The following is a 230,686-nucleotide window of genomic DNA, read 5'->3' as shown; positions in this document are numbered from 1 at the left end:
TTGCCGATTACAGCCCAGCGATGGTGTAGATAAGGGGATACACAATGGATGTACGTGCGGCGCATGCCGGGCAGGAGGAGAAACCTGACGCCGGCTATTTTGGTTTATTGCGACGCAATCCAAAATCATTTTTAAAACTGATATTGATAGGCTTTTCGCTGGTGGCGTTGCCGCTGATCGTGGCGTTGATTAACAGTGCGGTTTCAATTGACCAGCTGGCGAATCAGAGTCGCAAAGCGGTATATCAGGCTGCGCAAATTGCACATGGCAGTCGCGTGCTGGCTGATGAAATTACGGCGATGGAGCGCAGCGTGCGGCAAACTGTGATCTTGAATGACGCGACTTTGCTCGAAGGGTATTTCCGTGCGCATGCGAAATTTGCCGATGCGGCAGCCATGCTGGAAAAACTCTCATTAAATGCTGATCAACAGCAGTCGTTAGGGCGGTTGCAGCAGTCTGAACAGCGCATATTTCAGCAGGTCAGTGCGTCCGGGCAGACTCCAGATGGATTGCATGATTTGGTTGGTGATTTCGGACCGTTGCTGGATGCAGCTCGTTTGTATTCCACAGCAGGCTATGCGCTCATCGAGCATGAGGTGGATGCGATGCAGTCGATGGCAGGTCATGCGCGGGCGGTGGTGGGCTGGCAATTACTGGCACTGATTCCGTTTGCGATTCTGCTGGCGTCAGGGTTTTCGGTATTAATTACACGTCCGATTCGGCAGATTGATGATGCTATCCGCAGGATGGGGCAGGGTCAGTTGTCGCAGGTTGTTCAGGTAGAAGGGCCGGAGGATTTAAAGTATCTCGGTGATCGACTGGACTGGATGCGTCGGCGGTTATTGGGGCTGGAAGAGCAAAAGACCCAATTTCTGCAGCATGTTTCGCATGAACTGAAAACACCGCTGACGGCATTACGTGAAGGTTCGGATTTGCTGGCGGAAGGTATCGTGGGTGAGTTGAATCCCAAACAGCAGCAGGTGGCCAATATCCTCCATACCAACAGTGTACAATTGCAAAAACGCATTGAAGATTTGCTCAGTTTCAGCGCGCTGCAATATGAAAAATCCGCATTAAACAAAACAACGGTAAAACTGGCTGAACTGCTCGATGCAGTGTTGCAGGATCAGCAGCTTGCCATCATGAACAAAGCCTTGCAGGTTGATCTTGCGATCCCCGATCTGACACTGGTGTGTGATGAGCAGAAGATTAAAACAGTGGTGGATAATTTGCTGTCGAATGCGGTAAAGTTTTCACCGCACGGCGGGCTTATCAGGATTGCTGCGCAACAGCTTGGCGATGCAGTACAACTGGATGTAACGGATGCGGGTCCGGGGATAGATGAAGCTGACCGGGAGAGGTTGTTTGAGCCGTTTTTCCAGGGACGGCGCGCACCTGACGGTCCTACTCAAGGCACCGGGCTGGGTTTGTCGATTTCCCGGGAATACGTTCTCGCGCATGGCGGCAGCATTGCACTGTTACCGGCTGGCGAGGGCGCACACTTCCAACTTAATTTGCCTGTGCGTGACATAAAAGGTGAGGTATGAGCAGAATTTTTCAGCAATGGATTTTCCCCATAATGATGTTGGCGGTGCTGAGTGGCTGTGCAAATCTGCCTGGCCAGACGCGTGCAGTGAATGGGAGCTGGGCGCCGTCCTTATTGATGGCCAGCCAGACGGATGAGTTATTACTGTATTATGATTATCAGCGTAAACAGTCGGCTCCCGAGCTTGCCAGGGAATATGACAAGGCGCGCCAGAGTCTGGGGCAATCCAAATCCGATGTGAACCGGTTGCGGGTTGCGTTACTGCTTACCCTGCCCAATACAGCATTTCACGATAACGCGACGGCGCTGGAGATGGCCAATGAGTTGCTGAAAGATACCAAATCAACAACCTCCGGTCTCCGCGGACTGGCAAATTTACTCAGTGTGACGCTCACCGAGCAACAACGTTTGACGGATGACCTGTCACAGAAATGGAAAGATGAAAAAAAACGTGCTGATGGATTGCAGGATAAAGTCGAGGCTATTAAGAATATGGAAAAAAATCTTATGCGCAGAGATCAGCACTGATCTTCCGGGTATCTGGTTATGAGTATATCTAATCCTAAAATTCTGCTGGTTGACGACGACACCGATTTGCTGGAGTTGCTGTCCATGCGACTGTCGGCTGCCGGCTATGAGGTCGAAACTGCGCCCAGTGCGGAAGCCGCGCTTAACCAACTGGATGTATCGCGTCCGCAGCTGGTAATCACCGATATGCGCATGAGTGGCATGGATGGTATGGCCTTGTTTGAGCACATTCATCGTACGACACCTACGTTGCCCGTCATCATTCTGACGGCGCATGGCACCATCCCGGATGCGGTCGCGGCAGCACAGCGTGGCGTATTCGGTTATCTGTCCAAGCCCTTCGACAGCAAGGCGCTGTTGGCGCAAGTAGCCAAAGGGCTCAGGCTGTCACCCAGCCTCTACAGTCAAAATGATGAACTGACCGGCACATGGCGTGCGGATATCATTACCCAGAGCGCTGCCATGGAGGATCTGCTGACCAAAGCAAAACTGGTGGCAGAAGGCGATGCGAGCGTACTGATTCATGGTGAAAGCGGCACCGGCAAAGAGTTGCTAGCCCATGCCATTCACGATGCCAGCAAGCGCAGCCATCGGCCCTTTGTGGCAGTGAACTGTGCGGCTATCCCGGAGCAGTTGCTGGAGTCAGAGCTGTTCGGGCATGTAAAAGGTGCCTTTACCGGTGCTGTACGCGATCATAAAGGCTTATTCCAGGAAGCAGAGGGCGGAACGCTGTTTCTGGATGAGATCGGCGATATGCCGCTGCTGCTGCAGGTCAAGTTGCTGCGCGTGCTGCAGGAACGGCAGGTGCGGCCAGTTGGTTCAGGGCAGACCATACCGGTTAATGTGCGTATTATTTCTGCGACCCATCGCGATCTTAAAGCGGAAGTTGAGGCAGGTAATTTTCGCGAAGACCTGTATTACCGGCTGCATGTGGTCGCGTTATTGATCCCGCCGTTGTCGCAGCGGCGTGAAGATATTCCACTGCTTACCAACTATTTTATTGGTTTGCTTTCCATAAAATATAACAAGCCTATCAATGGCGTTGCCCCCGAAGCGATGGAGTTGCTGGTGGGTGCTTCCTGGCCGGGTAATGTACGGCAGTTGATGAACGTGGTTGAGCAATGCGTTGTATTGTCCACTACGCCGCTGATTTCGTCGGCGCTGGTGTATGAGGCGATGCATAAGGATGAGGAGCAGCTGGTGTCTTTCGAAGATGCGCGCAAGCAGTTTGAAAGAGATTACCTGGTTCGTGTATTGAAAATGACTGCAGGTAACATGACGCAAGCGGCGCGCCTGGCTAAACGTAATCGCACCGAATTCTATAAATTACTGCAAAGACACAATCTGGATGCATCTGTTTTCAAACGTACTGCTGATTAACTTCCATTTATGTCGCCGCACGGCGACAATATCTATTCTATATTATTCAATAGCTTACTGATTTTTGTTGAGTTGTTCTGTCGCCTGTCAGAGACACTAAAACGGTAAGATTCTCTTATAAACATACAGTAACTATATGTTTATTAATTATAAATTTTGTTGGTATGGAAAGTGCTCATGTGATTATGTCTAGCAATTTTGCTGCATATTCAGGAGCATCAAATGAACACTCTTACCCAAGCGTTACCCAGTAGAACCATTCAGACTACCGTATTAGGTCTGGTGTTGATCATTGGCGCAGTCGGTATGGCGCGCGCGGCTACATCCCCTTCACCTACACCTGAAGTTACCGTATTTGAGCGCTACGATACTAATCATGATGGTCAGGTCAGTATTAAAGAAGCTCTGGCGCTGGGCATGCTGACCAAAGCTTTTGAAGTGGCGGATATCAACCATGATGGTAACTTGAATTCAGATGAGTTTGGCAAGGCTGAATTTGTCGACGCCCATCTAAAAGTCAGCAATTTTATTGATGATAGCGTGCTGACTGCCAAGATTAAAACCGGCCTGCTCAAAAACTCCGTGGTCAAAGGTCTGCAGGTTCATGTCGAAACCTATAAAGGGATTGTGCAGCTTAGCGGGTTTGTTGACGACAGTAATAAGCAGCTTGCTATTGCCCAGATTGCAACAGCAGGTCAAATAGCTGCCGGTGTCGAAGGAGTGAACAAGGTTATCAATAATCTTGTTATGAAGAGTTGATCAATGAGAGCCTCTTGTCGGATTGCGCCAGCGTGGTTACATGTTAGTTGTCTTCGTCATTTTGCCTCTTGTCACACTCATCTGCATAAATCAATGGAGCTTGTAATGGAAAAATCCAGTGCGATTTTATACCCCGCGCTTGTGGTTTCGGGCGTCTCGGTAACCGCTTTCAGTTTGCTCGGTATTGCTGCCATGACTGGCTGGATACCCTATGCGAATTCTCAGGAACGCACACCGTTCATGCAAAGTATGGTTGCAGCCGTTACGCCACTGACGTTAACGGTGGCTGATGAGAAGTCTGCGCAAATCAAAGTGCCTTGCCGTACATGTGGTTTGGTGGAGTCGATACGCATGTCAGAAATGGCTGCCAACACGACCGGAGTCAGTGCCACTGAAGGTGCAGATACCGGAAAAAATAGCCGCCCGCTACGTTATGTAGTGCATGTCAGCATGGATGAAGGCGGTTTCCGCACGTTTTATCTGGATCATCAACCTGCTTACCGGGTCGGTGAGCGTATTCTGCTGGAGCATGGCAATCCCATCGCCGTGAATTGAATCAGCGTCAGTCATGCAGAGTAAATCAGTCCCCGACTGCAGTGCGGTTATATTAATTGAGGAGTAATGCAATGTTAACAAACCGGCACCCCAGCCTGGCGCATAGCTTCAGGCATCTTTTATCCCATGTTTCGATCTCGTTGTTAGCCGTTGGTATCGCTTTTTCTTTGCCCTTTGTGGCTGAGCACATCTTGTATAGCGGGTGGCCGAAAGCGGAAAGTAACGCCAGATTACTGATGGGGAGCGAGGTTGCTTTTGCTGCCTTGCTGGTATTGCTGTTTAACATTTCCAAAATAGTGTGGGATAGCCGGCGCGGACTCAAATTCAACGCACAGACTGCGCTGGCGCATCCCGGAGAGGGTAACGACTGGCTGACCCGGCAGCGTGATCGGGAGGTACGCAAGCATGTACAGGGTACGCGAGAGGTATCCATACTTTCACTGACAGGGCGTGAAGTGCTGGATACGGATAGCTGGGTTGGAAGTGTGCTGAATGAGTGCAATGAAGTTCGCGTGCTGTTGATGCATCCTGCCGGTAGCGGAGTTTATGAACGTACCCGGCTCAGCGCCAATCCTGAGGCTGCACGCAAAGCATATCGCCAGGAAGTTGAGGCGACGATACATTATCTGACAAAACTGGTTGCCGAGGGTAAGCGTGTGCGTCTCCGGTTTTATGATGCGGTGCCATTCTGGCGGCTGGTGGTGGCCGGGGATTATGTGCAAGTGCAATATTGCTACAGTGCCGATGCGAGCAAATGGCCAGAGTACATGTTTGAGCTGCGCAAGGATCAGCCAGGCAAAGGATTGTTTACCCCGTTTTATGTGAATTTTTTGACCCAGTGGCAAAACCAGCAATTGCCCGAATATGATTTTGAGACGCAGCAACTGATTTACAGTAACACGCAAGGTGAGATCAAACGGGAAACTATTCCGCGCAAACCGTCGCACCAGCAACTGGCAGCCGCCTCGCTCCAGTCATTGATCAGCAATTTGCATGAGGCAAAGAAACACGTCGACCGGGAAGCGGCCTGATTTTCCTGTAGGAACATACATAGAGTTATAAAAAAAGCGCCTCCAGAGAGGCGCTTTGCATTACTGCGCGGGAATCAGGCTTGACGTTTGCTGGCCATGTGCTTGGAGAGCAGGTGGGAAGGGTACGCTTGCCCGAGCCGGGTGACCGTGCTGGGAGCCGGTTCCGCTGGCGTTATCGTGACAAGTTCCGGTGTTTTGACCGGTATGCTTTCCGGTGTAATTGCCTCGATAGTGCCGGAGATAATGCCGCCTTCTTCAACCGTCATTGAACCATAATGTATCTGCCCGGTGACTTTGCCTGTGGCATAGATTACCAGCCGTTTCCGTGCAATGAGTTCACCCTCGAAATGACCGCGTATCTCGGCGACATCGATTTCCGCCTTGCCGCAAAATACGCCACCCTCAGCAACTCTGATGTGGCGACTCTTCATCGAGGCTTCCACACGACCCTCTACCACCAGAATTTCGCAGTCCGTGATTTCCGAGCCTTTAAGTTTGATGTTGGGTCCTACAATGAGTTTGTTGCCCTCTTCCTGGGGCGGGGCGGCTTTCGGGGTTGCTGCTGGAGTTTCGAGAGTGGGAGCTGGAGCTGGAGCTGGAGTCGCCGGTATTGCTGTGGTTATTCTGTTCATATCCGAATGGGTTTTCGGTGTGTCATCTTGCTGGGTCGTGTGGTTGCTCGATTGCATGAGTTTCTTGAACATGAATATAGTCCTCATTAATAATGTCAGATTGGCGTATTGTCTCGGTGTTGTGTGATTCACAGCACAAGGCTAGTTATCGCAACATATATGCCAATTAATTATTATTTTAATAAACATGAGGTTATGTTTATTTATGTGGGTTTTTGCGGGGCGAATGGCGGTTTTTTGTCGTTTCCAAGCGACATGCGGTAATTGGCTTTTATTAAAATAATTATAAAAAACAATATGTTGCAGCGTGATTGCAACGTCTCTGACAGGAGACAGATTGCCTGTCTTGGGTGGTAGTGCATACGCCCCTTGCTCTGCGATGAGCAAGGGGCGCTGCTAAGTTACTGAATAATTTTAGGATGTTCGCTTACGCCAGACTTTTTGATACCACTTCATAGGCATCTTTGGATAATCCCGGCTGGGCGATGATGCGTTGCAATTGCGCTTGCATCAATGCCTGACGGGTTGCATCGAATTTGCGCCAGCGGCTGAGCGCACCCAGCATGCGTGCGGCAACCGATGGGTTGAATGTGTCGATATGTAATACCTGATCCGCCAGAAACGCATAGCCTGCCCCTGATATGTCATGGAAGCGTATCGGGTTGGAACGGGTGTAGGCGCCAATCAGTGAGTACACCTTATTCGGGTTTTTGATCTCGAAGGCCGGATGTTGCACTAGCGCCTGCACCTCGGCCAGCGTGCCCGGTAACTGGGACATGGCTTGCAGACCGAACCATTTATCCAGCACCAGCGGATCATGCCGCCACTTGTCATAAAATGCGGCAAGGGCAAGGGCGCGTTCCGTGCAGTCCTGATTACTCAGCGCAGCCAGCGCGGCGATGCTGTCGGTCATGTTATCCGCACTGTTGAATTGCTGCATGCACAGGGCGCGCGCAGCCGGTTCATTCAGTGTCATCAGGTAACTGAGGGCGAGATTCTTCAAACTGCGCCTGGCAACATTTTGCGCATCGAAACGGTATGTACCGGGGACACTGTTAGCCCGGTACGCTTGCTCAAAATCGGCTTTGAGGCGTTGCGCCAGCGTTTTGCGCACGAATTCACGTGCCAGATGGATGCCTTCGACATCGACAGTGGTCATGGCCTCCGCCAGATAAAGTTCACTCGGCAATGTCAGCAACTGCGCGACCACCGCTGGATCGAGCTTGCTGTGGAGCGCTTTGGCAATGGCCTGCACGAAGCTGTCATCCAGCGTCATGGCCTGACCGTCACGATAGGCAGCGACCAGGCCCAGTATGATTTCCCCGGCGAGGCGCTGACCCGCTTCCCAGCGGTTGAATGCATCACTGTCGTGGCCTAGCAGGAAAGCCAATTCCGTCCGGCTGGTATGGGCGTGCAGTTTGACCGGAGCGGAGAAGCCGCGCAGCAGCGATGGCAGTGGCGGCTGGGCGACATTGATGAAGCGGAATGTTTGTGCGGCGTCACGCAACTCCAGCACCCGGGTGGTTCCAGTGGCTGCGTCTTCGCCTTCGAGTTGCAGCGGCATATCTGCCCCTTGTGCGTCGAGCAGACCCATGGCAATGGGCAGGTGGAACGGCTCCTTGTGGGGCTGGCCCGGTGTCGCCGGGCAGCTTTGCGTCAGCGTCAGTGTGTAGCTCTGCGTGGCCGCGTCATACACACCGGCGGCGCTGATTTCCGGGGTGCCCGCCTGCGTGTACCAGCGGCGGAACTGGGTGAGGTCACGCTGATTGGCGTCTTCCATGGCTTTGACAAAATCATCCGTGGTAACTGCCTGGCCATCGTGACGCTCGAAATACAAATCCATGCCGCGGCGGAAACCGGCTTTGCCGAGCAGAGTGTGCATCATGCGGATGACTTCCGCGCCCTTGTTATAGATGGTGCTGGTGTAGAAATTGCCGATCTCGATGTAGGAATCAGGACGCACCGCGTGCGCCATGGGGCCGCCGTCTTCCGGGAACTGCACGGTGCGCAGTGAACGCACGTCGTTGATGCGTTTTACCGCACGTGATGACATGTCCGCAGAGAATTCCTGATCGCGGAACACCGTGAGGCCTTCTTTCAGACTCAACTGGAACCAGTCGCGGCAGGTGACGCGGTTGCCAGTCCAGTTGTGGAAATACTCGTGACCAATCACGCTTTCGATGCCGTCAAAATCCGCGTCGGTGGCCGTTTCCGGCTTGGCCAGCACGTATTTGGAGTTGAACAGGTTCAGCCCCTTGTTTTCCATCGCGCCCATGTTGAAGTCATCCACCGCCACAATCATGTAGATATCCAGATCGTATTCCAGGCCGAAGGTGTCTTCATCCCAGCGCATGGATTGTTTGAGCGAGTGCATGGCGTGCGCGGTTTTGTCCAGATTGTGCTGTTCGACGTAGATGCGCAAGCTGACGCTACGGCCAGAGCGGGTGATGAACGTGTCGTGCAGGTGTGCGAGGTCGCCGGCTACCAGTGCAAATAGATAGCTGGGTTTTTTAAACGGGTCTACCCATTTCGCCCAGTGTCTGCCGTCTTCCAGTTCGCCCTGTTCCACCAAGTTGCCGTTGGAGAGCAGTTGCGGATATTTTTTGTCGGCGACGATGGTTGTGGTGTATCTGGCCATTACGTCCGGACGGTCGAGGAAGTAGGTGATCTTGCGGAACCCTTCCGCTTCGCATTGGGTGCAGAAATGCCCGCCGGATTTATACAATCCTTCCAGTGCTTTGTTCTCCTGAGGTTTTACCTCGGTCACTATTTCCAGCGTGAAGCCTGCCGGTACATCGAGAATAGTCAGGCTGTCTTCATTAAGCTGATATTGCCCGGCAGTCAGTAGCTGATCATTCAGCTTTACCGCGATCAGCTTGAGGCGTTCACCTTGCAGGATAAGCGGCTGGTTTTGTTGCGAGTGCTCATGGTTGCTGTGTATGCTGAGGCGTGACGTGATCCGCGCATAGTCGTCATGCAGGTCGAAGTGCAGGTCAACTGTATCAATCAGGTAGCGTGGGGCGGTGTAGTCTTTTAAAAAAATGGCCTTGGGTGCGTCGCTTATTACTTTGTCTGGGGCGTTCATGCGTTAATCCGTAGATGTTGTCGTGGTGTGGCGAGATTGGTGATACGGGTCATAACGGTGACTAAATTTTTTCTTGATAAAACCTGACTAAATTTCGTCCATCTTCTTTGGCTTGATACATAGCTGTATCAGCCCATTTGAGGACATCGTCCTGCAGGGTGTGTTGATTGAACAATGCCACGCCTATGCTTGATGTGCAACGGTGTTCAACCATCGTATCTGCATTATCTTGCTGTTGCAGCTTAAGTATATAAGCCTGTGCGAGTGCGCTGCGGATTTTTTCCGCGATCAGACCCGCATGCCGGGCTGATTCGGTACGGTCTTTATCCAGCTCGTTGAGCAAGACGACAAACTCATCTCCGCCCAGTCGCGCAACGGTATCGACTTCGCGCAAACAATCGGTGATGCGGTGGGCAACCTCGATAAGCAGTAAATCGCCCATAGCGTGTCCATGGGTATCGTTGAGCGCCTTGAAGTTATCCAGATCGATGAACATCACTGCGCCATAACTTTCACTGCGTCTGGCTGCCAGCAATGCCTGACTTAAACGCTCCAGTAACAAACGGCGATTCGGCAGTTGCGTCAAGGTGTCATAGAAAGCCAGCTTGTGTATCGTCGCTTCGTTTTTCTTGCGTTCGCTGATATCGAGGAAGGTTGCAATTGCACCGACCACATTGCCGTCTCTGAAAATGGGCTGGGACCAATACTCGACGGGTATGGCAACGCCATCCTTGCGCCAGAACACTTCATCGACTACATGCACTTTTTGCTGTTGCTGATACGCGGCGTACATGCGGCATTCCTGGGCCGGGTAGTAACTGCCGTCAGGGTGCGAGTGGTGGATGAGTTCGTGTATATGCTTGCCGATAATCTCATCTGCAGTTGTATAACCTAGCAGCTGCAAACAGGACTGGTTCACAAAAGTACAGTTGCCATCAGTATCTACGCCGTAAGCACCTTCGGCCATGGAGTTGAGCAGGGAGTTCAGTTTCTCGTTCAGTTCACGCAGCGCAATTTCTGCCTGTTTACGCTCGGTTATGTCTTCATAAATCGCGACTACTTCGCCTGTCGGCAGGCGATATACATAGTTGTCCCGCCAACCGGACATGTGCACATCCTGATAAAAGGTGGCAGGTAAACGTTCGGGCTGGCCGGTTTTCCAGACACGCTGCAGCACATCGACCAAACCGAATTCCCTGATGCCGGGAAAGGCTACAGTCAGGCGTTTGCCGATGACGTCTTCGCGTTTCATTTTATCCGCTAGCTCAGCGGCACGGTTGTAATCCAGGAAGATGAAATCATTGCCATCATCAACTGCAACATAGATCGCCACGCAACTGCTCATGTGCTGGAACAGTGAATGGAATAGGGCTTCACTGTAAGGATTAACACGGGCTTCTGATTGGATGGGGGTATGCATAAGCTGAATTTACTTCCTGAATGCAGTATCACGACTGTGTTTTTAGACTATATACCGATAATGACCAGCACTCCAGATTATCAAGTCAATCAATTTGTCTCTCTGTCACCCAGCTACAGGCTCAAGCGCGAGGTTCAGATTAACAGAAAGTACCGTGATATCAACCCTATGTGCGATAGCGAACAGATAGGCCTGAACCGAACCGGTATTGTTTAAAAATTCAGACAGTACAACCTGCACGTAACACGTGTATGCTCTATGCGAGATATGCAAGCAAAGCAGGCGATTATTCAAGGGTCACGTATGGATACACCGCAACATTATAATCAGAATCATCTGCTTGCCGCCTTGCCTGCGGCTGAAGTCGAACGCCTGGCACCCCATCTGGAACTGGTGAAGCTGCCGCTGGGCGAAGTAATCTATGAATCGGGTGGCCAGTTATCACATGCCTATTTCCCGACTAGCGCGATTGTGTCACTGCACTACGTGATGGAGAGCGGCGCATCTTCCGAAATCGCGGGTGTGGGTAATGAGGGGGTGCTGGGCGTTTCGCTGTTCATGGGTGGAAAAACCACACCCAGCCGGGCCACTGTGCAGACCGGCGGTTATGGCTATCGACTGAAGGCCCGGATCTTCGTGGACGAATTCAATCTTGCCGGGCCGACGATGCGCTTGATGTTGCGCTATACGCAGGCATTGATGACGCAAATATCACAAACTGCGGTCTGTAACCGGCATCACTCACTGGAGCAGCAGTTGTGTCGCTGGCTGCTGTTAACGCTAGATCGGTTGCCGTCTAATGAATTGACCATGACGCAGGAATTGATCGCCGGCATGCTAGGCGTACGTCGCGAAGGCATCACCGAAAATGCGGGGAATTTGCAGCGTGCCGGCCTGATTAATTACCGGCGCGGTCACATTACTGTCCTTGATCGGATGGGGCTGGAATCCCATACCTGTGAATGTTACAACGTCGTCAAGAAGGAATTCCATCGCTTGTTGAGCGACACGGATGTCGCTAACAGTCAGTTAAAGTAATCGGGTACAGATGCATTATGGAAACATTAAGCGTTGATGGCGGTGCTTTGTGAGAGAATCGATGGATAAATCGATGCTGCAGTGGTTAGCTGCTTTTTAATCATGCCCGGCAAAAGTTTTCACGTTGGGATGGGATTTTTTCCATGTCAGCACCCCGGTATTTACCAGCTATCGCATGCTATAGAGAGCCGAAGCGAACAGGTCACGGGTGGTTAAGCAAGTTTTTTATTCAATATGGAGCAGATGATGTATCCAGTATTCCACCAACATAGTTTCACACACTGATTATTGATACTTTTATTATGGAAAACAGTGATTTGCTGCGACACATGCTAATTAAAAGCCTTATGGCACAGCACACTGAAAAAGTGGCGGATGCCGCGGTTGATTTATGGGAGCAGATGGCTACCCAGATTATTTCTATCGTCGGTGAAGCCGGGTTCAATTCGCTGTATGCGCGTAGTGTATTCCTGACGCAGATGTCATTCCCCTGGCTTGCGGCCAGTTCATCGTTACCCCAGCCTGATCACCGCTTCGCTGAACTGAAAATGAGCCTGAAAGCCAAAACGGCAGCGCAAGTCAGTGAGGCGAATACGCTGTTATTGATTACGTTTACCGATATTCTGGCTACATTAATTGGCGAACAGCTGACCACCAGTATTTTACGTTCCGCCTGGGGTAATGACACCCAGGACAGGGCTGACAAGGAATTCAAAAATGAGTAACAAGGTAAATATACGGCGTCTGGCAACAGGCGTACCCGGTCTGGATAACCTGTTGGGTGGCGGACTGCCGGAATTCTCGTTTAACCTGATTGCCGGCACGCCCGGCAGCGGTAAAACGACGCTCGCACATCAGATCATGTTTTCACAGGCCAATCCGGATAATCGGGCGCTGTTCTTCACCGTGCTCGGGGAACCGGTCCTGAAAATGCTGCGTTACCAGCAACAGTTTCCGTTTTTTGATATTAAAAAAGTTAATGATTCGATACGCTTCGTTAACTTGTCATCTGATCTGCTGGAGGGGAATTTTGACCGGGTATTGTCGCGCATAGCCGAAGAAGTAAAAGACTACGCACCCAGTATGGTATTCGTGGATTCATTCCGCTCTGTGGTGCAGTCTGCCAAGCAGATGAAGCACGGCGTATCCGAGCTGCAGCAGTTTGTGCAGCAACTGGGTATGCAAATGACGAGCTGGCAGGCGACCACGTTTCTGATCGGCGAATATCTGACGCCGGAATCCGAATCCAGTCCGGTCTTTACCGTGGCGGATGGCATACTCTGGCTGACGCAAAATATGCAGCGCAACTCCATGCTGCGCAAAATTCAGGTGGTCAAAATGCGGGGCCAGGCTCAGGTTCCCGGCTTGCATACGTTCCGCATCAGCGATAAGGGCATACAGGTTTTCCCGCGCGCCATAATCCAGAAAGGTTCCACTGTAGGTAGTTCGGCACAAGTAACTACCGGGCAGCAGCGCATTGCAATGGGCGTGCCTGAACTGGATGCCATGCTGGGCGGCGGCTTGCCGGCCGGATATTCACTGCTGGTGGTCGGGCCGTCTGGTTCCGGCAAGACCATCCTGGCGACAGAATTTCTCGCCGAAGGCGTGCGCAGAGGCGAACCCGGCGTGATCGCGGCTTTTGAGAAAAGCCCTAACCAGTTATTGAGTAACCAGTTGCATAAGCTGGTCGAGGCTGGACAAGTGGGTGTAATCGATACCCGCTCGCTGGATTTGTCGATAGATGAAACCTTGCATGATCTGATCGAAATGATAACCTGCATGCAGGCAAAGCGTGTTGTTATTGACTCGCTGTCCGGATTCGAGCTGGCGCTGGCACCTGAATTCAGCGAAGATTTTCGTGGCTCGCTGTACCGTATGGTTGCCGAACTGACCAGCATGGGCGTGACCATATTAATGACCTCGGAACTGGAAGACCGTTACACCGATTTACGCTTCAGCCCCTTTGGCAGTGCGTTTCTGGCGGATGCGATTATCGTGCAGCGTTATATTGAAATCGCCGGGCAGTTCAAACGTGTGTTCTCGGTGGTGAAAGTACGTGGCAGCCAGCACAGCAAGGACATCCGCCTGTTCGACATTACCGACGACGGTATCGTTATTGGCGAGACCTTGTCTGGATATGACGGCATCATGTCAGGCCGACCTACGGTTACCCCGTAGCCGGAACGAGCAGCTTTGAGAAAGCGGTAATGAACACAAATGTAAATGACGACACAACAGCTACCGAGAATCCTGGCCTGCAGGATGTGACTGGTCACGACAAAGACGGATTGCTGGCGGCTCGCGGAACAGAGCGGCGGCACGGGGATGATGCTGTCGCGATCAAAGAAACGGCTGCGCTGAACCGTGAAAAATTAGTTACTGCACGCGAAGATGCGGTGCATGTACGCGAAGAAGATGCCCACGAGGTTGAAAAGAAGCAGGCCGCAGCGGATGATCACATGCTGATGTTGCAGCAAGTGAACGAACGACTGATTATTACAACCATCGAAGCGCAGGAATTGGCTGAACAAGTCTACAAAGCGCAAGTTCAGCTGGAAAATGCAAAACTAGCAGCAGAAACCGCCAACCTCGCCAAGTCGGATTTCTTATCCAGCATGAGCCATGAGCTGCGCACTCCGCTGAATGCCATCCTCGGCTTTGCCCAGTTGCTGGAAGCGGGCTCGCCGCCGCCAACGTCTACACAGGCAGACAGGCTGCAGCAGATTACCAAAGCAGGCTGGTATCTGCTGGCGCTGATTAATGAAATCCTTGATCTCGCAACGATTGAATCCGGTAAAGTCCAATTGTCAATGGAGCCTGTGTTGCTGGCGGATGTCCTGCATGAATGCCAGACCATGATAGAGCCGCAGGCACAGCAGCGCGATGTACACATAAATTTTGAGCCATGTCACCCCACCTGGTTTGTCAATGCCGACTACACGCGGCTGAAACAGGTGCTGATTAACCTGTTTTCCAATGCGATTAAATACAACCGCGAGCAGGGAACGGTGCTGGTTAAATGTACTGCGCCTACGCCAGAGCACATACGTATCAGCATCATAGACAACGGTGCCGGTTTGTCGCCAGAAAAGCTGGCGCAACTGTTCCAGCCGTTCAATCGTCTCGGGCAGGAAGCGGGTGACGAACAGGGAACGGGTATTGGTCTGGTAGTGTCCAAACAACTGATTGAGCTGATGTCAGGCAGCATAGGCGTAGCAAGCACAGTCGGCGTAGGCAGCGAGTTCTGGGTGGAGTTGGACAGCACGGTCGCAACGCAATCTGTTGCTGTTGATATTATGCCCGAAGAAATTGTTCAAGAACCTCCAGAGACGTATAGCCTGCTGTATGTGGAAGATAATCCGGCTAACCTGATGCTGGTCGAGCAGATTATTGAGCGTCACCCGCATATACGCATGCTCAGCGCGCAGGATGGCAAGCATGGCATCACGCTTGCCCGCGCTCATATCCCCGATGTGATCCTGATGGACATCAATTTGCCGGGCATTAATGGATTTGAAGCACTCGATATCCTGCGCGCAGACCCGGCCACAGCACATATCCCCGTGGTTGCCCTCAGCGCCAATGCCATGTGTCACGATATCGAGAGAGGCGCAGACGCAGGGTTTTTCTGTTATCTGACTAAACCTATCAATATTCATAAATTGATGGATGCGTTGAACGACGCGCTGAGATTCTCTAAAAATGGGGTAGGGCAATGCAAATTCTGATGAAACTGGATAAATACGATGATTAGCGATCAAGCCATACTCAATGCCTGCATACTGGTTGTAGATGACCAGCAAGCCAATGTGCTGCTGCTGGAGGAAATGCTGCGCGATGCCGGCTACACGTGCATTTCGTCGACGACAGATCCTTATGCAGTTTATGATCTGCATCGCAAAAATCACTACGATCTTATACTGCTTGATCTGCAAATGCCGGGCATGGATGGATTCGAGGTGATGGCGAGTTTGAAGAATATCGAATTGGATGCTTACCTCCCGGTGCTGGTGATCACCGCCCAGCCCGATCACAAATTGCGTGCGCTGGCTGCCGGCGCCAAAGACTTCATCGCAAAACCGTTCGACATGATAGAAGTAAAAACGCGCATCCATAACATGCTGGAAGTGCGGTTGCTGTATAAAAAACTTGGTGATGCCAATAAAGTGCTGGAGCAGACCGTGCAGGAACGGACGGAAGAATTACGGCAAAGTGAAGCGCGTTTTCGCCGTCTGACTGAGTTGTCGTCAGACTGGTATTGGGAGCAGGATGAAAATGGGCACTTTGTGAAAATTTTCGGCCCGGTGCTGGAAATGCTGGGTATTCGCCTGGATGATGCGCTGGGCAGTGTAAGAGATGATAATGGCCTGGGCTGGAATGAGGCTGAGCGCAGGATGCTTGAAGTAAACCTGGCGGCCAGACAGCCATTTCTGGATTTCGTCTATAGCCGGATCCATCCCGATGGCTCGCAGCAATATTTGATGGTGAGCGGAGAGCCCATATTTAGTGCATCCGGCCGATTTTCGGGTTACCGTGGTATCGGCAAGGATGTGACTGAATCCATGCTTCCTCATGATGAATCATCCCTGAATCAGCCTTCTGTACTTGGTCACTAATTTGTGGCCGTTTTTTTTAAGCTGGTAATTCAGCTATTTCTGATACATGCAGGTTAATGTGTGTGCCAACGCACAGTCAATATAGTGTCAGACAGCTATCATCAAGTATGGTTATGCAAAAAACTTCGCGCGTAACTCCTACTTTGCCAGTAATCAGCATAAGCGTTGTCTGATAGCGATATCAACAATCCAGTTTGGTGGTTTGCACCTGCATCCATCGGCTCCATAGATTAATTTGCGCTTTAACAAAGGTAAGTAATGCTTAACACTATCAGTGACTCTACATTTCGTAATCCAACTGCAGGTTCGGCAGAGGGTATCACTGAGGTCAGGCGTCAGGAAACCTTGCTTAAAACTGGCGCATTGCAGAACGCGATTCTTAATAGCGCGAATTTTTCGAGTATTGCCACCGATGAGAAGGGCGTGATTCAGATTTTCAATGTGGGTGCCGAACGTATGCTCGGATACGCTGCCGCCGACGTGATGAACAAGATTACGCCAGCCGATATTTCTGACCCGGAGGAAGTGATCGCGCGTGCCGCTGCATTGAGTATTGAGCTGGAAACCCCGATTACACCGGGTTTCGAGGCATTGGTGTTTAAAGCCTCGCGTGGCATCGAGGATATTTATGAACTGACGTACATTCGTAAAGATGGCAGCCGTTTCCCGGCAGTGGTATCAGTTACCGCACTGCGCGATGCGCAAAATGCCATTATCGGCTATCTGCTGATTGGCACTGATAATACTGCACGCAAGCAGGTTGAAGCCGAGCAGCGACTGCTGGATCAGCGGCTGCGCGACTACCAGTTCTATACGCGCTCGCTGATCGAATCCAACATCGACGCGATCATGACGACTAATCCGTCCGGTGTCATTACCGATGTCAATAATCAGATGGAAGCACTTACCGGATGTACGCGTGATGAATTGATAGGCGCGCCATTCAAGAATTACTTCACCGATCCGGAGCGGGCGGAGGCCGGCATCAAACTGGTGTTAAGCGACAAGAAAGTCACTGACTACGAGCTCACCGCGCGTGCCCGAAATGGCAAGGAAACCGTGGTGTCTTACAATGCGACAACTTTCTATGATCGGGATAATCAGTTGCAAGGAGTGTTCGCTGCTGCGCGTGATGTTACCGAGCGCAAGCGCCTGGATCAGGCGCTGCAGGAAACTAATGCCGAGTTGAAAAGTGCCAAATTCGTTGCGGATAAAGCCAATCTTGCCAAATCGGATTTCCTGTCCAGTATGAGTCATGAATTGCGTTCACCGCTCAATGCGATACTGGGATTTGCGCAATTAATGGAGTCGGGAACGCCGCTGCCAACGCCTACTCAAAAGGGCAGCATCGACCAGATTCTGCAGGCGGGATGGTATCTGCTGGAGCTGATTAATGAAATCCTCGATCTGGCCTTGATCGAGTCCGGCAAACTGTCGCTATCGCTGGAACCTATGTCATTGCCCGAAGTGTTGCTGGATTGTCAGTCCATGATAGAACCGCAGGCTCAGAAAAACGGGATTCGCATGAGTTTCCCCCAGTTTGGCAGCCATTATTATGTGAATGCTGACCGAACCCGGGTAAAACAGGTACTGATCAATCTGCTGACCAATGCAATCAAATACAATCGCGCCGGTGGATCGGTCGATGTGACGTGCAGTGTAGTTTCGGCTGAGCGCATACGCATCAGTGTGCAAGATACCGGTGAAGGTCTGCCTCCGGAAAAAATCGTGCAATTATTCCAGCCGTTTAACCGTCTCGGACAAGAGGCAAGCGCTGAGGAAGGTACCGGCATCGGTCTGGTAGTCAGCAAGCGGCTGGTCGAATTGATGGGCGGTGAAATTGGTGTGGAAAGCACGGTCGGCGTGGGTAGTGTGTTCTGGATAGAGCTGGATCTCGCGGCTATTCCGCAATTTATAGAAGATGCCAATGAACCTTCGGTCATACCCAAAGCACGTGTTCAACATGGCGACTCGCTACGTACCCTGCTGTATATAGAAGATAACCGGGCAAATATGCAACTGGTCGAACAGCTCATTGCGCGGCGTCCCGATTTGCGCCTGCTGGGTGCGAGCGATGGCACGCGCGGTATTATGCTGGCGCGCATCCATCAGCCGAAAGTGATACTGATGGATATCAATCTGCCTGGCATCAGCGGTATTCAGGCATTGAAAATTTTGCGTGATGATCCGGTAACAGCCCATATTCCGGTGCTTGCCATCAGTGCCAATGCCATGCCGCTGGATATCAGCAAGGGTATAGAGGCAGGTTTTTTCCGGTATCTCACCAAGCCGATCAAAGTGAACGAATTTATGGAAGCGCTGGACATGGCGCTGGATATGGCTGAACAGCAATCAACAGTTAAACTGAATGCAGGCGATTTGTCGTGATAACTGCAGACGACATATTCAACGCCAGGATACTGATAGTCGATGATCAGCATGCTAATGTGCTGCTGCTGGAGCAAATGCTGAGCGAAGCCGGTTATCTGTCTATTAGCTCGACCATGGATCCGTTTGCTGTTTGCGATCTGCATCGCGCTCATCACTATGACCTGATACTGCTTGATTTGCAGATGCCGGGCATGGATGGTTTTGAAGTGATGGAAGGTTTGCAGAAAATCGATATTAACGGCTATGTGCCAGTACTGGTCATTACTGCGCAACCAGGCCACAAGCTGCGGGCGCTGTCTTCCGGGGCGAAGGATTTTGTGGCTAAACCATTTGAGCTGATCGAGGTTAAAACGCGTATCCACAACATGCTGGAAGTGCGCTTGTTATACAAGCAGCTGCAACAGTTTAATCAGGCTCTGGAACAAACTGTGACGCTACGTACTGCCGAATTGCGTGACAGTGAAGCGCATTTTCGCCGCCTGTCTGAACTGGCCTCGGACTGGTTCTGGGAACAGGATGAGGATGGCTATTTCACCAAGATACATGGCCCGGTGCAGGAACTGCTCGGTGCACCTATTGATGATGATTTTCTGGAAGTAATCTCGGGCGCGCAGTTGGTGCACTGGGATAAGGCTGAACGCGCAGCACTCAATGCCAACATAACCGCGCGGCGGCCATTTCTGGATTTAATCTGCAGCCGGATCGGTGTGAACGGGGCGCATCAGTATTTTCAGGTGAGCGGTGAGCCGATGTTTGATGCGACTGGTCGCTTTGAAGGTTATCGCGGTGTAGGCAGGGACGTTACCGATATCATGCTGGTTACAGCTCATCATGCGGCATAACGCTGCTTACCCGGTTATTCCAGCTATCGGGCTAGCTGTTGGCGCAGATATTCCTTATGTTTCATAACAAGGTAATCGCCCCGTTCTACTTCATGTAGTTGCCGCGAATATTGCTCGGTATTCCCATACCAAAATTGCAAACGCTGCTCCAGCTGATTTTTGGGTGGCGTGTTCAATCCGGCAAGGTAAGCATCAATGGCCAGATAGTAGCGCATGGTATTGCGTTCCACCACACCGCGCACCCCTTGGATAAAGTCTGGCTGACCATCGGGCTGTTTGCCGGTGACGGTGAAGCCGATTTTATCCCTGCCGATAGTGGTCAGATAGCCTTGCATGGCCAGGCGTCCGGTGAAACCAAATGCATAGGCATAGGTGATATGCAGAAAAGTTCGCCCATCAGCCACCGGCGTGGCTTCAATCCAGATGCGATAATCTCGGGTGCTTAACGGACCGTTTTCGGCATTGAGTTCCACAGCGAAATAGTCCGGCGTTGTGATGACATCGCGATAGTCGAATTCGAGCCGATAGGTATCTTCCAGCGGTTGATAGTATTTTCTGCCGAGGTTAACGCTGAGGACAGTTTTGCCGCTGTTACGGGCGGCATGGCAGTATTTGACATTCATGTGCAGTATCAACACATCGCACCAATGTGCGGAATTGTTGAGGGCGAGATTGACCGTGGTAAACGGATAATCGACCACGGCATAAATATCGCCTTTTAAATCATGCGAAGTTTCGGTTGAATTCAGATAGAGCGCACGTCGAAACGGATTGATGCGCAATTGTTTGCTGACTTCCGTGTACTTGGCGCGTAGCGGTATGTTGGATAGATTCGACTCGGTGGCAAATGATTGTGCGGTCCCGAGCCATGCGTTGCAGATAAATATAAAAGCAGATACCCACCCCAATAATATTGCCCGGTTAATCTGCATGTTCTTATCCTCCTGCAACAAGCGTAGCATGCTGATCCATGGCCTATCTGTGCGATAGCGCACGGAACTGTATTGGTCCGCGCAGCTAGTATCGTAGCCGTTAGCAACGGTATTGCCTGCGACAGGTTGTTGTTCCTATAGGGCGTCATATGGCACATGTGAAAGTAGCAGTAAGCAGTGAAGATGTAGGTAAGGTGTCCTGGCTAAAAAAGCTCGGCCCGGGTCTGATTACAGGTGCTGCCGACGACGATCCCAGCGGCATCGCCACCTATTCACAAGCTGGCGCACAGTTTGGTTTAAGCATGTTGTGGACGGTATGGCTGACTTACCCGTTGATGGTCGGCATCCAGGTTATCAGTGCCAAGATTGGTCGGGTCAGCGGTCATGGTCTGGCCACCAATATGCGCCAACACTATCCGGCCAAGCTGTTATACAGCATCGTCGGGTTGCTGTTAGTGGCCAATACTATCAATATCGCTGCTGACGTGGCTGCCATGGCGGATGCGTTGAAGCTGATGGTAGGCGGCGGCCCAACGCACTGGTACGCCGTCGGTTTTGGCGTGGTATCGCTGTTGCTGCAAATATTTATCCCGTATAGCCGTTACGTGCGGGTGTTGAAATGGCTTACCCTGTCATTGCTTGCATACGTTGCCACTGCGTTCGTCATACACATACCGTGGACGCAGGTGGTAATCAATACCATGCTGCCGCATCTGTCCTGGCAGCCGGCGTACATCACCACTGTCGTTGCGGTGTTCGGTACCACCATTAGTCCTTATCTGTTTTTCTGGCAGGCTTCGCAAGAGGTTGAGGAGCAGCATGCTAATCCGCAGGCAAAGGCGTTAAAAAAGGCGCCTGAGCAGGCAGAAGCCAATTTCCGGCGTATCAAGCTCGATACGTATATCGGTATGGGTTTTTCCAATTTGGTCGCTTTTTTTATCATTCTGACGACCGCCGTGACGCTCAATATGCATGGTATAACCGAGATACAGACATCGGCACAGGCGGCGTCAGCACTGCGTCCGATCGCTGGGGATTTTGCTTTCTGGCTGTTCAGTGCGGGCATTATTGGTACTGGTATGCTGGCAATTCCTGTTTTGGCCGGTTCCGCTGCCTACGCGCTAGCTGGTGCATTCAATTGGCGCAACAGCCTGGAACTTAAACCAAATAAGGCCAAGGGCTTTTATAGCATTATCGTCATTTCTACGTTAATCGGTGTCGGTCTCTGCTTTACGCCTATCGACCCGATTAAAGCTTTGTACTGGAGCGCGGTCATCAACGGCGTCATTTCCGTACCGATTATGGCGGTGATGATGCTGATGGCGACACGCGCGGATATCATGGGGCAATTCGTCATTTCACGCAGACTGAAAGTGCTGGGCTGGGTATGCACAGTAGTCATGGCGATAGCCGTGATCGCCATGTTCTGGTCGTTCGGGCAGTGAAATGCGCCCAGTACTGTTGGTTTATTTGAGCTGCAATTCGTAGCTGCCCGCACCACGCGTTACTGCAATCAGGCGTAACAGCGGATCAAGTTGTTGCTGTTGTTGCGGTGGAACCTGGGCAGTCGCCAGAAAATTCGGCTTATCCCCGTTTGCCCAGGTGCCTTTGCCATCCAGCTTGAGCGGCCCTTGCAGGGTACGCAGCAAGGCATGCGTGGTGGCGCCGTCGCCATTAAGTGTCAATTCATAGTCTCCCAGTGGCGAAACGGTGGTAAACGCTGATCCGGCATCGCGCCATTGCAGGCTGGTATTGCCCTGCATACGGTCGGATGCGAAAGTGAGGTTGGCGACGTGCAGCGATAGATCACCGCTCAGACCCAGCGGTGCTAATTTGGGTATGGCCAGACCCAGGACTGTGGCTGGCAGGTTGATGTCGGCGTTCGTAATCTCAACCTGGGATACCGATAATGTTACGGTAACCGGCTGGGTCGATTGCGCCAGATTGAGCAGGTAAACCAGATGTCCGCGCAGTAACGACGCGGGCTGCATATGCCAGGCCAGACTTTGTGCACCACCAGCTCGTCCACTGGTATCCCGTATCTCAAGTTGTCCCGTCCCTGACCATAGCGTGCCCTGTGTTTCAACCAGACGCAATTTGCCCTGACTGATGCGCTGCAAGGCCGTATCCATCAATGTTGCGGGCGCGGTAATGATAATAGCTAGCGTATAGACTGCAAGTCCAATGGTGATGATAGTTAATCGCTTCATGTTCAATGCTGGGCGCGTTGCAGCGTCGCAGTCACGCTGACCATGCCCGGCGCAGGCAATGCTTCAATCTGGCTGGTATCCAGTCGGATTTGCTGCGCTTTCAGGCTGGTGACCCAGTTGAGCCAGTCGCTGAATGCAACAGCGTTGAATACCACTTGCACATGATCAGCATCAGGAGCATCCATTTTAATCAGCGCATGAGTTAATCCTGCTGCGTCGGTTTGTGCTTGTACCAGTGTGCGCAGATCAGTGTGCGAGGCAGGGGGCGTGGGAACAGCACGCAACTGTCCGAGCTCGATGCTCTGCTGTTCGAGCTGGCTTGCCTGCGCTCGCAACGTCGTCACGCTGGCACGCAATCGTTGATGCGCTTTGCCACCCGACTGTATCAGCCATAAATACAATGTGGCGCTGATGATGATGCTGAGTATGACGATGAAAGTGCGCTCCCGCGGCGCCCGTGATTCCCATGCTTTGCGTAGTTGTGTTTTCATGATGCCCTTATGATCAGGAGTGTGCTGGTGCTGGTGTCATTGCTGGGGGCAGCGTCAACGTTCAAGCCGGATTGGCGTAGGTGCGCCATGATGGTTTGCACCATGGTGTTTTCGTTGCTGGTCAGCTTGAGTGTCATCTGGCCACTCTCATAGGACACGGCGCTGACTGTTCCGGCAGGCAGTGTTTTTGTCGCTGCGGCCACTTGCACTATCATCGGTAAAAAGTCCCCGCTGTCGGCCACGCCAGCACTATGCCGGGCTTCAGCGAGTTTGCGGCGCATTTGCAGGGCTGGATCGACTACGGCAACTGCATCGGGAAAGCTGGCGCGAAACTGCATTTCCATTTGCTTGCGTAATGTGTGTTGGTCGCTGGCAAGTATTGACCAGTCAGAGATGAGTGCGACAGCATGCAGCGTCAGCGCGGCACCCAGTATCCAGGCTGCCGGTCGCAGCCGTGCAGCCATACCGGTTAGGCCACGCCAGCGTTCGCGTTGCTGCGCCATGCTGATGCCAGCATTGGGCGGAGCGGAGCGCCAGTCCCAGGTGCCGGCGATGTACAGCGCTGTGCCGAGTTCGTGTTGCCATGCCGCAATATCCGGTACAGCATCCGCCGTTGTCATATACAACGCAATTGATGTCGGGCTGGCATCGCGTGTTTTTGCTTCTTCCAGCATGAGGCGCAGAAATAGCGGTGGTGTAGTCTGGTCGCCACTGTCCGTTGCTGCACCTTCGAATGTCCCGGTACGCACAAAGCCTTCGCTGCCATCCCAGGCAACACTCCATTCATTAGCTTGTATCGGCAGCAATAGCGTTTCGCTGTGCACTTCATCGACGCGTATGCCAACCGCGCCGAGTGTGAGATACCAGCGTGCGAGTCCTTGCTTGTCGATCACGGCAAGCGCATCTTCTTCTCCGGTTGATCCGAGCCAGCTTACCTGATTGACATCCGGGTCAGCGGCGGTTTTATCCTCAATCGCGAAAGCCAGCAGGGATCCGCTACGGTGTCTGGCACTCTGTGGTATGCGTGCGCGCGTGATCAATACCTCAGCTGCGGGGATGACCAGTTGCACACGTTCAACGTGTTGCGGCAGATCGGTGAGGCGGCCTGCGCCGCTAATCGGTTCGCGATGGTCACTGATTAATACCCATTCACAGTGCTGTGTTTGATCGAGTAGTGAGCCATAGATGCGGAGTAAGCTCATAGCATTTTTCTCCAGAGTATAGTTGGCCAATTGGTGTTGGTGCGCGCGAGCAGGGCGATACTGCGCGCCTGTGCGCTGCCGATGGTGACGCGCATTTTCACCTGAAAGTAATTGCTGCTAAATGCGATGTTTTCAGCTGCTGGCTGAATATCCCTGGGCAACTGGTTGAGGAAATCAGCCTGGTCACGAAAATAAGTACTTGTGCGTTTTGCAACCAGAGCACGGGCCGCGTCCAGACCCAGCCCGTCAATCTCCGCGGCAAGGACTTCAGGCGATGCGGTATTCACGTTGACGGCAGTGAACACAGGCAATGCCGAGACGTAGGGGCGAAGCCGCTCGCGTACGCCATCATCAAAGCCGCGCACCAGCGCCAGTTCGGCTATATCAATCAATGGCCGGTTGGCCGTGAGGTAAGGTTGCGGTAATGCCAGATAATAGGCATCTTCGGCGCCTCCTTGCGGCTGGGCCTCGCTGTCGGTGTCGATCCAGTCGGCCGCAGCGTCAGCGAGTGTGGGCGGCAAACTGAGTATGGATAGCAGACGTTTAAAACTGGCGAGCTGGGCGAGATTGACTTTGCCATCTTTCACCAGATTGTTGAGATTGAACTTGCCCTGCTGATCCTCGATCTGACCGGTAAGGCTACCGTTTTCAACAGGAATCGGCGGCAGCCGTAGCGCCCATGCTTCCCCCAGGTAGTCGACATTGCTCACGCGGCGATCATCGCTCAGCAGTGCGCGCGTCCAGTCCAGGCCAACGGCAATCAGCGTTTGCGCCTGGACGTGATCGCTGGCCAATTCATTTTGTCGCATCCAGGTGCTTTGTGTGGTCATCATCGCTGTTGCTGCCAATGCAGCAAGGGCGACTACGCCCATGGCGAGTACGATGGCGACACCGCGTTGTCGGGTTTTCATGATGTTAAGGTAAAAATACGCACGATATCTTCGCCGGTAGTGAGCACAATACGCAGGCGTATGGCTCGGGGGACGGGGGTGTCATTCGGTGACGACGGCCATGTGTTAATCCAGTTAAGGTTCATATCCAGATACTGCATTTCAAATCTGGTTACGCCACTCAGCACGGGATAGCGTACCGGCAGTGAAGCAGGTGGCATGTCCAGTACCGGCCATAGCCACAGTTCTATCTGCTGTTTTTCGTTGAGTCGATAGGCAATGCGTCGTGGCGTATCCATGCCCTCGGACGAAGCAAAACGACTGAATGTCAGGCGCGGTTCATACACGGCATCAGCCTGGCCCAGCCATGCCGGTGCAGTGCCGGTTGCCGTTCGTACGGGCCGGGGTGCTGCGAGCTTCACGTCGTGTTCGAAGCGTGCGAAAAAAGCAGTCACGTGGCGCCATTTTTCGGTTTGCTGCTCTATGTGTACGCGTGCATCCAGCACTGCGCTCAGGCCGCGGTAGGACATGAGTGCCAGCAACGAGAGTATAAGCAGCGCGGTGAGTAGCTCTATCAGGGTAAATCCGCGTAGTGAACTGCGCGCAGCGATGTTCATTGGGGCGTACTCGGTGGCTGACTGACAAATCCGACCAGATGTGCGAGCACGTGAGTGTCCTCGGCTACGGCGTATACACTGATATTGACCCGACGAAACGCTGTATTGGGGGTGGCGATAACTTCTTCGCGCCAGATGAAAGGCATGCCGCCCTGACGCTGATTACCGCTTTGCGTGCCAATTGGTAGCCAGATGTCGCGTGCACGCTGTTCCGCCAGCACATTTTCAGCTACCCAGCCGGCGAGCAGGCGTGCGCGCAATTCGCCAACGCTGTTTGTGCCACCGCCCGCGACGCGCAAGGAGGCAAGCAGGGCGATGGAAATGATGGCAAGCGCAACCAGCACTTCTATCAACGTAAAACCGCTGTGCTTTTTATTGTGCCAACTGAGCATTTGCGCCTCCCGTGTCGGGTAACACGCTTACGTCGCCAACCGGTGAATTCGCTATGGTGAAATGCGCGGTACCCAGCGACATTTCTACGCTGAAGACGAGCATCGAGCCATAAGGAGAGAATTCCACCCGCATGGGTAGTGATGAGCGCATGTTTTCTATACGCAGGTTGGTAATCGTCATTCCTGCGGGCAGGGTGCGCGCTCGCAGTAAGTCATCTTGGCTAATTTCGGACCAGCCTGTGTCTTCACTGAATCGCCAGAACCGATAGCCGCGCCCATCGGCAGTCCATGCGACAGGCTTGCCGCTGAAGCGTGATTCTGTTTCGGCAATGTTCATCAATTGCACCAGTCTGTTCACTTCAACACGCAGTAATGCGCTGTTGTCAGGCTGAATGATAGTGCTCGCCAGCCCGACCAGTATGCCCATGATCAGCAACACGATCAGCATTTCTATGAGCGTGAAGCCGCTAATTTTCATGCTTGTGTAGCGTTTATGTGCTGACAACCGCGTTACCTGATTGTTTGCCGGGGATAGCATCAACTAACCCGGCCTAGAGCGACCAGGAGCCTATATCCGCATCGTTACCTTCACCACCCGGCGCGCTGTCGGCACCCAAACTGAAAATATCGATCTCGCCGTGTACGCCGGGATTCAGATATTGGTAAGGATTACCCCAGGGGTCTTTCGGCAGGCGCTCGATATAGCCACCGGCTTTCCAGTTGAGTGGTAGCGGCGCAGTGGTCGGCCGCACGGCGAGTGCCTGCAGACCCTGCTCGGTAACTGGATAACGCTGATTATCCAGACGATAAAGTTTGAGTCCCTGCATCAGGCTCGCAATATCCTGCTTGGCCGCCATGACGCGCGCCTCGTCAGGCCGGCTGATGATTTTCGGTACCACCAGTACGGCGAGTATGCCCAGAATGACGACCACTATCATCACTTCGAGCAACGTAAAACCACGTTGCCAGTTCGTTACTTTCATATCTGCTCCCAAGTGTTGCATTACACCGAGCGCATGATGATTTTGCCCTCTGGCGAGATGGGGCCAAGTATCTGCTTTGGGCAGAATTCGTTCTGTGCGATAGCGCACATACAGCCGAAATTTTTTACTCTACCATGCCTGGCATATGGGAATTTTCCGTCTGACCGGATGCGGATTCATCTGGCCGAATAGGGTGTGTGCCGTCATTCCATGTGGTGGTGCGCCAGCAATGAAAGAAGCAACTGTCCTCATTAGATAGATCAAATTTTGCTCAAACTGCCGCGGTTAATTCGGTGACGATTACTGCTGTGGTGGTGCTCGCCCTGGTGGTGGCTTACTGGACCTGGGAGTGGTTTGCGCCGCTGCCTGAACCGCGCGCGCAGGCAGCCGCCAAGGTGTACGAGCATGCCGGATCAGCGGATGGTTTGTTTGGGAAAACGGAGCGGAACAGTAGTCGTGTCTCTCCGACAGGTATCGCGATCCGTTTGCTGGGCAGTGTGGCGGCAACGCCGGGTCGGCGTGGTTACGCGATCGTGAAACTGGAGCCGAAACAGATACTTACGGTGCAAGAGGGAGACGATATCGCTCCGGGTATCCGGCTTGAGGAAGTCAGTACGGATCACCTCGTTCTGGTACGTGGCGGGATTCGCGAAACGCTGGCCTGGCCCGAGAAAAGCCTGACTGCAGGACCTGTTGTCCCGCCAATGAACAAATAGAGACCTTTGCACGATGTAGCGAGCGCAGTTCAGATGAGGCGGAAATCAGCGAAAAAGCGGAGTGTACAACTAGTACATGAGCATTTTGAGCTGATTTCCAACGAAATATGAACAAGCGCAGTAATCGTGCAAAGGTCTCAAACAAAGAATGCCGTGATAAATGATGCCATGTAAGGGGTTAAGATGAAGCGCAGCTGGATAAAAACTGGATTTTTGTGCATGGGGGTGTTACTGCCTGCCGGACAGGTGTGGGCTGTCAGTGATTCTGCGCCCCCGGCTATCATGGCATCGGTAGAAAAACCCCGGCAAGGCGGTGTCCCTACCGGAGCGGATGCGGTCACGCTTAATTTTGTTAATGCCGATATCGAGGGGGTAGTCAAAGTCATCAGCGATATCACAGGCAAGAATTTTCTGCTCGACCCGCGCGTCAAAGGGGTGATCAATATTTACTCGGCAAAACCGATACCGCGATCTTCGGTTTACGATGTATTTCTGTCTGCGTTACGTTTGCAGGGATTTAGTGTAATCGAAGACCGGGGACTGGTGAAAATTGTACCCGAGGCAGATGCCAAGCTGAATTCCAGCCCTACATTTGGTGCAGCGGAACAGGCGCGGGGTGGTGGCGACCGCATCCAAACCCGGATTTTTACCATGAAATACGAATCGGCAGCGCAGATGGTACCGATCCTGCGTCCGCTGATTGCACCCAGCAATGCCATTACCGCCTATCCGAATAGCAATACGCTGGTGATTACCGATTACGCAAGCAATCTGCAGCGGCTGGAAAAAATTATCGACTCCATTGATCGACCAAACGGCAGCGACCCTGTCATCATTCCGCTACAGTACGCTTCTGCGGTTGATGTCGCGGTTACAGTGAATCGTCTGTTCGACGAAGCGACACAGGTTCAGGGAACTACGGGTATAGAGCCGATACAGCGCATCACCGTGATTGCGGATGTGCGTTCAAATAGCCTGCTGGTGCGCTCAAGCAATCCGGCGCGGCTTACCCAGTTGCGTAAATTTGTGGCCATGCTCGATTCGCCTACCAATGCGGGTGGCAACATACACGTCGTCTATTTGAAAAATGCCGAAGCGGTAAAACTGGCTGAAACCTTGCGTGCTATCTATCAGGGCGATACCGGCAGTGCCAGCGTGACATCACGTTCAGCGAGTGCGACTACCACACTTGCTGCACCTGTCGTAATGCAGGCGCAGGGTGCATCGGCTTCGCTGGGTCCAAATCAGACTTCGAGTGCACCAGCCATGCCTGGCATCATTCAGGCTGATGCGGCTACCAACTCGATTATTATTACCGCGTCTGATGCGGTTTACAATAATTTGCGGGCTGCACTGGATAAGCTGGATGTGCGCCGTGCACAGGTCTATGTTGAAGCGCTGATTGCCGAGGTAACGGCTGACAAGGCGGCAGAATTTGGGATTCAATGGCAGGATTTGAGCGGTCTTGGCGGCACTAGTGCCCAGGCTTTCGGCGGTACCAATTTTGGTACGCCGGGTCAGAATATCGTTGGCATTTCCAAGAATCCAACCGGTATTTCACCAGGACTGAATATCGGCATCGTCAAAGGCCAGATCAGTATCCCCGGTATCGGCCAGATTCTTAATCTTGGCCTGTTGGTACGGGCGCTGCAGTCAGATGCCAATGCAAATATTCTGTCCACGCCAACCCTGTTGACTATGGACAACGAAGAAGCCGCCATCGTCATTGGTCAGAATGTCCCTTTTATTACCGGTCAGTATGCGACGTCGGGTGCTGCCACTACCCCCACGCCGTTTCAGACCATAGAACGTCGCGATGTCGGCTTGACGCTGCGGATCAAGCCGCAAATCTCCGAAGGCGGTACGGTACGCCTGCAAATCTATCAGGAAGTCTCCAGCGTTCAGGATGCGACTAATGCTGCGGGTGTGATCACCAACAAGCGGGCTGTGTCCTCGACGGTACTGGTCGATGACGGGCAGATTGTGGTGATTGGTGGTCTGATTCAGGATACCGTCAGCGACGGCGAACAGAAGGTGCCGGTGCTGGGTGATATTCCGTGGTTGGGGGGCATGTTCCGCTACAAGACGCGCTCACATCACAAGACTAATCTGATGATATTCCTGCGGCCAACGCTGGTGCGTGACAGTCAGCGCGCAAACACATACACCAGTGAACGTTATGATTACATCCTCGGCGAACAGCGCAAGGCACAGCCTGCTCATGATGAGATTCTGCCAGATATGGTGTCGCCTACTTTGCCGCCGCGGCCGTTATCACCTACGCCGCCACCGGTTGAAACGCAGCCAGCCCATGTTGGCGGGGTATAACCATGAACCGTGCGGCACTCAAGATTCCTTATGCGTTTGCCAAGAGCAACGGGGTGGTGGTTACTGCGCTGCATGACGATTACGCCGAGGTGGCTGTGCGCAGCGATGCGCAGTCAGGCGCACTGGCCGAGTTGCGGCGGATATTAAGCGTGCCGCTACGTGCGCGCCGCATTGACAGTGTGGAATTTGACGAACTGGTCAGCGCGTCATACAACGGCGCTAATGCGGGTGCAGCTGTACTGGCTGACGATCTGGCACAGGATCTGGACTTGTCCAGATTATTGCAGGAAATCCCCAAGGTTGAAGATTTGCTCGAGAGTCAGGACGATGCGCCAGTTATACGCCTGATCAATGCGCTGTTCACACAAGCGTTGCGCGATGGCGCATCGGATATTCATATTGAACCATTTGAAACCCGGTCGGTAGTGCGGTTACGCATAGACGGGACGCTACGCGACTTGATCGAGCCTGCGCGTGCATTGCATGGCGCCATCGTCTCCCGTATCAAAATCATGTCGCAGCTGGATATAGCGGAAAAGCGTCTGCCGCAGGATGGTCGCATCACCCTGCGCGTGGCGGGCAAGCCGGTTGATGTCCGCGTTTCTACGATACCAACCGGGCATGGCGAACGCGTGGTGTTGCGCTTGCTCGACAAGCAGGCGGGACGTCTTGACCTGACCAAGCTGGGTATGGACGATGCCACGCTGGCGCATATTGATAAACTGATACTGGAGCCGCATGGCATTGTCCTGATTACCGGGCCGACTGGCTCGGGTAAGACTACTACGCTCTACGCGGCACTATCACGACTGGATGCGTCTGCGCTGAATATCATGACGGTGGAAGACCCGATTGAATATGACCTTGATGGCATCAGTCAGACTCAGGTCAATCCGCGCATCGAGATGGGTTTTGCGCGGGCATTGCGCACTATCCTGCGGCAGGATCCGGACGTGGTCATGATCGGTGAAATCCGTGATCTGGAGACGGCGCAAATTGCGGTTCAGGCCAGCCTGACCGGCCACCTGGTATTTGCCACGCTGCATACCAATGATGCCATCAGTGCAGTTACCCGACTGGTTGACATGGGGGTGGAGCCGTTTCTGCTGTCCTCCAGTCTGATCGGCGTGGGCGCACAACGTCTGGTGCGCCGTCTGTGCATGGCTTGTCGCAAACCTTTCTCCGCTGATGCCACACAATTACGTGCGCTCGGCTTCACGCCTACCGATGGCACGCTGTATTCGGCACAAGGCTGCCCTGCCTGCAATCACACCGGCTACCGTGGCCGTACCGGTATTTATGAATTACTCACCGTCGATGACGACTTGCGCCGTCTGGTGCACGATCGGGCTTCCGAGCAGGTGCTGCGTGCCCACGTGGTGTCGCGCGGCATGCGCTCGTTGCGCGATGATGGCATGCGTCTGGCTGCTCAGGGGCTGATCAGTCTTGAAGAAGTCGTGCGCGTCACGCGCGAGTAATCACCCATTATGGAAGCATTTCAATATCAGGCGCTAGACGCCGCCGGCCGTAGCGTATCAGGTGTAGTGCAAGCCGATACCTCGCGTCAGGCGCGCACACAGCTGCGCGCGCAAGGCTTGCTGCCGGTAGAGGTCAGTCAGGTTCATGCCCGCGCCCGTGCGAGCGTAGTGTGGGCGCGAGGCATCTCGGCGACGGAACTCAGTTTGCTGACCCGGCAGATGGCCACCTTGCTCGACTCGGGGCTGACGCTGGAGCAGACGCTCAATGCGCTGATCGAAGAAGCGGCCGAGCCGATGACGCGCGAGGTGCTTACTGGTGTCAAAACCGAAGTAACGTCAGGTCAGTCATTAGCTGAGGCGCTGGGGGCTTTTGACAAGAGTTTCCCCGACTTCTATCGCGCACTGGTGCATGGTGGTGAGGAATCAGGCGCGCTGTCAACCGTGTTGCAACATCTTGCCGATTATCTCGATGCACGTCAGGCGTTGAAACAGAAAACCAGTCTGGCGCTGCTTTACCCTGTTCTGGTCACCATCGTGGCGGTTACGATAGTCACTGGTTTGCTGGTTTATGTGGTGCCGCAGGTGGTGCAGGTATTTCAGCAATCACGGCAGAGCCTGCCGTTGCTGACACGCTCGCTGATCGCCCTGAGCGATTTTTTGCGGGCGACCTGGCCGTATCTGGTGGTCATTATCGGTGCTGCGATTACTGCCGCACGCATGGCATTGCGTAGTGATGTGAACAGACGGCGCTGGCATGCACTGTTGTTGCGCACGCCATGGCTGGGGCCGTTAATTCGCAGCATCAATACTTCACGCTTTGCCAGTACGCTCGCCATTCTGGTTGGTGGCGGTGTGCCGTTGCTTTCGGCATTGGCATCTGGTGCCAGAGTAATGACAAATATGGTGTTGCGGGAAGCGGTTGAGCACGCCATAGAGCGGGTGCGTGAAGGTGCGAGTCTGGCGCGTGCGCTGGGCGCATCGCGGGCGTTTCCACCGTTGCTGATACATATGGTCGCGAGCGGCGAGGTGAGCGGCAAGCTGGAACAGATGCTGCAGCGCGCCGCGCAACTGGAAACACGCTCGCTGGAGCGACGCCTGACCGTGTTCCTGACACTGCTTGAGCCAGTAATGATACTGGTGATGGGTGGCATCGTGCTCATGATCGTGCTTGCGATTCTGCTGCCGATTATAGAAATCAATCAGCTGGTGCATTGAGTGCTGACGGCATCTCTAGGTTTTTGTTTTTTTGATGTTTTCAATTAAAAACGGCTTTTATGTGTGCTAGCGCACAGATCGTCATTATTGAAAGGCGGATAACCATAAAAGGTATGAGAAATTGTCCCGGTTACGGTTGCTCGCATTTCTGAATTTGAGTCAATCAGCCCGAGACTCGCATAACTGTGCAGTGTGTCTGTATTGAATGCTGTGTTAAAGCGCCGGTCATGATATCGGTGAGGGGGCGGTAGATTACACCCGTTTTTTAGCGTAAATTTAAGAGGAGAAGCAAATGAACAGATTCGTAGGCATTACTAAACCACTGATGTGGTTTACGGCTCTGCTACTCGCCGTTTCGGCAGCAGGATGTGGAAGCGGTGGCGGTGGTCAAGGCGCGATTTTGGGAGCACCCGTTGCGCCAATTTCTGTTGCACCAGCAGGTGCGATTGTTCCCGGAGCTGTATGTACGGCTGCCACGGGCCCCACAATTCCTACAGTGACGGTGTCTGATCCTACGGATGGTAATCAGTCCGCAACGACCAGTACGAGTGGTGTTGCTAACGCCGGTAAATTGATCACGGCCACTTTCAGTATAGCGATGAATCCGGCAACCATTAATTCCACGACATTTACGCTGGCTCCATCTGGCGGATCTGTTCTTACCCCCGCATCGGTAACCTATAACACAACCACACATGTAGCGACTTTAACAACAACATCTGCGTTATTGGCTAATACTGCTTATCTGGCAATCATTACTCAGGGTGCTACAAGTGCTGCGGGAACCCCTATCGCGTGTAGCTATGCATGGAACTTCAAGACCGCGGCTGCAGCTACTACAGGTGCGGCACCGGTAAATCTGGGAACAGCCACATCATTTGCTATCGCGGCTGCTGCGGGAGTGACTAATACCTCTACCACACCGCTTAGTCACATTAATGGGGATGCGGTGCTGGATCCAACCACGACCTGTAATGGTGTGACTATTGATGCTGCCGGAGGTTTCGGTACTTGCGGGGGATCTGCGCCAACCATTACCGGGACGGTAATCAGTCCTTTGTTCAATACAGGCGTTACCTCAACTGCCATCAAGAACGACTTACTCGCAGCATATAACAGCATAACGCCTGCAAATCTTCCTGGAGCTACTGTACTTGGATGCGGAACGATAGGAACCGGTGGTGGTGCGGGCGCAGGCATAGGTTGTGCGGGTAATGCCACCCTTCCTCCCGGTGTCTATATCTCCTCCACAAATTCAACTATTGGGGTAACAGGCGTACTCACACTTGATGGCCAGGGCGACACCAACGCCACATTTATTTTCCAGGCACCCTCTGCGCTTACCACTGCAGCAGGTGCGCCTGGGCTGCCTGGGAGCGAGATAGTGCTGATCAATGGCGCCAAGGCATCCAACGTATTCTGGCAGGTTGGTAGCTCTGCGACTATTGGAACCTACGCCTTGTTCCAAGGAAATATATTGGCTGATACAACCATCACTATGGGAACCAGCTCAACGTCCTGCGGTAGATTGTTGGCTGGGGCAGTTACAACCAGTGGCGCGTTTGTGTTCGATACCAATGTGGTTTCCGTACCAGGTAATGGTTGCCCATTGTAAGTACGGCAAGGCCTACATTATTACAGTAACCACACACCGTCCCTTAACGATTTGGATTAGGGACGGTAAACTCTCTTGGAGAACAACATGAAATTAGCAAGCGCCAAATTAGCTAGAGTCTCAGGCACACTGAGCTTGGCGGTACTCGCTGCAATCGTTAGTCAATATGCAGTGGCGGACGATGCGGGCTGGTATGTAGGGGGTAACGTCGGCCAATCCAGAGCAAAAATTGACGACGAACGCATTACTAAGAACATACTCGGAGCCGGTTTTACTTCGGTGACGATTAGCGATGACGATCGTGATATCGGTTATAAGCTGTTTGCCGGATATCAATTCAACAAGTATTTCGCACTTGAAGGTGGTTATTTTAATCTGGGTAAGTTTGGCTATACAGCGACCACAGTACCAGCAGGGACATTGAATGGCACGATTAGGCTGCAGGGCTTGAATCTTGACGCAGTCGGTTTGTGGCCTATTACTGAAAAGTTTTCGGCATTCGGTCGATTGGGTGCTAATTACGCTGAAGCTAAAGACAGCTTTGTAGGTACAGGGGCTGTTGTCGTTACTAACCCTAATCCAAGCAAACGCGATACGAATATCAAGTTTGGTTTGGGACTTCAATATGCGTTTACTGAATCTACAGCTATGCGTCTTGAGGCAGAACGCTATGTGATCAATGATGCGGTTGGTAATCGCGGTGATATCGATCTTATTTCGCTCGGCCTGGTCTATCGTTTCGGCGCTAAAAAGCCGGCTCCGGCTCCTGAGCCGGTTGTGGTAGCTGCAGCACCTGCACCTGCACCTGAGGTCGTGGCTCCGCCACCGGAACCGGTTGTTGTAGCGCCGCGACCTGTGCCGAAGAAAGTTTCATTCTCGGCTGATTCGCTGTTCGATTTTGACAAGGCCAGTGTGAAACCTGCCGGTAAGCAGGAACTTGATCAGTTTGCTGCCGATTTGCAAGGTTCCAAGTATGAAGTGATTACTGTAACGGGGCACAGTGACCGTATCGGTACGCATAAATACAACATGAAGCTTTCTACGCAACGTGCTGAATCAGTCAAAGCTTATCTGGTTGAGTCCGCTGGTATTCCCGCTGACAAGATTACAACTGTGGGCGTAGATGGCGCTGAGCCTGTAACCAAACCTGGTGATTGTGAAAATGATAAGCCAGGTAAGAGTGCAAGTAAGGCATTGATTGCCTGCCTGCAGCCTGATCGTCGTGTCGAAGTTGAAGTCGATGCAGTAAAAGTCGCCAAGTAATTGATACGTCAAGCTTAAGACGGATGTTGCATGAGTCTGTTTCCATGTATGGATGTGCAGCATTCGGGTAAGACAACCATGTTGGTTTAATCAAGTTTTATCTTATATCAGGAGTTCTATCATGAAATTCACATCAAAATTATTTGCAGCTTTATTTTTGGCCATTACGCTGACATCCGTTGTCGGTTGCGCATCGACATCTACCCGTGAAGGCACAGGTGAGTACGTTGATGATTCCGTCATCACTACCAAAGTAAAAGCAGCAATCTTTAACGAACCTACCTTGAAATCATCCGAGATCAATGTAGAAACCTTTAAAGGCATTGTGCAATTGAGTGGCTTCGTCAATTCTGCTGCTGATCAACGCAAGGCGATTGAGCTGGCGCGCAATGTCAAAGGCGTGAAGTCAGTCAAGGATGACATGCGCTCCAAGTAAACAGCGATTTAGATTTAGCTGACTACTCACGGCCCTCTGCAGCGAATGCTGCAGAGGGCCGTGTGCTATTCAGGGGTGTGTTAACCCTGTATGTGCAGGACTGGTAATTTGTGCGTTAACGTACAGACGAGGTAATGGCTGCAGGGTACATTAAGGTTGTTGGACGTGAATGTTGAACGTAGCTGCGCAATCCTGAGCGGATCTGCCTGCTACGTTAACCCCTTCAAGACACAGAGAAAAAAATGGATTTGGAACGTTGGTAACACCAGCTATTTTGGTGTGCATGATGGAAGTTCCTGTTCGGTTAGCCAGTTGATGAACTGCGATATAGCTGATGCCAAATCGCTAAAGAAGTGGTGCCAATGTTACATGTTATCGTCATTGGCTAATTGTCGGAATTAATGAGTGCTGTTCAAGTCGTTAAATGTGGAGTTGAAAATGGCCGTATCCGACCAACTGGATATTTCATGAGTATGAGAGACCTGGACGAATGTGTACTGATCATCGAGAGTGATTCGGCTGCGGCAACGCTCATTCGGGCATCTCTGGTTGTTGCCCGGGATGGCCCGTTTTCCGTAGATAGGGTTGCAAATCTCCGAGAGGGAATGGAATGGCTGAGTAAAAGAGGCGCCAAGGCGATCTTGCTTAACCTTTTTCTGTCTGACAGTCAGGGAATCGAGACTTTCAATAAACTGTACGCGATCAGTAATGGGATTCCGATCCTGATCATGAGTGCGCCTGAGCAGGAAGAGCAGGCCAAACTGGCCATACTGGGTGGGGCGCAGGATTATCTGCTAACAGGGTTCATTGATGCACATTCCCTGTCGCGCGCTATCCGCAATGTTATGGCACGCCAATTGGTGGAAGAGGAGTTGTACCTTGAGAAGGAGCGCGCTCAGGTGACGCTTAATTCGATTGGTGATGCAGTTATCAGTACCGATATATCAGGCACTGTCACATACCTGAATGTGGTTGCCGAACGCATGACCGGCTGGACGCAGGCAGAGGCCGTTGGCCAGCCGTTTACTACGGTGTTCCGGATTGTTGACGGGATTACGCGTGAGACGTTGCGCAATCCCATGGATAGGGCTATTAAAGAGAACAAACCCGTCGGTCTTACCATCGATAGCGTGCTGATCCGGCGTGATGGATATGAAGCGGCTATCGAGGATTCTGCCGCGCCTATTCGTGACCGTGGCGGTCGTGTCACCGGAGCGGTGATTGTGTTCCATGATGTCAGTGAAGCACGGTCGATGCTGCTTAAAATGGCGCACCTTGCACAACACGATTTCCTTACCGACTTGCCTAACCGCTTGCTGTTGAACGATAGGCTTATGCAGACTATTGCCATGGCACGCCGCACTCGCAAGCAATTAGCGGTGCTGTTCATGGATCTGGATCGTTTCAAGACTATCAATGATTCCCTGGGGCATTTGGTTGGTGACAAGCTGCTGCAGTCTGTTGCACATCGGTTGACGGCATGCGTGCGTGGCTCTGACACCGTTAGCCGTCAGGGCGGGGATGAGTTTATTGTGCTGCTTGCCGATGTCGAAAATGCGAATGCGGCTGGGCATAGTGCGACCAAAATACTTACAGCTTTGGCTGAAAATCATTGCATCGCTGAACATGATCTTAATGTTACTTTGAGTATTGGCATCAGCATTTTCCCTGACGATGGCGAAGATGCAGAAACGCTGCTCAAGAATGCGGATGCGGCGATGTACCATGCCAAGGAAAACGGGCGTAACAATTACCAGTTTTTCAAACAGGAAATGAACGAACGTGCCGTTGAACGGCAATCGCTGGAAGGCAGTCTGCGCCAGGCGCTGGCGCGGCAGGAGTTCGTGTTGCATTACCAGCCCAAAGTTAATTTGAAAACAGGCGCAATTACCGGTGCTGAGGCGCTTATCCGCTGGAAGCACCCGGTACGAGGTCTGCTTTACCCCAAACAGTTTGTGCCGATTGCTGAAGAAACCGGGCTTATCGTGTCCATTGGTCAATGGGTTCTCAGGGAAGCCTGTCGGCAAGCCAAGGCCTGGCAGGATGACGGTCATCGCCCTATTCCGGTCGCGGTCAATATATCCGCTGTGGAATTCCGCAGGGAACAGTTGCTTGCAGAGATAAAAGATATCCTCAGGGACACTGGGCTGGAGCCACGCTATCTGGAGATTGAATTGACTGAAAGCGTACTCGTGCATGATATTGCATCAACAATGACTGCGCTGCTCGCGCTCAAGGTGCTGGGTGTGCAGTTGGCGATTGATGATTTTGGTACAGGCTATTCCAGTTTGAGCTATTTGCGTCAGTTCCCGATTGATACGCTGAAAATAGACCAGTCATTCGTACATGATATTGCTGCTGAGCGAACTGATGTCGCTATTGTCAGCGCCGTGATTGGTTTGGGCAACAGTCTCAAGTTGCGGGTCATTGCCGAGGGGGTGGAAACGGGTAAGCAGTTGGCATTTTTGCAGACCGAGCATTGTGAGGAGGGGCAGGGCTTTTATTTCAGCCACCCGGTGGATGCAAATGCCTTTGTGAAATTGTTAGGTAAGGACAACACAGACTATACGGTTAATTGACTGCGTTGCGATTATTTGCGCTCTATCTGACGCCTCACAATATACGTTCGTACGTTTCTTTGTCGGTGCGATAACAGCTGCAGGAAGCCGCTTCGAGTCCGTCGATGTCGTGAATAATGAGATTTCCCCGGCTGTAGCTGATCAGCTTCTTTCTTTGTAGCGAACCCGCAGCTTTGGTGACGCCTACACGACGCACACCCAGCATGTTGGCCAGGAATTCGTGAGTAATATGGAATTTATCTGAGTGCGCCCGGTCGCGTGTCATCAGCAGCCAGCGCGCCAGGCGCTCTTCCACAACATGAAAGCGTGTGCAGGCGGCAGTTTGTGCGAGTTGGATCATCAATACGGCTATATAGCGGTCCAGATATTGCTGTAGCGCAATGCTGTATTTAAGTTCGTTGCGAAAACGCATCGCATCCATGCACCAGGCAGTGCCTGTACCTTGTACTACAGTAAGCAAAGGTGATGCATCCACCCCAAGCAGGAGGGGAACGCCGCACATGCCTTCACTGCCAACCAGTGCGATTTCCAGGCTGTTGTGACCATTAACCGGGGTTAATAATGAAATAAAACTGCCGGTAGGAAAAAATACGTGGGTGATAGTCTCTCCGGGTGCGGAGATGATGTTGCCGACAGTCAGTTCGACTTGCTCGCATCCAGAAAGTAAATGCAGACGGTCCGAGTGTGGAAGTGCAGCTAGCAAGCGGTTATCCACAGGGGTATGTTCCATAGCTGGCACTGTATGCTCCCGAGTGAGGTAAATTATCACAGCCTGCTAATAGCTGGCTGTGATAGTGGCAAAAAATGTTATTTTTGCTCGGTTGGCACTGGAACAATAATCACAGCACCGTCGCCGGTCTTGCCTGTTTTACCAGTTTCGCCTTGCGCGCCTTCGTAACCTTGTGAGCCTGTTTTACCGGTATCGCCTTGGGCACCTTCGTAACCCTGGGATCCTGTGTTACCTTGTGCGCCAGTATTGCCTTGAACCCCAGCGTCACCTTGTGGACCTGCTGGTCCCGGTACGGCAACCGGTGTGGCCGGCACGTTGACGACAGTGTTAGGTTTGTCACAGGCGCTTAATCCAAAAGCAGTAATAAGTGTCACAAACAGCATGGAATATTTCATGGTGGTACCCCTCGAGTAAGTATTAAACTGCGCACCTTATTATGCGCAGTAAAGTTGAGCGTAACGGCCTCAGGTTACTTGTCGGCCAACCTTAAGCGGTAAGCCAATGTGACAGAGCAACACTTTGCTAAGCGTAAGCTGAATAGTCAGCTAACTCTGTGCGCTGACGAACATAGCGTGCATTTTCGGTCATGCAAGTGACACAAGCTTTGTGAATGAAACTTATCAACTTGACTGGTTTTCCCGCATAATCTATAGAATCGTAGTGGCTGCTTGTCTGGATGCTTCGCGCCATGCTGGGCAGGTGGTTTGGCGAGTGTATTTACTGAAACAAATACTGGTATACCCAATGGAAAAACGTTTCGAATATTTGGCGTAACTCGTCGCTGTGGTTGTTCTGGTGGTGGGGTGCTTTGTCGTGCTGAGGCCATTCCTGGCGGCGACCCTGCTTGCAGCCGTTTTATGTGTTTCCACCTGGCCGCTGTATCTGCGGTTATTACGCAAGGTGCAGGGCAGGAAAAATATCGCTGCGCTGATCATGACGCTATCGCTGGCATTGGTGATTATTTTGCCGCTGGCGCTGGTGGCTTACAATCTTAGCGACAATGTCACCGTTTTTTATAATGATATCAAGCAGGTCGTAACGGCCGGGCCATTAGCGCCACCAGCCTGGTTAGCGGGCGTGCCAGTGGTCGGTCAGTCGCTTGCTGAATATTGGCATCTGATTGCTACCAGTCGCGAAGAAATGGATGCGTTTACGCAACGGCTACTTGAGCCAATCAAGAGTTTCCTGCTTGCTGGCGGTATGCTGCTTGGGCAGGGTGTCCTGGAAATGAGCCTGGCCGCCTTTGTCAGCTTTTTCTTCTATCGTGATGGCGAGGCGTTGGTGCGTTTTCTCAACATGGCGATGGATAGAGTGGTCGGTATGCATGCGGAAAACATTCTGGGTATTATCAATAATACCGTGCGCGGTGTCATGTATGGATTGTTGGGAACAGCGCTGGCGCAGGGCTTTGTAGCGACAATCGGATTTGCTATAGCCAGTGTGCCGGCAGCGTTGTTGCTTGGTCTGGCGACAGGGTTGTTTTCACTGCTTCCCATCGGGCCACCGCTGATATGGGGAGGCGCTTCGCTCTGGCTGTTTTATCAGGGCAACATAGGCTGGGGAGTTTTCATGCTGCTATGGGGCTTCTTCCTGATCAGTGGTGTCGATAATGTGGTGAAACCCATGATCATTAGTCGCGGCACCAATTTGCCGTTTGTTCTGGGGCTGTTCGGCGTGATGGGTGGGCTGATTGCCTTCGGTTTTGTTGGTGTTTTCATCGGCCCGACTTTACTTGCGGTGGCATACAGTCTATTGCGCGAGTGGGCAGACCTGCATGGGAAGAAAAATACATGAAACTCTCGTTAAGCATTTTGCTTCTGTCAGTGCTTACTGGATGCGCTTCATACAATGGTCGTGGACTGCAGCCGGGTACGGCCAGCCTGGATGATGTGATACGCGTGATGGGGCAACCCGCCATGCGCTGGCAGTATCCGGATGGCGCCATGCAGCTAGCGTATCCTCGTGGCCCAATGGGTGTGCATACGTTTATGGCTATGTTCGGTACCGACGGTAAGCTCAGCAGCATAGCAAATGTATTGGAATCGAAGACATTAGCACGCGTTCAGCAAGGCATGACAAAAGAACAGGTGCTGCGGATGCTGGGGCCATCCGAGCCATCCTGGACGGTGTATTATGCGCGGCGCGACGAGCTGGCGTGGGAGTGGCGCTATTGTAATGAATGGCGGCAACCGGCGCGATTTGATGCACTGTTTGATGCGAGCACGGGCAGGGTTCGTTCGATCCTGAGTATGACAGAGTCGCAAAGGGGCCTTTGCGGTGAAAGAGAGTGTATGTGTTAAGGCGGTCTCGCATTATTTTTGTCGATAAAAAAGCCGCAGAATTCTGCGGCTTTTTTATTTGTTGCGGTTGATGCTTAGTTCATGATTTCAATTTCTACGCGACGATTTTCAGCGCGGCCAGCTGAGGTTTTGTTGCTGGCAACGGGTTTGGTTTCGCCATAACCTTTGGTAGTCATGCGGCTAGCAGCAATGCCTTTGGATTCCATGTATTTTTTCACGGTCATGGCACGCTTTTCTGACAGCTTCTGGTTGAATTTGTTTGAACCAATGCTGTCGGTGTGTCCGCTGATTTCAGCTTCGATATCCGGGTATTGATTTAACAGTTTAACATTGTCATCAAGCTTTGCTTTGCCGGTTGGACGCAGCGTGGCTTTGTTGAATTCAAAGTTCGTACCTTCAAAAATAACTTTGGTATGTGCTGCAGGACGGGCGATTTCAGGTTGAGGCGCAGGTACTGGTTCAGGTGCTGGTGCAACGTAAGGGGCTGGTGCTGGCGCAACGTATGGAGCCGGTGCTGGCGCAACGTACGGAGCCGGTTCAACTGGTTTGGCACCTAAAGGGATAACTAAACCTGCTGAAGCAATCCAGTCTTGCGGGCTGAAGCTGTTAGTGCCGCCAGCAACGCCGTCAATATAACGATAGCGAACGTCGGCGCGGAAGGCGATGTCACGCATCCATGTCATGAAACCCAGACCAACGTTAGCAGCCAGGTTGTTTTCTGATACGCCGGTATAACGTGTTTGAACGTCACCTGCTCCGATGAGTGCATACGGTGAGAAACCAGGGTTACGGTTGAAGAAATACAATGCATCTGCCATCACGGCTGAATTCTGTACCCGGCCTGTGGTATTAGCACTCTTGAAACCCTGGGTGGCATAAGTGGCGTTTAATTCTATGTTCCAGTTGTCTGAAACCGGTTTGCCAAGACCTATGCCCACGCCGTAGCCATCATCCGTACCCCAATCTTTATCAGTAACGGTATAGTTTACAGAAGGACTGATATAGAAGCGGGTGTCTAAGTCTGCAGCAACCGCTTGACCAGCCATTAATGCGCATGAAATTGCAACCAGATTACGTAAGGTACGGGACATTTTATTTTTCCTTTAATATTTAAAAAACGTTGTCTTGATCCTGCGACAACTTATGTATCAACAAAATAGACGCTCAGTCAGGCGTGATATAACTGTTCATCAGGGAAGTAGATTTCCGCGCAGTTGTATCAGTTCTAAATGAACGTCACCAATCATTAGGTTGATAATCCGCTTTTTTTATTATTTGCTCTGTGCGTTACCGCACTTACTGAGCAGAAATTCCGCAATAATAGCCAGTGAGCAGGCGTTCCTGGCGTAAGTTGAGCCAGCAGTTGATCTCAGATGGTAATGTGGAGGAGCGTTACTGGCTCAGGTAAAGGGTTGGGGTTGGTCAGTGATAGCGGTAATTATTGAATTGCGTAGCTGTTCGGCATGAACTTCAAGACAAACAAAAGGCCACCGAATTGGAGGCCTTTTGTTTCGATTAAATGGTGGAGGCGGGGGGGATCGAACCCCCGTCCGCAAGCACTCTACAGACAGTTCTACATACTTAGTTCGGTGATTTGGCTTTAACCAGTTTCACGCCCACCGAACAGGCTGGAAACTAGCGAGTTACCTTGGTTTTAACTGTGTCCAAAGTAACCCTGAACACAGCGAGCATACTGAGATTACCCTACTGCTGATTGCTCAGCCCAACGCGTATGCGAATTGGTGTAGGGTCCAGCCGACTTAAGCGGCTAGAGCGTAAGTTTCGTCGTTTGCAGTTATAAACGATTTCGGGTTGTATTTACGAGGTAATCCGTCCTCGGTATGCCCTGCGCTGCTTTGCAACCCACGTCGAAGCCAGGTCGCCCCCATTGCACTACTAAGAGTAGCTGAATCTGTAAAAGTTTCAGCATGTGCTGATTATACATGATTCAGCTGCTACTCGGACTATATGGGTTCAGTAACCTAAAAAATCAAGTAGGGCGGTGGGGTGTTGAATAAAACCGTCTGCGTGCCAGCTTGACGGATCATCTTGCGGACCGATGTAACCGTATTCAGCAATAATGGCGGGCATGCCACATGCGTGGGCCGCTTCGATATCGCGTTCTGCATCACCAATGTAGACGCAGGTGCTGGGCAAGACGCCGATTTCACGGCAGGCGGTAAGGATAGGTTCAGGGTGTGGTTTGGCATTGGCGCAACTGTCGCCGCTGATAACACTGGCGGCACGGTCAATGAGGCCGAGTGTATCCAGTAATGGTGTAGTCAGGCGTGCCGGTTTGTTGGTGACGATGCCCCAGGGAATGCCGCGGGTTTCGAGTTCGTCGAGCAGTTCCATCATGCCGGGGAAAAGCTGGCTGTACGGGTTGGCATTTTCTTCAAACAGACTGAGGTACTCGCTACGCAGTTCGGCAAATGCGGGGTGGTCGGGCGCGATGCTGAAACCGACCTGAAGCAGGCCGACGGTACCGTGCGAGGCGTAAGGTCGTATCAGTTCAAATGGCATTTCCGGCAGGCCGTGCATCTGGCGCTGCTGGTTAAGGGCATGAGCCAGATCGGGTGCAGTATCGACCAGCGTGCCATCGAGATCAAATAATACGGCATCAACCATGACGGTGACAGGCCATGACGTAGTTGACGTCGGTATCGGCTTCGAGCTTGTAGACTTTGCTGAGCGGGTTATAGGTCATGCCGATAAGGTCGTTGATTTCCAGCCCGGAACCACGGGCGAAGCGTGACAGTTCGGAAGGTTTGATAAATTTGGCGTAATCGTGGGTGCCGCGCGGTAACAGATTAAGCAGGTACTCGGCGCCAAGTATGGCGAAGAGATAGGCCTTGGGATTGCGGTTCAGGGTGGAGAAGAACACCCAACCGCCGGGCTTAACCAGCGTGGCGCAGGCACGGACGACGGAAGCCGGGTCGGGTACGTGTTCCAGCATTTCCATGCAGGTGACGATGTCGTAGCTGGCGGGGTGTTGCTCTGCCAGGGTTTCGACGGCGATGCATTGATAATCAACACTGGCACCTGTTTCGAGCAGGTGAAGTTTGGCGATTTTGAGTGACTTTTTTGCGAGATCTATGCCAGTAACTTGCGCGCCCATGTTTGCCATGGATTCGCTGAGTATGCCACCGCCGCAGCCGACATCCAGCACGGTTTTACCATTCAGCGGCGCGTGCTGGTTGATGTAGTCCAGGCGTAACGGGTTGATTTCATGCAGCGGCTTGAATTCGCTGTTCGGATCCCACCATTTATTCGCAAGGGCGCTGAATTTGTCGATTTCGACCTGGTCGACGTTGGACATGGGGCGTACTCTCCTTATACCTGTGCGCCGTCAGCGGACACATCCGCTTTCGGTTTGTTGTCCTTGATGAAGTGCTCGCGTTTGACGCCGAACATCAACAGTAGCGGTGACGCCACCAGCACGGATGAGTAAATACCGAACAGGATACCGATAGTCAGGGCCAAGGCGAAATTGTGCAGCGCTTCACCGCCAAAGAACAGCATGGACAGTACCATCATCTGGGTCATGCCGTGGGTGATGATGGTGCGGCTCATGGTGGTGGTGATGGCGTTGTCAATAATATCGGGAATGGTCGATTTGCGCATTTTGCGCAGATTTTCACGGATACGGTCGAATACCACTACGGATTCGTTAACCGAATAACCAAGTACGGCCAACACGCCGGCAAGTACGGTGAGGGTGAATTCCCACTGGAAGAAGGCGAAACAGCCCAGAATGATTACTACGTCATGGATGTTGGCGATGATGGCCGCGAGGGCGAAGCGCCATTCAAAGCGTATGGCGAGGTAGAGCAGGATGCCGCCGGCAACGACTACCAGTGCCAGGGCGCCATTGTCATACAGCTCTTTACCTACCTGCGGTCCGACAAAGTCGACGCGCTTCAAAATCACGGTAGGGTCTTGTGCCTTGAGGGCCGCCATGACAGTGTCGCTGGTTTTGGCGCTGGTGGTGTCTTTGTGTACGGGCAAACGGATCAGCACGTCTTTGGTGGTGCCAAAGGTTTGCACGGTGACTTCCGGCAGGCCGGTTTTAGTCAACGTTTCGCGGATCTGATCAATGTGGGCTGGCTGGTTGTATTCAACCTCGATGACCGTGCCGCCAGTAAAATCGACGCCTAAATTCAGACCTTTATGTGCTAATGCCCAGACGGCGAAAAGAAAGGTGATCAGGGAAATGGCTGTGGTGAGCTTGCCATAACGCATGAACGGGATATCGTGTTTGATGCGAAAAAATTCCATATTGATTCCTAGTAAGCTGTTAGCGTGAGGGCCAGGTTAAATGGACACTTTTGCCAGGCGCACACGGCGACCGTAGCTGAGGTTGACCAAGGCGCGTGAGATCGTCACAGCACTAAACATCGAGGTGAGTATGCCCAGACACAACACGACCGCAAAACCGCGTACCGGACCTGAACCTAACCAGAACAGAGCGATACCGGCAATAAACGTGGTGATGTTGGAGTCGAGAATGGTGCCCCATGCGCGGTCGTAGCCGGCATGTATGGCAGCTTGTGGCGAGTTGCCATTGCGCAGTTCTTCACGGATACGCTCGTTGATGAGCACGTTGGCGTCAATCGCCATACCCAGCGTCAGTGCAATACCTGCCAGACCGGGTAATGTGAGTGTGGCTTGCATCATCGACAGCAGCGCAATCAGAAACAGGCCGTTGGCGGTCAGTGCCAGTGTGGAGAAAATACCGAAGATGCGGTAATAAAATATCATGAATACCGCAACTGCAACAAAACCCCACAGGTTGGAATGGAAGCCTTTTTGAATATTGTCAGCACCCATGCTCGGGCCGACGGTACGTTCTTCGACAATATCCATCGGTGCAGCCAGTGCGCCAGCGCGTAGCAGTAACGCTACGTCAGATGCTTCCTGAGTGGAGTCCATGCCGGTGATCTGCACGCGGCCACCGCCAATTTCTTCGCGGATGACCGGGGCAGTGATGACTTCTGCCTTGCCTTTTTCTACCAGCAGGATAGCCATGCGTTTGCCGACGTTTTCACGGGTCACGTCACGGAAAATACGGGCACCACGAGAATCCAGATTGATGTGTACGGCAGCCTGACCGGATTGCTGATCAAAACCGGGTGAAGCATCCGTGATGTAATCGCCGGTTAGCGATACTGTTTTCTTTACCAGTATCGGCATGCCGCCACGCTCGGTGTAGAGTTCGTCATCGAATGGCACCTGGCCCTGCAATGCTGCAGTGATGTCGTGGGTTTCATCGACCAGACGAACTTCCAGCGTAGCTGTGCGACCAAGGATTTCTTTAGCCTTTGCCGTATCCTGTACGCCTGGCAGTTGCACCACAACTCGGTCGGTACCTTGTTGCTGGATGATAGGTTCAGCTACGCCCAGCTCGTTTACACGGTTACGCAGGGTGGTAATGTTTTGCAGTATGGCGTTATCTTGCGTGCGTTTCTGTACCTCTGCGCGCAGAGCCGCAGTTAATGTGTAGTCATTATTGGCATCATTTTCGGTTAACACCAGATCAGCAAAGTTCTTGTTGATGAATTGATTGGCAAGTTCACGCGTAGCGGCATCGCTGAAATGGATGATAACGGTCTGGTGGTCACGGCTTATCGATGCGTAGTGAATTTTCTGTTCGCGTAACTGGCTGCGGATATCGCCGGTATAACGTTCGGCCGCCTTGTCCAGTGCCGCTTGCATGTCGACTTGCAGCAGGAAGTGGACACCGCCACGTAAGTCCAGACCCAGGAACATGGGTTTGGCGCCGATGGCAGTCAACCAGTCAGGTGAGGCTGAAAGCAGATTCAATGCAACGCTGTAACCATCGCGGAAACGGGCTTGCAGTGCATCTTTGGCTTTTAATTGGATGTCGGTATTGGCCAGTTTGACCTTGACGCTATTACCATCCAGAAATGCATAGCTGTAGGTGATATGCGCTGCTTTGAGTTCATCTTCTACTTGCTGCATCAATGTGGCATCAGCCTTGATCGCGGAGCGAGTCGGGGATACTTGTACCGCTGGGACTTCGCCGTAGAAGTTGGGCAGGGTATAGATGACGCTGATGAGTAATACAGCGCAGATAAGCAGATACTTCCAAAGCGGGAATCGATTCATTTCATTGCCTTCTTTTAACCGCTACGCAGCGGTTGGGTGAGACGTTCATGTCTGGGCTAAATTTATCACATGCTTGCACAGGATAAGCGACATGTTAAGTAATGCATTACGCTTATCCTGTGCCGGTTTATGTGAATTAACGTGGACCGATCAAATGGATTTGATGGTGCCTTTAGGCAGCATGGTTTGCACGGTGCTTTTCTGTACGTTAGTGACAACACCGTCGGCAATTTCCAGGCTGATGAACTGGTCGCCTACTTTAACGATTTTACCAACCTGACCGCCAGTGGTAATGACTTCATCACCTTTTTGCAAAGCATCGATCATTTTGCCTTGTTCTTTAGCGCGCTTCATTTGTGGGCGAATGATCATGAACCAGAACAGCACAAAAATGACGATCAGCGGTAAAAAGCTCATGACTGCGTCCATAGGTGATGCAGCTGCAGTTGAGGCGGCATAGGCATTACTGATAAACATGGGTTGCTCCGTTAAGTATGATAAAAAATGGGATGATTCTAGCATGATAGCGCACGTTGCTCGTGAAACTTGGCGACGAAATCATCGAGTTTTCCGTTTTCAATTGCCTGACGCAAACCGGCCATGAGTTGCTGGTAGTAATGCAGGTTATGAATGGTTGCCAGGCGTGCGCCGAGGATTTCGCCGCAACGTATCAGGTGATGGATGTAACCGCGACTGAAATTGCTGCAGCAGTAGCAAGTGCATTCTGCATCGACGGGTGCCGTATCGGTGCGGAAGCGGGCATTCTTGATGCGCATGTCGCCGAATTGTGTGAATAGAATGCCGTGACGGGCATTGCGGGTCGGCAGCACGCAGTCGAACATATCTACTCCGTGTTGCACTGAAGCGACGATGTCTTCCGGAGTGCCTACGCCCATCAGATAGCGCGGTTTGTCTGTTGGCAATTGCGGTGCTGTGTGAGCCAGAATGCGGCGCATATCTGGTTTGGGTTCACCTACGCTCAACCCACCGATAGCATAGCCGTCGAATTCCATCTGGCTTAATTCACGCAGGGATTCATCGCGCAAGTCTTCATACATACCGCCCTGAACAATGCCGAATAGCGCATTGGGGTTGCCTGCGTGAGCGACTTTCGAGCGTTCGGCCCAGCGCAGGGACAGGCGCATGGAATAAGCCGCCGCGTCGTGTTCTGCAGGGTAAGGCGTGCATTCATCAAAAATCATGACGATGTCTGAATTCAGCACTTTCTGAATATGCATGGATTCTTCTGGGGACAGGAACAGCTTGTCGCCATTGAGCGGTGAGGAAAACTTGACGCCTTGTTCGGTGATCTTGCGTAATGCGCCCAGGCTGAATACCTGGAATCCGCCCGAGTCAGTCAGGATGGGGCGATCCCAGCCCATGAACTGGTGCAGTCCGCCATGCGCTTCGACTGCTTCTAATCCGGGACGCAGCCACAGGTGGAAAGTGTTGCCCAGTACGATTTGCGCGCCTATGGTTTTGAGCTCGTCGGGTGCCATGGCCTTGACTGTGCCATAAGTGCCGACAGGCATGAAAGCGGGGGTTTCGACTTGACCATGTGCCAGGGTGACAGTGCCGCGACGAGCCAGGCCGTCTGTTTTGTGGAGTTGAAATTGCATGTTGAACCTTACATTAAGTATGCTTGTGTCGCCTGTTGCCTATGGCTTATTACAGTGGATTGCGGGTCTGCTCTAAAGTTCAGTTGGCCCGTTCAATCAGCATTGCATCGCCATAACTAAAAAATCGGTATTTATGTGCAACTGCGTGAGCATACGCTTCCCGCATCATTGTCATGCCGCCAAACGCTGATACTAGCATGAGCAGTGTGGATTTAGGCAGGTGGAAGTTGGTGAGCAGTCGTTCAACCACTTTAAATTGGTAGCCCGGGGTAATGAAAATACTGGTTTCACCTTCGCCAGCCTGCAATTGGCCGGACTGAGCTGCCGCTTCCAGCGCGCGCAGGCTGGTGGTGCCAACGGCGATAATGCGACCGCCAGTTGCTTTGGCATGCGCGATGGCATCAACGGTTGTTTGTGGAATGGTGTAACGCTCGCTGTGCATGACGTGATCCGCGATGTTGTCTACGCGCACTGGCTGGAATGTGCCTGCACCGACATGCAACGTGACATGGGCACGTATCACGCCCATGCCATCGAGTTGGGCCAGGGTGGCTTCATCGAAGTGCAAGCCTGCGGTGGGGGCGGCGACAGCGCCTGGATGGCGCGCATATACGGTTTGATAGCGTGAGTCGTCGGCACGGTCGGCAGCGCGTTCGATATAGGGTGGTAGTGGTAATGCACCGTATTGTTCAAGTACTTCCAGGACGGTTTGCGGCACATCAAAGCGCACCCGGTACAAGTCATGCTCACGTGCCAGAACGGTTAATGGGACGGCATCGGCAATGGTGATCTGTGAGCCAATCTTTGGGGCATGGCTGGCGCGGATGAAGGTGAGTGCTTCATGCTCGTCAATGACACGCTCAATCAACAGTTCTATCTGGCCACCGCTGGCTTTATGACCGTACAGGCGGGCCTTGATGACGCGGGTGTCGTTAAATACCAGCACATCGCCAGCGTTGAGGAAATCAGGCAGGTCGGTAAACAGGCGGTCGCTCAGTTGCTGCGTGTGCGGGTCTATATGCAGCATCCGGCTGGCAGTGCGTATTGCAGGGGGAAACTGGGCGATAAGTTCATCGGGTAATTCAAAATTAAAGTCGTCAGTGCGCATAAATATTACGAAGGTGTTGCAAGTAGGTGGGGTTTTGTGGATAATGCCGAGCTTGTCAAACGCATCTCATCGCGTATCTAATCAGCCGGGATGGCGGAATTGGTAGACGCAGCGGATTCAAAATCCGCCGCTGGAGACAGTGTGGGGGTTCGAGTCCCCCTCCCGGCACCAAGTATATTTCTGTTTGTATTAAGAACAGCTTCTAAGCCCGCACTAAAGCGGGCTTTTTTGTTGGTGTTATTTCTGTAAAAATCGTTAGATGTGCGAGCATGCTTGTGCTGAATAGTCACTCTGATGGTTGTTATAGGCGCGTTCATTATTTCTTTTTCGCTGGCATCTGCTCGTTTTTCAAGCTGCGGTAAACCGGGCCCCAGCTTGGATGCCCTGCTTCTGTTGTAGATAATTCAAAATTAGGGTCGAGTGCCAATGCTTTTTTGAACTCTTCTCTGCATTGCTTCTCGCGCTCGGATATGCAGTTGATAAAAGCCAGATATTTATGCGCGGTGACCTGATCACTGTTGAAGGTCAGTCCGGTATTTAATGCATTTTGTATGGTTTTTGCAGCGCTTTGATAGTTGCCGTTCTCATAACTCTTGATGCCTGCAGATAATTCCTGCTCTGCTTTGCGTGGTGCAAGTTTATCCAGCCCCAGATCCCGCATCGTGCTGGACGCGCATCCGGTTAATAAAACAGTTGAAATCAATAATGTGAGTATGAGTCGTTTAGGCACAGCAAACCTTTATTTGAAGGTGTATTTAATGGTCTTTGTCGATTCGGCTTTCAGGTCCAGCGTTTCCGAATACGGTGTGAAGTTCAAATTTCTGATCTCGATTTTATGCTTTCCAGCCGCAACTGTCAGTTTTTTTAATGGTGGTGTTACGCCCATTTTTTTACCATCTACATAAACGGTTCCCCACGGGGAAACTGAAAAGTTGATTGTTGTGCTGGCCTTTATCTTGTTGTCAGGCAAAACGGATGGTGCAGTTACTGTTGCTGCGTGATTCGTTTTTTTGCTTGCGTGAGCAGGTTCGGTTTTGGGTTCGGTCGTTGTGACTTCTGTTTTATTTGCGATAAGCTCCGTGCTGGTTTCAGCATGAGGTATTGGCGTGGGCTTGATTGCTGCAGGTTTAGTGTTAATCACAGGTATCGTTACAGTTGCTGGCGGTATATTGTTTTGATGAGTTGATTTCCCGGATATCAGTGTTACGGCAGCGGCCAGAACAGCAATGGCTCCGGCAATGGCCAGATTTTTTTTGTTAAAAACGGATACGGAAATGTGGGTTGCAGGAGCCAATGGTTGCGTTTTGTGCGCAGGAATGGCATCTGCCTTAATCCCGGGGGCGACAGATCGGTTGGTCAGTAAAACAGTTTCATCGCCGACGGTGGATCTTGGCGATAATCTGCGATCCAGTGTTTTGTGGTGGCTTAGCGCGGCAGCTTCGGCTTCCGGAATGGCTAAATCGGAGTAGTTCCTAAGGTCATTTGCCAGTTCCATAGCGTTTTGATAACGCTCCTCGGGTTCTTTGGCCAGTGCCTTGGTAACGATGTAGTTGAATGCATCGGGGATGCGTGGTGCCAGTGATTTAGGCGGTACCGGGGTTACATTGAGAATGCGGTACATGATGGTGTTGATGTTGTCGCCATCGAATGGCGACTCGCCTGTCAGCATTTCATATAGCATGACGCCCAAGGCAAATATGTCGGCGCGACCATCGACCGGTTTGCCGATGATCTGTTCAGGAGCCATGTATTTGGGCGAACCCATTACCGTGCCTGCCAGTGTCCGTGAGCCGGTTGGCATTTGTGCAATCCCGAAATCCATTATCTTGGCGACGCCGTCGCGCACCAGCATGATGTTGGCTGGTTTGATGTCGCGATGAACCACACTATTGGCATGGGCGTAGGCTAGGCCATCCGCAACCTGGGCGGCGATATCGACTATCTTGTCGATGCTCAACGCCGTGTGCGCATCCAGAATTTCTCGTAACAGCTGGCCTTCCAGAAACTCCATTGCCATATAGGCGGCGCTGTCTGTTTTGCCAACGTCATAGATGGTAACTATGTTTGGATGATTAAGGCGGCCTGCTGATTTTGCTTCGCGATAGAACCGCTCTTCGAAGTTGGCGAGTTCATCCTTGGATAAATCGAGTTTGATGGTTTTGATTGCAACAGTGCGTTCTATGAGCGGATCAATGGCTTTATAGACAATGCCCATGGCACCTTGGCCAAGCTCGGAGAGGATTTCGTATCGGCCTAATTTTTCAGTCACATTAAGTTAATACTGTTGAGTAAGGATAGGAAATGGAAATAGGTAAATTCCATAAAGAATTCGTGCCTGATGGATGCACGTAACATTAGTTTTTTCGATGGGTATTGTCAATACCGGAACAGCTTATTCGGTCTGTACACACTGATGTAATCAACAGATGGTATATCTATACTGCCGGTCTTGCTATTGAGCATGACCCGGTGAGAGAATGAATTCAGAAAAATGGCGTAGAGCATGTTGGAATAGGCTGTTTTAATGTCGCTGGATAAAAATATTATAACGATAAGGATGATTAACGCATGACTTCGCATACCCATCTGGAAATAGCCAGCGGAACTGATGCTGGTGTAGTCCGTGCTTTCAATGAGGATAGTATTGCTGCTGATTCCGACTTTGGTTTGCTGGTACTGGCTGATGGCATGGGTGGCTACAAAGCCGGTGATGTCGCCAGCGCCATGGCCACTGATATGATTACGGAGCTGCTGAAACAGAGGCTGCAGGGTGACAAAGCACAGTCAGTCCGCAAATTCAGCCAGCTTTCAGATTCATCCCAGGTGGTTAAATCTGCCATTGAGAAGGTTAACCGGGTTATTTATCAGACTGCTCAAGCCAACGACAAGTATCACGGCATGGGTACAACCGTTGTGCTTATGCTTTTTAACGATGGCTGGGCAACGATTGCACACGTTGGTGATTCGCGTTTGTATCGCTTGCGTAACGGCGTTTTTGAACTGCTGACTCACGACCATTCCTTGCTTCAGGAACAAGTGGAAATGGGCATGATTTCTACTGACGAGGCCAAATTTTCGCATAATCGCAATCTGGTGACGCGCGCATTGGGAATTGAAAATGAGGTCAAGGTTGATGTTATCGAGACGGATGTCGTGCCGGGTGATATTTACCTGCTGTGTTCGGATGGTTTGAATGACATGGTGGATGATGCGGATATCGAACTGGCGGTGAGTGAATTGCAGACGAATCTGCCCCTGGTGGTTACGCAGTTGATACAGATGGCGAATGATAATGGCGGGCATGATAATGTTTCAGTAATCCTTGCCAGGGTGCGTGATGCGGTGATTCAGAAACGTAGTCTGCAAGACAGGCTGTTCGGTTGGTTAAGCAAGTTTTAAGGGCGGGATCGGCATGGCAAAATTAGTGGTTAGCGTTAATGGTGAGGTTCAGGGGCATTACTTTCTGGACAAAGACCGATTTGTGCTTGGGCGCAAAGAAGATAACGATATTTTTCTGGACGACCCGAATGTAAGCAAATTCCACGCAGCAATCATTACCATAGGAAATGATCAGGTGCTGGAAGATACCAACAGCGGTAATGGTGTGCAGGTAAACGGCAGCAAAGTTACCAAGCACATACTGCAAAATAACGACATCGTCGAGATTGGTGAATATCAGCTGAAATACATCAATCAGCGCGCCACATCGAACATGGATTTTGATAAGACCATGATGCTGGAATCAGCGCCGTGGCAGGTGGATGAGCTGTCGGAAGGTGCGGGGCCTGTTGCGAAGCCACAATTGGCTACGGCCTTGTCTTCAGCCAGAGCGGTTAATGCCAATTTTCCATTGGGCGGTGTGAAGGACAGATATGCCGGCAAGGAAACGTTGATCAGTCGTCCGTTAAAAACCTTCGGTCAGCCCGGTCAGCACCTTGCCATGATCAGCCGGCGCCCGCATGGCTACTATGTTACGCATGTGGAAGGAAAGCAGCCAACCCGATTGAATGGCAGGTCTATCGGCACTCAGCCGCATTTGTTGCAGGAAAACGATTTAATTGAAGTGGCAGACAAAAAACTGATATTTTTTATGAAGTGAGAACCTGGGGCCGAGCCGTATGCCCCAGGTCTGGCGGTTTATGCTGCTTCCTGCATCATCTGCTCTGGCATGCTCGGCATTTCGCCGGCTTTCAGGGTGCGATAGATGTAGTCGATGTCTAATACCTGTATCAATAAATTCCCATGATTGCCTTTGATGACTTGCGGAATCAGGGTGCCATTTTCATCCTTGCCGAAAGGCGTGTCAGTGATGAATTCGGCGCTGAATTCAGGCACGCCGTGTAGCTCATCTACCAGCAAACCGATGTTCTGCTGTTCGTGTTGCACCACGATGACCTGACTGTTGTGGGCAAGTTCAGACGATTTGCCTCGCACCATATACCCAAGGTCGAATACCCAGATAAATTGTTTTGCTGCGCTCTCATGTTCGATCGCGAGCATGCCGACACGGCCTTCAAAGCTACCCATGGACATGGGCTGTATAGCCGAACCTGGCAAGGCTTCCAGCACCTGTTCAGCAGGGATGGCGAATAAATTGCCATCAATAAAGCAGGTTGCGAACTGTTTGCCACCGATATCCACGGCGTCGTGCTCAAGCACGGCAGCGGCTTTGCTGATAGCAGTATTACGTTCGCGTATTTCTCCAAACGATTCAAATACCACAGCAATGACGTCTTCCTTGTAGCCATCACTTACTTTGAATTCGCGGTAGCCGCTGGAAACGGAGCAACCCATGCTCGCATAATGACCATCGTGTATGGTGATGCTGGATGAGCTGCGGCCATTTCTCTGATGCTGTACATCACTGTCAATATCCAGGCGGGTGCCGACCGGGCGGGTTGGGTCGGTGCTGGCAATGATGAGGCCATCCCGGTTGATGAAGTATGCCGTTGTGTCTGCCTTGCCATTCAGACCGCCATGCAGCATGGCTGAAAATTCGGGTGCTGCGTCAAAGACGATGCCGATGCCGCCAACCACGGTGTTATGTGATTCTGGATGGCGAATGGCGGCATGGTAAATGTAGGTTGGTAAATTATTGTATAGCGGTGTTGGAGCGAACGGCGTGACGTAATAATCCTGTTCGGTTGCAAGCGAGAGCACGGATTGCAGGGTGTCGTGCCCAATGTTGGTGCCAATTACGTCGTTGTCTTCGCCGCTGTGTGCCAGATTGGTGCTGGCGATGATGCGGCCGGTTTTGTCATAAACAAAAATGCGGGTGTACACGGTATACAGGCTATTGATGTAGGCCAGAATGCCGGTGATATCCTTGAGCATGGCGTCGGAGCGGTCAGTTGCAGCAAGGGTGTGGCGCAGCGCAGGCGTCAGCGCCCACCAGCGGCAATCGTTGGAGCGTTCATACAGGTTGCGATCAAGCAAATCGACCAGCAAATGTGACATGAACTCGGTGTCGCGCAAGCTGGAACCGAGTACGGTTTCATACAGGTTGCTGATTGATTGTGAAAACAATTCGTTGCTGCGTGTGCCCGTTTCGCTGATTTGTTCGAGTACGGATTTGAGTTGCAGCAAATGGTCGCTGTGACCTGCCGTCATGACTTGTCCGTTCCAGACAACGCGCTGTATGGTTTCGGCCGCCTGCATGATTTTATAAAGCGGGGGTGAGAAGGTCTGGGCGTGGGTGAGCAGGCCCTCTGTAATGTTGGGATCAAGTGCTATGGAGGCTTTGTCACTGTCTTCCAGAAAGGCAACCTCGACCGGAATCATAACTTGCCCCTGCCAGCCGGGAGGGCCCATGTAGCCTTGATATCCTTCGGCAATAAAGGTTTGTACCAGATATTTTCGGCCGCCAAACATCATTAAACGGGTGCTGCCACTGCGGTTGACGGGCACTACTGCGCCGAGTGGCACCCACAATGTGTCGGCGCTGGCGATGACACGATTTTCGCTATCGAGTAACAGCATGTTGGAGCGTTCGTCCGGATCGCGATGTGAGTCGAAAATGCCATGCATTTCCTTTTCAAAATCAAAGCACAGGCACAGTATGCCGACTACTTCCCCGGTTTCTGGATGCAGCATGCGCTGCGAATAAATCAGTGATTTCTGTTTGCACGGACGCAGATCGGTAGCACGGAATGTCTCGACGTAAGTTTCCGAATTAAGTGTCTGCTCGATCAGGGGGTCGATACTGCCTTCAACTTCCGAGTGTTCGTTTATTTGAATCAATAAGTTACCGTCTTTGTCCAGCAGCATGATTTCATCATAGACAGTGTATTTATTGCGGTAGGCAAGCAGGCGTGAACGTATTGCAATAGGGTCGTTATTCATGCCGGCTACAAATGCGCACAGGTCGTGGTCGGTAGCCAGAAAACCGACGTCTGCGGTACGTTCGTAAAGATTTCGCACTACTATATCAATGACATAGTGTGCTTTGGTGCCGATTTCCATCAGTACATTGGCAACTTTTTCGTGTACCAGACTGGAGACTAGTTCCTGTTCCAGTTGGTCGAAACCGGCGCGGGTTTGAGCCATGGTTTGCAGGATGGATTTGGTTTCGGCCAGATAATTCATCTTTGCGGACGATTCGATCATGCGCCACATCAGGTTGAGTTCACGTAACGATTGCTCGCTGCGGATAACGTCGCGCATATAGGGCAGAAATATATCGTTCTGATGAGCGGAATGGGTATGCATGCTGATTGTCCTTTACGTGTTGAGATGTTGAATAATCAACAGTTAAGCAACAAATGGGCCAGGCTGGATGGTGTGGGGGAGGGGGGGCGACGCATTTCCCGGCAAGCGGGAAATGCGTGTGTCTACAGCTAATTACAATTAAAGCTTATTGTTTCAGAGTGACGGGTAGTCAATATAACCAACTTCATTGCCGCCATAAAACGTGTTGACGTCCGGCGTGTTGAGCGGGGCATCAGCGGCAAAGCGTTCCGGTAGATCAGGATTGGCAATGAATAGTTTGCCGAATGCTACCAGATCGGTTGCGCCTGATGCGATAGCGGCATCGGCACTGGCTTTATCATAGCCGCCATTGGTCATGTATGTGCCATTGAAGGCGGCGCGTAATTGATGGAAATCAAAGTCGGCAGGGTCAGTGCAACCCCATTCGGTGACATGCAGATAAGCCAGGTTAAACGGGTTGAGGGCGTTGGCAACAAAATCAAAAGTTTGCTGCGGATTGCTGTCACGCATGTCGTTGAACGGGTTGACCGGGGAGAGGCGGACGCCAACTCGGTCAGAACCCCATACTTCGGTTACCACAGCCGTGATTTCCATCAGCAGGCGGCTGCGGTTTTTGAGTGAGCCACCGTATTCGTCAGTACGTTGATTGGAGCCGTCACGGATGAACTGATCAATAAGATAGCCGTTCGCTGCGTGTATTTCTACACCATCAAAACCCGCCGCCAGCGCATTTTTTGCAGCGGTGCGGAAGTCATTGACTATCTCTGCAATTTCGTCGGTTGTCAGCTCGTGTGGCGTGACAAAATCCTGCGGGCCTTCCATGGTGTGGGCGTGACCTTCCGGACGGATGGCGGAGGGGGCTGCCGGGAGCATGCCATTGGGTAACAATGCGGGGTGCGATACGCGACCACAGTGCCATAACTGAAGAAAAATGCGGCCGTCGCGACTGTGGACTGCGTCGGTCACATTTTTCCAGCCAGCAATTTGTTCGGCACTATGGATACCCGGTGTGCCGAGATAACCGACAGCAGTTGGTGTGATTTGTGCACCCTCACTGATGATTAATCCAGCCGAAGCGCGCTGGCGATAGTATTCCACATTCATGGCTTGTGGCACATTGCCTGCGCCGGCTCGGTTGCGGGTTAATGGTGCCATGACCAGGCGATTTTTAAGGCTGTAACGTCCAAGTCGAATCGGGGTAAAAAGATCTGGTTGCATAATGTGGTCCTGTGGTGAATAAATCGGATAAAAATAAGTGATTGCTGCGGCCTAGCTGATGCGTGGGTTAAGTTCAAACAGCAGTATTTCCGCCTCGGATGGCGTGCTGAGCGTCAGCATGGCCTCATCCTGCAGGATGATGGCGTCACCCGCGGTTAACGTCAGCTGATTGGCGGTTAGCTCGCCAGTCGCGACATGCAGATAGATAATGCGGTTTGCTGGCAGCGGGTGTTCAATGCGATCCTCTGCAGTGAGTATGGCGGCATAAAGCCTGGCGTCCTGTTGTAACAAGATGGTGTCGCCGTCAGCATCCGGTGAGGCGATCAGGCACAGGCGGCCTTTTTTATCCTGCCGGGTATAGCTCTTTTGCGCATAGCTCGGGGTGATGCCGCTCTGATTCGGCTGTATCCAGATTTGCAACAGATGGACGGGTGTATCCTGCGACGGATTGAACTCGCTGTGACGTATGCCGGTACCTGCGCTCATTTTTTGCACATCGCCAGCCTGGATGATGGAGCCATTGCCCATGCTGTCGCGGTGCGCTAAAGCACCGGACAATACATAGGTGACGATCTCCATGTCGCGGTGGGGGTGGGTAGGGAAGCCGCCTTGTGCTGCGATACGGTCGTCATTAATCACGCGCAGACTGGCTACGCCCATTTTTTTCGGGTCATAGTAGTCGGCGAAGGAAAAACTGTGCCACGATTCCAGCCAGCCGTGGTCGGCATGGCCGCGATCTGTACCTTTGTTAAGCTGGATCATTTTAGTCTCCATGGTGAGAGCTGAACGGCGATGTAGCAGAATAGGCTTGAAGTCAGTCGATTGATAGCGAATAATTCCGCAAGACTTGTTCAAAAAAATTGATGATGCGACTAAATCTGGATAATTTGCTGGTAATCGATGCAATCGAGCGTTATGGCAGCTTTGCGGCGGCAGCCGAAGCGTTGCATCGCGTGCCATCGGCATTGACCTATAATGTGCAAAAGCTGGAGCAGGACTTATCCGTGCAGTTGTTTGACCGTTCCGGCCATCGCGCTGTGCTGACCCCAGCGGGTGTGGAATTGCTGCGCGAGGGCAGGCATCTGCTGCATGCGGCAACGGAGCTCGAGAATCGGGTAAAGCGCGTGGCTGCGGGTGTCGAAACAGAGTTGCGGATTGCGGTAAGCGATCTGATTTCCTGGGAAGTGCTGTATACCGCGCTTGAGGCGTTTTATGCCCAGGCCTTTGGTACCCGGCTGCGTATTATCACCGAAGTGTACGGTGGCTGCTGGGATGCGCTGGTGAATGGGCGAGCAGATATGGTGATCGGCGCACCCAATGAAGGCCCTGCGGGTGGTGGCTATGTCACCCATCCCATGGGGCGTGTCGAATTTGTGTTTGCGATTGCCCCGCAGCATCCTCTGGCTGCGTATCCCGAACCTTTGCAAGCCGCGGATATCATGCAGTTCAGGGCAGTGACTGCTGCCGATAGCTCACGGCATTTACCCGCGCGTACTTCCGGTCTGCTGAACGGGCAGGATGTGCTGACAGTACCTAACATGGCCGCAAAGCTGATCGCCCATCAGCTGGGGCTGGGGGTGGGTTATTTGCCCAGACAAATTGCATTAAAGGAGGCTGCAGCCGGGCGTCTGGTGATCAAGTCGGTTGCCGAGCCCAAGCCGGAGTCGCAGTTTTTTATGGCGTGGTTGAGCCATCACCAAGGCCCGGCATTGCAATGGCTGGTCCAGCACTGGATGAAACAGCAGGCCTGGCTGGTATAAATCCCGGTTTTTCAATTGGAAAATGTAAGCATGGGTGGTAAAGTTCCGCCGATAATCGCGTAATAGCATGCTGTGCCGCGTGTTAATGCTCGATGATATGGCTTTATGGGATAAAATACAGCATAACGATATGCATCATGCCGCATTGTATGTGCAACTCTACTAAGGGAATCCAGAAATGACAGTAGCGACTAAAGTAACCCTGACTTTTGATAATGGCCAGCCACCGATCGAGTTACCCGTACTTGCAGGCACACTTGGACCAAATGTGATTGATATTCGCAGTTTGAGCCAGCATGGCTATCTGACCTATGACCCCGGCTTTATGGCGACGGCAAGCTGCACGTCCAGTATTACTTACATCGATGGCGATGAAGGTCTGCTGTACTACCGTGGTTACCCGATTGAACAGTTGGCACAGCATTCCGACTTTGTTGAAGTATCGTATTTGCTGATTTTCGGTGAGCTGCCGACACCGGAACAGAAAGCCAAGTTTGAACAGGGTGTGCGTAGCCATACCATGCTGCATGACCAGGTCAATAATGTGTTCCGTGGTTTCCGTCGTGATGCCCATCCGATGGCGGTTATGGTTGGCGTGACCGGCGCTTTGTCAGCGTTTTACCATGACTCTATCAATGCATTTGATGTTCATAGCCGGGAAATTTCTGCGTACCGGTTGATGGCGAAAGTGCCGACTATCGCTGCGATGTCATATAAATACAATATGGGACAGCCTTTTGCGTATCCGCAAAACCGCTTGGGTTATGCTGAAAATTTCCTGCATATGATGTTCTCAACACCCTGTGAGCCTTATGAGGTGAATCCTGTGGTGGCTCGTGCAATGGACCGCATTCTGATCCTGCATGCTGATCATGAGCAAAATGCATCGACTTCCACTGTGCGTTTAGCCGGTTCATCCGGTGCGAACCCGTTTGCTTGCGTGGCCGCAGGGATGGCATCGTTATGGGGGCCATTGCATGGCGGAGCGAATGAGGCCGTGCTGAAAATGCTGGAAGAGATTGGCGATGTGTCGCGTATTCCAGAGTTTATTGAACGCGCCAAGGATAAAACCACGCCATTCCGCCTGATGGGTTTTGGTCATCGTATCTATAAGAACATGGATCCGCGTGCAGCCGTGATGCGGCAGACTTGCCATGAAGTGCTGGATGAACTGAATCTGAACGACGATCCATTGTTCAAAATTGCACTGGAACTGGAGCGTATCGCTTTGCAGGATGAGTATTTCATTGCCAAGAAACTTTATCCTAACGTCGATTTCTACTCCGGTATTGTGTTTCGTGCTCTGGGTATCCCGACCTCCATGTTCACAGCAATTTTTGCGATGGCACGAACGGTAGGCTGGGTGGCGCAGTGGAACGAAATGCTGGCTGAGCCTGGTCATCGTATCGGTCGCCCACGTCAACAATACACTGGTGCAACACGGCGCGAGTATGTGCCGATGGCTGAGCGCAGTTAGTTTTAAGTCGTGATTGGCGAGTTGATAAAGTTATCGGCTCGCCTTTTAACTAATGGATTGGCAAGCAATGGATTGGTTAGACACGCTTTATCAACAATTTCTGACTGATCCTGATCAGCTCAGTGCCGACTGGCAGACGTATTTCTCAACGCTGGATGAACCATCCGTTGCGCCCACCAATACCAGCTTCGATCGACGCCAGGTAGCGGTATTGCAGCTGATTAACGCCTACCGGTTTCTAGGCGTGCGGCATGCTGACCTTGATCCTTTACACCGTTTCCCCAGACCTGATGTGCCTGAGTTGGACCCCGCTCATTATGGGCTGGGTGCAGCAGACATGCTGGTGGTATTTGACACAGGCTCGCTGGTAGCGCCATCGCGTGCAACCCTGACGGATATTCTGACGATACTGCGTCGCACTTATTGCGGCACGCTGGGTACGGAATATATGTATATTTCCGACAATGTACGCAAACGCTGGATGCAGCAGCGTTTGGAGGGTTGCCTGGCTACTCCGGAATTTGACACTGCGCAACAGCAACAGATATTGCAAAGCCTGACAGCCGCAGAGGCGCTGGAGAAATTTCTGCATACGCGCTATGTGGGCCAGAAACGCTTCTCACTGGAAGGCGCCGAAACCTTAATTCCTATGCTGCATCACCTTATAAACGGTGCCGCAGGGCATGGCGTGCAAGAAGTTGTGCTGGGCATGGCGCACCGTGGTCGCATCAATGTGCTGGTCAATGTGCTGGGCAAGCCACTCAAACAGATATTCGGCACTATGCCGATCGACTTGGACAGTGCTCTGAGTGGGGACGTCAAATATCATCAGGGTTTTTCTACGGATGTTACTACCCCGCATGGAGCGGTCCATCTGGCGCTGGCATTCAATCCTTCGCACCTGGAAATTGTGCATCCGGTGGTGCGCGGTTCCGTGCGAGCGCGGCAACAACGCCGGGGAGATAACTCAGGTAGCGAAGTGATCCCGGTTCTGCTGCATGGTGATGCAGCTTTTTCTGGACAAGGCGTGGTGATGGAAAGCCTGAACATGTCGCAAACGCGAGGTTACAGCACGGGTGGTGGTATCCATATAGTGGTCAATAACCAGATCGGATTTACTACCTCGGATACCCGCGACAGTCGCTCGTCTTTGTACTGCACTGATGTGGCCAAAATGATCGAGGCACCCGTGTTGCACGTGAATGGTGATGATCCTGAAGCGGCATTGCTTGCGGTGCAAATTGCACTGGACTATCGTCGGGAATTTCATAAAGATATTATTATTGATCTGGTGTGTTTCCGTCGTCATGGCCACAACGAGCAGGATGAACCAGCAGTTACCCAGCCATTGATGTATCACGCCATAAATTCTCACCCTGGTACACGTCAGCTGTATGTGGATAAGCTGGTCGGCCAGTCTTGCCTGACAAAAGACAATGCACATGCTGTAATCGAGCAATATCGTGTCCGCCTGGAAAACGAAGAGCGTATTGTCGCACCCGCTGTTTCGCTCTATGGTCGTCATTTTGCTGCCCACTGGGAGTCATATCGCAACAATGACTGGCGCCATCCGGCTGAAACCAGTGTACCTGCAAATCAACTGGGCGAGCTCGGTGAGAAGCTGACGCGTATTCCTGATGGCTTGACCTTACACCCGCGGGTGGAGAAGGTTGTGATCGATCGTCGGGCAATGGTGGCAGGAGAATCAGGCGTGGATTGGGGGATGGCGGAAAATCTGGCGTATGCCAGTTTGTTACGGGATGGCTACCCGGTGCGAATTTCCGGACAAGACAGTGGTCGTGGTACCTTTTTTCACCGTCATGCGGTATGGCATGACCAGCACCGTGAACGGTGGGATGCTGGAGAGTTTTTGCCATTGCAGCATATTTACCCGAATCAGCCTAATTTTCTGGTGATTGATTCTTTATTGTCCGAGCTGGCGGTGCTGGCATTCGAGTACGGTTATGCCGCTTCCGAGCCGGACGAACTGGTTATATGGGAAGCGCAGTTTGGCGATTTTGCCAATGGCGCGCAGGTAGTCATCGATCAGTTTATTTCCAGCGGTGAGGCCAAATGGGGGCGTTTGTGTGGTTTGACCCTGTACCTGCCACATGGCCAGGAAGGGCAGGGGCCGGAGCATTCCTCTGCCAGGCTGGAGCGTTATCTGCAGCTATGTGCTAATGATAATATTCAGGTGTGTCAGCCAACGAATGCCGGGCAGATGTTCCATTTGATTCGCCGGCAAATGCTGCGCCCGTATCGCAAACCGTTGATCGTGATGACACCCAAGAGTTTGTTGCGTGCGAAACATGCCAGCGTGCCCTGGACGGCATTAACCAGTGGTCGATTTGAGGCGGTATTGCCTGAAACCGAAGCGCTGGAAGCCGCTGCTGTGCGACGTATCGTGGCGTGTAGCGGCAAAGTGTACTTTGATCTGTTTAATGTCCGGGAACAGCGTGGCATAACGGATATAGCGCTGATCAGGGTGGAGCAGTTGTACCCGTTTCCACGTAATGAATTTTATGATGTGATTGCCCTTTATCCAAATGCGAGTGAGCTGGTCTGGACACAGGAAGAGCCGCAGAATCAGGGGGCGTGGTTTGCAATTGGTCATCACTTACGGGATTGTATGGCCGAGGGTCAGGTTTTGCGTTATGCGGGACGGGCATTTTCTGCTTCACCCGCAGTCGGATACCCGGAAATATATGAAGCACAAAAACAGGCATTTATCGATGAGGCTTTATGTTAATTGACGTTAAAACTCCTGAGCTGTCAGATTCAATCACGGAAGGCACTTTGCTGGAATGGCATAAGCAAGTCGGTGATGTGGTGAGTCGCGACGAGACCCTGATCGATCTGGAAACGGACAAAGTCATACTGGAGATCTCCGCTCCTGGGAGCGGTATATTAGTTGAACTGCTGCGCGAAAATGGTGCTGTAGTCACCGCAGGCGAAATTATTGCGCGAATTGATAACGGTGAGGCTGTGCTGGCCGAGCCTGAGGTCGACGAAGTGGCTGTTATTTCCGCCGTTGTTACATCAACACCTATACCGGTTACTGAAGTTACTCCACCTGTTAGCCATGAGGTGATTCAGCCGCCCACTGTCGCGATGTCTGAAAGTGTGCAAGAGCCGGCTAAAACGATGCAGGTATTGGTGGGTGATGACGTGGCAAGGCCAACTTCCCGCCGGCAGCCTATGAGTCGTATCCGCCAGCGTATTGCAGAGCGTTTGGTGGAAGCGCAGCATACCGCAGCTATTTTGACCACGTTCAATGAAGTTAATATGCAGCCGGTTAAGGATATGCGTACGCAATATCAGGCCGATTTTCAACGTGAGCATGGTGTCAAACTGGGCTTCATGTCGTTTTTTGTCAAAGCGGCCGTGTTGGCTCTCAAGCAGTTTCCGATTATGAATGCAGCAATCGATGGGCATGATATCGTTTACCATGATCATTATGATATTGGCATTGCCGTATCTACCACGCGTGGCCTGGTAGTGCCGATTTTGCGTAATGCCAACTTGCTGGATTTTGCCCAGATTGAACGGGCAATAGCGGATTACTCTCAGCGCGCCGAGGCAATGAGTTTGAGTCTGGATGAGATTAGTGGCGGCACTTTTTCGATTAGTAACGGTGGTGTGTTCGGTTCGTTGCTATCCACGCCTATCATTAATCCGCCACAATCGGCGATACTAGGGATGCACACGATACAGGAGCGCCCAGTCGCAGAGCATGGGCAAGTGGTGATACGGCCGATGATGTATCTGGCACTGTCCTATGATCACCGTCTCATCGATGGCCGTGACGCGGTACGGTTTTTGGTCGAAATAAAAGCCGCACTGGAAGATCCGGCGCGGCTGTTACTTGGGATTTGAGATGTTTGCGTGTTGCGGCACTGGCTGCAACGCGCAAATATTACAAGTGGTTAGTTAAACGGGTGACGTAGAACAATAGTCTCTTCGCGGTCCGGTCCGGTGGAAATCATGTCGATAGGTACTTCGCACAATTTTTCCATTCGCGCCAGATACGCACGCGCATTGGCAGGTAATTCATCAAACTGTTTGATCCCGACTGTGCTTTCTGTCCAGCCTGGCATTTCTTCGTAAACCGGTTCGCATTTCGCCAAGGTTTCAGCGCCGACGGGCAGGATGTCGGAATAGCCGTTGTCGATATTGTAGCCAACACAAATTCGCAGTGATTCCATACCATCCAGCACATCCAGTTTGGTTACGCACAGACCGGAAACACCATTGATCTGGATAGAGCGTTTGAGCGCGGCAGCATCAAACCAGCCACAGCGGCGCGCACGTCCGGTGGTGGAGCCAAACTCATGGCCGCGTTCAGCCAGATACTTGCCGTTGTCATCGAATAGTTCTGTAGGGAACGGGCCAGAGCCGACACGGGTTGTATAGGCCTTGGTGATGCCCAGCACATAATGCAGGGTATGCGGCCCCACACCGGCACCAGTGGCTGCGCCACCTGCTGTGCAGTTGCTGGAGGTGACAAACGGGTACGTACCGTGATCAATGTCCAGCAATGTACCTTGAGCACCTTCAAAGAGCAGATTGCTACCGCTGCGGTTAGCTTCGTATAGCAGACGGGGTACATCTGCTACCATAGGTTTGATGCGTTCAGCCAGCAGCAGGGTTTCTTCCAGTGTTTGGCTAAAGTCTACGATGTCAGTATTGAAATAGTTTTTCAGAATGAAGTTGTGATAGTCCAGTACTTCGCCTAGTTTTGCGGCAAAGCGCTCGCGATGGAATACGTCTTGCAAACGTATCGCGCGGCGTGCAACTTTATCTTCGTAAGCAGGGCCGATACCACGACCGGTAGTGCCGATTTTGCTTACGCCTTTAGCGCGTTCACGTGCCTGATCTATGGCTATGTGGTATGGCAGGATCAGCGGGCATGCTTCTGATATTTTGAGGCGTGCGGCTACGTCCACACCATGCTGTGCAAGCATGTCCATTTCTTCAAGCAGCGCAGCAGGAGACACGACGACGCCATTGCCAATGTAGCAGGTAACGTTATCACGCAATATGCCGGAAGGTATCAGGTGTAGCACGGTTTTTTTACCGGCAACCACTAAAGTATGGCCGGCATTGTGACCGCCTTGAAAACGGACTACGCCTTGTGCATGGTCGGTTAGCCAGTCAACGATTTTACCTTTGCCTTCATCACCCCATTGGGTGCCTATGACGACGACGTTTTTGCTCATAATTATTTCCAGATAAGTTGCTAAGTTGTTATTGGGCGTTGTTCGGTCGGATACTTACCGTCCATTCACCTTGAGTGTCCTGGGTCAGGATGCGATCATATCCATATTCGTCACGGTGTTCGTCATGCCCAGGTAAATCAATAATGACGATTTCGCCACGGGTGCGCAATTCATTGATTTTTTCTGCTAGTTTGGCGTTGCGCAGGAAGGGCGCAAGTATGGCTTGCGGGCCGGTCGAGCGCCAAAACTGAGTTGCAATCTCGCGCAAGTCAAGACTGAAGCCAGTTGCTGGGCGGGAGCGTCCGAAGCTTTTTCCGACTTCATCATACCGCCCACCTTGCGCCAGCGGCGTAGGGTGATTGCTGGTATAGACGGCAAACACCACGCCGCTATGGTAGTGGTATCCCCGTAATTCTGCCAGATCAATATTGATTTTTGCTTCGTCTTTGAGTTCGCTGATGATGGCGCGCAATTCTTCCAGGGCCTGACTGATGTCGAGCTGGCTAGGCAATACTCGGAAGGCTTCGTCAAGTACTTCAATACCGCCATATAAACTTGGCAGGGCGCAGAAAGCTTCTTGCAGGCTGCTCTCCAAATGTGCAGTGAGTTCACGAATAGAGCTAACGTCTTTGGCCTGCAGAGCAGCAAATATCGCTGGTACATCATCGGGGGCTATGTTGGCGTGTTGTAATAGACCGCGAAATACGCCAACGTGGCCTATGTCCAGGTGTAATTCACCTGCGCCGGTCAGTTTCAGTGCATTCAGCATGAGCTTCTGTATCTCTACGTCGGCTTCGTAGCTTGGGTGGCCGTATAGTTCGGCGCCCAGTTGCATTAGTTCGCGAGAACGATGGGTGCCATCCGGTAAGGTGTGAACAACTGAACCTGCGTAGCACAGCCGAGTTACACCCTGGCGATTCAGCAGGTGGGCATCAATACGTGCAACCTGCGGTGTGATATCTGCGCGCAATCCCATGGTTTTACCCGTAATCTGGTCGACCAGCTTGAATGTTTTAAGATCCAGGTCGCTGCCAGCTCCGGTTAATAATGAGTCTATATACTCAATTAACGGCGGAGTGACCAGTTCATAGCCATGTACGCGGAATAGGTTGAGTATTACCTGGCGCAGATTTTCCATGCGCAAAGCGGTTGGTGGGAGTAAGTCCTCAATATATTCAGGAAGTAACCAGTTATGCATTTTTAGCGCACCATTATTAGAATAAGCAAACCACCCAGTATGGAAAAAAGTCCAACTGTGCGTAACTGACCATCAGTAAAGCTTATCATTTTAGTAAAAGTTTCTCGCCATACAGTCGGGGCGATGAGCGGCATAATGCCCTCGATGATAAGCACGAGGGCAAATGCACTAAATAAGCTCAACGCCATTTTTACTTAGTAACCTTCGGCGACTTCATGTATTTGAAGAATGCCGAGTTGGGCTCAAGGACGAGTACATCGCTCTTGTTTTTAAAGCTTTGACGGTATGCGTCCATGCTACGGTAAAACGCGTAGAACTCTGGATTCTGCGAGTAGGCTGATGCATATATAGTACTGGCTTTGGCATCGCCTTCACCCTTGATGCGCTGAGCGTCACGATAAGCTTCTGCAATTATGACTTCGCGCTGCCGGTCAGCATCTGCACGGATTTTCTCCGCTTCTGCGGAACCCGTAGAGCGCAATTCATTGGCGACGCGCTTACGTTCCGCTTCCATGCGGCGATAGACCGAATCACTGACTTCTTGCGGCAAGTCTACATGCTTGATGCGTACGTCCATGACTTGCACACCAATTTTGCGTGCATCCTGATCAGCTTTAGCCCGTAATGATGCCATGATTTCGTCGCGTTCGCCTGACACAACTTCATGCACAGTCCGCTTGCCGAATTCCGCTCTTAAACTGTCATTTATCGTTTGCTGTAAACGCGTTTGCGCGCGCGTTTCATCTCCGCCAACACTGACATAATATTGTTTTACATCAATAATTCGCCATTTTGCGAAGTAGTCGACAAGTACGTTTTTCTTTTCAGAAGTGATAAACCGGTCAGGATCGGCAGGATCAAGCGTCAGTATCCGGGTATCGAAATAGCGCACATTTTGTACTAACGGCAATTTGAAATACAGGCCAGGCGTTTTATCGACGGCGACGACTTCACCGAGTTGAAATACCATGGCATTTTGCCGTTGGTCAACCGTATAAATCGTCATGCTTGCTACGATTAATAGACCCAGTACTATGATAATGATGGTGTTAATATTTTTCATGGTCTGTCCTCCCGTTCACGGCTGCGAAAGGCATCACGTGTGCGTCCTGTGTCTTGAGCAGCAGGATCTGCAGGGGTGGGCTTAATGGCAACAGTATCCGGCACGCTCGATGTGCTGCTTGATGTTGTAGCGTTATTGGCTGATGGTCCGGTCATTTGCATCAGTTTGTCGAGTGGCAGGTAGATAAGGTTGTTGCCACCTTTGCTGCTGTCAACCAGGACTTTGCTTGTGCTGGTCAGCACTTGCTGCATCATGTCCATGTACATGCGGTCACGTGTGACTGCCGGTGCCTTGCTGTATTCAACCAACACCTGTTTGAAGCGGCTTGCTTCACCTTCCGCATTGGCAATAACTGATTGTTTGTAACCATTCGACTCTTCAGTTAAGCGTGCAGCCATCCCGCGCGCTTTGGGAATAACGTCATTGGCATATGCCTGACCTTCACTCTTCAAGCGTTCGCGATCCTGTCCAGCCTTTACAGCATCATCAAATGCTGATTGGACTTCCTGTGGTGGTTGGGCATTTTGCAAAGTGACTTTGCTTACGCTGATGCCGGTTTTGTACCGGTCCAGCGCATCCTGTATATTTTTGGTAGCGCGCGCGGCAACATCAGCACGCCCCTCATATAGGACATAATCCATTTTGCTTTTGCCAACAGTTTCACTCATGACGCTCTCTGCAGCTTGGCGCACAGCATCGTCTGGTGAGCGATTGCTGAACAAATAATCTTCAGGATCTTTCAAGGTGTATTGCACAGCAAATTGAATATCAACGATATTTTCATCATCGGTGAGCATGAGCGATTCTTTAAGCATTTTGCTCTTGACGTTATTGCGATAGCCAACTTCAACAGTTCTGACTTGTTCGATATTAACGACCTCTACCGTTTCCATCGGGAACGGTAAGTGCCAGTTTGGGCCTGGCTGGGTGGTTTCGACGAATTTACCAAAACGCAGTACGACGCCACGTTCGCCGGTATCAACTATGTAAAAGCCCGAAGCCAGCCAAATCGCAATGATGACGCCGGCAATAATGGCGAGGCCGCCTTTATTAAATGACTTACCTGAGTTGGGTGTCGATGGTTTGCCACCAAACAATCCATTCAGTTTCTCGTTGAAACGGCGCCAGATTTCGTCTAAATCAGGTGGGCCGTCATTTTTCTTGCCCCATTGTGGGTCATTCCAAGCCATATTTAATCCAATTCTGGGTGATATTCGTTATTGATAATGGTTAATTGTGTTGGTTCTGGTTGCGGCTGCATAAACTGTTTCTTAGCTTCACTTATGACCTCGCGTAACGTATTTATACCCAGTCCGGTTTTGGCGCTAAGACGAATAGCTGTAATTTTATCATATTCATCCCGTTCAATGCCGGGTGTAGACGAGCATAAATCAATCTTATTCATTACTAAAAGTTGCGGTACGTCAGCCGCACCAATTTCACCTAATACTTTATTGACTTCAGCAATGTGTTTGTCGCGCATTGGGCTGGCAGCATCAACCACATGCAGCAACAAATCGGCCTGTATGGTTTCTTCCAGTGTGGCTCGGAAACTTTCAACCAGAGTGTGGGGCAGACGAGTAATAAAACCCACGGTGTCGGACAGTACTATTTCGCCAACATCGGGTATGTAGAGCTGGCGGGTTGTGGTATCCAATGTAGCAAAGAGCTGGTCAGCCGCATAGCTGCCGGCATTGGTTAATGCGTTAAATAAGGTGGACTTGCCAGCATTGGTATAACCGACCAGTGAGATGGACATGACCCGGCTGCGACTCCGTGCGCGGCGTTGGATGGCACGTTGGCCGTGAAGTTTAGCCAGGCGGTCCTGGAGCAATTTGACGCGTTTTCCTATCAGGCGTCGGTCTGTTTCAAGTTGAGTTTCACCAGGGCCGCGTAAACCAATACCGCCCTTTTGCCGTTCCAGGTGGGTCCAGCCGCGGATCAGGCGGGTTGATAAGTGGGCGAGTTGAGCCAGCTCAACCTGCAATATACCTTCTGCGCTTTTAGCGCGGCTGGCAAATATATCCAGAATAAGTGTGGTGCGATCCACTACGCGGCATTGCAGAGCAAGTTCCAGGTTACGCTCTTGCGCTGGGGAGAGTGCATGATTAAAGATGACTATGCCGGCTTCATTCGCTTGCACCATCGCGGCGATTTCTTCAACCTTGCCACTGCCGGCAAATAAAGCGGCGTCTGGACGTGCGCGCCGTCCTTCAATCAGGCTGACTACGGTAAGTCCCGCGCTTTCGGCGAGGCGGTGCAGTTCTTCAACACTATCTTGATAATCGGGTTCACCAAAGTCTATGCTGACGAGCACGACTTCTTCATTGCCGCTATGGCGTTCAAACATTCAGCGCTGGGCCTTTATCTATTGGCGAAGTGTTAAATTGGCGTTTCTGCATGCAATGGTACTGGGCGTGAAGGAACGATGGTGGAAATGGCATGTTTATATACCATTTGCGTGACCATGTTTTTGAGTAATACGACGTATTGGTCATACGCTTCAATTTGGCCCTGGAGTTTGATGCCATTTACCAGATACACTGATACAGGGACATTGTCTTTACGCAACGTGTCGAGAAACGGATCCTGGAGCAGTAATCCTCTGTTGGTTTTAGGCGCGCTCATGTTGGCGTACTCCCTGTAATAATTGTAATGATGAGATTATGCTGATTTGTGTCGCGTTCGGCAATATTAGTATTTGCTAATTTTTTACGATTGGTATTTATAAATTGCATTCAGGTCGGCCAAAGTAATATCCTTGTCCCCAATTGACGCCCATTTTTGCCAGGAGTTCCGCAGTTTCGGCATCTTCTATGTTTTCGGCTATGGTTATGATGTTCTGTTTGTGGGATATGTCAATAATTGCTTGGATTATATCAATAATTTTTGCATTGCCATGCATATTGGTGACCATCCAGCCTTCTATCTTCAGGAAACTGATGGGGAGTTTCGCCAGGTAAAGGAATGACGAGTAGCCGCTGCCAAAGTCATCGAGTGCCAAACGGAAGCCCATGTCGAGTAATGGTTGGATTTGTCGGGTAAGCAGCTCGAAGTCATTAATGAATTGCCGTTCAGTAATTTCAAATACTAATGGCTTAACGCCGTTAATCGGAGTGTCACACAGCACGCAATGTTGTTTGACACTATCTAGCAGGCCGCTGACCATTTCTGGTCGTGATAAAAACTGGGGGGAGAGGTTTACGAAGTGAGCAAGGTCAGGGTTGTCTTTGCTGTTTTGACTGTTAACGCAATGCGCCATGGTCTGGCGGGTAATGGTTTCATCAACCAGATGAATTAATTGCAGACCTTCTGCGGCTTCAATGAATTCCGCTGCGGGAGTGGGATGTCCCTGTTTGTTGATCAGTCTGGCTAAGGCTTCCTCGGCCACGACTTTGCCTGTACGCAAGTCGACTATGGGTTGGTAGGCAGGTATCAGATGATTGTTTTTTAATGCATCCTGAATTTCACCTGCGTGCCAGAGAGTGGCTCGCTGCCCGCTTCGATTTAATACAACACGATTACGGCCTGCGTTTTTAGCCTCATAGAGTGCGCTGTCTGCATCTGCTAGCAAGCGGGTTAAATCGATTTTATCTGCTTGTACACTGGCCATGCCTACGCTTAGGGTTAGCTCCAGCGTACCGGAGTTGGCGACAAAAGGTGTCTGTTGATAGATCAGGCGCAATCTGTCTATGGCTTGATAGGCTTGATCACTGTCGGCGTGGTGTAGGTAGATGAGAAATTCCTCACCACCCCAGCGTGCAATCCAGTCGCCATCGCGCATCTGTTGTTGTAAGGTATGTGCGGCACGCTTTAATACTATATCGCCGGTTTTGTGGCCATAGTGATCATTAATGAGCTTGAATCGGTCAAGATCGCATATGCTGACAGTCAATATGCTATGTTCGCGTTCGGCTCTGGCGATTTCCTCATTCAGGCGCATTTCTGCTGCGCGGCGATTAGGCAGGCCGGTCAGCACATCGGTAAGTGCAAGGTCTTGCAGTGCCAGTTGTTGATGGATTTGCAGTAATATCTGGCTAAAGCCGGCTGCAAGCAAATCAACATAATCACAGGCTTGAGGTGAGTAGTCTCTTTCGATGTTGTCGTAATTGGTGAAGCATAAAAACCCAAAGCGTTTTGTGGCTAGCCACAGTGGTGCTGCAATATATAAAATTGTGGGCTGATCTGCAGCCAATGTCATTGAACCTGTAATCCATGGTGCATTGGGGTTGTCGTCTATCCGATTACTTAATGTCCTGATCCAATCCAGCTTAATCTCGTCTGTGATTGAAGGGTGTCGTTCAGATTGATGGTGGATGTGGGCGTTGTTGAATTGGTCTATTTCAACAATCCAGGCGCCGTCTGCTTCGAGATAGCTCGCTCCCAAATCCAGCATGGCATCAATTTTCTGCCCCTCATCCAGATCGCGATTGGTGGCGAGCCGCCACTGGGTCTGTAGCTGACCTTCGATGCGCGATGCCTCATTGTTTGGGTTCATATTAATTTAATTCTTAATGTGAAGAGCGGGTTCCAGATAATTATAATGGTAAGCTGCTTCTGAGTTTAGCGGTTTGTATTGAAATTGCTACACACGAAATACTAATGTTGGAGGAGATAAAAATGACTGATTGCACCCAATTTCCGGCCTGGAAAAAACTGAAAGAACACAAAAAAGATATGGCCCGGATACAAATGCGTTTTTTGTTTGCTGAGGATCCAAAGCGATTTAAACGCTTTTCATTGGAAGCTGCAGGTATTTTACTTGATTTCTCCAAAAATCGGGTAACGAATACGACAATGCGTTTGTTGACACAAGTAGCACGTGATTCGAAATTGCCTGATGCGATCGAAGCGATGTTTAGTGGAGAACGCATTAATCGTACCGAGGGGCGGGCTGTGTTGCACACGGCGCTGCGTAACCGGGTCATGACGCCGGTCTATGTTGATGGCGTTGATGTGATGCCGCTAGTGAATCAGGTGCTGGCGAGAATGCGGGCTTTTACTGATGCTGTGCGTGGTGGTAAATGGCGTGGTCATACGGGTAAGCGTATTACCGACATCGTCAATATCGGCATTGGCGGTTCTGATTTAGGGCCTGTCATGGTGACGCAGGCCTTGACACCGTACTGGCAACCCGGCCTGCATGCGCATTTTGTTTCCAATGTTGATCCTAGCCAGATCATGGAAACCTTGGCGGCGGTTAATCCTGAAACCACGTTATTTATTGTTGCATCAAAAACGTTTACGACTCCGGAAACGCTGTTGAATGCGCAGGTTGCACGGCGCTGGCTGGTGGAAAAGCTGGGTGATGAGTCGGCTGTCGCTAAACATTTTGTGGCGATTTCGACCAATACCAAAAAAGTTCAGGCTTTTGGAATCGATGCCGCCAATATGTTTGAATTCTGGGACTGGGTCGGTGGCCGTTATTCGATCTGGTCGGCGGTCGGTTTGCCTGTTGCGCTGATGGTGGGGATGGATCATTTCGAAACGTTGCTATCAGGCGGATTTGCGATGGATGAACATTTCCGTAGCGCGCCACTGGAAAAGAATATGCCGGTTATCATGGCGTTGCTGGGTGTCTGGCACAATGATTTCTGGAATGCGGATAGTAATGCGATTTTTCCTTACGACCAGTATCTGGCGCGCTTTCCGGCTTATTTGCAGCAACTGGATATGGAAAGCAATGGCAAAAGCGTGACCTTTGATGGCAAGGCGGTGCACTGCCAGACCGGGCCTATTATCTGGGGTGAACCGGGCTGCAATGGACAGCACGCATTCTTCCAGTTGGTGCATCAAGGCACACGCTTGGTCCCCGCTGATTTTCTAGTAGCGGCCGAGTCGCAGCGCCCGGTTGAGCATCAGCATGAGGTGCTGCTGGCGAATTGCTTTGCGCAGACCAAGGCGTTGATGCGTGGTAAAACCCGGGATGAGGCGAGAGTGGAATTGATACGTTCTGGCGTGACTGGTGCCCGTCTGGATGCTTTGCTGCCGCATAAGGTGTTTCCTGGCAATCGCCCATCTAATACCCTGTTGTACCGCAAACTTGACCCCTACACTTTGGGGGCGCTCATTGCTTTATATGAGCATAAAGTTTTTGTGCAGGGCGTGCTGTGGAATATCAACTCATTTGATCAATGGGGTGTGGAGCTTGGCAAGCAGTTGGCGGGTGCGATTGAAAGTGGTTTGCTTGCGGAAGATAAGGTAACTGAGCATGATAGCTCGACAAACGGTTTGATGAATGCCTGTAAACGTTTGCGCAAATCCTGACAATTATCGGTTACTTGCGTTGGACGCAAGCAACCGATAATTAGTTTAATGCTGGTTATTTAACGCCCAGTAATTCAACTTCAAATACCAGAGTGGCATTTGGCGGGATAACGCCACCCGCACCGCGCGCGCCGTACCCGAGTTGTGGCGGGATGGTCAGCTTGCGTGTGCCGCCAACCTTCATGCCTGCAACGCCTTCATCCCAGCCGCGGATCACTTCGCCGGCGCCAAGATGGAAATTGAATGGCTGGTTACGGTCTTTGCTGGAGTCGAATTTGGTGCCGTTGGTCAACCAGCCGGTGTAATGCACGGTAACCGTTTGGCCCGCAGCCGCCGTTGCGCCAGTGCCTTCAATAGTGTCTTCGTAAATTAATCCTGATGCAGTGGTCATTTTTTTTGTGGCCTTAGTGATGTGTTGAGTGGAAAGAGTATCTGCGTTCGCTAAACTTGGTATGGTCAGGCAGAGCAGGGCAGTTAATACGGATTTAGAAATGAATAGTTTCAATGGGGATATTTCCGTAAAGTTGAAACAGTAAAAATACCATTCTATCTGCGCTTTGCGCAATCCAAATATGCGTTATCAGGATGAGCAGCTTACACTAATGTGCCGGGCCCAGTCCGGTGGCGCTGCGGCATAGGCTTCCATGCCCGGATGTTCGTCGTAAGGTTGTTGCAATACCTGCATTAACCGGTCGACTTCGCTCATGTCGTTGTGGTCGCGGGCGGCGACTATGGCGTTTTCAGCAAGATAGTTGCGCAGTATGTATTTGGGATTGACGCTACGCATTGCAGGTGCGCGTTTGGTGTCAACGCTATAGACTATGCGCAGTTGCGTACGGTAGCTGGTGGCCCAGTTGTCAAATGCCGCACGGTCTATGAATAAATCACGCAGAGGTGAATTTTCGGCATCAGGTGCGCTATTGAAATCACATAGCCGACGCATAAATATCGTGTAATCGATACGGTTCTTTTGCAGGGTGTCGAGTAACTGCATAATCAATGGTACGTTGGATTTGTCTGCCGGTAATCCAAGTTTGGCGCACATCAGGTCTATGTAGCTGCTGGCGAAAATCGCCGGGTAGGTGTCGAGTGCAGCTTTGGCATCCGCTACGCTCATTAATGGGGTGAGTGCCTGTGCCAGTCGGGTCAAATTCCAGGCTGCCACATCAGGCTGCTGATCAAAAGCATAGCGGCCGGCTTGGTCGGAGTGGTTGCATATGAAACCTGGGTCGTAATGATCCAGAAAGCCAAATGGGCCGTAGTCCAGAGTTAAGCCCAGTATGGACATATTGTCGGTATTCATTACGCCATGTGCGAAGCCGACCGCTTGCCACTGGGCCATGAGCTTTGCAGTGGAGGTGATCACAGCTTGCAGAAACTTCGGGTATTTGTCTTCGCTATTCAGTAATTCGGGGTAGTGGTGCTGGATAACAAAATCCGCAAGGGTGCGAATCGCGTCTGGCTGGCTGCGATAAAAGAACACTTCAAACGAACCGAAACGGATAAAGCTGGGGCTCATGCGCAGGACTACGGCAGCAGTTTCTACGGTTTCGCGGTATACCGGTAATGAGCTACCGACCAACGATAAAGCGCGAGTGGTAGGAATACCCAAGCCATGCATGGCTTCCGAACATAGATATTCCCTGATGCTGGAGCGTAATACTGCACGCCCGTCACTGTTGCGTGAATAAGGTGTGGGTCCTGCGCCTTTTAGCTGTAGTTCCCAGTGTCCGAGTTCACTTTCAATGCCGCCTAATAATATGGCGCGCCCATCGCCTAGCTGCGGTACAAAATAGCCAAATTGATGTCCGGCATAAAGTGCGGCAGCGGGTTGTGAGTCTGTTGGCAATGTATTGCCGCAGAGCAAATCCGCCAGGTTGTGATCGGTTTCATGCCCGGTAAGATTGATTAACTGAGCTGCTGCAGGGTTGAAGTGCAGTAGTTTGACGTCAGGCAGTGGTGTCGGTGTAACTCTGCTGTAAAAGTCTGACGGTAAACTGACGAACCGATTGTGAAAATTGAGTGTGTCGAAGGTGGGCATGTGTGGGGGTTAGCGTATGAGCTGATAAATAAAATTGTGAAACGTAAATCAGTATAGGATAAAATTCAAAATTTGTAAGACTGAAGCTAACATTATAGCGTCCTTCCCGGGCGCTTTTTTATAATTACGATAATGCAGTAAATTAAGAATATGCTTAATAATAAGATGGTTAAGGTGGGGGCGTTCGTGCTGTCTTCAATAGGTTCATCCGTTCAGGCCGGGGAATGGTCTACTGAAATTGATTTTGAAATGCGGCATTTTCTAAATAAATCACAGACTGTGCAAGAGTTGTCAAATGCTACAACGATAAAGCAGCAAGAGCAAATTGCATCGACCGGGTTGGCAAGTCAAGATCAGCCTTCTATTGCAATTCAGCCTAGTTATTTTAACGAATGGGATGGTCAAAAAAATTCGTTTTCATTTAAACCGTTTTACCGCTGGGATGACAGGGACGATTACCGGACGCATTTTGATATCCGGGAGATGGTGTGGCGCTCGAGTCAGGGTGGGGTAGAGCATCCATGGGATCTGCGGGTTGGTGTCGATAAGGTGTTTTGGGGTGTGGCTGAATCCCATCATCTGATTGATATTGTCAATCAGACTGATGGTGTTGAAGATCCGAAAATGGAGCAGAAATTAGGTCAGCCAATGTTGCGGGCTACTGTCAGTCGCGACTGGGGTACGTTGGACATGTTTGTGCTGCCCTATTTCCGAGGACGTACATTTGCCGGGCCGGAAGGTCGTTTACGATCGCCGACCTCTCTGGTCCGTTCGCCGGTGGTGTATGAGTCTGGCTTAGGCCAGAGCCATGTGGATTACGCGGTGCGCTGGTCTAAGGGTTTTGATCGGTTGGATGTGGGGCTTAGCTATTTCAGAGGGACGAGCAGAGATCCGCGTATTGCACAGTTGGATTCCCTGATTACACCAGAAAATCCTCTAGGTCTGCAAGTCAACTATGATTTGATTAGTCAAATCGGGCTGGATGTGAATTATCTGCTTGGGGACTGGATTTTGAAGCTGGAGGCGATTGACCGGCATTCTAACTTCGAACGATTTTATGCGTTTGTTACCGGTACGGAATATACCTTTAATGGGATTTATGGTTCGCAGATGGATATGGGTACTTTCCTTGAATATAACTTTGACAGTCGAGGCCAGGGATCTGCGGGTGTGTTGCAGGATGATTTGTTTATCGGTTTAAGGTTGGCCATGAACGATGAGAAATCAACAGAAATTAAGCTTGGTGTGATGACGGATTTGAACGATGCATCGCGCACAACCCGGGTTGAACTAAACCGTAGGCTTGATGATAAGTGGAGTATAAAATTCTTGGGACAGGGCTATCACCGTATAGACAGTGGTAATCCGCTCTATGCATTTAAAGAGGATAGTTTTATCCAAAGCACTTTGGTTCGTTATTTTTAATTATTGGCATGAATTTTGCTTTAAGCAATGTTAAAAATTATTTAACTAACGTTAAGGGATAGGGCGATGAGTAGTTGCAATAAGAAAAAACATGGATTTAAAACGGCCGTATTGATTACCGCGTTAATCAACACCGCGGCTGCGCATGCAGGGGAGTGGACCACGGAAGTGGACCTGGATTACCGCTATTTCCGCAAGCCACCGGCACAAGTACCCACAGGAACCACAACTCAGGAAACCGCTGCAAGCTTTTATGCTTTTTTAGTGAGCGTTGGCGTGCCGGTAACTAGTTTCGTTACTGTACCTACTGCAGTTCTGGCGGTTTCCGCTGCACAAAGTGGTGGGAGTGGGACGCAGGGAAACAATGAACCTTCAGTTGTGATCCAGCCAACTTATTTTAATGAGTGGGCTAATAAAACCAACTCATTTACTTTCAAGCCATTCTTTCGTTGGGACAACATGGACGATAAGCGTACCCATGCTGACATACGGGAGATGGTGTGGAAGTCCCAGTATGGCACGGCTGCAACGCCATGGGATTTGCGCGTAGGTATCGATAAAGTATTCTGGGGTGCGGCTGAATCTCAGCATCTGGTTGATGTTATTAATCAGACCGATGAGGTGGAGAATATTAACCGTGAAGCCAAGTTGGGGCAGCCTATGGTGCGCGCAACGATAAGCGGTAAATTGGGAACGCTAGATGCTTTTGTTCTGCCATGGTTTCGTGAACGTACTTATTCCGGACAGGATGGTCGCTTGCGCCCGTTGGTATCATTGGCAACCCTGCCGGTGACATACCAGTCCGATGCAAAAGATAGTCATGTTGATTATGCGTTGCGCTGGTCTAAATCGTTTAGCGGTATTGATCTAGGGATTTCCCAATTTGTGGGTACCAACCGCGATCCGCGTGTGGCGACTTCAGCTATTTATGTAACTGCTGCAAACCCAGCGGGTTTGTACTTGAGTTATGACCAGATGGCGCAGACCAGTGTAGACATGACTGCCGTTAGGGGTAACTGGGTGTACAAGCTGGAAGCATTGCATCGTGATACCAATTACGATCATTACTGGGCGGGCGTGACTGGCGTGGAATATGCGTTTAATGGTGTGTTTCATACACCATATGATGTAAATACTTTCCTGGAATATAACTACGATAGTCGTGGGCAAGGTCAGGCTGTGTATCAGAGTGATGTATTCGTTGGTGCGCTGTTGAATTTGAACGATGCTAAATCAACCCAGCTTAAACTAGGTGTTCTAGTAGATACCAATGACAGTACGCGCAGCACGCGTGTGCAGTTTAGCCGTCGCCTGAATGATAACTGGTCAGCCAGACTCGAAGGCCAGTGGTTTAACTCGGTTGACTCCGGCAACCCGTTAAATGCTTACAGAGAAGATAGTTATCTGCAGGCAACGTTGGCGCGTTACTTCTAATTTCAAGTTAAAGCTGTCGGATTTCTGACGTTGCTGTTGATTATCCGACAGAGTGGCTTGTTGCGATTAAGTTTGTGACCGGTTGATTTGCTCGATGGGGTAAGTTAAAGACTTGGTTTAATCGAGTGAATCGCTTTTCATTTCTGTATATGTTGTCCGGGTAGGGTATGAAAAATAATTTTGCAATGCGTTTTGGTTATGGGGTAATCAAACATCGATGGCTGGTAGTGTTGTTGACGATACTAGTCGTTGTTGCATCTGGAATGGGGATGAAAAAACTCACCATGAGTGGTGATTACAAGGTGTTCTTCAAGCCTGATAACCCGCAGTTGCTCGCATTTGATGCATTGCAAAAAACGTACACAAAAAGTGACAACATCATGTTTGTGCTTGCGCCCAAAAACGGTGATGTTTTTACGAAAGAAAATCTGGCTGCTGTTATTTGGCTGACAGATAAGGCATGGAAAATGCCCTATTCTTCACGCGTTGATTCAGTAACAAATTATCAGAACAGTACCGCCGATGGGGATAATTTGAATGTGCGTGATCTGGTATCTAATCCAGAGGCATTGTCAGCGGCAGATTTGAAACAGGCACGCGAAATTGCAGTGCATGATCCTTTACTGGAAAGGCGCATTATTTCGCCTTCCGGCCATGTAACCGGAGTGAACGTTACATTTCAGCTCCCGGATAAAACCAAAGCCAAAGCCATACAGTTAACAGTCGCCAAAGCGCGTGAACTCAAACGTGAATTTGAAACGCGTTATCCGGATATGAAAGTCTATCTGAATGGCGTGGTGATGATGAATGCGGCATTCCTTGAAGCAACGCGTGATGATATGCGCACCCTGGTGCCGATCATGATGGCAGTGGTTGTGGTGATGTTGTTAATTACTTTGCGCAGTGTGGCGGGTACCGGCTTGATTATGCTGAGTATCGTGATGTCTATTGCCGTTACTATGGGCCTGGCCGGATGGTATGGGATAGTGATGTCAGCACCGCTGGCAACCGCACCGCTGGCTATTATGATCATGGCGATAGCGGATGGCGTACATGTGCTTTCTCATTATGGGCATTCAGTGCGTCATGGTATGGCGCGAGAAGATGCTATGGCAGAAAGCATAGGCTCCAATTTGGGGGCGATGTTCCTGACCAATATCTTGTCTGCGATTGGTTATGCCAGCATGGTGTTCAGTGAAGTACCGCCATTCCAGACATTGGGAGTAGTTGTTGCGGTGGGTATTGTGGCTGGCTTCCTGATTTCGGTAATTCTGATTCCTGCCGCCATGATCATTTTGCCGGGTCGCGTCAGTCAGGTGCACTCACGTGAGGACGAAAAAATCTCACTGATGGAACGTTACACTGAATTCTTCCTTAATCACCGTAACAAGATGCTGGTTGGTAGTCTCGCAGTCACGTTCTTGCTTGGTACTTTTATTACACGCAATGAATTTAGTGACTCATTTCATAAATACTTTGCTGAAAGTACTGAATTCCGGCAGGCAACTGATTTCACATTGAAAAACCTGACTGGCGTGTATCTGATCGACTATTCATTGTCTGCTGGTCATCCAGAGTATGTGAATGATCCGGTCTTCCTGAATAAGGTGAATGAGTTTGCGCAGTGGTACAGGCAGCAACCTGAAGTGCTGCACGTAAACACCTTTACTGACATCATGAAGCGACTTAACAAAAATATGCATGGTGATGATCCTGCTTATTATAACTTGCCAGATGAGCGCGCACTTGCGGCGCAATATCTGCTGTTATACGAGATGTCCTTACCATATGGACTGGATCTGAATGACCAGATTAATCTGGATAAATCTGCAACACGCTTCACGGTAACTTTGAAGGCGGTAAGTTCAAATGAAATGATTGCAGTGGAAGAGCGCGCCAATCAATGGCTGAAAGCGCATGGCTTGAATATTATCCAGACCACTGGTGGCTCAGGTGCCGGGATGATGTTTGCTCATATCGGCAAAGAGAATGGCAAGAGCATGATGATAGGGAATATTTGGCAGATAGTGCTGATTTCCGGACTGATTGTGCTGGCTGTACGCTCTTTTAAACTGGGCGTGATCAGTCTGATACCTAACCTGATGCCTGCAGTAATGGCTTATGGTGTATGGGGTATTGCAGTTGGCGAGATCAATATGGCGGTATCCATGGTTGGCGGAATTTCGCTGGGTATCGTGGTAGATGATACGGTGCACTTTCTGAGCAAATATCTGCAGGGTAGGCGCGAGCTTGGGTATGATGCTGAGCGGAGCATACGCTATGCCTTTGATCTTGCGGGTGTTCCCATGTGGATATCGACTTTTATTCTGGTGGCAGGTTTCCTGGTACTGGCGACTTCACCATTCAGCATGAATGCAGATATGGGTATTTTGACGGCTATTACGATTACTTTTGCAGCTTTTGCTGAAGCATTTATGTTGCCGGGCCTGTTGCTGCTGGTTGATCGTGGCGAAAAGATTTAATTAAACGAGAGGTAATTATGTATAAATTATTAGCAATATTAGCGTTAATCGTTCCCCTGAGTGCTGTTGCTCAAACTCCGCAGGAAAAAGGTCTGGCTATAGCGAAACAGCAAGATGCTAAAAATAGCGGTTTTAAAGATTATACCAATGACATCGTCATGACATTGAAAAATGCGCAAGGTCAGGAAACAGTAGATTACCTGCATTCATTAACCTTGGAAGCTCCAACTGATGCAGAAGGCGACAAAAGCAAGCTGGTGTTTGATAAACCGGCAGATGTTAAGGGTACGGCTATGCTGACGTACAGTCATGGTTTGCAACCGGATGATCAGTGGTTGTTTTTGCCGGCTGTAAAGCGCGTTAAGCGTCTGAACTCAAATAACAAATCAGGTCCATTTATGGGCAGCGAATTTGCCTATGAAGATTTAAGCTCGCCGGTGGTAGAGAAGTTTTCCTATAACTGGTTACGCGATGAGGCTTGTGGAGAGTGGCAGTGTCACGTAGTTGAACGTACGCCGAAGTATGAATATTCGGGTTACGTACGGCAAGTTACCTGGATAGATACTAAAGAGCTGCGTACGGTCAAAATTGACTATTACGATAGGAAAAATGAATTGTTAAAGACCCTTACGCAGAGCGGATTCAAGCTTTATAAGGGCAAGTTCTGGCGTGCGGAGACTGGCAAAATGGTTAATCACATCACTGGAAAAAGCACCGTTATGGTTTCCAGTAATTTCCAGTTTGGAACGGGTTTAACTGCAGCTGCTTTCGAGCCAAATTCATTGCAGGATACGCATTAAGCTAAGTTAAGGGTGAATGCGATTATGTTGAAACTTAGGGATGGTCTAGCGATTGCTGGTTTAACAGTCTTCATAGTGTCGTTTGTTAACTCATCAAGTGCTGCTGAAGTTAATGTATCCCAAACTGCTGCAGTTAAAACTATCACATTCATCCATCTTAATGATTTGCATGCGCATTTAACAACGCATCCAGATTTGGTTCGTTATGGTGATCAAGAAAAATTAGAACAGCGTGGTGGTATTGCGCGACTGTCCACGTTAATAAAACGCATACGTAAGCAAAATCCGGATAGCGTACTGATGAATGTGGGTGATACTTTTCATGGTGGGGTAGAGGCGCTTTTCACCAATGGCAATGCAATTATCGATCCGGTTAATGCTTTAGGAATAGATGTCGGTGTGGTAGGGAATTGGGACTATGCATACGGTCCAATAGTGACACGCTCGCGTTATGGTGCATTGAAGTCAATGGGCTTGTTTACAGACGGAAAAATTAAACGTCCTAACTATCCGAATTTAGCGGCGAATCTGAAGATATCGTTACCTTTTTTCCGGCGCGGTGATTATTTAATGCCACCTACCCTGATTAAAACAGTGGGTGGTGTACAGGTTGGTTTTATTGGCATTACTTCAGATATCGTGCCGCGCATGCATCCCATGCTGGCTCTCGGCCTGAATTTTCTTGAATACGATACGCAAAAATATGTGCAGTTAATTGAAAAACATGCTGCTGACTTGCGCCAAAATGGTGCGCAAGTAGTTGTGGTGATGAGTGAACTAGGTATCCAAAAAGACTTTTCTTTAGCAAATCAGATTGCACCGAATCTAGTGGATGTTTTCTTCTCGGCCCATACACATGAAGTCGTGCGGAAGCCACTGGAATCAAGTAGCGGAGCGCTTGTCGTCGAGTCAGGTGGTGGTGGAGGCTATCTAGGCCGTATGAATATAACTGTACAGGATGGGCACGTCACACGACGTGACTGGCTGTTATATGATGTAGACAAAAAAATTCCTGAAGATGCTGCGATGAGGACACTGGTAGGAATTGCCCGGGCTCCGTTTTTGGGAAATCAGGTGAATTTGAAGTTGCCAAGCATGGCTGCTGATTTACGTCTCTCACAATCTATTGATACGGTTGTGGGTTATACCGCTGTGCCGCTGGATAGACGAAATGCATTGGAAAGCACATTTAATGATGTTATGGCAGATGTCATGCGTAAGGTGGGCAAGACGCAAGTAGCTATTACACCGGGCTTTCGTTTCGATAGCCCGATCGCCGCCGCTGGTAGCATGCTGGAAGATAATACAATAGCGAATGGCGCTATTACGCTGGAGGATGTTTATCGTTATTTCCCAGTACCTTACATGGTAGCCACTGGGACGATACGCGGTGACAAATTACGCCAGGTTTTAGAGCAGAACCTGTCCAGCGTTTTCTCAACAGATATGTCGATACAGTCAGGTGGTTGGGCAGATGGATGGTCCGGTTTAAAAATAAAGTTGGACTTAGCACGAGCAAATGGTGGGCGCATCATCGATATGCAATTGAAAGATGAAGCTCGTACGATTCTTGCTGATGACACATTAACTGTTACCGGGTGTTCCCGGCCATTTGATAGCAAAGCGGATACCACCTTATGTAGCTACGATGGGTTCGAATCGGTTGATACGCTGACAAATCCAAAAAATGGTAAGAGTTGGACGGCTATCGATTTATTTGTATACGGTTTACAGAATGGCTTGGTTGATAATCAGGTCCGGCACGATGTTGAAGATGTGCACCATACCAAAATGTGGCCGCAAAATGCATTTGTGCAGCCACTTAGAGGAGTTGGTCTGGGTGGGGAGTGAAATGCAGAGACAAATAGCATTGGGAAATAAGCTGCTCTGCCACAAATAAATTATTAATTAAATATATGCTGTCTGACTTATGTAAGGAAAGAACATGAGTAGATGGAAGATAAGTCGATGTTAATTTCAAGGCATGCGTGGTTATTTATGAAATATCAGAATAGAAATTTTGCCAAACAGTTTACTTATATATTCGTTTTGTTGGGGTTAAGTGTCGGTATTTTGCCGATATCTGGATGTGGGAAGCATGCAGATTCAGATACGCGTGCGGCAGTTGCTGCTGGTAAATTGCTTGCTGAAAAAGGGCATGGCACTATTCCGGCTTGTATTGCATGTCATGGTAATAATGGCGAAGGTCTGGATGCAGCCGGTTATCCAAGGTTAGCAGGTTTGAATGCAACATACATCGAAAAGCAGCTTAATGACCTTGCGCGTGAATTACCGCCTGCGGGTGTGGTGATTGAATCAGTTGCGAAGGATTATAGTAAAACTCCTCGTATTTATTCCGATTTGACCGTTTTCAGTCCAGGGTTGCGCCATGATGATGTCATGAGCCCGATTGCCAAGCAGCTTAGCAAGACAGATATCCATAATATTGCCGCTTATTACAGTAGCTTGCCATTTCAAGCTAAGCCGGTAGCCGCTGATTATGAAGTACTGGAGCGCGGTCAGGACCTGGCGCTGCGCGGCAAGCCTGAGTACGGCTTGCCGGCATGCATATCCTGTCATGCGCCAAATGGGGAAGGCTTCGGTACGGATTTCCCCCCTCTGGCAGGGCAGCCAGCAGCCTATATCGTTAATCAGATTAACAAATGGCAACGGGGTGATCGTGATAATGATAATTTGGGCTTGATGCACGCCGTTGCTGACCAGTTAACCGATGCTGATAAATTAAACGTTGCTGCATATTATGCAAATCGTTCATTGATAGTGAATGGGAAGTAATTCAATGGTGCGATTGATTTTTCTATTTTCCCTATTGGCTGGTGTCTCGACCCATGTCTGCATGGCTGCTGAATTACCGCAAGGTGAAGTTCGTCCGGCAGCCTACGATGCGCGTGCCAATATTCCAACCGGGTTGACGCGTGAGAAAGCAATTCGGCAAATTCCAGCAATGAATCCTGGGGAGTATTTTGTTCCGCCTGAAATTGGTGACATTCCAACCAGCAAATATGGCGATATGGTCAAGTTGGGGCGTAACATTTTCATTGATACTCAGCATTATGCGAAGCGATATGTGGGTAACGGGCTGAATTGCAGTAATTGTCATTTACAAGAAGGGCGTAAGCCTTACGCTGCGCCAATCTGGGCTGCATATCCGATGTATCCAGAATTTCGAAACAAGACACGGGATGTGGTTACTTATGAGGAAAGAGTACAGGATTGTTTCCGTTTTAGTATGAATGGTATAGCGCCAACCCTGGATTCTCCTGAAATTAAGGCTTTGACTGCGTACGCTCATTGGCTATCCAAAGGAGCTCCGATTAATAAGGAATTGCCAGGAAGGGGCTTTGCCAGGTTAAGCAAACCCAGAGATCCAACTCCAGTGAATGGCGAAAAGTTATATAAAGAGAATTGTGCCAGCTGTCATGCAGCAGATGGTAAAGGTCAGAAATTTGCGAATCGTGATGGCTATATGTTTCCGCCATTATGGGGTGGGGATTCTTATAACCATGGTGCTGGGATGAGTTCGGTAAAAGATTGTGCTCAATTTACCAAAGCCAATATGCCGTTAGGTAAAGGTTGGACGTTGACCGATATGGAAGCATGGGATGTGTGCACGTATATCTGGTTACAAAACAGGCCATGGGATCCACGTTTCGGCTGGTTCTTTAATATATTTACACCACCTACCGGTGGTAACTGAGAGAGGAGCACTGACATGAGATTTTCGCGCATGCACAAGTATCTTCTCGGCGCTGGGGCGTTGTTTGGCATTGCTTTTGGTACATGGGTAGCGGCTGACGCTAATACGGATAATACAGATGACTTGCCTACACTGGATAGCATCCAGACTCGGGCTAGTATGCAGCAACCAAAATTGACATTACCAAACGAGTTGACTGTGGTGCCCGTCATTAAGCCAGGTGAGTATTTTGTTCCGCCAAAACTTGAAGATCTGACAGAAAGTAAATATGCAGACGAAGTTCGGCTGGGCCGCAATATTTTTGTCCATACGCAGGAATATGCAAAGCGTTATGTGGGAAATGGTTTGAATTGCAGCAGTTGCCATTTGCAAGAAGGTCGGAAACCTCATGCCGCTCCATTGTGGGGGGCTTATCCTATGTATCCGATGTACCGGGATAAGAGCCGTCAAGTTATTACCTTTCAGGAACGGCTACAGGATTGCTTCCGTTTCAGTCTGAATGGTATGGCGCCAACTCTGGATTCCAGAGAGATAGAGGCGTTAACCGTGTATGCGCAATGGTTGTCGACGGGCGTCCCTATGGGCACGATCATGGCTGGACGCGGTTTCGCTCGCATTGATAAGACGGAAGACCCTTCACCATTTAATGGCGCCATTATTTATAAAAATTACTGTGCAAGCTGTCACGGAGACGATATGTACGGCAAGAAATTTACTGACCGTGACGGCTATATGTTCCCGCCATTGGCTGGCCCGGATAGCTACAACAAAGGCGCTGGTATGCATAAGGTTAAAACCTGTGCAAGTTTTGTGAAAGCCAACATGCCTTTGGGTAAACCTTTTACGTTAAATGATGATCAGGCGCTGGAAGTATGTGTGCACATGTTTATGCAGGATAGGCCATGGGATCCGCGTAAAGGTATGTTTATGAGTATATTTATGCCAGTGACCGAGGGTTGATATGTTAAAGCGAATTCGCCATTCGGCAAGAATCCGTAATGCGTTGTTCCCATTTATGGTGTGGGTGCCGCTGCTGGATAAGGCCACCGTTCATAATGACATTGTAGCGGGCATTACCGCAGGTGTATTGATTTTGCCCCAGGCCATTGCTCTGGCAACCTTGGCTGGATTACCTCCCGAATATGGTTTGTATACAGCTATTTTTCCAGTGTTGATTACTGCGCTATATGGCTCTTCATGGCATTCATTGTCCGGCCCAAATACTGCTCTTGCGGTTTTGACAGCAATGACTATTGCGCCATTTGCGAATATAGGTACGCCTGACTATGTTCAATATGCCATTACATTGACCTTTATGGCGGGGGTGCTGCAATTGGCTTTTGGCCTGTTGCGGTTAGGAGTGGTGTTTAACTATTTTTCACATACGGTGATGGTCGCGCTAGTTACCGGGGTCGGGATAATTATCGTCATTCAGCAAGTCGGGAATTTTATGGGGGTGGTAATGAACCTCAATGAAACTCTGGATCAAGTGGTTTACCAAATTATTCTGGCGGTCCCACGTGCCAATGTGTATGCGGTAACGGTTGGCGTAATTACTGTGGTATCCGGATTGCTTATCAAACGACTGCGACCAAAGTGGCCGCATTATATTATGGCGGTTGCGATCGGAATGATCGCGGCTTGGGTAATTGGGATGCTTGTTGGGAGCGCGACAGCACATATAGATATGCTGGGATATATGAGCTTCTCAGCTATACCATTTTCGCATCCTGATTTTTCACCCGAGGATTTTGGTCCATTCTCCAATTTCGCCTTTCCGGCAGCAATCGGTATGGCCGTATTGGGTTTAATGCAGTCATCCGTGATTGCACGATCCATGGCTGCGAAATCAGGTCAGCAAGGTTTGGACATGAATCAGGAGGTAGTAGGTCAGGGTCTCTCTAATGTCATTGGCAGCTTTTTGTCATGTTTTACCAGTTGCGGTTCATTTAATCGGAGTGCTGCCAACCTGGAAGCCGGTGCTCGTACGCCATTAGCGGGTTTGATATCCGCCTTTGCGTTAGCGCTACTGGTGTTTGTGGCTGCGCCAGTAATTGCATATCTACCTGTGCCAGTAATGGCCGGTGTGCTGTTCCTGGTTGGCGCCGCGTTAGTGAAAATCAAGGATATTCGTCATCTGCTGGCCATTAAGGATGGTGGACGTATCGTGTTTCTACTGGTGTTGTTTGTGACACTGGGTAGCGGTGTGGATGACGGTGTGTATTTGGGTATATTTTTATCTATTGCGGGTTATCTGCGCAGTGTATCCAAACCATCGCTTGAATTACTGTTTGAACAGGAAAAATCCTATTACCTGTCAGAAGGTATGACCACGGATAACACGACAGCAATTGCAATATCCGGCAGTTTGTTTTTTGGCTCCGGGCATAATATTGAGCGAGCATTTATCAATGTGGCTAAAGATGATCACCGCAAAGCTAACCTGGTTGTTATCGCGGAATATGCAACGGGTATTGATGTCCCTTCGGCGGAATTGATTGGTCAGGAAGCGCGTCGTCGTCAGGCCAATGGCTACCGGTTGTCATTGTGGGTACGTCCAAGTGCATTAGTCGACCCACAAGTGACCAAGATATTAGAAGCGGCAATAGGGAATGACAATATATTTTGCAGTGGCCGTGCCAAGAAAAGTATGGCGGTTACAGGTCTTATTGCCCCTATACCACGCAATAAATTAGTGTAATTAATTTCTAGTAAGGATAAAAAAGTGAAAATTAAATTTTGGTTGATTGCTTTGATTTTATCGCTCACCAGCTTAAGTGCCGTTGCGGCTGAACAAGTTAAGCATCGTTTGTTGATACAAGTGAGTGAGGACAGTGTCGAACGACTTATGGCAGCGTTAAATGCAGCTAAATTCGTACAAGATCAGTATGGTGCACCCAATGTCGAGATAGAAATTGTTGTGTTCGGGCCAGGGGTGCAAACACTTAAATATTATGCCCCTAAACCGGTTCCTGACCGTGTTAAACAAGCAAAATACAACGGTATCCGGATAGTGGCATGTGATTATTCCATGCGTGCAGCCAAATTGCGTCCGTCAGATATGTTGCGGGAAATTAGTTATGTACCATCGGGCGTGGTGGAAATTATGGAAAAAGAGCAATTGGGCTGGTCTTATATTCGACCTTGATCATTAATTTTCAGCTTGGTTAGGTATAGTTCAGATGTTAAGGACACCCATGCCGGATGGTATGTGTCAGGAAAAAACAATGTTAAACAAGATATATGCTATTACGTTAATCATGTTGCTCACTGTGATCGGGCAGCCAGTTTCTGCCATCGCAGGTGGAAGTGGTGATGTGACGTTTATCCACATGGGTGACCTGCATGGCCATCTGATACCACGGCCCAATATGCGCGAAGGGGATCCGGATCAAGGGCAGATGATGGGGGGGCTTGCTTATGTCTATGATGAAGTCAAGAAAATCCGCAAGGTTCATCCTGATGCATTGCTGATTAACGGTGGTGACACCATCCAAGGCTCTGCCGAGGCGCTCTTTACCAGAGGCTCGGCAATGGTTGATATATTAAATTTATTCAAGATTGATGCGTTTAATCCGGGTAACTGGGACTATCTCTACGGTACGGAACGTTTTCGTGAGTTGTTTGCTGGCACTAAACCGTTAGCCAACTGGAATGCTTTATCAGCCAATTTATATTACTCAACCTTGTATGAGTTTCCTGAAACGCGCTACGCCAAACAAGCTGGTCAGCGGGTTCTGAAGCCTTACATGATCCGAGAAGTGAATGGAGTAAGGGTCGGTATTATTGGGTTGACGGCTGACCGCGGACCACAAGCAGTAAGCACCCGTGTCATGGAGGGGTTCACCATGACGCCAGGGGAGTTTGAAGTGGCCGCGGCTGTTCCGCTATTGCGGCAGAAACATAAGGTAGATTTGATCGTATTGATTTCAGAGCGTGGATTAGGTGCTAACCTGGAAATTGCCGAAACAATACCCGGGATCGATATTATATTGTCCTCAGACATGCATGAAGAATCACGCAAAGAGCTCATCGCTAAGAGCGGGACAATATTGGTTGAGGAAGGTCAGGATGGAACAATAGTTGGTGAGCTTACTGCGCGTGTCCGTAATGGCAAAATGGTAGGACATCAGTGGACATCCCACCGTATTACCACTAAAAATAATCAACCAGACCCGGTGATTGCCGCCAAAATTGAAGAGATTCGTCGTCCTTTTGTAAAGGCTGGTTTCGTAACGCATGTGAATCCAATTAATGCGGCCATCTTGCGTACTCCGATTGATACGGTGATTGGTTTTACTAAAATTCCATTGCACCGATCTAATTTTGCAGGGTCGAAAAACATGAATGCGGTGATCGAAGGCTCGTCGCATGATTTCATTGCGGATGCCTTTAGGTCAGCATGTGATTCTGATTTAGGATTAATGCGGGGTTTTCGGTATGGTACACATATTGCACCCGGTCCCATTAAATTAGAAGACATCTATCATTACATCCCGATTGGTCCGCAGGTGGCATGTGGGAAAATGTCCGGAGATGATATCCACTGGATGCTGGAGAGAGGTGCGGATTCATCGTTATCGCCTTATCCCGGATGGTGGGGAGGCGGATGGCAAATTGCATTTTCGGGCCTGACCTATAACCTTGATCCGAATAAAGAATATGGCAACAGGGTTTCAGATATTCGCGTAAGCGGTGATCCCATGGATATGGAAAAGCTTTATACCGTTGGCGGATATTGGTATGTGGACAATCCGAACATGATTAACCGGCATAAAGCCTGGGAAATTAACGTGCTCAAGGATAAAGATGGCGGCATTCTCGATGGTACCGATATCGTTGCGTATTACTTGCAATCGTTGCCGGATCATACTGTTAATCCCGAGTTGAATCGTGTTCGTTTATTAGGTGCTTTACCCAAGCCTATTGTTAAAGAGTGCAAGGAAATTCAACCTTTACGTGGAGTATATTTTCCCCACTATTGATTGAGTGTGCAATGTGTATGACTAAAAAGTGAATAGTAATGTTTGTAAATAGTTATAAAAAATGTGGGAGGCAGCATGTACGATATTATTATTTGGCCAGGTTGGTTGGCTGGTGCAGGTATAGGTTTGCTGATGGTGGCCTTTTACTGGATTACGGGTAAGCAATTAGGCGTGTCGCGCGGCTATTGTAATATTTGGTCTTATTTATCGCGGCTCCCTTTTTTCCAGCAAAAAGAATATACAGGTAATGTCTGGCGGGTCTGGTTCATTATAGGCATAGTGTTGGGCGGCTTCATTGCTACCGTTGTCGCCCATCCTGGACAATGGAATATCAGTTTGGATATGGGGCAAGCATATGATGCTATTTTGCCGAGTAATTTGTGGCTGAAAATGCTGGTGCTTTTTAGTGGTGGCGTCGTTATGGGCTTAGGCTCCCGTTTTGCGGGTGGTTGTACCAGTGGCCATGTTATTGCAGGTGTCCCGATGTTAAACCTGTCCAGTTTGCTGGCCGGCATACTGTTCTTTATTGGTGGACTGGTAACAGTGCAGTTAGCTGTGCGATTGGTGGCATTATGAATAATCTTATTTTTCTGATCTTGGGGACGATTTTCGGATTGCTGCTCAGTTTAGCAGGCGCAACGACATTCGATTTCTATGCGGAATTGTTTCTGCTAAAGAATCCGCAATTAGCTAGGGTTATCTCCAGCGCAGTGATAGTTGGTGTAATTGGTATCTGGTTAATGAAACGCGTGCAGGCTAAAGCATTAATGACAGGGGAGCCTATTGCTTTTGAAAAGAAAGGTAAGCAGAGGGGGTGGATATACGGCTCGCTGATGTTCGGAGCTGGTTGGGGTATCACGGGCTCTTGTCCTGGATCGGCACCCGCTATGCTGGGTGAAGGTAAGTTTATTATTATCCCCGTGATAATTGGTGTGATAGCGGGTACTTATGTGTATGGCTGGTTTGAAAGCCGGCGAGGCCGGAATTGCCAGTAAACTAACAGAACGCTGCTTATGGGGTGTTAGAGTAAGCAGTGCTGCCATGTTGACAGCTTGTACATGCATTTACAGGTTGATAATTGCTTCAACCCGGTTACGTCCATTCCTCTTGGCGGCATACAGTAATTGATCGACACGCACGTAGGCATGTTCAAATGACTCATGTTGTTTGCAAACGGTTATTCCCATGCTGACGGTGACACTTATTTGTATGCCACTCGCATCAAGGACCGAGTTTTCTATCAGCCTGCGTAATTTTTCAGCGGCTTCTATACCTTGTTCTAAACTTGTGTCGTTTAAGATCAATGCAAACTCTTCCCCTCCGAATCTGCCTATATAATCTTTATGTTTAGCATTCTGCTCGATTAAGTTGGCTACCAGTTTTAATACGTTATCGCCAATTATGTGTCCGTAGTTGTCGTTTACTTTTTTAAAATAATCGATATCAAGCAGTATCAGGATGAAATCATTTAGCGATAGTTGCTCCTGAATAATTTTGCTGATTTCGCCCTTGTTGTACAGACCAGTAAGTGCGTCATGCTGGGACTGATATTCAAAATCTTTGGAGAGTTGTTTCAACTTCTGATTAAGCAGATGGAGTTCGCGTGCTTTACGGTCACTCAGCTTGATTAATTGTTGGGTTTCACGCAATAGCTTCTCATACTGTGCAAGCAGGGTAGTTAATAGCGCACGGGCATTTTCCATATTCAGATCATCACTCTGCAATGCAGATGAGATGTCCTGAACGATAGCGGTTTCTGCAGAAAACAGATCAAATTTAGGCATGGGGTAGTGTTTCTATGCTTCCTTGGCAATATCCAAAATGATAGGTTTTACATTCAATCCTTGAAAATCCTCCTGTACATCCATCCCGAACTCAAGAATTGTGTCATCTTCTTCATCATGGTACCAATTGAGTGTGATGCGATTGTTATTGCTGTTGGCTGACTCATTTAGCAGTTCGAAAATGTTGTAAAGCATCTTTGTACTGGCGCTGTTAAAGTACGTTAACTGGAAGTTAAAGATGATATCGCTATTTGCTATTGATTTTAGATAAGTTTCTAGCGTGATAAGAATAGGGCGAAAAAACTCGCTTGCATTTTCGGGATAAGACTCCCCGTTCATGTTTAGTGTGTGGCAGGTGAAATCAAAATCAATTTCTGGTGATTCTGCGGTACGTGCGATGTAAATATTGTTCATGGTAATTCCTTAAATCATGGCTTTAAGATAGAAACAAGATAATTCATTTTCATGGCCAGCTGCGTCAATCAATGCGTATTCGATAGGCTCAGTAGAATCTCTTGCCAATGTTAAAAATCCTAATCCTGCACCCTTGCTAATAGGGTCTTCACTATGATGATCATTCTTTAATTGTGCCCGGTAGGCCTGCTTGATTTCATCAAGACTCATGTTTTTGAGCGGCTCAAGCTTTTCGCGTATGCGTTCTACGTGTTGTTTTTTTATGAGATTGCCGCACATGATGAAATATTTGTCGTCAGATTTACCAACGGCAACGGATCCGACTTTGTCGCCTTTTGAATCAGGATCGTCTGGTGAGTATTGAATAGCGTTTTGCAACATTTCAACAAAGCTGGAAAACAACTTGCGCGAAGTCGTTCCATTGGCGTCCTGGCTGTCCAGACGCTTTTTTAGTGCATCACCCATCGTGCCAATGACATTTTGCGAAAGACTGCCGCTGTAATAAAAAAGAATTCCATTGCGATCAGCGGTCTCGCGAAAAGCACTAAATACATCAATATGCATAATTTATCCTGAATCTGATTGTTAAATTCTAAAACCCATAAGGCTTACATCATCGCGTCGCCGCTGTTTTCCCTGATACTCATAGTAGGCTTGCATGATGATGGTGGCTTGATCGGGCATGGGTTTTTGGTAGTTGTCATTGATAAGTTTTGAAAAACGTTTCTTGCCAAATGCAATGTTTTTATGGCCACCTATCTGATCGATGATGCCGTCTGTGGTCAGGTATATGCACATACCTGATGAGAGCTCAATTTCTTTATTGGTCCACACATAATTCATGGGTGTATCCACATACCCAACCCCTTTACGATCAGGGCCAAGCAATTTGACCTCCTCTGATGTACTGTCTATATAAAAGAGAGGCGTCTTGGCACCGGCATACACCAATTTGTTGGCTTGGGTATTTACCCAGCAGAAAGCCGTATCCATACCATCGTCGGATTGTTCACGGTTATCAGTTGAATACCTATTCATGCTGCTGCCAACAGGATTGAGTTCATCCGTTTGTCCAAGCGCAACTTTTACCTTTTTGTTCATTAATGCTAAGGCCCCGGCGGGGTCATGGCGATTGTTTCCCATCAGGATGTGATCGAGAAATGAAGCCATGATGAGTGTCATAAATGCACCGGGTACGCCGTGTCCTGTGCAATCGATCAATGCAATGAAGAATCCGTCATCGAATTTTTTACAGAAGTAATAATCTCCGCCAACTTTATCGCGAGGCTCCCAGTGCATAAAATAATCCCCTAGCACCGCATTCATGTCTTCCTTGGATGCATGCAGGAATGATTTTTGGATAATGCTGGCATAGTTGATACTTTCCATCACCAACCTGTTTTTTTCGGCTTGCAGGTAAGACACTGTTTTGACAAGGTCTTCGCCGGTACCAAGTCCCAGGTAGTTACCCTCTTCATTCGTGATAATGAAACCATCGTTGAGTGTCTTGCCGCCAGAATGCACAACCTTAAAACTAAGTGTCTGTATGCTCATGTCCTGATTCACAATCAGCGGATCCTTGTCCATGAAGGCAATGCAGCTTTTACGGGCAAATAATTCACGGCGAAACGGCTTGGCCATGCCATCCATAAAGATACTGCGGTTAATCAGACCGATGGGTTTGTTATCTTCAACAACGGGCAGGGCAACCAGCTCGGGTTGCTCACTTAGCAGATTGAGCACTTCCTGATTAGTCTGTTGCGGTGAAACTGACGGAATAATCCGTAGCAGACTTTTTGCAATATAGGCACTTTCGATTTCTGTCAGACCGATTTTTGTTTGATTTACTAACGCTTGATCAAGCATCTATAGGCCTTTTATCAGTATTGTCAACGAAATGACGTGATGATATACGCGCTCTGTTACAACATAATGAAATGCTTATTTTCGGCTGCCAGTTGTAAATGGCATTTTGTAATGCGGTGTTTGCCTGATGCTGATGCGATCTCGCGTGTGAATTTTTCATGCGATTAAACATGACCGGGATGTTCGTTTATTTGCGTCAGAGAATAACGTCAGTAATCTTCCCCAATTGTGTAATCTCGGTGCTCGCGTCCTGTTGTGGTGCATCTGTATTTATATTTTCTTTAAAATAGTCAATTAATTCAATTGTGTATTGTTGGCATGTGTTTTGCTCTAGTTGTGACTGGTATTACCTTTTATTGATTTAGTATTACTAAATATGAATGGAGAGTTGCGATGATTGCAAAAAATATGAGTAATAGATTGAAGCGATTGGTAGCTGCGTCAGTTATTCCGCTGGCGATGATGTGTGCACAGACCAGCCATGCGGCACAACCTTTGAAAATCGGTTATAGCGATTGGCCAGGCTTCGTGGCTTGGCAAGTGGCGATAGAAAAGGGCTGGTTCAAGGAGGCGGGTGTTGCAGTTGATTTTGAATGGTTTGATTACTCAGCATCGATGGATGCATTTGCTGCGGGCAAGATTGATGCAGTCGGCGTAACCAATGGCGATGCTTTGGTAACGGGTGCTGGTGGTGCCAAAAGCATGATGATCATGCTGACGGACTACTCTAACGGTAACGACATCATTATCGGCAAGCCTGGTATCAAGAGCCTGAAAGATCTCAAGGGTAAAAAAGTGGCGGTGGAAGTCGGTTTGGTCGAGCACTTGTTGCTGCTGGATGGTTTGAAAAAAGCGGGGATGAAGGAATCTGACGTAACGCTGGTCAATGCTAAAACCAATGAAATGCCGCAAGTGCTGGCTTCCGGTGATGTTGCCGCGGTCGGTGCCTGGCAGCCTGTTGCCGGACAAGCCATGAAAGGTTTGCCAGGTTCACGCCCTCTGTATACCTCAGCCAATGAGCCAGGTTTGATCTATGACGGCTTTACCGTCAATCCAGCCAGTATCGCTGCGCACCGTGCCGAGTGGAAGAAATTCGTGAAGGTGTGGGATCGCGTGGTGAGCTATATCAATGACCCTAAGACTCAGCCTGATGCAGTGAAGATCATGTCGGCACGTGTCGGTTTGACGCCACAGGCTTATTTGCCTTTCCTGAAGGGCACAAAACTGCTGAGCCTGGCTGATAGTAAAAAAATCTATGTTAAGGCTGAAGGCTTTGGATCTTTATATGGTTCTTCCAAAATCGCTGATGACTTTAACGTAAGCAATGCGGTTTATAAAGAACATCAGAATGTAGATAGCTACATCGATCCGTCTTTTGTAAACGGTAAGTGATTTTTAGTTAAGTGAGTCTGGAGCAGGTATGAGCAAGGCACGATGGTTTTCAGTCAGAGCAGGATTATCGCAGCGCAGGCGGATGATTCTGGGTGTGTTCTCATTCCTGCTGCCGCTCCTGATATGGTCGGCAGTGAGTTATGTACCTTTTGTGTGGCACCCCAAGGTACTGATTACCAACCCGGGCGATGTCGATTATATGCAAGTCGACATGTATGTAGACAAAGCCATGTTTGCAGATGAGTTAAAGAATATGCGTGCGGAAGGCAAGGCCGTACCTGAGGGTATCCCTGTCAATCCAGTCTATTTGCCAGCACCGGATCAGGTTGCCAAGGCATTTTATACCGCATTTACCACCGCACCTGAGCAGAAAGACATGCCGTGGTTGCATGAAAGTTTATGGCATAGCGTCAAGATTATATTCTGGAGTTTTTTACTGTCTTCGCTTATCGGTGTGCCGCTGGGTATCGTTTGCGGTGCTTACGGACCGATATCTCGGTTGGTTGAACCGTTTGTGGAATTTTTCCGCTATCTGCCTGCGCCTGCCTTCGGAGCGCTGGCGGTGGCCATACTGGGTATTTATGACGGGCCCAAGATTGCCATTATCGTGATCGGCACGCTGTTTCAGCAAATCCTGATTATTGCCAATACCACCCGCAAGATTGATTTTACCTTGCTGGAAGCGGCGATGACCCTGGGCACGACACCGTTCAAGCTGATAACCAAAGTGGTAATACCCGGCGTGTTGCCTGATTTATACCGGGATCAGCGCATATTGCTGGGCTGGGCCTGGACATACCTGATTGTGGCTGAATTGATCGGTACCAGTTCCGGTATTACCTGGTTCATTACCCAGCAGGCACGCTATCAGCATTTCGACAACGTGTACGCCGCCATCATGATGATAGGCATACTCGGCTTGGGTGTGGACTTGCTGCTGGCACGATTGGGGCGCAAGTTGTTCCCATGGGATCAGTCCCAGAGCAAATTGGGTGTGGACTTGCTGCTGGCACGATTGGGGCGCAAGTTGTTCCCATGGGATCAGTCCCAGAGCAAAAACTGATGGCTAAGGAAGGTATGGAAGGAATCGATGTGAGTACTCAACAATTACCCAGTTATTTGCAGCAATCGGATGCCGTACGCGAACGCTTTGCCAAGATCCAGCAGCGCGAAGTCATCCTTGAGGTCAAGCATCTGGGTAAAACCTATGACTCGGCGCAGGGCAAAGTGACTGCGTTGCAAGACGTGAATTTCAGTATCCACAGACGTGAACTGGTGTGTGTGATCGGGCCTTCTGGCTGTGGAAAATCGACGCTGATACGCATGCTGGCAGGACTGGAGCCACACACTTCGGGTGAGGTGCTGCTGGATGGCAAGCCTGTCGATGGGCCAGGCAGTGATCGCGGTATGGTGTTTCAGGGTTACACCCTGTTTCCGTGGCTGACCGTGAAAAAGAACGTCATGTTCGGTCCGGAAATGAATAATCACGGCAAGCTCGAAGCTGAGCGTAATGCGCTGTTGTGGCTGGATTTGGTGGGTTTGAGCAAGTTTGCTGATGCTTATCCGCATCAACTCTCTGGCGGTATGAAGCAGCGTGTGGCGATTGCCAGGGCGCTGGTTAATCAGCCGCGGATTTTGTTGATGGATGAGCCATTTGGTGCGCTGGACGCGCAGACGCGAGTAAAAATGCAGACGCATTTGCTGGATATCTGGAAAAACATTGATATCACTATTTTGTTTATTACCCATGATCTGGATGAAGCCATCTTTCTTGCCGATCGCATATTGGTGCTGAAAGCCCATCCAGGTGAGGTGCAGGAATTCATCGAAGTACCCGTACCACGGCCACGTCATACAGGGCAACTCGGGACGGCTGAGTATCTTGCCACCAAAGCACGGCTGGAAGAATTGATACATCCGCCTGAAGTGAGCAGTGAAGATGATGAGGTTAAGCCACAAATGATACGGTTTACCAATGTTGTTGATAATGTTGAATAATTTTTTTGTAGTGTAATTGTTATAGCGACTTTCTTAATAATGAGTGCCAAGTGCACAAGGAAAACAAGATGAAATCCAAGGCAGAAGTAGCAGCAATCCAGCAGGAGTTGAAAGACAAGGGCGTCAAATATTGCATCGGTGCCTATGTCGATATTCATGGTGTACAAAAGGCCAAGGTCGTGCCGCTGGATCATTTGCCACAAATGGCAGCAGGTTCCGAGCGTTATACGGGCTATGCACTGGATGGATTGGGGCAGGAACCCAATGACGATGAACTGACTTCTGTGCCTGATCTTGATCACATTATCCAATTACCGTGGGAGCCCAAAATTGCCTGGATGCCAGCGGATAACCATTTTCAGGGCAAACCTTATGCGCTGAATACGCGCGTGGCGTTGAAGAACCAGTTGGCCAAGGCAGCGGAAATGGGCTACGGCATGAATCTGGGCATCGAATGTGAAATCTATCTGCTTAAAGAGGAAGCCGATGGCAGCCTGTCCGTGCCGAATCCAGAAGATAATCTGGCCAAGCCGTGCTACGACGTGCGCGGCTTTGTGGACAGCTTTAGCTGGCTGGATAAAGTAGCAACCTGTATCAACGATCTGGGCTGGGATTTGTACTCGTTCGATCATGAAGACGGCCACAGTCAATTCGAGTTTGATTTCAATTATGCCGATGCGCTGACTATGTGTGACCGCCTGACGTTCTTCCGTTTCATGGCCAAGCATTACGCCAAGGAAGAAGGGCTGATTGCCACTATGATGCCCAAGCCTTTTGCCGATAAAACGGGTACAGGCGCGCACTTTAATATGTCGCTGTATGACCTGGAGACTGGCAAGAACCTGTTTGCCTGCGATCCTAAAGATGACCCGCGTGGCATTGGCCTGACACCGCTGGGTTATCACTTTATTGCAGGCATACTCAAACACGGTCGTGCACTGTGCGCTGTGTTTGCACCAACGGTGAACAGTTACAAGCGTCTGGTACGTCGCGGCGCCATGAATTATTTTTCCTGGGCGCCAGTATTCAACTCCTATGGCTCAAATAATCGTACCAATTCGGTACGTGTGCCGGCAGGCGGTGGACGTTGCGAGTCACGTAATGCTGATGGTTCGGTGAATCCCTACCTGGCAGCAACGCTGGTGTTAGCGGCTGGTCTGGAAGGGGTGCGCGAAGCGATGAATCCCGGCGAACCGAACGAAGATAACTTGTATGCCATCTCCGATGCAGAGCGCAGCGCCCGTGGTATCGAATTCCTGCCGCAGACATTGCAGGAAGCCGTTGCCGCTTTTGCTGAAGATCCCTTGGTTGAGCAGGTGCTGGGCAAGGAATTACGTGATGAATTCATCAAGTACAAGACCGCTGAATGGGAAGCCTATCATCTCACCGTCAGTCAGTGGGAAATCAAGCGTTACAGTCAAATGTTCTAGGAGTCGATGATGAGTCTGCCTGAGGCTAAATCGAATCATCTAGTTAGCCGTATCAGCGTTTCCCTGTCACAGGATTTGCTGGTAGAACTGGATAGTATGGTGGAATGTCGTGGATTTGATAGTCGTTCCCAGGCCATCAGTGACATGATTAATCAGCAGCTGGTTGAACATAAACGCCAGCTGGGTGATGAAGTGATGGCGGGGACGATTACCGTATTTTATGACCACTCTGTGTCCGGGTTGCAAAAGAAGTTGTCGGATTTGCAGTTCAAGCATATAGATGCCGTCATTAGTTCACTGCATGTACACCTTGCTGAAAACAAAATGATGGAAGTCGTCCTGGTGCAGGGGCCTGCGCGACATTTGCAAGCCATCGCCAATGAAATCATAACCTTGCGTGGCGTAATCACAGGCAGGCTGCAGCTCATGGCCGCGGTCATGCCGCCGTTGTATTCGTTAACTTGATCGTGGGTAAGCAGATTTCAACGTGGTTATGCGCAAGGGTTGATGCTTAGAATTACAGAATGTGAACGATTCGCTGGATGACGCATCCAACCAGTTTGGAAAGCGTAAAGGTTTTTAATATGCGTCATCGTATGCCCGTTGTGTTCGTATCTCACGGTGCACCCGATGCCTTACTGAATGCGCCTGATGCAGTGGACTGCTGGCGTGAGCTAGGACAGCAGGTTCCACAGCCAACGGCTATTCTCGTGGTGTCGGCTCATTGGGAAGCGCGTCGGCCCACGCTCAGTTTGGCGGACATACCTGAAACCATACACGATTTTTCGGGTTTTCCTCCTGCCCTCTATCGCATGCAATACCGCTCGCCTGGTGCGCCAGCCTTGGCTGAACGGGCTGCGTCCTTGTTGTCTGCAGCGGGTCTGATTGCGGATCTGCACCCAAGTCGTGGTCTGGATCACGGCGCCTGGGCTCCCCATTCTGTCATGTATCCACACGCCAGTATTCCTGTTACCCAATTATCGCTGGTGCTTAACGCCAGTGCGGCAGCGCATGTTGCACTGGGGCGTGCGCTGGCACCCTTGCGTGATGAAGGCGTGCTGATTGTGGCGTCGGGCGCGATTACCCATAACTTTGGCTGGCTGGATATCCATGCGCAAGTCGAAGCGGCACCTTTACCGCAGGCTCAGTTGTTTACTGACTGGGTTGCGGCGCGCGTGGCTGCACAGGATGTTGATGGTTTACTGGCTTATCGTTCTGCACCACATGGCGCAGATGCGCATCCATCAGAAGAACATTTTATGCCATTTTTTGTTGCCTTGGGTGCGGCGAATGGCGATGCACCCGAACGTTTTCGTCCGCGTTTTACCTATGGTGCACTGGCTATGGATGCGTATATCTGGCGTGGGTAACGCAGTAGTCTGTTTAACTGTTTTTACAAGGAGGTCATTATGATTCAATACCAAATCGCTGTTGTTGTCGGCAGCTTGCGTCAGGATTCACTTAATCGCAAGTTGGCTATCGCGTTGGTGAAGCTGGCACCATCCGAATTCTCATTCAATCAGATACAAATTGGCGATTTGCCACTTTATAACCAGGACGACGACACCTATCCTGCTGAAACCGTTAAGCGCTTTAAAGCCGAGATTTTGGCCGCTGACGGCGTCTTGTTCGTCACGCCAGAATATAACCGTTCCATCTCGGGCGTGCTTAAAAACGCGCTCGATCATGGCTCGCGTCCATATGGTCAGAGTGTTTGGGCGGGCAAGCCTGCGGGGGTGCTGGGGGTTTCGAGTGGCGCCATCGGTACGGCCATGGCACAACAGCATTTACGTAATATCATTTCCTATCTGGATATGCCCACACTCACGCAACCCGAAGCTTATGTTCAGGCCAGAGAAGGGCTGTTTGACGAAGCTGGCAATATAGGTGAAGGAAGCAAGAAGTTATTGCAAAACTGGATGGATCACTATGTTGCATGGGTACAGAAACACGCAGTTTGATAAACGTGTAGGCGCTGTAACTGACGTGCTTCATGATTAAGTTTGTAGCGTACTACTTTCTTAAGACTGAGTTCAATGCGAATTGCTAGCGGATATTGGCTGATTTGCAATGGCAGCCCCACCTAATGCAACAAACAAATGTGCGTTATCTGCATAGTGTTGGTGCTGGGCGCGTATTACGTCCAGTTGTGCTGATGCCAGGGTGCGTTGCGCATCTTGCAATGGCAGCAATCCGATGGCACCTGCCTGATAACGGCTGCGTGCCATATCCAGTGAGGTCTGGGCGTTGTTCAGGGTCTGATTGGCGATGGTCAGAGTTTCATCATCATGCGCCAGCGCAGTCAGTCCATCTGCTACCTGCCTGAAAGCGACTAATATCGTCTGCTGATATTGTGCCAGTGCAACCTGATAAGCCTGTTCGGCTGCGCGTTTTTGCGCGTTTAGCGTGCCGCCGTTGAAGAGCGGTGCTGTTAGCCCTGCGGCAATGGCCCAGGCATTGTTTGCCGTGTTGAAGAGTCCGGCAGGTGTCAGGGCTTCCTGCATCATGTTTGCGCTCAGTGTCAGTTGCGGATACAGGTTGCCTGTGGCAACTCCTACGGCTGCGCTGGCGGCATGCAGATTGGCCTCTGCTGCCAGTATGTCTGGCCGTTTTTTAATCAGCGTGGACGGCAGGCTGACAGGGATGGTGGATGGCAATGCCAGTTGGTTAAAATCTATGTTGGGCGGTGTCCAGTTGGCAGGTACTTTGCCAACGAAAATAGCCAGTGCATGGCGGCTGATGCTGATGCGTTGTGCTACTGGGGGCAGCAATGACTGATCGTTATTGAGCTGATTTTGGGCATTGATGATGTCTGGTCGGGTTATTGCACCAGCGGCGTAGCCTTCTTCGATCAGTTTCAGGGTTTTGCGGTCTTCAGTTAGCATGCGTTCGACAGCCGCCTTTTCCGCGTTTGCCGCTGCCATTTCCAGCGTGGTGGTGACGGCATCGCCTGTCAGGGTGATATAAGTGGCATTGACCTCGTGTGCCTGATAATTCGCCAGTGCCTGCTGCCGTTCAAGGGCGCGGTGTTTGCTGCCTGATAAATCCAGTGTCCAGCTGATAGTTGGTCCCACTTCGTAGTAGCTGAATGGCGGTATAACAAAATTGCTGGGGCCGAACAGGGCTACGCCATATTTTTGCCGTCCCGCTGTAGCGCCTAGTGTGGCTTGGGGTAAAAGCTCACCGCTGGCAGCGCGCACGGTTTCCTCGGCCTGTGCCAGTGTGGCTTTGGCAGCCGCCAGGTCGTAATTATTGGCGATAGTCTGGTGGATGATGTCATTCAATGGTGCTGACGCGAATAGTGTCCACCATTCGGTTTCTAGCTGTTTCCCCATGATGACGCGCTGACTCAGCGGTGCGGATTCATTACTGGCGATATAGGTATCCGCTTGCGGTGGGGTCGGGCTTTTGAAATCAGGGCCGACGCTGCATGCGGATAGCAGCATCAGTGTGGTTAGCGACAAGCCGGATTTGCGTATGTTCATTCCATTACCGCCGTTTCTTTAGGACTTTGCGAGCGTGGGGCTGGACGCAAAAATATCAGCAGCGGGATCACCGCCAGCGTCAGTACCATCATTAGTTTGTAGTCGTTGAGGTAGGCGATCATCGCCGCCTGATTGGTAATCATGTGGTTCAGTGCAGCTAGACCTGCCGGCGTGTGTGGGTCGATATGGCTGGAGAGGAAAGCCGGGTTGTCCAGATTGTATGGCGTGATATGTTCCACCAGTCTTGCGTGCATGATCTGGGTGTTTTGCGTCAGCAGCGCAACGACGGCGGAGATGCCGATGGCGCTGCCGAGGTTACGCTGCAGGTTGAAGAATGCAGTGCCCTCATTGCGCAATGCCGATGGTAGTGTGCCAAAGGCAACAGTGGATAGCGGCACGTAGACCAGCCCGACGCCAAATCCCTGAATGATGCCAGAGATAACGATGAGGCGTTCGTCCATGAGCAGGTCAAAATTCGTCATCTGCCATAGCGAAAATGCCGTCAGTCCCAGTCCCGTAGCCATAATCACCCTCGCATCAAATCGGCCTATCAGCCTGCCGACCACCATCATCCCCAGCATCGTTCCTGCACCACGCGGGGCGGTGACCAGTCCGCTGACGATAACAGGATAATTCATTTCGTTTTGCAGCATGGGCGGGATTAACGCCAGGGTTGCGAATAACACCACGCCAATGAGAAAGATAAAAATATTGGCCATGACGAAATTACGGTCAGTAAACAGGGTAAGGCTGAGAAAAGGATGAGGGTGGGTAAAACTGTGCACCACAAAATAGTACAGCGCGATACCCGCTACCATGGCCTCGATGACAATTTCAGTGGAGTTGAACCAGTCGTTGATGCCGCCACGATCCAGCATGAGTTGCAGGGCGCCTATGCACAGACTCAAGCTGATAAAGCCAAAAAAATCGAATTGCTTTAACAGCCTTTTAGTTTCGGGCATGGATGCCGACAAGCCGAGGAAAGCGATAATGCCGACGGGCACGTTGATGAAAAATACCCAGCGCCAGCTGTAGTCTGCGGTCAGCCAGCCTCCCAGTATCGGCCCCAGTACGGGACCCAGCGTTACCCCTATGCCCCACATGGCCATGGCTTTGCCGTGATTTTCGGGCGGATTGATGTCAAACAGAACTGCTTGCGACAGCGGGACCAGTGCCGCGCCAGACATGCCTTGCAGCAGTCGGAATAATACGATTTCGGGCAGGCTGGTGGCGATGCCGCATAACGCCGAGGTCACGGTAAAGCCGACGATGGAAATCAGGAATACTTTTTTGCGGCCAAAGCGTCCCGCCAGCCAGCCCGTCAGCGGGATCATGATAGCGGTGGCGATGATGTATGAAGTCAGCACCCAGCCCATTTGGTCCTGCGTGGCAGATAGCTCGCCTTGCATTTGTGGCAAGGCGACGTTGGCGATGGTCGAATCCAGCGCCTGCATGATGGTCGCCGCCATGATGGAAAAGGTGATGAGCGGACGATTTAGTGGAGCCGCAGCAATATCCGCATACGGTGGGTGCGGAACTGTGGCACCTTCACCTGCTTCTGCGTTGATTTCCTCTGGCGGGGTGGATGGCGTTGTCATTACAGTAGCGTTTTCAGACGGCTGTGCTGGGTATCCACATCGACTACTGCACTGAGCCCGGAGCGTAAGGGATATTTGGGGTCAAGCGCGTCTATGCTGATGCTTACCGGCAGTCGTTGTACGACTTTAACCCAGTTGCCAGTTGCATTTTCGGGTGGCAGCAGCGCAAAACTTGCACCTGTACCCGAACCGATGCTGCTGATTCTGCCGTGGAAGCTGTGGTCTGGGTAGGCATCAACGTTGATGGTAACTTTTTGTCCCGCGCGCATGTAGGCGAGCTGGGTTTCCTTGAAATTGGCTTCTACCCAGACAACCTTGTTGGAAATGAGCGAAAACACAGGCGTGGCAGCATTAATATACTTGCCTGGCTGGAGTTGATCTACCTTGGACACGATGCCGTCCATCGGTGCTTTGATGATGGTGTACGACAGATTCAATTGCGCGCGTTCCAAAGTTGCTTGTGCCTGTTGTACATCAGGGTGCGCGTCGATATGAGTGATAACGGCATTGCCCAGCAAGGCATGAATGTTATTTTGCTGCTGTTTGGCGGCATTCAATTTCTGTGTGGCATCGTCCACGGCATGTTGTGCCATTTCCAGTTGTTCCTGGGACGAAATGCCTTTACCCGCCAGTATTTTCTGGCGATCCAGTTCACGTATCTGGTAGCGTAACGTTGCAATTGCGGCCTGGGTATCGGCCTGACGCTGGGTGTAGGTAGCTTGCAGCGCTGCGGTTTGCAGGCGGGCGTTGGTCAATTTGGCGTTGGCATCCTGTATGGCGATGAGATAGTCACGGTTATCCAGTGCAAACAGCGGGTCTCCCTGATGAACCTGCTGGTTTTCTTTCACGAAAACCTGGGTGACGCGTCCAGCAATATTGGCACTAATGTCAACATGCGCCGCTTGCACATAGGCATTGTCAGTGGAAACGATACGTCCGCCCGTGAAATAGAATAGCGTGATAAGTACGGCTATCAGTATCCCGCCACCGATAAAAAGATGGCGACGCAGTTTGTTGGATGCTGGATTGTTCATAGGGTTGCTCGCGCTATAGACCATTTCGATAATGTCATTGTAGTCGAGGTAGATTATGATGATAATGGCTGGTAATACATATACATTATGTGGTTAAACCGAATAATCGCCAGTGATGCTATTGCTGGCTGGAGATGACCTATGCGCGGATCTGAATTTGCCGAATTGCGTGCTTTTATCGAAGTGGTGGAGCGGGGTAATTTTTCGCGTGCTGCGAGTGCGCTCGGACAGGCGCCATCAACCTTGAGCCAGACTATACGTGGGCTGGAACAGCGGCTGGGAGTGCGTTTGCTGCAACGCACGACGCGCAGCGTGTCGCTGACCGAGGCGGGGGAGCACTTGCTGGCGCGAATACAGCCAGCTTTTGAAACGCTGGATGCAGCCGTAGAATCTATCAATGATTTTCGTGATATGCCCATGGGTACGCTGCGCCTGAGTGTGTCGCATCTTCCTGCGCGAATGATACTGGCACCGTTGTTAAAGGATTTTCTGGCGGCATATCCCGCGATTAATCTGGATATCAGTGTTGATAATGTCAATATTGATATTGTTAAGGGCCGATACGATGCGGGTATCCGTCACGGCAGCCTGATCGCTCAGGATATGGTGTTGGTAAAAGCCAGTGCACCCTCGCGCATGATAGCGGTGGCTTCTCCCGACTATCTGGCCAGACATGCCAGACCTGAAACCCCGCAGGATTTACAGCATCACGACTGTATTTGTTTTCGGCGTGGCAATCAGCAATTGCTGTTATGGGAATTCGAGAAGGATCAGAATAAAATCGAGGTCGGCGTGACTGGGCCGTTAATCGTGAATGAAGTGGATTTGATGGTAAAAGCCGCTTGTGATGGTATAGGCATAGGCTACATGGCAGAAGCGTATATGAGTCGGCAAATTGCACAAGGTCGACTCATACCCATACTGACCGACTGGTCGTCAACTTATGACAGCTGGTACTTGTATTACAGCAGTCGCCATCATTTGTCGGCACCATTAAAGGCGTTCATACAATATTTACGTGACTCCCTGAGTACAAATTAACCGGACTGGTCGGTGTGCCACAGGGAGTCGCGATCCAGACAGATCAAAATGCTGTCAGGAAAGAAACGGCATTGATGCCCGTGGCTAGCCCTTGGCTGGCTTCTTTCATGTATGCCGCGCCATTGCCTTCCTGTTCGTATGTCATAACGCGCGCCACGCGGTAACGTGAGTAACATTTTACCTGCGCAAAGAATGGAATCACGTCAGCAGGATTTTCACCATATAGCTCACGGTGCAAGGCGGGTAATCGAAACCAGGGGGTGGTGGGTCTGGCGTGATGGGCGTTGTGGAAGCCGAAATTGAGTACCAGTAGATTAGGCCATTTATGGGTTAGCGAGATGGGATTGCTGAAAGTGTGAATTTGCTCATACTCACGGTCGCTTTTGTGCGGCAGGGGTGTCTTGTCAAACAGGGTAAAGGTGCTGGCATAGTCATGTTGTAAGTTGTCCATAAAACGCAACACGATCAGCATGAGCATATAGGCGACTGAGTAGAGTATTGCGGCGCGAGGATAGAACCAGAGCAGTGTGCCATAAAGGCTGCCTCGAATGATGATGATGGCGACATTGTGCAATCGCTGGGATTTACGTTGCGGAATAATGAACGAGCCAAATACCAGCAGACCATGCATGACGAGTTCATGTGCAGGTATGTAGAGCCACTCCAGCGCGAGCACGATTTTCAATATCATGGGATGACGTTTAAACCATGCTTGATAGTCGAACCAGCACAGGTCACCGTTATCGACGTGATGGCGGAAATGCTTGTAGCGCACATCTTCGTATGTGCCGTAACAACTGCCGTTGAGCCACATCAGTATGCGGCCGAGTCTGGCGTTGTGTTCATTGTTTTTGAATATCGTATTGTGCGCACATTCATGCAGCATATAGCCGGAAATGATCATGCCATGCGCCAGCAGCAGCGTGCCCAAGACATTGATTAACCAGTAGTCGCTGAACAGTCCTGCAAATCCCAGTCCATAGGCCAGTAATGTATAGGCGAGCGCCAGGCTGTGATAGATGAGGCCAGATTTATCCTTGAATAACGGTATCGTCATTGTGTATTCCTACTTGATAATCAAGCCGGGTCGTCCCAGCTGTTCATAAAGTTTACAAGGGTCGTCCCGAGCAATAATCCTAAAAACGGCAGTTGACCGCTAATTTTTTGAGTTGACATTATGGTACTTAACACTTGTTTCGATGATGCACCTGTCACCTGTTTGTGACTACGCTACACGTTGAATTGCACGCCCCTCACGGCACATGGCGGCGTTGCTTCGCACCTGAATGGAATGGCCATTCAGGTTTGTCGCGCCTTGCCCTGCACCCTGATGAACGCACACTTCAACGTGTCCAACTGCCGTTTCTAGGATAATCTAACTATCCAGATCGGATCATCATCCAGCAAAATTTTTCTTGAAACGCTGTCTTTCTTCGTGTGCTATCCAGCGGTTCAATGCAGCAAAATCGTCTATCGGCTCACTGGTGAATGGCATGCGCAGGGTATAGCCATCCGGACCACATTCTGGCGTGAACGTTGTCACCGTCTGCCCTTGTTGCTGGTGGTATTGCCACACTGCGTCCCAGCAGCGTCGGTGTATTTCAACATAATAGGCGTAAGCTGGATCAGCAGGATGCGGCACTTGTGCCCCCTGATCATACCCAAAGCGCCCCTGGACATGCTGCACATGCGGTACCAGTTCTTCGATGATGTCCCATTCCGTGTCTATTGCTCGCTCCAATACTACCGTCCAGTGACTGATGTCAAAAGTGAGTCGCAATGCGGGAAATCTGCGCACCATATCCAGCGTAATCCATGGATTGTAGAAAGAGCGGCCACGATGCGTTTCAAAGCTGCAAATCACTTCGTGACGATCTGCGATTTCCAGTGCGCGAGCGAAAAAGTCGATCTGCGTTTCCACTGGCCAGGCATCGCAGCCCCCCATGACATTATGGAAGAGAGGAGATAATGGTTTAGCGTGGATGATCTTGGCTTCGAGTTCGTCAAGATGCTGTTGCGGTGTTGCTTTGCGATCGGGAATCGCGTAGCCGGTAGTGGAGATTTCGCTGATGTAATCCAGTCCCTCTGCACGCAAGCGCTCAGCCAGCAGCACACGTTCGTTCAGGTCGCGCGGAGCAGGTGCTTCCAGGCCGTTGAAGCCAAATGCGAGCAGGTCATCCACAATTGCGGAGTAATCAGACTTCCAGCCCCAGTAGGTTTTAAAAACTTTGAGTTCCATATAGCATTCCTTAACGGTGAGTGGGCGCAGGTTGAGACGAATTGACGTCCTCTCCCGGGCTTTTATCCCTCCGTGGAACACCGATGCTGTGACTATCGGGGCCGGTGTACTCTTGGACCAGTCACTGGCGAATTTGCATCCGCTAATCGGAACCCTAGTACCCCTAAGTAGATGGTGACGAATTTCTTGGGTATTCGACATTTCTCTACCTGCAAGGGTGACTGGAGCAAACTGTATGCCAGTCTATGTATTCGCATGGGCGATAGCCAGTTCGTCCCAGCGTGTTGTGTAGTTAGGCGTCCGGTTACCCAGCTTCATCGACCATGCCTGGCGTGTGGCGATGCCGGCAACACCGGTGCCGAGGGTGTGCTTGCCGTATTTACGATTGACGGCATCGAGCGTCTGCATCAGTGTAGTTCGCCGGGCGGTGCCGGCGACATCGGTAAACAGGTTGGTACATGCCTGGTGTTTTGGTATCAGTTCCAGCAGCGTGATTCCGGCCTTGGCGTAAGCATAGCCGGGGCGGAACAGGTTTTTCAGTCCGAAGAGGGCGGCTGCATTGAGCTGCAGAGTGTCGTCAGTGGCGTCGCTCAGTGGCACGATCAGGCTGGAGCTGTATTGCGGCTCCCTGATTTGGTGCGGATTGGTGCGAATATGCACTTGTATGGCGCCGGCCACCGAGTGCTGTTGCCGCAGTTTCTCCGCAGCGCGCGAGACGTAGAGGGTGACTGCCTCCTCCAGTTCGTGCAGGTGGTGTACTACGCGGCCGAATGAGCGGCTGGAGATGATTTGCTGTCGGGGTGGGGTAATTTCCTCCAGATCAAGACAGCTGATACCGCGTAGTTCCTGCACCGTGCGTTCCAGTGTCACCGAGAAGCGTCGACGGATGTGGGCGGGGTCGGCGTCACGCAGATGCTTGACGGTGTGTATGCCGATGGTATTCAACGCCTGGGTGTGCTGGCGGCCTACACCCCATACCTCGGCGACGCTGATATTGGTGAGCAAGTTGTCCACTGTAATGGGGGCGAGGGCGCTCAGATCACATACGCTGCGCCACGCGGGTTGTTTCTTGGCGATGTGGTTGGCGAGCTTGGCCAGCGTTTTGGTGGGGGCGATGCCGACACAGACTGGCAGCCCCAGCCATTGCAGTACGCGCTGGCGCATCTCCTGGGCGTATTGGGTAAGGTCTGGCTGCTGGAATCCGCTGAGATCAAGAAAGCATTCATCAATCGAATAGATTTCCTGACGCGGGCTGAATTGGGCCAGCATGGACATGATGCGATTGCTCATGTCGGCATAGAGCGGGTAGTTGCTCGACAGCGCGATGATGCCATGCTGTCTGGCCAGATCTTTCAATTTGAACCACGGTGCAGCCATCGGTATGCTCAGCGCCTTGACTTCGGCAGAGCGGGCGACGACACAGCCATCGTTGTTGGAGAGCACGACGACGGGCTTGCTTTCCAGTTCGGGGCGAAACAGGCGCTCGCAGGATACGTAGCAGTTATTGACATCGATCAGCGCGATACGCGCGGGCTGCGCCATCGTCGTCATACTTTGTGCAAGACGCGCGTCACCACTCCCCAGATCATCAGTTCTTCTTCGGCACCGATAATGATGTCCTGAAATTCCGGATTTTCCGGCACCAGTCGAATTTCGGTATCGGTCTTATACAGGCGCTTTACCGTCAGTTCGTTGTTAACCACAGCCACGACAATATTGCCATTAACCGGATTCAGCGCCCGATCGACAATGATTTCGTCGCCATTATGGATGCCGGCGTTGATCATCGACCAGCCGGATACGCGCAGGATAAACGTAGCTTCGCGGTGGGTGATGAGATGCTCATTGAGATCAACGCGATCCTGTATGTAATCGTCAGCCGGGCTGGGAAAACCGGCAGGTACGGTGTGCGACATCACCGGGATGGCCCAGCGTTGCGCTTCACTGTTCAAAGGCAGGATAGAGCTGATGACGCTATCACCCTGTTGAGGTGCGGTTGGTTGTGGCTGTCGGAGTGCGTGCAGGTACTGCAACACTACCGGCACCTGACTCTCCGGAATGCGTATTTGCCTGGTCGGTTCACCGTAAGCTGTTTTACGGCCTGCACCAGATCGTTTACCGCCATGGGTAGTTTCATTATTCATCACACATATCTTGAATTTTGTTTCGTAATCAAGATAAGGATAGCATAGTCATTGCTTCTGTGCATAGTAAGTGATTGAATTTATGCGTTCGATAGTCTTTAATGAAACTGTTATGTCTGTTCTGATGGTGTTGGTAGACAAAGATAAATTAACGTATGGAGTTGACCATGAAAATTCCGCTACAAATTACACTGCGCGATATTCCAAGCTCTGAAGCTGTGGAGGCCAATATTCGTGAAAAAGCAGAGAAACTCGACCGTGCCTATCCGCATATCATGTCGTGTCGTGTGACTGTCGAAATACCAGGTAAACATAAACATCAGGGGAAAGAATTCAATATACGCATTGATATTACGGTGCCCGGCAGCGAGATTATCGTCAATCGTATGCATGATGAGGATATCTATGTGGCCTTGCGCGATTCTTTCGATGCGGCAAAACGCCAACTGGAAGACTATAACCGTAAGCAGAGTGGGCAAGTGAAAACGCATGAGCCTGAATTTCAGGGGCGCATCGCGCGATTATTCGATGAGGATGGATGCGGTTTTATTCAGACTGCCGATGGCCAGGAGCTGTATTTCAGTCGGGAAAATCTGGTGAATATCGATTTTAATCAACTTAAGCCTGGGCTGGAGGTGCATTTTATTGAGGAGTCGGCAGCCGAAGGCATGCAGGCCAAACGGATTAGTGTGAGCAGGAGCGCAATTGACGAGCAATCGTTACAGGAATGATAAGTAAAGGAATGTTGCTTTAAGTACTAATTCATTGATTTTTGTCACATACTGAATTTTTTAACTACAGGAGTACATAGTCATGCCCGAAGTGAAATTAAAACCTGCAGAAAAATCGGAATTGGAGGTTAAACCGAAACCAGTGGCCAAAGCTAAACCAGCAGCCAAGCCCGCAGCAGCCAAGCCCGCAGCAGCTAAACCCGTAGCAGCTAAACCCGTAGCAGCTAAACCCACAGCAGCCAAACCCACAGCAGCCAAACCCACAGCAGCCAAACCCGCAGCAGCCAAACCCACAGCAGCCAAACCCACAGCAGCCAAACCCGCAGCAGCTAAATCTAAACCTGTTGCCAAAAGTGCGGTAGGAGAAGTGCTTGCAGCAAAACCAAAAACACGTAGCAAGAAAAGTACAGCAGTCTCGGTTACACCCGAAGAACGCTATCAGATGGTTGCCAAAGCGGCTTATTTCCGTGCAGAAAAGCGAGGTTTTGCTGCAGGCGATACAGCACAAGACTGGCTCGATGCTGAGGAAGAAATTGAGCGTATGTTACAAACCCCACCCAGTAAAGCGGCCGGATTACCCATAACGGCAAAACAGGCTTTGGCCTTCCAGAAAAAGCTGGAAAAACAGATTCAGGACTGGGATGCGAAAGTTGCAGATTTAAAGGCTAAAGCACAAGCGGCTAAAGCTGATATTCGGGCTGATTATGAAAAACAGCTTGAGACGCTGGCCGCTAAAAGAGAGTTAATCCAGTCCAAATTGCAAGAATTGCGTTTGCATGCAGGTCATGCATGGGACGATATTAAGAGTGGGGCAGAAAAAGCATGGGAAGAAATGCAGAAATCGCTTGATCAGATTTCGGCACGGTTTAAATAGCTGGACAATGCCTTGAATGGACTGGAAACGTAGTCAGTATGTGATACCTGCCTGAATTGTAAGCTGCGTGCGGTCACCAGTGTTATTGCTACTTGTGAGTACGGGTGGCTATCTGGTGCCGCACCGTGAGGTTATTTTTGAGGTGGATCTGTGATGTTACGTACTCATATGTTAAATCTGGTAGAACGGAAATTGCGCTATCTGATTTTGCCGATCACTATTAATTTCTGGGATGGACGCGAGTTAAATTTAGGCAACCCATTTAAGGTTAAGCTGTTGTTACGATCGCCTCGTGTTTTATCAGCGTTGACCTGCCCTAGTCTGGGTGAATTTGCTAAAAATTATGTGGAGAAGCAAACTGATCTGGAAGGGGATATGCGTACGCTATTCATCTCGGCGAAGTGTTATGCGATGCAGGTGCCTATACTGACAAGAAATACCGGATGACTCTCAACTGTGTGTTTCAGTCACGACAGCGCGCCAGTCACAATATCAGTGATCACTACGAAGTTTCTGGCGACATTTATGCCATGTGGCTGGACTGCTGCTGGCAGCCAGCACTAATGCTATGGGTGCAAGCATAACTGGTTCGTCTGCTGTTCAAAGGAGGGGCTTTGTTATGTCGCTGACTATCACTTCTGAAGTTTTTCTACCCAATAGTATGATTCCGGCACGTTATACCTGCGATGCTCAGAATGTATCGCCGCCACTTTCCTGGTCAGAGCTGCCTGAGGGTACACAAAGTCTGGCGTTGATTGTGGACGATCCGGATGCACCCGATCCAGCTGCACCACAGAGAACCTGGGTGCATTGAGTGTTATACAATATTCCCGTAGGCACTAAACGCCTGGCTGAGGGGCTTTCTGTGAACGACCTGCCGCCGGGTACATTGCAGGGCTTGAATGACTGGCAACGCACTGGCTATAGTGGGCCGTGTCCTCCAATCGGCATTCATCGCTATTTCCATAAAATTTTTGCGTTAGATCTACTGCTGCCAGATTTGAAAAACCCCACCAAAACGATGCTGGAACATGCTATGGAAAGCCATGTGCTTGGTCATGCGGCTCTGATCGGGCTATATCAGCGCAGGCACTAGGCGCCAGGCGGGCGTGTAATGAACTTCGTTTCCTGTTTAAATATATGGGTTCTGCATATGAATGTATTACTTTGCTTTTAGCTTGTCAGTACAATCTGGTAGGATAGTTAGGCAAAATATTTCATTTATGATTATAAATTTATAACTAAAAATGTATGAATTGTTGCGGCAAATCATTGCAGATGTCACACTGAAACACCTTCTCGTATAAATGGCGATAAAAATAAAGCCTCGCGGGAAAAACATTACAGCGCCTAGCTTTTATGACACAAAACTAAATTTCAATACCTGTTACCACCACCATCCCAGGTGAAGCATTCGAAAAATTATGGAGAAGCATGGATTATGAGCAACGCCGATGACGATTTGGAAGCATTGTTTGATGAAGTATCTGCGCAAGCCACGCAGCCAGTCACAGTTGTTGAAACAGTATCTTCTGCAGGAAAAACTACCGACGCTGATGACGATCTTGAAGCATTGTTTGATGCGGTTTCTGCGCAATCTGGCGATATGGTCACACAACCGGGCGCTACGACTGGGGCAGTGCTCGCTTCTGAAATGACGGATGTACCCCATGAAAATCAGGCGGATAAGCCGATGTTTGACCGGCTGGGGGGTATAGTCAGGCAGTTGCATAACTCATTGAATGAATTGGGTTATGATCGTTCTCTTGCGGCTGTTGCGGAAGAGATTACGGATTCAAAAAGTCGACTTGAATATGTGGCTACGCTCACTGAGCAGGCAGCGAATAAAGTGCTGAATGCAATTGATGAGGGTATGCCAAAGCAGGATGAGCTTTTTAAAAATGCTCAAGCGTTAGAAGCCAATTGGGAACAGTTGTTCGCTGGCAAGCTGAGCATAGAAGAATTCAAAGCGTTAGCAGGAAATTCCAAGGCATTTGCTGCCAAGGTCGCTACGGCGACAGAAGCTGAAAAAGCACGCTTGATGGATATCATGATGGCGCAGGATTTCCAGGATATTACCGGCCAGATTATTAAGAAAGTGGTTGCGATTTCCCAGCGGCTGGAGATCGAGCTTGCCCAGTTGCTGCGTGACAACGCACCAGCTGAATTCAAGGAAAAAGAGAAGGAAAAAGAGAAAGAAAAACCCGTTGATTTAATGGCAGGTCCATCTGGCCCGGCAACTGCAATGGCGCAAGATGATGTGGACGACTTACTGGCAGATCTGGGGTTCTAATGGACGATATGCTTAAAGATTTTGTTGTCGAGGCATTGGATCTCGCAACAAATGTGGAGTCGCTCTTGCTGGTTCTGGAGCGAAATCCTGAAGATATGGATACCCTGAATGGCGTATTCAGGTCATTTCACACGATTAAGGGCGGGGCTGGTTTCATGGGCTTGCCCGCGATGGTATCTGCCTGTCACTTAACAGAAAATCTGTTCGACGCATTAAGAACCAGCCAGATTCCAGTGACACCATTGGCGATAGAGGCGGCGCTGCAGGCAAGTGGATTTGTGGAAGACCAGCTTAGTCAGCTTGCCAATGGCGCTGCGCCTGACAGTTTGGCTGCAATGCCTACTTCTCTGGAAAAAATTCTGACTGACGCAATAGAAGGGAAGTCTGCATCAGGTGAAGCTCCTCCTGTTGCCGCCCCTGCTGCTAATACGGATGCTGTTTCCGACGGTGTTGATTGGGATGCGTTATATCGTGCAGTCGTCCCGGAAGGCACTATTGCGGCGAGTACTGTGGCCGATGCGTCGACTGCTCCGGTGGAAACTGCCGCCCAGAAATCCTGGGATGGTGTGGATAGGCGGGGTGAAGGTAATAAAGAAGCGAAAGTTACCGCACCTGTTAAAGAAGACAGTATCCGGGTTGATGCGGTTAAGCTTGATGCGTTACTTGAAGTGGCTGGAGAGTCAATGCAGGCGGCTAATCAGGCTAGCGTATTGCTGGAAAAGCTACAGCAATTCAAGTTCGAGGAAGCTGCTTCAGGTTTGATGGAAAAACTGGCAGAAACGCTGGGCCGTGCCTCACGCTATTCGGCTGAGTTGCAGCGCGCGACTTTGGCGACGCGGATGCAGCCAGTTGGTCGACTGTTCCAGAAATTTCCGCGCCTCGTGCGTGAACTCGCCAAAGATCTTGGCAAAGAAGTCGATTTGAATATTGAGGGTGCGGATACTGAAGTCGATAGGGTGGTTGTCGATAGTCTCTATGATCCTTTGGTGCATATGCTGCGCAACTCATTGGATCATGGTATCGAGATGCCTGCGGAGCGTGTCGCAGCAGGGAAATCAGCTAAATCGGTTATTTCCCTGAAAGCCTGGCAAGAGGCCAATAGCGTCATCATTGAACTGACGGATGATGGTAAGGGCATGAACCCGCAAGTGTTGCGCGACAAAGCGATTGCCAAGGGGCTTATTCATGAGTCTGCTGCCCAGACAGATGAAGCTGCGTTTCAACTGGTGTTTTTGCCTGGCTTTTCCACCAAGGAAGTTGCATCTAGCGTTTCCGGCCGTGGTGTCGGCATGGACGTTGTCAAAACGGCAGTCGAAAAACATCGCGGATCGATTTATATCGATTCAGCATTAGGTCGGGGCACACGCTTCTCGATTCGCCTGCCTATCGAGCTGTCCATTGTGCCAACCATGCTGGTAAGCACTGCGGATGCCGTACTGGGTATGCCTATGGGAGTCGTACAGCGGGTGGTTGAACTGCCTGAGAACCTTATGTCTGTGGCGGGCTCACCAGTATTCCATGATCAAGGATTGCCGTTACCCGTGCTATCCCTGGCCAGTGTGCTGGGATATACCCCGGCTGATGAGCGTGTCGGGGTGGTTATTGCTGCACCGCAGCCCTATATACTGGCTGTAGCAGCGGTGGACGGAACGGCAGATCTGGTGATTAAGCCGATGACTGCGCTATCGGTTGAGGGCATTACTGGAACGGCTCACTCTGCTGAGGGCAAGCTGGTACTGATAGTCGGCCTTACTTTCCTTCTGGAAGGATGCCGCCATCCTGGGTGATGTTGCAGAGCTATGCGGCATCCAGACTGAACGAGATTGACGAATTTATGCAGCAGCGTTTGATGATGGTGCATTTGCTATTTAATCGGGAGCCTGGTTTCATCAGAGGCTAGGAAGTGAGGGTTTGTTAACCATGGATATGCACTAAGGCGCATATCCATTTTTATATAACTATCAGAGTAGCGAGCGAATGATTAAAACTCTTCCCAGTCCGCATCATTTGAGACCTTGGTTGCCAGTTTCCTGTGTGAATTTGGCAATGGGGTATTGGCAACTTTAAAAACGGGTTTTGCAGGCCCTTGGTTTGAAAAAGTTTTCATGGGACTATGTGCATGCTGTGGATGCCGGCGCACCTCATCGATTTGAAACTTGTTGACCAACTTTTCCAGATGCCCGGCTTGATCCTGCATTGATTTAGCGGCAGCGGCAGCTTCTTCCACCAAGGCGGCATTTTGCTGGGTAGATTCGTCCATCTGGGTAATGGCGCGATTGATCTCATCAATACCTTGACTTTGCTCACGGCTAGCTGCGCTGATCTCGGTCATGATGTCGGTCACTCTCTGCACGCTGGAAACAACCTCTGTCATGGTGGTGCCGGCTTGACCGGCTTGTTTGTTGCCGATCTCAATTTTTTCAACAGAATCATCAATTAATAATTTAATTTCTTTGGCCGCTGCGGCGCTACGCTGGGCAAGGCTGCGTACCTCTGTCGCGACGACAGCAAAGCCACGGCCTTGTTCGCCTGCTCGCGCTGCCTCGACAGCAGCGTTCAATGCCAGAATATTGGTCTGGAAGGCAATGCCCTCGATGACACCGATAATGTCGACAATTTTACGGGCAGATGCGTTGATAGTGCCCATGGTAGTAACGACTTGTGAAACAACATCACCACCCTTTACCGCGACTTCCGAAGCAGACACGGCTAATTGATTGGCCTGGCGTGCATTGTCGGCATTCTGCCGGACTGTAGAAGTAAGCTCTTCCATTGCAGAGGCGGTTTCTTCCAGCGAGCCGGCTTGTGCTTCGGTGCGATTGGACAAATCCAGATTCCCTGTTGCGATTTGGCCTGAAGCTGAGGATATGGTCTCAGTGCCGACACGGACTTCACCCACGATGTGCGATAAATTAGTGTTCATCTCTTGCAGCGCAGTTAACAAGGTGCCTATTTCATCGTGCTGCGTTACCCTAACGCTAGCCCGCAGATCACCATCTGCAACACGTCGTGCGAGTTCAACCGCCTGATTGAGGGGGATGGTAATGCTACGAATAATCATCAAGCCCATAGTAATCGCGAATACACTGGCGAGCACAATGATAGTAATCATGATGTAAGTCATTCGCGTGCTGCTTGACTCCACCATTGCGTTATCCAGAACGACGCGCTGTGCAAGAAACTCAGCCAATAGCCGCGAGTCTTCCTGCCCTTTGGTATAAACCGAGGTGACATCTTTCTCCATCATGGTTGCAGCTTGTTCCCATTGATTGGCATTAATGGCCGCAGATACCTGATTGATGCTGTCGATTGCAAAATGGTGGGTATCTGTTTCCCAGGTATCCATCAGTTTCTTTTCTTCGGCATCCCGAGGCTGATAGCGCTTTAGGATTTCCTGCAGCTTCTTTTGGGCGATGGCTATTTTTTCCAGATGTCTGGAAATAGGGTGGTCATGGAGTTTTGCTGTGGCCAGATTGGGGTCGTGTTGCAAGGCCAGCAACAATTGACTGCGCTGTTCTTCCATGCGGTATTTGAGCCTTACCACATCAGCTTCAGCGGCTTTATCTTTAATGCTAAGGTTTTTGATCTGTCTGACATTGTCAGCCGATGTGTAAATCCCCATGCCGCCAATGATAATAAGCAATAAGGTCAGCAATGAAAAGGTAATGATCAAACGTGATTTAATACTAATGCTGGTAAACATGAAGCGTTATCCTTATTTAGGGGTATGAGGTTATCAGGCAGCGATCTTGTCCAATATTCCAATTTCATTACTGGACATCAATTTATCAATATCCACCAAAATCAGCATGCGCTGATCTACCGTTCCTAACCCTATGAGATAGCCGGTATCCAGAACGCTGGTCAGGGCAGGGGCGGGTTTGATTTGTTCCGGATTGAGCGTGATAACGTCTGACACGCTATCAACCACCATGCCAACAACGCGGCCGCTAATATTTAAAATAATTACAACGGTTAAATTGTCGTAATTGGCTGCACCCAAATTGAATTTAATGCGCATATCCACGATGGGCACAATCAGGCCACGCAGATTGATGACACCTTTAATAAACTCAGGTGCATTTGCAATGCGTGTCGGGCTCTCATAGCCGCGAATTTCTTGCACTTTCAGAATGTCGATACCATATTCTTCGGCACCCAATGTAAACGCAAGGAACTCATATCCAGTTGAGTCTGCTGTATCCGTATTTATTTGCATAATTATCCCTTTAACCCGTGATGTTTTTGCCAGTGCATATGGAATTGATTCCGCAGCGGTGGTGTTGTGTTTCAATGGGTAACCCCGCAAGCCGCGAAAGTCCCGTTTCATGTAAACCGAATTTAATTGTTTAGCATTGCATCCCTTAAAATTTGCTGACTGAATACAGCAAGCTTGTATCTCAGTTGAGAAACAAGAATTTTGTTAAGCCGTCGGGATAGAGAACAACAGGGAGAGAGGTGAAGTGCAAGCGGGATATCCAATGGATATCAATCCGGCTGTCTCGCTATCCTGGGGGTTCACCCGTTAGACCGAAAACTTTGCGTCCCTAGCTTTCGCGCAGGTTTGCCTTTATCAGAATATTAAAATATCACAGTATACTTACATTATTCTTACACAGTTGCAGCGTGGGCATAAAATAAATGGAATTTACTGCGAGTTGAAATCTGAAAGTGAATAGCGTTTAAAATTATGAGATGAAAAGCGTTAAATGAAAACGGCCACTATTTCTAGTGGCCGTTCATAGTTCTGGCTCCCCGACCTGGACTCGAACCAGGGACCTGCGGATTAACAGTCCGTCGCTCTACCGACTGAGCTATCAGGGAATTGTGTTGCGAGCTGTGTTTCGCAACGAGGTGAGATTATGCCAAGAATCGGCCTTGCGGTCAAGATTGAATAGGTAAAAAATGTTAATCTGTTTGTGTGGGGATATGTGGTGGAGGCGAGTGTGAATAATAAGTGTGCGGGATCAACACGTTGGCTTGTTACTGAAAAAGTGGTTGATGATGCCCTGCGTTTGGTTATGTCGGCTGCAGAGCAGTCATTGCGTGATCGAGGTGCATTTCATCTGGTGTTGGCAGGTGGTAATACGCCGCGCGTGCTGTATGAGCAGATCGCGTTGCAGCAATCGGATTGGTCTGGCTGGCATATCTGGTTTGGCGATGAGCGTTGTTTGCCGTTGGATGATGGGGAGCGTAATAGTCAGATGGCGAACACGGTATGGTTGCACGACAGTCTGATTCCGACTGGTCAGATTCATGTGATGCATGCGGAACTGGGAGCGGTTGCGGCAGTTGCGGATTATGAAATGCAGTTACGCGATGTCGGAGAATTTGACCTGGTGTTGCTGGGCTTGGGTGAAGATGGTCATACGGCAAGTCTGTTCCCGGGGCAGATTGATGTGCATGCTGTCGCTGATGTGGTTGCGGTGAGCAACGCGCCTAAGCCACCTGCAGACAGGGTGAGTTTAAGTGTGCGCAGGTTGAACAATGCGCGGCGTGTGCTGTTTCTGGTAACCGGTGCAGGAAAACACAATGCAGTTGCTGCCTGGCGGCGTGGGGAGGCGATTCCTGCGGCGGCGATATGCCCGACGGCAGGTGTGGATGTTTTAGTGGAGCCAGTATGTCTGGAGGGGCGCTATGAATAAGAAATGGTTAGGCTTGAGCCTTATGATGTGGGGTGTGGCCGTACAGGCGGCGATGCCGGAGGAGAAAATGACTACTCAGGCCGATCAGCGTGAGTTGGCGCTGACGATATACAACGATGATCTGGCGCTGGTTAAGGATCAGCGCAAGGTGACGCTGGCGGCTGATTTGAATCGCCTGGCCTGGCGCGATGTATCAGCAAGAATCCGGCCTGAAACTGCGCTGTTGCGTAATCTGAATGAGGCGAGTGGTATGCGCCTGCTGGAGCAGAATTTCGATTTTGATGTGCTGACGCCACAGAAGTTATTAGAGAAAAATGTGGGTAATGTCGTTACGGTGATTAAAACCAATCCTGCAACGGGTGCTGAGGTGCGTGAGACTGCCACGGTGCTGGCGGCAAATGCCGGGGTGGTATTGAAATTTGCTGATCGGATTGAAACCGGAGTGCCGGGGAGGCTGGCGTTTGCCAGTGTGCCGGATAACCTGCGTGACCGGCCTACGCTCGTGATGGCGTTTGCCAATGCCAGGGCGGGTGTATCCAGTCTGGAGCTGTCCTATCTGACCGGGGGCTTGTCGTGGCGTGCCGATTATGTCGCTGAGCTATCGGCTAACGAAGACAGGATGGATGTTAACGCCTGGGTGACCTTAACCAATCAGAGTGGAGTTAGTTATCCCAATGCAAAATTGCAGTTTGTAGCTGGAGATGTCAATCGGGTAAGCGACAGTTTACGTCCGGAAATGGCCATGCGCGGTGCGGTGTTGATGGCAAAAGCGGCTGAAGCGCCTATGGCACAGGAAAACTTGTTTGAATATCATTTGTATAGCCTGGGGCGCACTACGACGCTGGGCGATCAGCAAACCAAGCAGGTGGCATTGTTATCTGCACCGCAGGTTCCTGTTAAAAAATCGTTGGAATTACGTGGTGCCGGATATTATTACCAGGGAAGTTACGGTGATCTGGGGAAAAAATTAAAAGCAGGGGTATATATTGAATTTGAGAACAAAGGCGCAGGATTGGGCGTGCCATTGCCAAAAGGGGTGATGCGTTTATACAAGAAAGACAGTGCAGGCAACGCCCAGTTTGTCGGTGAAGATACGCTGGATCATACTGCCAGGAATGATACCGTACGGCTGAAGTTGGGCGATGCTTTTGATGTGTATGCGGAAAAGAAGCAAACGGATTTCCAGAAGGTGAGCGGCGGACGCAATAATTATATTTATGAATCCGCTTACCAAATCACGCTGAAGAATGCCAAATCTGAAGCAGTAACGGTGAAGGTTTACGAGCCTATCCCGGGGGATTGGCAGATAGTCAGTGAGTCGGTGGCTCACAGTAAGGCATCAGCAGATACGGCATTGTGGCTGGTGCGTATCCCGGCTGAAAGTAGTATCGTGTTGAGTTACCGGGTGCGGGTCAAGTTATGACATGCTGGTGGCAGCTGTCATGTTCGGGATAGTGGCTGGTTGGCGCTCAGCGCGTTGCACCCACCAGTTGCGCAGGGCGATCAGTAAGCCCAGGCCGAAAAATGCGCCTGGTGGCAGGATAGCGATCAGGAATCCGTTGTAATCGGGAATGACATGGATGACCCATGCTTTTGCGCTGGCGCCAAAAGCCAGATCGATACCGGATAATAATGTGCCTTTGCCAACCAGTTCGCGTAATGCACCCAGCAGGGTAAGCACTAGCGTGACACCCAAACCCATCATGAAGCCATCCAGCATGGCCGGCAGTACCGGATTTTTGGCGGCAAATGCTTCGGTGCGAGCCAGTACGATGCAATTGGTTACAATCAGTGGCACAAAAATGCCTAGAACCAGATACAGGGGGTGGATGAACGCATTCATTGCCATGTCGATGACAGTGACTAATGCGGCAATGATCAGAATGAATACCGGGATACGGATTTCATGCGACACCCAATCGCGAATAGCCGATACAGCGCCATTACTGAACGCCATGACCAAGGTGGTGGCGATACCCAAACCGACGGCATTAACGATGTTGTTGCTGATCGCTAACAGCGGGCACAGTCCAAGCAGTTGCACCACGCCCGGGTTCTGTTTCCACAGGCCATTGATAATAATCTCGCGGTATTGGTTCATGGTTTGCCTCCTGCATGGGCAGCGAAAAGTTCATTGCGATGTAAGTCTACGTATTTTAACGCATGATGAACGGCTTTGATGACAGCGCGCGGGGTAATTGTCGCACCTGCCATGTAGTCAAACTGGCCACCGTCCTTTTTGACTTTCCAGCCTGTTTCATCGGGTTGTGTCAGTGACTTCCCGTCAAATAAATGAATCCACTCACTTTTGGCCAGTTCAATGTAGTCGCCCAAACCGGGGGTTTCTTTATGCGAAACCACACGAACTCCGGATAATGTTCCATCGGCGGTTACACCGATCAGCATATTAATCTTTCCGCTGTAGCCATCGGGTGCGGTGGCTTCCAGCACTACGGCCACAGGCTGACCATTCTGGCGTGCCTGCCATGCCAGTCCTGGGCTTTCTGTGCCAAGCAATGGATCAGCCGGCAGTGTGATCTGGTTGCCGAGCAAGTCGTTATTGAAACTATGTAGCGGCAGCGTATCCGCTACTAATTTACGTCGTGCATCATCTTCATTATGCTGGATGGCCTGATGCGTAATGTCATAGGTATAGGCAAGTATGCCGGTAAATACGATGGTAAATGCCAATAATATGCCAGCAGCTTTTGCTGCTGTGCGTGCTAGCGTTTTCATTTCTTGTTCCCTTTATGCCCATACACAGGTGGCTGGGTATATGCGTCAATCAGGGGGACGGTGATGTTCATGAGCAGGACGGCAAATGCTACGCCATCTGGATAGCCACCCAGCGCCCGGATCAGGTAGGTTAGTGCGCCTATGCCAGCGCCAAAGATGAGTTTGCCTTTGGGGGTAGTTGCGCCGGAGACTGGGTCAGTCGCGATAAAGAAGGCGCCTAGCATGGCTCCGCCGGTCGCCAGGTGAAACCATGGCGATGCATACTGCCCGGGGTTATACAAATAAAATAATCCGGAAATCAGGGTGAGTGCACCGAGGAAAGCGACCGGTATGTGCCAGGTGATGATACGGGTCAGCCATAAATACACACCGCCGGCGAGGAACAGCAGGGCGATAATTTCGCTGCCTTGTCCGCCAATACTGCCGAATATCGGCATTTGGCTAATTTCTGTGACAGTGCGATGCAATTGCAATTGAGTGCGTATGGTATCTAAAGGTGTGGCGGTGCTGATCGCATCAAGTTTCCAGCCATCAGGCAATACACCGCTAACTATGTAATTGAATGCATCCAGTAAGCCTAAATGCTCACCGGCAAGCGAATACGGGGCTGCCCAGTGCGTCATTTGCACCGGGAAAGAGATGATGAGCACCGCATAACCAACCATGGCCGGATTGAACAGGTTATTGCCTAGCCCGCCATACAGATGTTTGGCGACGACTATGGCGAAGAAAGTGCCCACTACAATCAGCCACCACGGGGCGATAGAGGGAATCGACAAAGCAAGCAGCCAGGCTGTCACCAGTGCGCTGCCATCCATGAGGAAAGGTTTGGCTGGCAGTCCGCGCAGTTTAACTGCAATGGTTTCCAACCCTAACGCAGTCACGCTCGCAATGGTCAGGCTGATGAGTATGGCCGGGCCAAAATACCAGACATAGGCAGCGATAGCGGGTACCAGTGCCAGCATCACTTTGAGCATAATGATGGAAACGCTGGTTTTTTCGCTGATGTAAGGGGAAGAGAGCATAGTATTCGTTTATTCAGTAGGTGCGGCGGTTACATCGCTTTCGGCTTTGGCAGCTTTGGCACGTTCAATGGCAGCTTGAATTGCTGCTTTCTTGGCTGCAGCGGCAGGGTCATCCGTTGCGGATTCAGCAGCCGGTTTGGATGCGGCTTTTTGTGCCAGTTTATCGGCACGTTCCTGCTTCTCACGTTCGATACGCGCTATCCGAGTTTCATGGCGTTCACGCGCATGATCAGCCGCTTCCTGATCTTTTTGCTTGGCGGATATTTCACTCTTGGCGTAGCGGTAATATTGCACCAGTGGGATGTGGCTAGGGCACACATAACTGCAGCAGCCGCATTCAATGCAATCAAATAACCGGTATTTCTGGGCGCGGTCAAAATCTTTGCTGCGGGCGAACCAGAATAGCTCTTGCGGTTGTAAATCCGCCGGACAGGCATCGGCACATCGAGTGCAGCGTATGCATGGCATAGCAGGCGGTGGCGGCGGGAATAGTTTGGCGGATTTAACGAGTATGCAGTTGGTGGCTTTAACCATCGGCACATCAATAATCTGGGCGAGCTCGATACCCATCATTGGGCCACCCATCAGGTATCCAGTGACTGGGTCAACGCTGTTACCCGTCAAAGCCACCAGTTCATTGATAGGTGTGCCGATCAGTGCTTCAAAGTTCTGTGCCTGGCCGACATTCCCTGTCACTGTCACGACACGCGAAATTAGGGGCTCGCCGTGATTTACTGCACGATGTATGGCAAGCGCGGTACCGATATTGAAAGTGGCTACGCCGACATCCGTGGAGCGCCCGCCGGATGGAACTTCCTGCCCGGTGACAGTCTTGATCATCTGTTTGGCGCCACCACCCGGATAGAGGGTAGGGATGGTGATGATTTCGATCGGAAAGTCGCATTGGGTGGCGGCTTGTTGCATCGCAGCAATTGCCTGCGGTTTGTTGTCTTCAATTCCGACTAACACGGATTCAGCGCGCAGCATGAAGCGCATGATAGCAGCGCCCTGCAAAATCTCAGCGGCGTGTTCACGCATGGTCATGTCGTCGCAGGTAATCCAGGGTTCACATTCACCGCCATTGAGCAGCAGGGTTTGAACCTTTTGCGGTACGCCGGGATTGAGTTTGATGAATGTCGGAAAAACTGCGCCGCCCAGGCCGGCAATTCCCATGTCGCGTAACCGGTTACGCAGGGCGCTGGCATTCAGGTTGCGATAATCGATTGGTTTGCGTTCTGTCCACAGATCCTGACCATCGGGGGTGATATGGATGCATATGTCGCTTAAGCCCGATGGGTGCGGGACAGGGTGAGGGGCAATGGCGGTCACTACGCCAGAGGTAGGCGCATGTGCGGCAACGGAAATATATCCCTCCGCTTCGGCAATGATTTGCCCTTTAAGCACTTGGTCACCCACTGCGACGCACGGTTTGGCTGGCTGGCCTATGTGCTGGTGTACAGGAACAATAATGCGGCTGGGAACAGGCGCGATCGCAATAGGATGTTGCGTTGAAATCTGTTTGTTTTCTTCGGGGTGTACGCCGCCATGAAATGAATAGATTTGGCGACTCATGTTGGCCTCAATTCAATCACGGGGTATTTCCATTTCCAGGTGGTTACGTTTTCACTGATTGGTTGCATGATGATGCAGTCAACGGGGCAGGGGGCAATACACAGTTCGCAGCCGGTGCATTCTTTGGCGATGACAGTGTGCATCTGTTTTGCGGCACCAAGAATGGCATCTACCGGGCAGGCCTGGATGCATAATGTACAACCGATACACACGGCTTCGTCGATAATCGCGACGGACTTTGGTTTTGGTTCGCCATGTTCGGCATTCAGCGGTTTGAATTCAACGCCAAGCAAATCAGCAAGCTTGCGGATGCCGTCTTCACCGCCAGGTGGGCACTGGTTGATATCTGCTGTGCCTGCAGCCATCGCTTCGGCATATGGCTTGCAGCCGGGAAAGCCACACTGGCCGCACTGGGTTTGTGGCAGTATCGCATCGATTTTCTCGACGATGGGATCTTCCTGAACCTTGAATTTAACAGCTGCAAATCCTAATGCTGCACCCAGAAACACCGCAAGACCGGCCATGATTAAAATAGCAGACAGCACTCTATTTCACCATTCCGGCAAAGCCCATAAATGCCAGACTCATTAATCCTGCAGTAATCATGGCGATACTGGTACCGCGAAATGCCACCGGAATATCAGCACCATCCAGCCGTTCACGTAAGCCGGCGAACAGAATCAGCACCATGGAGAAGCCTAATGCACCGCCAAAGCCAAAAAATAACGACTGAATAAAATTATGTTGCGCTTGCACATTAAGCAGGGGTATGCCCAGGACAGCGCAGTTGGTAGTAATTAACGGCAGGTAAATACCGAGTACACGGAATAAAACCGGGCTGGTTTTGCGTACAAACATTTCAGTAAAGCCGACAATGCCGGCAATCACGACTATGAATGACAAGGTGCGCAAATAGCCTAAATCAGGTCCGAGCAGGTATTGATTAATGAGATAGCTGGAACCCGATGCGAGGGTCAGTACAAATGTGGTGGCCGCACCCATGCCGATTGCCGTTTCCAAACTCTTGGAGACACCCATAAATGGGCACAGTCCGAGTATTTTCGCCATGATGATGTTGTTGACGAAAACCGTACCGACCAGAATCAATAAGTAGCTTTGGATATCCATGTTAAAAGTATCGATGTGAGAGTTAGGATTATCCGTTGCTTAGGGTGATTTTTCAACCATGACGCAGGGATTGTTACTGATTGGGATAGTTTAATGACATATTGCTGTCAATTGGCTGACTAAATAATTCAGGTTTCTGATAGGACGGTGGGGAAAACGTGGATTGTTCTGTGCCCGGCAAGAATAATTCCGGGCGGGGAGGCTCAACAGGTGGGTTGAATTGCACGTTCTGTATCATCAGGTTATTGGGCAGCTTGGGTGGATGGCTAGGATGCAGGCGGGTGATATCAGCGGTAATACGTTGCCAAATATCAGCCGCATTCAATGTGGCTGAATTTTCGATCCAGACGGCGATTGTGTAATTGGCCGTATAACCAACGGCATATTGAGGACGACTGGCCAAAGCATAATAATTATCTACATCATTTAAATAGAAACCATCTTTTATATCCTGGTTAGCCAGGATGCTGCTAATGATGGCAGCGGCTTTTGCGGGCATGATGCGTTGCGGTTTATTCAGTCCGGCTACATGAAAACTGGCAGGCTGATATTGGCCATTATTGGCTAAGGTCTGGTAAGCGTTGGCGATGTTGAGCAACGTAGAGTATTGGCTGGTTGGATTCAGTCCCAAATGGCGCAAGCGTTCAGCATAATCCGTCGGTGATAATAAAGCTTGAGCACGCAGTGCCGGGGCGGCAAGTCCAGTGCTGAGTGCAGTACGTGTGCTTACCCAGTCATGGCCGGGTGTGTCGACCATGTAATCCGGGAAAGGGGTGCTGGCAGCGATAGGCACCGGTGTATTGTCCAGTAGTGTTGCGGCGGTGAGCCGTTTCTGTTCGATTGCCAACTCATAAATGAATGGCTGTAATATCGTACTGGCAGGATGCGGGACTATGATGTTGTTAGGTTTAGTAGCATCAGAATTCGAGTATGCCAGGATTTCAGCGGTGCTGTTATCCAGTATGACTGCTGCCGAAGCCGCGTGACTGGCATCCTTTTGCAAACTGGATAATACGATTTTTTGCAGTTGGGCATCCAGGCTGGTGATGACGCGCTGGGCCGGTGTGTGCAGTAATTGTTGTGCCACTTCGGGTGCGATGGCGGTAGCGAAGCCGACTTTAGGGTGTGCATGCAGTTGCTGCAGGCTGAGTGCGGTAATGTCAGCGCAATTGGGGCGTGGCGGGTGTAACAGTGCGGCAACGCCGCAGGCACGTTCGGCTACAATCCTTGGTTTTGCGTTGGGTCCACGTAATAATGCAGCGAGTATGCTTGCTTCGGCGGGATTTATGGTTGCTGGTGACTTGTTAAATAATGCGGCTGTTGCTGCGTTGATGCCGTACAGATTGGATTTGAAATCAACCAGATTTAAATACGCCTCCAGAATTTGCGCTTTGCTCCAGTGCTTTTCCAATTTGCGTGCAGCGCCAATTTGTTGCCATTTTTGCAGATAAGTGCGACCACCTGTGCCACGGGTCAATGACGGTTCGAGGAGTCCCATTAGTTGCATGGTCAGGGTGGAGGCGCCACGGTGTGTGTTGTGCACCAGGTTTTCCCATGCGGCGCTTGCCATTGCACGCCAATCTACACCCTGGTGCTGAAAAAAACGGTGATCTTCCGAAACTAGCAGCGCTTCTTGCATCGCCGGCGATAGTTCTTGTAATGTTACCCATGGCAGGCGCTGTGCGCTGGTATCAAGCTGTAGCGTTTGTATGGCTTCGCCATTTCGATCAAGGAGCGTGGCAAAACTGGAATGATACTGGTTGCGTACCTGTTGAAAGCTGGGCAGCGCTGCCGCGTAGGCGTGGCTACTGACCAGCAGTATCAGCAGTATGAAGTGACGGTGAATTACTTTAAAGCTAGCACGCATTCGCGTATCAGTGCCGGGCCACGATAAATCAGGCCGGTATAAATTTGTACCAGACTTGCGCCGGCGCTAATCTTTTCCTGCGCGTGCTGACCATTCAAGATGCCGCCAACACCGATAATAGGCACTTCGTTAGCCAGTGCAACAGCAAGGTCGGTGATCACCCGTGTTGCAGCCTGTCGAACTGGAGCGCCGGATAATCCACCGGTTTCGTTGCCATGCTTGAGATCGCTGACGCCTTGACGAGATAAAGTAGTATTGGTCGCGATGACCGCATCGAAACGATGTTGTCTGAGCAGGCGTGCGATATCCGCCAGTTGCTCGTTATCCAGATCAGGGGCAATTTTAAGTGCAATAGGTACATAGCGGCCATGCTGATCCGTTAGCCGCGTTTGTTTAGCTTTCAGCTTTCCCAATAAATCAGATAATGCGTCAGCCGATTGCAGATCCCGCAGGTTCTTGGTATTAGGTGAGGAAATATTGACGGTGACATAACTGGCGTGAGGATAAACGGCTGTTAAGCACGTTAGATAATCATCTGCGGCACGTTCTATCGGCGTGTCAAAATTCTTGCCGATGTTAATCCCCAGAACGCCCTTGAAACTGGCATTTTGCACATTACGAATGAGTTGTTCTACGCCGTCATTGTTGAAACCCATACGGTTGATGATGGCCTGGGCTTCGGGTATGCGGAACAGTCGTGGTTTGGGATTGCCGGGTTGGGGGCGAGGCGTGACCGTGCCGATTTCGATAAAACCGAATCCTAACGCCGCCAGTGCGTCTATACAGGCACCATTCTTATCTAATCCGGCAGCAAGTCCCACTGCGTTAGGAAATTTTATGCCCATTACTTCTACCGGAGTGCCCGTAACGGGTTGTGCAATCAGCGGCATCAGACCAAGTTTATAAGCGGTATTTAATGCGGCAAGACCGGCATGGTGCGCCTTTTCAGCATCCAGTTGGAAAAACAAGGGGCGAAGTAATGAGTACATTTATATATTCTAGCTTATGGCCGATAAAATAAAAATCGCCATGATGGCATGGCGATTTTTATGGTTGCAATTGACTACTGGTTATTTCTTGGCAGTACGTCGCAGGCGTGACATCAAACGCCGGGCCAGTTCGCCGAATAATTCAGTTTGGGTAGGGTGAGGATGTATCGCCTGCGCGACCTGTTTCAGGGTCATGCCGGCGGATACCATCATTACCGCTTCGCCAATCAGGGTGTCAGTATGCTCAGTGAGGAAATGCACACCAATGATCTTGTTGGTAGCCTTGTCGGCAACCAGTTTAATCATGCCATGCGTCTCGCCAGTGATCATGGCTTTTGCATCTATGCTCATCGGCATTTTAGCTTCGACTGCATCTATACCACGAGCTTTGGCTTGCGTAGTTGAAAGACCCACGAAACCAGCTTGTGGACGGCTGAAGGTCACGCCGCAATCCAGATCCTGATTGTACTGATGATCCTCGCCCAGCAGGTTGCTGGCAGCGACACGCCCTTGCGTAGCTGCGGTGTGTGCCAGCATGTAGCCGCCGATAACGTCACCCACTGCGTAGATGTGTGGCACGCTGCTGCGACCACGGTTGTCAACTTTGATGGCCGCGCCGTCTAGTTGTACCCCTGCAGAAGCCAGATTCAGCTTGCTGGTGTCAGGACGCTTACCGGTTGCCATCAATACATAATCGCAGGCAAATTGTTGAGCATTGCCTTCACTGTCTGCATAGGCCACGTTCATGGCGCCAACATTGCCGCTGATCTGGTTGATTTTGGCGCTGGTGACGACGCTGAATTCCTGTTTCAGAATTTCTACGAGTTGCTTGGCGATTTCATCTTCTACTTCAGCCAGAATGCGATCTTTGGCTTCCAGCATAAGGATTTCGGTACCGAAATCGCGGAATATCTGCGCCATTTCGACACCGATGACGCCACCACCAATGATTGCCATTTTTTTGGGTGGGGCTGGCAGATTCCAGATGGTGTCGGAAGTGATTACGCCGCCACTGGTCAATCCATCCATAGCGCCAGGAATTGGCGGAACGAAGGGAGGTGCACCGGTAGCGATGACTGCAGCACCAAAACGCAGTGTGTACGCTTCGCCTTGTGGTGGCTGGATGTGCATGGTGTGCTCATCAATAAACGATGCAAACCCTTCGCGCACGTCGATTTTGACGCCTTTATCAGTCTTCAGCGCAAGTTCGCCACGTGTTTGCAGGATGCTCTTGCGGTGCTGTTCCAGTGTTGCCCAGTCGAGTTTGGCCTGATTGGTGCCGCTCACGCCTTTTTCAGCATCGTGGGCGCGGTCGCGGATCAAATCTGCGCCATGACGCCATGCTTTGGAAGGGATGCAGCCACGCCACAGGCATTCACCACCCGGCAACGGTGCATTATTAATCATGGCGACTTTAACGCCATGTTCAATCAGATCGCGTGCACAATCTTCACCACCAGGTCCACCGCCAATGACGATTACCGGGAAGTCCCAGTCACCATCCGGGATAGGGGAGGTTGGCGTGGTGTTCATCCAGCTTTCCGGATTCTCAATGATTTGTTTGAGATCAGCCAGATAGGCCGCAACGTGAGCACCATTGACCACGCGGTGGTCAGCAGTAATGTTGACTGGCATGCCATCTGCGCCGGTTGCAGCAATGGCCATGATAGCGGCAATGCCCGGTGTCGGGATGGCGGTGAAATGGGTGACCCCGAACATGCCCATGTTGGAAATGGTGAAAGTCGGGTTGGCATACTCAGCAGGTGCCAGCTTGCGGGTGCGTGCACGTGGCATGAGGTCAGACCAGGCGGCCTGTAACTCTTCCAGCGATTTCTGTTCGATACTGCGCAAGATAGGCACTACCAGACCACCACCATCTGCGGCTACGGCGATACCGAAATTATGCTCGCTACGCTCGACAATCTTGTCTACCGGCTGGTAGCAATTGTTGAGTGTCGGGTGTTTGAGCATAGCCATAGAGCAGGCTTTGGCTATCGCAACAGTGACAGATACTTTACGTGCCTTAGCTGCGGCAATGAGTTTTTCAGGCTTGATGTTGAACGTGACATCAAACGTTGGCAAGGTGAGTGCTGCGGTCATGGAATGAGCGACAGCTTTTTCCATGGAGCTCATGGCGCGACCTATACCCGGTACTTCGACCTGTGGTAAGGAATGCGCTACCTCTTTCATACTTGGGCGGGCTTGCGCCACATCCTGGGCAACAATGACGCCGTTAGGGCCGGTGCCATTTAAATTGCTCAGGTTTACACCCATTTGACCAGCCATTTTGCGTGCGTAAGGGCTAGCTTGCCGTCCGTTAGGGCGAGGTGCAGGTGCTGCGCCTGGGTGGTTGACAGTAGCGGGTGCAGAAGCAGATGGAGCTGCCGACGAAATAACTGTTTTGTCTTTCTGGTGATGCGCTTCAACTACTTTATGTGCGCTGGACAGCGTAACTTCGGTGTCGCTTACTTGTGCAGCATCCGCGACGATAAACGCCATAGGGTGTGCGACTTCAATAGTGCTGCCTACACCGGCGAGTGGGCCGGACAAAAAGCCTTCCTGGAATACTTCGACATCCATAATGGCTTTGTCGGTTTCTACCGTGGCAACAATGTCACCGCGTTTAATCGCGTCGCCGATTTGTTTTTCCCAAGTGACCACGATGCCTTCGGTCATGGTATCTGACAGCTGCGGCATGACAATCGCAATACCGGAGTGATGCGGGATCATCTCGGTAGGTGCGACTTCGGTGACGACTTCATCTGTGGCGATATTCAAATCGCCTTGAGTGTCAGTGATATAACCCATGGCGCCGGAAACAGGCACAGTAGCGCCGACTTCCGTGAGCGGACCGGCAAGGTAGCCAGCTTTGAATACTTCGACGTCCATGATGGCTTTGTCGGTTTCTACTGTGGCGACGATATCGCCGCGTTCGACTCTATCGCCGATTTGTTTCTCCCATGTAACCACAACCCCTTCGGTCATGGTGTCAGAGAGTTGTGGCATGGTAATGACGTAATGTGCAGACATGCTTAATTCCTTGAATCGTTGCCGCCAGTCAGCAGTTTAGTACAGACTGGCGGGTACGTATGAAACAGTGGAGGGTGATTAGGCTTTGCCAAATAACTTGAGCACAGCATTGACCACGTCTTCATGATCAGGGATCGCCGCCAATTCCAGTTTATGGTTGTATGGCTGTGGCACTAATGCTGAGTGGACGCGCACAGGGGCAGCATCCAGCTCAAAGAAACATTCTTCATTGATGATGGCGATGATTTCTGAACCTACGCCAACCGGTGCTTCATCTTCTTCGGCAATCACAGCACGGTGTGTTTTGCTGATTGATTTTTTAATACCGGCACGATCCAGTGGTGCGAGTGAGTACAAATCGACGACTTCAGCAGAAATGCCATATTGCTTGTCTAGAATTTCTGCGGCTTTCAAGCACCAATGCACGGAAATGTTATAACCGAACAGGGTCACATCCGTACCGCTGCGGGTGACTTCAGAACCTTCTAATGGATGAAAATACTCTTCATCAGGTACTTCACCCTTCATGTTGTACATGAGTTCGTGTTCGTAGATGAATACCGGATCATCACTGCGCACAGCGGATTTTAACAAGCCATAAGCCTGTTTAGGGTTGGAAGGCGTGACCACGCGCAATCCTGCTACACCCATGAATACTTTTTCCATACGCGCGGAGTGCTGCGCACCCAGTTGGTGTGCGGTACCGCCAGCAGAGCGGAATACGCAAGGGGCGGTAAGCTGACCGCCGGACATGTAGCGTACTTTGGCGGCGGAGTTGAACATTTGGTCCATCGCCAGCCATGCGAAATTCACTGACATGATTTCAATAATAGGGCGTATGCCAACGAAAGATGCGCCGATACCAAGCCCGGTGTAGCCGCCTTCGGAGATCGGGGTGTCCATGACGCGCTTTTCACCATATTTTTCGTATAGGTCCTTGGTGGCTTTATAGGTGCCGCCAGCCACGCCAATGTCTTCACCCATACAGATAACGAGGGGGTCGCGTGCCATTTCTTCATCATGGGCACGGCGAAGACCTTCCCAGTACATTATTTCAGCCATGTTTCATTCCTTTAATTCTTTAATCCGTTTAGGCAATCATCAGGCGATTGCCACTGCGTTTATGCCAATACGTATTTTTCCAGATCGGCCACATCGGGTTCTGGTGACTCTTCTGAGAACTTGATGACTTCATTTTCGATGTAGTCATCAGTGGTTTTTTCGATTTGAGTGTATTCAGCCATGGTCATCTCACCAGCAGCAATCAGACGGTCGCGCAAAATGTTGAGCGGGTCGCGCAGCTTCCATTCTTCTTCTTCTTCGCGACTGCGATAACCGCGGGAGTCGGACATGGAGTGACCGCGATAGCGATAAGTCATTAATTCCAGGAAGTAAGGGCCTTTGCCGCTACGTACGAAATCGACAGCGGTTTTAGCATGCTCGTAGACGATGTCGATGTCCTGACCGTCACACTGTGCAGCTTCGATGTTATAGGCGCAGGCGCGCTTATATTGATCAAGCACGGCAGTTGAGCGGTGAATAGCAGTGCCGATACCATATTGATTGTTTTCGCAAACGAATAATACCGGCAGGTTCCAGACTTTAGCCATGTTCAGTGTTTCGTGGAATACGCCTTGGTTGTTGGCCGCATCACCCAGGAAACAAATAGCAATCTCGTCGCCACCTTTAAGTTGTATGCCTTTGGCGATGCCCGCTGCAAGCGGGAATGGACCGCCAACCAGTGCGTAACCACCCATGAAGCGGTGTGCTACGTCGAATATGTGCATGGAACCACCGCGGCCTTTGGAGCAACCGGTTTCCTTGCCGTAGAGTTCGGCCATGACCACTTTGGGGTCAGTACCACATTTGATCGCGTGGACGTGATCGCGATAGCCGGTGATCACATAATCGTGACCTGGGCGAGCAGCTTCCATTACGCCGTTACAGCAGGCTTCCTGGCCTGGGTAAAGGTGGAGGAAACCACCGATTTTACGTTCAATATAAGCCTGATAGCAGCGCTCTTCAAAGCGGCGATGTAGCACCATTTCGCGCAACACGCGCTTTTTGTCGTCCAATGTCATTGTGTGTCTTCCTTGCAAAAACCAGAATTTAAGATAGCGCAAACTCTGCTATTATCTGACAAAGCTAGTGTCAGGTCAAAGAAACCACTCAAAATACCTTGGCCCCGTAGCAGTCCCTATTCTTAATATATTGATGGTGAAGATATGTTAGCGAAACTGATTGAAACCAAAAAACAGATTTCTGAAGCCCAACTGGATAAGAATCGTCATGTTCTTGTCATCATTCCCAGTGCAACTGCTTAGCCGCACGTGACTGATTTGCCTAATCTGGCGCGCGTCACGGCAGGGTTAAGCCGTCGCCAGCAGCAGGTGAGTGAATTGGCGAAAACGCCTCTGGCAATCGAGACCAAGCAAGGCGGTTTGATGGTATGGGTGATGCTGGATGTTAAAGCCAGTACGTTTGAGCAGCATGCATTGTTGCGTCGAGCATTGGCTGTGCTGCTGGTAGAAACACCCGATGAAATTGCCATCGCAGTCAGTGGCAGCGATGCTTTTCGATCCCATGCCGCGCGGCAGGCCGCCTATGTAGCTTGGATCAACGGAGCGGTGTTGCCGACATCCAAGACCAAGAACCCGGTGAAGTCATTACAAAAATTACGTCTGTTCGGTTATGAGTCAGTTGATGCATACGCAACTGAACAGGCTATTGCTTCGGGTAACTGGCTGTGTCGCAATTTGACGAATACGCCACCCAATCAGCTTACCCCCGCCTTATATCGTGAACGTATCGCGCAACTGGCCAAAACGCATGGCTGGAAACATACCGAATATGATATGAAAAAATTACGCAAACTCGGTGCAGGGGCATTCGTTGCAGTGGCGCAGGGGAGTGCGGATGACGATGCCGCAGTAGTGCATTTGCGGCGCCGGCATCCCGATGCGCGCCAAACCGTAGCGCTGGTTGGCAAAGGTATCTGCTTTGACACCGGTGGTCATAACCTTAAGCCTGCCCGTTATATGCAAGGCATGCATGAAGATATGAACGGTTCGGCTGTCGCCCTGGGAATATTGGTTGCCGCAACGGAACAGGATTTGCCCGTCAATCTCGATGTATGGCTGGCTGTTGCGCAGAATCACATTAGCCCGGCGGCATACAAACAGAATGATGTGGTAGCTGCCTTGAATGGCACCACGATAGAAATAGTGCATACCGACGCTGAAGGCCGCATGGTGCTGGCGGATACCTTGACCATGGCCGCACGCGCCAAGCCGGATGTGATGGTGGATTTTGCCACGCTGACCGGCAGTATGGCGACGGCCCTGGGTGCGCGTTATAGCGGCATTCTGGGAAATCGTGAAGAATTGCTGGTTACGGCGTTAGCAGCGGGCAAGACGAGCGGGGAACGGTTGTGCACGTTTCCGATGGATGCCGATTACGAGCCGGCACTGGATTCGAAAATAGCCGACATCAAACAATGTACTCTGGAAGGCGAGGCCGACCATATACTGGCAGCGCGTTTCCTCAACCGTTTCGTGGAAGATACGCCCTGGCTGCATATGGATTTATCATCCAGTCGGTGTACTGACGGTTTGGGGGCGGTAGCAACCGAAGTCACCGGATTTGGCGTTGCCTGGGGGGTGAGATGGTTGCAGGCGAATCTGCTCAGTGATGCGGAATTGGCACTTTAATCACGATTTTTGCGTTTATCAGTTAAAATAACGTGATTCACTAATCAAACAAAAGAGTAAGCCCATGTCTGGTAGCAGTATAGGTAGTTTGTTTTGCGTGACTTCATTTGGCGAGTCGCACGGTGCAGCAATCGGTTGTGTGGTGGACGGTTGTCCTCCGGGAATGGCTTTATCGACAGAAGATATCCAGGCTGAATTGGACAGACGCAAGCCGGGTACGTCGCGGCATGTTACGCAACGCCGTGAATCAGACACGGTAGAAATTCTCTCCGGTATTTTTGAAGGCAAGACCACTGGCGCGCCGATTGCATTGCTGATACGCAATGAAGATCAGCGCAGCAAGGACTATGGCAATATTGCCGATACCTTCCGCCCCGGCCATGCCGATTACACTTACTGGCATAAATATGGCATCCGCGATTATCGTGGCGGCGGTCGCTCTTCTGCTCGTGAAACGGCGGTGCGGGTGGCAGCTGGCGCGATTGCGCGCAAATGGCTGCATGAGCGTTACGGAATCGTGATCCGTGGCTACATGGCACAACTGGGGCCTGTGGTCGTACCATTCAAATCATGGGACGTCGTCAACGACAATCCGTTTTTTGTTGCCGATGCCGACAGCGTGCCGGCGCTGGAAGACTACATGGATCAACTGCGCAAATCAGGCGACTCCATCGGCGCCAAGATCACCGTGGTGGCTGAAAATGTGCCGGTGGGCTGGGGTGAGCCAGTGTATGACAGGCTCGATGCGGATTTGGCGCATGCATTGATGAGTATTAATGCAGTCAAGGGTGTGGAAATCGGTGCGGGTTTTGAGTCAGTGACGCAAAAGGGTACTGAGCACGGGGATGAATTGACACCGCAAGGATTTCTTTCTAACCATGCTGGTGGTGTGCTGGGTGGTATCTCAACTGGGCAGGACATCGTTGCCAGCATTGCGATCAAGCCGACTTCCAGTATCCGCTTGCCACGTAACTCGATTGATAAACAGGGCAACCCGACCATAGTAGAAACGCATGGACGCCATGACCCTTGTGTCGGTATCCGTGCAACACCGATTGCCGAAGCGATGCTGGCCATCGTGCTGATAGACCATGCCTTGCGTCACCGTGCGCAGTGCGCAGACGTACAAGTCGATACGCCACGTATTCCAGGTAAAGTAGCGTAACGCGTCACGAGACCTTTATTTTTGCAGCATAAAGGTCTCGTATTCCAGAATAGACATTTTTTTATCCAGCCAATACAACCCGATCACCACCGTGATCAGCAGTGACACAGCAAAGCCGTAGCCATACCAGTTTGCACCCAGTTGTATGCTGAGCAGGGTGAGCACCAGATTCAGCGTGGCAAACAGCGCGGTCATGATCAAGGCGATAATGCGCTTATCCAGATAAAATAACACATTCATAATACCCAGAAATACCACTTGTAATCCTGCGGCGACCACATCCACATAGAGCAATGAAATGTAGTATTGGGAGATGCCGATGAGCTGTAGCAGTGTTGGTGCTGCAACGAATACGATGAGTACCGCCATGGCCTGAATTTTGATAATCTCAAAGATGCCCTGGCGTGCTGTTGCTACCATTTCATCGCGCATTTCCTTAATATAATCCAGCGTGCCGCCATCACGTACAGCATCGTAAAACTTCTGGTAATACTCCACGAAATCCGTTTCCATCCGCACTAAAAACACCGCCATGCCGGGAATAATGGATAAATAGGCCAGGAAAATTGGCAGGTCGTAGATAAGCGAGGCGTGAAATAACCCGATTACGGGTTCGCCGGTGGACGGGGTGTACCAGAATATGTATTTGTCTATCCACACGCCCAGATTAAAGAAGAAACCTGTCCATATTAACGACACGAACATGCGCTTCTTCCGCAGAAAATCGAATTCGATAAATCGATTGGATGGATAAGAGCGGATGATCAGTATCATCATGCCGCTCATCAGGATGAAGTGTCCCAGTAAAATACCCGTCAGCAGCCCATTAAGTTTAAAGGTGCGGAACAGAATTGCAGCAATGACGGCAATGCTGTAACCCACGGTGTACAGGATCAGAATGGCCTTGTAGTTCTTCATGCCGGATAAAAAGATGGTCGCAATCCAGATGTTGCAGAGAACTACAAAGTTGGCGATTAACAGGATACGATAAACCGCATCCTGTTGTGGTGAGGCGAAGATGGCTAGCGCCATGCCAATCAGCCCTGAAATCAGGGTGGTAACGAAAATCGCGCCGATGAAATTGGGAAGAATTGCGTCGGTATTTTTTTCAAATAAGCGATCGGCAATATAGCGGGTGAAACCCAGTTGCAGGAAGCCGGTCAGTATCAGGCTCATGGCAATCAGATGCGTGACGGTGACCTGGAAATCAGTAATCAGGGTATGGGGTAAGACTACACCCAGACTCATCAGACCGATGATGAGCACGCCAAGTATCGACAATACCCATGGCCCGGAGCCGATAATGCCGGCGTAGGCATAGGCGCTGAATAGCGCCAGATAGCTATCTCGGCGCAGAATCTTCTTTATTTCAAAACCGATACCTGCCATTATTTTATCTCGAATGCCTGTTCATAGACTTGCCTGAATTCATCGAACATCAGTGTCTGGGTGTAATAACGCTCGACTCTGGCGATGGCCGCATCGCGGGCCGGGATCCAGTTCTCCGGGCGTAATAACTCGATAGCTGCCGCTGCCATCGCCTGTGGATCAGCAATGCGCACTACGGCTCCGGAAGCGCCCAGCGCCTGATCTTCCGGTGTTAGTCCATACACCAGTTGCCGGCATGAACCCACATCGGTGGTCAATGCCGGTACGCCAGCGGCATAACCTTCCAGCATCACCAGCGGCAGGGCTTCACTGATCGACGACAGCACAACCAGGCCGACTTTTTCCAGTACCACTTCCACTTTCTGGAAACCGAGGAATTTAACCTTGTCGGTTAATCCTAAACTACTGACCAGATTGTGGCATTCTTCCGCATAGCCCGGATCCTCATCTTCAGGACCGGCAATCCAGCCTTCGGCTTCGGGCACACGGTTGACCACGCTGCGCATCATGCGGATGAACGTTTTCACGTCCTTGATCGATACCACTCGCCCGATCAGGCACAGAATGGGCGGCGGCAGCTCCGGGCGTTTGGCGCGTACCGGCTGGAAGCGTGCCAGATCGATGCCGTTAGGTATCACACGGGTGCGTTCTGCAGGTGCGCCATCCATGATCTGGCGCTGGCGGTTGGCTTCATATAGCGCGGTAATGATGTCGGTGTGGTGATAGCACAGCCGTCCCAGCGATGTATAAAAGCGCATCCATAACTCACGGAAATAGCTGACCTGAGTCGGATCTTTTTCAAAGGTGTTGCGGTTATCGCGTATCCATGCACTTTGATACAGATCGATTTTTCGTTCTTTGGTGTAGATACCATGCTCTGACAGAATTAGCGGTTTACCTGTCCGAAGTTTTAACAAAGTTCCGAGAAATCCAGCGTAACCTGTTGAAATGGTATGGAAAGCGCGTACCGGGATGAGGTTTTTGGCTATGTTGGACATCACCCAGATGGGTTCGTGCATCGCGCGTACCGACCAGAAGTAATCCACGAAGGAAGGGTCGGTGCAGTGTTCCTGATAGTTTTGAGTAATGAACTCCCAGGCAGCTTTACTGTAAAGAAAAAACTCTTCATCTATGTCACCCCGCTTTAACAAATCCGCCAGTTGAGCAAATGCACAAACTGTATCACCGTGTTCAAGACGAAATGCTTTATGCAGCGTTGCTACCTGCTGGATAACAGCAGGGTCTCCCGCTTTTTCCTGAACCAGGGGTGGGGTGTGGGAACCATGCAGGTAATGTGCCTCAACATGCACCACATTGTCCGGCAGGGCGTATTTCACTTCGCCATAATCTTGCGGACGACTGCCAAGAAACACCACGGCAAAACGATATTCCGGATAAGCGCGGATCATCTGGTTGATCCAGCTGGACACGCCACCACTAACGTATGGGAAGGTGCCTTCGAGTAATAGCGCTATATCCGCATCGGTGGCGGTCGGGAAGGTCATACAGGATTCCTTAACCAGAAACGCTGGATATTGGCTATCTGAGGTATCTGATTATTAAAAGGTATTAATTTTAAATGATCCCGCACTGCTTTGTAGTCATGCCGTTCGTAAGCCAGCTCAGCAAGATAAGGTTGAATGCGCGTCGCTGATATACCCAAATTTATGGCCTCGTTGAAGGCGGTTTCTGCAGCCTGATATTGTTGCTGTTTAATCAGTATCTGTGCAAATAGTATCCACATATCGCCGTCAAGCCTGGATTCCAGGGCTGCACGTGTATAGTGTTCAGCCTGCCCAAGCATGTAAGTGAGCATGTCGCCTTCAGCCAGATGTTCATATGCAAAAGCCCAATATAGCTCGGCTAATTGCTTCTGGTAGAGCTGGCGCAAATCGGGTTTGCTGCATGACTCGAGTTTTTTTAATAACTCGTGAATTAATGCATTCAAGGTTTTTTCACGATTATCAAGCATGCCATAAGCAAGCAGGCGCAAATCGTCAGCTTCGTCACCAAGCAACTCCTTGAGCATGGGTATGGAGTAGCGTGCTGACATGGCATGGGCAGACAGCAAGGCTTTCATTCTTACTTCTGTTGATAAACTGGGAGTATTTAAACGGGTACGTATTGCACCTTCACCCAATGAATTACGTATACCGGCGCTACCCAGGGTAAACTCGGGCAATTCAACTTTGACGAACGGATAATAGATGACGGGCTTTGAGAAGAATCGTGCGGTAAGTACGATGCCAATCATGGTAAAAAATGTGAGGAATGGGACAAAAAAGGCCAATAGAAAGAATAATCCAAGTACAGCAAATTTAGGCTGACGGTAATGTTTGGGTAAAAAAAGCAATACTATAATGGCAACGGCTACCGATGCGGCTGCATGTAGAAGCAGGAACCCCAAAAATTTTTGCGGGATACCAGCATCCATCATTAGCACAGCTAATGCGCCACTTTCGAGGCTGATTGCGGTTAGGATAAGTTTAGTGCTCAGCACGGGTGGTATTCGTCAACGTTATAATGAATTTTTCGAGCTCTACGCTGACCGGATCTTGGTCAAGCGTAATTGAGCGTATCAGTATGCCGGTTTGGCCAGGGCGTGTACCAAACCGTTCAATAAAGATGCGTACAATCCTGTCTAAATATCCTCCAAGCGAGCTTTCGCCAGCTAAAGGCAATAGTACCAAACAGATACGCTTTCCCTCGCGTACCATAGTCCATGTTTCATCCAGTCCGCGTACCGCAGCAGCAATGGATTTAAGTTGTTCAGCTGTTTCCTGGTTATCGGGTGCGACAAATCCCACTATCATGCTGCTGATTTGCATGTCACGCTGTAAGCGCCTGAGAGTGTGCATGGCCTTGAAAAAATCGATAGGGCAGTCTGTAAGCTTGTCAGTCAGGTAAGGGGTGAATTCGCTGGCGGTAATGGTGTCTGCGTAGTAGCTGGTCAGCACGGACAGCGTTTGCATATTTTCTGCCTGCAGTGCAAAAAATGGCATTTTTTCAACGGCCGTGATGGCGACAATACGACCATCCGCTGTTTTGGCCGGGACGGCAACCAGGTAGCGGCTTGGAAGCTCGGTCAGATTTTCTTCGGTATTGATATGGACTAATTCACCACTCTTAAGGCAATGTGTGATGAGTGGGTCATGATCATCTATCGGGGTGAATGCGCCTATGCTTGCACTCGCAATCGGGCTGATCTTGCCATCTTCTACAGCATATAATCCAGCGACACTCAGATTGCATTGGCGCACGACCAGAGCCAGGTACAGATCAGCGCCAGGCAGGCCGTCGGTAGCTGGCAGGATGCGATTAAGATCTTTCAAGCCTTCACGCAAACTGGCCGGGCGGCCAATCAGATCCTGTTCCAGGCGATCATGTGACAGGCTCAATAAATACAAACGACGGGTAAGTAGTTCCAGACGCTGCTCGGTGTAGTGCTGGAGTTCCTCGATGCGCCGTACGCGAGAAATCCAGACGCCACTGAACTCACCGGTTATCATCACCATTAGCGTACCACCAAGGAAGGTGAGGCGAGGGAAGACGGCATAACTCAAGTTCTGGTCAGCTGCCCACAATAACCACCCACCCAGAAAAATGAGCACGGACACCACGCCCATGAGCACGCCATAGCGTAACGCGATGAGCACAGGTGCCATCCATATCCATGGAAAAATATGGGTGTTGAGTGGATCTCCCGGCAGGATACTGTATGACAGTAATAGCGCCCCCAGGCTGATACCCAGGGTTTCGCCCCATTGCCAATACTGCTTGGTGCCGTGAGGGAGCAGATGCTGATAAAGGTTCATCGTAGCTTGATGCTACCGGTCAGGTCTTCCAGTAATTTCTGCGCGATTGCACTGACAGCCTCACGACCCCAGCCGGTACGGGCTCCTGCTGCATCCCAGACCACCTGGCGGGTTTGCAGGTCGATGATTTTGATGGTGACGCCGACGGCCGGTTCGCCATCAACACCGGTTTTGTAGCGCCACTCGTTTACTGTGCCGGTGACGGCATAACGCGCGCCGGATTGCACTGCCCAGTTAATCGCTGCTTCAACCGCTTTAGCATCGGCTGGCTCAAACAGGCTGTCTTGAGTCATGCTGGAAGGGTATTTCTCCAGATTCATAGCGCCTTTAACGCGTAACAGGGTTTCGGTGATCGCTTCCATGCGCAAACTGGCTTGCGGGGTCTCGGTGTGGTTTTCCATAGGCAACAATGCCCACTTCACATTTTTGTCCAGTGTCGGTGCGCTGGTGCGGTCAGTAATTGCACAGCCAGCCAGAAAAAGTAAAGTCATGCACGCAATAATAATTTTTTTCATGTTGATCCTTTCTGTATTTTTAATAGTGGAATTGATAACCTACGCCAGCTTCCAGACTGGCTTTGCCTTGTCCGCTGGGAGCCTGGTCATAACGGGTAAAAAGCTGTAGTCGGTCGGCACCGATTACACGAGCTGCGATGCCAGCATTGACGCGCAGGCCAGTGCCGGCAGTAGTGTTATAGAACACGCCGATTTCGCCCAGATATTCGAAATCGCGAGCCGGTAATCTGCTGTCAGTAGCATCCCCTACACTGGCATAAGCGGCAATTTCACGTACATCCTGCGGCATGAAGTAGCTGGCGGTATTAGGCTGCCCCGATGGAATCAGACTGGCTGCCTTGCCGGTTAAAACAGTATCGGCTGCGTGATATTGGTTCCAGGTGCCGGTTATGCGCGCACGTAACGCCGGGTGTGAACCACTTATTTCATGACTCAGGGTGGAGGTGAGCATATTTCCACTCCCCAGCGTTTGTCCATCAATGCTGTGATACTGGTTAAGTTCGCCACGCACACTCCATTGGGTCCAGCGATCCAGTCGGTAATTGCTTTCAAATGCAATCTGGTTGCGGCGGCCAATTAAACGCAGCGCCGCATTTTCCATAGCGGTTTGATTGTAAGCCAATTGCGTGTCGAGTTGTAGGCGAGATCCGATTTGATGCTGATGATTGAGGCTGAAGCCTGCCTGGGTATCAAGCGCCTGGCTGAATTGCAGCTTTAATGTGTTGGTATAACTGTTGCCAAGCTGGTGCAAGGCGATTTCACCACCCATTTCATTGGGCGCACGGGTTAGTAGTGTGGTATCGACCCCGCTGCGACTGGTCTGATGCAAGCTGAGGTCGAGTTTGAGCCCGCCAATTTGATGGCCTGTTGCGGTGATAGTGTTCTGAATTTCGCTATAACTGCCCAGGTTACGGAAAGTCATTGTGACACCTGCGGTGCGGTCATTGGCTAAAAGCACCGGAGCGGCTTGTTCATATAAGGACTCATCCAGACGGGAACGATCCATGGCAATAAATGCGAGATCGGCTGCGTCGTTTTTGCGTCCGGCTAATATGGACAGGTTCATTTTGTCGTAAAGCAATATGCCATCATGATTCAAAATTTCGTCGGCCGCTTCACGATCCTGCGTTGTGAGGGCATCAGAAATACGTGAGCCGAGTGGTGTCTTGAGCCAATGGGCGTACTGGTGTATCAACCAGGCACGGGTGGCATCATTCTGTTCACGGCTATTGAGCCAGACAGTGGCAAGCTCGACAAACTGGCTATTCTGTTTGAGAGCCGGAGAGCCATCGCGCAACAGTTTCCACAGGATGCCTTGACCATGACCTGGGTCATTGAGCAGCAACAGGCGCAAGGCTTCGATATCGCGTGCGTTGGCACGGGTTCCCAGCCAGTCTTTGTTCGATTGTGTGCTTAGGCGCTGTTGCCATATCTGGCGGCGGATTTGCCATGCCAGGTCGGGTTTGCCACCGGATTCCAGCGTGACGGCATAATTGAGCAGCCATAACTCATCCTGTGCATGTGATTTTGCCATGCGATTATAGAGTGCGAGTGCATAATCCGGCCGGCCCAAGGCAAGGTGACCCGCGGCAAACACATCCCACAAACTTGGTGAGGAGGAGATGAGTTTCGCCCATTGCTGCATGAAATGGTCCAGTTCACTGAATTGGCGCATGTCGAGCAACAACCACAGGAAGGATTCCTTGACCCCCACGTTGCTCGGATAGCGTTTGATCAGGAAACGATAATCGTGCTCGGCAGCGACAAAATTACCCATGTGTTTGTACATTTCAGCGCGCATGGCAACAAATCTTAACGTGTCGTCATAGCTACGCCATTCAGGGGCGTCTGTTATTTTGTATAAACGCTGTACCGCTTGCCAGTCATCCAGTTCAGCATAGGTGTCGACGGCATTCAGAAATAAGTCGATGCGTTTGGTCTTCAACCAGTAGCGTTCTGCGGTCTGTGCGGCCAGTCGCGGGTCTTTGCGCTTTAATGCCTGGAATAAACGTTCTTGCTGAAATGGTTCGGCATCTGGAGCATCGCTCAGAATACGATAGGCAATGATAGCCTGATCGAGATGTTTCAGCCGCCATGCCAGTTCACCCAGATTAAGCCAGAACAGCTTGTCTTCCGGCTTGGCACGTATTCGGGTGTCATCCAGGAGTTCAAATGCTTCCTGATACAGTCCGGCACGTTGCATCATCCCGGCAATGGTGACAGCCAGCTCGGGACTGGCTGGGTTACGGCTTAAATAACGGCGATAGCGTATAAGCGCGTCGGTATCTCGTCCCATACGTGTTAATAACTCGGCAGACAGCAGTAATAATTCCGGTCGTTTTGCTTCCTCACCATTTTTATCCAGCCATGCCAGGGCCGCTTCAGGCTGCCCGAGGTATTCATAGAGTTGTACGATCTTGCGTGCATATTTTGTATCATTGCCCTGGCGTTTCCAGTCATGCTCCAGACCCATTACCTGGGCAGCATAGTCATACAATCCACCCGCCAGACGCATCCAGGATTGCCAGGCGGATTCTGTTCCTTGGTGCGTCGCTAGCCAGCGCCATTGTGTTAACGCAATTTGCGGCTGGTTTGACCATTCGGATATTTGCGCCAGTCGTTCATGCCACAGTGCGTTGTTGGGTGCCTGGCTGACGGCGATCTGTGCAAGCTGTAATGCATGAGGCAAATCCCGGTTACCAAGAAACGCACTATAGGCCAGATCATAGTAAGCGGGAACAAATCGTGCCGGTGTAGCTGCCGGAGGTGCAAAGCCGACCAGTCTGGCAGCAAAATCGGCTGCCATAGCTGGCCGGTTGGACGCCAGTGCCAGCTTCGTCAGGCTATACAAGACATCGGGACGTTGCCATTCAGCTGCAGGTAATTGTTGTACCCAATCCAGACCGATATGCCCCAGACCACCGGATTGCAGTGTGGCCAAAGCCTGTTTCATATAGATGATCTTTTGCTCCGGATCATGGCTTAACTGTCGTTGCCGCCATGTGTATTGGGCACTGATCAGGTAATGGCCATTTGCCAGCGCTAACCGGGCTGCTTCATTGAGATCTGACAGATTATTACTTGAACGAGCGAATTTTGTTGCAAGTCGTTCGGCTAGCTGGATATCACCACTTGATTCTGCTGTGCGAGCGAGTTGCCGTAAGGCATCAGCATGGTATATCTGGGATTCGGCTGCAATTAAGGCCAGTTTTAATTGAGTTAACTTGTAATCCCGGTCCGGACTGCCAGGCACGGCAGCAAAAGTGATTTTGGCAAGAATGTCCAACTTGACCAGAATGGCAGCTTCACGCCACTCGGGCTGTTTATTCGTATAGAGCGGCTGCAGAACCTTCAGCGCTCGACGATAGTGGCCTATCGATGCATAGGCTCGAGCTAACTGGATGCGCAGTTCGTGATCGTTTGGGTCCGTGGCGAGAAGGTTACGCATGTATTGCAGTGACACCTCATCGACCTTGGGATTCATTCGGATTTGATCGGATAAACGTTGCTGCGGATAGAGCAACACCAGTACGGTGCCGACGGCCACCACCAGACCCGCCAGATTAAGTGGCGTGATTAACCGCGGGCGCGGCAGGCTGGCATGTCTGTCAGCAGCTGAGGTGGTATGTGGCTCGTCCGTGGACATGCGTCTGGTAGTGGTATTGTTGTTGTGTATGTTTATCGGCGCGGATTATCTGACCTTTGTCATCTCGCAGACTGCATGTGTTGCTGTGCATCAGGGTGAAATCCAGATCGACATGGCTGTAGAAGGTCATGTCAATTTGCTGGGCGTGCAGTTGCCAGTCAGCCAGAGTGCCATTCGCATCGATTAGGTATGGGGCGCGATCAGGTGTGGAGGTCAGTTCGACGCGATTGGTACTGGCTTTAACCAAATTCAGGTAGCGGTCATTATTGAAATCAGTATAGCCGGCAACAGTGCCGTTTAATGCGGGATAACCCCATTTGGAGTTGATGCGTAAGGTATCGATCTGGCCATCACCATAAAATACCCAATTATTATCCTCACGTGTCATGACGCTGTGATTGAAATCCACGACGCGGCGGATATATTCCGAAGGGAAAACGGGATGGTTGGGCTGGCTGAGAGCCCAGTCATAAACTTCCTTCAGCGCTCTAAGCGAAGCTGGTTTTGAGGCGGCATAGGTATGGAAATAGATATCCATAGGTTTAAGCCGGCGTGGAGTATCGGTCAGCTTGAAGGTTTCGATGACGCGGCGGAATCCATAAAATGGGCCGGTCCATAGGTTGGTGTAGACGTTTTCGTTCTGATTCGGGGCATAAATCTGGAAATGCCCGTCGCGTTGCACCCCGAGTGGGGCAACATAAGTCAGGCTGGGTTGGCTGTTGGTGATAACAGTTTCGCCGCCATTCATATTTAGCAGATTTAATGAGTCGGTTTTAACGATGGCTTCCGCATTGGGATTGCAGTTGCCTGTCCACAGGAAAATTTGGCATTTTTTGCCTTGCGGAGCCAAACGTTGATTGATGTAATCGACGCTACCTGCTGTTTCCCGATTCAGATTAAATTTGTAGCCAGGCAAGGGTAAATTATAACCTTCGCCATCACCTTCATCGCTTAATAGCTGCCATTTGAATGGATGGGAATAGGAGTGGCTGGCAATTTCAACATTGGGCAGGCGGAATATCTCGCGTGCGATTTGTTCCATTTCTGCGGATTTTTTGGGATACAGGCCCCACGGTGCAGTTTCGGCTTCGATGACAGAAACTGCTGTCGGTATGGGGTATTTTTTTAAGATTTTCTCCAGCATGACGCGCGGTGCCAGAGGGGAGCCGGGAAACTCGGCATTGCTGGCAAAACCATCACCATCTACATGTGCCATTAACAGACGTCGACCGGTGGAGGTGGTTACATCCGGAACAGGCATATCCGGTAGGTTGAGCGCTTGTTTGAAAAAAGTAAAAGGATTGATAATCCAGCGTGTGCCCTGCTGGTACGGGATTTCATAAATAGCAAAGGGGGACAGAATATATCCACCCCACGGTGTGTATGCTGCTACGTCAGTTGTCTTACCGGCGACCTTGAGGCGCAGTATCGGTGTGCTGTTTTTACCGGCACTAATAATGTCGAGTGAATCGGGAAAATATTCGACAGAATGTTCAAATCCAACGGATGCATCCTGTTGGACGATTTGAACGTTGTTGGTCGGGATGCTGTCGCCGACATTCAAACCAAACTTCTGCAGATTGTCATTGCTACGGTCAAATCCAAACTCATTGATCACGGCTAAACGTAGACCCTGACTGATTTGCGTGAGCAACCAGGATTTGAGTTGGGGTGTACTATTCCGGGTGCCATCGGCCCACAGGATGATCCCGGCATATTGGCCGGCTAGCTGGTAAGCCGGTAAGGGTTGTGAAATGTCCACATATTCAGGTATGAATCCCATGTATTGTACCGGCATGGCGGCAAAACGATGCAAGTCGCTGAAGATGACATCCTTTGTGTCCGCGCCGTTGTACAGCATTAATACGCGTCTGGGCTGAACTTCAGGTGAGCCTACGCCTATCATGTCGAGCTCGGGATTGCTAACCCATGGGGTAAAGCCATCAGCGCGAATTTTTTGTGCGATTTGGCGGGCTAATGCGCGATCTTTAGGCGCGGTATAGTCTATGACAATGACCGGCAAATGAAAGTTATTTTTGATTTGATTAAGCTGGTTTAGCAGCCATGCCCGATTTGGTTCGGTAACTGGCACATAAGCGTGTGTGGCATTGTTCCAGCTTTGAAACAGCGATTCGGCTGCCACGGCGGTGACCCAGTCATGCACTTGTGGCAGAATCTCAAAGCCACGATTGAGAATAATGCGCATGCCAGGAAAGCGGGTGCGCATCTGTTTCAGTGTCTCTACCATGCCTGCTTCCTGTGCGGCACGTGCTTGCGGGGTGATAGCTGCAAGCTGGTAGGAATCCAGGGTGTCAATAAATACACCACGGAAACCGCGTTGCCATAATGGTGCAATGATTTTGTCGAGATAAAAGCTTCGCCATGCTGAACTGGTCTGGTCCATCACATCGCTGGTCCAGGCGGGATTGCGGGCTAGCTTCGCTGCTACTGGTACTTGGCCGGCATAGGGTTTGTCAGGACCGACTTCACCTAAACTGGTATAGGCGTAGAGTTTGCTTTGCAGGGTGTCTGGTACTTTGGCAAAATCGGTATGATCAGCTTCGACTATGACCGCATCATAAATGCGCAACTCTTGTGGGAATGGCGTCCCATAAAAAAAAGCGGCGTTAAATGCATATGCCGGTAAGCTGGAAATTAATAGTAATATTGTACAAATATGTTTAATCATGGTTGTTTTGATTATCGCATGATGAAGCTTGTTTCAACCTTTCATATTGTTAATCTGTGTCAATTTTGCAGCGGTTGACATGTTGTATGATGCTTACATGTAGTATTTAGTGCTATTTTAGGATGGATTTATACTTTAAGGATAATTATGCGTGTTTTAGTTACAGGTGGAGCGGGGTATATCGGTAGTCACACGTGCGTTGAATTGCTCAATGCCGGGCATGAAGTTGTTGTGGTCGATAATTTATGCAACAGTAAAATTTCAGTCTTGGATAGAGTAAAACAGATAAGTGGGCGCTCGGTGCTATTTCATGATCTGGATGTGCGCGATAAGGCGGCTCTAAGTGCCGTGTTCGATGCCCATCAGATTGATGCAGTGATTCATTTTGCGGGACTGAAGTCAGTTGGTGAGTCTGTCGCGATGCCACTGGAATATTATGATAATAATGTGTACGGTACTTTGGTTTTAGCCGAAGTAATGGCCGATCATGGTGTTTATAATCTGGTATTCAGCTCATCGGCAACTGTGTATGGCGATCCTGCGAGTGTGCCGATACGTGAAGATTTTCCATTGTCCGCTACTAATCCCTATGGCCGTTCTAAGCTGATCGTAGAGGAAATGTTGCGTGATTTGCCTGTTGCCAAGGCAGACTGGCATATAACCTTGTTGCGCTATTTCAATCCTGTAGGGGCACACAACAGCGGTCTGATTGGCGAGGATCCGAATGGTATTCCAAATAATCTGATGCCTTATGTGGCACAGGTTGCCGCAGGTAAACTGGCCCAGTTATCTGTGTACGGTAGCGATTACCCGACGCCAGACGGCACGGGTGTGCGCGATTATATCCATGTGGTTGATCTGGCATTGGGCCATGTGCTTGCGTTGGCGGCATCAGTAAATCATCCTGGCGTAGCTACGTACAATCTAGGGACTGGCCGTGGTTATAGTGTGCTGGAGATGGTTACAGCGTTTGAACGGGCAAGTGGTAAACAGGTGCCTTATCGTATCGTGGGACGCCGTCCGGGTGATATCGCTGCCTGCTACGCAGACCCTGCGTTAGCTGAGCGGGAACTTGGTTGGCGTGCGCAGCGTGATATTGACATCATGTGCGAAGATAGCTGGCGCTGGCAAACAACCGGGGCATTGCTTGCCTAGGCTGTCGTGGTCAGAATAGTTCAATGTCGTTGCTATAGGTAACCTCTGAATTCACTTTGCCTTCGGTTTGTAATGTTTCAAATGAACGCACCTGATTCCGGCCATGTTCTTTAGCGTGATAAAGTGCCTGGTCGGCTTGTTCTAAAATGGTGCTCGGTAAGTTCTGTTCGGAAATCATCACAAATCCAATGCTGACGGTTACATTGCCGACTTGTGGGAAGACATGAGCTTCAATTTGTTTGCGGAAGCGTTGCAGTATGCTCATCGCAATTTCTTCCGTGACATTGGTGAGAATAACAACAAACTCTTCTCCGCCGTACCGGAATAACTGATCCGTATCTCGGAATGTCTTGCGCATAATGTTTGCAAAAAGCAATAAAACTTCATCGCCGTATAAATGCCCGAATTTATCATTTATCTTCTTGAAATGATCAATATCAAGTATCGCCAGGCAATTGAAGTGTTCAATATCCTCATTGCGTTTTCTCTGGCTATGCGCTGCAGTTAAAGTTTTTTCAATCTGGGCATCAAAAGTTTTCCGGTTGAGCAAAGCCGTCAGCGTGTCACGCTCATTGTCATAAATTAACTGTGACCAGTTATAATATATGCGCATGAATCCAGCTGCCATGTCCTGGTCTTTTTGTATGAACGATGGGCTGTCAATCACTAAAAATCCTGTGATTTTATCAATGCCTTGTACAGGGTGAATGACCTGCACACCATCATGATGTTTTGATTTCGTTGTAATCTGTGTGTTGGTTAGATAACAGCTGAGTAGATTTTCCTCTAACTCCAAAATCAGCGGCGTGTGAATATTTTCCGTGGGCAGCTGGTCACCAAGTTTTTCGGTACTCATGCTGACAAGCGTATGTAATATATGCTGATCATTACTTGCTTCAATCTCGTAGAGCGTAATGCTATATGCGGAAATGATTTCCTGTAGCGTTTTAATCAGACAGGTTTCCAACCCGAACTGATCGCGAGTCGATGTCAGATTTACGACGGATTGCAATAATTGGTAAGGGTTTGTTTTTAACACGGTTCAATTGGTCAATTGGCTGCTGATATAAGTAAATAATACTCTATTTCAGTCGTGCGAAATTTGATAAAAAGGTTTATTGATAAATGTTGCAGGCGCTTGCGCCTGTTTTATTAGAATATGAGGTGCAGAAAATTGGATAGCATTAAAAAAATATCAGTGTTGTTTGTCTGTATGGGCAATATTTGTAGATCGCCTATGGCAGAAGGAGTTTTTACGCAAAGAGTGGGGCAGTCACGTCTGAGCAATAACCTGGTAATAGATTCTGCAGGAACGCATGATTATCACATCGGTTCTTGCCCGGATCAGCGCGCCCAACAAACTATGCTTAAGGCCGGTTACGATATAGCAAACTTACGCGGCAGGCAGGTTAATGCCGATGATTTTGAAAAATTTGATTATGTGCTGGCGATGGATGTAGCTAACCTCGAGCAATTAAAACGAATAGCGGGTAAGCATCAGCACAAAGCCCAGTTGTTCTTGAATTTCAGTAAGAAATTCCCAGGACAAGTTGTGCCTGACCCCTATTATGGCGGGCAGAATGGCTTCGAGATGGTATTGGCTATGGTAGAGGATGCGGCTGATGGATTGCTTGAGGAAATTAACGCTAATCTGAAATCGTAATTTCAGATTAGCGTTAATCAGTTTATTGCTTCGTTTCTATCTGGATCAGTTCAGTTTCACCCAGGTTTTGGGCGTTTTGTTGCTGTGACTGACGTTCACGGCGCGGTTTAGCTGCAGCGCTATTGTCAGTTGTTGCCGCCGTGGATGTTGCCTTGGTTTCAACTTGTAACAATGCTGCGGATGCAATTTCAGTGGTTACAGGTTTAACACGTTGTACGCGAGGTTTGGTTTCCGTAGCTGTCGCTGTTGCGTCAACTACTTTCGCTGTTGATTGTGTTTCTACCATTTGTAGATTTGCAGCATCGCTGGAAGGCGCGAGCAGTTCAGCCAGTAATTGCTCAATAGCTGGTTTCACCTGAGTAGTAACTGGTGTTGCTGCTTCACGCGGTTCAACTACGGCTGGTTCTGCTGCTGTGAAAATTTCCATCTGCTGCGTTTTAACTGGTGGGTTATCTTCGCTTGATGGTGTAGCCTGAACCAAGGTCTCTGGTGGCGTGACACTTGCCGGCTTGATATCGATTACCGCTTCGCTGACAGGTAGTGCAGTTTCGGCCGTGATGCTATCGTTGATGATAATAGCTTCTTCAACCACTGCTGTTGCAGTGGCGATTGTTTCGGCAGGTGCTGTCGCTGCAATTTCCGTCGCAGCCGGGATTTCAATCGTTGCGACAGGTGCCGGACTTAGCTCGGCTGTTTCCGCAGGTGTATTTTCAGTCTGTTGATTCGCCTGGTCAGGGCGGCGTTCACGGCGTCCACCACGACGACCACGACGACTGCGTGGTTCTTGAGGGGTAGCAGCTATTTCCGCAACATCACCTTGCGGTGCAACTTCAGCAACAGTGGCTTCGTTCGATACGTCCTCCGTAGCCGGGCGTGGCTGACGTGGCGGACGTGGTTTTTTGATTTGTTCCTGCCTGACCTGCTTTTCGGCATTTACTTCACTGGCATTTTCCTGCTGGTTACGCTCAGGACGTGGTGTGCGTTCTTGACGAGGTGGGCGCTCGGTGCGCGGAGGACGCTCAGCTGGGGTTTCCGGTTTGGCTTCGTTCCGAGCTTCATTTCGAGGCTGGCGCTGTTCACTTCGGTCATTACGTGAGCGATTGCGGTTGCGTGACTCTTGTTGTGGGCGTTGTTCGCGGGTTGTCTGTGCGCTTGGAGGCACGACTGTTGCGACTTCTGCCGGCTTTTCCTCACTGAGTTTTTGTAACCAGCCGAAGATTCGGCCAATCAAACCGGTTTTAGCTGAAGTGGCTTGTTCGGCAACGGCAACAGTTGGTTTGTCAGCAACGATAGGAGCAGGTTGAGCAGGGGTAATGCCACGAACAGCCGGAATTTGTGCTGCGGTTTTGGCTTCCTTTTTGACTTCAGCTGGGCTGGACTCTTCTATCGTCTCACTCAGTCTGTAGCTAGGCGTCAGCATTTCCAGAGGATTAATCTCGTCATGGCGCAAGCGCGTGATTTTGTAATGCGGCGTCACTAAGTGAATATTAGGAATGAGTACGACACTGACTTTAAGGCGTGATTCGATAGCGAATATGTCAGCACGTTTTTCATTCAGCAGGAAGGTGGCAACGTCGACCGGGATCTGTGCATGAATAGCACCGGTCTGGTCTTTCATTGCTTGTTCCTGAATGATGCGCAGGATATGCAAAGCGGTTGATTCGATACCGCGAATGAAACCTGTGCCGTTGCAGCGTGGGCAAGGCTGATGGCTGGATTCACCAAGAGAAGGTTGCAAGCGCTGACGGGATAGTTCCATCAAACCGAATTTGGAGATTTTGCCAATCTGTACGCGGGCGCGATCGTAATGCAATGCATCACGTAAGCGGTTTTCTACATCACGCTGATTACGCTGACTTTCCATATCGATAAAGTCAATCACAACCAGACCACCCAGGTCGCGCAAGCGCAACTGGCGGGCAACTTCTTCAGCTGCTTCCAGATTGGTATTGAATGCTGTCTGTTCAATATCAGCACCCCGTGTGGAGCGAGCCGAGTTGACGTCGACTGAAACCAGCGCTTCAGTATGGTCGATCACAATAGCGCCGCCCGAAGGCAGGCTTACTTCACGAGAGAAAGCTGTCTCAATCTGGTGCTCAATCTGGAAGCGTGAAAACAAAGGCACATCGTCTTTGTATAGTTTGACCTTGTGTACATTGCCAGGCATGACGTGGCTCATGAATTGATGAGCCTGTTCGTATACTTCTTCCGTATCGATCAGGATTTCACCAATATCAGGCTGGAAATAATCGCGGATTGCGCGGATTACCAGGCTACTTTCCTGATATATCAGGAAAGCGCCTTTCTGGCTGTTTGCAGCGCCGTCGATGGCATTCCATAGTTGCAACAGGTAGTTCAGATCCCACTGTAATTCTTCCACGCCGCGACCGATACCGGCTGTGCGGGCGATGATGCTCATGCCGGCAGGCACGGTAAGCTGTGCCATCACGTCACGCAATTCGTTGCGTTCCTCGCCTTCAATCCGGCGGGAAACACCACCGCCACGCGGGTTGTTTGGCATTAATACCAGATAGCGTCCGGCCAGGCTGATATAGGTGGTAAGTGCTGCGCCTTTGTTGCCGCGTTCGTCCTTTTCTACCTGAACAATGAGTTCATGGCCTTCGCGTAATACGTCTTGTATGCGCGGACGGCCGGATTCCGGTGCGTCAACCGCAAAGCATGCGCGCGACAATTCTTTGAATGGCAGAAAGCCGTGTCGGTCATTGCCGTAATCAATAAAGGCAGCTTCCAGACTCGGTTCGACACGGGTGACGATACCTTTGTATATATTGCTTTTACGTTGTTCTTTGTTTGCAGATTCAATGTCCAGATCAACTAATTTTTGACCATCGACAATGGCGACACGGAGTTCTTCTGCTTGTGTCGCATTAAATAACATGCGTTTCATTTGTTTAATCTCTCCCGCACGCGATTACACGGGACGAAGACACACCACCGCGTATGCGGTTTTGAAGCACGTTTATAGTCTGGTGAAAATCATGGTAATAGACATCCAGGTTAATCGGTCATGGTGAATCTTCATGTTGCGAATATGTTTAACTATTCGCAAAAAACTAGCCAGCGTTTCAATATGCTTAACCATATAGGTAGTCTGACGAGGATAAATAATTTTGTGTGGGCAACTTGTTCTGCTTCATTATGTGTGCCGGAGTGACAAAAGCTACTATCGAGTCATAACCAATGCGGATTGGCGTGAATTAACTGTTATTCAAGCTAGGCTGCGTTTCGCGCGCTAAAAAATACTTAAATATCGCTACTTCTCTGGAGCCAGATGCACTATGCAATCATGGTTTTTCCGTGCTCAGGTATGGTGGGGTGTATAATCGCCGCCTCATACTTGGGTTGTGGTTCCGGTGAGCGAAATTAACCGGTTAATTTTACTTCTGGACAATGCATTTGGTAGATGAATAAATTCTTACCCTCAAGCCATCGCAAAAAGTGCTATCAGTATATGCAAAATGAATGATTTACGCAAAGAAACTGTCACTTTTGTTAAAGTGGATGAATCCTCCGAAGGGCAGCGGATTGATAATTTCCTGGCGCGCCATTTAAAGGGTGTGCCCAAGAGCCATTTGTACCGTATTTTACGCAGTGGAGAAGTGCGCGTGAATAAGGGGCGGGTGGATGCTTCACGTAAGCTGGTGTTAGGGGATGAGGTTAGAATTCCACCCGTACGTGTAGCTGAGCCAGCGCAACAAAAAATTTCTGTATTGCCCAAAGGTGGTGTGCGTTTGCTTGATCATGTGCTTTATCGTGATGATGCCATGATTATTTTGAACAAACCTGCAGGCATGGCTGTCCATGGCGGTAGCGGTGTCAGTCTGGGTGTGATTGAGCAGTTGCGGTTAGAGCTACCTGAATGTCGATTCCTAGAATTGGCGCATCGACTGGATAGAGAGACTTCCGGGGCGTTGATACTTGCTTGCAAACGTAGCGCGCTAGTGAAGTTGCATGATATTTTTCGTGAAAATCGCGTCAATAAACGCTATCTGACGCTAGTGAACGGGCAATGGAAAGCGCCTATGCAGCATGTCAAAGTTGCTTTGCATAAATATCTTAATGCGGATGGTGAGCGACGTGTGATGGTCAGTCCGGATGGTAAAGCTGCGCATACAATATTTCGTTTGCGCGAATCCTGGCCTGACTTTACATTACTTGAAGCTGAATTGAAGAGTGGACGCACCCACCAGATTCGTGTGCATTCGGCGCATTTGGGTTTCCCCATTGCCGGCGATGATAAATACGGTGATTTTCCCCGCAACAAGGAGTTGGCGAGAAATGGCTTGAAACGTATGTTTCTGCACGCGTGGCGCGTAGAGTTTCTTCATCCGTTGACTAATGAGCCTATTGTTATAGAGGTCCCTTTGCCTAAAGAATTACAGAGTTTTATTGATCGGTTGAATCATGCCAAAACAGTATGATTTGCTGATTTTTGACTGGGATGGCACATTGATGGATTCCACGGGTGCGATTGCCAGCTCGCTTCGTGCGGCTTGCGGCGATATGAAATTGCCTGTGCCAACACTTGAGCAGGCCCGGCATATTATTGGCCTTGGCTTGACTGAGGCGATTGAAGTATTGCTGCCGGAATTACCGACTTCCGATTACCCGCAGTTTGTGGAACGTTATCGGCACCATTTTCTGGGGCAAGATCATTTATTGCCGCTGTTTGATGGCGTCGCACAAACCATACCTGAACTGTACGATGCCGGTTACTGGGTTACCGTGGCGACCGGTAAAAGCCGCAGGGGGCTAGAGCGCGCGCTGGATCAGAGTGAATTACGTCCTTATTTCCATGCTTCCCGTTGCGCCGATGAAGGATTTTCCAAGCCGCATCCGGGCATGGTTCTGGAGCTAATGGATTATTGTGGCGCTACGGCTGAGCGTACGTTAATGATAGGTGATACCAGTCATGATTTACAGATGGCACAAAATGCGGGTGTAGCGTGTGTGGGTGTCGGGTATGGTGCCCATTCCGCTGAATCGTTACACGCATTTGGACCCTTGTTTGTGGCTGATGATTTTGCGGATTTGGCGCGATGGTTAAGTCAGTACGGTTAGGGTTATACTTGAACTTTAGTAATTAACGAAGGAAGCGGCATGTCTGAACCGGAAAAGTCTGGAAACTGGGAACGTGAAGTGCTGGAGAAAGTCGCGCTAGCCGCGGTAAAAGAGCAGCGTGTAGCCAGGCACTGGAGTATTTTTTTCAAGATACTGGGTTTTGGTTATCTCTTTATTATCCTGTTCCTGATTATGAATTGGGCTGGTAATAGTTCGATAGAATTGACTGGGAAACATACTGCACTGGTTGAGCTGAAGGGGACTATTTCAGCGAATGAAGTCAGTGCTGACCAGATTATCAGCGGTTTACAGGCAGCATTTAAAGATAAAAACACCAAAGGTGTGATTTTGCGTATTAATAGCCCGGGCGGCAGCCCCGTGCAGGCAGGTCAGATATACGATGAAATTAAACGTCTGCGTACCCTGTATCCAAATATCCCTTTGTATGCCGTAGTAGATGATCTATGTGCATCCGGTGGGTATTATGTTGCGGCTGCGGCAGACCGTATTTATGTGGATAAAGCCAGTCTGGTCGGCTCAATTGGCGTGCTAATGGATGGTTTCGGTTTTACCGGTACCATGGATAAGTTTGGTGTTGAACGTCGATTGATAACAGCAGGTGCTAATAAAGGCTTTCTGGATCCATTTTCTCCGGTTAATCCTCAACAGGAAGCCTACGCAAAAGTGATGCTAGAAGAAATCCATCAGCAATTTATTAAGGCAGTGCGTGATGGTCGTGGTACCCGTTTGAAAGAAACGCCCGATATGTTTAGTGGTCTGGTATGGAGTGGTGAGAAGAGTATTTCACTTGGATTGGCGGATGCGTTGGGTAGCACGGAATATGTGGCACGCAATGTCATTCACGCTGAAAATGTAGTTGATTTCACACCGCAGGAAGGTTTTGCTGATAGGTTTGCAAAACACTTTGGTGTGGCATTGGGTAAAAACATCAACCCCCTGGCTAATATGGGGATGGGCTTGCGTTGAGTCTGGCGGCCGTATACCAGCCGATTGCGTGTGCATTGCATGAAAAATTGGAGTTCGCCGTGTTGAAGCGAACACAATTGTATTTGTGTTACTGCGATGCGGCTGGTCAGGAAGTGACATCGACGGCATTGCCTGTCGATGTATACACCGCAAATGCAGCTGAGTGGCTTAAAATTCAACATGCTGATGGGCGCGTGGAAATAGTGCGTCTGGATGCACTGTCGTCTGTTGCTGAACTGGTTTAGGGGGGGGTGTGGCTAACCCCAGTGAACTTGCGCAGTTTCTTGCTGAAGTAGAGCGAAGAGCCTACCGTCAGGCTGCTTTTGCAGTCCATGATGAACAGGCTGCGTTGGATATCGTGCAGGATTCCATGATGAAACTTGCCGAAAAATATAGCGCAAATCCTTCAACCGAATACCCCATGTTGTTTCAGCGTATTTTGCAAAATACCATACGTGATTATTACCGTCGCCAGAAAGTGCGGAATTTTTGGGTAACTGCGGTGTCGTATTTCAGTTCGGGCAGCGATGATCAGGATGACGAAGAGTCGCTGGAGCATGTGCAGCCTGCAGATGAAAAGGACAGTCCAGTTAATGCCCTGATCACCGGCAAAAATATCGCTTTAATTGAAAAAGCATTAGAAAAGTTGCCAGCTCGTCAACGCGAAGCCTTCCTGCTGCGTTATTGGGAGGACATGGATATTGCAGAAACGGCAACGGTGATGGGTTGCTCACAAGGCAGCGTCAAAACGCACTGTTCACGAGCAGTGCATGCACTGGCAGTGGCGTTGCAGGATAAAGGAATGACAGATGAATAAGGAAGATTACGCAAAACAATTGATTACTGTTTTAAATGACAGTTTGGACTCTCTGCGCCCGGAAGTGACGCGTAAATTGCAGTCGTCACGGGAGCGTGCGTGTGTGCTGGCTTCGCAACAGACGCAGTCCCATCATATCAAGTCCGCACATAGTCTGGCGTGGAGTGAATGGGCGCGGCACCATCGTGCGGGTGTAATCGGCATGTTGCTGGTGCTGGTGTTATGCGCCACTGCTGTTGTATGGCAGACATCCTTCTCGATCGAAGATGATACTGCGGATATCGATACGGAATTACTGACAGGTGATTTACCTGTAAATGCATATTTAGATGGGCACTTAAGTAAATGGGTCAACAATTCTTCAGACTATTGATATTGCTTGTATGCTTGTTGAGCATCACAGAATCAGCCTGGTCGGCGGGTAAAACAGGTGCGCCTGAATGGCATGGCCTGACACCTGGCCAGCAAAGCATACTTGCGCCTGTGGCATCTAAGTGGTCGAGCATGTCTGAATTGCAACGGGCTCGATTGCTTGCGGTGGCTGCTAAATATCCGCAATTAAAACCGGAAGAGCAGCAACGATTTCAAAAACGCCTGACTACCTGGAGTTCCCTTACACGTGAACAGCGGGAATTGGCACGGCAGAATTACAAGAAGCTGAAACAGTTGCCCCCCAAAAAGCAGCAAGTGGTCAAGCAGAAATGGTTGGAGAAACAATCTGAAAAAACGGCTGCAGTGCCCGCCGGTATTGAAGAAACCTCGGCCAAGCCTTGATTTGCTTCAGTAGGTATTCTGCACTTCGGTGACTTGAGGGAAGGTGCGACGGACTATTTTTTCGACCACATTCTTCAAATCCAGCATGGAATTAGGGCAGCCTACGCATGCGCCTTTAAGCCTGACTCTCACTACCGTTCCCTGAATAGCCACCAACTCCAGATCACCTCCATCGCGCAGCAGGATTTGTCGGGCTTCTTCCAATACGGCTATCAATGCCGTTTCTGTCAGTGGCGGCGTTTGGCCATTGACGATATACGGACGCAGCTTATCGATGCGCGCCTGGCGTTGGGCTATCCGTGTTGCCAGGAGCGGGTCGTGCTCTTCCAGTGCATCCAGCTCATCTTCGCTATACCAATGAACTTGCTCTGAATTAGCGTCCAATCCCATTTCGTTATCGCGTGCGGCAATTTCTTCGGCGGAAAAACGATGAATGGGAATGGTTTTGTGGTTCGTCATGTTTACTTAACCTACCCACTTGCGGGCATTCTGGAACAAGCGTAGCCACGGTCCGTTTTCCTGATTAGTATCGGGATGCCAGCTATGTTGTACAGTGCGGAATACCCGTTCAGGGTGCGGCATCATGATGCTGAAGCGGCCGTCTGTGCTGGTAACACCAGTCAAGCCGTTGGCAGAGCCATTCGGATTTAGCGGGTAGGTTTCGGTAGCCTGTCCGTAATGATCTACGAAGCGCAGTGTGCTGATCGCCTGAGCGCTATCTCCAGTCTGGCTGAAATTGGCATAGCCCTCGCCGTGAGCGACGACGACCGGCATTTGACTGCCTATCATGTCGTTGAACAGTATAGATGGGCTGGCTGTGACTTCCACCATGACAAAGCGCGCTTCAAACTGTTCAGATTGATTGCGGGTGAATTTCGGCCAGTGTTGGGCGCCAGGAATGATGGATTTGAGATTGCTCATCATCTGACAGCCATTACATACACCCAATGCGAAGCTGTCGGTGCGATTGAAGAATGCTTCAAACTCATGGCGGGCTTGCGGGTTGAAGAGGATGGATTTCGCCCAGCCTTCGCCGGCACCCAGCACATCACCATAGGAGAAGCCACCACAAGCAGCTAATCCACGGAAATCAGCCAGGCTGACACGGCCGGCAATGATGTCGCTCATGTGCACGTCTACCGCGTCGAATCCGGCCCGATCAAAAGCGGCAGCCATTTCGACTTCACCGTTGACGCCTTGTTCGCGTAAAACGGCTATGCGTGGTTTGTTGCCGCCGATGATAATATTTTGTGCTGGATCAAAACTGAGTTTAACGGATAGCCCAGGATCGTTGCGGTCTTGGATCTGGGCAAACTCGCTGTCGGCACACGCAGGATTGTCGCGCAGACGTTGAATGCGGTAGCTGGTTTCACTCCAGATACTGTGCAATTCGGTGCGGTCAAAATCCAGGATGGCTTTGTTGTTGCGGGTAATGGTAATGCGGTCCAGCGGATTGATTGTGCCGATGACATGGAACTCGCTGCGTAATCCCGCCTGGAAGAAAGTCTGCATGACTTCGGCTGTGTATTCGCGTTTAACCTGTAACACGGCGCCAAGTTCTTCATTAAACAGGACGCCAAATACACGCTCGTGATAGTCCTGTTCTTCCGTGATGAGCGGAAGTTCGTCATCATCGTCAGCCCCTTCGGTTTCGATTTCTACGCGGAAGCGATCCTGACATAATTCATCAGCATCAATCGCGATGCCGCAATGACCGGCGAATGCCATTTCACACAACGTTGCCCACAAACCACCATCAGAACGGTCATGGTAGGCAAGCAGCTTATTGTTAGCATTCAGCGCCTGAATGGTCTCGAATAATGCTTTAAGTTGACGTGGTGAGTTGACATCGGGGCTGGTATTGCCGATTTGTTTATAGACTTGTGCCAATGCTGAGCCGCCTAAACGGTTACGGCCGCAGCCCAGATCGATCAGGATCAGATCCGTTTCGCCCTCATCGGTGCGTAGTTGTGGTGTCAGCGTCAAACGCACATCACTGGTTGGTGCAAAAGCGGTGATGATTAGCGAGAGCGGGGAGGTGACTGCTTTATCCTCGCCATCTTCTTGCCAGGTAGTGCGCATCGATAATGAGTCTTTGCCTACCGGGATGCTGATACCGAGGGCCGGACATAACTCCAGGCCCACGGCTTTCACTGTGTCAAATAATGCAGCGTCTTCACCGGGGAAGCCCGCGGCTGCCATCCAGTTTGCGGAGAGCTTGATGTCACCAATCTGATTCACGCGTGCCGCAGCAAGGTTGGTTAATGCTTCGCCGATCGCCATGCGGCCTGAGGCCGGGGCATTGATCAAAGCCAGCGGGGTGCGCTCACCTAATGCAAACGCTTCGCCGCAGTAGCTGGTATAGCCCATAGCGGTGACTGCTACGTCGGCAACCGGAACCTGCCAGGGACCAACAAACTGGTCACGTGCGGTGTAACCGCCGACAGTGCGGTCGCCAATAGTGATCAGGAATGATTTGGAGGCAACGCTAGGCAACCGCAATACCCGTGTCGCAGCCTCGGTCAGTACTATATCGCTGCTGTCGAATTCAGGCAGGGTGCGTTGTACGCGCTTAACGTCACGCGTCATACGTGGTGGTTTGCCCAGCAATACCGACATGTTCATATCGACCGGTGTCTCCGGTAGCAGATTGTCATTGACGGTAAGATGCGCTGCTTCAGTGGCAACACCTACCACTGCAAACGGGCAGCGTTCGCGTTCACACATCTCGCGGAACAGATCCAGATGTGCTGGTGCGATAGCCAGGACGTAGCGTTCTTGTGATTCGTTAGACCAGATTTCACGCGGCGCCATGCCGGATTCTTCCAGTGGTACGTCACGCAGCTGGAAGATAGCGCCACGTCCTGCACCATCCACTAATTCGGGAAATGCGTTGGAAATGCCACCAGCACCGACGTCATGTATCGACAGAATAGGATTGTCTTTGCCTAGTTGCCAGCACCGGTCGATGACTTCCTGAGCACGGCGCTGCATTTCCGGATTGCCGCGCTGTACAGAGTCAAAGTCCAGATTTTCAGCATTCGTTCCAGTATCCATGCTGGATGCTGCGCCACCGCCAAGGCCGATCAGCATGCCCGGGCCGCCAAGCTGGATCAGCAGGGTGCCCGCGGCGAAAGCGTGTTTGAAACAGTGGTCGGCATCAATATTGCCCACACCACCGGCAAGCATGATGGGTTTGTGGTAACCCCGCATCTCGCCTGCACATTGTTCTTCAAAGGTACGGAAATAACCCGCAAGGTTCGGGCGGCCGAATTCGTTATTGAAAGCAGCAGCGCCAAGCGGGCCATCGATCATGATTTGCAGAGCGGAAGCGATCCGTTCTGGTTTGCCGTAACCACTGGCATTGCTTAGATAATTTTCCCACGGCTGGGTGTAGTCGCTGATGTGCAGATTGGAAACTGAAAAGCCGCATAATCCAGCCTTCGGTTTTGAGCCTATACCTGTTGCACCTTCATCACGAATTTCGCCACCGGACCCAGTGGCGGCACCAGGGAATGGGGAAATGGCAGTAGGGTGGTTGTGCGTTTCGACCTTCATTAAAATATGGGTCATCGCCTGATGATAATCATAACGACCATCGGCGGTTGGATAAAAGCGGGCAACATCGGCGCCTTCGATTACCGATGAGTTATCAGAATAGGCGACAACGGTGCCGGCAGGGTGGCGGGCATGGGTTTCACGGATCATGCCGAACAGGGTATGCGGCTGCATTTCGCCATCAATGACCCAGGTTGCATTAAAAATTTTGTGACGGCAATGCTCTGAGTTGGCTTGGGCAAACATCATCAGCTCAACGTCTGTCGGATTGCGCCCGATCTGAGCGAAGTTGGCTACCAGATAATCGATTTCATCAACGGATAACGCCAGCCCCATGTCCAGATTGGCACGTGCGAGCGCTTCGCTGCCACCGCCGAGTATATCGACTGTAGTAAGCGATTTTGGTGGTAAATGACGGAACAAAGCCTGAGCGCCATCCAGTTCGCCCAGAATGATTTCGGTCATGCGGTCATGTATATGCGGCGCGATGATGGCCAGGTCAGCCGTGGTCATGTTTGCTCCGTCACGGCGGGCAAAGTAATAAACGGTGCCGCGCTCTATGCGCGAGATGGTGTTCAAGCCACAATGGTGGGCAATGTCGGTTGCTTTGGACGACCAGGGGGATATCGTGCCTGGACGAGGCACCACCAGCATCAGCGTGCCGTTGGTATTGTTGGTAGCCGGTGTGCCGTAGGTGAGCAAGCTGGTGAGTGTGTTGAGTTCACTGCTGGTTAATGCTGTGCTGGCTTCAGCAAAGTGCCAGAACTGTGTGCTTATGCAGTCATAATCAGTTAAAGCAAGGGCGAGTTTGTCGAGACGGAACTGGGACAGAGCCGCGCCGCCGGGCAATTTGATTAAATCAGACATAGTGCGTATCAGCGTTAAATAAAAGTGAATTTTACCCGAAAATGGCTAGTCCCGCTCAGTGCTGTGATTTGGGTAGGCTGACAGTGAATGTTGTGCCTGTGCCGACGGTGCTCTCTACTGAAATCTTGCCGTGGTGACCTTCAATTACGGTTTTGCTGATGATCAAACCTAAGCCGACACCTTCGGTTTCTGGCTGCTCTGATGTGCGCAGGCGTTGGTAGCGTGTAAACAGCTTAGGCAATGCCTCAGCCTCGATACCATAACCCTGATCTTGTACCTGAATAATCCAGTCCTGCTCATCCTGCATTAAGCGCAAGGTGATGGTGGTGTCGGGTGGGCTGTATTTGACTGCGTTGGTCAGTAAATTAAAGAATGCACGTTGTAACTGGGTGCGTGAAGCTAACAGCCAGGCTTCTTCGATGTCAGCGAATTCGCGATGGATGGTTATGCGTTTGGCGTTAGCCAATGCCCAGGTGTCGTCGGCAGTTTCTTCCAGCATGGAGATGAGATCGCATTCAGCGAACTGTTTGATATCGATGGCTTCTGCGCGAATAAGGCGAAAAAAATCATCAGCAAGATCCAGTGCGCCCGTTGCATAGCGTTTGATTTTCTCGCTGGTGTTTGTTTCGCCGGGTTGCTGCAATATTGCCAGGATGGAAGCGAGTGGTGCACGAATGTCATGTGAAATGAACTTCATCAGATCATCGCGGCTTTGCTGCGCTTGCCTTAATGCGGCTTTCGTTTGCGTGGCGAGTTGAATGCGGCGGGCAATGGGGTCAAGTTCTTCGCCAGACTTCATGGTGGTCTGATCATGCCCATTAGCCATGCTGGCTAGTTCGGCATCCAGATAGCGCTGGGTGATTTCCAGCCGGCGCCAGCTCCATAATGGATAGGCGGTGATGACGCCAAGCAGCAAGGCTGAAGGGCCGAACCATACGTGGAATACGCGTAACAATAATGTGGCAAGCGCTATGCTGCCGATAAAGGCTAAACCTGATAGCCATAAGCCGTGGCGAGCCGGCAGGCGTAACAACGCAAACATCAGTAATGCGAGACTAATAACTGAAATCAGACTGTTTGCCCAGTTCGGCAGTAAATCAATGGCGAGGTGGTTACGCAATGCATCGTAAATATTTGCATTGATCTCTACGCCGGACATGGGCCGATTCAAGCCGGACACGGGCGTGGGCAGGTTGTCACTCATCCCGGTAGCCATCGCACCGACCAATACGATTTTGTTATGGAAATAACCCGGTGCGAATTTGTGCTGGATCACGTCACTGTAAGAAATGTGCTGGAAATGGCCTGGTGGGCCGGCAAAAGGGATATGCATCCAGTAATCGCGTGCCCAGGATTGTGGCTCTGGTTCGAATTTCGGCGCGCGCTCTCCTGGCAGATATGGATGTGGTGTGGGGTTGGTGACATTCAGCAGGGCCAGGGCAAGGTGTGGATAGCGTGGCTCTCCCAGACCTTCATATAAATACACGCTGCGCATGATGCCATCAGCATCAATTTCGCTCTGGACATGCCCCAGTTGGGCGGCAGATTGAGCGAATGCCGGTAGTGGTAGCCCCTGGCCCAGCGTATTCGTTGACAGTACCATCTGGAATACGGGCATGACCACATGCCCGTTGTTGCGTATGGCGGTCGCAAGCCGATTATCATCATCGACATGCTGATTGTCGGGTTCACTCAAAATCACATCAAATGCGACAGCACGTGCATGTTCCTGAGTGAGTGTGTCCAGTAATTCGGCATGGCTAGCGCGCGGCCAGGGCCAGCGGCCAAGCGCGGATAAACTCGTGTCATCGATTGCAACGATAACGATGTCGCTGGGTGCAGGGCGTTGCCAGAGTTTGAGGGCGGCATCATAGAACACATTGTCCATGCGCCAAAAAGCGTGCTGCGATGCCATTACACCGACCAATACTATTAAGCTAATGCCGGTGATTAGCCATTCCTGTATGAGTGGTCGGTGCAGTGGCCGCGAGGTCATTACTTAGCCGGTTTGGGCGCGCGGAACCAATCCAGTTCCAGCGGTAGCTCAAAACGCTGGGTGGCTGTATACGGATTAACATAGCCATCAGCGTCTGTTGCCCTAATCCGGAAGAAGAACGTACCCCAGATTGGTTTAGGCAGGGTTATTTCCGGCTGGGTTAAGGCGTGATGTTGCACGCCTTCTGTGAATAAGCGGTCCTGTGCTATATCCAGTTCGAAGGTCTGTCCGGGTTCACCTGGCCAGCTTAAATGCATGCTGTTGGCTCCGACTTCAGGTGGCGGCGGTAATGCTGGCATGGGTTTGAGTGTGAATTGCAGGAGGTCTCCGTACGGGCCCTGGTCATGATCGCCACGTATGCTGGCAATGCGCCAGAAATACTGACCCGGGGTGAGTTTTTGTGTCGAGGTGAATTCATTATTCTTGATGTCGTTTGCATCAATGCTGATAGTGCTAAAGTCTGGCTGGGTTGATAGCTGCAGGTGATAACTATTCGCGTCATCAACAAGCGCCCAGTTGAACGTTACTTGATCGCCTGAAATTTTACCTTTGTTGATTGGGTGCATGATAAAGGGTGGTTCAGGGCGAGCTTTAAGTGCGAATGCATATTGTGCATCCAGGCCCTCTAGACCGTTCTGGTCAACGGCACGCACACGCAGCCAATACTTGCCATCGGCAAGGCCATCAAATTTTATGGTCGAACTGTCAAACAACTTATTGCGTAACACGTGATCAAATTTCTCGTCGTCTGCAATTATGGCGCGGTAAGTGATTCTTTTGGCTAGCGGTATGAGATTAAATCGCAGTGTCGGGCGTTCCAGCAATGCTGGCAGTTGCGAGATATCGGGAGCAGGAAGTAGTGCGATGGGTTGCATCGGTGGCTTGCCATTGTCCACGATGTTGCCATAGCCAGCAGCTACACCGACAGCCTCGCTATCGCTGGCATCACCAACACGTACTAGCCCTTCAGTAACTTCGGTACGGCTGGTCTGGGTAGCATCTGCAGCCACACGAAACTGTGTGCCACGTACACTCATCACGGCGCTTGGCGTCATAATCCGATAGCGTGGAGCGGTACCGGTAGTTTTAGCTGCTTCTGTCTCGATCCGTCCTTTTTGTACTTTGACTGTGCTGTCAAAGGTTTGATCGATAGTGTATTTTTTGAGTGCGGCCAGGGTGACATGGCTATCCGCTTGTACTGCAAGTTTAGTGCCGTTGGCGAGTTGTATCAGTACAAATCCATCATTGCCGGTAATGATTTCGCTACCGCTTACCAGCATCGTTTTGCTGGTAAGCGGTTGTTGGTTGAGCTGTGCTGTCCCTACGACACTGATGACTTTAGCGGGGGCATCTTCACTGCGTAATAGTGATACAGGTATTTGTATCGAAGAGCCAACAGGGATGAGCTTAGGATTGTGTATATGGTTAACCAGCTGAATTTTTTTCCAGTCAGCTGGTTTGGTTAATTGTTTGCTGATTTCTATCAGGGTATCGCCTTGCCGAGTGGTATAGGTCAATGCATCCGGAGGGGAGGTTGCAGCATAACTGGCTGAAGCCAGGAAAAAAGACAGGCTAATGGCAAGTAATGAATGTATGCGCATTATGCAATCTCCGGACTAATTTGTTCCAGTCGATAGCCATGATTGTAAATGGCTTTCAGTTGGTAGCCGTTTTCGGGTCGCAACACGAGTTTGCTGCGGATGCGGCTAATATGTGTATCGATTGTGCGAGTCGGGATATCGACGTTCAATCCCCATACTGCTTCGAGTAGCTGGGCGCGCGAAATGATACGGTTGAGATTGTTGAAAAAATACAGCGCTAATTCGAATTCTTTTTCAGTCAACTCGACAGGGGCATTTTGATATAGAGCGCGTGAGCTGCTGGTTTCAAAGCGATACGGAGGGATGTCAATGACCGACAAGCCACTTTGTGACGCATAGGCACGGCGGTATACCGCTTCGAGTCGGGATATTAATTCAGCACGGCGTGCTGGTTTGATGATGTAGTCATCCGCCCCGGCATTGAGAATGCTGGAAATGTCTTCTTCGGTATCCCGGCTGGTCAGGAATATGATGGGGGCGTTGATGCTCCGGGTGTGGCGCAACCAATGTAAAAACTCTTTGCCAGATACGTCCGGCAACATCCAGTCGAGCAGGTAGATATCAAAAGTCTGCTGCCCTACAGACTGCATCAGGTCTTGCGATAGCGCGTAGTGGTGTACGGTATGGCCTGCTTCTTGTAACCAATGCTGGATAATGGCAGCTTGCGGAATGTGATCTTCGAGTAAGGCTATGCGCACGTTGGGTGGGTCCTTAAATGGGATGCTAACTGGCTGGTTGCTTCTAGAATCAAGCGGAGCCGAATGAATACCAGCGCATTATGAATTAACAATGGTCGGGTGACAATTGATAGCCCAGTCAAATTGAGATGATTGAGGCATCGAATTTGCCGATGGTTAACGATTCAGAATACGCGATGCCTAATTTATTTGCTTTTAAGAAATAGTGTGGTCTTGTCCGAGCCTGGTGACTTGCGTTCTTCTGTTTTGAAAATCTCGGTTTTGGCTTTTACCAGATCGCTTAATTTCTTGAAGCCATATAGCCGGGAGTCAAAATCCGGTTTCAATTTGGTCAGATAGCTGCCGAATGTGGCCAAATTGGCCCAGCCGCTGTCGTCACAAGAGTTTTCCAGAGCTTGCAGCACAAATTCCTTGGGGAATTGTATTTCTGGTGACGATGGAATTATTTTCGTCTTTGCCGGGGTGGTGCCGGATTTTTTAGGTTTAGGGACAGGGGCCGCTTTTTCTGTGCTGGTTTTTGGCTGGGCTGGGGCTATTGGTCTTAACACTTCAGTAAAAATGAATTTATGACAGGCATTACGAAATGCTTCAGGCGTTTTCTGTTCGCCAAAGCCGAGTATGGTCAAGCCTTCTTCACGTATTCTTAACGCCAGACCTGTGAAGTCGCTGTCACTGGATACAATACAAAAACCATCAAATCGATGGGTGTACAGTAAATCCATCGCATCAATAATCAATGTGCTGTCGGTGGCATTTTTTCCGGTGGTATAGGCAAATTGCTGCACAGGTTTAATTGCGTGTTTGTTCAGCACTTTCTTCCATTGCGCGCTGGCGGGGGAGGTAAAGTCACCGTAAATCCGTTTTACTGTCGCTTCACCGTAGCTGGCGATTTCGGCTAATAGTCCTTCAATTATGGCTGCTTGCGCATTATCCGCATCAATTAACACGGCCAGTCTGAGTGTGGGTTCATCTGCTTCTATTTTTGTAATAGTCCGAGGATTAGCCATGCTGGTTCCTTATGTGAATTAATGAAGAATTTATGCTTATGCTTTAGTCTAGCTTGCTCATGCCGGATGCACAACGGATTGCTTGCCAGGCCGCTATTTTTTGATCATACGGGATAGAAGCATTTGCGGGGCTGGTGGAAGGCAGGCGCAAGTATTCAATGTGTTGTATTGATAAATCAGGCAGGACGAGTTTTCGGTAAGATTGTTCAGCCACTATGCCATTAAAAAATACATGGGTGATATGTGTATGTTGCAAGAAAAATGTACTGAAGTCATTTGGGTTTTGTGAGGTTTTATCGATGCTCGTATCTAGGCTGCCTTGTCGTTTGCATGAGTGAAGCACGTCCCATAGCGCTATTTGCGCATCTTGTAGTGCCTCAATACGTTGTTCATAAGGGGAATCGGGATCTAGCTGTATGAGTGTCGCCATAATGCGCCAGAACAGATTGCGGGAATGCGCATAATATTGGTTGGCATGCAATGATGCTACGCTTGGCATGCTGCCAAGGATCAATATGTTTGCGGCGCTGTTTTCAATGGGGGCGAAGCTTGTTATGTGCGACATGGTGTGTCCTGCGTTTGTTATGCTGAGCAGATACTCGCTTAAGCGTATGTGTTAAGACGATGTTCTCCCATCAAAGTATATATTTTTTCCCTTTTCTCGTTAAATTCCTGACTCAAATTACTCGTGGTTTAGGACAGCTTGATGGAAATCCTTGTTGTGTTGTTATTAATGATATATTAAGATATCAATCTCTTTAAATAATTTAATAAGGATTTTGATCATGATAAGAAAAAACACAATAATAGTATTAGGCATTTTGGCAAGCACAGTCGCCAGTGCGGATCAGGGAGATTGGCTAGTACGTGCGCGTGCAATCAGCGTTCAGCCACAAGAGAGCTCGTCTCTGGGTCTCAGCGTGGATAATGCATTGGTGCCAGAAGTCGATTTCAGCTATTTTGTAACCAAGAATGTAGCGCTGGAACTGATTTTAGGAACTTCTCGTCACGAAGTATCACTAGGGTCGAGCAGTCTTGGTAAAGTCAGTGTGCTACCACCTACATTGACAGCACAATACCATTTCGCTCCTGATGCAACCGTGCGTCCTTATGTCGGTGCTGGTGTCAATTATACGCGATTCTATAGCAATGACCTGAAGGTGGGTACGCAGAATGTAGAGCTGGATAATAATAGCTGGGGCGGGGCTTTGCAAGCAGGTGTCGATATTGCAGTAGGGAAAAATTCCTTTATCAACCTGGATATTAAAAAAATATACATTAAAACGGATGTCGCTTTGGCAGGAACGAAAATTGACACTTTGAAGCTGGATCCTCTGGTTTTGGGCGTTGGTTATGGCATGAAATTTTGAGTAGTAAGTTTTAGCTTGTTTGAGGAGAGATTCGTTAAATGTGCCTGAATGGCACATTTAACGATGTAGCCCCGGTCCTTCATAATTCTGCCTTTTCTGTTGTAACTCCCGCGTTTTCCTCTGTAGCAATCAGGTTATGATATTCTTACCGCTATTATAAGACACCTCCGCTGAAACGATGTGATGCGGCATTGTGAACTCATTGTATATCTGTAATTTTGTAAGAATGGAGGAAGTGAAGATGGCAGAAAAATTAGTAATTATGTTGTTGACGATTAGTCCGGATCAACCTCATTTATGTGGCACACCATTCTTTCAGGCTGCTTCAGCGGCAGCCATGGACGTGGAGGTGGAGGTTTTTTTTGCGAGTGCGGCAACACGTTTGCTGGCTAAAGGAGTTGCGGATCGCATCTACCCCTCTGAGAATAAGGTGAAATCTGTGTATGGCTTTATGAAAGATGCCGCTGACCTGGGCGTCAAGTTTTTTGCCTGCGGCGGTGCACTGGATGCTTATGCGATCAAGCCGGATATCCTGATTCCTGAATGTACCGGCATTGCCGGCGGAGCGGCATATATTAGCCGTGTGATGGATGATGAGTGGCGTTCGATTAGTTATTGATCATGCGTTTGTTTGCGTTGCTGTGGTTATGGCTGCTAGCGGGGTATGCGCTGGCGGCGGAGGTGACGGCACAAATACTGGTGCAATCATCTCCTTTGGCCGGGTTTCAGTATTATGCCGGTAAGGCGATGTGGGATGAGATGCACGAAGGTGACGCGCTGACTTTGGTGCGTGAACCTGATAACGTTTATGATGCGCGTGCTGTACGTGTCGAGTGGCAAGGGCGGAAATTGGGGTATGTGCCGCGTCGTGATAATGCGGCGGTGGCGCGAATGCTGGATAATGGTACAGCGATGAATGCTAGAATTACGCGTCTGACCAAGAGTCGCAATCCCTGGCAGAGAATATTGTTTGAAGTGTACGTGCCGCTACAATAATAGCGCCGTGTGCGATTACTGCATTTGTGCCGCCTGTTGTTGGGCGGCTTTATTTTTTAGATATTGAGTTTAATGAAAATTCTTGCTTTTGATGCTTCCACTGAATATTGCTCCACGGCTTTGTGGCTGGATGGTGAGGTGTTGACTCGCCAGGTGCATGCCGGACAGACGCATTCGCAACTGCTGTTGCCGCAATGTCAGAGTGTGCTGGCAGAGGCAGGGCTGGTTTTTGCGGATTTGGATGGTATCGGGTTTGGCGAAGGGCCAGGCTCGTTTACTGGTTTACGCATTGCCTGTGCGGTTGCGCAGGGCTTGGCATTTGCTTCCGATATGCCTGTGGTGGGCGTAAGCGGCTTGCAGGCATTGGCTGCTGCCAGTGAGGGCAAGCGGGTCATCGCATGTCTGGATGCGCGTATGGGTGAGGTGTATCACGCCACTTATCAGCGTGTGGCCGATGAGTGGGTGATGCTGAGTGCGCCGGTAGTGTGCAAGCCTCAGGATACGCCTGAGGTTGAAGGTGGCGGATGGTCAGGTTGCGGCGGTGGTTTCCTGGCGTATGGAGAGGTACTGGCGCAGCGTTATGGTGATGCTTTAATGGCAGTTCAGGCTGATAGCTATCCTCATGCACGTGAGATTGCCAGTCTGGCTGCTTTGAAATTCGCGCAGGGTCTGGGTATGGCTGCTGAACTGGCGGCACCGTTGTATATCCGTAATAAAGTTGCGCTGAAGATTTGCGAGCGATGAGCAGAATGCTGAAACCGCAGCCTGTGGTGCGGCCGATGACGGAAGCGGATTTGCCGGAAATAGCGGCGCTGGATGCGCAGTGTTACCCTTTTCCGTGGACGCATGGTAACTTTGCTGATTCCATATATTCCGGCTATCGGTGCTGTGTATACGGGCTGGATACGGAGATTGTCGGTTATGCGGTCATGATGCTGGCGGTAGGCGAGGCACATCTGCTTAATATTACGATCGCACCAGCCTGGCAAGGTCAAGGCTGGGGGCGGGAACTGATGTCGCAGCTCATAACCCGGGCCCGGCAGGATCATGCCGAGTCATTGTGGCTGGAGGTGCGTCCGTCGAATACTGTGGCACGGCGACTGTATGACAGCATGGGGTTCGATTTCGTGGCAGTGCGTAAAAACTATTATCCCGCTGTCGGTGGGCGTGAGGATGCAGTCATTATGCGGATGGATTTACTAAAACATGCATGAAGTAATACTCGAAGAACTAGGTTTGATGCCCTTGTGGCAGTTGCGCACGACATCAGCGGTTATGGCTGATACTGCACCACTTGTTTCGATCGAATCCGTAGCGGGTGCTGAGTTGCTGGCCATCACTGTGCAGCGTGGAGACGGCGTGCCGGGTCGGGTACTGATGGATAAAGTCATGTCGGCAGATGCGGCTACCTTGTTTGCGAATATGTTGCAGGCAATGCATTTGCGTCAGCTTGATAGCGCGCAGCTTGACTATGCGCAGTTGAGCGATTCGGTTAATCGTGGTGATGTGCAGTGGCTGTGGCTGATGGGCGATGCACTGGTGCAGCGCATGCTCGACACCGATTCTGCTATGGTGGAACTGTCACAACAGGCGGTTTGCTGGCAGAGCCTGCCGGTGTTTGTCAGCCAGCATCCTGATGTTCTGTTGTTACACAATCAGGAAAAATCAGCCGTTTGGGCTGGCTGGTGCAGTTGGTTGCAACAACGCTGATGTAAAACTGTAGCCAATAAAAAAGCCCGTCGTAACGGGCTTTTTTATTGGCGGGCAGGTTAAGTTAACCTTCCCATGCGTGTTCCATGACATCCAGACGAATGTCTAATGCATATTTGTCGCCATTGCCTTCAACGTTGAGGGTAACAACGCGAACGCCTGGAGTTGGGTAGGATACTTCGTGAGTATAAGTGCCAGGAGCATTAACGCTTTGCTCGTTAATGACTTTACCAGTGGTGTCCGTTAACTTGCATTTAACTTGACCGCTGCCATCCACCAAAGCCTGAATACGGAAATTTTCATTGGCGCAACGACGATATACGGCTGGATCGCGGTTGACGTTATATTCCAGGTTGTTGACCTTGACGAGCTTAACCAGCTTTTTCATATCAGCATTCCATTTGTGAGTAAAGTTGAGTAAAATAATCGGGTATTGCGTAAATCACAATCCCGCAATTTTATTCTTAAACTTCTATTCGGTCTAGTCAGAAAATGGATCATCAACCTTTAATACAGGCTTTTGAGCAAGTCGATGAGCAAATTATCGACCTCGAACGCATTTTAAACGAGCGGAAATCACTGCCCTTGATGGCGACAGTGGAGCATGCCATGACGCTTACCAAGCAGCTGATTATTGCCTATATCGTTGATGTCGGGGTGAAGGAAGTTCCTGATATAAATGAGGATTTGCTGGATGTGTTCAAAGCGCTGGTCAAGAGCGACCCTTCCTGGAATACGATACGCGATAATTGTCGTGAGCTGGTGTATTACCATAATTGCATTACGATGGATCGTTTGGACGCATTGCCGGAGAACCCGGAAAAAATGGCAGTTCGCACCTTGCGTCATGTGTATTTATTTATGAAAACACGCTGCATGCGTGAAGAACGTCTGGAGATGGCATGAAAGGATTTTTAAACCGTTTGCGCGGTGTAGAGCGCGATATCGTCCAGCTTCCCGTTGAGGATGGCGCAAGTGCTCCTTATTACGAGGCGCAGAACAATGAAGTCGAGATTTTTGAAGCGGCATATAAAAAACGTTTGCCCGTAATGCTCAAAGGGCCAACGGGTTGCGGTAAAACCCGGTTTCTGGAATACATGGCCTGGCGCTTGAAGCGTCCTCTGGTTACGGTGTCGTGCCATGAGGATCTGACCAGCTCGGATCTGGTTGGGCGCTTTTTGCTCGAAGGTGAGCAGACAGTTTGGCAGGATGGCCCGCTTACGCGTGCCGTGAAGGTGGGGGCGATCTGTTACCTGGATGAGATTGTGGAAGCCCGTACTGACAGTACCGTGATTATTCACCCGCTGACCGACCACCGTCGTCAATTACCGCTGGAAAAAAAGGGTCAGGAAATCGAGGCGCATGAAGATTTCATGCTGGTGATCTCGTATAACCCGGGTTATCAAACCGTATTGAAGGATTTGAAACCGTCCACTAAGCAGCGTTTCATCGGTATTAATTTCGATTATCCGCGTGAAGAGATCGAGCGCAAGATTGTTAAAAATGAAGTGCCTGAGCTTAGCGATGCGCAAGTTGACCAGCTGGTTGCTGCAGGCCGTCGCGCGCGTACGCTCAAGGATCATGGCCTGGAAGAAGCAACTTCAACCCGCGCTCTGGTTTATGCTGGCAATATGATTGCTGCAGGCGTTGATCCGGTAGAAGCGTGTAAGTCAGCATTAGTTAATCCGGTGACGGATGATCCAGAATTATCCGAAGCATTAATGGAAATAATTCGAGCGCATTTTGCCTAGTTTGTAAAACCTTGCCAGTTACTTATTCATGACAGATTTAGAAACCCTCGCCGCCATCCAGCAAGTTTTAGTCGATCTCGAGCAGATCAGTTTTGTTGCGCATCGTGATACCCAGGCGGCATTGAGCGTCATTCAGCCATATGGTGATGAGGTGGTGCTGGAATGGGTATTGGCCAGCAAGGCATTGTTTGCTCACGATCGCGATGCCGGTAAGGCGTTTATCCGTGGCAGCGAGGCTGCCTGTCTTGCCAGTCATTCGGTATTGCCGTGGACGCGACAAGCGCTGAAGTTTCTGGCGTGGCGCGGATCATGGAAGGCAGTTGACGGCTTTATGGGCCAATTGCCTGGTGCGTATAACAGTCTGGGAGCTGAGGGTGAAGAGCGCTGGGCTACGCTAGGATTGGACTGGTGTGAGCGCCATCTGGATTCGGGTGTGGCCTATTTCCGCTGTCCGGTGCTGCAACTGGAAGGCGGGCATGGTATTGCCGGCATTGAAGAAGTGGTATTGCCGAGTCTGGAGTTGTTTACCAAACGTCGTCTGGCGTTAGGTACCTATCTGGGTGGCGCAATCCGTGTGCGCAATTTGCTGGGTATTGATGCGGTATTGCCGTGGGCGAAACGCGGTGCAGATATTCTGCAAGCTGGCCGTCTGCGAGGTGAGGCATTTTTCAAACTGGAATCCGAAGAAAGCATGTCGTTGTTGCTCGAAAATCTCCCCGGTTTTCGTATTCCAGAGCATCAGCGCCTGCTGCAATTAGTGTTATACGCATGGTTTGGCGAGACCTTTGATTTGCTGGAGGGAAATTGGTCGCCGGATAAAGGGCGGGCTTTTATCGAGACGGATGGTGCGGCTTTGTATCTGCCTATCGCCATGCCTAGTCGCGAAGAGGCTATTTTGGCAGTTCTGCATGCTGCTGGCCACCTGGCGTTTTATTCATTTGAGCAACGCTATATAGAGGCGTTGTTCCGTGAGGTAGGGCGCGAGCATCCACCACTGGATGAGCATCAGCGCATTACCTGGCGTCCGCTCTTCGCAGCCTATGGCGAAGATATGATTCGCTTCCAGCTGATTTTTGATTTGTGTGAAGATACGCGTGTTGATGCACAGATTGGTGAGCGAGTGCCAAATTATCTGGCGCGTTTGCTCGTGGCTGCAGATGCCGCTCCTGTGCCGGATGGCGCTGCTGCCGGTCATTTTGAGTGGGCACGGCAAGTGTTGCGCTGGGTGGTTGAAGGCGCTCCTGTCAGTGCTGATTTTGAGCTGTTCCGCCCATTGTTATCCGCTGAAGCGACTGTGGTTGATGCGTTTAAAATCGCGAATGAATTATATAAAAACAGTGTGTTACCTTCTGTATCTCTAGCAGAGCGTGAGCTTGCATTCATTCCTGGGCGCTCCCCTAATGCGGCGCGTCCGGTCTATCCGCGCCGGGTGCTGGATCATGCCGAATTCGGCACTGGTACTGAAGACCAGGATGACGTCGTCAAAAATGAAGATATCAAACCGAATCCCGAGCAAAAGCAGATTCCCAAGCATGCGGCGGGTGAAGATCCGGACTTCGATATTCCACCAGAGGAAACAGCTGGCTCGGGTGGGCGCGTTGGCGTGGGTATTCCACAGCAGGCTCATGTGGTGGGTTATGCCAAGGGTGCAGAATACAGTGAGAAGGGCAAGCCTTACGCTGAATGGGATTATCGCGATAATCGTTACAAGCGTAACTGGGCATGGGTGCAGGAAAAGCAATTGACTGAACTGGATGCGAACGAAGCTGCCAAACTGCTGACGCAATATGCGCCTGCGTTGAAACGCTTGAAACGTGCGATTCAGACCCAGAAGCCGGCGCGCATGGCGCCGTTGCGGCGTCAGTTCGATGGCGACGAACTGGATCTGGAAGCGGCGATTTCCTATATCGCTGAAAAGCGTGCCGGCATGTCGCCCAAGGCAAACATTTACCGGCAGCGTGTGATTCAGCATCGCGATACCGCGGTGACCTTGCTGGCGGATATCTCGACTTCGATTATGCAGAATAATCCTGAAGGCGGGGGCCGTGTAGTGGATAGCCTGCGTGCCGGAATGCTGTTGTTTGCGGAAAGCATGGAAGAGGTCGGTGATCCATACAGTCTTGCAGGGTTTGCATCCAAGTACCGCGATAACGTCAGTTATTACACGATCAAGGGGTTTGACGAGCGCTTAACACCGCATACACGAGCTGTGCTGGGTGGTTTGTCCGGCAGGCTGGCTACGCGTATGGGTGCGGCAATACGCCATGCTGTTGCCGGCTTCGACAAAGCGCCATCACAGCGGCGTTTGTTGTTGATTCTGTCGGATGGTCGTCCGGCAGATTATGACGATGGCGGCGATGAGCGTTACTTGCATGAAGATACGCGCATGGCGGTGAAAGAGGCGGTTGATGCGGGTGTGCATCCGTTCTGCATTACCCTGGATGCGGCGGGCAGCCAGTATTTGCCGCAAATTTTCGGCCCTGGGCATTATTTGATCCTGGATCATATTAATGACTTGCCGAAGAAGCTGCCGGAAGTGTATCTGCGTCTACGTAAGTAATATCGCCGAGGTAGCAGGGGGTGCGTTGCCAGTTAAATGTGGCAACGCGAAGGTTGGCAACTATGCCAGCTTGTTGTGGCTGCGCATGGCGCGTTGTACTTCAAGATTGGATTCGCGCGTCTTCTCCGCCTGGCGCTTGTCATGTTGTTTCTTGCCTTTGGCCAGACCGATTTCCAGCTTAATCCTGCCGCGAGTGTAATGCAGGTCAAGCGGCACCAGCGTATAGCCTGAGCGCTCAACTTTGCCGATGAGTTTGCTGATCTCTTCTGCGTGCAGTAACAGCTTGCGGCTGCGGGTAGCGTCAGGATGCACATGGGTTGACGCGGTTGCCAGCGGGCTGATATGTGCGCCGATCAGAAAAACCTCGCCATTCTTGATGACGACATAAGCTTCTTTAAGCTGGACGCGGGACGCGCGGATGGCTTTTACTTCCCAGCCGCTGAGCATAAGTCCGGCTTCGTACTTATCCTCAATGAAATAATCGTGGTATGCTTTTTTGTTTTGCGCGATGCTCATGTGTTTGTTCCCATTCTGAGCAGGTATTTTAACAGCTTTTATAATAGGCACTAAGGGTTATGGCACTGGTAAACAAAAGTGTTTTGGTTGGGCATTCAGCCCAGCAGATGTTTGATTTGGTGGACAGGGTGGAGGATTACCCGGAATTCCTGCCCTGGTGTGGCGGCACCGACGTGAAAAGTCGGCAAGAGAATCAGTTGGTGGCGCGGGTCGATATTGATTATATGCATATTAAACAGCACTTTACTACTGAAAATAGCAATCAGCCGCCAAATTTGATTAAAATGCGTCTGCTGGACGGACCGTTCAAGCAATTGGACGGTGAGTGGCGTTTCAAAGCGCTGGGGAATGAAGCATGCAAGATTGAGTTTGTGCTGCATTACGAGTTTTCGAATAAATTGCTCGATGCCGTATTGGGGCCTGTGTTCGGTTATATAGCGAATAGTTTCGTCGAGGCGTTTATTCAGCGCGCAGAACAAGTGTATGGTGCAACATGACAAATCAGATTTTAGTTGAGATTGCTTTTGCCAGGCCGGACGAGCAGGTGATATTGCCGCTCCATACCCAAGAAGGCATCACTGCAATTGCGGCGATTGAGGCATCGGGTATATTGGCTAAATTTCCTGAGATTGACCTGAAGCAGAACAAAATTGGTGTGTTTGGCAAGCTGGTAAAGCCTGATACGGTACTGCGGGATAAGGATCGCGTGGAAATTTACCGCAAGTTGATTGCTGATCCTAAAGAAGTGCGGCGGCGTCGCGCTGAAGAGGGTAAGGTAATGAAAAAGGGCGGTGGGGATGTTGAGAAAGCTGAAGAATAAGTAAAATTGAAACGGGCGGCCCTGGAACAAGGCCGCCCGTTTTTTAGGCTTATTTGAATGTGTCAGTGCTTGGCAAGCTTGCTTGTGCAATTCCCATCTTGGCAGCATCGCTAGCCTTTTTGGCATTTTTGATAACAGCTGCACTATCAGCGGTTTTGGCAGCTTCTTCAGCTGCTTTTAATGCGCTTTCAGCATTGGTCCACAGCGCTTTTTGTTTTTTTGCTGAGGCTACATCGGCTTGTGCTTGAGTCAGTGCAGCTTGAGCTTCGCCGCTCAGGGTTGGTGCGGCAGGTGCGCTAGCGGTTTGCGTGGTACCTGCGCAACCGCTGATGGCTAGAACGGAAGCGCCAATTAACGCAATAATAAGTTTATTCATCTGCAAATCTCCTCAAAGCGATTTGGTTAGTATTAAAAAATAAGTCGCCATTATGCAAGCTGTGCTTGCCTGGGTGCTATAAACATAACGATTTGGACGGCGTGCGTCAAATGCTTTCGTTGGAATTAGTAACTATTTACCATAAATAGCGTGCGTGTCGTTTCTGATTAGCGGCTAATTGAACTTTGCCGTATAATGTTGCTTTGCTCTGGAACAATAGCCATGCGCGTGATTCAAAAAGCCCTCACCTTTGATGACGTTCTGCTCGTCCCCGCTCACTCCGATGTATTGCCCCGCGATGTGAGTTTACAAACTCGTTTGACCCGTGAAATCACATTAAATATCCCGCTGTTGTCTGCTGCGATGGATACAGTAACTGAGGCGCCATTAGCAATTGCATTGGCTCAGGAAGGTGGTATCGGTATTGTTCATAAGAATATGAGCATAGAGGCGCAAGCTGCAGAAGTGGCTCGGGTTAAGCGCTTTGAATCTGGTGTCGTAAAAGATCCTGTTACTGTTACCCCGGATATGACTGTGCGTGATGTACAGGCTACTACACGGCAATACCGTATTTCCGGTTTGCCTGTGGTTGATGCGGCAGGTAAGGTGGTCGGCATCGTAACCAATCGTGATTTGCGCTTTGAAACCAACCTGGATCAACCTATTAGTAACGTTATGACGCCGCGTGAGCGTCTGGTAACGGTTAAAGAGGGTGCCAGCCGTCAGGAAGTATTGTCATTGCTGCACAAGCACCGTATCGAACGCTTGCTGGTGGTAAATGATGACTTCGAGTTGCGCGGTCTGGTTACCGTTAAAGATATACAGAAATCCTCAGAGCATCCTAATGCATGTAAAGACAGCCAAGGCCGTTTGCGCGTGGGCGCAGCGGTGGGCGTGGGTGCGGGTACGGCAGAGCGGGTAACTGCACTGGCGCATGCGGGTGTTGACGTCATTGTTGTGGATACCGCTCACGGTCACTCCAAAGGTGTGCTGGATCGGGTGAAGTGGGTTAAAACCAATTTCCCGCATATTCAGGTGATTGGTGGCAATATTGCTACCGCATCAGCTGCATTGGCGCTGGTTGAGCATGGTGCTGATGCAGTTAAGGTCGGTATCGGTCCTGGTTCAATTTGCACTACCCGTATTGTTGCCGGTGTTGGCGTGCCGCAGATTACTGCCATTCAGAATGTGGCCGACGCGTTGCGTAGCCTGGGTGTGCCGTTGATCGCCGATGGTGGTGTACGTTATTCAGGCGATATTGCCAAAGCGCTTGCTGCTGGCGCCAGCACGGTAATGCTGGGCGGTTTGTTCGCGGGTACGGAAGAGGCTCCGGGCGAGATCGAGTTATTCCAGGGGCGTTCATATAAATCCTATCGCGGCATGGGTTCGTTGGGCGCGATGCAAAAAGGCTCCAGTGACCGTTATTTTCAGGATAACGAAGCCAACGCGGATAAGTTTGTTCCGGAAGGTATCGAAGGTCGCGTTCCCTACAAAGGTAGCATGCTGGCAGTTATTCATCAATTGATGGGTGGCTTGCGTTCCAGTATGGGTTATTTGGGCACAGCAACAATCAGTGATATGCAAGAACGTGCGGAATTTGTTGAGATAACTTCTGCCGGTGTACGTGAATCTCACGTGCATGACGTACAAATAACCAAAGAAGCCCCAAATTATCGTCTGGACTGATGGTTCAGGCGGTTTAGCAAATGATGACACAGCAGGTTCGCCTGCTGTTTTTTTATACAGTTTAGAGTTCAAATATGGCACATCAAAAAATACTGATTCTTGATTTTGGTTCCCAATATACCCAGCTGATTGCACGGCGTGTACGTGAAGCCAATGTGTATTGTGAGTTGCATTCGTTTGATGTGGATGCTCAATTTATCCGTGACTTTAATCCGGTGGGTATTATCTTGTCCGGAGGTCCGGCTTCGGTGACCGAGGATGAGACGCCGCGTGCGCCACAAGTTGTGTTTGAACTGGGTGTGCCAGTATTGGGCATCTGCTATGGCATGCAAACCATGGCAGCGCAACTTGGTGGGGCCGTGGAAAATGCATTGCATCGTGAATTTGGCTATGCGCAATTGCGTGCGCAGGGGCATTCAGGTTTGCTGCGTGATATACAGGATCATGTTAATGAGCAAGGGCATGGTTTGCTGGATGTGTGGATGAGTCATGGCGATAAAGTGACGGTATTGCCTGCCGGTTTTAAAATTATTGCCAGTAACGCGGCGACACCGATTGCCGGTATGGCTGATGAAGATCGTCGCTTCTATGGCTTGCAGTTCCATCCGGAAGTAACACATAGCTTGCAAGGCAAGGCAATCATTGCGCGTTTCGTTCATGATATTTGCGGAGCTGGTGCAGATTGGACCATGCCTAACTACGTAGATGAAGCCATTGCCCGTGTGCGCGCAGAGGTCGGTAGTGATGAAGTGATACTCGGCTTGTCGGGTGGCGTGGATTCATCTGTGGTGGCTGCATTGCTGCACAAGGCGATTGGCGATCAGTTGACCTGTGTATTCGTTGATAATGGGTTGCTGCGACTGAATGAAGCAGAGCAGGTTATGGCGACATTTGCGCAGAATCTGGGTGTCAAGGTGATCCATGTGGATGCCAGTGCGGAATTCATGAAGCATCTGGCAGGGGTGACTGATCCTGAGCAGAAGCGCAAAATCATCGGCCGTGAATTTGTCGAGGTGTTCCAGCGAGAGTCGGCCAAGCTGCCGAATGCCAAATGGCTGGCGCAAGGTACGATCTATCCGGATGTGATTGAATCGGCTGGTGCAAAGACTAAAAAAGCGCATGCGATCAAGTCGCATCATAACGTGGGTGGCTTGCCGGATACCCTGCATTTGAAACTGCTGGAGCCGCTGCGTGAATTGTTTAAGGATGAAGTGCGCGAACTGGGTGTGGCGTTAGGTTTGCCGCATGATATGGTTTATCGCCATCCATTCCCGGGGCCGGGTTTGGGTGTGCGCATTCTGGGTGAAGTTAAGGCTGAGTTTGCTGAGTTGTTGCGCCGTGCAGACGCGATTTTCATTGAAGAGTTACGTGCCAGTGGCTGGTATGCGAAAACGTCACAGGCATTTGCGGTATTCCTGCCGGTTAAGTCGGTGGGCGTGATGGGGGACGGTCGCACTTATGAATACGTAGTTGCATTACGCGCAATTCAAACTCAGGATTTCATGACTGCGCATTGGGCCGAGTTGCCATACAGTCTGCTGGGTAAGGTTTCCAATCGTATAATCAATGAAGTGCGCGGCATTAATCGTGTGGTTTATGATATTTCCGGTAAGCCGCCAGCTACCATCGAGTGGGAATGAAATTTTAGTTTTTTAGTGGATAGTACATGGAATATCTTGATCTGCCTCCGTTAACGCAGGCTCGTGGTGCGGTGCAATTGCCGGGCTCGAAGAGCATCTCTAATCGTATTTTATTGTTATCAGCACTGGCTGCAGGCACGACGCGTGTGAATCATTTGCTGGATTCGGATGACACGCGGGTCATGTTAGCCGCGTTAACCGAGCTTGGCGTCACTGTTACACAATTAGATGGCAGTCGCGATTATCAAATTACCGGTGTGGCAGGTTGTTTTACTCAAAGCAAGGCTGATTTGTTTCTGGGTAATGCAGGCACTGCGTTTCGATCATTGACCGCAGCGCTGGCGTTATCGCATGGCGATTATCAATTGTCCGGTGTGGCGCGCATGCATGAACGACCAATTGGTGATCTGGTGGATGCTTTGCGTCAACTGGGTGCGCAGGTCAGCTATCTCGGGCAGGATGGTTTCCCGCCGCTGAAAATTGCGCCGTTAATTGCTAACGATCATGCCGAAGTCAGTGTGCGCGGCAATGTGTCCAGTCAGTTTCTGACCGGCTTGCTGCTAGCTGCGCCATTAACCGGGCGTGCGGTTACCATAGGTGTTGAAGGCGAATTGATTTCCAAGCCCTATGTGGAAATAACCTTGAATCTGATGCGTCGATTCGGTGTTGATGTGGTCCGCGTTGGCTGGCAGCGATTTGAGATTGCTGCGGGTCAGGTCTACCAAAGCCCGGGCAGTATTGATGTCGAAGGAGATGCTTCGTCAGCATCGTATTTTCTCGCCGCGGGTGCGATAGGTGGTGGTCCGGTGCGTGTTGAGGGGGTGGGGCGGCTGAGTATTCAGGGTGATGTGCGTTTTGCTGAAGCGTTACAGCAAATGGGCGCTGATATTGTTTATGAAGATAATGCCATTACCGCTTCGGCCAGTCAGGGTTTGCGTGGTATTGATGCCGACTTTAATCATATTCCCGATGCGGCAATGACGATTGCCATTGTGGCGCTCTTTGCTGAAGGTCCCACCACCTTGCGCAATATTGCTAGTTGGCGGGTCAAAGAGACAGACCGGATTCACGCCATGGCGACTGAGCTGCGCAAAGTTGGCGCCGTCGTTGAGGAAGGGGCGGATTATTTGCGCATTACCCCGCCGTTAAATTTGCAGGCTGCAACCATAGATACGTATGACGACCATCGCATGGCGATGTGCTTTTCACTGGTGGCGCTAGGTGGGGTGCCAGTTCGTATCAATGATCCACAATGCGTGAATAAAACATTCCCTGATTATTTTTCAGAATTTGCATCAATTACGCAATCGGCGCGAGCGCTATGATGCATCCGGATATTCCTGTCATCGCGATAGATGGGCCGTCGGCGTCAGGCAAGGGAACGGTTGCGGCGTTGGTGGCAAAAGCACTGGGCTTTCATTATCTGGACAGTGGTGCGCTGTATCGACTCACCGCGTTAGCGGCGCAGCGTCAATGTGTGGCTCTGGACGATGAAGCAGCATTGGCTGAACTGGCTTTGCATCTGGATGTGCGTTTTGAGGATGGTGAAGTTTATTTGCAGAACGAGCGTGTTACGGATGATGTGCGCAGTGAGGCTTGTGGCACAGGCGCATCTAAAGTCGCTGTATTACCTGCAGTACGTACAGCATTGCTGGCACGGCAACATGCGTTTCGCCAGTTACCTGGACTGGTTGCAGATGGGCGTGATATGGGTTCAGTCGTGTTCCCCGATGCGGCGCTGAAAATATTTTTAACGGCGACTGCCGAAGAACGTGCGCAAAGACGTTATAAGCAGTTGATGGAAAAAGGAATTAGTGCTAATCTTACAAACTTGCTGGAAGATTTGCGTGAGCGGGATGCGCGAGATAGTGCGCGTTCGGTTGCGCCATTACGGCAAGAAAAGGATGCTATTTTATTGGATACGACACACATCAACGTTAATGCTGCAGTTGATTTTGTGTTAAAAAACTTTAACTTAGTGGCTGGTGCTCAAGTTAATCCTAACTGAGCTTTTTTTAATTAACTCCGCGCTTTTGCGGATATTTTGGGTCTTTTTTTTACATGTCTACTGTTGCCACCTCCACCGAATCCAGTATGGAAAGTTTCGCCGCTCTGTTTGAAGAGAGCTTGCTTCGTCAAGAACTACGCGCTGGTGAAGTTATTACCGCCGAAGTTGTTGGGATCGACGATAACTTCGTTACCGTTAATGCTGGTCTGAAATCCGAAAGTCTGATTGCCATCGAAGAATTCCGCACTGATCGCGGTGAGCTCGAAGTAGCAATTGGCGATTTTGTTAGCGTAGCAATCGAAATGCTGGAAGATGGCTATGGTGCAACCAAGCTGTCACGTGATAAAGCCAAGCGTTTGGCTGCATGGATAAGCTTGGAAAAATCCATGGAAGAAGGCGAAATCATTACCGGTATGGTTAACGGTAAGGTTAAGGGCGGTTTGACGGTCATGGTAAATGGTATTCGTGCATTCTTGCCAGGTTCACTGGTGGATACACGTCCAGTTAAAGACACCACCCCGTACGAAAATAAAGAAATGGAATTCAAAGTTATTAAGCTTGATCGCAAGCGTAATAACGTTGTGGTATCACGTCGTGCAGTGCTTGAAGCAACCATGGGTGCTGACCGTGACGCGCTGATGGCTAACCTGAAAGAAGGTGCTGTTGTTAAAGGCGTGGTTAAGAATATTACTGATTATGGCGCCTTCGTTGATTTGGGCGGCATTGATGGTTTGTTGCACATTACCGATATGGCATGGCGTCGTGTCAAGCATCCTTCTGAAGTGGTGCAAGTTGGTGATGAAGTCGAAGCAAAAATCCTTAAGTTTGATCAAGACAAGAACCGTGTTTCTCTGGGTATCAAGCAATTGGGTGATGATCCTTGGAGTGGTTTGGCACGTCGTTATCCAGCAGGCACACGCATGTTTGGTAAAGTGGCTAATCTTACCGACTACGGTGCATTCGTTGAAATCGAGCCAGGTATCGAAGGTTTGGTTCACGTTTCCGAAATGGACTGGACTAACAAGAACGTTCATCCATCCAAAGTTGTTCAGCTTGGCGATGAAGTTGAAGTCATGGTATTGGAAATCGATGAAGAGCGTCGTCGCATCTCCTTGGGCATGAAGCAGTGCAAGTCCAATCCTTGGGATGATTTCGAACAAGGCCACAAGAAGGGCGACAAAGTTAGTGGTCAAATCAAGTCTATCACTGACTTTGGTGTGTTCATTGGCTTGCCTGGTGGTATCGACGGTTTGGTCCATCTGTCTGATTTGTCATGGAGCCAGCCTGGTGAAGAAGCTGTTCGCAACTTCAAGAAGGGTGATGAAGTTCAAGCTGTGGTATTGGCAATTGATGTTGAACGTGAGCGTATCTCTCTGGGTATCAAGCAGATTGAAGGCGATCCAGTTAACAGTTTTGTTTCCAGCTTTGATAAAGGCAGCATCGTAAAAGGTACTGTTAAATCACTGGATGCTAAAGGTGCTGTGATTCAATTAGGTGACGATGTTGAAGGTTACTTGCGTGCTTCTGAATTCTCACGCGATCGCGTTGAAGATATTCGTAACCACCTTAAAGAAGGTGACGAAGTTGAAGCAATGATCATTAACGTTGATCGTAAGAGCCGTAGTATCAACTTGTCGATTAAGGCAAAGGATGCTGCAGAACAAACCGAAGCGATGCAAAAATTGGCTGGCGATCAGGTAGCAAGCACTGGTACTACTAATCTTGGCGCGTTGCTCAAGGCTAAACTTGACAACAAAAACGCTGAATCCTGAAAGGTAGTAGTATGACCAAATCGGAGTTGATTGCGCAGTTGGCTGCACGCCATCACCAGTTGGTCGCGACGGACGCGGAAATGGCAGTTAAAACCATTTTAGATGCTGTTTCCAAAAGTCTGGCTGCTGGTGAACGGGTGGAAATTCGTGGCTTTGGCAGTTTTAGTTTGAACTATCGTCCACCACGTTTAGGGCGTAATCCGAAAACCGGTGAAAAAGTGGAAGTGCCTGAAAAATACGTCCCACATTTTAAAGCGGGTAAGGAATTACGTGAGCGTGTGGATTACCCAGTGAGCTGATACTCGTTACTGGTGTATTTAGGAAACGGCATATCTAATTGATATGCCGTTTTTTTTGCGTTAATTGGTTCAATTGATATTGAAACCGTCTTGTAATTAAATGGCTGGCTATAGGTAGTTTGATGTCATTAAATAAATTAAGCTAAGTGCGGTGTTGGCGACGGTATCCGTGCTTTTAGGGTAAAATCCAGTAATTATTATAATATTTGGTCAGTATGCGTTATTTAATAGGCTTGTTAAAAATCGCATTATTCGTTTTTTTACTCGGATTTGCTGTTAAAAACAGTGAACTAGTAACTTTGCGCTATTATTTTGGCTATCAGTGGCAAATGCCATTGGTCCTGATAATTCTAATTTTTTTGGCTGTTGGTGCCGCATTAGGTGTCGCTGCATGTCTCGGTTATTTGTTCCGTCAACGCCGTGAATTACAAAAAATGCGTCAGTCACTATCTACTACCAAAACTACGTTAGGCGAATGAGAGGGTGCGTAATATGTTACGCATAACATAAGATGGAATTTGAATTATGGTGGCTATTGGCTTTGCCTTTGTTTTTTGGCTTAGGTTGGATGGCCGCACGCGTTGATATACGCCATGTTATGACCGAGTCACGCAGTGTGCCGGCCTCCTATTTCAAAGGGCTGAATTTCTTATTGAATGAGCAGCCGGATAAGGCCATAGAGGCATTTATTGAAGTGGTCAAGGTGGATAGCGATACCGTTGATTTGCACTTTGCTTTAGGTGGTTTGTTCCGTAAACGTGGCGAAGTCGAGCGTGCAATTCGTATGCATCAAAATCTCGTTGCGCGCGAGGATTTGTCTGCAGAGCGTCAGCTGAAAGCATTATCAGAATTAGGGCAGGATTATCTGAAAGCCGGTTTGCTGGATAGGGCTGAGGAGATATTTAATCGTCTGCAGACGAGTGATGCAGCAGGTAAAGCACGGCAATTTCTGCTGGAAATTTATGTGCAGGAAAAAGATTGGCAAAAGGCAGTGGTCGCTGCGCGTGAATTGTCGCAAATCTGTAACCAGCCGTATCATACTGAAATTGCGCATTATCTATGTGAGCTGGCTAATTATGCTTACGTGCATGGGCAGATAGATGCGGCTCGCGGGCATTTGAGTGAAGCATTGCAGGCTAATCGCGATTGCGTTCGCGCGAATGTGTTATTGGGCGACATCGAAGCATCCCAGGGTAATCATGAAGCCGCGATTGCAGCTTGGCGTCGTATTGAAACGCAGAGCATTGCCCACCTCGCTCTGGTGACAGAGCGCATTATGTCGGCTTACCGTGAACTTGGGCGCGAAGCTGAGGGAGTTAGCTATTTGCGCGGTGCTTTGGCGCGACAGCCTTCATATGAGTTATTCAGTACGGTATTTACTGGCACACTTAAATTGTCTGGAGCTGCCGCCGCATACCAGTTGGCGCGTGAAACCTTACAGTCCCAACCAAGTTTGCGTGGTTTGGACCGATTGCTGGAAGCCGAATTGTTAACCGCGCCAGTTGAGCGTCAGTCGGATTTGCAGTTAAAGAAAGGTATCGTGCAGCGCTATAGTCAGCGCCAATCGATGTATCAGTGCGATCATTGCGGATTTAAAGCGCGCAGTTTTTTCTGGCATTGTCCGGCGTGTAGCCACTGGGATAGTTTCCCTCCTCAGCAAAAAGAAGAATAGTGCAATGAATAACACAACTCCAATTATCGTGGCATTGGATTATCCAGATGAGCACAGTGCCATGGCGCTGGTTAATCAGCTTGATCCGGCATTGTGTCGACTTAAAGTGGGGAAGCAACTGTTTACAGCAGCGGGTCCACATTGGGTGGAGCAGCTGGTGAAACGCGGTTTCCCGGTTTTTCTGGATTTAAAGTTTCATGACATCCCCACGACTGTTGAGCTGGCTTGCAAAGCCGCAACTAATTTAGGTGTGTGGATGATGAATGTTCATGCCTTGGGCGGTGGTGCCATGCTGCGCGCAGCGCGTGCTGGTTTGGGTGACGCATCTGATCGTCCACTATTAATAGCGGTTACGTTGCTGACCAGCATGGGCGAAGTAGAGATGCAGGAGATCGGTTTGAATGGCACGCCGCAAGACGCCGTGTTGCGTTTAGCACGATTGACTCACGCTAATGGCCTGGATGGTGTGGTGTGCTCGGCACAGGAAGCAAACCTGCTTAAGCGCGAATTGGGTGCGGATTTTAATTTGATTACTCCTGGGATACGCCCGGCCAGTGCGGCGTTAGGTGATCAGCGACGGGTAATGACCCCCGCAGCGGCTTTGGCCGCAGGGTCGGATTATCTGGTCATAGGCCGGCCGATTACGCATGCAGCAGATCCATTGCAAGCTTTGTTAGCGATTCATCAAGAAATTTCACAAGGATAAAGAGTATGAAAATTACCGTGATTGGTACAGGTTATGTAGGCTTGGTCAGTGGCGCTTGTCTGGCAGAGGTGGGTAACAACGTATTGTGTCTGGACGTGGATGCCAAAAAGATAGCGATATTGAACCAAGGTGGTATACCTATCTATGAGCCAGGTCTGGAAGACATGGTCAAGCGCAACGTCGCTGAAGGCCGCTTGCACTTTACGACGGATGTCGAACTCGCGGCTCAGCATGGTCTGATCCAGTTTATTGCCGTGGGTACGCCACCGGACGAGGATGGTTCGGCTGATTTGCAATACGTGGTAGCTGCTGCACGCAATATCGGTAAATACATGACCGAGTACAAGCTAGTGGTAGACAAGTCCACTGTACCCGTGGGCACTGCGGACAAAGTGCGTGCCGCGTTGCAGGAAGAGTTGGATAAACGGGATGTGGGGCTGGAGTTCAGCGTGGCTTCCAATCCGGAATTTTTGAAAGAAGGTGCCGCAGTTGATGATTTCATGCGGCCTGACCGGATTATCGTCGGTACGGATGATGATCGCGCGACCAATTTGATGCGCAAATTGTATGCACCGTTCCAGCGTAACCATGAGCGTCTGATCAGCATGGATGTGCGCTCTGCGGAATTGACCAAATATGCAGCGAATGCCATGCTGGCTACGCGCATCTCGTTTATGAACGAATTGGCTATTTTGGCGGAAAAGCTGGGTGCGGATATTGAGCATGTGCGTCAGGGCATAGGCTCGGATGAGCGCATTGGTTATCACTTTCTGTATCCAGGTTGCGGTTACGGTGGCTCCTGTTTCCCTAAAGATGTTCAGGCGTTGCGCCGTACCGCAGCAGAAAACGGCGTGCCTATGCGCGTGATTGATGCGGTAGAAACGGCCAATGAAGCGCAAAAGCATTTGTTGCTGTCCAAGATCATTGCCCGTTTCGGTAGCGATCTGAAAGGCATGCGTTTCGCATTGTGGGGCTTGGCATTCAAGCCCAATACCGACGATATGCGCGAAGCGTCAAGCCGGGTGCTGATGGAAGGATTGTGGGCGCATGGCGCGCATGTGCAAGCGTTTGACCCTGCAGCTGCGCATGAAACCCATCGCATCTATGGCGATCATCCGCAACTGACGCTGGCGGATAATCCTGAAGCCGCTTTGGCGGGTGCAGATGTGCTGGTCATCGTTACCGAATGGAAAGTATTCCGTAGCCCTGATTTTGGCGTGATCAAGGATGCATTGAAGCTGCCTGTCATTTTCGATGGCCGCAATCTGTACGAACCAGCTCAGATGCGTGAGTTGGGTTTTGAGTACTTTGCTATCGGGCGTAAATGAGCCACGATCAGATCATTAATAATGCTGCTGTTGCCAAGGCCAGAATTCTGGTTGTGGGTGATGTCATGCTCGATCGCTATTGGTTTGGTGATGTGGCGCGGATCTCTCCGGAAGCACCCGTGCCCGTGGTCAAAATCAATCGGCAGGAAGAGCGTCTTGGCGGCGCGGCCAACGTTGCGCGCAATGCTGCAGCCTTGGGAGCGAGTACTGCTTTGTTGTCAGTGGTGGGGGCAGATGAAGCTGGCAGTAGCATCCAGCGCCTGCTGGCGGAATCAAATATTCAAGCGCATTTGCATGAAGATGAAGTGCTGGACACCATTATCAAATTACGGGTAATAGGTCGGCAGCAGCAATTACTGCGTATAGATTTTGAAACGCCGCCCAGCCAGAATGTGCTGGCAGATAAACTGGCACGTTTTCACACGCTGTTGCCAGATTGTGATCTGGTGATTTTGTCGGATTATGGCAAGGGCGGACTGACGCATATTGAATCCATGATTGCAGCAGCGAATGCATTGCATATCCCGGTACTGGTTGATCCTAAAGGTGATGATTACGCTCGTTATCGTCATGCCACTGTGCTGACGCCCAATCTGGCAGAGTTTCGTGTTGTTGCAGGAAGCTGGCAAAGCGAAGAGGAGTTTCGCAGCAAGGCGGAAGCATTAAGGAAAAGTCTCGATTTGACCGCATTGCTGGTCACCCGCAGTGAAGCGGGCATGACATTGTTTAGCGCTGAGGGCGTAGTGCATCAAGCTACTGTTGCCCGCGAAGTGTTCGATGTGAGCGGTGCGGGAGATACCGTGATTGCGACGCTAGGTGTCATGCTGGCGGCCGGGAAAAGTCTGGATGATTCTGTCGCGCTGGCGAATCGCGCTGCAGGCATTGTCGTGGCTAAACTGGGCACAGCAGTGGTATTGCCTGAAGAGTTATGGTGCGAATAGGTTAATCATGTATAAAAAACACCTGCCACGCATGATATTAAGTTTGCTGATCACTGTGTTGCTGGTGTTACACAATCAAGGCGCTATACCGCTGAACATGCTGGACAGGCTGGAGGCATGGAGTTACGACAGCCGTTTGTTGCTTACCATGTCGCATGAGCAGGATCCGCGTGTGGTGATTATCGACATAGATGAAGCCAGCCTGAAACGCGTTGGCCGGTGGCCATGGGGCCGGGATCAGATGGCGCGTTTATCGACAGCACTATTTGAACGTTATCAAGTTGCCGCGGTGGGATTTGACGTTGTATTTGCCGAGCCGGATCGCAGTTCAGGATTAACGTCTTTAGAGCAACTGGCGAGTACACAATTCAGACAGGATAAACAGTTTACGCATGCCGTGGAAATGGCGCGCCCATTGCTCGATTATGATGCGCTGTTTGCAAAGTCGCTGGCTTTAGGCCCTGTCGTATTGGGCTATTACTTTACCCCTTACCCCCAAACATCCGGCATATTGCCACAACCAGTATTTACTGGTGCCAGCCTGGCAGGCCTGGATCGCGATTTCACGCGCAATCAGGGTTACGGTGCAAATATCCCCATGTTGCAAAACGTTGCTGCAACTAGCGGATATTTCAATATGACGGCTGATTTTGATGGCGTGACCCGGCGCATGCCTATGCTTGCCGATTACCATGGTGCCGCTTATGAAGCATTGTCTCTGGCTACTTTACGTGCTGCATTAAGCACACCGTTGCGATTACGGCAGACGCATGATCTGCCAGCGTGGACCGCTTCCCACCATCTTGAGTTACTTGCGGATGATATGCCGATACCGATTGATGCACAGGGGGCTGCACTGGTGCCATATCGGGCTTACCCCGGATATACCTATTTATCTGCAGCGGATGTCATGGCCGGGCTAGCGCCTGCCAATTTGCTGGAAAATGCAATTGCTTTAGTTGGAACCACCGCGCCCGGCTTACTGGACTTGCGCGTCACTCCGGTGGCGCAAAGTTACCCAGGCGTAGAGATACATGCCAACCTGATCTCCGGTATTCTGGATGGTAATATACGTTATCAGCCGGGCTTTGCTAATGGCTTGGAACTGGTGCTGCTCATTGTACTCGGCGTGGGATTGGCGTGGGTACTGCCACGACTGACACCGTTGCGTGGTGCAGTACTGAGCCTAAGCTTGACGGCGGTCTATATTGCGGCAAACATGTGGGCTTGGCAGCATAATTGGGTGTTGGGTTTCGCGCCGATAGTTGTGCTGATCATTGGATTGATGGTGCTGAATATGGCGTGGGGATTTTTTGCGGAAACCCGTGCCAAGCGCCAGATTACGGGCTTGTTCGGGCAATATGTGCCGCCTGAACTGGTGGATGAGATGAGCCATGATCCATCACGATTCAACATGCGTTCCGAGAGTAAAGAGCTTAGCATTCTGTTCTCGGATGTGCGCAGTTTCACCACCATTTCTGAAAGTCTGACGCCGCAGCAATTGTCAGATTTGCTCAACGAGTTCTTAACCAGCATGACGACGGTCATTCATGGTTATCATGGCACCATAGACAAATACATGGGTGACTGCGTTATGGCATTCTGGGGTGCGCCGCTGGATAATCCGCAGCATGCGCGCGATGCAGTACAGGCGGGTATGGCGATGCAGGCAGCGCTGACCGAGCTGAACGTCAGCTTCGCCGCTCGGGGCTGGCCGCAATTGCATATCGGCGTTGGCGTAAATACCGGCCGGGTGAGTGTCGGCAATATGGGCTCGAAATTCCGAATGGCTTATACGGTAATGGGTGATGCAGTGAATCTGGCTTCGCGGCTGGAAGGCATTACCAAACAATATGCCGTGCCTATGGTAGTGGGTGAGGGTACCCGTGCAGCATTACCGGAAATGGCATTTATTGAACTGGATCTGGTCAGGGTAAAAGGCAAGCTTAAACCTGTGACGATTTACGAGCCATTGGGGCTGAGTGTTGAACTGGATGCCGGAATAGCCGCATTGGCCAATGCTTTTTCGGCGGTGCTGGTCGATTATCGTGCCCAGGCATGGGATATGGCGGAAGCCAAATTGCATGTGCTGATAGAACAGGCACAATCATTGTCAGCATCGACACTACTCTATCAAATCTATTTGGAACGTATTGACTATCTGCGCCAGCATCCACCGGCTGCGCATTGGGATGGCGTATGGGTATTTGAAAGCAAATGAAGATCACTGTACTCGGATGCAGCGGCGGCATAGGCGGGGGACGGCATACCACCTCGCTACTGGTGGATGACGATATCCTGATTGACGCGGGTAGCGGTGTGACCCAGTTGTCATTGGCGCAGCTCACTGCAATTGATCATGTGTTTATTACCCATAGTCACATGGACCATATTCTGGCATTGCCATTGCTGCTGGATTCCGTAGGTGCAATGCGCGATCGTCCGGTGACGGTTTATGCAATTGATGGCGTGCTGGAGATTTTGCGTGAGCATATCTTTAACTGGCGGGTATGGCCGGACTTTAGTGAAGTGCCGCCAGAGCGCCCGTATCTGCGATATGAAGCGATAGACGTATATCAGCCAGTAAAATTAGGGCAGCGTGCCATTACTGCATTACCGGCTAATCACACGGTCCCTGCGGTTGGTTATCAGCTTGATAGCGGCGATGGTAGCGTTGTTTTTTCTGGTGACACTGGTCCCAATCCGGCGCTGTGGGATTGGATCAATCATATCGATAATCTCAAAGCACTCATTATTGAGACGGCTTTCCCACAGGACGAGCATGGCATTGCTGAGGTGTCCAAACATCTTTCCCCGCAAAGTTTGATTGATGAGCTTGTGCAACTCAAACTCGTTATTCCAATTTATATCACGCATCTCAAGCCAGGGCGTGAAGACACCATCATGCTTGAAATATCAGACTTACATGCTGTTGATAATGTACCTCTGCAGTTGATACAGGGACAGGTTTTCAGTATTTAAATGTGTAAGCCGGTATGCATCGATGTCTTACTTGATGTGGCCAGGATATAAATCAGGTAGCTCCGATGACGTTCTGGCTGCTGGTTTGGTCTTATCAGATAGTGATTTAAGTGCTTCCAGTAAAGCGGCTCCCTCCCATGTTGTGACGGTATAGCAAGCACGATCAAGTTGCTCCAGTAATGATTTCAATTTTTTGTCGTCCAGTCGTTCAGCGATGAATTTGAGTCCGATTGGCGCTTCGTCAGACCAGATAGCGCCAGCCCATTCGATTAGATGAAGTCGCGCTGCATGTGGATTGTTATCTCGACAGGCTTGCTGGAAGGCTTTACGCGCATCAGCAACATGTGTTTTTGTTATGATTGGTTGTGCAGGCTGGGTGTCCCCACTTCCAGGATATTTCGGCTTGCGCAAGGAAGCTCTCCACCATATAAACATCGTGCCTAACCAGAGTACGCCTAAACCCAGGCTGATCCATATCCAAGAAGAGCCGGTCATTGAACTTGCAGTATTTTGCGGTGAAGGTGACAGTTGCGTAGCTGGTTGTGATGCGGTCGTAGCATTTATCTGGCTTGGTGGCGAACCTTCTGCATCGGTAGTTGCGACAGCGGGGAGCACATCCAATGTGTGTGCGGGCAAACTGATTTCGCGCTGGATGTTTTTGGTCGTGTCCCACCAGTACAGTAGCATGGCTGGTATCACATAGTGCCCGGCCTGGCTCGCTATTATGGCAATATTCTGGTCGCGTGTGCTGAGTATGCTATCGCCTTGCACACTGGTATTTAATTTGGGTTGATCTGGGTATGCGCGTAATCCAGTTGGCAGGGACATGTGCTGACTCAGATCCGGTAGCTGGTTTTCTGCAACGCCCAGCGCACTAAGTTGCAAGTGTCTGGTGATGGGTTCCCCAACGCGAATAGATCCACTATCTGGTTGCCAGGTTTGGTCCAACGTTACATTTTGCGCCGGTAACCAATCATGACCAGTAGCCGCAGTGGGACGGGGTCGTACGTTTAAAATAAACGGGTCGCCCTGGATGCGTATTGGACGGGCGGCACCCATCATGCCTGCTAATGGGTTTTGGCCAAATACATTACTAAAAAATGGATCCTGACCAAATGGGTCAGGGGCACGACTATCCGGTGTCAGTGCGTTCAATACGGGGCCATTTAGCTTGATCTGACCGCTGCGTTGCGGAAATAACATGTATTTGCGTTCAATCACCTGATAAGTTTGACCACTGCGAGTTTCAGTCGTCTGTTGATCTTTACCTGTCTGTTGGATTAGCACGTCGTCATTGGGTTCAAATGCCAGGCTTGCCTGATACAACGGCTCGTCAACATAAAGACGTATTATCAGTGTGACAGCGGCCTGGACGAAGGGTTGTTTCTGATCAACTGTAGTGGTGATGAAAGCGTGAGCGGTTTTTTTGCCAGGATTTGTATTTCCTGCCTGCGCAGCATTGTTGTTGTCAGCTACTGTCACAGTGAGTGGAGATGAATATTGCCCATCCCATTGCAGGGCAGGAATGATTATTTTCCCACTGTGTTTAGGCATCAGCATAAAGCTTGACTGAATTTTTGCAGACATCTTCCCATTGGTGATTTGTATGCTGGAACCTGTGCTATTGCCTAATATGTCGAAATTCTGTTTTAAGGGGCTAAGATCAGGTTGCTTATCAGTCTCACCTTCATGTTGCAGGGTCAGTTGAACTGATTCGCCCGACCCAACCTGATTCTGATTCAGCCAAGCGTTGATCATGGCCAAGGCCGGCTGACTCAGAACGGCCATGAACATAGAAATAACGAAAATCCATGCGTGTCTCATTAATTACTTCCTTGCTGTCTTATCATGTGTTCTATCATGAATTTGCGACGTAGCAGCCCACCTGGGTCATCCGGTATACGTCGTAACCATTGTTCCTGTGCGAGTTGTTTTTCACTGATGGGCGTGTTGGACGGTGACACTTCGCGTACTGCTGCTTTATTCGTGTTTGATTTGTTCAAACTAGCTGCAGCATCCTGCTTAGCCTGTGCTGCATCGGTGGTTTGAGGCTGAGCATCCATGTTACTAGCAGGTTTCGCCGGTAGTTCCTGACCGAGTTTCTTCGCAGTATTATTGTTTTGCTGAGTGTGCTTGTCCTTGCCAGGTTGACCGTCATTGCCGGATGAGGTCTGATTGGATGGCTGCTGATCTTTGCTGGTTTTCTGGTTAGAACCATTATTTTTATCAGGTGTTGGTTTGTTCTGTTGGTCCTGGTTTTTTGAATTCTGGGAAGATTGATTCTTGTCTGTATCAGACTGATTTTGCTGGGTACTGGTCTGACCATCGTTGCCTTTTTTGTTATCGGATGATGAGTCTTTTTTATCTGCGCCTGGTTTTGGTTGGGATTGTTGCTTTTTTAGTGCCTGAGCGACCAAATTCCGATTATGTCGAGCATCTTTGTTCTTGGGGTCATCACGTAACACAGCATCATAGGCCTTGATTGCATCTTGCAGCTGACCTGCATGAGCCAGCGCATTGCCACGATTATAGTTACTAACACTGTCATTGAAGGCAGCAAGATCACGTGCTGCATGTGGGAAATTACCAGCCTGTAGTTCAGCATAAGCTTTGCGGCGTGGATCATTATAAGTGCTGGCAGCAGTCGCAGCTTTACCTTGTTGCATGAGTTGTTCGCCACGCTGGTCAGCTGTGCGCCACAAACTTTCCCATGTGATCTCTGCATATGCAGATGATGTCCAGACTGTCATCATAATAAGTAGCGTAGCGCGTTTCACAACCATCCCCTTCGCGTTAATAGGGCGGTGATCAGCAGTAGCAAAGGTAATAGCCATATACCCCCATCCAGCCAGTTTTCTACCTTGATGTTTTTCTCTTCTTTGGCTTTTCCGGTCAGTTCTGACTGTGTTTGCAAATTGTGGATGAGTATAGGTAATTGGGCCAGATCCACATAACTGCCACCACCAATGGATGCAAGTTGTTGTAGTTGCTGTGTGTCTACTCGGGCAAGCTTCAATTGGCCTTGCCCATTTTGAGTAAAACCGGTTCCTGCCTGGCTAAGTGGCACACCTGCAGCTGTACCTATTTTCACTACATTGACTGACATGCCTTGTGATTTGAGTTTTTTGGCTGCATCAAATGCTGCGGCTGGGTCAGCGAATCCATCAGTCAGTACGATGATCGCACTGTGAGTGCTGCCACTTTGCTCAGCGAGTTTGGCGGCTTGTATCAGTGCTGGCGCAAGATTATCTCCGGCGCTTGGCATGATGCTCGGATCCAGCGGCGGTAACAGGGCACGTATCGTGGCAACATCTTCAGTCATCGGTGTAACTGTATATGGCTCTTCACTAAATGCTACAAGACCAACCCGTACATCCTTTGCGGCATTGAGTATGTCATCCAGCGCATAACGGGCGCGGGTAAAACGATTCGGTTGCAAATCGGTCGCGGCCATGGAAGGTGACAGGTCCAGCACCAGTGCCCATGCCGTATTGCCGCGATAGGCGATGGATGGCTCCTGCTGCCAACTCGGCCCGGCCAGTGCGAGTATGGCTAGCGTCCATGCGATGGCAAGCCAAGGCCAGGGTGTCCAACGGCGTTGCGTACCTTTGTCCAGAAGCAGGCCAGATAGCAACTCCGGATCTACAATGCCAGCCCAGTCACCATTTTCGTTGTGGCGTCGAGCCAGCCATATCCCTAGCCCCCAGAACAGTGGCAGCGCCAGTAACCAGGCGGGACGAAGAAAATGGAAGTGCTGGATCAATTCCATTTCCGTACTCTCCATAGTACAGCTGGAAGGCTGAGTAGCAGGGCAACGCCCAGTGGCCATGGGAACAGCTCTGTACGAGGACGATACCATTGTTGCGGCGCTGCGCTGGGTTCCAGTTGGTCAATGCGCGCATATACTTTTTCTAGATCAGTGGCATCGGTGGCGCGGAAGTATTCTCCACCAGTCACTTGGGCAATCTGCTTAAGTGTGTCCTCATCCAGATCGCTGCCGCCCATACCAAAGAATCCAGATTGTGCATCAGCACCTACGCCTATGGTGTAAATACGCAGGCCAGCAGTGGCAGCCAGTTTAGCGGCTTCGATTGGCGGCATTGCACCGGCGTTGCTACTGCCGTCAGTGAGTAATATAAGTACCGTATCACCTTTATGGCTGCTTTTATCCGTTCCAGACTGCAACCTTTTAATGGCTAGCCCAATAGCATCGCCTATCGCTGTTTGCATCCCAGCCATGCCTATCATGGCCTCATTCAGAAATTGGTCTACAGTGTGCAGATCGGTAGTGAGTGGTGTTTGTAAATAGGGCTGTGTGCCGAACAATATGAGTCCTACCTGGTCGCCGTATCGGCGGTGAATGAAATCGCCAGCCACCTTTTGTACCACTTGGAGCCGGGTGTAATCGCCAGCCATGTCTTGAGTAGACATTGAACCTGAGACGTCTACCGCCAATAACAGACGCCTGCCTGTGGTAGGAACTGGTTCAGGTTCACCCAACCATTGAGGGCGAACAGCAGCAAATATAAGCAACGACCAAATCAGTATAAACAGCACCTTGCGTGTACGCGACAGGCCACGGACGGCTGACGTTGATGCGTCGCTAACAGTGGCTGCAAAAGGCAAAAACAGGGCGGCGCCACTTGGTTGTGCAGGTGGCAGCCAGTGCCTGAATAACCAGGGTAGTGGCAGGAAGAGGAGCATCCAGGGCCATTCGATATGCATCATTTGTGTCGTCTCAAAAATTGTCTGGCACCTGTTAACCAGCGAATACGGTCAGTTTGTACTTGGCTGCCATAGGCTGCGCGCAACAAACGCTGACCTGTGTCACCAGCTAGATCAGTGGCGCCATGATTAGTAAGAAATGCCAGCCATGCATCACCACTTAAACCAGCGGTCGCTTCTCTGCCGTAGGTAGCAAGTGCGTAGCGGCGCAGCAAAAGCGTTAATTCGTTTGCCAGTTTTAGATCATCTTGCTCATGGTTTTCTAGTAGCTTGAGTTTACGCAAAGCAATGCGTCGGCGTTGATTTGCGGGGCTTTTGTGTAAATATGCCAGCACGCCAGCAATCAAAAGTATTAATACTATCAACACCCACCATCCGGGAGCAGGAGGCCACCAGCTTGGTGGAGGAGGCGCGTGAGCAGGCGCCAGTTGACTGAGCCAGTCTTTATTCATGTTGACCATGTTGGCTCTCGTAGTAAAGGCGGCAAACTATCTGCTACTTGATTTTGAGTGTGCAGACGCGTCAATGGCAGATTGAGGCGCTGGGAAATTTCGTTAAGGCGTTGTTCCCGCGCCGCCCATTTTTTCTGCCATACGCTACGGCTTAGTTCACCATCAAGCCACCAAAGCCGCCCTGGTGTGCCAACCCGGTAATTGCCTGCAGGCAGGCCGGCACTTTCTATAGGGTCAACTAGCCACAATAAACGGCAATCATTGTGAAAAGACATACCAGATAAGGTGATTTCAACTTGTTCATCCACATCACTGAAATCACTTAGTATAAGTACCAGGCTGCCCGGTTGAAGTAGGGGTTGCAATGAGTTTAAGGTGTCTTTTAAGCCGTTTTTATTCGTCTCGCCAGGCTCACGTGGCTGAGCATCAATTAGCGCCTGAAGCACAGGTAGTACGCCAGCTTCTCTGGCGCGAGGAGGAAATATAACGGGTAAACCTTCATCATTGGCAATGATTGCGCCAAGACGATCTCCACCAAGCGTGGCAACCCACGCAAGCAAGGCTGCCGAACGCAGTAGCAGCGCTGATTTAAGCTGATGACGGCTACCGAAAAATAGCCCCGGGTGTAAATCTACTACCAGCCAGACAGGGCGTTCACGTTCCTCACGGAACAGTTTGGTATGGAGTTGTCCTCGTCTAGCTGTGACGCGCCAATCAATGTTGCGGGCGTCATCGCCGGGCGCATATAGACGCACCTCTTCAAACTCCAGGCCGCGACCTCGTTGAGCACTGCGATGCCCTCCCTGTAGACGTGCTAAAGCGGGTCGGTGTGCATGTAAGCTGAGTCCATGCGCGGCACCACGTAGAGTGACCAGCTCGGCAATGTCGGGCAGTATCATGGTGCGGGAACCTGACGTAGTAATTCATTCACGCAATCTTGCGAAGTGATACCTCGAGCCTGGGCTGTGTAATTAAGCAATAAGCGGTGCCGTAATGCATCAGGAGCGATGGCTTGAACATCTTCCGGGCTAACATAATCACGTCCATCCAGCCACGCCAGTGCACGTGCTCCTCTTTCCATGGCAATGGCAGCACGGGGGCTAGCACCCCAGCGTAGCCATTCAGCAAGCTTGGCGCTGTACTGTGCCGGGATGCGCGTGGCTTCGACCAGCGCAGCAATATATTCGGCAACCGAGTCGGCTAATGTGAGATCGAGTATTTCCCGGCGTGCAGTAAAGATTGTTTCCTGTGGCAATGGATTGGCAGGTACCGGTAATTCCTGTGCATCCCTGGTCTCGCGTCGGGACAGTGCCATGATACGAAGCGTGGTCGCGCGATCAGGATAGTCAACTAGCGTGTGCAGCATGAAGCGATCCAGTTGCGCCTCAGGTAATGGGTAGGTGCCTTCATGTTCAATCGGGTTCTGGGTTGCCATCACCAGAAATAGGCGGGGGAGGAGATAGGTAGCTGAACCAACACTAATTTGATGTTCGCCCATCGCTTCGAGTAAGGCAGACTGCACTTTGGCGGGAGCACGATTGATTTCATCGGCAAGTATCAGGTTGTGAAACAAGGGACCTGGTTGGAAATGGAAAGTGCCCTGTTCAGGACGATAGATGTCCGAGCCCGTCAGGTCAGACGGCAACATGTCAGGCGTAAATTGTAAGCGCCGGAAATCAGCCATCAAACCATGCGCCAAGGCTTTGACCGCCCGAGTTTTGGCTAACCCTGGCGGCCCCTCTACCAGCAAGTGACCATCTGCAAGCAGTCCCACTAACAGACGTTCGACCAGATTTTCCTGACCCAGTATTTGATCGTTTAGATAGGTGCGCAGCCCGATAAGCGCAGCATGTGCTGCTGATGTTTGAAGTGGGATTGAGGCGTCCATCGTGAGTCCTTCATGTGCTGTTCTGTATGTGATAAAGAATGATATTAATTTCAGAAGTTCCATATGAATGATTTCTGGATACTGAATCTGGTTGATTTCACCAGATAAGTTTGCTCGTTTAATGCCACAAAGTACGTGCACCGTATCGGTGCCTATCCTGATTAATGCTCTATTTTAATGCGTAGCTGAATTGAAGTTATGGAAGATACCAAACCAGTGTGTAAATAAATGCATGAAAATAATGAATTAAATATTTGGCACGCAATTTGCTAAATTGTTTTCAAGAGAGGCGCAGTTGTCGATGTCGCCTTTGTCATTAGGGCATCTAGGGTTCCGATTCCAGCAATGGGGTGTCTGGTCCGAGAGTTGTCCGGTCTCAGTTAGCTGGGATTCCACGGAGGGATAAAAGCCCGGGAGGTTGCGATCTGTTGTCGCTTCAGCCTCTCGCTATTTAATCCTTCAAGGAGTCGCAGTTATGTCGCCAAACCGTGGATACACCCAACTGTTCATTGTATTCCCAGTGTCGTTAATTGAGCGGCAGGGGTGAATATGTCAGCGACCAATCAAAACTCCATCCAAATCACAGCGCGTAAACGCAAGCTGTGGACGATTCGTGGTTATTTGAACCGCAGGGAATTCCTGTTTTTTGCTGCCATAGGGTTGATCACACCCTTCGTCGGGTGGTGGTTACTGGCGAATAGCGGGGTGATGGATAAGGTATTTCTGCCCAGCCCTATGGATGTGCTGACACGCGTATATCACTGGTTTGAAGATGACAATCTCATGGGTGATGCCTGGATCAGTATCTATCGGGTTACGGTGGGTTTTCTTATGTCGGCAGTGATCGCTGTGCCGTTGGGCGTGATGATTGGTACGTATCGACCCATGCAGGCTTTGTTTGAGCCATTGACCGATTTTATTCGTTATATGCCTGCAGTTGCTTTCATTCCGTTAGTCATGTTGTGGGTAGGTATAGATGAAGGCTCGAAGATAGCCATTATCTGGATCGGTACTTTCTTTCAGATGGTATTGATGGTCGCAGAGGATATCCGTCGCGTACCCATGGCGCAGATTGAAGCAGCGCAGACCATGGGCGCCGGCAGTGAAGAAATCGTATCGCTGGTCGTCTTCCAGTCTGCCAAACCGGCCTTGCTCGATACCATGCGTATTACCATGGGCTGGGCCTGGACGTATCTGGTGGTGGCTGAAATGGTGGCAGCCAACTCAGGCCTGGGCTATGCCATCCTCAAGGCGCAGCGTTTCCTGCAAACGGACAAGATTTTTGCCGGCATTATTCTGATTGGGCTGATCGGGCTGGTAATGGATCAACTGTTCCGTCTCTTGCATCGCAAGAGTTTCCCCTGGTTATATAACAAATAGGCGAATGAACATGGCCAACAAAATTCAAATTAGTGCTGCTGGCAAGGTTTTCAGTACAGACAAGCAGGATGTGGTGGCTTTGCAGGATATAAATCTGTCCATCGGTGCCAACGAATTCGTCACCTTTGTCGGTGCTTCAGGCTGCGGTAAATCCACCTTATTGCGCTGCATCGGTGGGCTGGAAACGCTCAGCTCAGGTGAAATCAAGGTGAATGATAAAGCCGTGCAAGGCCCCGGCGTGGACAGAGCCATGGTGTTTCAGAACTACAGTCTCTATCCGTGGCTATCCGTGGTCGATAACATCAAATTCAGTCGGCGTCTGAAGGTCAACCGTGAAGGCGCGACCTCCGCTGAAGTTGAGGTGGCGTCAGGCCGTGCTGATGCGCTGTTATCACTGATGGGGCTGGCGCATGCAGCCAAGGCTTACCCCAACCAGCTTTCTGGCGGTATGCAGCAGCGCGTGGCGATAGCACGTGCCTTATTGCCCAAGCCGGAGATTTTGTTGATGGATGAGCCGTTTGGTGCACTGGATGCGCAGACGCGGGAAGTCATGCACGATTTGATTCTGCATTTGTTCAATCTGGAAAAAACCACCATCGTGTTCGTGACTCACGATGTGGAAGAAGCCATTTATCTTGGTCAGCGTATCGTGCTGATGGCGCCACGTCCTGGGCGTATCGACACGATTTACGATGTGCCGTTGCCGGATAAGCGTAATCAGGAGATGAAACTGTCGCCTGAGTTCATTGCGTTAAAGAAGGAAATCCTGACCCGTATTCGGGAAACTTCCGGCATGCACACAGATACGGATTTGCTGGAACGTATGACCCGGCAGGCCGAAAGCAGCGAAGCAGTCTAGTTGCAAGTATTAACCAGCATAAGAGGATAGCAATATGAAATCAGCAAATACAACATACAGTCCAGATAGTGTGATGTGGGAAGAAGTTATTCCCGGTGGCGCGCATTGGTCATTTAATGTGAAACGTGGCACCACGTTGCGCGTTACTGATATCGAAGGCGGAGCCAACCTGTCGGTGCTGTTTTACAGCCAGGATGAAAAACTGGAGCGTTACAACATGGCCGATACGCTCAAGGCGCAACATACCGCGCACCTGACCAAGGGCTTTGTATGCTATTCGGACATGGGCCGCGTGCTGTGTTCCATCACCGAGGATAGTTGCGGCTGGCATGACACGGTATGCGGCATGACTGACGCTGCCCAGGTGCTGGCCAAGTACGGCGAAGCGCGTTACCAGACTCACTTGAATGCGATGTATCGCAATGGTCGTGACAGCTTTTTGATCGAGCTCGGCAAGTGGGGTCTGGGCAAGCGCGACATCGTGGCAAATATCAATCTGTTCAGTAAAGTCAGTGCTGATGAAGACGGCAACTTGATGTTCCAGCCCGATAACTCAGTAGCGAGTGATTATATTGATCTGCGCTTTGAAATGGATACGCTGGTTGTACTTGCGGCTACCCAGCACCCACTGGATCCGAATCCGCAATATCAGCCTAAGCCGGTAAAGCTCACCGCATGGCATTCTGAATTGCCTGGTGCTGATGATTATTGCCGCAATTTCCGTCCGGAAAACCAGCGCGGCTTCTATAACACTGAATTGTTGTACCGTTGAGAGGGGCTCTAAAATGGCTATCGTAGAAAGTAAATTTGATCCTAAAGACGCGGTGTACGACGAAATCGTGCCTGCAGGCGAACCATGGTTGCATGAGGTCAAAAAGGGGCAAACATTCCGCATTCTGGATCTGGAAGGCAATCAGGCCGTCGATACCCTGTTTTATAACGCACATGAGTCCACTGACCGTTACAGCGCGGTTGATACCATACGCGCGCAGGGCAATCTCTATCTGACCGCTGGCTCCAAGCTATTGTCCAGTGAGGGTAACGTGCTGGTAACCATTACTGCGGATACCTGTGGGCGTCACGACACGCTGGGCGGTGCCTGCGCGGCGGAGAGTAACAGCGTGCGCTATGAAACTGGCAAAAAATTCATGCACAGTTGCCGCGACAGTTTCCTGCATGCGCTAGGCCATTGCAATTGTCATATGGACAAGCGCGACCTCACCAGCAATGTCAATTTTTTCATGAACGTGCCAGTGACCCCAGAAGGCAAGCTGACGTTTGAAGACGGCATTTCCGCTCCGGGTAAATACGTGGAAATGCAAGCCGAGATGGATGTGATGGTGCTGATTTCGAACTGCCCGCAGTTGAATAACCCATGTAATGGCTATAACCCGACACCAGTTCAGTTGCTGATCTGGAATTGAGATGGCTGCAGGACGACCTGCAATAACAAAAATAATGATGGGACGACCCGTCATGGAATGGAAAGAACACCATGTTTGATAAAGGACTGATAGCTAATCGCGGTGCCATTGCTTGCCGCATTATCCGCACACTGAAAAAGCTGGGAATACGCTCGGTTGCCGTCTATTCGGAAGCCGATGCGCATTCGCTGCATGTAGCACAAGCGGATGAAGCGGTGTGTATAGGGCCAGCCCCTGCCGCTGAAAGCTATCTGCGCGCAGAAAAAATACTCGAAGTCGCGAAACAGACGGGTGCACAAGCCATCCATCCTGGCTACGGCTTCCTCTCTGAAAATGCCGCTTTTGCTGAATCCTGTGCTGCCTCTGGCATCGTATTCATCGGCCCAACACCAGATCAGATGCGCCGTTTTGGCCTCAAGCATACTGCCCGTGAAATCGCTGAGCAGAATCAGGTGCCTTTATTGCCGGGTAGCGGTCTGCTGGCCGATGCTGGACATGCGCAGGCTGAAGCCGCACGCATTGGTTATCCGGTCATGCTCAAAAGCACGGCAGGTGGCGGCGGTATCGGTATGCGCCTGATCTGGAGTGCGGATGAGCTGGTTGAGGCATTCCAGTCGGTAGCGCGTCTTGCCAGCGCCAACTTCAAGGATGCCGGTATCTATCTGGAAAAATACGTCGAGCAGGCACGCCATATTGAAGTGCAGATTTTTGGCGACGGCAAAGGCAATGTGGTTGCACTGGGTGAGCGCGATTGTTCGGTGCAGCGCCGTAACCAGAAGGTGATAGAAGAAACCCCCGCGCCAGGATTAACGGACGCTCAGCGTGCGCGTTTGCTGGCGACTGCCGTACAACTGGGCAAGGCAGTGAATTATCAGTCGGCCGGTACCGTCGAGTTTGTCTACGATGCGCAGAATGGCGAGTTCTATTTCCTTGAAGTAAATACACGTCTGCAGGTAGAACATGGTGTCACCGAGCAAGTAACGGGTATAGATCTTGTGGAATGGATGGTACGTCAGGCTGCGGATGATCTGCCTGCGCTGGATAGCATAATCATTGCACCTCGTGGCGCGTCGATCCAGGTGCGCCTATATGCTGAAGATCCTGGCAAGAATTTTCAGCCATCCAGCGGCGTGTTGACGGAAGCAGTTTTCCCAGACAGCGCCCGTGTTGACACCTGGGTAGAGCGTGGTAGCACCATACCGCCATTTTACGACCCAATGGTGGCAAAAATCATCGTCACTGCTGATGATAGAGAGCAGGCGATTGCCAAAATGCAAGGTGCGCTGGACGACACTCGTATAGCGGGTATTGAATGCAATCTGGATTACCTGCGTCAGATCATCCGAGATCATGTGTTTGTTGAAGGTAAACAGACCACGCGCTACCTGAATGCATTGCATTATCTGGCTGCGACTATCGATGTGCTGGAGCCCGGCGTGCAGAGCAGTATTCAGGATTATCCTGGGCGCCAGGGTTACTGGGACGTGGGCGTGCCGCCCTCAGGGCCGATGGACGCGCTGGCATTCCGTCTGGGTAACCGCTTGCTGGGTAATGATGATAACGCTGCCGGGTTGGAGTTAACCGTAGCTGGCCCAACATTGCGCTTTAACCGCGATAGCGTGATAGCCCTGACAGGTGCAGCTATGACTGCCGAACTGGATGGCGAGGCGCTGGAATTCTGGCGCGCGTTGTCAGTCAAGGCCGGTAGCGTGTTGCGCCTGGGCAGCATCCAGGGTGATGGCTGCCGTAGTTATCTGACCGTGGCGGGTGGTTTTGACGTGCCGGATTATCTGGGCAGTAAATCGACATTTACTCTGGGGCAGTTCGGCGGCCATGCTGGTCGTACGTTGCGCGTCGGCGACGTGCTGCATCTGGGTGCAACATCTGTCGCGGTGCCAGTCGATACGGTGCTGGATAGCGCGTTGATCCCTGAATACCACAGCCATTGGGAAATCGGCGTGCTCTACGGTCCACATGGTGCACCGGATTTCTTTACCGATGCTGATATCGACATGTTTTTTTCTACCGACTGGGAAGTGCATTACAACTCCAGTCGTACCGGGGTGCGCCTGATCGGACCCAAGCCACAATGGGCACGGACCGATGGCGGCGAAGCGGGCTTACATCCTTCCAATATTCACGACAATGCCTATGCTATCGGCGCGGTCGACTTTACTGGCGATATGCCGGTCATACTGGGGCCGGATGGCCCTAGTCTGGGTGGTTTCGTTTGCCCTGCAACCATAGTGCAAGCTGAATTGTGGAAAATGGGACAGTTGCGTCCAGGCAATACCGTGCGCTTCAAGCGTATCGGGCTGGCTGAGGCTATGCAGCGTGAGTTGGCTCAGGACTCAGCTATCAAGACTCTGGCAGCCACAGTAACAGCTGATGCTGATACTGCCGGCTTGGCAACATCTACGCCAGTATTGCATCGTATTGAAGAACAGGACGGCCAGGTTGCTGTGACCTATCGTCCTGCTGGCGACAAATACCTGCTGGTGGAATACGGCCCGCTGGTGTTGGATATTAACCTGCGCTTCCGCGTGCATGCGCTAATGACCTGGCTGCAACAGAAGAATGTGCCAGGTATCATTGATCTGACTCCTGGTATTCGTTCGCTGCAGGTGCATTACAACAATCAGTTACTGCCGCTGCCGGAATTGATGGCTGCACTGACCGAGGCGGAATCTGCACTGGCTAATATCGAAGATCTGGTCGTGCCTGCGCGTATCGTGCATTTGCCATTGTCGTGGGATGACCCATCTACTCGTCTGGCCATAGAAAAATACATGCAATCGGTGCGTAAGGATGCGCCATGGTGCCCAAGCAATATTGAGTTCATTCAGCGTATGAACGGGCTGGACAGCATCGAACAGGTGAAAGAAATCGTATTCAATGCCAGCTATCTGGTGATGGGTCTGGGTGACGTCTATCTTGGCGCACCAGTCGCCACGCCACTGGATCCGCGGCATAGACTGGTAACGACCAAGTACAACCCGGCACGTACCTGGACGCCGGAGAATGCGGTGGGTATCGGCGGCGCCTACATGTGCGTATATGGCATGGAAGGTCCTGGCGGATACCAGTTTGTCGGTCGCACCATACAGATGTGGAACCGTTACAAGCAGACTGCTGATTTCATCGACGGCAAACCATGGCTGCTGCGCTTCTTTGACCAGATTCGTTTCTATCCAGTGTCGGAAGATGAGTTGCTGAAACTGCGCGAAGACTTTGTCGCGGGTACGTTTAAGCTCAAGGTGGAAGAAACGACATTCAGCCTGCGCGAATACAACACATTCTTGCAAGATAACGATACCGCTATCGCTGCGTTTCGGGAGAAGCAGCAGATCGCTTTCAATGCAGAGCGTGAGCGCTGGAAGGCAAATGGACAGGCAGATTATGCGTCCGATGTTACGGTAGCCGAAGCGTCAACCGATAGCGAGCTGGATTTGCCACCTAACAGTCGTGCCGTCGCCGGGCATGTGGCCGGGAATATCTGGAAGATAGAAGTGGCCGAGGGTGACATGGTGCAAGCGGGGGATACTCTGCTGATCATTGAATCGATGAAAATGGAAATCAACGTGGTGGCGCCGTCCGCCGGAAAAGTGATCCGTCTGTACTGTCGTGAAGGCAGCCAGATTTCGGCTGGTCAAGACTTACTGGTGATACAGGGGGAATAATATGGAAAATTTGAGTCTGGATATTACCAATCTGCGCGCACTTTATAGCAGTGGCGCGTTGACACCGCGTGGTCTGATCGACGTAGTGCTGGCACGTACTGCCGGGAATAATGAAGACCATGCCTGGATCTATCAATTATCCGCTGAGCAACTCTATGCGTATGCGGATGCGCTGGCAGACAAGGATCCGGCACAGTTGCCGTTATACGGTATTCCGTTTGCGATCAAGGACAATATTGATCTGGCTGGCGTGCCGACTACGGCTGCGTGTCCGGAATTTGCCTATACGCCTGAGCAAAGTGCCGCAGTCGTGCAACGGTTGATTGATGCGGGTGCTATTCCTATTGGAAAAACTAATCTGGATCAGTTTGCAACTGGACTTAATGGTACCCGATCGCCTTACGGCGCCTGTCGTAATACGTTTGATCCAGAATATATCTCTGGCGGTTCCAGTGCTGGTTCAGCAGTTTCCGTTGCCAAAGGCTGGGTCAGTTTCAGTCTGGGAACTGATACCGCCGGCTCAGGGCGCGTGCCTGCAGCATTCAATAATCTGGTCGGGCATAAACCTACCTGTGGCTGGCTATCGACGACCGGGATGTTGCCAGCTTGCCGTTCACTGGATGTGGTATCGGTATTTGCGCTGACTGCAGAAGATGCGGAAAGAGTAGTCGCGGCTGCTGCCAGTGCCGATGAAAGCGATATTTATTCACGTAAAGTTGAAGCGCATGGTTTCGATTTTGGCAGGGCAGCAACATTTCATTTCGGTGTGCCGCGCGCAGAACAGTTGCGGTTTTTCGGTAATGCCGAAGCCGAACGGCTGTTTGGTGAAGCGGTGGTGCGATTGCAGTCGCTGGGTGGTTTGGCAGTTGAGATTGATCTGGCGCCCTTCCTTGAAGCCGCGCGACTATTGTATGACGGTCCCTGGGTGGCGGAGCGTTATGTAGCACTCAAGGATTTTTTTGATGCACATGCCGATAAAGTGTTTCCACCCGTGCGGGAAATCATCGGCGGCGCCGCACGCTATTCCGCAGCGGATGCTTTTGCCGGCCAATACCGTTTGCGCGAACTGAAGCAGCAGGCTAATAAGGTTTGGGACGTAGTGGACTGTCTGATAACACCAACGGCAGGGACAATATATACCATCGCCGAGATGCAGGCCGACCCGATCAAGTTAAACTCAAATCTTGGTTATTACACTAACTTCATGAATCTGTTTGATTATGCGGCGGTGTCAGTGCCTGCCGGATTCCAACAGGATGGTCTGCCATTTGGCGTAACACTGGTCGCACCCACACATCAGGATGCGCCGTTGCTGCATCTGGCAGCGCGTAGCCAGCAGGCAGTAGCAACACCGCTAGGGGCGACTGGCATCGCTCAGCCAGTACCTGCAGCATTGCCAGCGTTATTGCCATCGGGACAGATACGCGTTGCCGTATGTGGTGCACATTTATCCGGCTTACCGTTGAATTGGCAGCTCACTCAGCGTGGCGCACGATTGGTGCAAACCACGACCAGTTCACCAGACTACAAATTCTATGCGCTACCTGGCGGACCTCCATATCGTCCGGGTATGGTACGCGTCAAACCGGGCGAGCAGGGTGGTGCAATTGCAGTTGAGGTGTGGGAAATGCCGGCACGCGAATTCGGCTCATTTGTAGCAGGTATCCCTGCGCCATTAGGCATAGGGACAATTACGCTGGCGAATGGCGAGTCAGTATTAAGCTTTGTTTGCGAAAGTTATGCGGTAGTGGATGCGGTGGATATTACTCACTTGGGTAACTGGCGTGAGTATCTGAATACAAAATAAATGTTGCCGTGCTGCATATGCGGTTCTTACTTTAAGTTGCGAAAGGGAACGAAATAATGACGATACCTACTCAGCCAGCCAATATTGGCTATGACGTTGAAGCATTGGCCGCTGCTGGCGTGGAATTCATGCTGGCCAGCTATGTGGATATCCATGGCGTATCCAAGTCTAAAATGGTGCCGATTGCTCATTACAAGCGCATGATGTCCGGTTCCGAGTTATGCACGGGTGCAGCGCTGGAAGGTGTGCCGCAGGATGTTAGTGATGAGGAAGTTGCCTCACATCCCGATCCTGCTTCATGCAAAATTCTGCCTTGGGATAAAGAAATTGCCTGGTTTGCCAGTGACTTATGGACGAAAGGTAAACCTTTTTCAGCGTGCAGCCGCACCATACTTAAAAATGTAGTGGCTAAGGCAGATGCCATGGGTTATCGCATGAATCTGGGCATGGAAGCTGAATTTTTTGTGCTGAAAGATGACGCGGATGGCGGCTACTCACCGCTGTCGACACGCAATCATCTGGAAAAACCAGCCTACGATGTTTCGCGTCTGCTGGATAACATGGACTGGATGCGGGAACTGGTCAAATCCATGAATCAGTTTGGCTGGGACGTGTATTCGCTGGACCATGAAGATGGTATTGGTCAATTTGAAATTGATTTCAAATATTTCGATGCGCTCACCATGGCGGATAATTTTGTGTTCTTCCGACTGATGGCGAATGAAATTGCGCGCCGTCACGGCGGTTTCGCCAGTTTTATGCCTAAGCCTTATGGCGACCGAGCCGGCAGTGGCGCGCATTTCAATATGTCGCTTGCGGATAAGGTAACAGGCAAGAATCTGTTTGAAGCTGAAGATGATCCACGTGGCTGCAATTTATCTAATCTGGGTTATCAGTTTATGGCTGGTGTGCTGAAACATTTGCCGGCGATATGTGCAGTGGTTGCACCGACGGTGAATAGCTACAAGCGTCTGGTATTGCGTGGCAGTATGTCCGGCTTTACCTGGGCGCCGGTATTTGCCTGCTATGGTGATAACAACCGTACCAACACACTGCGCATCCCCAAAGGTGGTGGCCGTATCGAACTGCGTGCAGCAGACAGTGCATGTAACCCCTACCTCGGCGCAGCCATGGTGCTGGCGGCGGGGCTGGAAGGTATAGAGCAGCAGCTGGATCCGGGTGAACCGCATACCGAAAATATGTACCTGAAAACTCCGCAAGAACTAGATGCTATGGGCGTGAAAATGTTGCCGCAGTCGTTGAAAGAGGCGATAGACATGTTCAAGCAGGACGAACTGTCCAAAGCGGTATTCGGGGAAAGCATGTTTACTACCTGGATAGATTACAAGAGCGAAGAATGGATACGCTATAACAACCACGTGAGTGATTGGGAAAAAGCGCGTTATTTGAAACTGTTCTGATTATGGACGTCCAGCAGTTACATATTGGTGATGTTGTCCTGCAGAGTGGCGAAACCCTGCATGACGCCTGGCTCAGCTACGCTACCTGGGGCAAGCTGAATGAGCAGGGCGATAATTGCATCCTGTTTCCCACTTATTACACCGGGACGCATCTATCCAATGCCCGCATCATCGGTGAACAGCGTGCGCTGGATCCGGAAAAATGGTTTATCGTCGTGCCTAATTTGATCGGTAACGGTTTGTCCATTTCCCCCAGCAACACGCTGGAACGCTATCAGGGTGGTGGGTTTCCCAAGGTAACGGTTTACGACAATGTTGCCTGTCAGAAACTGTTACTGGACAAGCTCGGGGTCAGCACGCTGAAGCTGGTGCTAGGTTGGTCAATGGGTGCGGTACAGGCTTGGCATTGGGCCGTGTTGTATCCGGATATGGTGCAGAATCTGTTACCAGTCTGCGGTGCCACCCGATGCTGGCCATACAATCAGCTGTTTCTGAAAGGGGTGAGGGCAGCACTGGAAATGGATCCCACCTTTGCCGGTGGTTATTATGTAGAACCGCCAGCCAAGGGCCTCAGGGGGTTTGGCCGGGTGTATATGCCTTGGGCCTACTCAGCCGAGTTCTTTCGCGAGCAGCGGTTCAAGGAGATCGGTTTCGCTACGCAAGATGATTTGCTGGAGGACTGGGAGCTGGATCATCTGGGCTGGGATGCCAACAATCTGTTAGCCAAATTGTGGGCGTGGGAGCAAGCAGATATCAGCGCTCATGAGAAATTTGGCGGTGATCTGGCGTTGGCATTGTCGCAAGTAACGGCGAAGACCATAGTCATGCCATGTGACCACGATCAGTATTTTACGCTGGCAGAAAATACTATCGAGGCTAGTCTTACCCGCGATGCGGAGCTGCGGCCGATCTATTCTTCCGCTGGGCATTGCGCTGGCTCGCCTGGCAGGTTTGCCAAGGAAAGTGCTTATATTGAGGCCGCTATTAAGGAGTTGCTAGGTTAGTAGTGCAGAATTGTTGATCAGAAGAACAGGACGGATCAACGATCCAGCGGCGTGAGAGCACGCCGTTCCATGCGTGCTCATGTTGTATACATCCGTTTTTTGCCTGAACTATTGCTGCCCATGTTGATTCTGTGAATAGTGGCTCACCTTCGCGAAATGGCAAGGTGGATAGCTGGATTTCCCACGGTATATTGCCTTTGGCAACTCGGCCGAATGAAATTTCGAAGTCCATAAGCTCGTACAGATTGAGTTGATCCGGCGTTGCTTCTGACAATATGCGATCCAGTGTTGCGGATGTCGGCAGTGCGCTGACACGGTCCCGGGCAAAGATGAAATAATCACCGGTTACCACCAGTATGCCTGTTTGCGGTTGTGCTGGGCTTCGTTCCAGATTTGTTTCCTCGAATCTAAATGCGTAATTGTCCCCAAGACTGTCCGGTAAGCGTTCCCAAATTTCGGCATAATTGGTAGCTGCCCCGGTCTCCAGTATGCGGTTGCCGGTAAACGTCATGTACCCCATATCCTGTCTGTCTCTGGGTGGGTGGTAATCAATATGGCGCAGCCACTGACAGCTATTGCCTGCAACTATGGTTTCGCCAGCAAAGCCTTTTTGGCGTGCCAATAGCGTTAACTCATCCCGGGAAAAATCGTGTAATGATTTTTTGTCTTTAAAAGCGGGCCGATCGGCAGGAATGCGGATATCTGCATGTAGCACAGCAGACTGTAACCAGTAAACATGGCTGCTATTATCGATTTCGTCCTCGGTTTCCAGATGTTTGCGTTGCCAGGCACCCACGTAATGTTCGGGTACAGTAAGCACTGCACTCAAGATGTTTCTGCCATTTGTTTATGGAGTAATAATTCCAGATGGTATGCCGGCACTGGGCGGCTGAAGTAATAGCCCTGAATTTCATCACAGTTATGTTCTTGCAGGAAGGTATAATTTGCCAGGGTTTCTACACCCTCAGCCACCACTTTGAGACCGAGTTCATGCCCTAAGGTAATGATGGCGCGGACTATGGCTGCATCATCCGGACTGGTGTCGATTTCCTGTACAAAGCTTTTATCAATTTTAAGGTGATTGACCGGGAAGCGCTTTAAATAACTCAGGCTCGAATAGCCTGTACCAAAATCATCGATGGCCAATTCCACACCCAGTGTTTTCATTGCGGTGATGGCAACATTGATGCGTTCCGCATCCTGCATAAAGAATGATTCAGTAAGCTCCAGTTCCAGGTAGCGGGAATTGAGACCTGTTTGCCTGAGCGCATTGGTCACCGCATCAATCAAGCCCGGTTGACGGAATTGGATTGGGGACAGGTTTACCGAGACACTGATGGGCGGCAACCCGGCTTCCTGCCAGCTTTTATTTTGCCGGCAAGCCTCATTCAATATCCACTCACCCATAGGTACGATCAGGCCGGTTTCTTCTGAAATGGGGATGAAGTTATCCGGTGAAATTAGCCCTTTCTCCGGATGTTGCCAACGGATAAGCGCTTCTGCGCCAACTATCTTACCGCTACTGACATCAACACGTGGCTGATAAAAGACACGAAATTCTTCGCGTTCCACAGCACGACGCAGATCATTGGCTAATTCAAGGCGTTCAGTAACTGCCTGATTCAATTCTGGTGTGTAGAAGTGGAACGTGTTTTTACCCGCATCTTTCGCTTCGTACATGGCGATGTCCGCGCATTGCAACAATATATCGGCCGAGTCGCCATCGCACGGGTAGCAGCTAATACCTATGCTGCAGCTTAACGAGTATTCATGGCTCTCATCTGTCCAGGGCTGGGCAATCATTTCCAGTAAACGCCGAATGATATGGGTAACACCAGGTTCATCCAGTTGTTCAGTCAACACCAGTACAAACTCATCGCCACCCAAGCGGGCAACCGTATCCTGATTGCGGATACAGCTACTCAGTCGGGATGCCATTTCCAATAATAACCGGTCACCGACATGATGCCCCAGACTGTCATTGATCAGCTTGAAATTGTCCAGATCCACGAACACGACAGCCACTTTCTGTGTTTCGCGCTTGGCTCTGCTGACCGCCCGCTCTATCCTGTCCATGAGCAGCATACGGTTAGGCAAACCTGTCAGAATGTCGTGGCTGGCCTGGTATTGCAATTCTTCTTCATGCTGTTTGCGCTCAGTGATATCAACTACAGTGCCTTCGTAAAATAGCACTACGTCATTCACGTCTTTGACCGCGCGTGCATTTTCTGAAATCCAGATAATGCTGCCATCCTGCCGATAAACCTGAGACTCAAAGTTACGTACATTGCCTGATTCATACATGAGCCGTACGAATTCGTCGCGGCGCGACTGGTTAACATAGAGTTGATGCCGAATATCCTGCAATGCAGCGATCATGGCATCAGGGTTGGGGTAGTTGTATATGCGCGCCAATGCGGGGTTGGCATCTATATAACGTCCGTTAGGCGTAGTTTGGAAGATGCCTTCAGTGGCGTTTTCAAAAATGCTGCGATAGCGTCGCAGGGCTTCATGCAAGGCTTTATTGGTGGAAATTCTGTCAGTAATATCCTGGATAAAACCTTCGATAGCAATGCGCTGCACGTTGTGATCGAAGACGCCAACGCCGCGTTCTGATACCCAGCGTATGGAACCGTCGGCACGGATGATGCGATATTCCACTTCATAGTTATTCTGCTCATTGAGCGCGGCGTGAATTGCCGAATTTACGCGCGCAAGGTCGTCTGGATGGGTGATCTGCCCATAGGAAATGCGGTTGTCGAAAATCAGTTCATCTGGCCGGTATCCAGTTAATTTCAGGCAGCCCTCACTGACAAATTCCATCATTCCTAGCTCATCGACCCCGCAACGATAAATCATGCCCACCAGATCGCTGGTAATGGTATTGATCAGTCGTGTCGTATCCAGCCCCCCTGTCGGTTTGGATAGAGTATTCTGCGGTTTGGATTTAACAACATTCAGGAATGGTATCGACATGGGGGGCCTATTCATGAAATTTTGGGAATTGGTTCAGGGTACGCCAGAAGCTGATATCGTGATTTGGCCACAGAATCGCGTTTTCATCTGTTGCCAGGGCTTTGAGTTTGCGTATGCTGGCGATGGCCTGATCTTCCTGCTCTTGCCAGCACAGTCCCGGCGGGACTTCGTCCGTAATGTTTTCAGATAGATCTGCTGCATCGCCACATAAGATGACTGGCGGGCCTTTCGGCAATTCTATCCACAGTGACATGTGCCCTGCGGTGTGGCCGGGCGTGGATATGGCGCGTACTCCTGGGGCCACATCGTATTCGCCATTCATTATTTTCCAGGGATACTGCCCAGTGAAGTCATCCGGGAAGTAGGCTATGTCCAGACCGCTTTTCGCAGCTTCCATTTCATTATGCTGTACGTGTACTTCGGTACCGCAGACATCGCATAAGCCACCGGCATGATCAAAGTGCAAATGGCCGATAAAGACCACATCCACATCGGCAGGTGTCAGACCCATACGGGCCAGGTGGGCAGGAAGCCGCTGTGACTCATCCATTTCCGGTGGGCCGAAGGGGAATATCTCCGGATCGTAATAATGCTGTTGCTGCTTTTTATCCGCAATTTTGTGATAGTCACAACCAACGTCATACAGGATGCGACCATTTGCGGTTTCCAGCAGATAGGCCAGAATAGGCGCTTCAATGATTTGCCCTTGACCACGTCCACGCGTGGAGAGCGACTTGTCATAATGGTGGGTGGCCGTCAGCAGCGGCCAGAGTTTTTTAACTTGCGTCATCGTCGTGATGTTCCTGTGATGATGCTCTCATCATTTTCAGCAGCGTATCTGTGCTGACCACTGTGCCGAAGATACCGCCTTCAACGGCGATCATGGCCAGGCTGGCTTTATGTAGCTCCGGGTAGGCTGAACCACAGCCATCGCTGACAGTGATGCAGTCATAGCCTCGGTCTACGGCTTCCCTCAGCGTGGATTGAACGCACACTTCAGTGGTGACTCCTGTCAGGATTAATTGCCGGATATCCTGGTTACGCAACATGATGTCCAGATCGGTCTGGTGGAAGGCGCTGTAGCCGGGTTTGTCGATGACTGGCTCGCCAGCATGAGGGGCAAGCTCATCAATGATGTCATGCCCATATTCGCCCCGGATCAGTAATCTGCCCATCGGCCCAACAGAGCCGATAGGGGCACCAGCATTTGTGCTGCGGGCTTGCTTGTTTGGCGTGCAGTCCAGCAGGTCGCTTCTATGACCTTCACGGGTGTGGATTATCAGCATTTCTTGTGCCCGAGCTGTATTGAGCAGTTGCTGAATGTGTGGAATAGGTTTGCGTAAATTGCTGATGTCGAGTCCTGCCGTGTGCGCATAACCACCCGTTGCACAAAAATCACGCTGCATGTCGATGACTAGCAAGGCTGCATGGTTTAGTCGGGGCGAGGGTAGGCGGCTGGATAGATTCATCGTGACTCGCCATTAAACTCATTCACGACAGCCTTTGCGATGCGCGCCGCCAATTCACTGGCCATGATTTTGCCTTTGGCGGCATCAGCACCAAGCGCCGAAGACAGCACGCCTGAAGGTGGTACCCAGTCAGGATTTGCGGGATGGATGTCGTACAGGGGGAAATCTGCCGGGCCATCATCCGGAATCAAATCAAGGCGCACCAAATCAGGGTGATAATGCAGCATAAGCGAGGTTTCAATGACTGCGGCATGTTCCAGCGCATAACCGGGAAAGCCGTCGGGAAATACGGCATGCAATGTCGCTGGCGTCAGAAAATCCCAATATTCCAGACGCATAACTCGCAGCTTGGTATTGGGCCCTAGATCGCGCATGGCTAAATCGATACCTTCGGTAATGAACCATTGATTCTCGTAATGGCCGTTGACGACGACCAGTTTTTCTACGCCGTGACGGGCGAATTCACGTACCGTGTCGCGGACCAGTCCAATCAATGTTTGCGCGTCGACCGCAGTTGTGCCACAGAAATGCTGACCACCACCGCATTTAGGCTGTGATTTGTATCCGTAAGACAGTGCCGGCGCAACAATGCCGTTGATTAACGCAGCCGTACTGGCCGCAACTGCGGCAGAAAGCAATGCATCCGTCCCCAGTGGCAGGTGGGGGCCATGTTGCTCAAGCGCACCCACCGGCAGGAAAACGGGCGGGTTTGCGGTTTTGATCTGGTCGCGGTAGGCAACCCAGCTCATCGTGTTCATATTTACGTTGTTCATGAATTTTCCTTATGTGATGCAACGGTTGTGTCTGTTGCCTCAATCACAGCAGCTAAAGCAATTAATGTGCCACCAATCATTTCTTGAGGCAGTAGCTCTTCGCCGCCAATAATCATGGCTGAAATCACCGCCGCCAGTAACTCAACGATGAGTATGATGCCGGCACGGCCAGTTTCGATATGCGTGACGCCATACTGCGTGGTGAAGGTGGCTAAAGCCAGCCAGCCAAATCCGAAAGCCAGCAGTGCAATCACCAGCATCGGCGTCCATTCAGGCTGGACGGCGCTTTGCTGCCAGACCATAAAGCCGGAAATTATTCCGCAACCGATGAATACCGCAATGGTTTTGGAGACCATGGGTATGGTGTGTGCGGCGCGGGTGACCAGATTATTCGAGGCGAAGGCCAGGCCGGCAGATAATGCTAGAAAATCAGCTAACGATAGCGGGGTAGCGAACGCTTTTGTACCGCCGATCACTAAAAATGCACCAAAAACGGATATCAATACTGCCAGCATGCGCCGTCTGGTAACGGTTTCATTTAAAAATAGTCGGCCACCGATCACCGACCACACGGGTGCGAGATAAAATAGCAGCATGACCCTGACTACGTCGCCGGTCAGCAATGCGCGAACTATCGATGCATTGGCCCATCCGCCGAACAATGCAAGCAGCAGTAATAATCCGATTTGACCCTGCCATGCACGGCGCTCACGTAGCAGAAAAGGCAAGCCGGCCAAGCCTACCAGCCCATAGCTGACGAGTGAAATCAGAGAGCCGGATAATCCTTCAGCGCCGAATTGTTTGAGTGGCCACCAGATGACGCCCCACATGGCTGCAGAAAAGGTCAAAACGGTGAGCGGTAGCCAGGCTTGTGGTGATGCGCGCTTTAGGGTGCTCATGGCATGACAGACCCGCCATTGGGGCCGAGTACCTGGCCGCAATAAAATTTGGCGTAATCAGATACCAGAAACAAGACTGTGGCGGCAATTTCTTCCGGTTCTGCAAAACGGCGATAGGGGATGTCCTTTTCCTTCTCTATCCACTCCGGTGACATGGTTTCAATGGACACCATGGCGGTGTTGACCGGGCCCGGCGCAACGGCATTCACTCTGATCGCGGGTGCAAATTCGCGCGCCAGCGAGCGGGTCAGGCCGATGACGCCGGCCTTGGCCGCACAGTAGGAGGCATAATGCTCGCGGCCCAGATAAGCCAGGTCGGAACTGATATTGACGATGATGCCGTCACCGCGTTTGGCCATGCCGGGGAGTACAGCCTGGCTGCATAGAAATACGGATTTGAGATCGCTGTTGAGGACATGATCCCATTCGGATTCGGATATGTTCAGAAATGGCGTCTCAGCTATCACTCCTGCGTTATTGACCAGTATGTCGATCTGTTCATGGCTTGCCATCATCTGCCGCACTTGGTGGGCATTGGTGACATCAGCTTCTATGGCGATGGCGTTGCCACCCTGAGCAATAATGCTGTGCACTACCTGTTCTGCCTCTTTGGCGCGATTAAGGTGATTGACGATGACGAATGCGCCAGCCTGTCCGAGCATGAAGGCGATAGCGCGGCCGATACCGGTGGCGGCGCCGGTGACGATGGCGGTTTTGTTATGTAGAGTTATATTCATGGCGGTTAATGCATGACTTCCCCGTTGCTGACGACGATAGCCTGACCGGTAATCGCGAGCGCATAGGGCGAGGCGAGAAAGAGAAAAGTGCCGGCAATATCTGCTGGCGCGAGTAATTGGGGGATGGCTTGTTGCGCCAGAATTTCAGCGATCATGTCCGCTTCCGACTTGCCGGAAGTGGCTGCCATGGCGCGCATGGAGCGCATGGCAGCATCGGTGGCAACCCAGCCCGGGCATACGGCATTTACCCGGATCTCATGTTTGCCCAATTCCCAGGACAGTGAACGGGTGAGGCCGATTACGGCATGCTTGCTGGTGACGTAAGCAGAAAAATCCGCCACCGCGCTGAGACCCCAGATTGACGACTGATTGATGACGCTCCCGGATTTGCGTATCAGCGGGGCTAATGCGCGGGTCAGCAGATACATGCTGCCGACATTGTTGTGCAACAGGTTGTGCCAGCGTTGTTCGGCATCGCTGGCAGCATCATTTAATGGCGTCGGATATTCGATGCCGGCATTGTTGATCAATGCGTGAATGCTGACCTGACGTTGTCGCAGGTCTTCAGCCAGCGCATTGACTTGCTGAGCATCAGTCAAATCCAGTGTGTGAGCAGTAATACGGCTGGTAGCACCCAGTTGTTGTGCGGCGGCTGCCAACGCATCGGGATTGCGATCGATCAGCTCCAGGCTGGCGCCGTGACGAGCAAAGGCTTCGGCAATCCCAAAGCCGATGCCGCTGGCTGCGCCGGTAATGATTATCGTGTGATCGGTAAAGTCGAGGAACGCCATATTAAACCGCCGTCAGGAACGAGACGCCGACTGCACCATAGAATGCCGAAGGATCCAGATGGCCTGCAGAGATTTCCAGTACATCGCCATAATCTGACGAAAGGATGCGTTTAACCCGGTAGCGATGGTGTGCTGCTAACAAGGTGGTCATTGGCAGTACTTGCTGGTACTCCGCAGCAAACAGTTTTTCGTGCAGTTGCGGCAAGCGGTACCAGGGCTCTATCGGCCGCTCATGATGCGCGTTGTGATAGGAGAAATTCAGCAGCAGTAAATTCAGCGCCGGATGGGCGACGGAAACCAGATTGGAATAGGTGTTGCGCTGCTCGTAGGTGTGATCGCGTACCTTGTCATCCGGCACGCTGCCGCCTTGCAGGATGGCAAATGCGTCGTAGGTATGCTGATAGGCATCGGCGAAACGCAGTACATGCAGCATGATCAGGTAGGCTATGGCATACCCCAGCAAACCGGCAGGGGAGACCAAGCCTAATGCGGTTAAGGCGAGTGCACGCACAGCAATGATGCTCAAAACGCGGCCACGATTCTGCTTTTTTTCTGCTGCGATGAAGGGCAGTATCATCACGTAACCATGCATGATCAGTTCCACAGCGGGAATGTAAGCCCACTCCAGCATCAACACCAGACGACGCAGCCAGGCTGGTGACTTGAGCAGAAATGCCTTAAAGTCAAAGGTGATGACGTCAGCGCGATCCACGTGGTGGCGCACATGCTTGCGCCGCAGATCATTGAAAGTGGCATAGCAGGAGCCGTTGATCCAGGTCATTAGCGTGCCCCAGCGGGCATTGTCTTCTGCGGCTTTGAATATAGCGTTATGGGCGAATTCGTGAAAAAAATAACTTGATAGTATCAAGCCGTGGGCAACCAGCAAGGTGCCGAGTATCTGTCCGGGCAATTCAGTCAGTGCGAGCAGCAGGATACCGCCAGAGTAAGCCCCCAATGTATAGGATAAGGCGATTACGTTCGGCAAGACGCCATCGGCATAGCGAAATTTTTGTGACAGCATGAAAGACTCCTCAAGCAAGGTCGCGCTCATAGTGAGCGCGCCTCACTAAACTTACTTAACCAAAGATTTAACGAATTGACTGTCTATCGTGGCTTCAGTAGCAGGGATGGTGGTGATTTGACCTTTGGATTTAAGGATGCCGCTGATCACTTCGCCGCTGGCGTAGTAAGAAGTGGTATCCGCGGATTTGACAAACGCTTTCGGCATTTCAGCTAACGGGATGTTATATACGCCGCTCATCTGGTCCATAACTTCTTTGCCGCTAACGCCCATGGCTTTGCCGATGATTTTTGCAGATTCGTCGGGGTGAGCTTTCATGTAGTTCATACCGTCCACATACGACTCAATCAGACCTTTGATTTCCTTAGGATGAGCCTGAATATATTTCTGATCGAATACCAGCACGTCAGCAATCAAACCAGGCGCATTTTTGGACGAAAACACCACATGAAATTTCTTGCCACCACCCATGCTCAAAATTTGTGAGAGGCTAGGCTCATAGGTTACGCCGACAGGAATACCACCTGATGCCATGGCCGCAGGTACGGCTTCCGGCGTCATGGGCACAGCTTGGTAGTCTTTTTCAGACAGGCCATTTTTCTTCAGTGCGTAGGACAGCAGGAAATCGGATGGCGATAACGGGTTGAAGCCGATTTTTTTGCCTTTGAAATCGGTGACTTTGGTAATGGCTGCATCCGCTACGATGGCGTCGCCGCCATTGGAATAATCGATAGGCATAACGACTTTATGTGCCAAACCCTTTGCAACAGAACCAATGACCTGGTCATAGGTAAGCATGCCGCCGTCAACTGAATGGCTGGCCATGGCAGTTGGTATCAGTGCCGGATCGGTAAACATTTGCAGTTTGACCTTCAGGTCATGTTTCTTGTAAAAGTCCTTGGCATCCGCCACAAAGAATGGACCATAGCCGATCCAGACAACGGTACCAATTTTCATTGAAGTGGTAGCGTGTGCAACGATCGGACTCATGCTTGCCGCTGCAAGCATCATTGAGACAAGGCAAATTTTCTTAAGCGATTTGGAAGAAGACTTAGACATGACTGGCTCCATTTAAAGGGTTATAAAAAAACGGGAAAGCAGCTGCGCTTCTCTCCCGGGCTTTTATCCCTCCGTGGAACCTCACTGTGAGGCCGGACTGCTCTCGGACCAGCACTCCATACAATATGAAGCCGGAACCCTAGCAATCCTGATACAGACATATGTGTGAATGGGCTGTTAGAGCAGCCACAATCCCGTCCTGATCTGTTTAATGCAAGTCCTGTGCCTAATGTTGGAAAAGATTCTATTTTGTTAATTAAATTGCTTTTGTTCAATCACTTAGTTGCTCATTCTGGTTGGTAATGCCTGCATTTTATTCTCAAGATGGGGTGAGAAAAATTATCCAGTCTGCATGATCCAAGGGCATATTTTGTAATTTCGCACTGCGTTGGTGCGCTGTATACTGATCACAAAAACCTCGAGTGTCACTTAATCGGTAGGGGGGATTACCGGGGCTACAGGGTTATTGTTTTGTGTGTCACCGAAGATAATGAACGGGAAGGGCTGGATATTGCCGAGCATGGCGAGCAAGCTTATAACCATTAAGGTTGGTGTTTGGTATGGGCAATAAAAAAGAGGCGCATTGAATGCGCCTCTTTTTTGTCAGTCAGGGTCAATGTGTACGCTTTACCGGGACAAAAAAATCTGGCGTCAGATGCCAGTGTTCCGCAATTTCCGTGGCGCGCTTCAAGTCTTCCGGATGAACAAAAACCTGCATGCGGCTCTGGTGATCGTGTGCCCATGCGCTAAATGCCTGCCAGCGTCGGCCGCAGGATTCTTCGCCCAGATCGGTACTGACTTCAACCACGCCGAGCATCATTTCATCATTGCCCATACCGGAAGCGAAGATGTCTGGTCGCATGTGCACATTTAAAACAGGTATAAGCAAATCGTCCGGCTCTTGATATCCGGCCAGATCCTGTACTGCAAAAGGTTGATATCCTTCCGTTTTAAGAACATTGACTGCGTCACTGAGCAGCGCTTCACGTTCGCGCTGTACTGCATTGGGTAGGGTGTGCATGATGGCCTCCTGTGCAAAAATATTAAATCCCTGATCTTTGTTATAGCACACAAATTTTTATTATGTTGATAGAGGTCAGCCAGTTCGTTTGATGAATGATTATTTAAATCATAATCCTGCTATCTCGCAATATGTAAATGTGAAGGGGTGCAAGGCAATTGCCGTTTTCATTTGTAGCACCCCATAGTAGACTGATTGCTCCCTATGCCTTTGCATTCGCAGCAGGATGCAGATGGAAAGATATCGTCTTATTCTAATAATGCGTAACTTCCCCGTGTGTTAATCGGATTTTCGAGAATGAAACTGGATGAAAATGAATAATATCGGCATAGCCGCAAAAGCGGCTATCTTGGCAATGGTACTGTCATCGTTTGGTTGTGCGACGCAAAATAAGCAGATGGAATCCACACCCGTGGTTATCCCGGTTCAGCCATTGCCTGTCGCGACCACAGTGGTTTGTGGCAGTTGTGATTTGAAAACTGTGGGTATGGCCGACCAACCGGAAAGTATAAGCTTTGCTGATTGGTTGGCCGGGTTTCGTATCCGCTTGCGCAATTCAGGTGTTACGGCTGACACCATCACCGCCATGTTTGATGGTCTTGAACCAGATAACCGGATTATCAACAGTGACCGCAATCAGCCCGAATTTGTGCGTCCGATCTGGTCTTACCTCGATAGCGCTGCATCCACTTTGCGCATAGCCAACGGGCAGAAAGCCTATGCTGCGCGTCGGGAAAGCATAGATGCAATTGCCCAGCACTATGGCGTGCGCGCTGAAATTCTGCTTGCCATTTGGGGGCTGGAGAGTTCTTACGGGGTGAGTGCGGGTAATAAAGATGTGATTCGCTCATTGGCGACATTAGCCTGGGAAGGCCGCCGCCGCGATTGGGCAGAGAGCCAGTTGATCGCTGCAGCACAAATGATAGATCGAGGCTTTGCCACGCGTGATCAGCTCACCGGTTCATGGGCAGGTGCAATGGGTCAGACACAGTTCATCCCCACGACCTATCTGGAAAACGCGGTTGACTGGGATGGTGATGGTCGTCGTAACATCTGGACCGACGAGTACGATGCGCTGGCATCCACAGCCAATTTACTGCAGCGGGCCGGGTGGCAACGTGGTGCGCCGGTGGTGCAGGAGGTGCTGATTCCCGCTACGTTTGATTTGTCTAAGTGGGAACCCGAGCATAGTCTGCTGATCAGCGTATGGGAAAAACGCGGAGTACGCCAGGTTGGGGATGCGCCGTGGTCAGCCGAGGATATGGCGCGAAGCGCAAAGCTGGAGTTGCCGGCAGGCCGGTCCGGTCCGGCTTTCCTTACCTACCCGAATTTTGATGTGATCAAACGCTATAACAATTCCAATGCATATGCACTCGGTGTTGCGTATCTTGCTGAGCGTATCGCCGGTGGCAATGTCTTTGTTGGCACATGGCCGAAAGACGATATGCCGCTGACTCGGACACAGATCAAGGAATTGCAGTCTGCGCTGAATGCGCAAGGATTTAATGCCGGCAAGCCGGATGGCATGACCGGCCCTAAAACTCACCGTGCTTTGCGGGATTTTCAGCGCGCCAATGCACTGGATGCAGATGGGTATATTGGCACCTCGGCATTTGCCCGGGTGATGGCGGCCAGGGTGCGTTAGCCATGCTTATGCTCAGGCCGTTTTGAGTAAGGCTCGCTAATGTTTGCTTCTCCTGCAAGCCTTTATCGACGATAATCGTAATCCGACTTTATTTACCAAAGAGAAACACTCAGCGAATGCGTACAGAAACCCAAGAGAAGCCCAAGCGTGCAGTCGTCGCGGCTGTGCAACTGCCTAACGTGACCGATTTGGAATTCGAAGCATCGCTGACTGAATTGCGCGAGCTCGCAAAAACGCTGGGCTACGAGGTCGTGCATACCTTTACGCAGAAGCGCATCAGCTTCGACCGAACCGCCTATCTGGGCGTCGGCAAGCGCGAGGAAATACACCAATACGTGAACAGTGCATTTGAGTCTGCCGACAGCCATCAGGCTGAAGAAGCTGAAGACGACTACATTGACGCCATACTGGTTGACCACGAGATATCACCTTCACAGGCGCGCAATTTGGAGAAGGAGGTTGGCTGCTCGGTGATGGACCGTACCATGGTCATCCTGGAAATTTTTCATCGCAACGCACGCTCACCCGCCGCACGCGCACAGGTGGAGATCGCACGTCTCGGCTACATGGCGCCTCGACTGCGCGAAATGGCAAAGTTGGCTGGACCGCAAGGCCGTCAACGTAGCGGCGTTGGTGGTCGTGGCGCTGGCGAGTCGCACACCGAGCTGGATCGGCGCAAGATCCGCGACCGCATCGCTGAGTTGCAGATGGAAATTATCGCAATGGACGCTGACCGCAAGATACAGCGCGCGCGTCGGCAAGAGCGCCGCAGTCAGGCATCTGTAGCGCTGGTCGGTTACACCAACGCTGGCAAATCCACCTTGATGCGGGCGTTGACTGGCAGCGAAGTGCTGGTCGCCAATAAACTGTTTGCTACGCTTGATACCACCGTGCGCGTTCTCCAGCCAGAGAGTGTGCCACGTGTGCTGGTCAGTGACACAGTCGGTTTCATCAAAAACCTGCCACATGGTCTGGTCGCATCATTCAAATCAACGCTCGATGAAGCGCTGGATGCATCGCTGTTACTGCACGTTATTGATGCCAGTGATCCCGGATTTGAACGCCAGCTCGAAGTCACCAACGAAGTGCTGGAAGAAATTGGTGCCCAGGATGTTCCGCGTATCCGTGTTTTTAACAAAATCGATCACGTCGGGGACGCAGCAGCACAAGCTGAGTGTGAGGCGGCGCTAAAGGCAAAGTACCCTGGCTGTATCGTGATGAGTGCGCGCCGCCCGGACGATGTCGCGAAGCTGCATAAAGCAATCGTTGAGTTTTTTCAGCAGGATCTGGTCGAAGACGAATTGTTCCTGCCCTGGTCGGCTCAACAACTGCGCAGCGAAATCTATGAAAATTGCAAGGTACTGGAAGAACGAGCAGACGAAGAGGGTGCCTATTTCCAAGTCAGAGGTGAGCCTGACGTACTGAAAAGTTTGCGTGAGAAGTTTGAGCAAGTGCGATCAAATTAACGCTGCAACGAATTATCGGCTTGGACTCAAAGGCAAAGGTCTGGCAGGACTGTATATTTTAGTTATATTGGTGGTGCATGATTGCAGAATAGAGCGAGTGTGCGATGGAAGCCAACACATATGATTTTATAGGTGTAATACCCATGATCAAGTTGATTAATGCATTACAAGCCTGGCGCACCCCCGAATTTGAGAACATCCTAAAGCATGAAATACAAAATCTGGATGCCGAGCTTCTTCCCCTGCAGGCGGGTTTATCACAAAGCAGCTATGTCAGCGATGCTGCTATCAGCGTGGTAATCCTGAGTGTCACGGAGACATCTGATCTGATTCGTGCAAAAACCGGTATTTTCTATGCCGGGATCATTGCCGGGAGTTGTTGTGCAGACGATCCGACACCGGTGTGTGAGCAGACTGAATATTGTGAAGTGCAGTTCGATATAGACAAACGAACAGCCGAGACCAAGGTCTTTTTGTTACAAGATCAATAGTTTGTTGCGATTTCAGTGTAGTGGATATCATGTCACTAGATACATTAGGAAAAGCTCGTTCGTTGGGCGGAATGATTCAGCGGTTTGAAAAGACTTGACTATGATTAGGCAAGAACCCGTGAAACTAGATCCCCAGCGTATCCGCCAGATGGCAGCCGAACTGCGTTGGCGACGCTTGTCCAGTTATTATCAGTGGTAACGGCGTCTGATAAACTCCACGTGGTTACTCGTAACGACACACCTTTAAGTACTCTTTGCCGCCAG

The 230,686-nt window shown here is 50.6% G+C and carries 204 protein-coding genes, 2 tRNA genes, 1 other RNA gene, 1 pseudogene and 4 riboswitches (1 of these 212 cut by a window edge); of the genes and pseudogenes, 108 read left to right on the top strand and 100 right to left on the bottom strand.

The features are described 5' to 3' along the window. The 7 genes from EJE49_RS13635 to EJE49_RS13605 all read left to right on the top strand — a co-directional run. Positions 1-29 carry the end of an EAL domain-containing protein gene (locus tag EJE49_RS13635; RefSeq protein ID WP_124951737.1) on the top strand. It extends 2,461 nt beyond the left edge of the window, so only the last 29 of its 2,490 coding nucleotides appear in the window; its start codon lies beyond the left edge, outside the window; the stop codon is at positions 27-29. Positions 30-44: 15 nt separating this feature from the next. Beyond that, positions 45-1,547: a sensor histidine kinase gene (locus EJE49_RS13630; RefSeq protein WP_124951735.1), complete on the top strand. Its 1,503-nt coding sequence runs from the start codon at positions 45-47 to the stop codon at positions 1,545-1,547. Beyond that, complete coding sequence (locus tag EJE49_RS13625; protein WP_124951733.1) at positions 1,544-2,074, top strand: dihydrolipoamide acyltransferase; 531 nt, start codon at positions 1,544-1,546, stop codon at positions 2,072-2,074. Before EJE49_RS13630 ends, EJE49_RS13625 begins: the two co-directional genes overlap by 4 nt. An 18-nt stretch (positions 2,075-2,092) precedes the next feature. Next, the gene (locus EJE49_RS13620; protein ID WP_124951731.1) at positions 2,093-3,454 is read left to right on the top strand and encodes a sigma 54-interacting transcriptional regulator; all 1,362 of its coding nucleotides are present in this window, start codon (positions 2,093-2,095) and stop codon (positions 3,452-3,454) included. A 222-nt stretch (positions 3,455-3,676) separates the two neighbouring features. Next, positions 3,677-4,213, top strand: a complete 537-nt coding sequence (locus EJE49_RS13615; RefSeq protein WP_124951729.1) for a BON domain-containing protein — start codon at positions 3,677-3,679, stop codon at positions 4,211-4,213. A gap of 105 nt (positions 4,214-4,318) precedes the next feature. Further along, the gene (locus EJE49_RS13610; protein WP_124951727.1) at positions 4,319-4,768 is read left to right on the top strand and encodes a hypothetical protein; all 450 of its coding nucleotides are present in this window, start codon (positions 4,319-4,321) and stop codon (positions 4,766-4,768) included. A gap of 71 nt (positions 4,769-4,839) precedes the next feature. Beyond that, complete coding sequence (locus EJE49_RS13605) at positions 4,840-5,799, top strand: hypothetical protein (RefSeq protein WP_124951725.1); 960 nt, start codon at positions 4,840-4,842, stop codon at positions 5,797-5,799. A gap of 74 nt (positions 5,800-5,873) precedes the next feature. Here the strand turns inward: EJE49_RS13605 and EJE49_RS13600 are convergent, their stop codons facing one another. The 3 genes from EJE49_RS13600 to EJE49_RS13590 all read right to left on the bottom strand — a co-directional run bounded on the left by EJE49_RS13600 (position 5,874) and on the right by EJE49_RS13590 (position 10,936). After that, positions 5,874-6,503 carry a bactofilin family protein gene (locus EJE49_RS13600; RefSeq protein ID WP_223246967.1) on the bottom strand — a complete coding sequence of 210 codons (630 nt, stop codon included), beginning with the start codon at positions 6,501-6,503 and terminating at the stop codon, positions 5,874-5,876. A 355-nt stretch (positions 6,504-6,858) separates the two neighbouring features. Then, positions 6,859-9,516 carry an aminopeptidase N gene (pepN, locus tag EJE49_RS13595; protein ID WP_124951723.1) on the bottom strand — a complete coding sequence of 886 codons (2,658 nt, stop codon included), beginning with the start codon at positions 9,514-9,516 and terminating at the stop codon, positions 6,859-6,861. Positions 9,517-9,577: 61 nt separating this feature from the next. Next, the gene (locus EJE49_RS13590; RefSeq protein WP_124951721.1) at positions 9,578-10,936 is read right to left on the bottom strand and encodes a diguanylate cyclase domain-containing protein; all 1,359 of its coding nucleotides are present in this window, start codon (positions 10,934-10,936) and stop codon (positions 9,578-9,580) included. Between the two features lie 303 nt (positions 10,937-11,239). Between EJE49_RS13590 and EJE49_RS13585 the strand changes: the two genes are divergently transcribed. The 7 genes from EJE49_RS13585 to EJE49_RS13555 all read left to right on the top strand — a co-directional run bounded on the left by EJE49_RS13585 (position 11,240) and on the right by EJE49_RS13555 (position 19,823). After that, positions 11,240-11,974: a Crp/Fnr family transcriptional regulator gene (locus EJE49_RS13585; protein WP_124951923.1), complete on the top strand. Its 735-nt coding sequence runs from the start codon at positions 11,240-11,242 to the stop codon at positions 11,972-11,974. A 347-nt stretch (positions 11,975-12,321) separates the two neighbouring features. Continuing rightward, on the top strand, positions 12,322-12,699 hold the full coding sequence (locus EJE49_RS13580) for a hypothetical protein (RefSeq protein WP_124951719.1): 378 nt from the start codon (positions 12,322-12,324) through the stop codon (positions 12,697-12,699). Next, a complete protein-coding gene (locus EJE49_RS13575; protein WP_124951717.1) occupies positions 12,692-14,152 on the top strand; it encodes an ATPase domain-containing protein in 1,461 nt (486 codons plus the stop codon). Before EJE49_RS13580 ends, EJE49_RS13575 begins: the two co-directional genes overlap by 8 nt. 29 nt (positions 14,153-14,181) lie before the next feature. After that, entirely contained in the window at positions 14,182-15,702 is a 1,521-nt protein-coding gene (locus EJE49_RS13570; RefSeq protein ID WP_124951715.1) for a hybrid sensor histidine kinase/response regulator, read from the top strand. Positions 15,703-15,720: 18 nt separating this feature from the next. Then, complete coding sequence (locus EJE49_RS13565; RefSeq protein WP_124951713.1) at positions 15,721-16,590, top strand: response regulator; 870 nt, start codon at positions 15,721-15,723, stop codon at positions 16,588-16,590. Between the two features lie 258 nt (positions 16,591-16,848). Beyond that, positions 16,849-18,978 (top strand): hybrid sensor histidine kinase/response regulator, encoded by a 2,130-nt coding sequence (locus tag EJE49_RS13560; RefSeq protein ID WP_124951711.1) that lies wholly within the window; start codon positions 16,849-16,851, stop codon positions 18,976-18,978. Continuing rightward, positions 18,975-19,823, top strand: coding sequence for a response regulator (locus EJE49_RS13555; protein WP_124951709.1), 849 nt, complete (start codon positions 18,975-18,977; stop codon positions 19,821-19,823). Before EJE49_RS13560 ends, EJE49_RS13555 begins: the two co-directional genes overlap by 4 nt. Positions 19,824-19,846: 23 nt before the next feature. Here EJE49_RS13555 and EJE49_RS13550 read toward each other — a convergent pair whose 3' ends face one another. Next, on the bottom strand, positions 19,847-20,785 hold the full coding sequence (locus EJE49_RS13550; RefSeq protein WP_223246966.1) for a hypothetical protein: 939 nt from the start codon (positions 20,783-20,785) through the stop codon (positions 19,847-19,849). 119 nt (positions 20,786-20,904) lie between these two features. Here EJE49_RS13550 and EJE49_RS13545 point away from each other — a divergent pair, with 119 nt between their 5' ends. Further along, the gene (locus EJE49_RS13545; protein ID WP_124951707.1) at positions 20,905-22,200 is read left to right on the top strand and encodes an NRAMP family divalent metal transporter; all 1,296 of its coding nucleotides are present in this window, start codon (positions 20,905-20,907) and stop codon (positions 22,198-22,200) included. A 21-nt stretch (positions 22,201-22,221) separates the two neighbouring features. Here EJE49_RS13545 and gspN read toward each other — a convergent pair whose 3' ends face one another. The 8 genes from gspN to gspG form a co-directional block, all read right to left on the bottom strand. Then, positions 22,222-22,965 carry a type II secretion system protein N gene (gspN, locus tag EJE49_RS13540; protein ID WP_124951705.1) on the bottom strand — a complete coding sequence of 248 codons (744 nt, stop codon included), beginning with the start codon at positions 22,963-22,965 and terminating at the stop codon, positions 22,222-22,224. Between the two features lie 2 nt (positions 22,966-22,967). Continuing rightward, the gene (locus tag EJE49_RS13535) at positions 22,968-23,456 is read right to left on the bottom strand and encodes a type II secretion system protein M (protein ID WP_124951703.1); all 489 of its coding nucleotides are present in this window, start codon (positions 23,454-23,456) and stop codon (positions 22,968-22,970) included. Continuing rightward, positions 23,453-24,658 carry a type II secretion system protein GspL gene (gspL, locus tag EJE49_RS13530; RefSeq protein ID WP_223246965.1) on the bottom strand — a complete coding sequence of 402 codons (1,206 nt, stop codon included), beginning with the start codon at positions 24,656-24,658 and terminating at the stop codon, positions 23,453-23,455. The genes EJE49_RS13535 and gspL overlap by 4 nt, the downstream gene beginning before the upstream one ends. Continuing rightward, positions 24,655-25,569 carry a type II secretion system minor pseudopilin GspK gene (gspK, locus tag EJE49_RS13525; protein WP_124951699.1) on the bottom strand — a complete coding sequence of 305 codons (915 nt, stop codon included), beginning with the start codon at positions 25,567-25,569 and terminating at the stop codon, positions 24,655-24,657. Before gspK ends, gspL begins: the two co-directional genes overlap by 4 nt. Further along, on the bottom strand, positions 25,566-26,165 hold the full coding sequence (gspJ, locus tag EJE49_RS13520; protein ID WP_124951697.1) for a type II secretion system minor pseudopilin GspJ: 600 nt from the start codon (positions 26,163-26,165) through the stop codon (positions 25,566-25,568). The genes gspK and gspJ overlap by 4 nt, the downstream gene beginning before the upstream one ends. Next, positions 26,162-26,557: a type II secretion system minor pseudopilin GspI gene (gene gspI, locus EJE49_RS13515; RefSeq protein WP_124951695.1), complete on the bottom strand. Its 396-nt coding sequence runs from the start codon at positions 26,555-26,557 to the stop codon at positions 26,162-26,164. The genes gspJ and gspI overlap by 4 nt, the downstream gene beginning before the upstream one ends. Continuing rightward, positions 26,538-27,035 carry a GspH/FimT family pseudopilin gene (locus tag EJE49_RS13510; RefSeq protein WP_124951693.1) on the bottom strand — a complete coding sequence of 166 codons (498 nt, stop codon included), beginning with the start codon at positions 27,033-27,035 and terminating at the stop codon, positions 26,538-26,540. Before EJE49_RS13510 ends, gspI begins: the two co-directional genes overlap by 20 nt. Positions 27,036-27,108: 73 nt before the next feature. After that, positions 27,109-27,540 (bottom strand): type II secretion system major pseudopilin GspG, encoded by a 432-nt coding sequence (gene gspG, locus EJE49_RS13505; protein WP_189941932.1) that lies wholly within the window; start codon positions 27,538-27,540, stop codon positions 27,109-27,111. A gap of 293 nt (positions 27,541-27,833) precedes the next feature. On the opposite strand from gspG, the gene EJE49_RS13500 reads away from it, so the two are divergent. The 8 genes from EJE49_RS13500 (at position 27,834) to EJE49_RS13465 (ending at position 39,170) form a co-directional block, all read left to right on the top strand. Beyond that, the gene (locus EJE49_RS13500; protein WP_189941930.1) at positions 27,834-28,256 is read left to right on the top strand and encodes a type II secretion system protein N; all 423 of its coding nucleotides are present in this window, start codon (positions 27,834-27,836) and stop codon (positions 28,254-28,256) included. 183 nt (positions 28,257-28,439) lie between these two features. Then, the gene (gspD, locus tag EJE49_RS13495) at positions 28,440-30,584 is read left to right on the top strand and encodes a type II secretion system secretin GspD (RefSeq protein WP_223246964.1); all 2,145 of its coding nucleotides are present in this window, start codon (positions 28,440-28,442) and stop codon (positions 30,582-30,584) included. A 2-nt stretch (positions 30,585-30,586) separates the two neighbouring features. Next, entirely contained in the window at positions 30,587-32,062 is a 1,476-nt protein-coding gene (gene gspE / locus EJE49_RS13490; protein ID WP_124951687.1) for a type II secretion system ATPase GspE, read from the top strand. Positions 32,063-32,071: 9 nt separating this feature from the next. Continuing rightward, on the top strand, positions 32,072-33,277 hold the full coding sequence (gspF, locus tag EJE49_RS13485; RefSeq protein ID WP_124951685.1) for a type II secretion system inner membrane protein GspF: 1,206 nt from the start codon (positions 32,072-32,074) through the stop codon (positions 33,275-33,277). Between the two features lie 292 nt (positions 33,278-33,569). Beyond that, on the top strand, positions 33,570-34,892 hold the full coding sequence (locus tag EJE49_RS13480; RefSeq protein ID WP_124951683.1) for an ice-binding family protein: 1,323 nt from the start codon (positions 33,570-33,572) through the stop codon (positions 34,890-34,892). Between the two features lie 87 nt (positions 34,893-34,979). Next, complete coding sequence (locus EJE49_RS13475) at positions 34,980-36,155, top strand: outer membrane beta-barrel protein (protein WP_124951681.1); 1,176 nt, start codon at positions 34,980-34,982, stop codon at positions 36,153-36,155. A gap of 121 nt (positions 36,156-36,276) precedes the next feature. Further along, positions 36,277-36,591 (top strand): BON domain-containing protein, encoded by a 315-nt coding sequence (locus EJE49_RS13470; protein WP_124951679.1) that lies wholly within the window; start codon positions 36,277-36,279, stop codon positions 36,589-36,591. A 467-nt stretch (positions 36,592-37,058) separates the two neighbouring features. After that, positions 37,059-39,170 (top strand): EAL domain-containing protein, encoded by a 2,112-nt coding sequence (locus EJE49_RS13465; RefSeq protein WP_189941928.1) that lies wholly within the window; start codon positions 37,059-37,061, stop codon positions 39,168-39,170. Positions 39,171-39,204: 34 nt separating this feature from the next. Here the strand turns inward: EJE49_RS13465 and EJE49_RS13460 are convergent, their stop codons facing one another. Then, entirely contained in the window at positions 39,205-39,900 is a 696-nt protein-coding gene (locus EJE49_RS13460; protein ID WP_124951677.1) for a Crp/Fnr family transcriptional regulator, read from the bottom strand. 77 nt (positions 39,901-39,977) lie between these two features. Beyond that, positions 39,978-40,295, bottom strand: coding sequence for a collagen-like protein (locus EJE49_RS13455; protein ID WP_124951675.1), 318 nt, complete (start codon positions 40,293-40,295; stop codon positions 39,978-39,980). A gap of 388 nt (positions 40,296-40,683) precedes the next feature. Between EJE49_RS13455 and EJE49_RS13450 the strand changes: the two genes are divergently transcribed. Both EJE49_RS13450 and EJE49_RS13445 read left to right on the top strand, forming a co-directional pair. Beyond that, positions 40,684-41,694 (top strand): AI-2E family transporter, encoded by a 1,011-nt coding sequence (locus tag EJE49_RS13450; protein ID WP_223246963.1) that lies wholly within the window; start codon positions 40,684-40,686, stop codon positions 41,692-41,694. Then, positions 41,691-42,200, top strand: a complete 510-nt coding sequence (locus tag EJE49_RS13445) for a hypothetical protein (RefSeq protein ID WP_124951673.1) — start codon at positions 41,691-41,693, stop codon at positions 42,198-42,200. Before EJE49_RS13450 ends, EJE49_RS13445 begins: the two co-directional genes overlap by 4 nt. 74 nt (positions 42,201-42,274) lie before the next feature. Here the strand turns inward: EJE49_RS13445 and EJE49_RS13440 are convergent, their stop codons facing one another. From EJE49_RS13440 to queA, 9 genes are all read right to left on the bottom strand, one after another. Then, positions 42,275-43,291: an OmpA family protein gene (locus EJE49_RS13440; protein ID WP_124951671.1), complete on the bottom strand. Its 1,017-nt coding sequence runs from the start codon at positions 43,289-43,291 to the stop codon at positions 42,275-42,277. A gap of 429 nt (positions 43,292-43,720) precedes the next feature. Beyond that, positions 43,721-44,087, bottom strand: a transfer-messenger RNA (tmRNA) gene (gene ssrA, locus EJE49_RS13435). Between the two features lie 87 nt (positions 44,088-44,174). After that, the gene (gene gph, locus EJE49_RS13430) at positions 44,175-44,828 is read right to left on the bottom strand and encodes a phosphoglycolate phosphatase (protein WP_124951669.1); all 654 of its coding nucleotides are present in this window, start codon (positions 44,826-44,828) and stop codon (positions 44,175-44,177) included. Further along, the gene (gene ubiG / locus EJE49_RS13425; RefSeq protein WP_124951667.1) at positions 44,821-45,519 is read right to left on the bottom strand and encodes a bifunctional 2-polyprenyl-6-hydroxyphenol methylase/3-demethylubiquinol 3-O-methyltransferase UbiG; all 699 of its coding nucleotides are present in this window, start codon (positions 45,517-45,519) and stop codon (positions 44,821-44,823) included. The genes gph and ubiG overlap by 8 nt, the downstream gene beginning before the upstream one ends. A gap of 14 nt (positions 45,520-45,533) precedes the next feature. After that, positions 45,534-46,478, bottom strand: coding sequence for a protein translocase subunit SecF (secF, locus tag EJE49_RS13420; protein WP_124951665.1), 945 nt, complete (start codon positions 46,476-46,478; stop codon positions 45,534-45,536). Positions 46,479-46,514: 36 nt separating this feature from the next. Beyond that, positions 46,515-48,329, bottom strand: a complete 1,815-nt coding sequence (gene secD, locus EJE49_RS13415; protein WP_124951663.1) for a protein translocase subunit SecD — start codon at positions 48,327-48,329, stop codon at positions 46,515-46,517. A 150-nt stretch (positions 48,330-48,479) separates the two neighbouring features. Beyond that, positions 48,480-48,806 carry a preprotein translocase subunit YajC gene (yajC, locus tag EJE49_RS13410; RefSeq protein ID WP_124951661.1) on the bottom strand — a complete coding sequence of 109 codons (327 nt, stop codon included), beginning with the start codon at positions 48,804-48,806 and terminating at the stop codon, positions 48,480-48,482. A gap of 38 nt (positions 48,807-48,844) precedes the next feature. Then, positions 48,845-49,948 carry a tRNA guanosine(34) transglycosylase Tgt gene (gene tgt, locus EJE49_RS13405; protein WP_124951659.1) on the bottom strand — a complete coding sequence of 368 codons (1,104 nt, stop codon included), beginning with the start codon at positions 49,946-49,948 and terminating at the stop codon, positions 48,845-48,847. Positions 49,949-50,027: 79 nt separating this feature from the next. After that, on the bottom strand, positions 50,028-51,056 hold the full coding sequence (queA, locus tag EJE49_RS13400) for a tRNA preQ1(34) S-adenosylmethionine ribosyltransferase-isomerase QueA (RefSeq protein WP_124951657.1): 1,029 nt from the start codon (positions 51,054-51,056) through the stop codon (positions 50,028-50,030). Between the two features lie 84 nt (positions 51,057-51,140). Between queA and EJE49_RS13395 the strand changes: the two genes are divergently transcribed. Continuing rightward, positions 51,141-51,227: transfer RNA gene (locus EJE49_RS13395), tRNA-Leu, on the top strand. 145 nt (positions 51,228-51,372) lie between these two features. On the opposite strand, the gene EJE49_RS13390 is transcribed toward EJE49_RS13395, so the two are convergent. Together EJE49_RS13390 and EJE49_RS14130 are read right to left on the bottom strand one after the other, a co-directional pair. Beyond that, entirely contained in the window at positions 51,373-51,786 is a 414-nt protein-coding gene (locus EJE49_RS13390; protein ID WP_124951655.1) for a TssQ family T6SS-associated lipoprotein, read from the bottom strand. Positions 51,787-51,795: 9 nt separating this feature from the next. After that, on the bottom strand, positions 51,796-53,325 hold the full coding sequence (locus tag EJE49_RS14130) for a serine/threonine protein kinase (RefSeq protein ID WP_189941927.1): 1,530 nt from the start codon (positions 53,323-53,325) through the stop codon (positions 51,796-51,798). A 299-nt stretch (positions 53,326-53,624) separates the two neighbouring features. Between EJE49_RS14130 and EJE49_RS13380 the strand changes: the two genes are divergently transcribed. Continuing rightward, complete coding sequence (locus EJE49_RS13380) at positions 53,625-54,455, top strand: Stp1/IreP family PP2C-type Ser/Thr phosphatase (protein ID WP_124951653.1); 831 nt, start codon at positions 53,625-53,627, stop codon at positions 54,453-54,455. Between the two features lie 13 nt (positions 54,456-54,468). Further along, positions 54,469-55,155 (top strand): FHA domain-containing protein, encoded by a 687-nt coding sequence (locus tag EJE49_RS13375; protein WP_124951651.1) that lies wholly within the window; start codon positions 54,469-54,471, stop codon positions 55,153-55,155. A 38-nt stretch (positions 55,156-55,193) separates the two neighbouring features. On the opposite strand, the gene EJE49_RS13370 is transcribed toward EJE49_RS13375, so the two are convergent. The 3 genes from EJE49_RS13370 to EJE49_RS13360 all read right to left on the bottom strand — a co-directional run bounded on the left by EJE49_RS13370 (position 55,194) and on the right by EJE49_RS13360 (position 59,744). Continuing rightward, positions 55,194-57,764, bottom strand: a complete 2,571-nt coding sequence (locus EJE49_RS13370; protein ID WP_124951649.1) for a chemotaxis protein CheW — start codon at positions 57,762-57,764, stop codon at positions 55,194-55,196. Positions 57,765-57,917: 153 nt separating this feature from the next. Further along, entirely contained in the window at positions 57,918-58,982 is a 1,065-nt protein-coding gene (locus tag EJE49_RS13365) for an alkene reductase (protein ID WP_124951647.1), read from the bottom strand. A 51-nt stretch (positions 58,983-59,033) separates the two neighbouring features. Then, positions 59,034-59,744 (bottom strand): pirin family protein, encoded by a 711-nt coding sequence (locus EJE49_RS13360; RefSeq protein WP_124951915.1) that lies wholly within the window; start codon positions 59,742-59,744, stop codon positions 59,034-59,036. A gap of 98 nt (positions 59,745-59,842) precedes the next feature. On the opposite strand from EJE49_RS13360, the gene EJE49_RS13355 reads away from it, so the two are divergent. From EJE49_RS13355 to sucB, 4 genes are all read left to right on the top strand, one after another. Then, positions 59,843-60,742 carry a LysR family transcriptional regulator gene (locus tag EJE49_RS13355; RefSeq protein WP_124951645.1) on the top strand — a complete coding sequence of 300 codons (900 nt, stop codon included), beginning with the start codon at positions 59,843-59,845 and terminating at the stop codon, positions 60,740-60,742. 178 nt (positions 60,743-60,920) lie between these two features. Continuing rightward, complete coding sequence (locus EJE49_RS13350; RefSeq protein ID WP_124951643.1) at positions 60,921-62,219, top strand: citrate synthase; 1,299 nt, start codon at positions 60,921-60,923, stop codon at positions 62,217-62,219. Between the two features lie 67 nt (positions 62,220-62,286). After that, positions 62,287-64,968 (top strand): 2-oxoglutarate dehydrogenase E1 component, encoded by a 2,682-nt coding sequence (locus EJE49_RS13345; RefSeq protein ID WP_262981953.1) that lies wholly within the window; start codon positions 62,287-62,289, stop codon positions 64,966-64,968. Next, positions 64,962-66,095 (top strand): dihydrolipoyllysine-residue succinyltransferase, encoded by a 1,134-nt coding sequence (sucB, locus tag EJE49_RS13340; RefSeq protein WP_124951639.1) that lies wholly within the window; start codon positions 64,962-64,964, stop codon positions 66,093-66,095. Before EJE49_RS13345 ends, sucB begins: the two co-directional genes overlap by 7 nt. A 50-nt stretch (positions 66,096-66,145) precedes the next feature. On the opposite strand, the gene EJE49_RS13335 is transcribed toward sucB, so the two are convergent. From EJE49_RS13335 to EJE49_RS13300, 8 genes are all read right to left on the bottom strand, one after another. Further along, entirely contained in the window at positions 66,146-67,438 is a 1,293-nt protein-coding gene (locus EJE49_RS13335) for an adenylosuccinate synthase (RefSeq protein WP_189941923.1), read from the bottom strand. Between the two features lie 28 nt (positions 67,439-67,466). Beyond that, the gene (locus EJE49_RS13330) at positions 67,467-68,636 is read right to left on the bottom strand and encodes an ATP phosphoribosyltransferase regulatory subunit (RefSeq protein WP_124951635.1); all 1,170 of its coding nucleotides are present in this window, start codon (positions 68,634-68,636) and stop codon (positions 67,467-67,469) included. Between the two features lie 2 nt (positions 68,637-68,638). After that, a complete protein-coding gene (locus EJE49_RS13325; RefSeq protein ID WP_124951633.1) occupies positions 68,639-68,824 on the bottom strand; it encodes a DUF2065 domain-containing protein in 186 nt (61 codons plus the stop codon). A 2-nt stretch (positions 68,825-68,826) separates the two neighbouring features. Then, positions 68,827-69,699: a protease modulator HflC gene (gene hflC, locus EJE49_RS13320; protein ID WP_124951631.1), complete on the bottom strand. Its 873-nt coding sequence runs from the start codon at positions 69,697-69,699 to the stop codon at positions 68,827-68,829. Continuing rightward, complete coding sequence (gene hflK, locus EJE49_RS13315) at positions 69,696-70,889, bottom strand: FtsH protease activity modulator HflK (protein WP_124951629.1); 1,194 nt, start codon at positions 70,887-70,889, stop codon at positions 69,696-69,698. Before hflK ends, hflC begins: the two co-directional genes overlap by 4 nt. Positions 70,890-70,891: 2 nt before the next feature. Beyond that, positions 70,892-72,049: a GTPase HflX gene (gene hflX / locus EJE49_RS13310; protein ID WP_124951627.1), complete on the bottom strand. Its 1,158-nt coding sequence runs from the start codon at positions 72,047-72,049 to the stop codon at positions 70,892-70,894. 32 nt (positions 72,050-72,081) lie between these two features. After that, a complete protein-coding gene (gene hfq, locus EJE49_RS13305; protein WP_124951625.1) occupies positions 72,082-72,327 on the bottom strand; it encodes an RNA chaperone Hfq in 246 nt (81 codons plus the stop codon). 97 nt (positions 72,328-72,424) lie between these two features. Then, positions 72,425-74,197, bottom strand: coding sequence for a putative bifunctional diguanylate cyclase/phosphodiesterase (locus EJE49_RS13300; RefSeq protein ID WP_124951623.1), 1,773 nt, complete (start codon positions 74,195-74,197; stop codon positions 72,425-72,427). Positions 74,198-74,319: 122 nt separating this feature from the next. On the opposite strand from EJE49_RS13300, the gene pgi reads away from it, so the two are divergent. Continuing rightward, positions 74,320-75,966, top strand: coding sequence for a glucose-6-phosphate isomerase (gene pgi / locus EJE49_RS13295; protein WP_124951621.1), 1,647 nt, complete (start codon positions 74,320-74,322; stop codon positions 75,964-75,966). A 55-nt stretch (positions 75,967-76,021) separates the two neighbouring features. Here pgi and EJE49_RS13290 read toward each other — a convergent pair whose 3' ends face one another. Beyond that, positions 76,022-76,357, bottom strand: a complete 336-nt coding sequence (locus tag EJE49_RS13290) for an FKBP-type peptidyl-prolyl cis-trans isomerase (protein ID WP_124951619.1) — start codon at positions 76,355-76,357, stop codon at positions 76,022-76,024. Between the two features lie 189 nt (positions 76,358-76,546). After that, a complete protein-coding gene (locus tag EJE49_RS13285) occupies positions 76,547-78,007 on the bottom strand; it encodes a protein adenylyltransferase SelO (RefSeq protein WP_124951617.1) in 1,461 nt (486 codons plus the stop codon). A 150-nt stretch (positions 78,008-78,157) separates the two neighbouring features. Between EJE49_RS13285 and EJE49_RS13280 the strand changes: the two genes are divergently transcribed. The 13 genes from EJE49_RS13280 (at position 78,158) to EJE49_RS13220 (ending at position 93,847) form a co-directional block, all read left to right on the top strand. Continuing rightward, positions 78,158-79,432, top strand: a complete 1,275-nt coding sequence (locus EJE49_RS13280; RefSeq protein ID WP_124951615.1) for a hypothetical protein — start codon at positions 78,158-78,160, stop codon at positions 79,430-79,432. A 66-nt stretch (positions 79,433-79,498) separates the two neighbouring features. Then, positions 79,499-80,866, top strand: coding sequence for a hypothetical protein (locus EJE49_RS13275; RefSeq protein WP_124951613.1), 1,368 nt, complete (start codon positions 79,499-79,501; stop codon positions 80,864-80,866). A 167-nt stretch (positions 80,867-81,033) separates the two neighbouring features. Continuing rightward, the gene (locus tag EJE49_RS13270) at positions 81,034-83,349 is read left to right on the top strand and encodes an efflux RND transporter permease subunit (RefSeq protein ID WP_124951611.1); all 2,316 of its coding nucleotides are present in this window, start codon (positions 81,034-81,036) and stop codon (positions 83,347-83,349) included. A gap of 17 nt (positions 83,350-83,366) precedes the next feature. Further along, the gene (locus EJE49_RS13265; RefSeq protein ID WP_124951609.1) at positions 83,367-84,149 is read left to right on the top strand and encodes an outer membrane lipoprotein-sorting protein; all 783 of its coding nucleotides are present in this window, start codon (positions 83,367-83,369) and stop codon (positions 84,147-84,149) included. A 24-nt stretch (positions 84,150-84,173) separates the two neighbouring features. Beyond that, entirely contained in the window at positions 84,174-86,000 is a 1,827-nt protein-coding gene (locus EJE49_RS13260) for a bifunctional metallophosphatase/5'-nucleotidase (protein ID WP_124951607.1), read from the top strand. Between the two features lie 102 nt (positions 86,001-86,102). Then, on the top strand, positions 86,103-86,945 hold the full coding sequence (locus tag EJE49_RS13255; protein ID WP_124951605.1) for a c-type cytochrome: 843 nt from the start codon (positions 86,103-86,105) through the stop codon (positions 86,943-86,945). A 61-nt stretch (positions 86,946-87,006) separates the two neighbouring features. Beyond that, positions 87,007-87,867, top strand: a complete 861-nt coding sequence (locus EJE49_RS13250; RefSeq protein WP_223246962.1) for a c-type cytochrome — start codon at positions 87,007-87,009, stop codon at positions 87,865-87,867. Between the two features lie 30 nt (positions 87,868-87,897). Further along, positions 87,898-88,827 (top strand): c-type cytochrome, encoded by a 930-nt coding sequence (locus tag EJE49_RS13245; RefSeq protein WP_189941922.1) that lies wholly within the window; start codon positions 87,898-87,900, stop codon positions 88,825-88,827. Position 88,828: 1 nt separating this feature from the next. Further along, a complete protein-coding gene (locus EJE49_RS13240; protein ID WP_124951599.1) occupies positions 88,829-90,568 on the top strand; it encodes a SulP family inorganic anion transporter in 1,740 nt (579 codons plus the stop codon). Between the two features lie 24 nt (positions 90,569-90,592). Further along, positions 90,593-91,015, top strand: coding sequence for a DsrE family protein (locus EJE49_RS13235; protein WP_124951597.1), 423 nt, complete (start codon positions 90,593-90,595; stop codon positions 91,013-91,015). A gap of 49 nt (positions 91,016-91,064) precedes the next feature. Next, positions 91,065-92,852 (top strand): bifunctional metallophosphatase/5'-nucleotidase, encoded by a 1,788-nt coding sequence (locus EJE49_RS13230; RefSeq protein ID WP_189941920.1) that lies wholly within the window; start codon positions 91,065-91,067, stop codon positions 92,850-92,852. A gap of 75 nt (positions 92,853-92,927) precedes the next feature. After that, positions 92,928-93,428, top strand: a complete 501-nt coding sequence (locus tag EJE49_RS13225; RefSeq protein ID WP_124951593.1) for a YeeE/YedE family protein — start codon at positions 92,928-92,930, stop codon at positions 93,426-93,428. Further along, positions 93,425-93,847 (top strand): DUF6691 family protein, encoded by a 423-nt coding sequence (locus EJE49_RS13220; protein ID WP_124951591.1) that lies wholly within the window; start codon positions 93,425-93,427, stop codon positions 93,845-93,847. The genes EJE49_RS13225 and EJE49_RS13220 overlap by 4 nt, the downstream gene beginning before the upstream one ends. A gap of 69 nt (positions 93,848-93,916) precedes the next feature. On the opposite strand, the gene EJE49_RS13215 is transcribed toward EJE49_RS13220, so the two are convergent. Genes EJE49_RS13215 through EJE49_RS13200 form a run of 4 tightly spaced genes read right to left on the bottom strand, consistent with a single transcriptional unit; the run spans position 93,917 to position 96,916 of the window. Next, positions 93,917-94,636: a GGDEF domain-containing protein gene (locus EJE49_RS13215; RefSeq protein WP_124951589.1), complete on the bottom strand. Its 720-nt coding sequence runs from the start codon at positions 94,634-94,636 to the stop codon at positions 93,917-93,919. Positions 94,637-94,648: 12 nt separating this feature from the next. Continuing rightward, complete coding sequence (locus EJE49_RS13210; protein ID WP_124951587.1) at positions 94,649-95,050, bottom strand: DUF1987 domain-containing protein; 402 nt, start codon at positions 95,048-95,050, stop codon at positions 94,649-94,651. Between the two features lie 9 nt (positions 95,051-95,059). Further along, positions 95,060-95,614, bottom strand: a complete 555-nt coding sequence (locus tag EJE49_RS13205) for a SiaB family protein kinase (protein WP_124951585.1) — start codon at positions 95,612-95,614, stop codon at positions 95,060-95,062. 21 nt (positions 95,615-95,635) lie between these two features. Continuing rightward, positions 95,636-96,916, bottom strand: coding sequence for a SpoIIE family protein phosphatase (locus EJE49_RS13200; protein WP_124951583.1), 1,281 nt, complete (start codon positions 96,914-96,916; stop codon positions 95,636-95,638). A 393-nt stretch (positions 96,917-97,309) separates the two neighbouring features. Here EJE49_RS13200 and EJE49_RS13195 point away from each other — a divergent pair, with 393 nt between their 5' ends. From EJE49_RS13195 to EJE49_RS13165, 7 genes are all read left to right on the top strand, one after another. Then, positions 97,310-98,308: an ABC transporter substrate-binding protein gene (locus tag EJE49_RS13195; protein ID WP_124951581.1), complete on the top strand. Its 999-nt coding sequence runs from the start codon at positions 97,310-97,312 to the stop codon at positions 98,306-98,308. A 28-nt stretch (positions 98,309-98,336) separates the two neighbouring features. Next, complete coding sequence (locus EJE49_RS13190; RefSeq protein ID WP_124951579.1) at positions 98,337-99,371, top strand: ABC transporter permease; 1,035 nt, start codon at positions 98,337-98,339, stop codon at positions 99,369-99,371. A 14-nt stretch (positions 99,372-99,385) separates the two neighbouring features. Beyond that, positions 99,386-100,306 carry an ABC transporter ATP-binding protein gene (locus tag EJE49_RS13185; RefSeq protein WP_189941945.1) on the top strand — a complete coding sequence of 307 codons (921 nt, stop codon included), beginning with the start codon at positions 99,386-99,388 and terminating at the stop codon, positions 100,304-100,306. Positions 100,307-100,374: 68 nt separating this feature from the next. Then, positions 100,375-101,736 (top strand): type III glutamate--ammonia ligase, encoded by a 1,362-nt coding sequence (gene glnT / locus EJE49_RS13180; RefSeq protein ID WP_124951577.1) that lies wholly within the window; start codon positions 100,375-100,377, stop codon positions 101,734-101,736. Between the two features lie 6 nt (positions 101,737-101,742). Then, positions 101,743-102,201 carry a nickel-responsive transcriptional regulator NikR gene (gene nikR / locus EJE49_RS13175; RefSeq protein WP_124951575.1) on the top strand — a complete coding sequence of 153 codons (459 nt, stop codon included), beginning with the start codon at positions 101,743-101,745 and terminating at the stop codon, positions 102,199-102,201. 119 nt (positions 102,202-102,320) lie between these two features. Continuing rightward, the gene (locus EJE49_RS13170; protein ID WP_223246961.1) at positions 102,321-103,106 is read left to right on the top strand and encodes a DODA-type extradiol aromatic ring-opening family dioxygenase; all 786 of its coding nucleotides are present in this window, start codon (positions 102,321-102,323) and stop codon (positions 103,104-103,106) included. A 39-nt stretch (positions 103,107-103,145) separates the two neighbouring features. Continuing rightward, positions 103,146-103,697 (top strand): NADPH-dependent FMN reductase, encoded by a 552-nt coding sequence (locus EJE49_RS13165; RefSeq protein WP_124951573.1) that lies wholly within the window; start codon positions 103,146-103,148, stop codon positions 103,695-103,697. 72 nt (positions 103,698-103,769) lie between these two features. On the opposite strand, the gene EJE49_RS13160 is transcribed toward EJE49_RS13165, so the two are convergent. The 3 genes from EJE49_RS13160 to EJE49_RS13150 are packed head-to-tail and all read right to left on the bottom strand — an operon-like array spanning position 103,770 to position 107,853. After that, positions 103,770-105,221, bottom strand: coding sequence for an efflux transporter outer membrane subunit (locus tag EJE49_RS13160; protein WP_124951571.1), 1,452 nt, complete (start codon positions 105,219-105,221; stop codon positions 103,770-103,772). Beyond that, complete coding sequence (locus EJE49_RS13155) at positions 105,218-106,819, bottom strand: DHA2 family efflux MFS transporter permease subunit (protein WP_124951569.1); 1,602 nt, start codon at positions 106,817-106,819, stop codon at positions 105,218-105,220. Before EJE49_RS13155 ends, EJE49_RS13160 begins: the two co-directional genes overlap by 4 nt. Beyond that, on the bottom strand, positions 106,819-107,853 hold the full coding sequence (locus EJE49_RS13150) for an HlyD family secretion protein (protein WP_189941918.1): 1,035 nt from the start codon (positions 107,851-107,853) through the stop codon (positions 106,819-106,821). The genes EJE49_RS13155 and EJE49_RS13150 overlap by 1 nt, the downstream gene beginning before the upstream one ends. A 141-nt stretch (positions 107,854-107,994) precedes the next feature. Here EJE49_RS13150 and EJE49_RS13145 point away from each other — a divergent pair, with 141 nt between their 5' ends. Next, the gene (locus EJE49_RS13145) at positions 107,995-108,894 is read left to right on the top strand and encodes a LysR family transcriptional regulator (protein WP_124951564.1); all 900 of its coding nucleotides are present in this window, start codon (positions 107,995-107,997) and stop codon (positions 108,892-108,894) included. Positions 108,895-108,937: 43 nt separating this feature from the next. Here the strand turns inward: EJE49_RS13145 and EJE49_RS13140 are convergent, their stop codons facing one another. From EJE49_RS13140 to EJE49_RS13125, 4 genes are all read right to left on the bottom strand, one after another. Continuing rightward, a complete protein-coding gene (locus tag EJE49_RS13140) occupies positions 108,938-109,951 on the bottom strand; it encodes a fatty acid desaturase (RefSeq protein ID WP_124951562.1) in 1,014 nt (337 codons plus the stop codon). Positions 109,952-110,290: 339 nt separating this feature from the next. Next, a complete protein-coding gene (locus EJE49_RS13135) occupies positions 110,291-111,133 on the bottom strand; it encodes a sugar phosphate isomerase/epimerase family protein (RefSeq protein WP_124951560.1) in 843 nt (280 codons plus the stop codon). Positions 111,134-111,182: 49 nt separating this feature from the next. Beyond that, positions 111,183-111,302, bottom strand: a riboswitch (guanidine-I (ykkC/yxkD leader). A 74-nt stretch (positions 111,303-111,376) separates the two neighbouring features. Beyond that, positions 111,377-112,684: a Y-family DNA polymerase gene (locus EJE49_RS13130; protein ID WP_306308192.1), complete on the bottom strand. Its 1,308-nt coding sequence runs from the start codon at positions 112,682-112,684 to the stop codon at positions 111,377-111,379. Beyond that, on the bottom strand, positions 112,681-113,277 hold the full coding sequence (locus EJE49_RS13125; protein ID WP_124951558.1) for a LexA family protein: 597 nt from the start codon (positions 113,275-113,277) through the stop codon (positions 112,681-112,683). The genes EJE49_RS13130 and EJE49_RS13125 overlap by 4 nt, the downstream gene beginning before the upstream one ends. A gap of 167 nt (positions 113,278-113,444) precedes the next feature. Here EJE49_RS13125 and EJE49_RS13120 point away from each other — a divergent pair, with 167 nt between their 5' ends. From EJE49_RS13120 to EJE49_RS13095, 6 genes and pseudogenes are all read left to right on the top strand, one after another. Continuing rightward, a complete protein-coding gene (locus tag EJE49_RS13120) occupies positions 113,445-114,008 on the top strand; it encodes an HPF/RaiA family ribosome-associated protein (RefSeq protein WP_124951556.1) in 564 nt (187 codons plus the stop codon). An 82-nt stretch (positions 114,009-114,090) separates the two neighbouring features. Beyond that, entirely contained in the window at positions 114,091-114,882 is a 792-nt protein-coding gene (locus EJE49_RS13115) for a DUF2934 domain-containing protein (RefSeq protein ID WP_124951554.1), read from the top strand. Between the two features lie 153 nt (positions 114,883-115,035). Beyond that, positions 115,036-115,329 (top strand): DUF7884 domain-containing protein, encoded by a 294-nt coding sequence (locus EJE49_RS13110; protein WP_124951552.1) that lies wholly within the window; start codon positions 115,036-115,038, stop codon positions 115,327-115,329. Positions 115,330-115,450: 121 nt separating this feature from the next. Next, positions 115,451-115,978, top strand: a pseudogene (locus EJE49_RS13105) (YbhB/YbcL family Raf kinase inhibitor-like protein). Between the two features lie 345 nt (positions 115,979-116,323). Continuing rightward, positions 116,324-117,175 carry a protein phosphatase CheZ gene (locus EJE49_RS13100; protein ID WP_124951550.1) on the top strand — a complete coding sequence of 284 codons (852 nt, stop codon included), beginning with the start codon at positions 116,324-116,326 and terminating at the stop codon, positions 117,173-117,175. After that, positions 117,175-118,962 carry a chemotaxis protein CheA gene (locus EJE49_RS13095; RefSeq protein WP_124951548.1) on the top strand — a complete coding sequence of 596 codons (1,788 nt, stop codon included), beginning with the start codon at positions 117,175-117,177 and terminating at the stop codon, positions 118,960-118,962. Before EJE49_RS13100 ends, EJE49_RS13095 begins: the two co-directional genes overlap by 1 nt. Positions 118,963-119,156: 194 nt before the next feature. On the opposite strand, the gene EJE49_RS14300 is transcribed toward EJE49_RS13095, so the two are convergent. The 3 genes from EJE49_RS14300 to EJE49_RS13080 all read right to left on the bottom strand — a co-directional run bounded on the left by EJE49_RS14300 (position 119,157) and on the right by EJE49_RS13080 (position 121,999). Continuing rightward, a complete protein-coding gene (locus tag EJE49_RS14300; RefSeq protein WP_124951546.1) occupies positions 119,157-120,878 on the bottom strand; it encodes a methyl-accepting chemotaxis protein in 1,722 nt (573 codons plus the stop codon). Positions 120,879-120,911: 33 nt separating this feature from the next. Then, the gene (locus tag EJE49_RS13085; protein WP_124951544.1) at positions 120,912-121,394 is read right to left on the bottom strand and encodes a chemotaxis protein CheW; all 483 of its coding nucleotides are present in this window, start codon (positions 121,392-121,394) and stop codon (positions 120,912-120,914) included. Between the two features lie 273 nt (positions 121,395-121,667). Then, positions 121,668-121,754: riboswitch (cyclic di-GMP riboswitch) on the bottom strand. Between the two features lie 169 nt (positions 121,755-121,923). Beyond that, a tRNA-Asn gene (locus tag EJE49_RS13080) sits at positions 121,924-121,999 on the bottom strand. Between the two features lie 122 nt (positions 122,000-122,121). On the opposite strand from EJE49_RS13080, the gene pgl reads away from it, so the two are divergent. Further along, positions 122,122-122,820, top strand: a complete 699-nt coding sequence (gene pgl, locus EJE49_RS13075) for a 6-phosphogluconolactonase (protein WP_223246960.1) — start codon at positions 122,122-122,124, stop codon at positions 122,818-122,820. Further along, positions 122,813-124,243 carry a DUF4139 domain-containing protein gene (locus tag EJE49_RS13070; protein WP_189941916.1) on the top strand — a complete coding sequence of 477 codons (1,431 nt, stop codon included), beginning with the start codon at positions 122,813-122,815 and terminating at the stop codon, positions 124,241-124,243. The genes pgl and EJE49_RS13070 overlap by 8 nt, the downstream gene beginning before the upstream one ends. Here EJE49_RS13070 and EJE49_RS13065 read toward each other — a convergent pair. From EJE49_RS13065 to pdhA, 11 genes are all read right to left on the bottom strand, one after another. Then, the gene (locus EJE49_RS13065) at positions 124,238-124,921 is read right to left on the bottom strand and encodes an electron transport complex subunit E (protein ID WP_124951542.1); all 684 of its coding nucleotides are present in this window, start codon (positions 124,919-124,921) and stop codon (positions 124,238-124,240) included. The genes EJE49_RS13070 and EJE49_RS13065 overlap by 6 nt on opposite strands. Next, complete coding sequence (gene rsxG / locus EJE49_RS13060) at positions 124,918-125,556, bottom strand: electron transport complex subunit RsxG (protein WP_124951540.1); 639 nt, start codon at positions 125,554-125,556, stop codon at positions 124,918-124,920. The genes EJE49_RS13065 and rsxG overlap by 4 nt, the downstream gene beginning before the upstream one ends. Beyond that, the gene (gene rsxD / locus EJE49_RS13055; protein WP_124951538.1) at positions 125,553-126,581 is read right to left on the bottom strand and encodes an electron transport complex subunit RsxD; all 1,029 of its coding nucleotides are present in this window, start codon (positions 126,579-126,581) and stop codon (positions 125,553-125,555) included. The genes rsxG and rsxD overlap by 4 nt, the downstream gene beginning before the upstream one ends. 9 nt (positions 126,582-126,590) lie before the next feature. After that, positions 126,591-128,153 carry an electron transport complex subunit RsxC gene (gene rsxC, locus EJE49_RS13050; RefSeq protein ID WP_124951536.1) on the bottom strand — a complete coding sequence of 521 codons (1,563 nt, stop codon included), beginning with the start codon at positions 128,151-128,153 and terminating at the stop codon, positions 126,591-126,593. Next, positions 128,150-128,698 carry an electron transport complex subunit RsxB gene (gene rsxB / locus EJE49_RS13045; RefSeq protein ID WP_124951534.1) on the bottom strand — a complete coding sequence of 183 codons (549 nt, stop codon included), beginning with the start codon at positions 128,696-128,698 and terminating at the stop codon, positions 128,150-128,152. The genes rsxC and rsxB overlap by 4 nt, the downstream gene beginning before the upstream one ends. 1 nt (position 128,699) lies before the next feature. Beyond that, on the bottom strand, positions 128,700-129,275 hold the full coding sequence (gene rsxA, locus EJE49_RS13040) for an electron transport complex subunit RsxA (protein WP_124951903.1): 576 nt from the start codon (positions 129,273-129,275) through the stop codon (positions 128,700-128,702). Between the two features lie 79 nt (positions 129,276-129,354). Then, a complete protein-coding gene (locus tag EJE49_RS13035; RefSeq protein WP_124951532.1) occupies positions 129,355-131,148 on the bottom strand; it encodes a transglycosylase domain-containing protein in 1,794 nt (597 codons plus the stop codon). Beyond that, on the bottom strand, positions 131,127-132,137 hold the full coding sequence (locus EJE49_RS13030; RefSeq protein ID WP_124951530.1) for a quinone-dependent dihydroorotate dehydrogenase: 1,011 nt from the start codon (positions 132,135-132,137) through the stop codon (positions 131,127-131,129). Before EJE49_RS13030 ends, EJE49_RS13035 begins: the two co-directional genes overlap by 22 nt. Before the next feature lie 81 nt (positions 132,138-132,218). Beyond that, positions 132,219-135,167: an FAD-dependent oxidoreductase gene (locus EJE49_RS13025; protein WP_124951528.1), complete on the bottom strand. Its 2,949-nt coding sequence runs from the start codon at positions 135,165-135,167 to the stop codon at positions 132,219-132,221. 78 nt (positions 135,168-135,245) lie between these two features. After that, positions 135,246-136,229: an alpha-ketoacid dehydrogenase subunit beta gene (locus EJE49_RS13020; RefSeq protein WP_124951526.1), complete on the bottom strand. Its 984-nt coding sequence runs from the start codon at positions 136,227-136,229 to the stop codon at positions 135,246-135,248. 59 nt (positions 136,230-136,288) lie between these two features. Further along, entirely contained in the window at positions 136,289-137,248 is a 960-nt protein-coding gene (gene pdhA / locus EJE49_RS13015; RefSeq protein ID WP_124951524.1) for a pyruvate dehydrogenase (acetyl-transferring) E1 component subunit alpha, read from the bottom strand. 249 nt (positions 137,249-137,497) lie between these two features. Between pdhA and EJE49_RS13010 the strand changes: the two genes are divergently transcribed. Further along, entirely contained in the window at positions 137,498-138,877 is a 1,380-nt protein-coding gene (locus EJE49_RS13010) for a M17 family metallopeptidase (protein ID WP_306308191.1), read from the top strand. 64 nt (positions 138,878-138,941) lie between these two features. Beyond that, positions 138,942-140,042: a chorismate synthase gene (gene aroC / locus EJE49_RS13005; RefSeq protein ID WP_124951522.1), complete on the top strand. Its 1,101-nt coding sequence runs from the start codon at positions 138,942-138,944 to the stop codon at positions 140,040-140,042. Positions 140,043-140,057: 15 nt separating this feature from the next. On the opposite strand, the gene pelG is transcribed toward aroC, so the two are convergent. The 7 genes from pelG to EJE49_RS12970 form a co-directional block, all read right to left on the bottom strand. Continuing rightward, on the bottom strand, positions 140,058-141,431 hold the full coding sequence (gene pelG / locus EJE49_RS13000; RefSeq protein WP_124951520.1) for an exopolysaccharide Pel transporter PelG: 1,374 nt from the start codon (positions 141,429-141,431) through the stop codon (positions 140,058-140,060). Next, positions 141,431-142,936, bottom strand: a complete 1,506-nt coding sequence (gene pelF, locus EJE49_RS12995; RefSeq protein ID WP_124951518.1) for a GT4 family glycosyltransferase PelF — start codon at positions 142,934-142,936, stop codon at positions 141,431-141,433. Before pelF ends, pelG begins: the two co-directional genes overlap by 1 nt. After that, the gene (locus EJE49_RS12990) at positions 142,933-143,685 is read right to left on the bottom strand and encodes a tetratricopeptide repeat protein (RefSeq protein WP_124951516.1); all 753 of its coding nucleotides are present in this window, start codon (positions 143,683-143,685) and stop codon (positions 142,933-142,935) included. The genes pelF and EJE49_RS12990 overlap by 4 nt, the downstream gene beginning before the upstream one ends. 232 nt (positions 143,686-143,917) lie before the next feature. Then, the gene (locus EJE49_RS12985; RefSeq protein WP_124951514.1) at positions 143,918-145,246 is read right to left on the bottom strand and encodes a PelD GGDEF domain-containing protein; all 1,329 of its coding nucleotides are present in this window, start codon (positions 145,244-145,246) and stop codon (positions 143,918-143,920) included. Further along, positions 145,243-145,761, bottom strand: coding sequence for a penicillin-binding protein activator LpoB (locus EJE49_RS12980; protein WP_124951512.1), 519 nt, complete (start codon positions 145,759-145,761; stop codon positions 145,243-145,245). Before EJE49_RS12980 ends, EJE49_RS12985 begins: the two co-directional genes overlap by 4 nt. A 19-nt stretch (positions 145,762-145,780) precedes the next feature. Further along, a complete protein-coding gene (locus tag EJE49_RS12975) occupies positions 145,781-149,407 on the bottom strand; it encodes a tetratricopeptide repeat protein (RefSeq protein WP_124951510.1) in 3,627 nt (1,208 codons plus the stop codon). After that, positions 149,370-152,096 carry a bifunctional glycoside hydrolase/polysaccharide deacetylase family protein gene (locus EJE49_RS12970; RefSeq protein WP_124951508.1) on the bottom strand — a complete coding sequence of 909 codons (2,727 nt, stop codon included), beginning with the start codon at positions 152,094-152,096 and terminating at the stop codon, positions 149,370-149,372. Before EJE49_RS12970 ends, EJE49_RS12975 begins: the two co-directional genes overlap by 38 nt. Positions 152,097-152,243: 147 nt before the next feature. On the opposite strand from EJE49_RS12970, the gene galE reads away from it, so the two are divergent. Then, positions 152,244-153,251 (top strand): UDP-glucose 4-epimerase GalE, encoded by a 1,008-nt coding sequence (gene galE / locus EJE49_RS12965; protein ID WP_189941914.1) that lies wholly within the window; start codon positions 152,244-152,246, stop codon positions 153,249-153,251. A 10-nt stretch (positions 153,252-153,261) separates the two neighbouring features. Here the strand turns inward: galE and EJE49_RS12960 are convergent, their stop codons facing one another. Next, positions 153,262-154,107: a GGDEF domain-containing protein gene (locus EJE49_RS12960; protein WP_189941912.1), complete on the bottom strand. Its 846-nt coding sequence runs from the start codon at positions 154,105-154,107 to the stop codon at positions 153,262-153,264. Positions 154,108-154,425: 318 nt separating this feature from the next. On the opposite strand from EJE49_RS12960, the gene EJE49_RS12955 reads away from it, so the two are divergent. After that, positions 154,426-154,914, top strand: coding sequence for a low molecular weight protein-tyrosine-phosphatase (locus tag EJE49_RS12955; RefSeq protein WP_223246959.1), 489 nt, complete (start codon positions 154,426-154,428; stop codon positions 154,912-154,914). 22 nt (positions 154,915-154,936) lie between these two features. Here EJE49_RS12955 and EJE49_RS12950 read toward each other — a convergent pair whose 3' ends face one another. Beyond that, a complete protein-coding gene (locus tag EJE49_RS12950) occupies positions 154,937-157,822 on the bottom strand; it encodes an Rne/Rng family ribonuclease (RefSeq protein ID WP_124951499.1) in 2,886 nt (961 codons plus the stop codon). 571 nt (positions 157,823-158,393) lie between these two features. Here EJE49_RS12950 and EJE49_RS12945 point away from each other — a divergent pair. From EJE49_RS12945 to EJE49_RS12915, 7 genes are read left to right on the top strand one after another with little or no spacing between them, the layout of a single operon-like run. Continuing rightward, positions 158,394-159,356: an RluA family pseudouridine synthase gene (locus tag EJE49_RS12945; protein WP_124951497.1), complete on the top strand. Its 963-nt coding sequence runs from the start codon at positions 158,394-158,396 to the stop codon at positions 159,354-159,356. Next, entirely contained in the window at positions 159,340-159,996 is a 657-nt protein-coding gene (locus EJE49_RS12940) for an HAD-IA family hydrolase (protein ID WP_124951495.1), read from the top strand. Before EJE49_RS12945 ends, EJE49_RS12940 begins: the two co-directional genes overlap by 17 nt. 39 nt (positions 159,997-160,035) lie before the next feature. After that, positions 160,036-160,983 (top strand): S49 family peptidase, encoded by a 948-nt coding sequence (locus EJE49_RS12935; RefSeq protein WP_124951493.1) that lies wholly within the window; start codon positions 160,036-160,038, stop codon positions 160,981-160,983. Between the two features lie 59 nt (positions 160,984-161,042). Next, on the top strand, positions 161,043-161,228 hold the full coding sequence (locus EJE49_RS12930; RefSeq protein WP_223246958.1) for a hypothetical protein: 186 nt from the start codon (positions 161,043-161,045) through the stop codon (positions 161,226-161,228). A gap of 8 nt (positions 161,229-161,236) precedes the next feature. Beyond that, complete coding sequence (locus EJE49_RS12925; protein ID WP_124951491.1) at positions 161,237-161,800, top strand: RNA polymerase sigma factor; 564 nt, start codon at positions 161,237-161,239, stop codon at positions 161,798-161,800. Beyond that, complete coding sequence (locus EJE49_RS12920) at positions 161,793-162,173, top strand: DUF3619 family protein (protein ID WP_124951489.1); 381 nt, start codon at positions 161,793-161,795, stop codon at positions 162,171-162,173. Before EJE49_RS12925 ends, EJE49_RS12920 begins: the two co-directional genes overlap by 8 nt. A 17-nt stretch (positions 162,174-162,190) precedes the next feature. Next, on the top strand, positions 162,191-162,574 hold the full coding sequence (locus EJE49_RS12915) for a DUF3106 domain-containing protein (RefSeq protein WP_223246957.1): 384 nt from the start codon (positions 162,191-162,193) through the stop codon (positions 162,572-162,574). 6 nt (positions 162,575-162,580) lie between these two features. Here the strand turns inward: EJE49_RS12915 and EJE49_RS12910 are convergent, their stop codons facing one another. The 7 genes from EJE49_RS12910 to EJE49_RS12880 form a co-directional block, all read right to left on the bottom strand. Further along, the gene (locus EJE49_RS12910; RefSeq protein WP_124951485.1) at positions 162,581-163,033 is read right to left on the bottom strand and encodes a NifU family protein; all 453 of its coding nucleotides are present in this window, start codon (positions 163,031-163,033) and stop codon (positions 162,581-162,583) included. Positions 163,034-163,039: 6 nt separating this feature from the next. Further along, positions 163,040-166,999 carry a phosphoribosylformylglycinamidine synthase gene (gene purL / locus EJE49_RS12905; RefSeq protein WP_124951483.1) on the bottom strand — a complete coding sequence of 1,320 codons (3,960 nt, stop codon included), beginning with the start codon at positions 166,997-166,999 and terminating at the stop codon, positions 163,040-163,042. 55 nt (positions 167,000-167,054) lie between these two features. Continuing rightward, entirely contained in the window at positions 167,055-168,995 is a 1,941-nt protein-coding gene (locus tag EJE49_RS12900; RefSeq protein WP_124951481.1) for a CHASE2 domain-containing protein, read from the bottom strand. Next, positions 168,995-170,596 (bottom strand): FecR family protein, encoded by a 1,602-nt coding sequence (locus EJE49_RS12895; RefSeq protein WP_124951479.1) that lies wholly within the window; start codon positions 170,594-170,596, stop codon positions 168,995-168,997. The genes EJE49_RS12900 and EJE49_RS12895 overlap by 1 nt, the downstream gene beginning before the upstream one ends. Continuing rightward, positions 170,596-171,294: a response regulator transcription factor gene (locus EJE49_RS12890; RefSeq protein WP_223246956.1), complete on the bottom strand. Its 699-nt coding sequence runs from the start codon at positions 171,292-171,294 to the stop codon at positions 170,596-170,598. Before EJE49_RS12890 ends, EJE49_RS12895 begins: the two co-directional genes overlap by 1 nt. Positions 171,295-171,479: 185 nt before the next feature. Beyond that, positions 171,480-172,301 (bottom strand): NYN domain-containing protein, encoded by an 822-nt coding sequence (locus tag EJE49_RS12885; protein ID WP_124951477.1) that lies wholly within the window; start codon positions 172,299-172,301, stop codon positions 171,480-171,482. A 43-nt stretch (positions 172,302-172,344) separates the two neighbouring features. Then, complete coding sequence (locus EJE49_RS12880) at positions 172,345-172,866, bottom strand: DNA-deoxyinosine glycosylase (protein WP_124951475.1); 522 nt, start codon at positions 172,864-172,866, stop codon at positions 172,345-172,347. Positions 172,867-173,086: 220 nt separating this feature from the next. Between EJE49_RS12880 and EJE49_RS12875 the strand changes: the two genes are divergently transcribed. From EJE49_RS12875 to EJE49_RS12850, 6 genes are all read left to right on the top strand, one after another. Beyond that, complete coding sequence (locus tag EJE49_RS12875) at positions 173,087-173,671, top strand: OmpW/AlkL family protein (RefSeq protein ID WP_223246955.1); 585 nt, start codon at positions 173,087-173,089, stop codon at positions 173,669-173,671. Positions 173,672-173,912: 241 nt separating this feature from the next. Continuing rightward, entirely contained in the window at positions 173,913-174,290 is a 378-nt protein-coding gene (locus tag EJE49_RS12870; protein ID WP_124951473.1) for a DsrE family protein, read from the top strand. 2 nt (positions 174,291-174,292) lie between these two features. Continuing rightward, positions 174,293-174,667 carry an HIRAN domain-containing protein gene (locus EJE49_RS12865; RefSeq protein WP_124951471.1) on the top strand — a complete coding sequence of 125 codons (375 nt, stop codon included), beginning with the start codon at positions 174,293-174,295 and terminating at the stop codon, positions 174,665-174,667. A 72-nt stretch (positions 174,668-174,739) separates the two neighbouring features. Continuing rightward, positions 174,740-175,411 (top strand): tRNA (adenosine(37)-N6)-threonylcarbamoyltransferase complex dimerization subunit type 1 TsaB, encoded by a 672-nt coding sequence (tsaB, locus tag EJE49_RS12860; RefSeq protein WP_124951469.1) that lies wholly within the window; start codon positions 174,740-174,742, stop codon positions 175,409-175,411. 5 nt (positions 175,412-175,416) lie between these two features. Beyond that, on the top strand, positions 175,417-175,881 hold the full coding sequence (rimI, locus tag EJE49_RS12855) for a ribosomal protein S18-alanine N-acetyltransferase (RefSeq protein ID WP_306308190.1): 465 nt from the start codon (positions 175,417-175,419) through the stop codon (positions 175,879-175,881). Then, positions 175,874-176,377, top strand: a complete 504-nt coding sequence (locus EJE49_RS12850) for a hypothetical protein (protein ID WP_124951465.1) — start codon at positions 175,874-175,876, stop codon at positions 176,375-176,377. Before rimI ends, EJE49_RS12850 begins: the two co-directional genes overlap by 8 nt. 64 nt (positions 176,378-176,441) lie before the next feature. Here the strand turns inward: EJE49_RS12850 and EJE49_RS12845 are convergent, their stop codons facing one another. Further along, positions 176,442-176,765, bottom strand: a complete 324-nt coding sequence (locus EJE49_RS12845) for a hypothetical protein (protein ID WP_124951463.1) — start codon at positions 176,763-176,765, stop codon at positions 176,442-176,444. Positions 176,766-176,869: 104 nt separating this feature from the next. Between EJE49_RS12845 and EJE49_RS12840 the strand changes: the two genes are divergently transcribed. The 3 genes from EJE49_RS12840 to EJE49_RS12830 are packed head-to-tail and all read left to right on the top strand — an operon-like array spanning position 176,870 to position 180,688. Then, positions 176,870-177,283: a hypothetical protein gene (locus EJE49_RS12840; RefSeq protein WP_124951461.1), complete on the top strand. Its 414-nt coding sequence runs from the start codon at positions 176,870-176,872 to the stop codon at positions 177,281-177,283. Beyond that, on the top strand, positions 177,280-178,128 hold the full coding sequence (locus tag EJE49_RS12835) for a CbbQ/NirQ/NorQ/GpvN family protein (RefSeq protein WP_124951459.1): 849 nt from the start codon (positions 177,280-177,282) through the stop codon (positions 178,126-178,128). The genes EJE49_RS12840 and EJE49_RS12835 overlap by 4 nt, the downstream gene beginning before the upstream one ends. A 28-nt stretch (positions 178,129-178,156) precedes the next feature. Then, complete coding sequence (locus tag EJE49_RS12830; protein ID WP_124951457.1) at positions 178,157-180,688, top strand: nitric oxide reductase activation protein NorD; 2,532 nt, start codon at positions 178,157-178,159, stop codon at positions 180,686-180,688. A 60-nt stretch (positions 180,689-180,748) separates the two neighbouring features. Here the strand turns inward: EJE49_RS12830 and smpB are convergent, their stop codons facing one another. After that, the gene (gene smpB / locus EJE49_RS12825) at positions 180,749-181,231 is read right to left on the bottom strand and encodes an SsrA-binding protein SmpB (RefSeq protein ID WP_262981956.1); all 483 of its coding nucleotides are present in this window, start codon (positions 181,229-181,231) and stop codon (positions 180,749-180,751) included. A 32-nt stretch (positions 181,232-181,263) separates the two neighbouring features. On the opposite strand from smpB, the gene EJE49_RS12820 reads away from it, so the two are divergent. After that, positions 181,264-181,701 carry a type II toxin-antitoxin system RatA family toxin gene (locus EJE49_RS12820; protein WP_124951453.1) on the top strand — a complete coding sequence of 146 codons (438 nt, stop codon included), beginning with the start codon at positions 181,264-181,266 and terminating at the stop codon, positions 181,699-181,701. Continuing rightward, positions 181,698-182,024 (top strand): RnfH family protein, encoded by a 327-nt coding sequence (locus EJE49_RS12815; protein ID WP_124951451.1) that lies wholly within the window; start codon positions 181,698-181,700, stop codon positions 182,022-182,024. The genes EJE49_RS12820 and EJE49_RS12815 overlap by 4 nt, the downstream gene beginning before the upstream one ends. A 49-nt stretch (positions 182,025-182,073) precedes the next feature. On the opposite strand, the gene EJE49_RS12810 is transcribed toward EJE49_RS12815, so the two are convergent. After that, positions 182,074-182,400, bottom strand: coding sequence for a hypothetical protein (locus tag EJE49_RS12810; RefSeq protein WP_124951449.1), 327 nt, complete (start codon positions 182,398-182,400; stop codon positions 182,074-182,076). 222 nt (positions 182,401-182,622) lie between these two features. On the opposite strand from EJE49_RS12810, the gene guaB reads away from it, so the two are divergent. The 13 genes from guaB to EJE49_RS12750 all read left to right on the top strand — a co-directional run bounded on the left by guaB (position 182,623) and on the right by EJE49_RS12750 (position 197,434). Then, positions 182,623-184,086, top strand: a complete 1,464-nt coding sequence (guaB, locus tag EJE49_RS12805; protein WP_124951447.1) for an IMP dehydrogenase — start codon at positions 182,623-182,625, stop codon at positions 184,084-184,086. Between the two features lie 74 nt (positions 184,087-184,160). Further along, positions 184,161-185,726 (top strand): glutamine-hydrolyzing GMP synthase, encoded by a 1,566-nt coding sequence (gene guaA, locus EJE49_RS12800; RefSeq protein WP_124951445.1) that lies wholly within the window; start codon positions 184,161-184,163, stop codon positions 185,724-185,726. A gap of 26 nt (positions 185,727-185,752) precedes the next feature. After that, positions 185,753-187,051: a 3-phosphoshikimate 1-carboxyvinyltransferase gene (aroA, locus tag EJE49_RS12795; protein ID WP_189941907.1), complete on the top strand. Its 1,299-nt coding sequence runs from the start codon at positions 185,753-185,755 to the stop codon at positions 187,049-187,051. Then, positions 187,048-187,734 carry a (d)CMP kinase gene (gene cmk / locus EJE49_RS14125; protein ID WP_189941905.1) on the top strand — a complete coding sequence of 229 codons (687 nt, stop codon included), beginning with the start codon at positions 187,048-187,050 and terminating at the stop codon, positions 187,732-187,734. Before aroA ends, cmk begins: the two co-directional genes overlap by 4 nt. A gap of 53 nt (positions 187,735-187,787) precedes the next feature. Further along, positions 187,788-189,506 (top strand): 30S ribosomal protein S1, encoded by a 1,719-nt coding sequence (gene rpsA / locus EJE49_RS12790; RefSeq protein WP_124951443.1) that lies wholly within the window; start codon positions 187,788-187,790, stop codon positions 189,504-189,506. Positions 189,507-189,517: 11 nt separating this feature from the next. Further along, entirely contained in the window at positions 189,518-189,805 is a 288-nt protein-coding gene (locus EJE49_RS12785; RefSeq protein ID WP_124951441.1) for an integration host factor subunit beta, read from the top strand. A gap of 215 nt (positions 189,806-190,020) precedes the next feature. Next, positions 190,021-190,284, top strand: a complete 264-nt coding sequence (locus EJE49_RS12780; protein WP_124951439.1) for a LapA family protein — start codon at positions 190,021-190,023, stop codon at positions 190,282-190,284. A 32-nt stretch (positions 190,285-190,316) separates the two neighbouring features. Further along, entirely contained in the window at positions 190,317-191,477 is a 1,161-nt protein-coding gene (gene lapB, locus EJE49_RS12775; protein ID WP_124951437.1) for a lipopolysaccharide assembly protein LapB, read from the top strand. 4 nt (positions 191,478-191,481) lie between these two features. Next, on the top strand, positions 191,482-192,183 hold the full coding sequence (pyrF, locus tag EJE49_RS12770; protein WP_124951435.1) for an orotidine-5'-phosphate decarboxylase: 702 nt from the start codon (positions 191,482-191,484) through the stop codon (positions 192,181-192,183). 5 nt (positions 192,184-192,188) lie between these two features. Then, positions 192,189-193,511 carry a UDP-glucose dehydrogenase family protein gene (locus EJE49_RS12765; protein WP_124951433.1) on the top strand — a complete coding sequence of 441 codons (1,323 nt, stop codon included), beginning with the start codon at positions 192,189-192,191 and terminating at the stop codon, positions 193,509-193,511. Beyond that, complete coding sequence (gene rfaE1, locus EJE49_RS12760) at positions 193,508-194,452, top strand: D-glycero-beta-D-manno-heptose-7-phosphate kinase (RefSeq protein ID WP_124951431.1); 945 nt, start codon at positions 193,508-193,510, stop codon at positions 194,450-194,452. The genes EJE49_RS12765 and rfaE1 overlap by 4 nt, the downstream gene beginning before the upstream one ends. Positions 194,453-194,459: 7 nt before the next feature. Beyond that, a complete protein-coding gene (locus tag EJE49_RS12755; RefSeq protein ID WP_124951429.1) occupies positions 194,460-196,673 on the top strand; it encodes a CHASE2 domain-containing protein in 2,214 nt (737 codons plus the stop codon). Further along, entirely contained in the window at positions 196,670-197,434 is a 765-nt protein-coding gene (locus EJE49_RS12750; RefSeq protein WP_124951427.1) for a 3',5'-cyclic-nucleotide phosphodiesterase, read from the top strand. The genes EJE49_RS12755 and EJE49_RS12750 overlap by 4 nt, the downstream gene beginning before the upstream one ends. Before the next feature lie 27 nt (positions 197,435-197,461). Here EJE49_RS12750 and EJE49_RS12745 read toward each other — a convergent pair whose 3' ends face one another. The 7 genes from EJE49_RS12745 to EJE49_RS12715 are packed head-to-tail and all read right to left on the bottom strand — an operon-like array spanning position 197,462 to position 204,499. Next, the gene (locus EJE49_RS12745; protein WP_124951425.1) at positions 197,462-199,258 is read right to left on the bottom strand and encodes a BatD family protein; all 1,797 of its coding nucleotides are present in this window, start codon (positions 199,256-199,258) and stop codon (positions 197,462-197,464) included. Further along, a complete protein-coding gene (locus EJE49_RS12740) occupies positions 199,258-200,268 on the bottom strand; it encodes a tetratricopeptide repeat protein (RefSeq protein ID WP_189941903.1) in 1,011 nt (336 codons plus the stop codon). The genes EJE49_RS12745 and EJE49_RS12740 overlap by 1 nt, the downstream gene beginning before the upstream one ends. Next, the gene (locus tag EJE49_RS12735; RefSeq protein WP_189941900.1) at positions 200,208-201,203 is read right to left on the bottom strand and encodes a vWA domain-containing protein; all 996 of its coding nucleotides are present in this window, start codon (positions 201,201-201,203) and stop codon (positions 200,208-200,210) included. The genes EJE49_RS12740 and EJE49_RS12735 overlap by 61 nt, the downstream gene beginning before the upstream one ends. Continuing rightward, positions 201,194-202,162, bottom strand: coding sequence for a vWA domain-containing protein (locus EJE49_RS12730; protein WP_124951419.1), 969 nt, complete (start codon positions 202,160-202,162; stop codon positions 201,194-201,196). Before EJE49_RS12730 ends, EJE49_RS12735 begins: the two co-directional genes overlap by 10 nt. After that, positions 202,159-202,611: a DUF4381 domain-containing protein gene (locus EJE49_RS12725; RefSeq protein WP_223246953.1), complete on the bottom strand. Its 453-nt coding sequence runs from the start codon at positions 202,609-202,611 to the stop codon at positions 202,159-202,161. The genes EJE49_RS12730 and EJE49_RS12725 overlap by 4 nt, the downstream gene beginning before the upstream one ends. Continuing rightward, complete coding sequence (locus tag EJE49_RS12720; protein ID WP_124951415.1) at positions 202,608-203,510, bottom strand: DUF58 domain-containing protein; 903 nt, start codon at positions 203,508-203,510, stop codon at positions 202,608-202,610. The genes EJE49_RS12725 and EJE49_RS12720 overlap by 4 nt, the downstream gene beginning before the upstream one ends. Continuing rightward, the gene (locus tag EJE49_RS12715; protein ID WP_124951413.1) at positions 203,507-204,499 is read right to left on the bottom strand and encodes an AAA family ATPase; all 993 of its coding nucleotides are present in this window, start codon (positions 204,497-204,499) and stop codon (positions 203,507-203,509) included. The genes EJE49_RS12720 and EJE49_RS12715 overlap by 4 nt, the downstream gene beginning before the upstream one ends. Before the next feature lie 314 nt (positions 204,500-204,813). After that, positions 204,814-204,918: riboswitch (guanidine-I (ykkC/yxkD leader) on the top strand. A gap of 130 nt (positions 204,919-205,048) precedes the next feature. On the opposite strand from EJE49_RS12715, the gene EJE49_RS12710 reads away from it, so the two are divergent. The 8 genes from EJE49_RS12710 to EJE49_RS12675 all read left to right on the top strand — a co-directional run bounded on the left by EJE49_RS12710 (position 205,049) and on the right by EJE49_RS12675 (position 216,074). Beyond that, positions 205,049-205,879, top strand: coding sequence for an ABC transporter permease (locus EJE49_RS12710; protein WP_124951411.1), 831 nt, complete (start codon positions 205,049-205,051; stop codon positions 205,877-205,879). Between the two features lie 10 nt (positions 205,880-205,889). Further along, a complete protein-coding gene (locus tag EJE49_RS12705; RefSeq protein WP_189941898.1) occupies positions 205,890-206,738 on the top strand; it encodes an ABC transporter ATP-binding protein in 849 nt (282 codons plus the stop codon). A gap of 34 nt (positions 206,739-206,772) precedes the next feature. Continuing rightward, positions 206,773-207,510, top strand: coding sequence for an urea amidolyase associated protein UAAP1 (locus EJE49_RS12700; RefSeq protein WP_124951407.1), 738 nt, complete (start codon positions 206,773-206,775; stop codon positions 207,508-207,510). Between the two features lie 13 nt (positions 207,511-207,523). Then, positions 207,524-208,162 (top strand): urea amidolyase associated protein UAAP2, encoded by a 639-nt coding sequence (locus EJE49_RS12695; RefSeq protein WP_124951405.1) that lies wholly within the window; start codon positions 207,524-207,526, stop codon positions 208,160-208,162. A gap of 71 nt (positions 208,163-208,233) precedes the next feature. Beyond that, on the top strand, positions 208,234-211,842 hold the full coding sequence (uca, locus tag EJE49_RS12690; RefSeq protein ID WP_124951403.1) for an urea carboxylase: 3,609 nt from the start codon (positions 208,234-208,236) through the stop codon (positions 211,840-211,842). Between the two features lies 1 nt (position 211,843). After that, positions 211,844-213,649 (top strand): allophanate hydrolase, encoded by a 1,806-nt coding sequence (atzF, locus tag EJE49_RS12685; RefSeq protein WP_124951401.1) that lies wholly within the window; start codon positions 211,844-211,846, stop codon positions 213,647-213,649. 56 nt (positions 213,650-213,705) lie between these two features. Then, positions 213,706-215,070 carry a type III glutamate--ammonia ligase gene (gene glnT / locus EJE49_RS12680; RefSeq protein WP_124951398.1) on the top strand — a complete coding sequence of 455 codons (1,365 nt, stop codon included), beginning with the start codon at positions 213,706-213,708 and terminating at the stop codon, positions 215,068-215,070. 2 nt (positions 215,071-215,072) lie between these two features. Beyond that, positions 215,073-216,074, top strand: a complete 1,002-nt coding sequence (locus EJE49_RS12675; protein WP_124951396.1) for an alpha/beta fold hydrolase — start codon at positions 215,073-215,075, stop codon at positions 216,072-216,074. On the opposite strand, the gene EJE49_RS12670 is transcribed toward EJE49_RS12675, so the two are convergent. The 11 genes from EJE49_RS12670 to EJE49_RS12620 form a co-directional block, all read right to left on the bottom strand. Further along, positions 216,055-216,903: a hypothetical protein gene (locus EJE49_RS12670; protein WP_124951394.1), complete on the bottom strand. Its 849-nt coding sequence runs from the start codon at positions 216,901-216,903 to the stop codon at positions 216,055-216,057. The two genes, EJE49_RS12675 and EJE49_RS12670, sit on opposite strands and share 20 nt — an antisense overlap. Further along, a complete protein-coding gene (locus EJE49_RS12665; protein ID WP_124951392.1) occupies positions 216,900-219,050 on the bottom strand; it encodes a putative bifunctional diguanylate cyclase/phosphodiesterase in 2,151 nt (716 codons plus the stop codon). Before EJE49_RS12665 ends, EJE49_RS12670 begins: the two co-directional genes overlap by 4 nt. A gap of 7 nt (positions 219,051-219,057) precedes the next feature. Further along, on the bottom strand, positions 219,058-219,840 hold the full coding sequence (locus tag EJE49_RS12660) for an N-acyl homoserine lactonase family protein (protein WP_124951390.1): 783 nt from the start codon (positions 219,838-219,840) through the stop codon (positions 219,058-219,060). Then, on the bottom strand, positions 219,827-220,519 hold the full coding sequence (locus tag EJE49_RS12655; RefSeq protein ID WP_124951388.1) for a cysteine hydrolase family protein: 693 nt from the start codon (positions 220,517-220,519) through the stop codon (positions 219,827-219,829). Before EJE49_RS12655 ends, EJE49_RS12660 begins: the two co-directional genes overlap by 14 nt. Continuing rightward, on the bottom strand, positions 220,516-221,292 hold the full coding sequence (locus EJE49_RS12650) for a creatininase (RefSeq protein WP_124951386.1): 777 nt from the start codon (positions 221,290-221,292) through the stop codon (positions 220,516-220,518). The genes EJE49_RS12655 and EJE49_RS12650 overlap by 4 nt, the downstream gene beginning before the upstream one ends. Beyond that, the gene (locus EJE49_RS12645; RefSeq protein WP_124951384.1) at positions 221,289-222,191 is read right to left on the bottom strand and encodes a DMT family transporter; all 903 of its coding nucleotides are present in this window, start codon (positions 222,189-222,191) and stop codon (positions 221,289-221,291) included. The genes EJE49_RS12650 and EJE49_RS12645 overlap by 4 nt, the downstream gene beginning before the upstream one ends. Beyond that, the gene (locus EJE49_RS12640) at positions 222,188-222,928 is read right to left on the bottom strand and encodes an SDR family NAD(P)-dependent oxidoreductase (RefSeq protein ID WP_124951382.1); all 741 of its coding nucleotides are present in this window, start codon (positions 222,926-222,928) and stop codon (positions 222,188-222,190) included. The genes EJE49_RS12645 and EJE49_RS12640 overlap by 4 nt, the downstream gene beginning before the upstream one ends. A gap of 5 nt (positions 222,929-222,933) precedes the next feature. Next, entirely contained in the window at positions 222,934-223,719 is a 786-nt protein-coding gene (locus EJE49_RS12635; protein WP_124951380.1) for an SDR family NAD(P)-dependent oxidoreductase, read from the bottom strand. Between the two features lies 1 nt (position 223,720). After that, positions 223,721-224,740 (bottom strand): fatty acid desaturase family protein, encoded by a 1,020-nt coding sequence (locus EJE49_RS12630; RefSeq protein WP_124951378.1) that lies wholly within the window; start codon positions 224,738-224,740, stop codon positions 223,721-223,723. Between the two features lie 51 nt (positions 224,741-224,791). Next, complete coding sequence (locus tag EJE49_RS12625) at positions 224,792-225,730, bottom strand: ABC transporter substrate-binding protein (RefSeq protein WP_223246952.1); 939 nt, start codon at positions 225,728-225,730, stop codon at positions 224,792-224,794. A 119-nt stretch (positions 225,731-225,849) separates the two neighbouring features. Then, a riboswitch (guanidine-I (ykkC/yxkD leader) is annotated at positions 225,850-225,953 on the bottom strand. A gap of 459 nt (positions 225,954-226,412) precedes the next feature. Continuing rightward, positions 226,413-226,820, bottom strand: coding sequence for a hypothetical protein (locus tag EJE49_RS12620; RefSeq protein WP_223246951.1), 408 nt, complete (start codon positions 226,818-226,820; stop codon positions 226,413-226,415). Positions 226,821-227,127: 307 nt separating this feature from the next. Between EJE49_RS12620 and EJE49_RS12615 the strand changes: the two genes are divergently transcribed. The 3 genes from EJE49_RS12615 (at position 227,128) to EJE49_RS12605 (ending at position 230,422) form a co-directional block, all read left to right on the top strand. Further along, complete coding sequence (locus tag EJE49_RS12615) at positions 227,128-228,465, top strand: lytic murein transglycosylase (protein WP_124951376.1); 1,338 nt, start codon at positions 227,128-227,130, stop codon at positions 228,463-228,465. 116 nt (positions 228,466-228,581) lie between these two features. After that, the gene (gene hflX / locus EJE49_RS12610) at positions 228,582-229,931 is read left to right on the top strand and encodes a GTPase HflX (protein ID WP_124951374.1); all 1,350 of its coding nucleotides are present in this window, start codon (positions 228,582-228,584) and stop codon (positions 229,929-229,931) included. 143 nt (positions 229,932-230,074) lie between these two features. Beyond that, positions 230,075-230,422: a hypothetical protein gene (locus tag EJE49_RS12605; protein ID WP_124951372.1), complete on the top strand. Its 348-nt coding sequence runs from the start codon at positions 230,075-230,077 to the stop codon at positions 230,420-230,422. Positions 230,423-230,686 lie beyond the last annotated feature (264 nt).

This window comes from Sulfuriferula thiophila (assembly GCF_003864975.1).
In the GTDB taxonomy this organism is placed as follows: domain Bacteria; phylum Pseudomonadota; class Gammaproteobacteria; order Burkholderiales; family Sulfuriferulaceae; genus Sulfuriferula; species Sulfuriferula thiophila.
Note: the sequence above shows the minus strand (reverse complement) of the source record. Positions and strands in the feature narration are given on the sequence as shown.

Excerpts from the sequence above, each read along its gene's own strand:
- EJE49_RS13510 (WP_124951693.1), bottom strand. The coding sequence starts at position 27,035 with ATGAAAATTAGCGGCTTCACGCTCATAGAAATGCTGATCGTGTTGCTG.
- EJE49_RS12845 (WP_124951463.1), bottom strand. The coding sequence starts at position 176,765 with ATGAAAAAGCTGGTTAAGCTCGTCAAGGTCAACAACCTGGAATATAAC.
- EJE49_RS13470 (WP_124951679.1), top strand. The coding sequence starts at position 36,277 with ATGAAATTCACATCAAAATTATTTGCAGCTTTATTTTTGGCCATTACG.
- EJE49_RS13285 (WP_124951617.1), bottom strand. The coding sequence starts at position 78,007 with ATGCCCACCTTCGACACACTCAATTTTCACAATCGGTTCGTCAGTTTA.
- EJE49_RS13150 (WP_189941918.1), bottom strand. The coding sequence starts at position 107,853 with ATGAACAATCCAGCATCCAACAAACTGCGTCGCCATCTTTTTATCGGT.
- EJE49_RS13550 (WP_223246966.1), bottom strand. The coding sequence starts at position 20,785 with ATGCTACGCTTGTTGCAGGAGGATAAGAACATGCAGATTAACCGGGCA.
- EJE49_RS13365 (WP_124951647.1), bottom strand. The coding sequence starts at position 58,982 with ATGCAACCAGATCTTTTTACCCCGATTCGACTTGGACGTTACAGCCTT.
- EJE49_RS13275 (WP_124951613.1), top strand. The coding sequence starts at position 79,499 with ATGAGTAGTTGCAATAAGAAAAAACATGGATTTAAAACGGCCGTATTG.
- EJE49_RS13290 (WP_124951619.1), bottom strand. The coding sequence starts at position 76,357 with ATGACCACTGCATCAGGATTAATTTACGAAGACACTATTGAAGGCACT.
- EJE49_RS13190 (WP_124951579.1), top strand. The coding sequence starts at position 98,337 with ATGAGCAAGGCACGATGGTTTTCAGTCAGAGCAGGATTATCGCAGCGC.
- EJE49_RS12850 (WP_124951465.1), top strand. The coding sequence starts at position 175,874 with ATGCATGAAGTAATACTCGAAGAACTAGGTTTGATGCCCTTGTGGCAG.
- rfaE1 (WP_124951431.1), top strand. The coding sequence starts at position 193,508 with ATGAGCCACGATCAGATCATTAATAATGCTGCTGTTGCCAAGGCCAGA.
- gspF (WP_124951685.1), top strand. The coding sequence starts at position 32,072 with ATGGAAGCATTTCAATATCAGGCGCTAGACGCCGCCGGCCGTAGCGTA.
- EJE49_RS12900 (WP_124951481.1), bottom strand. The coding sequence starts at position 168,995 with ATGACCTCGCGGCCACTGCACCGACCACTCATACAGGAATGGCTAATC.
- gph (WP_124951669.1), bottom strand. The coding sequence starts at position 44,828 with ATGGTTGATGCCGTATTATTTGATCTCGATGGCACGCTGGTCGATACT.
- EJE49_RS12605 (WP_124951372.1), top strand. The coding sequence starts at position 230,075 with ATGATCAAGTTGATTAATGCATTACAAGCCTGGCGCACCCCCGAATTT.
- EJE49_RS14300 (WP_124951546.1), bottom strand. The coding sequence starts at position 120,878 with ATGTTTACCAGCATTAGTATTAAATCACGTTTGATCATTACCTTTTCA.
- EJE49_RS13070 (WP_189941916.1), top strand. The coding sequence starts at position 122,813 with ATGAATAAGAAATGGTTAGGCTTGAGCCTTATGATGTGGGGTGTGGCC.
- EJE49_RS13265 (WP_124951609.1), top strand. The coding sequence starts at position 83,367 with ATGTATAAATTATTAGCAATATTAGCGTTAATCGTTCCCCTGAGTGCT.
- EJE49_RS12645 (WP_124951384.1), bottom strand. The coding sequence starts at position 222,191 with ATGAGCACCCTAAAGCGCGCATCACCACAAGCCTGGCTACCGCTCACC.
- purL (WP_124951483.1), bottom strand. The coding sequence starts at position 166,999 with ATGTCTGATTTAATCAAATTGCCCGGCGGCGCGGCTCTGTCCCAGTTC.
- EJE49_RS12700 (WP_124951407.1), top strand. The coding sequence starts at position 206,773 with ATGAAATCAGCAAATACAACATACAGTCCAGATAGTGTGATGTGGGAA.
- gspJ (WP_124951697.1), bottom strand. The coding sequence starts at position 26,165 with ATGAACATCGCTGCGCGCAGTTCACTACGCGGATTTACCCTGATAGAG.
- EJE49_RS12730 (WP_124951419.1), bottom strand. The coding sequence starts at position 202,162 with ATGATGCATATCGAATGGCCCTGGATGCTCCTCTTCCTGCCACTACCC.
- EJE49_RS13085 (WP_124951544.1), bottom strand. The coding sequence starts at position 121,394 with ATGCAAATAAATACGGATACAGCAGACTCAACTGGATATGAGTTCCTT.
- EJE49_RS12870 (WP_124951473.1), top strand. The coding sequence starts at position 173,913 with ATGGCAGAAAAATTAGTAATTATGTTGTTGACGATTAGTCCGGATCAA.
- EJE49_RS13440 (WP_124951671.1), bottom strand. The coding sequence starts at position 43,291 with ATGTCCCGTACCTTACGTAATCTGGTTGCAATTTCATGCGCATTAATG.
- EJE49_RS12735 (WP_189941900.1), bottom strand. The coding sequence starts at position 201,203 with ATGGAATTGATCCAGCACTTCCATTTTCTTCGTCCCGCCTGGTTACTG.
- EJE49_RS13220 (WP_124951591.1), top strand. The coding sequence starts at position 93,425 with ATGAATAATCTTATTTTTCTGATCTTGGGGACGATTTTCGGATTGCTG.
- EJE49_RS13110 (WP_124951552.1), top strand. The coding sequence starts at position 115,036 with ATGTTACGTACTCATATGTTAAATCTGGTAGAACGGAAATTGCGCTAT.
- EJE49_RS12885 (WP_124951477.1), bottom strand. The coding sequence starts at position 172,301 with ATGGCTAATCCTCGGACTATTACAAAAATAGAAGCAGATGAACCCACA.
- pepN (WP_124951723.1), bottom strand. The coding sequence starts at position 9,516 with ATGAACGCCCCAGACAAAGTAATAAGCGACGCACCCAAGGCCATTTTT.
- EJE49_RS12820 (WP_124951453.1), top strand. The coding sequence starts at position 181,264 with ATGGCACTGGTAAACAAAAGTGTTTTGGTTGGGCATTCAGCCCAGCAG.
- EJE49_RS13145 (WP_124951564.1), top strand. The coding sequence starts at position 107,995 with ATGCGCGGATCTGAATTTGCCGAATTGCGTGCTTTTATCGAAGTGGTG.
- glnT (WP_124951577.1), top strand. The coding sequence starts at position 100,375 with ATGAAATCCAAGGCAGAAGTAGCAGCAATCCAGCAGGAGTTGAAAGAC.
- EJE49_RS12985 (WP_124951514.1), bottom strand. The coding sequence starts at position 145,246 with ATGAACCTTTATCAGCATCTGCTCCCTCACGGCACCAAGCAGTATTGG.
- EJE49_RS13165 (WP_124951573.1), top strand. The coding sequence starts at position 103,146 with ATGATTCAATACCAAATCGCTGTTGTTGTCGGCAGCTTGCGTCAGGAT.
- EJE49_RS13575 (WP_124951717.1), top strand. The coding sequence starts at position 12,692 with ATGAGTAACAAGGTAAATATACGGCGTCTGGCAACAGGCGTACCCGGT.
- EJE49_RS13230 (WP_189941920.1), top strand. The coding sequence starts at position 91,065 with ATGCCGGATGGTATGTGTCAGGAAAAAACAATGTTAAACAAGATATAT.
- EJE49_RS13620 (WP_124951731.1), top strand. The coding sequence starts at position 2,093 with ATGAGTATATCTAATCCTAAAATTCTGCTGGTTGACGACGACACCGAT.
- EJE49_RS13185 (WP_189941945.1), top strand. The coding sequence starts at position 99,386 with ATGGAAGGAATCGATGTGAGTACTCAACAATTACCCAGTTATTTGCAG.
- EJE49_RS12745 (WP_124951425.1), bottom strand. The coding sequence starts at position 199,258 with ATGAGACACGCATGGATTTTCGTTATTTCTATGTTCATGGCCGTTCTG.
- EJE49_RS13605 (WP_124951725.1), top strand. The coding sequence starts at position 4,840 with ATGTTAACAAACCGGCACCCCAGCCTGGCGCATAGCTTCAGGCATCTT.
- EJE49_RS12970 (WP_124951508.1), bottom strand. The coding sequence starts at position 152,096 with ATGATTAAACATATTTGTACAATATTACTATTAATTTCCAGCTTACCG.
- EJE49_RS13120 (WP_124951556.1), top strand. The coding sequence starts at position 113,445 with ATGAAAATTCCGCTACAAATTACACTGCGCGATATTCCAAGCTCTGAA.
- EJE49_RS13300 (WP_124951623.1), bottom strand. The coding sequence starts at position 74,197 with ATGAACCCAAACAATGAGGCATCGCGCATCGAAGGTCAGCTACAGACC.
- EJE49_RS13565 (WP_124951713.1), top strand. The coding sequence starts at position 15,721 with ATGATTAGCGATCAAGCCATACTCAATGCCTGCATACTGGTTGTAGAT.
- EJE49_RS12705 (WP_189941898.1), top strand. The coding sequence starts at position 205,890 with ATGGCCAACAAAATTCAAATTAGTGCTGCTGGCAAGGTTTTCAGTACA.
- hflK (WP_124951629.1), bottom strand. The coding sequence starts at position 70,889 with ATGGCTTGGAATGACCCACAATGGGGCAAGAAAAATGACGGCCCACCT.
- EJE49_RS13135 (WP_124951560.1), bottom strand. The coding sequence starts at position 111,133 with ATGGAACTCAAAGTTTTTAAAACCTACTGGGGCTGGAAGTCTGATTAC.
- secD (WP_124951663.1), bottom strand. The coding sequence starts at position 48,329 with ATGAATCGATTCCCGCTTTGGAAGTATCTGCTTATCTGCGCTGTATTA.
- EJE49_RS12815 (WP_124951451.1), top strand. The coding sequence starts at position 181,698 with ATGACAAATCAGATTTTAGTTGAGATTGCTTTTGCCAGGCCGGACGAG.
- gspN (WP_124951705.1), bottom strand. The coding sequence starts at position 22,965 with ATGAAGCGATTAACTATCATCACCATTGGACTTGCAGTCTATACGCTA.
- EJE49_RS13570 (WP_124951715.1), top strand. The coding sequence starts at position 14,182 with ATGAACACAAATGTAAATGACGACACAACAGCTACCGAGAATCCTGGC.
- EJE49_RS13585 (WP_124951923.1), top strand. The coding sequence starts at position 11,240 with ATGGATACACCGCAACATTATAATCAGAATCATCTGCTTGCCGCCTTG.
- pdhA (WP_124951524.1), bottom strand. The coding sequence starts at position 137,248 with ATGACATTGGACGACAAAAAGCGCGTGTTGCGCGAAATGGTGCTACAT.
- aroA (WP_189941907.1), top strand. The coding sequence starts at position 185,753 with ATGGAATATCTTGATCTGCCTCCGTTAACGCAGGCTCGTGGTGCGGTG.
- hflC (WP_124951631.1), bottom strand. The coding sequence starts at position 69,699 with ATGAAAAATATTAACACCATCATTATCATAGTACTGGGTCTATTAATC.
- EJE49_RS12895 (WP_124951479.1), bottom strand. The coding sequence starts at position 170,596 with ATGCGCATACATTCATTACTTGCCATTAGCCTGTCTTTTTTCCTGGCT.
- EJE49_RS13195 (WP_124951581.1), top strand. The coding sequence starts at position 97,310 with ATGATTGCAAAAAATATGAGTAATAGATTGAAGCGATTGGTAGCTGCG.
- EJE49_RS12715 (WP_124951413.1), bottom strand. The coding sequence starts at position 204,499 with ATGGACGCCTCAATCCCACTTCAAACATCAGCAGCACATGCTGCGCTT.
- lapB (WP_124951437.1), top strand. The coding sequence starts at position 190,317 with ATGGAATTTGAATTATGGTGGCTATTGGCTTTGCCTTTGTTTTTTGGC.
- EJE49_RS13330 (WP_124951635.1), bottom strand. The coding sequence starts at position 68,636 with ATGCATAACTGGTTACTTCCTGAATATATTGAGGACTTACTCCCACCA.
- EJE49_RS13025 (WP_124951528.1), bottom strand. The coding sequence starts at position 135,167 with ATGTCTGCACATTACGTCATTACCATGCCACAACTCTCTGACACCATG.
- EJE49_RS12765 (WP_124951433.1), top strand. The coding sequence starts at position 192,189 with ATGAAAATTACCGTGATTGGTACAGGTTATGTAGGCTTGGTCAGTGGC.
- rsxG (WP_124951540.1), bottom strand. The coding sequence starts at position 125,556 with ATGAAAACGCTAGCACGCACAGCAGCAAAAGCTGCTGGCATATTATTG.
- EJE49_RS13545 (WP_124951707.1), top strand. The coding sequence starts at position 20,905 with ATGGCACATGTGAAAGTAGCAGTAAGCAGTGAAGATGTAGGTAAGGTG.
- pelG (WP_124951520.1), bottom strand. The coding sequence starts at position 141,431 with ATGGCAGGTATCGGTTTTGAAATAAAGAAGATTCTGCGCCGAGATAGC.
- pelF (WP_124951518.1), bottom strand. The coding sequence starts at position 142,936 with ATGACCTTCCCGACCGCCACCGATGCGGATATAGCGCTATTACTCGAA.
- EJE49_RS13325 (WP_124951633.1), bottom strand. The coding sequence starts at position 68,824 with ATGGCGTTGAGCTTATTTAGTGCATTTGCCCTCGTGCTTATCATCGAG.
- pgi (WP_124951621.1), top strand. The coding sequence starts at position 74,320 with ATGACTGATTGCACCCAATTTCCGGCCTGGAAAAAACTGAAAGAACAC.
- EJE49_RS12940 (WP_124951495.1), top strand. The coding sequence starts at position 159,340 with ATGCCAAAACAGTATGATTTGCTGATTTTTGACTGGGATGGCACATTG.
- EJE49_RS13350 (WP_124951643.1), top strand. The coding sequence starts at position 60,921 with ATGACAGTAGCGACTAAAGTAACCCTGACTTTTGATAATGGCCAGCCA.
- hflX (WP_124951374.1), top strand. The coding sequence starts at position 228,582 with ATGCGTACAGAAACCCAAGAGAAGCCCAAGCGTGCAGTCGTCGCGGCT.
- gspK (WP_124951699.1), bottom strand. The coding sequence starts at position 25,569 with ATGAAAACCCGACAACGCGGTGTCGCCATCGTACTCGCCATGGGCGTA.
- EJE49_RS12740 (WP_189941903.1), bottom strand. The coding sequence starts at position 200,268 with ATGGCTATTACCTTTGCTACTGCTGATCACCGCCCTATTAACGCGAAG.
- EJE49_RS13250 (WP_223246962.1), top strand. The coding sequence starts at position 87,007 with ATGGCTGCTGAATTACCGCAAGGTGAAGTTCGTCCGGCAGCCTACGAT.
- EJE49_RS12630 (WP_124951378.1), bottom strand. The coding sequence starts at position 224,740 with ATGCTGTCACAAAAATTTCGCTATGCCGATGGCGTCTTGCCGAACGTA.
- EJE49_RS12710 (WP_124951411.1), top strand. The coding sequence starts at position 205,049 with ATGTCAGCGACCAATCAAAACTCCATCCAAATCACAGCGCGTAAACGC.
- EJE49_RS12990 (WP_124951516.1), bottom strand. The coding sequence starts at position 143,685 with ATGATTGGCATCGTACTTACCGCACGATTCTTCTCAAAGCCCGTCATC.
- guaA (WP_124951445.1), top strand. The coding sequence starts at position 184,161 with ATGGCACATCAAAAAATACTGATTCTTGATTTTGGTTCCCAATATACC.
- EJE49_RS13370 (WP_124951649.1), bottom strand. The coding sequence starts at position 57,764 with ATGCATACCCATTCCGCTCATCAGAACGATATATTTCTGCCCTATATG.
- EJE49_RS13475 (WP_124951681.1), top strand. The coding sequence starts at position 34,980 with ATGAAATTAGCAAGCGCCAAATTAGCTAGAGTCTCAGGCACACTGAGC.
- hflX (WP_124951627.1), bottom strand. The coding sequence starts at position 72,049 with ATGTTTGAACGCCATAGCGGCAATGAAGAAGTCGTGCTCGTCAGCATA.
- sucB (WP_124951639.1), top strand. The coding sequence starts at position 64,962 with ATGTTAATTGACGTTAAAACTCCTGAGCTGTCAGATTCAATCACGGAA.
- gspL (WP_223246965.1), bottom strand. The coding sequence starts at position 24,658 with ATGAGCTTACTCCGCATCTATGGCTCACTACTCGATCAAACACAGCAC.
- EJE49_RS12780 (WP_124951439.1), top strand. The coding sequence starts at position 190,021 with ATGCGTTATTTAATAGGCTTGTTAAAAATCGCATTATTCGTTTTTTTA.
- secF (WP_124951665.1), bottom strand. The coding sequence starts at position 46,478 with ATGGAATTTTTTCGCATCAAACACGATATCCCGTTCATGCGTTATGGC.
- EJE49_RS13625 (WP_124951733.1), top strand. The coding sequence starts at position 1,544 with ATGAGCAGAATTTTTCAGCAATGGATTTTCCCCATAATGATGTTGGCG.
- EJE49_RS12755 (WP_124951429.1), top strand. The coding sequence starts at position 194,460 with ATGTATAAAAAACACCTGCCACGCATGATATTAAGTTTGCTGATCACT.
- EJE49_RS13630 (WP_124951735.1), top strand. The coding sequence starts at position 45 with ATGGATGTACGTGCGGCGCATGCCGGGCAGGAGGAGAAACCTGACGCC.
- EJE49_RS13035 (WP_124951532.1), bottom strand. The coding sequence starts at position 131,148 with ATGCGTGCTAGCTTTAAAGTAATTCACCGTCACTTCATACTGCTGATA.
- EJE49_RS13115 (WP_124951554.1), top strand. The coding sequence starts at position 114,091 with ATGCCCGAAGTGAAATTAAAACCTGCAGAAAAATCGGAATTGGAGGTT.
- EJE49_RS12945 (WP_124951497.1), top strand. The coding sequence starts at position 158,394 with ATGAATGATTTACGCAAAGAAACTGTCACTTTTGTTAAAGTGGATGAA.
- EJE49_RS12675 (WP_124951396.1), top strand. The coding sequence starts at position 215,073 with ATGGACGTCCAGCAGTTACATATTGGTGATGTTGTCCTGCAGAGTGGC.
- aroC (WP_124951522.1), top strand. The coding sequence starts at position 138,942 with ATGTCTGGTAGCAGTATAGGTAGTTTGTTTTGCGTGACTTCATTTGGC.
- EJE49_RS13200 (WP_124951583.1), bottom strand. The coding sequence starts at position 96,916 with ATGCTTGATCAAGCGTTAGTAAATCAAACAAAAATCGGTCTGACAGAA.
- EJE49_RS12655 (WP_124951388.1), bottom strand. The coding sequence starts at position 220,519 with ATGAATCTATCCAGCCGCCTACCCTCGCCCCGACTAAACCATGCAGCC.
- EJE49_RS12865 (WP_124951471.1), top strand. The coding sequence starts at position 174,293 with ATGCGTTTGTTTGCGTTGCTGTGGTTATGGCTGCTAGCGGGGTATGCG.
- queA (WP_124951657.1), bottom strand. The coding sequence starts at position 51,056 with ATGCGCACTGACGACTTTAATTTTGAATTACCCGATGAACTTATCGCC.
- rpsA (WP_124951443.1), top strand. The coding sequence starts at position 187,788 with ATGTCTACTGTTGCCACCTCCACCGAATCCAGTATGGAAAGTTTCGCC.
- atzF (WP_124951401.1), top strand. The coding sequence starts at position 211,844 with ATGGAAAATTTGAGTCTGGATATTACCAATCTGCGCGCACTTTATAGC.
- EJE49_RS12720 (WP_124951415.1), bottom strand. The coding sequence starts at position 203,510 with ATGATACTGCCCGACATTGCCGAGCTGGTCACTCTACGTGGTGCCGCG.
- EJE49_RS13560 (WP_124951711.1), top strand. The coding sequence starts at position 16,849 with ATGCTTAACACTATCAGTGACTCTACATTTCGTAATCCAACTGCAGGT.
- EJE49_RS13280 (WP_124951615.1), top strand. The coding sequence starts at position 78,158 with ATGCTTAATAATAAGATGGTTAAGGTGGGGGCGTTCGTGCTGTCTTCA.
- EJE49_RS12660 (WP_124951390.1), bottom strand. The coding sequence starts at position 219,840 with ATGACGCAAGTTAAAAAACTCTGGCCGCTGCTGACGGCCACCCACCAT.
- EJE49_RS13255 (WP_124951605.1), top strand. The coding sequence starts at position 86,103 with ATGGAAGATAAGTCGATGTTAATTTCAAGGCATGCGTGGTTATTTATG.
- EJE49_RS13600 (WP_223246967.1), bottom strand. The coding sequence starts at position 6,503 with ATGTTCAAGAAACTCATGCAATCGAGCAACCACACGACCCAGCAAGAT.
- gspD (WP_223246964.1), top strand. The coding sequence starts at position 28,440 with ATGAAGCGCAGCTGGATAAAAACTGGATTTTTGTGCATGGGGGTGTTA.
- EJE49_RS12935 (WP_124951493.1), top strand. The coding sequence starts at position 160,036 with ATGTCTGAACCGGAAAAGTCTGGAAACTGGGAACGTGAAGTGCTGGAG.
- EJE49_RS13535 (WP_124951703.1), bottom strand. The coding sequence starts at position 23,456 with ATGAAAACACAACTACGCAAAGCATGGGAATCACGGGCGCCGCGGGAG.
- EJE49_RS13170 (WP_223246961.1), top strand. The coding sequence starts at position 102,321 with ATGCGTCATCGTATGCCCGTTGTGTTCGTATCTCACGGTGCACCCGAT.
- EJE49_RS12785 (WP_124951441.1), top strand. The coding sequence starts at position 189,518 with ATGACCAAATCGGAGTTGATTGCGCAGTTGGCTGCACGCCATCACCAG.
- EJE49_RS12920 (WP_124951489.1), top strand. The coding sequence starts at position 161,793 with ATGAATAAGGAAGATTACGCAAAACAATTGATTACTGTTTTAAATGAC.
- EJE49_RS13020 (WP_124951526.1), bottom strand. The coding sequence starts at position 136,229 with ATGGCTGAAATAATGTACTGGGAAGGTCTTCGCCGTGCCCATGATGAA.
- EJE49_RS13140 (WP_124951562.1), bottom strand. The coding sequence starts at position 109,951 with ATGACGATACCGTTATTCAAGGATAAATCTGGCCTCATCTATCACAGC.
- tsaB (WP_124951469.1), top strand. The coding sequence starts at position 174,740 with ATGAAAATTCTTGCTTTTGATGCTTCCACTGAATATTGCTCCACGGCT.
- EJE49_RS13160 (WP_124951571.1), bottom strand. The coding sequence starts at position 105,221 with ATGAACATACGCAAATCCGGCTTGTCGCTAACCACACTGATGCTGCTA.
- galE (WP_189941914.1), top strand. The coding sequence starts at position 152,244 with ATGCGTGTTTTAGTTACAGGTGGAGCGGGGTATATCGGTAGTCACACG.
- EJE49_RS12615 (WP_124951376.1), top strand. The coding sequence starts at position 227,128 with ATGAAAATGAATAATATCGGCATAGCCGCAAAAGCGGCTATCTTGGCA.
- EJE49_RS13465 (WP_189941928.1), top strand. The coding sequence starts at position 37,059 with ATGAGTATGAGAGACCTGGACGAATGTGTACTGATCATCGAGAGTGAT.
- EJE49_RS13615 (WP_124951729.1), top strand. The coding sequence starts at position 3,677 with ATGAACACTCTTACCCAAGCGTTACCCAGTAGAACCATTCAGACTACC.
- EJE49_RS12830 (WP_124951457.1), top strand. The coding sequence starts at position 178,157 with ATGACAGATTTAGAAACCCTCGCCGCCATCCAGCAAGTTTTAGTCGAT.
- EJE49_RS12835 (WP_124951459.1), top strand. The coding sequence starts at position 177,280 with ATGAAAGGATTTTTAAACCGTTTGCGCGGTGTAGAGCGCGATATCGTC.
- EJE49_RS13245 (WP_189941922.1), top strand. The coding sequence starts at position 87,898 with ATGCACAAGTATCTTCTCGGCGCTGGGGCGTTGTTTGGCATTGCTTTT.
- EJE49_RS13210 (WP_124951587.1), bottom strand. The coding sequence starts at position 95,050 with ATGAACAATATTTACATCGCACGTACCGCAGAATCACCAGAAATTGAT.
- EJE49_RS12750 (WP_124951427.1), top strand. The coding sequence starts at position 196,670 with ATGAAGATCACTGTACTCGGATGCAGCGGCGGCATAGGCGGGGGACGG.
- EJE49_RS12625 (WP_223246952.1), bottom strand. The coding sequence starts at position 225,730 with ATGAGTCCGATCGTTGCACACGCTACCACTTCAATGAAAATTGGTACC.
- EJE49_RS13215 (WP_124951589.1), bottom strand. The coding sequence starts at position 94,636 with ATGCCTAAATTTGATCTGTTTTCTGCAGAAACCGCTATCGTTCAGGAC.
- EJE49_RS13270 (WP_124951611.1), top strand. The coding sequence starts at position 81,034 with ATGAAAAATAATTTTGCAATGCGTTTTGGTTATGGGGTAATCAAACAT.
- EJE49_RS13100 (WP_124951550.1), top strand. The coding sequence starts at position 116,324 with ATGAGCAACGCCGATGACGATTTGGAAGCATTGTTTGATGAAGTATCT.
- EJE49_RS13345 (WP_262981953.1), top strand. The coding sequence starts at position 62,287 with ATGGATTGGTTAGACACGCTTTATCAACAATTTCTGACTGATCCTGAT.
- EJE49_RS12650 (WP_124951386.1), bottom strand. The coding sequence starts at position 221,292 with ATGAACAACGTAAATATGAACACGATGAGCTGGGTTGCCTACCGCGAC.
- EJE49_RS13260 (WP_124951607.1), top strand. The coding sequence starts at position 84,174 with ATGTTGAAACTTAGGGATGGTCTAGCGATTGCTGGTTTAACAGTCTTC.
- rsxD (WP_124951538.1), bottom strand. The coding sequence starts at position 126,581 with ATGCTCTCTTCCCCTTACATCAGCGAAAAAACCAGCGTTTCCATCATT.
- EJE49_RS12810 (WP_124951449.1), bottom strand. The coding sequence starts at position 182,400 with ATGAATAAACTTATTATTGCGTTAATTGGCGCTTCCGTTCTAGCCATC.
- EJE49_RS12620 (WP_223246951.1), bottom strand. The coding sequence starts at position 226,820 with ATGCACACCCTACCCAATGCAGTACAGCGCGAACGTGAAGCGCTGCTC.
- EJE49_RS13590 (WP_124951721.1), bottom strand. The coding sequence starts at position 10,936 with ATGCATACCCCCATCCAATCAGAAGCCCGTGTTAATCCTTACAGTGAA.
- EJE49_RS12880 (WP_124951475.1), bottom strand. The coding sequence starts at position 172,866 with ATGTCGCACATAACAAGCTTCGCCCCCATTGAAAACAGCGCCGCAAAC.
- EJE49_RS13480 (WP_124951683.1), top strand. The coding sequence starts at position 33,570 with ATGAACAGATTCGTAGGCATTACTAAACCACTGATGTGGTTTACGGCT.
- cmk (WP_189941905.1), top strand. The coding sequence starts at position 187,048 with ATGATGCATCCGGATATTCCTGTCATCGCGATAGATGGGCCGTCGGCG.
- EJE49_RS12640 (WP_124951382.1), bottom strand. The coding sequence starts at position 222,928 with ATGAATATAACTCTACATAACAAAACCGCCATCGTCACCGGCGCCGCC.
- uca (WP_124951403.1), top strand. The coding sequence starts at position 208,234 with ATGTTTGATAAAGGACTGATAGCTAATCGCGGTGCCATTGCTTGCCGC.
- rsxC (WP_124951536.1), bottom strand. The coding sequence starts at position 128,153 with ATGAGTCGCCAAATCTATTCATTTCATGGCGGCGTACACCCCGAAGAA.
- EJE49_RS12635 (WP_124951380.1), bottom strand. The coding sequence starts at position 223,719 with ATGGCGTTCCTCGACTTTACCGATCACACGATAATCATTACCGGCGCA.
- EJE49_RS12975 (WP_124951510.1), bottom strand. The coding sequence starts at position 149,407 with ATGTCCACGGACGAGCCACATACCACCTCAGCTGCTGACAGACATGCC.
- EJE49_RS13205 (WP_124951585.1), bottom strand. The coding sequence starts at position 95,614 with ATGCATATTGATGTATTTAGTGCTTTTCGCGAGACCGCTGATCGCAAT.
- EJE49_RS12910 (WP_124951485.1), bottom strand. The coding sequence starts at position 163,033 with ATGACGAACCACAAAACCATTCCCATTCATCGTTTTTCCGCCGAAGAA.
- EJE49_RS13610 (WP_124951727.1), top strand. The coding sequence starts at position 4,319 with ATGGAAAAATCCAGTGCGATTTTATACCCCGCGCTTGTGGTTTCGGGC.
- tgt (WP_124951659.1), bottom strand. The coding sequence starts at position 49,948 with ATGCAATTTCAACTCCACAAAACAGACGGCCTGGCTCGTCGCGGCACT.
- EJE49_RS13375 (WP_124951651.1), top strand. The coding sequence starts at position 54,469 with ATGGCAAAATTAGTGGTTAGCGTTAATGGTGAGGTTCAGGGGCATTAC.
- EJE49_RS12950 (WP_124951499.1), bottom strand. The coding sequence starts at position 157,822 with ATGAAACGCATGTTATTTAATGCGACACAAGCAGAAGAACTCCGTGTC.
- EJE49_RS12695 (WP_124951405.1), top strand. The coding sequence starts at position 207,524 with ATGGCTATCGTAGAAAGTAAATTTGATCCTAAAGACGCGGTGTACGAC.
- gspI (WP_124951695.1), bottom strand. The coding sequence starts at position 26,557 with ATGCTCAGTTGGCACAATAAAAAGCACAGCGGTTTTACGTTGATAGAA.
- EJE49_RS13580 (WP_124951719.1), top strand. The coding sequence starts at position 12,322 with ATGGCACAGCACACTGAAAAAGTGGCGGATGCCGCGGTTGATTTATGG.
- pyrF (WP_124951435.1), top strand. The coding sequence starts at position 191,482 with ATGAATAACACAACTCCAATTATCGTGGCATTGGATTATCCAGATGAG.
- EJE49_RS13460 (WP_124951677.1), bottom strand. The coding sequence starts at position 39,900 with ATGGAACATACCCCTGTGGATAACCGCTTGCTAGCTGCACTTCCACAC.
- EJE49_RS13125 (WP_124951558.1), bottom strand. The coding sequence starts at position 113,277 with ATGAATAATGAAACTACCCATGGCGGTAAACGATCTGGTGCAGGCCGT.
- ubiG (WP_124951667.1), bottom strand. The coding sequence starts at position 45,519 with ATGTCCAACGTCGACCAGGTCGAAATCGACAAATTCAGCGCCCTTGCG.
- rimI (WP_306308190.1), top strand. The coding sequence starts at position 175,417 with ATGCTGAAACCGCAGCCTGTGGTGCGGCCGATGACGGAAGCGGATTTG.
- EJE49_RS13335 (WP_189941923.1), bottom strand. The coding sequence starts at position 67,438 with ATGAGCAAAAACGTCGTCGTCATAGGCACCCAATGGGGTGATGAAGGC.
- EJE49_RS13240 (WP_124951599.1), top strand. The coding sequence starts at position 88,829 with ATGTTAAAGCGAATTCGCCATTCGGCAAGAATCCGTAATGCGTTGTTC.
- EJE49_RS13455 (WP_124951675.1), bottom strand. The coding sequence starts at position 40,295 with ATGAAATATTCCATGCTGTTTGTGACACTTATTACTGCTTTTGGATTA.
- EJE49_RS12875 (WP_223246955.1), top strand. The coding sequence starts at position 173,087 with ATGATAAGAAAAAACACAATAATAGTATTAGGCATTTTGGCAAGCACA.
- gspG (WP_189941932.1), bottom strand. The coding sequence starts at position 27,540 with ATGAAAGTAACGAACTGGCAACGTGGTTTTACGTTGCTCGAAGTGATG.
- glnT (WP_124951398.1), top strand. The coding sequence starts at position 213,706 with ATGACGATACCTACTCAGCCAGCCAATATTGGCTATGACGTTGAAGCA.
- EJE49_RS13225 (WP_124951593.1), top strand. The coding sequence starts at position 92,928 with ATGTACGATATTATTATTTGGCCAGGTTGGTTGGCTGGTGCAGGTATA.
- EJE49_RS13360 (WP_124951915.1), bottom strand. The coding sequence starts at position 59,744 with ATGATCCAGCTTAACAAAGGTACAGATCGCGGCCATGCCGACCACGGC.
- yajC (WP_124951661.1), bottom strand. The coding sequence starts at position 48,806 with ATGTTTATCAGTAATGCCTATGCCGCCTCAACTGCAGCTGCATCACCT.
- EJE49_RS13130 (WP_306308192.1), bottom strand. The coding sequence starts at position 112,684 with ATGACGACGATGGCGCAGCCCGCGCGTATCGCGCTGATCGATGTCAAT.
- EJE49_RS13380 (WP_124951653.1), top strand. The coding sequence starts at position 53,625 with ATGACTTCGCATACCCATCTGGAAATAGCCAGCGGAACTGATGCTGGT.
- gspE (WP_124951687.1), top strand. The coding sequence starts at position 30,587 with ATGAACCGTGCGGCACTCAAGATTCCTTATGCGTTTGCCAAGAGCAAC.
- EJE49_RS13095 (WP_124951548.1), top strand. The coding sequence starts at position 117,175 with ATGGACGATATGCTTAAAGATTTTGTTGTCGAGGCATTGGATCTCGCA.
- EJE49_RS13065 (WP_124951542.1), bottom strand. The coding sequence starts at position 124,921 with ATGAACCAATACCGCGAGATTATTATCAATGGCCTGTGGAAACAGAAC.
- hfq (WP_124951625.1), bottom strand. The coding sequence starts at position 72,327 with ATGAGCGCGCCTAAAACCAACAGAGGATTACTGCTCCAGGATCCGTTT.
- EJE49_RS12840 (WP_124951461.1), top strand. The coding sequence starts at position 176,870 with ATGGATCATCAACCTTTAATACAGGCTTTTGAGCAAGTCGATGAGCAA.
- EJE49_RS12980 (WP_124951512.1), bottom strand. The coding sequence starts at position 145,761 with ATGAAAAAAATTATTATTGCGTGCATGACTTTACTTTTTCTGGCTGGC.
- EJE49_RS12725 (WP_223246953.1), bottom strand. The coding sequence starts at position 202,611 with ATGAATAAAGACTGGCTCAGTCAACTGGCGCCTGCTCACGCGCCTCCT.
- EJE49_RS13155 (WP_124951569.1), bottom strand. The coding sequence starts at position 106,819 with ATGACAACGCCATCCACCCCGCCAGAGGAAATCAACGCAGAAGCAGGT.
- EJE49_RS12960 (WP_189941912.1), bottom strand. The coding sequence starts at position 154,107 with ATGAGTACCGAAAAACTTGGTGACCAGCTGCCCACGGAAAATATTCAC.
- EJE49_RS13030 (WP_124951530.1), bottom strand. The coding sequence starts at position 132,137 with ATGTACTCATTACTTCGCCCCTTGTTTTTCCAACTGGATGCTGAAAAG.
- guaB (WP_124951447.1), top strand. The coding sequence starts at position 182,623 with ATGCGCGTGATTCAAAAAGCCCTCACCTTTGATGACGTTCTGCTCGTC.
- EJE49_RS12665 (WP_124951392.1), bottom strand. The coding sequence starts at position 219,050 with ATGTCGATACCATTCCTGAATGTTGTTAAATCCAAACCGCAGAATACT.
- EJE49_RS13445 (WP_124951673.1), top strand. The coding sequence starts at position 41,691 with ATGAAACTCTCGTTAAGCATTTTGCTTCTGTCAGTGCTTACTGGATGC.
- nikR (WP_124951575.1), top strand. The coding sequence starts at position 101,743 with ATGATGAGTCTGCCTGAGGCTAAATCGAATCATCTAGTTAGCCGTATC.